Source organism: Tardiphaga sp. OK245 (assembly GCF_900108575.1).
GTDB classification, from domain to species: domain Bacteria; phylum Pseudomonadota; class Alphaproteobacteria; order Rhizobiales; family Xanthobacteraceae; genus Tardiphaga; species Tardiphaga robiniae.
In genome coordinates, this window is the sequence record NZ_FNWZ01000001.1 from 401,319 (window position 1) to 632,004 (window position 230,686).

General features: G+C 62.3%; 206 protein-coding genes and 2 riboswitches (2 of these 208 only partly in view). Of the genes, 94 read left to right on the forward strand and 112 right to left on the reverse strand.

The window, feature by feature from the left end:
- A protein-coding gene (locus BLW80_RS01815) for a hypothetical protein (protein ID WP_093756600.1) crosses the window boundary here: on the forward strand, positions 1-616 show its 3' portion. The gene continues 20 nt to the left of window position 1, outside the view; only the last 616 of its 636 coding nucleotides appear in the window; its start codon lies off the left edge, out of view; it ends in the stop codon at positions 614-616.
- A 20-nt stretch (positions 617-636) separates the two neighbouring features.
- Here BLW80_RS01815 and BLW80_RS01820 read toward each other — a convergent pair whose 3' ends face one another.
- The 3 genes from BLW80_RS01820 to BLW80_RS01830 all read right to left on the reverse strand — a co-directional run bounded on the left by BLW80_RS01820 (position 637) and on the right by BLW80_RS01830 (position 3,656).
- The gene (locus BLW80_RS01820) at positions 637-1,638 is read right to left on the reverse strand and encodes a tripartite tricarboxylate transporter substrate binding protein (protein WP_093757298.1); all 1,002 of its coding nucleotides are present in this window, start codon (positions 1,636-1,638) and stop codon (positions 637-639) included.
- Positions 1,639-1,723: 85 nt separating this feature from the next.
- On the reverse strand, positions 1,724-2,623 hold the full coding sequence (locus BLW80_RS01825; RefSeq protein WP_093756601.1) for a VOC family protein: 900 nt from the start codon (positions 2,621-2,623) through the stop codon (positions 1,724-1,726).
- Between the two features lie 40 nt (positions 2,624-2,663).
- Positions 2,664-3,656: a zinc-dependent alcohol dehydrogenase family protein gene (locus BLW80_RS01830; protein ID WP_093756602.1), complete on the reverse strand. Its 993-nt coding sequence runs from the start codon at positions 3,654-3,656 to the stop codon at positions 2,664-2,666.
- Between BLW80_RS01830 and BLW80_RS01835 the strand changes: the two genes are divergently transcribed.
- The 3 genes from BLW80_RS01835 to BLW80_RS01845 all read left to right on the forward strand — a co-directional run bounded on the left by BLW80_RS01835 (position 3,636) and on the right by BLW80_RS01845 (position 6,139).
- The gene (locus BLW80_RS01835) at positions 3,636-4,484 is read left to right on the forward strand and encodes a GntR family transcriptional regulator (RefSeq protein WP_374725711.1); all 849 of its coding nucleotides are present in this window, start codon (positions 3,636-3,638) and stop codon (positions 4,482-4,484) included. The genes BLW80_RS01830 and BLW80_RS01835 overlap by 21 nt on opposite strands.
- Before the next feature lie 162 nt (positions 4,485-4,646).
- A complete protein-coding gene (locus tag BLW80_RS01840) occupies positions 4,647-5,507 on the forward strand; it encodes a fumarylacetoacetate hydrolase family protein (protein WP_093756603.1) in 861 nt (286 codons plus the stop codon).
- A gap of 50 nt (positions 5,508-5,557) precedes the next feature.
- Positions 5,558-6,139, forward strand: coding sequence for an amino acid synthesis family protein (locus tag BLW80_RS01845; RefSeq protein ID WP_093756604.1), 582 nt, complete (start codon positions 5,558-5,560; stop codon positions 6,137-6,139).
- A 51-nt stretch (positions 6,140-6,190) separates the two neighbouring features.
- Here the strand turns inward: BLW80_RS01845 and BLW80_RS01850 are convergent, their stop codons facing one another.
- Positions 6,191-6,931: a TetR/AcrR family transcriptional regulator gene (locus BLW80_RS01850; protein ID WP_502688579.1), complete on the reverse strand. Its 741-nt coding sequence runs from the start codon at positions 6,929-6,931 to the stop codon at positions 6,191-6,193.
- 103 nt (positions 6,932-7,034) lie between these two features.
- Here BLW80_RS01850 and BLW80_RS01855 point away from each other — a divergent pair, with 103 nt between their 5' ends.
- The 4 genes from BLW80_RS01855 to BLW80_RS01870 all read left to right on the forward strand — a co-directional run bounded on the left by BLW80_RS01855 (position 7,035) and on the right by BLW80_RS01870 (position 10,285).
- Positions 7,035-8,438: a carotenoid oxygenase family protein gene (locus tag BLW80_RS01855; protein WP_093756605.1), complete on the forward strand. Its 1,404-nt coding sequence runs from the start codon at positions 7,035-7,037 to the stop codon at positions 8,436-8,438.
- A gap of 228 nt (positions 8,439-8,666) precedes the next feature.
- Positions 8,667-8,990, forward strand: a complete 324-nt coding sequence (locus tag BLW80_RS01860; protein WP_093756606.1) for a hypothetical protein — start codon at positions 8,667-8,669, stop codon at positions 8,988-8,990.
- Positions 8,991-9,080: 90 nt separating this feature from the next.
- Positions 9,081-9,656 (forward strand): hypothetical protein, encoded by a 576-nt coding sequence (locus BLW80_RS01865; protein WP_093756607.1) that lies wholly within the window; start codon positions 9,081-9,083, stop codon positions 9,654-9,656.
- A 56-nt stretch (positions 9,657-9,712) separates the two neighbouring features.
- Positions 9,713-10,285: an inner membrane-spanning protein YciB gene (locus BLW80_RS01870; RefSeq protein ID WP_093756608.1), complete on the forward strand. Its 573-nt coding sequence runs from the start codon at positions 9,713-9,715 to the stop codon at positions 10,283-10,285.
- Here BLW80_RS01870 and BLW80_RS01875 read toward each other — a convergent pair.
- Complete coding sequence (locus tag BLW80_RS01875) at positions 10,282-10,983, reverse strand: Ig-like domain-containing protein (protein ID WP_244527907.1); 702 nt, start codon at positions 10,981-10,983, stop codon at positions 10,282-10,284. The two genes, BLW80_RS01870 and BLW80_RS01875, sit on opposite strands and share 4 nt — an antisense overlap.
- 397 nt (positions 10,984-11,380) lie before the next feature.
- On the opposite strand from BLW80_RS01875, the gene BLW80_RS01880 reads away from it, so the two are divergent.
- A complete protein-coding gene (locus BLW80_RS01880) occupies positions 11,381-12,355 on the forward strand; it encodes an SH3 domain-containing protein (protein ID WP_244527909.1) in 975 nt (324 codons plus the stop codon).
- A 1-nt stretch (position 12,356) separates the two neighbouring features.
- Here the strand turns inward: BLW80_RS01880 and BLW80_RS01885 are convergent, their stop codons facing one another.
- Positions 12,357-13,031 (reverse strand): DUF429 domain-containing protein, encoded by a 675-nt coding sequence (locus tag BLW80_RS01885; RefSeq protein ID WP_093756610.1) that lies wholly within the window; start codon positions 13,029-13,031, stop codon positions 12,357-12,359.
- A 115-nt stretch (positions 13,032-13,146) separates the two neighbouring features.
- On the reverse strand, positions 13,147-14,799 hold the full coding sequence (locus BLW80_RS01890; RefSeq protein ID WP_089265165.1) for a fumarate hydratase: 1,653 nt from the start codon (positions 14,797-14,799) through the stop codon (positions 13,147-13,149).
- A 201-nt stretch (positions 14,800-15,000) separates the two neighbouring features.
- Between BLW80_RS01890 and BLW80_RS01895 the strand changes: the two genes are divergently transcribed.
- The 3 genes from BLW80_RS01895 (at position 15,001) to BLW80_RS01900 (ending at position 16,580) form a co-directional block, all read left to right on the forward strand.
- Positions 15,001-15,474 carry a hypothetical protein gene (locus BLW80_RS01895; RefSeq protein WP_092146449.1) on the forward strand — a complete coding sequence of 158 codons (474 nt, stop codon included), beginning with the start codon at positions 15,001-15,003 and terminating at the stop codon, positions 15,472-15,474.
- Positions 15,475-15,630: 156 nt separating this feature from the next.
- Complete coding sequence (locus tag BLW80_RS30155) at positions 15,631-15,801, forward strand: hypothetical protein (RefSeq protein WP_170849544.1); 171 nt, start codon at positions 15,631-15,633, stop codon at positions 15,799-15,801.
- Positions 15,802-15,905: 104 nt separating this feature from the next.
- On the forward strand, positions 15,906-16,580 hold the full coding sequence (locus tag BLW80_RS01900) for a methyltransferase family protein (RefSeq protein ID WP_093756611.1): 675 nt from the start codon (positions 15,906-15,908) through the stop codon (positions 16,578-16,580).
- Positions 16,581-16,604: 24 nt separating this feature from the next.
- Here the strand turns inward: BLW80_RS01900 and BLW80_RS01905 are convergent, their stop codons facing one another.
- From BLW80_RS01905 to flgB, 10 genes are all read right to left on the reverse strand, one after another.
- Positions 16,605-17,312 (reverse strand): glutathione S-transferase, encoded by a 708-nt coding sequence (locus tag BLW80_RS01905; protein ID WP_093756612.1) that lies wholly within the window; start codon positions 17,310-17,312, stop codon positions 16,605-16,607.
- 182 nt (positions 17,313-17,494) lie between these two features.
- Complete coding sequence (locus tag BLW80_RS01910) at positions 17,495-18,184, reverse strand: lectin (RefSeq protein ID WP_478114894.1); 690 nt, start codon at positions 18,182-18,184, stop codon at positions 17,495-17,497.
- A 190-nt stretch (positions 18,185-18,374) separates the two neighbouring features.
- Entirely contained in the window at positions 18,375-19,415 is a 1,041-nt protein-coding gene (locus BLW80_RS01915) for a Tim44 domain-containing protein (RefSeq protein WP_093757302.1), read from the reverse strand.
- Positions 19,416-19,630: 215 nt separating this feature from the next.
- The gene (gene cckA / locus BLW80_RS01920; protein ID WP_093756614.1) at positions 19,631-22,204 is read right to left on the reverse strand and encodes a cell cycle histidine kinase CckA; all 2,574 of its coding nucleotides are present in this window, start codon (positions 22,202-22,204) and stop codon (positions 19,631-19,633) included.
- A gap of 160 nt (positions 22,205-22,364) precedes the next feature.
- Complete coding sequence (gene flhB, locus BLW80_RS01925; RefSeq protein WP_093756615.1) at positions 22,365-23,438, reverse strand: flagellar biosynthesis protein FlhB; 1,074 nt, start codon at positions 23,436-23,438, stop codon at positions 22,365-22,367.
- Between the two features lie 10 nt (positions 23,439-23,448).
- Positions 23,449-24,219, reverse strand: coding sequence for a flagellar biosynthetic protein FliR (gene fliR / locus BLW80_RS01930; RefSeq protein ID WP_068735671.1), 771 nt, complete (start codon positions 24,217-24,219; stop codon positions 23,449-23,451).
- A 13-nt stretch (positions 24,220-24,232) separates the two neighbouring features.
- Positions 24,233-24,496: a flagellar biosynthesis protein FliQ gene (gene fliQ / locus BLW80_RS01935; RefSeq protein ID WP_068735669.1), complete on the reverse strand. Its 264-nt coding sequence runs from the start codon at positions 24,494-24,496 to the stop codon at positions 24,233-24,235.
- Positions 24,497-24,538: 42 nt separating this feature from the next.
- On the reverse strand, positions 24,539-24,865 hold the full coding sequence (gene fliE, locus BLW80_RS01940) for a flagellar hook-basal body complex protein FliE (RefSeq protein ID WP_068735666.1): 327 nt from the start codon (positions 24,863-24,865) through the stop codon (positions 24,539-24,541).
- Between the two features lie 16 nt (positions 24,866-24,881).
- Entirely contained in the window at positions 24,882-25,307 is a 426-nt protein-coding gene (gene flgC, locus BLW80_RS01945) for a flagellar basal body rod protein FlgC (protein ID WP_089265171.1), read from the reverse strand.
- Between the two features lie 29 nt (positions 25,308-25,336).
- Positions 25,337-25,750 carry a flagellar basal body rod protein FlgB gene (flgB, locus tag BLW80_RS01950; protein WP_093756616.1) on the reverse strand — a complete coding sequence of 138 codons (414 nt, stop codon included), beginning with the start codon at positions 25,748-25,750 and terminating at the stop codon, positions 25,337-25,339.
- A 375-nt stretch (positions 25,751-26,125) separates the two neighbouring features.
- On the opposite strand from flgB, the gene BLW80_RS01955 reads away from it, so the two are divergent.
- Complete coding sequence (locus tag BLW80_RS01955; protein WP_502688580.1) at positions 26,126-27,202, forward strand: flagellar biosynthetic protein FliO; 1,077 nt, start codon at positions 26,126-26,128, stop codon at positions 27,200-27,202.
- The gene (gene fliP, locus BLW80_RS01960; protein WP_093756617.1) at positions 27,199-27,951 is read left to right on the forward strand and encodes a flagellar type III secretion system pore protein FliP; all 753 of its coding nucleotides are present in this window, start codon (positions 27,199-27,201) and stop codon (positions 27,949-27,951) included. Before BLW80_RS01955 ends, fliP begins: the two co-directional genes overlap by 4 nt.
- A gap of 12 nt (positions 27,952-27,963) precedes the next feature.
- On the opposite strand, the gene BLW80_RS01965 is transcribed toward fliP, so the two are convergent.
- The 5 genes from BLW80_RS01965 to fliL all read right to left on the reverse strand — a co-directional run bounded on the left by BLW80_RS01965 (position 27,964) and on the right by fliL (position 34,653).
- Positions 27,964-31,644 carry a tetratricopeptide repeat protein gene (locus BLW80_RS01965; RefSeq protein ID WP_093756618.1) on the reverse strand — a complete coding sequence of 1,227 codons (3,681 nt, stop codon included), beginning with the start codon at positions 31,642-31,644 and terminating at the stop codon, positions 27,964-27,966.
- Positions 31,645-31,742: 98 nt separating this feature from the next.
- Positions 31,743-32,513: a MotE family protein gene (locus tag BLW80_RS01970; protein ID WP_089265175.1), complete on the reverse strand. Its 771-nt coding sequence runs from the start codon at positions 32,511-32,513 to the stop codon at positions 31,743-31,745.
- Positions 32,510-32,947, reverse strand: coding sequence for a DUF6468 domain-containing protein (locus BLW80_RS01975; protein ID WP_089265176.1), 438 nt, complete (start codon positions 32,945-32,947; stop codon positions 32,510-32,512). The genes BLW80_RS01970 and BLW80_RS01975 overlap by 4 nt, the downstream gene beginning before the upstream one ends.
- Positions 32,944-34,143, reverse strand: a complete 1,200-nt coding sequence (gene fliM, locus BLW80_RS01980; RefSeq protein WP_410001823.1) for a flagellar motor switch protein FliM — start codon at positions 34,141-34,143, stop codon at positions 32,944-32,946. Before fliM ends, BLW80_RS01975 begins: the two co-directional genes overlap by 4 nt.
- A gap of 18 nt (positions 34,144-34,161) precedes the next feature.
- Entirely contained in the window at positions 34,162-34,653 is a 492-nt protein-coding gene (gene fliL / locus BLW80_RS01985; protein ID WP_093756619.1) for a flagellar basal body-associated protein FliL, read from the reverse strand.
- A 362-nt stretch (positions 34,654-35,015) separates the two neighbouring features.
- Here fliL and flgF point away from each other — a divergent pair, with 362 nt between their 5' ends.
- The 4 genes from flgF to flgH are packed head-to-tail and all read left to right on the forward strand — an operon-like array spanning position 35,016 to position 38,499.
- Positions 35,016-35,780, forward strand: a complete 765-nt coding sequence (gene flgF / locus BLW80_RS01990) for a flagellar basal-body rod protein FlgF (RefSeq protein ID WP_093756620.1) — start codon at positions 35,016-35,018, stop codon at positions 35,778-35,780.
- A 12-nt stretch (positions 35,781-35,792) separates the two neighbouring features.
- On the forward strand, positions 35,793-36,581 hold the full coding sequence (flgG, locus tag BLW80_RS01995) for a flagellar basal-body rod protein FlgG (RefSeq protein ID WP_089265180.1): 789 nt from the start codon (positions 35,793-35,795) through the stop codon (positions 36,579-36,581).
- Positions 36,582-36,592: 11 nt separating this feature from the next.
- Positions 36,593-37,741, forward strand: coding sequence for a flagellar basal body P-ring formation chaperone FlgA (gene flgA / locus BLW80_RS02000; protein ID WP_502688581.1), 1,149 nt, complete (start codon positions 36,593-36,595; stop codon positions 37,739-37,741).
- 5 nt (positions 37,742-37,746) lie between these two features.
- Complete coding sequence (gene flgH, locus BLW80_RS02005) at positions 37,747-38,499, forward strand: flagellar basal body L-ring protein FlgH (protein WP_068736258.1); 753 nt, start codon at positions 37,747-37,749, stop codon at positions 38,497-38,499.
- A 127-nt stretch (positions 38,500-38,626) separates the two neighbouring features.
- Here the strand turns inward: flgH and BLW80_RS02010 are convergent, their stop codons facing one another.
- The 4 genes from BLW80_RS02010 to BLW80_RS02025 all read right to left on the reverse strand — a co-directional run bounded on the left by BLW80_RS02010 (position 38,627) and on the right by BLW80_RS02025 (position 41,094).
- A complete protein-coding gene (locus BLW80_RS02010) occupies positions 38,627-39,415 on the reverse strand; it encodes a 2-keto-4-pentenoate hydratase (protein ID WP_089265182.1) in 789 nt (262 codons plus the stop codon).
- A gap of 139 nt (positions 39,416-39,554) precedes the next feature.
- Positions 39,555-39,818, reverse strand: coding sequence for a hypothetical protein (locus BLW80_RS02015; RefSeq protein ID WP_089265183.1), 264 nt, complete (start codon positions 39,816-39,818; stop codon positions 39,555-39,557).
- A gap of 202 nt (positions 39,819-40,020) precedes the next feature.
- On the reverse strand, positions 40,021-40,431 hold the full coding sequence (dksA, locus tag BLW80_RS02020; RefSeq protein ID WP_068735634.1) for an RNA polymerase-binding protein DksA: 411 nt from the start codon (positions 40,429-40,431) through the stop codon (positions 40,021-40,023).
- A 252-nt stretch (positions 40,432-40,683) separates the two neighbouring features.
- Positions 40,684-41,094 (reverse strand): flagellar assembly protein FliX, encoded by a 411-nt coding sequence (locus BLW80_RS02025; RefSeq protein WP_089265694.1) that lies wholly within the window; start codon positions 41,092-41,094, stop codon positions 40,684-40,686.
- 327 nt (positions 41,095-41,421) lie between these two features.
- Here BLW80_RS02025 and BLW80_RS02030 point away from each other — a divergent pair, with 327 nt between their 5' ends.
- From BLW80_RS02030 to BLW80_RS02045, 4 genes are all read left to right on the forward strand, one after another.
- Positions 41,422-42,546 (forward strand): flagellar basal body P-ring protein FlgI, encoded by a 1,125-nt coding sequence (locus tag BLW80_RS02030; protein WP_089265184.1) that lies wholly within the window; start codon positions 41,422-41,424, stop codon positions 42,544-42,546.
- Entirely contained in the window at positions 42,546-42,893 is a 348-nt protein-coding gene (gene flgJ, locus BLW80_RS02035; protein WP_089265185.1) for a flagellar assembly peptidoglycan hydrolase FlgJ, read from the forward strand. Before BLW80_RS02030 ends, flgJ begins: the two co-directional genes overlap by 1 nt.
- Positions 42,894-42,910: 17 nt before the next feature.
- Entirely contained in the window at positions 42,911-43,405 is a 495-nt protein-coding gene (locus BLW80_RS02040) for a hypothetical protein (protein ID WP_093756622.1), read from the forward strand.
- A 164-nt stretch (positions 43,406-43,569) separates the two neighbouring features.
- Positions 43,570-43,956 (forward strand): hypothetical protein, encoded by a 387-nt coding sequence (locus tag BLW80_RS02045; protein ID WP_089265187.1) that lies wholly within the window; start codon positions 43,570-43,572, stop codon positions 43,954-43,956.
- Between the two features lie 10 nt (positions 43,957-43,966).
- Here BLW80_RS02045 and BLW80_RS02050 read toward each other — a convergent pair whose 3' ends face one another.
- From BLW80_RS02050 to BLW80_RS02095, 10 genes are all read right to left on the reverse strand, one after another.
- The gene (locus tag BLW80_RS02050) at positions 43,967-44,326 is read right to left on the reverse strand and encodes a hypothetical protein (RefSeq protein WP_092146402.1); all 360 of its coding nucleotides are present in this window, start codon (positions 44,324-44,326) and stop codon (positions 43,967-43,969) included.
- A gap of 95 nt (positions 44,327-44,421) precedes the next feature.
- The gene (gene flaF, locus BLW80_RS02055) at positions 44,422-44,787 is read right to left on the reverse strand and encodes a flagellar biosynthesis regulator FlaF (protein ID WP_089265189.1); all 366 of its coding nucleotides are present in this window, start codon (positions 44,785-44,787) and stop codon (positions 44,422-44,424) included.
- Positions 44,788-44,790: 3 nt separating this feature from the next.
- On the reverse strand, positions 44,791-45,168 hold the full coding sequence (gene flbT, locus BLW80_RS02060; RefSeq protein WP_093756623.1) for a flagellar biosynthesis repressor FlbT: 378 nt from the start codon (positions 45,166-45,168) through the stop codon (positions 44,791-44,793).
- Positions 45,169-45,425: 257 nt separating this feature from the next.
- Entirely contained in the window at positions 45,426-47,708 is a 2,283-nt protein-coding gene (locus tag BLW80_RS02065) for a DUF1522 domain-containing protein (RefSeq protein ID WP_093757304.1), read from the reverse strand.
- A 382-nt stretch (positions 47,709-48,090) separates the two neighbouring features.
- Entirely contained in the window at positions 48,091-50,382 is a 2,292-nt protein-coding gene (locus tag BLW80_RS02070; protein ID WP_093756624.1) for a DUF1522 domain-containing protein, read from the reverse strand.
- A 281-nt stretch (positions 50,383-50,663) separates the two neighbouring features.
- On the reverse strand, positions 50,664-52,286 hold the full coding sequence (locus tag BLW80_RS02075; RefSeq protein WP_093756625.1) for a flagellar biosynthesis protein FlgL: 1,623 nt from the start codon (positions 52,284-52,286) through the stop codon (positions 50,664-50,666).
- Positions 52,287-52,293: 7 nt separating this feature from the next.
- Positions 52,294-54,195 (reverse strand): flagellar hook-associated protein FlgK, encoded by a 1,902-nt coding sequence (gene flgK / locus BLW80_RS02080; protein ID WP_093756626.1) that lies wholly within the window; start codon positions 54,193-54,195, stop codon positions 52,294-52,296.
- A gap of 58 nt (positions 54,196-54,253) precedes the next feature.
- Positions 54,254-56,110: a flagellar hook-basal body complex protein gene (locus BLW80_RS02085; protein ID WP_093756627.1), complete on the reverse strand. Its 1,857-nt coding sequence runs from the start codon at positions 56,108-56,110 to the stop codon at positions 54,254-54,256.
- Positions 56,111-56,327: 217 nt separating this feature from the next.
- On the reverse strand, positions 56,328-56,834 hold the full coding sequence (msrB, locus tag BLW80_RS02090) for a peptide-methionine (R)-S-oxide reductase MsrB (RefSeq protein ID WP_093756628.1): 507 nt from the start codon (positions 56,832-56,834) through the stop codon (positions 56,328-56,330).
- A gap of 129 nt (positions 56,835-56,963) precedes the next feature.
- Positions 56,964-58,337: an NAD(P)/FAD-dependent oxidoreductase gene (locus BLW80_RS02095; RefSeq protein ID WP_093756629.1), complete on the reverse strand. Its 1,374-nt coding sequence runs from the start codon at positions 58,335-58,337 to the stop codon at positions 56,964-56,966.
- A gap of 135 nt (positions 58,338-58,472) precedes the next feature.
- On the opposite strand from BLW80_RS02095, the gene BLW80_RS02100 reads away from it, so the two are divergent.
- Both BLW80_RS02100 and BLW80_RS02105 read left to right on the forward strand, forming a co-directional pair.
- Complete coding sequence (locus BLW80_RS02100; RefSeq protein ID WP_093756630.1) at positions 58,473-59,009, forward strand: SixA phosphatase family protein; 537 nt, start codon at positions 58,473-58,475, stop codon at positions 59,007-59,009.
- A gap of 58 nt (positions 59,010-59,067) precedes the next feature.
- Entirely contained in the window at positions 59,068-59,493 is a 426-nt protein-coding gene (locus BLW80_RS02105) for a universal stress protein (RefSeq protein WP_093757305.1), read from the forward strand.
- On the opposite strand, the gene BLW80_RS02110 is transcribed toward BLW80_RS02105, so the two are convergent.
- Positions 59,494-60,108: a hypothetical protein gene (locus BLW80_RS02110; RefSeq protein ID WP_093756631.1), complete on the reverse strand. Its 615-nt coding sequence runs from the start codon at positions 60,106-60,108 to the stop codon at positions 59,494-59,496.
- A gap of 70 nt (positions 60,109-60,178) precedes the next feature.
- Between BLW80_RS02110 and BLW80_RS02115 the strand changes: the two genes are divergently transcribed.
- Complete coding sequence (locus tag BLW80_RS02115) at positions 60,179-60,613, forward strand: hypothetical protein (RefSeq protein ID WP_092147113.1); 435 nt, start codon at positions 60,179-60,181, stop codon at positions 60,611-60,613.
- A gap of 69 nt (positions 60,614-60,682) precedes the next feature.
- Here BLW80_RS02115 and BLW80_RS02120 read toward each other — a convergent pair whose 3' ends face one another.
- Entirely contained in the window at positions 60,683-61,189 is a 507-nt protein-coding gene (locus tag BLW80_RS02120; protein WP_093756632.1) for a YciE/YciF ferroxidase family protein, read from the reverse strand.
- A 402-nt stretch (positions 61,190-61,591) separates the two neighbouring features.
- Between BLW80_RS02120 and BLW80_RS02125 the strand changes: the two genes are divergently transcribed.
- A complete protein-coding gene (locus tag BLW80_RS02125) occupies positions 61,592-62,668 on the forward strand; it encodes a lysylphosphatidylglycerol synthase transmembrane domain-containing protein (protein WP_089265201.1) in 1,077 nt (358 codons plus the stop codon).
- A 134-nt stretch (positions 62,669-62,802) separates the two neighbouring features.
- A complete protein-coding gene (locus BLW80_RS02130; RefSeq protein ID WP_244527986.1) occupies positions 62,803-64,707 on the forward strand; it encodes an SGNH/GDSL hydrolase family protein in 1,905 nt (634 codons plus the stop codon).
- 53 nt (positions 64,708-64,760) lie between these two features.
- Here BLW80_RS02130 and BLW80_RS02135 read toward each other — a convergent pair whose 3' ends face one another.
- Entirely contained in the window at positions 64,761-66,305 is a 1,545-nt protein-coding gene (locus BLW80_RS02135; protein WP_093756633.1) for an MFS transporter, read from the reverse strand.
- Between the two features lie 158 nt (positions 66,306-66,463).
- On the opposite strand from BLW80_RS02135, the gene BLW80_RS02140 reads away from it, so the two are divergent.
- Positions 66,464-67,321 (forward strand): LysR family transcriptional regulator, encoded by an 858-nt coding sequence (locus tag BLW80_RS02140; protein ID WP_068735591.1) that lies wholly within the window; start codon positions 66,464-66,466, stop codon positions 67,319-67,321.
- On the opposite strand, the gene BLW80_RS02145 is transcribed toward BLW80_RS02140, so the two are convergent.
- From BLW80_RS02145 to BLW80_RS02155, 3 genes are all read right to left on the reverse strand, one after another.
- On the reverse strand, positions 67,318-67,887 hold the full coding sequence (locus BLW80_RS02145; RefSeq protein ID WP_093756634.1) for a DUF4865 family protein: 570 nt from the start codon (positions 67,885-67,887) through the stop codon (positions 67,318-67,320). The two genes, BLW80_RS02140 and BLW80_RS02145, sit on opposite strands and share 4 nt — an antisense overlap.
- A 271-nt stretch (positions 67,888-68,158) precedes the next feature.
- A complete protein-coding gene (locus BLW80_RS02150; RefSeq protein ID WP_089265204.1) occupies positions 68,159-68,794 on the reverse strand; it encodes a DUF2147 domain-containing protein in 636 nt (211 codons plus the stop codon).
- Between the two features lie 262 nt (positions 68,795-69,056).
- Positions 69,057-70,085: an NAD(P)/FAD-dependent oxidoreductase gene (locus BLW80_RS02155; protein ID WP_093756635.1), complete on the reverse strand. Its 1,029-nt coding sequence runs from the start codon at positions 70,083-70,085 to the stop codon at positions 69,057-69,059.
- A 200-nt stretch (positions 70,086-70,285) separates the two neighbouring features.
- On the opposite strand from BLW80_RS02155, the gene BLW80_RS02160 reads away from it, so the two are divergent.
- Positions 70,286-70,738 carry an acyl-CoA thioesterase gene (locus BLW80_RS02160; RefSeq protein WP_093757307.1) on the forward strand — a complete coding sequence of 151 codons (453 nt, stop codon included), beginning with the start codon at positions 70,286-70,288 and terminating at the stop codon, positions 70,736-70,738.
- A 40-nt stretch (positions 70,739-70,778) separates the two neighbouring features.
- On the opposite strand, the gene BLW80_RS02165 is transcribed toward BLW80_RS02160, so the two are convergent.
- Together BLW80_RS02165 and BLW80_RS02170 are read right to left on the reverse strand one after the other, a co-directional pair.
- Entirely contained in the window at positions 70,779-71,099 is a 321-nt protein-coding gene (locus tag BLW80_RS02165; protein WP_089265206.1) for a 2Fe-2S iron-sulfur cluster-binding protein, read from the reverse strand.
- A gap of 166 nt (positions 71,100-71,265) precedes the next feature.
- Positions 71,266-71,736 (reverse strand): Hpt domain-containing protein, encoded by a 471-nt coding sequence (locus BLW80_RS02170; RefSeq protein ID WP_349633085.1) that lies wholly within the window; start codon positions 71,734-71,736, stop codon positions 71,266-71,268.
- Positions 71,737-72,039: 303 nt separating this feature from the next.
- On the opposite strand from BLW80_RS02170, the gene BLW80_RS02175 reads away from it, so the two are divergent.
- A complete protein-coding gene (locus BLW80_RS02175; RefSeq protein ID WP_093756637.1) occupies positions 72,040-77,454 on the forward strand; it encodes an apolipoprotein A-IV repeat region-like domain-containing protein in 5,415 nt (1,804 codons plus the stop codon).
- A 108-nt stretch (positions 77,455-77,562) separates the two neighbouring features.
- On the opposite strand, the gene BLW80_RS02180 is transcribed toward BLW80_RS02175, so the two are convergent.
- From BLW80_RS02180 to BLW80_RS02200, 5 genes are read right to left on the reverse strand one after another with little or no spacing between them, the layout of a single operon-like run.
- Positions 77,563-77,967 carry a GFA family protein gene (locus BLW80_RS02180; protein ID WP_093756638.1) on the reverse strand — a complete coding sequence of 135 codons (405 nt, stop codon included), beginning with the start codon at positions 77,965-77,967 and terminating at the stop codon, positions 77,563-77,565.
- Positions 77,968-78,020: 53 nt separating this feature from the next.
- Positions 78,021-78,896, reverse strand: a complete 876-nt coding sequence (locus BLW80_RS02185; RefSeq protein ID WP_093756639.1) for an aldose 1-epimerase family protein — start codon at positions 78,894-78,896, stop codon at positions 78,021-78,023.
- A gap of 31 nt (positions 78,897-78,927) precedes the next feature.
- Entirely contained in the window at positions 78,928-79,857 is a 930-nt protein-coding gene (locus tag BLW80_RS02190; RefSeq protein ID WP_089265211.1) for an MlaD family protein, read from the reverse strand.
- A 19-nt stretch (positions 79,858-79,876) separates the two neighbouring features.
- Positions 79,877-80,689, reverse strand: a complete 813-nt coding sequence (locus BLW80_RS02195) for an ABC transporter ATP-binding protein (protein WP_089265212.1) — start codon at positions 80,687-80,689, stop codon at positions 79,877-79,879.
- A 5-nt stretch (positions 80,690-80,694) separates the two neighbouring features.
- Complete coding sequence (locus BLW80_RS02200; protein ID WP_093756640.1) at positions 80,695-81,825, reverse strand: ABC transporter permease; 1,131 nt, start codon at positions 81,823-81,825, stop codon at positions 80,695-80,697.
- Positions 81,826-82,078: 253 nt separating this feature from the next.
- Between BLW80_RS02200 and dgcA the strand changes: the two genes are divergently transcribed.
- Complete coding sequence (gene dgcA / locus BLW80_RS02205; protein ID WP_093756641.1) at positions 82,079-83,050, forward strand: N-acetyl-D-Glu racemase DgcA; 972 nt, start codon at positions 82,079-82,081, stop codon at positions 83,048-83,050.
- On the opposite strand, the gene BLW80_RS02210 is transcribed toward dgcA, so the two are convergent.
- Complete coding sequence (locus BLW80_RS02210) at positions 83,020-84,237, reverse strand: MFS transporter (RefSeq protein ID WP_093756642.1); 1,218 nt, start codon at positions 84,235-84,237, stop codon at positions 83,020-83,022. The genes dgcA and BLW80_RS02210 overlap by 31 nt on opposite strands.
- 79 nt (positions 84,238-84,316) lie before the next feature.
- Here BLW80_RS02210 and BLW80_RS02215 point away from each other — a divergent pair, with 79 nt between their 5' ends.
- Positions 84,317-85,567, forward strand: coding sequence for a hypothetical protein (locus tag BLW80_RS02215; protein WP_244527912.1), 1,251 nt, complete (start codon positions 84,317-84,319; stop codon positions 85,565-85,567).
- Between the two features lie 10 nt (positions 85,568-85,577).
- Here BLW80_RS02215 and BLW80_RS02220 read toward each other — a convergent pair whose 3' ends face one another.
- The 4 genes from BLW80_RS02220 to BLW80_RS02235 are packed head-to-tail and all read right to left on the reverse strand — an operon-like array spanning position 85,578 to position 89,195.
- On the reverse strand, positions 85,578-86,564 hold the full coding sequence (locus tag BLW80_RS02220) for a threonine ammonia-lyase (RefSeq protein WP_093756644.1): 987 nt from the start codon (positions 86,562-86,564) through the stop codon (positions 85,578-85,580).
- 53 nt (positions 86,565-86,617) lie between these two features.
- Positions 86,618-87,667, reverse strand: coding sequence for a glycosyltransferase family 4 protein (locus tag BLW80_RS02225; protein ID WP_093757308.1), 1,050 nt, complete (start codon positions 87,665-87,667; stop codon positions 86,618-86,620).
- A 14-nt stretch (positions 87,668-87,681) separates the two neighbouring features.
- Complete coding sequence (locus BLW80_RS02230; protein WP_374725715.1) at positions 87,682-88,479, reverse strand: UDP-2,3-diacylglucosamine diphosphatase; 798 nt, start codon at positions 88,477-88,479, stop codon at positions 87,682-87,684.
- A 56-nt stretch (positions 88,480-88,535) separates the two neighbouring features.
- Entirely contained in the window at positions 88,536-89,195 is a 660-nt protein-coding gene (locus BLW80_RS02235; protein ID WP_093756645.1) for a class I SAM-dependent methyltransferase, read from the reverse strand.
- Positions 89,196-89,584: 389 nt separating this feature from the next.
- Between BLW80_RS02235 and BLW80_RS02240 the strand changes: the two genes are divergently transcribed.
- Together BLW80_RS02240 and BLW80_RS02245 are read left to right on the forward strand one after the other, a co-directional pair.
- Positions 89,585-89,809, forward strand: a complete 225-nt coding sequence (locus BLW80_RS02240) for a hypothetical protein (protein ID WP_093756646.1) — start codon at positions 89,585-89,587, stop codon at positions 89,807-89,809.
- A 233-nt stretch (positions 89,810-90,042) separates the two neighbouring features.
- Positions 90,043-90,510 carry an MAPEG family protein gene (locus tag BLW80_RS02245; protein WP_170849545.1) on the forward strand — a complete coding sequence of 156 codons (468 nt, stop codon included), beginning with the start codon at positions 90,043-90,045 and terminating at the stop codon, positions 90,508-90,510.
- Positions 90,511-90,513: 3 nt separating this feature from the next.
- Here the strand turns inward: BLW80_RS02245 and BLW80_RS02250 are convergent, their stop codons facing one another.
- Positions 90,514-92,457, reverse strand: a complete 1,944-nt coding sequence (locus BLW80_RS02250) for a BTAD domain-containing putative transcriptional regulator (RefSeq protein ID WP_244527914.1) — start codon at positions 92,455-92,457, stop codon at positions 90,514-90,516.
- Between the two features lie 192 nt (positions 92,458-92,649).
- Here BLW80_RS02250 and BLW80_RS02255 point away from each other — a divergent pair, with 192 nt between their 5' ends.
- From BLW80_RS02255 to BLW80_RS02270, 4 genes are all read left to right on the forward strand, one after another.
- The gene (locus BLW80_RS02255) at positions 92,650-92,841 is read left to right on the forward strand and encodes a hypothetical protein (RefSeq protein WP_093756648.1); all 192 of its coding nucleotides are present in this window, start codon (positions 92,650-92,652) and stop codon (positions 92,839-92,841) included.
- 407 nt (positions 92,842-93,248) lie between these two features.
- Complete coding sequence (locus BLW80_RS02260) at positions 93,249-93,608, forward strand: hypothetical protein (RefSeq protein WP_093756649.1); 360 nt, start codon at positions 93,249-93,251, stop codon at positions 93,606-93,608.
- A gap of 57 nt (positions 93,609-93,665) precedes the next feature.
- Positions 93,666-93,818, forward strand: coding sequence for a hypothetical protein (locus BLW80_RS30160; protein WP_170849546.1), 153 nt, complete (start codon positions 93,666-93,668; stop codon positions 93,816-93,818).
- Between the two features lie 67 nt (positions 93,819-93,885).
- Positions 93,886-94,305, forward strand: a complete 420-nt coding sequence (locus BLW80_RS02270) for a DUF6647 family protein (RefSeq protein WP_093756651.1) — start codon at positions 93,886-93,888, stop codon at positions 94,303-94,305.
- Positions 94,306-94,418: 113 nt separating this feature from the next.
- Here BLW80_RS02270 and thiD read toward each other — a convergent pair whose 3' ends face one another.
- Positions 94,419-95,219, reverse strand: a complete 801-nt coding sequence (gene thiD, locus BLW80_RS02275; protein ID WP_093756652.1) for a bifunctional hydroxymethylpyrimidine kinase/phosphomethylpyrimidine kinase — start codon at positions 95,217-95,219, stop codon at positions 94,419-94,421.
- Positions 95,220-95,372: 153 nt separating this feature from the next.
- On the opposite strand from thiD, the gene BLW80_RS02280 reads away from it, so the two are divergent.
- Positions 95,373-95,609, forward strand: a complete 237-nt coding sequence (locus BLW80_RS02280) for an Lrp/AsnC ligand binding domain-containing protein (RefSeq protein WP_068735543.1) — start codon at positions 95,373-95,375, stop codon at positions 95,607-95,609.
- Positions 95,610-95,822: 213 nt separating this feature from the next.
- Here the strand turns inward: BLW80_RS02280 and BLW80_RS02285 are convergent, their stop codons facing one another.
- A complete protein-coding gene (locus BLW80_RS02285; protein WP_093756653.1) occupies positions 95,823-98,207 on the reverse strand; it encodes a thiamine pyrophosphate-binding protein in 2,385 nt (794 codons plus the stop codon).
- A 152-nt stretch (positions 98,208-98,359) separates the two neighbouring features.
- Between BLW80_RS02285 and BLW80_RS02290 the strand changes: the two genes are divergently transcribed.
- On the forward strand, positions 98,360-98,821 hold the full coding sequence (locus tag BLW80_RS02290; protein WP_089265228.1) for an Lrp/AsnC family transcriptional regulator: 462 nt from the start codon (positions 98,360-98,362) through the stop codon (positions 98,819-98,821).
- A 10-nt stretch (positions 98,822-98,831) separates the two neighbouring features.
- Here the strand turns inward: BLW80_RS02290 and BLW80_RS02295 are convergent, their stop codons facing one another.
- From BLW80_RS02295 to urtA, 10 genes are all read right to left on the reverse strand, one after another.
- Positions 98,832-101,249 carry a bifunctional diguanylate cyclase/phosphodiesterase gene (locus BLW80_RS02295; RefSeq protein ID WP_093756654.1) on the reverse strand — a complete coding sequence of 806 codons (2,418 nt, stop codon included), beginning with the start codon at positions 101,247-101,249 and terminating at the stop codon, positions 98,832-98,834.
- Between the two features lie 248 nt (positions 101,250-101,497).
- Positions 101,498-102,451, reverse strand: coding sequence for a DMT family transporter (locus BLW80_RS02300; protein ID WP_374725716.1), 954 nt, complete (start codon positions 102,449-102,451; stop codon positions 101,498-101,500).
- A gap of 187 nt (positions 102,452-102,638) precedes the next feature.
- On the reverse strand, positions 102,639-103,478 hold the full coding sequence (locus tag BLW80_RS02305; protein ID WP_093756655.1) for an aldo/keto reductase: 840 nt from the start codon (positions 103,476-103,478) through the stop codon (positions 102,639-102,641).
- A gap of 68 nt (positions 103,479-103,546) precedes the next feature.
- Positions 103,547-103,888 carry an FmdB family zinc ribbon protein gene (locus tag BLW80_RS02310; RefSeq protein WP_093756656.1) on the reverse strand — a complete coding sequence of 114 codons (342 nt, stop codon included), beginning with the start codon at positions 103,886-103,888 and terminating at the stop codon, positions 103,547-103,549.
- A gap of 78 nt (positions 103,889-103,966) precedes the next feature.
- Entirely contained in the window at positions 103,967-105,196 is a 1,230-nt protein-coding gene (fmdA, locus tag BLW80_RS02315; RefSeq protein WP_093756657.1) for a formamidase, read from the reverse strand.
- Positions 105,197-105,245: 49 nt separating this feature from the next.
- Positions 105,246-105,935 carry an urea ABC transporter ATP-binding subunit UrtE gene (urtE, locus tag BLW80_RS02320; RefSeq protein ID WP_068735526.1) on the reverse strand — a complete coding sequence of 230 codons (690 nt, stop codon included), beginning with the start codon at positions 105,933-105,935 and terminating at the stop codon, positions 105,246-105,248.
- A 10-nt stretch (positions 105,936-105,945) separates the two neighbouring features.
- Positions 105,946-106,701: an urea ABC transporter ATP-binding protein UrtD gene (gene urtD, locus BLW80_RS02325; RefSeq protein ID WP_068735525.1), complete on the reverse strand. Its 756-nt coding sequence runs from the start codon at positions 106,699-106,701 to the stop codon at positions 105,946-105,948.
- Between the two features lie 9 nt (positions 106,702-106,710).
- Entirely contained in the window at positions 106,711-107,856 is a 1,146-nt protein-coding gene (urtC, locus tag BLW80_RS02330) for an urea ABC transporter permease subunit UrtC (protein WP_093756658.1), read from the reverse strand.
- A 36-nt stretch (positions 107,857-107,892) separates the two neighbouring features.
- Positions 107,893-108,819: an urea ABC transporter permease subunit UrtB gene (urtB, locus tag BLW80_RS02335; protein WP_089265233.1), complete on the reverse strand. Its 927-nt coding sequence runs from the start codon at positions 108,817-108,819 to the stop codon at positions 107,893-107,895.
- Between the two features lie 133 nt (positions 108,820-108,952).
- Complete coding sequence (urtA, locus tag BLW80_RS02340; protein WP_089265234.1) at positions 108,953-110,212, reverse strand: urea ABC transporter substrate-binding protein; 1,260 nt, start codon at positions 110,210-110,212, stop codon at positions 108,953-108,955.
- Between the two features lie 161 nt (positions 110,213-110,373).
- On the opposite strand from urtA, the gene BLW80_RS02345 reads away from it, so the two are divergent.
- The 9 genes from BLW80_RS02345 to BLW80_RS02385 all read left to right on the forward strand — a co-directional run bounded on the left by BLW80_RS02345 (position 110,374) and on the right by BLW80_RS02385 (position 122,643).
- Positions 110,374-113,748 carry a hybrid sensor histidine kinase/response regulator gene (locus BLW80_RS02345; protein ID WP_093756659.1) on the forward strand — a complete coding sequence of 1,125 codons (3,375 nt, stop codon included), beginning with the start codon at positions 110,374-110,376 and terminating at the stop codon, positions 113,746-113,748.
- Positions 113,738-114,661: a response regulator gene (locus tag BLW80_RS02350; RefSeq protein ID WP_093756660.1), complete on the forward strand. Its 924-nt coding sequence runs from the start codon at positions 113,738-113,740 to the stop codon at positions 114,659-114,661. Before BLW80_RS02345 ends, BLW80_RS02350 begins: the two co-directional genes overlap by 11 nt.
- Before the next feature lie 196 nt (positions 114,662-114,857).
- Complete coding sequence (locus tag BLW80_RS02355) at positions 114,858-116,063, forward strand: ABC transporter substrate-binding protein (protein WP_093756661.1); 1,206 nt, start codon at positions 114,858-114,860, stop codon at positions 116,061-116,063.
- Between the two features lie 6 nt (positions 116,064-116,069).
- Positions 116,070-117,797 carry an FAD-dependent oxidoreductase gene (locus tag BLW80_RS02360; RefSeq protein WP_093756662.1) on the forward strand — a complete coding sequence of 576 codons (1,728 nt, stop codon included), beginning with the start codon at positions 116,070-116,072 and terminating at the stop codon, positions 117,795-117,797.
- Positions 117,794-118,564 carry an SDR family NAD(P)-dependent oxidoreductase gene (locus BLW80_RS02365; RefSeq protein ID WP_170849547.1) on the forward strand — a complete coding sequence of 257 codons (771 nt, stop codon included), beginning with the start codon at positions 117,794-117,796 and terminating at the stop codon, positions 118,562-118,564. The genes BLW80_RS02360 and BLW80_RS02365 overlap by 4 nt, the downstream gene beginning before the upstream one ends.
- A 27-nt stretch (positions 118,565-118,591) precedes the next feature.
- Complete coding sequence (locus tag BLW80_RS02370) at positions 118,592-119,377, forward strand: IclR family transcriptional regulator (RefSeq protein ID WP_093756664.1); 786 nt, start codon at positions 118,592-118,594, stop codon at positions 119,375-119,377.
- Positions 119,378-119,549: 172 nt separating this feature from the next.
- Complete coding sequence (locus BLW80_RS02375) at positions 119,550-120,872, forward strand: ABC transporter substrate-binding protein (RefSeq protein WP_093756665.1); 1,323 nt, start codon at positions 119,550-119,552, stop codon at positions 120,870-120,872.
- Positions 120,869-121,828, forward strand: coding sequence for a carbohydrate ABC transporter permease (locus BLW80_RS02380; RefSeq protein ID WP_231079844.1), 960 nt, complete (start codon positions 120,869-120,871; stop codon positions 121,826-121,828). Before BLW80_RS02375 ends, BLW80_RS02380 begins: the two co-directional genes overlap by 4 nt.
- A gap of 2 nt (positions 121,829-121,830) precedes the next feature.
- Positions 121,831-122,643 (forward strand): carbohydrate ABC transporter permease, encoded by an 813-nt coding sequence (locus tag BLW80_RS02385; protein ID WP_170849548.1) that lies wholly within the window; start codon positions 121,831-121,833, stop codon positions 122,641-122,643.
- A gap of 4 nt (positions 122,644-122,647) precedes the next feature.
- Here the strand turns inward: BLW80_RS02385 and BLW80_RS02390 are convergent, their stop codons facing one another.
- The 7 genes from BLW80_RS02390 to BLW80_RS02420 form a co-directional block, all read right to left on the reverse strand.
- Positions 122,648-125,353: a nitrate reductase gene (locus BLW80_RS02390; RefSeq protein ID WP_093756666.1), complete on the reverse strand. Its 2,706-nt coding sequence runs from the start codon at positions 125,351-125,353 to the stop codon at positions 122,648-122,650.
- Positions 125,353-126,570, reverse strand: coding sequence for an NAD(P)/FAD-dependent oxidoreductase (locus BLW80_RS02395; RefSeq protein WP_092146294.1), 1,218 nt, complete (start codon positions 126,568-126,570; stop codon positions 125,353-125,355). The genes BLW80_RS02390 and BLW80_RS02395 overlap by 1 nt, the downstream gene beginning before the upstream one ends.
- Before the next feature lie 9 nt (positions 126,571-126,579).
- Positions 126,580-127,005, reverse strand: coding sequence for a globin family protein (locus tag BLW80_RS02400; RefSeq protein ID WP_170849549.1), 426 nt, complete (start codon positions 127,003-127,005; stop codon positions 126,580-126,582).
- Between the two features lie 85 nt (positions 127,006-127,090).
- Positions 127,091-127,516, reverse strand: coding sequence for a globin family protein (locus BLW80_RS02405; protein WP_093756667.1), 426 nt, complete (start codon positions 127,514-127,516; stop codon positions 127,091-127,093).
- Positions 127,517-127,590: 74 nt separating this feature from the next.
- The gene (locus BLW80_RS02410) at positions 127,591-128,385 is read right to left on the reverse strand and encodes an ABC transporter ATP-binding protein (RefSeq protein ID WP_089265245.1); all 795 of its coding nucleotides are present in this window, start codon (positions 128,383-128,385) and stop codon (positions 127,591-127,593) included.
- 27 nt (positions 128,386-128,412) lie between these two features.
- Positions 128,413-129,306, reverse strand: a complete 894-nt coding sequence (gene ntrB / locus BLW80_RS02415) for a nitrate ABC transporter permease (protein ID WP_093756668.1) — start codon at positions 129,304-129,306, stop codon at positions 128,413-128,415.
- Positions 129,307-129,357: 51 nt separating this feature from the next.
- Positions 129,358-130,674: a CmpA/NrtA family ABC transporter substrate-binding protein gene (locus BLW80_RS02420; RefSeq protein ID WP_089265247.1), complete on the reverse strand. Its 1,317-nt coding sequence runs from the start codon at positions 130,672-130,674 to the stop codon at positions 129,358-129,360.
- A gap of 416 nt (positions 130,675-131,090) precedes the next feature.
- Here BLW80_RS02420 and BLW80_RS02425 point away from each other — a divergent pair, with 416 nt between their 5' ends.
- Positions 131,091-131,606, forward strand: a complete 516-nt coding sequence (locus BLW80_RS02425) for a hypothetical protein (RefSeq protein ID WP_093756669.1) — start codon at positions 131,091-131,093, stop codon at positions 131,604-131,606.
- A gap of 27 nt (positions 131,607-131,633) precedes the next feature.
- Here the strand turns inward: BLW80_RS02425 and BLW80_RS02430 are convergent, their stop codons facing one another.
- A complete protein-coding gene (locus BLW80_RS02430) occupies positions 131,634-132,545 on the reverse strand; it encodes an intradiol ring-cleavage dioxygenase (RefSeq protein WP_093756670.1) in 912 nt (303 codons plus the stop codon).
- A 152-nt stretch (positions 132,546-132,697) separates the two neighbouring features.
- Here BLW80_RS02430 and BLW80_RS02435 point away from each other — a divergent pair, with 152 nt between their 5' ends.
- The 3 genes from BLW80_RS02435 to BLW80_RS02445 all read left to right on the forward strand — a co-directional run bounded on the left by BLW80_RS02435 (position 132,698) and on the right by BLW80_RS02445 (position 136,444).
- Positions 132,698-133,954: a serine hydrolase domain-containing protein gene (locus tag BLW80_RS02435; RefSeq protein ID WP_170849550.1), complete on the forward strand. Its 1,257-nt coding sequence runs from the start codon at positions 132,698-132,700 to the stop codon at positions 133,952-133,954.
- A 629-nt stretch (positions 133,955-134,583) separates the two neighbouring features.
- Positions 134,584-134,955 carry a helix-turn-helix domain-containing protein gene (locus BLW80_RS02440; protein ID WP_089265251.1) on the forward strand — a complete coding sequence of 124 codons (372 nt, stop codon included), beginning with the start codon at positions 134,584-134,586 and terminating at the stop codon, positions 134,953-134,955.
- Between the two features lie 166 nt (positions 134,956-135,121).
- Positions 135,122-136,444 carry a dicarboxylate/amino acid:cation symporter gene (locus tag BLW80_RS02445; RefSeq protein ID WP_093756672.1) on the forward strand — a complete coding sequence of 441 codons (1,323 nt, stop codon included), beginning with the start codon at positions 135,122-135,124 and terminating at the stop codon, positions 136,442-136,444.
- A 67-nt stretch (positions 136,445-136,511) separates the two neighbouring features.
- Here the strand turns inward: BLW80_RS02445 and BLW80_RS02450 are convergent, their stop codons facing one another.
- The 4 genes from BLW80_RS02450 to BLW80_RS02465 form a co-directional block, all read right to left on the reverse strand.
- Positions 136,512-137,579: an alcohol dehydrogenase gene (locus tag BLW80_RS02450; RefSeq protein WP_093756673.1), complete on the reverse strand. Its 1,068-nt coding sequence runs from the start codon at positions 137,577-137,579 to the stop codon at positions 136,512-136,514.
- A gap of 124 nt (positions 137,580-137,703) precedes the next feature.
- Positions 137,704-140,031: a xanthine dehydrogenase family protein molybdopterin-binding subunit gene (locus BLW80_RS02455; protein ID WP_093756674.1), complete on the reverse strand. Its 2,328-nt coding sequence runs from the start codon at positions 140,029-140,031 to the stop codon at positions 137,704-137,706.
- A 150-nt stretch (positions 140,032-140,181) separates the two neighbouring features.
- A complete protein-coding gene (locus BLW80_RS02460) occupies positions 140,182-141,057 on the reverse strand; it encodes a dihydrodipicolinate synthase family protein (RefSeq protein ID WP_093756675.1) in 876 nt (291 codons plus the stop codon).
- 4 nt (positions 141,058-141,061) lie between these two features.
- Positions 141,062-142,330 carry an allantoate amidohydrolase gene (locus BLW80_RS02465; RefSeq protein ID WP_093756676.1) on the reverse strand — a complete coding sequence of 423 codons (1,269 nt, stop codon included), beginning with the start codon at positions 142,328-142,330 and terminating at the stop codon, positions 141,062-141,064.
- A gap of 145 nt (positions 142,331-142,475) precedes the next feature.
- Between BLW80_RS02465 and BLW80_RS02470 the strand changes: the two genes are divergently transcribed.
- Positions 142,476-142,973: a nucleoside deaminase gene (locus BLW80_RS02470; RefSeq protein WP_093756677.1), complete on the forward strand. Its 498-nt coding sequence runs from the start codon at positions 142,476-142,478 to the stop codon at positions 142,971-142,973.
- A gap of 109 nt (positions 142,974-143,082) precedes the next feature.
- Here BLW80_RS02470 and BLW80_RS02475 read toward each other — a convergent pair whose 3' ends face one another.
- Complete coding sequence (locus tag BLW80_RS02475) at positions 143,083-144,129, reverse strand: hypothetical protein (RefSeq protein WP_089265258.1); 1,047 nt, start codon at positions 144,127-144,129, stop codon at positions 143,083-143,085.
- A gap of 592 nt (positions 144,130-144,721) precedes the next feature.
- Here BLW80_RS02475 and BLW80_RS02480 point away from each other — a divergent pair.
- Genes BLW80_RS02480 through BLW80_RS02495 form a run of 4 tightly spaced genes read left to right on the forward strand, consistent with a single transcriptional unit; the run spans position 144,722 to position 149,389 of the window.
- Entirely contained in the window at positions 144,722-146,290 is a 1,569-nt protein-coding gene (locus BLW80_RS02480) for an ABC transporter ATP-binding protein (RefSeq protein ID WP_093756678.1), read from the forward strand.
- Complete coding sequence (locus BLW80_RS02485) at positions 146,274-147,365, forward strand: ABC transporter permease (RefSeq protein ID WP_093756679.1); 1,092 nt, start codon at positions 146,274-146,276, stop codon at positions 147,363-147,365. Before BLW80_RS02480 ends, BLW80_RS02485 begins: the two co-directional genes overlap by 17 nt.
- Positions 147,352-148,269 carry an ABC transporter permease gene (locus BLW80_RS02490; RefSeq protein ID WP_093756680.1) on the forward strand — a complete coding sequence of 306 codons (918 nt, stop codon included), beginning with the start codon at positions 147,352-147,354 and terminating at the stop codon, positions 148,267-148,269. The genes BLW80_RS02485 and BLW80_RS02490 overlap by 14 nt, the downstream gene beginning before the upstream one ends.
- Before the next feature lie 40 nt (positions 148,270-148,309).
- Positions 148,310-149,389: a BMP family ABC transporter substrate-binding protein gene (locus tag BLW80_RS02495; RefSeq protein WP_093756681.1), complete on the forward strand. Its 1,080-nt coding sequence runs from the start codon at positions 148,310-148,312 to the stop codon at positions 149,387-149,389.
- Between the two features lie 189 nt (positions 149,390-149,578).
- Here BLW80_RS02495 and BLW80_RS02500 read toward each other — a convergent pair whose 3' ends face one another.
- Entirely contained in the window at positions 149,579-150,928 is a 1,350-nt protein-coding gene (locus tag BLW80_RS02500; RefSeq protein WP_093756682.1) for an 8-oxoguanine deaminase, read from the reverse strand.
- Positions 150,929-151,085: 157 nt separating this feature from the next.
- On the opposite strand from BLW80_RS02500, the gene BLW80_RS02505 reads away from it, so the two are divergent.
- Both BLW80_RS02505 and BLW80_RS02510 read left to right on the forward strand, forming a co-directional pair.
- Positions 151,086-151,907, forward strand: coding sequence for an FAD binding domain-containing protein (locus tag BLW80_RS02505; RefSeq protein ID WP_093756683.1), 822 nt, complete (start codon positions 151,086-151,088; stop codon positions 151,905-151,907).
- Positions 151,904-154,510, forward strand: coding sequence for a molybdopterin-dependent oxidoreductase (locus BLW80_RS02510; protein ID WP_093756684.1), 2,607 nt, complete (start codon positions 151,904-151,906; stop codon positions 154,508-154,510). The genes BLW80_RS02505 and BLW80_RS02510 overlap by 4 nt, the downstream gene beginning before the upstream one ends.
- Positions 154,511-154,802: 292 nt before the next feature.
- Here the strand turns inward: BLW80_RS02510 and pucL are convergent, their stop codons facing one another.
- Positions 154,803-155,642, reverse strand: a complete 840-nt coding sequence (gene pucL / locus BLW80_RS02515; RefSeq protein ID WP_170849551.1) for a factor-independent urate hydroxylase — start codon at positions 155,640-155,642, stop codon at positions 154,803-154,805.
- A 202-nt stretch (positions 155,643-155,844) separates the two neighbouring features.
- On the opposite strand from pucL, the gene BLW80_RS02520 reads away from it, so the two are divergent.
- Positions 155,845-157,239: a nucleobase:cation symporter-2 family protein gene (locus BLW80_RS02520; RefSeq protein WP_093756686.1), complete on the forward strand. Its 1,395-nt coding sequence runs from the start codon at positions 155,845-155,847 to the stop codon at positions 157,237-157,239.
- A 179-nt stretch (positions 157,240-157,418) separates the two neighbouring features.
- On the opposite strand, the gene BLW80_RS02525 is transcribed toward BLW80_RS02520, so the two are convergent.
- The 6 genes from BLW80_RS02525 to BLW80_RS02550 all read right to left on the reverse strand — a co-directional run bounded on the left by BLW80_RS02525 (position 157,419) and on the right by BLW80_RS02550 (position 162,199).
- Positions 157,419-158,192: a substrate-binding domain-containing protein gene (locus BLW80_RS02525; protein WP_093756687.1), complete on the reverse strand. Its 774-nt coding sequence runs from the start codon at positions 158,190-158,192 to the stop codon at positions 157,419-157,421.
- A gap of 185 nt (positions 158,193-158,377) precedes the next feature.
- The gene (gene uraD, locus BLW80_RS02530) at positions 158,378-159,265 is read right to left on the reverse strand and encodes a 2-oxo-4-hydroxy-4-carboxy-5-ureidoimidazoline decarboxylase (RefSeq protein ID WP_093756688.1); all 888 of its coding nucleotides are present in this window, start codon (positions 159,263-159,265) and stop codon (positions 158,378-158,380) included.
- A 24-nt stretch (positions 159,266-159,289) separates the two neighbouring features.
- The gene (gene puuE, locus BLW80_RS02535) at positions 159,290-160,225 is read right to left on the reverse strand and encodes an allantoinase PuuE (protein WP_093756689.1); all 936 of its coding nucleotides are present in this window, start codon (positions 160,223-160,225) and stop codon (positions 159,290-159,292) included.
- Positions 160,225-160,638 (reverse strand): DUF3830 family protein, encoded by a 414-nt coding sequence (locus tag BLW80_RS02540; protein ID WP_068735441.1) that lies wholly within the window; start codon positions 160,636-160,638, stop codon positions 160,225-160,227. Before BLW80_RS02540 ends, puuE begins: the two co-directional genes overlap by 1 nt.
- A 928-nt stretch (positions 160,639-161,566) precedes the next feature.
- Positions 161,567-161,737: a hypothetical protein gene (locus tag BLW80_RS30165; RefSeq protein WP_170849552.1), complete on the reverse strand. Its 171-nt coding sequence runs from the start codon at positions 161,735-161,737 to the stop codon at positions 161,567-161,569.
- A gap of 219 nt (positions 161,738-161,956) precedes the next feature.
- The gene (locus BLW80_RS02550) at positions 161,957-162,199 is read right to left on the reverse strand and encodes a hypothetical protein (RefSeq protein WP_093756690.1); all 243 of its coding nucleotides are present in this window, start codon (positions 162,197-162,199) and stop codon (positions 161,957-161,959) included.
- A 137-nt stretch (positions 162,200-162,336) separates the two neighbouring features.
- Between BLW80_RS02550 and BLW80_RS02555 the strand changes: the two genes are divergently transcribed.
- From BLW80_RS02555 to BLW80_RS02575, 5 genes are all read left to right on the forward strand, one after another.
- The gene (locus BLW80_RS02555; RefSeq protein WP_093756691.1) at positions 162,337-163,632 is read left to right on the forward strand and encodes an O-acetylhomoserine aminocarboxypropyltransferase; all 1,296 of its coding nucleotides are present in this window, start codon (positions 162,337-162,339) and stop codon (positions 163,630-163,632) included.
- Positions 163,633-163,635: 3 nt separating this feature from the next.
- On the forward strand, positions 163,636-164,424 hold the full coding sequence (locus tag BLW80_RS02560; protein ID WP_093756692.1) for an alpha/beta fold hydrolase: 789 nt from the start codon (positions 163,636-163,638) through the stop codon (positions 164,422-164,424).
- A 46-nt stretch (positions 164,425-164,470) separates the two neighbouring features.
- Positions 164,471-164,674, forward strand: a riboswitch (cobalamin riboswitch).
- Between the two features lie 32 nt (positions 164,675-164,706).
- The gene (locus BLW80_RS02565; protein WP_093756693.1) at positions 164,707-166,683 is read left to right on the forward strand and encodes a TonB-dependent receptor plug domain-containing protein; all 1,977 of its coding nucleotides are present in this window, start codon (positions 164,707-164,709) and stop codon (positions 166,681-166,683) included.
- The gene (locus tag BLW80_RS02570) at positions 166,677-167,702 is read left to right on the forward strand and encodes a FecCD family ABC transporter permease (RefSeq protein ID WP_093756694.1); all 1,026 of its coding nucleotides are present in this window, start codon (positions 166,677-166,679) and stop codon (positions 167,700-167,702) included. The genes BLW80_RS02565 and BLW80_RS02570 overlap by 7 nt, the downstream gene beginning before the upstream one ends.
- Positions 167,699-168,481 carry an ABC transporter ATP-binding protein gene (locus BLW80_RS02575; RefSeq protein ID WP_093756695.1) on the forward strand — a complete coding sequence of 261 codons (783 nt, stop codon included), beginning with the start codon at positions 167,699-167,701 and terminating at the stop codon, positions 168,479-168,481. The genes BLW80_RS02570 and BLW80_RS02575 overlap by 4 nt, the downstream gene beginning before the upstream one ends.
- Before the next feature lie 12 nt (positions 168,482-168,493).
- Here the strand turns inward: BLW80_RS02575 and cobD are convergent, their stop codons facing one another.
- Complete coding sequence (gene cobD, locus BLW80_RS02580) at positions 168,494-169,480, reverse strand: threonine-phosphate decarboxylase CobD (protein ID WP_093756696.1); 987 nt, start codon at positions 169,478-169,480, stop codon at positions 168,494-168,496.
- Between the two features lie 9 nt (positions 169,481-169,489).
- Between cobD and BLW80_RS02585 the strand changes: the two genes are divergently transcribed.
- Positions 169,490-170,353 (forward strand): ABC transporter substrate-binding protein, encoded by an 864-nt coding sequence (locus tag BLW80_RS02585; protein ID WP_093757313.1) that lies wholly within the window; start codon positions 169,490-169,492, stop codon positions 170,351-170,353.
- Positions 170,353-171,321 carry an adenosylcobinamide-phosphate synthase CbiB gene (gene cbiB, locus BLW80_RS02590; RefSeq protein WP_093756697.1) on the forward strand — a complete coding sequence of 323 codons (969 nt, stop codon included), beginning with the start codon at positions 170,353-170,355 and terminating at the stop codon, positions 171,319-171,321. The genes BLW80_RS02585 and cbiB overlap by 1 nt, the downstream gene beginning before the upstream one ends.
- On the opposite strand, the gene BLW80_RS02595 is transcribed toward cbiB, so the two are convergent.
- From BLW80_RS02595 to BLW80_RS02620, 6 genes are all read right to left on the reverse strand, one after another.
- The gene (locus BLW80_RS02595) at positions 171,294-172,781 is read right to left on the reverse strand and encodes a cobyric acid synthase (protein WP_093756698.1); all 1,488 of its coding nucleotides are present in this window, start codon (positions 172,779-172,781) and stop codon (positions 171,294-171,296) included. The two genes, cbiB and BLW80_RS02595, sit on opposite strands and share 28 nt — an antisense overlap.
- Positions 172,782-172,953: 172 nt before the next feature.
- On the reverse strand, positions 172,954-173,580 hold the full coding sequence (cobO, locus tag BLW80_RS02600; protein ID WP_068734347.1) for a cob(I)yrinic acid a,c-diamide adenosyltransferase: 627 nt from the start codon (positions 173,578-173,580) through the stop codon (positions 172,954-172,956).
- Positions 173,577-177,299 carry a cobaltochelatase subunit CobN gene (gene cobN / locus BLW80_RS02605; protein WP_093756699.1) on the reverse strand — a complete coding sequence of 1,241 codons (3,723 nt, stop codon included), beginning with the start codon at positions 177,297-177,299 and terminating at the stop codon, positions 173,577-173,579. The genes cobO and cobN overlap by 4 nt, the downstream gene beginning before the upstream one ends.
- Before the next feature lie 15 nt (positions 177,300-177,314).
- Positions 177,315-178,328, reverse strand: coding sequence for a cobalamin biosynthesis protein CobW (gene cobW / locus BLW80_RS02610; RefSeq protein WP_093756700.1), 1,014 nt, complete (start codon positions 178,326-178,328; stop codon positions 177,315-177,317).
- The gene (cobU, locus tag BLW80_RS02615) at positions 178,329-178,859 is read right to left on the reverse strand and encodes a bifunctional adenosylcobinamide kinase/adenosylcobinamide-phosphate guanylyltransferase (protein ID WP_093756701.1); all 531 of its coding nucleotides are present in this window, start codon (positions 178,857-178,859) and stop codon (positions 178,329-178,331) included. It lies immediately after the preceding gene.
- Positions 178,856-179,305 (reverse strand): DUF1636 family protein, encoded by a 450-nt coding sequence (locus tag BLW80_RS02620; protein WP_093756702.1) that lies wholly within the window; start codon positions 179,303-179,305, stop codon positions 178,856-178,858. Before BLW80_RS02620 ends, cobU begins: the two co-directional genes overlap by 4 nt.
- Positions 179,306-179,414: 109 nt before the next feature.
- Positions 179,415-179,605: riboswitch (cobalamin riboswitch) on the reverse strand.
- 99 nt (positions 179,606-179,704) lie between these two features.
- Between BLW80_RS02620 and cobT the strand changes: the two genes are divergently transcribed.
- Together cobT and cobS are read left to right on the forward strand one after the other, a co-directional pair.
- Positions 179,705-180,760: a nicotinate-nucleotide--dimethylbenzimidazole phosphoribosyltransferase gene (gene cobT / locus BLW80_RS02625; protein ID WP_093756703.1), complete on the forward strand. Its 1,056-nt coding sequence runs from the start codon at positions 179,705-179,707 to the stop codon at positions 180,758-180,760.
- Positions 180,761-181,525 carry an adenosylcobinamide-GDP ribazoletransferase gene (cobS, locus tag BLW80_RS02630; RefSeq protein ID WP_093756704.1) on the forward strand — a complete coding sequence of 255 codons (765 nt, stop codon included), beginning with the start codon at positions 180,761-180,763 and terminating at the stop codon, positions 181,523-181,525. It abuts the gene before it with no gap.
- On the opposite strand, the gene BLW80_RS02635 is transcribed toward cobS, so the two are convergent.
- Complete coding sequence (locus BLW80_RS02635) at positions 181,518-182,030, reverse strand: tyrosine phosphatase family protein (RefSeq protein WP_093756705.1); 513 nt, start codon at positions 182,028-182,030, stop codon at positions 181,518-181,520. The two genes, cobS and BLW80_RS02635, sit on opposite strands and share 8 nt — an antisense overlap.
- Positions 182,031-182,301: 271 nt before the next feature.
- Between BLW80_RS02635 and BLW80_RS02640 the strand changes: the two genes are divergently transcribed.
- On the forward strand, positions 182,302-184,290 hold the full coding sequence (locus BLW80_RS02640; RefSeq protein WP_093756706.1) for a putative bifunctional diguanylate cyclase/phosphodiesterase: 1,989 nt from the start codon (positions 182,302-182,304) through the stop codon (positions 184,288-184,290).
- Here BLW80_RS02640 and ertE read toward each other — a convergent pair.
- A complete protein-coding gene (gene ertE / locus BLW80_RS02645) occupies positions 184,287-185,567 on the reverse strand; it encodes an N-carbamyl-l-glutamate amidohydrolase ErtE (RefSeq protein WP_244527916.1) in 1,281 nt (426 codons plus the stop codon). The genes BLW80_RS02640 and ertE overlap by 4 nt on opposite strands.
- Positions 185,568-185,647: 80 nt before the next feature.
- Between ertE and BLW80_RS02650 the strand changes: the two genes are divergently transcribed.
- Positions 185,648-186,391, forward strand: a complete 744-nt coding sequence (locus BLW80_RS02650) for an SDR family oxidoreductase (protein ID WP_170849553.1) — start codon at positions 185,648-185,650, stop codon at positions 186,389-186,391.
- A gap of 46 nt (positions 186,392-186,437) precedes the next feature.
- Here BLW80_RS02650 and BLW80_RS02655 read toward each other — a convergent pair whose 3' ends face one another.
- On the reverse strand, positions 186,438-187,511 hold the full coding sequence (locus BLW80_RS02655; protein WP_089265289.1) for an NAD(P)-dependent alcohol dehydrogenase: 1,074 nt from the start codon (positions 187,509-187,511) through the stop codon (positions 186,438-186,440).
- A gap of 986 nt (positions 187,512-188,497) precedes the next feature.
- A complete protein-coding gene (locus tag BLW80_RS02665) occupies positions 188,498-189,670 on the reverse strand; it encodes an isovaleryl-CoA dehydrogenase (RefSeq protein ID WP_093757315.1) in 1,173 nt (390 codons plus the stop codon).
- Between the two features lie 259 nt (positions 189,671-189,929).
- Between BLW80_RS02665 and BLW80_RS02670 the strand changes: the two genes are divergently transcribed.
- From BLW80_RS02670 to BLW80_RS02700, 7 genes are all read left to right on the forward strand, one after another.
- The gene (locus tag BLW80_RS02670) at positions 189,930-191,126 is read left to right on the forward strand and encodes a cytochrome P450 (protein WP_244527988.1); all 1,197 of its coding nucleotides are present in this window, start codon (positions 189,930-189,932) and stop codon (positions 191,124-191,126) included.
- Positions 191,127-191,173: 47 nt separating this feature from the next.
- Positions 191,174-192,445: a cytochrome P450 gene (locus BLW80_RS02675; protein WP_093756710.1), complete on the forward strand. Its 1,272-nt coding sequence runs from the start codon at positions 191,174-191,176 to the stop codon at positions 192,443-192,445.
- Between the two features lie 67 nt (positions 192,446-192,512).
- Entirely contained in the window at positions 192,513-193,688 is a 1,176-nt protein-coding gene (locus BLW80_RS02680; RefSeq protein ID WP_089265293.1) for an acyl-CoA dehydrogenase family protein, read from the forward strand.
- 9 nt (positions 193,689-193,697) lie between these two features.
- Positions 193,698-194,792, forward strand: a complete 1,095-nt coding sequence (locus BLW80_RS02685) for a CaiB/BaiF CoA transferase family protein (protein WP_093756711.1) — start codon at positions 193,698-193,700, stop codon at positions 194,790-194,792.
- Between the two features lie 25 nt (positions 194,793-194,817).
- Positions 194,818-195,669 (forward strand): HTD2 family dehydratase, encoded by an 852-nt coding sequence (locus BLW80_RS02690; protein ID WP_093756712.1) that lies wholly within the window; start codon positions 194,818-194,820, stop codon positions 195,667-195,669.
- A gap of 342 nt (positions 195,670-196,011) precedes the next feature.
- Positions 196,012-197,640 carry a benzoylformate decarboxylase gene (gene mdlC, locus BLW80_RS02695; RefSeq protein ID WP_093756713.1) on the forward strand — a complete coding sequence of 543 codons (1,629 nt, stop codon included), beginning with the start codon at positions 196,012-196,014 and terminating at the stop codon, positions 197,638-197,640.
- 29 nt (positions 197,641-197,669) lie between these two features.
- A complete protein-coding gene (locus BLW80_RS02700; RefSeq protein ID WP_093756714.1) occupies positions 197,670-200,012 on the forward strand; it encodes a molybdopterin guanine dinucleotide-containing S/N-oxide reductase in 2,343 nt (780 codons plus the stop codon).
- Positions 200,013-200,265: 253 nt separating this feature from the next.
- Here BLW80_RS02700 and BLW80_RS02705 read toward each other — a convergent pair whose 3' ends face one another.
- Together BLW80_RS02705 and trhA are read right to left on the reverse strand one after the other, a co-directional pair.
- Positions 200,266-201,063 (reverse strand): SDR family oxidoreductase, encoded by a 798-nt coding sequence (locus BLW80_RS02705; RefSeq protein WP_093756715.1) that lies wholly within the window; start codon positions 201,061-201,063, stop codon positions 200,266-200,268.
- A gap of 46 nt (positions 201,064-201,109) precedes the next feature.
- Entirely contained in the window at positions 201,110-201,808 is a 699-nt protein-coding gene (gene trhA / locus BLW80_RS02710) for a PAQR family membrane homeostasis protein TrhA (RefSeq protein ID WP_089265299.1), read from the reverse strand.
- Positions 201,809-202,032: 224 nt separating this feature from the next.
- Here trhA and BLW80_RS02715 point away from each other — a divergent pair, with 224 nt between their 5' ends.
- Both BLW80_RS02715 and BLW80_RS02720 read left to right on the forward strand, forming a co-directional pair.
- The gene (locus tag BLW80_RS02715) at positions 202,033-203,496 is read left to right on the forward strand and encodes a YcjX family GTP-binding protein (RefSeq protein ID WP_093756716.1); all 1,464 of its coding nucleotides are present in this window, start codon (positions 202,033-202,035) and stop codon (positions 203,494-203,496) included.
- On the forward strand, positions 203,493-204,527 hold the full coding sequence (locus tag BLW80_RS02720; RefSeq protein WP_093756717.1) for a YcjF family protein: 1,035 nt from the start codon (positions 203,493-203,495) through the stop codon (positions 204,525-204,527). The genes BLW80_RS02715 and BLW80_RS02720 overlap by 4 nt, the downstream gene beginning before the upstream one ends.
- A gap of 12 nt (positions 204,528-204,539) precedes the next feature.
- Here BLW80_RS02720 and BLW80_RS02725 read toward each other — a convergent pair whose 3' ends face one another.
- On the reverse strand, positions 204,540-204,932 hold the full coding sequence (locus tag BLW80_RS02725) for a RidA family protein (protein WP_093756718.1): 393 nt from the start codon (positions 204,930-204,932) through the stop codon (positions 204,540-204,542).
- 129 nt (positions 204,933-205,061) lie between these two features.
- Here BLW80_RS02725 and BLW80_RS02730 point away from each other — a divergent pair, with 129 nt between their 5' ends.
- Complete coding sequence (locus tag BLW80_RS02730) at positions 205,062-205,823, forward strand: ArsR/SmtB family transcription factor (protein ID WP_093756719.1); 762 nt, start codon at positions 205,062-205,064, stop codon at positions 205,821-205,823.
- Here the strand turns inward: BLW80_RS02730 and BLW80_RS02735 are convergent.
- Positions 205,805-207,403: a glycosyltransferase family 39 protein gene (locus BLW80_RS02735; protein WP_093756720.1), complete on the reverse strand. Its 1,599-nt coding sequence runs from the start codon at positions 207,401-207,403 to the stop codon at positions 205,805-205,807. The genes BLW80_RS02730 and BLW80_RS02735 overlap by 19 nt on opposite strands.
- Before the next feature lie 119 nt (positions 207,404-207,522).
- Between BLW80_RS02735 and BLW80_RS02740 the strand changes: the two genes are divergently transcribed.
- From BLW80_RS02740 to BLW80_RS02750, 3 genes are all read left to right on the forward strand, one after another.
- Positions 207,523-209,283 (forward strand): adenylate/guanylate cyclase domain-containing protein, encoded by a 1,761-nt coding sequence (locus BLW80_RS02740; protein WP_093756721.1) that lies wholly within the window; start codon positions 207,523-207,525, stop codon positions 209,281-209,283.
- A gap of 164 nt (positions 209,284-209,447) precedes the next feature.
- A complete protein-coding gene (locus BLW80_RS02745; protein ID WP_093756722.1) occupies positions 209,448-209,693 on the forward strand; it encodes a hypothetical protein in 246 nt (81 codons plus the stop codon).
- A gap of 322 nt (positions 209,694-210,015) precedes the next feature.
- Positions 210,016-210,216, forward strand: a complete 201-nt coding sequence (locus BLW80_RS02750; protein ID WP_068734210.1) for a cold-shock protein — start codon at positions 210,016-210,018, stop codon at positions 210,214-210,216.
- A 281-nt stretch (positions 210,217-210,497) separates the two neighbouring features.
- Here BLW80_RS02750 and BLW80_RS02755 read toward each other — a convergent pair whose 3' ends face one another.
- Both BLW80_RS02755 and BLW80_RS02760 read right to left on the reverse strand, forming a co-directional pair.
- On the reverse strand, positions 210,498-211,106 hold the full coding sequence (locus tag BLW80_RS02755; protein WP_093757316.1) for a hypothetical protein: 609 nt from the start codon (positions 211,104-211,106) through the stop codon (positions 210,498-210,500).
- A gap of 140 nt (positions 211,107-211,246) precedes the next feature.
- On the reverse strand, positions 211,247-211,711 hold the full coding sequence (locus tag BLW80_RS02760; protein ID WP_068734214.1) for an Lrp/AsnC ligand binding domain-containing protein: 465 nt from the start codon (positions 211,709-211,711) through the stop codon (positions 211,247-211,249).
- Positions 211,712-211,823: 112 nt separating this feature from the next.
- Between BLW80_RS02760 and putA the strand changes: the two genes are divergently transcribed.
- From putA to BLW80_RS02775, 3 genes are all read left to right on the forward strand, one after another.
- Positions 211,824-214,826: a bifunctional proline dehydrogenase/L-glutamate gamma-semialdehyde dehydrogenase PutA gene (putA, locus tag BLW80_RS02765; protein ID WP_093756723.1), complete on the forward strand. Its 3,003-nt coding sequence runs from the start codon at positions 211,824-211,826 to the stop codon at positions 214,824-214,826.
- A 278-nt stretch (positions 214,827-215,104) separates the two neighbouring features.
- Positions 215,105-216,310, forward strand: coding sequence for a CaiB/BaiF CoA transferase family protein (locus BLW80_RS02770; RefSeq protein ID WP_093756724.1), 1,206 nt, complete (start codon positions 215,105-215,107; stop codon positions 216,308-216,310).
- Between the two features lie 228 nt (positions 216,311-216,538).
- Positions 216,539-217,105, forward strand: a complete 567-nt coding sequence (locus tag BLW80_RS02775; protein ID WP_093756725.1) for a fasciclin domain-containing protein — start codon at positions 216,539-216,541, stop codon at positions 217,103-217,105.
- 71 nt (positions 217,106-217,176) lie between these two features.
- Here the strand turns inward: BLW80_RS02775 and BLW80_RS30170 are convergent, their stop codons facing one another.
- From BLW80_RS30170 to BLW80_RS02785, 3 genes are all read right to left on the reverse strand, one after another.
- Positions 217,177-217,335 carry a hypothetical protein gene (locus BLW80_RS30170; protein WP_170849555.1) on the reverse strand — a complete coding sequence of 53 codons (159 nt, stop codon included), beginning with the start codon at positions 217,333-217,335 and terminating at the stop codon, positions 217,177-217,179.
- Between the two features lie 12 nt (positions 217,336-217,347).
- Positions 217,348-218,847 (reverse strand): hypothetical protein, encoded by a 1,500-nt coding sequence (locus BLW80_RS02780; protein ID WP_093756726.1) that lies wholly within the window; start codon positions 218,845-218,847, stop codon positions 217,348-217,350.
- A 94-nt stretch (positions 218,848-218,941) separates the two neighbouring features.
- Positions 218,942-219,901: a hypothetical protein gene (locus tag BLW80_RS02785; protein ID WP_093757317.1), complete on the reverse strand. Its 960-nt coding sequence runs from the start codon at positions 219,899-219,901 to the stop codon at positions 218,942-218,944.
- Between the two features lie 174 nt (positions 219,902-220,075).
- Between BLW80_RS02785 and BLW80_RS02790 the strand changes: the two genes are divergently transcribed.
- Positions 220,076-220,687 (forward strand): glutathione S-transferase family protein, encoded by a 612-nt coding sequence (locus BLW80_RS02790; RefSeq protein ID WP_093756727.1) that lies wholly within the window; start codon positions 220,076-220,078, stop codon positions 220,685-220,687.
- Between the two features lie 122 nt (positions 220,688-220,809).
- Here the strand turns inward: BLW80_RS02790 and BLW80_RS02795 are convergent, their stop codons facing one another.
- Genes BLW80_RS02795 through BLW80_RS02805 form a run of 3 tightly spaced genes read right to left on the reverse strand, consistent with a single transcriptional unit; the run spans position 220,810 to position 222,821 of the window.
- Positions 220,810-221,307: a TPM domain-containing protein gene (locus tag BLW80_RS02795; protein ID WP_093756728.1), complete on the reverse strand. Its 498-nt coding sequence runs from the start codon at positions 221,305-221,307 to the stop codon at positions 220,810-220,812.
- Positions 221,307-222,188, reverse strand: a complete 882-nt coding sequence (locus tag BLW80_RS02800; RefSeq protein WP_093756729.1) for a TPM domain-containing protein — start codon at positions 222,186-222,188, stop codon at positions 221,307-221,309. Before BLW80_RS02800 ends, BLW80_RS02795 begins: the two co-directional genes overlap by 1 nt.
- 24 nt (positions 222,189-222,212) lie before the next feature.
- A complete protein-coding gene (locus BLW80_RS02805; RefSeq protein WP_089265314.1) occupies positions 222,213-222,821 on the reverse strand; it encodes a LemA family protein in 609 nt (202 codons plus the stop codon).
- A gap of 188 nt (positions 222,822-223,009) precedes the next feature.
- Here BLW80_RS02805 and BLW80_RS02810 point away from each other — a divergent pair, with 188 nt between their 5' ends.
- The 5 genes from BLW80_RS02810 to glgA all read left to right on the forward strand — a co-directional run bounded on the left by BLW80_RS02810 (position 223,010) and on the right by glgA (position 229,858).
- A complete protein-coding gene (locus BLW80_RS02810; protein ID WP_093756730.1) occupies positions 223,010-224,572 on the forward strand; it encodes an AMP-binding protein in 1,563 nt (520 codons plus the stop codon).
- Positions 224,573-224,771: 199 nt separating this feature from the next.
- Positions 224,772-225,275: a helix-turn-helix transcriptional regulator gene (locus tag BLW80_RS02815; RefSeq protein ID WP_093756731.1), complete on the forward strand. Its 504-nt coding sequence runs from the start codon at positions 224,772-224,774 to the stop codon at positions 225,273-225,275.
- Positions 225,272-226,678: an MATE family efflux transporter gene (locus BLW80_RS02820; RefSeq protein ID WP_244527919.1), complete on the forward strand. Its 1,407-nt coding sequence runs from the start codon at positions 225,272-225,274 to the stop codon at positions 226,676-226,678. The genes BLW80_RS02815 and BLW80_RS02820 overlap by 4 nt, the downstream gene beginning before the upstream one ends.
- Positions 226,679-226,846: 168 nt before the next feature.
- The gene (locus tag BLW80_RS02825) at positions 226,847-228,238 is read left to right on the forward strand and encodes an MFS transporter (protein ID WP_093756732.1); all 1,392 of its coding nucleotides are present in this window, start codon (positions 226,847-226,849) and stop codon (positions 228,236-228,238) included.
- 198 nt (positions 228,239-228,436) lie between these two features.
- Entirely contained in the window at positions 228,437-229,858 is a 1,422-nt protein-coding gene (gene glgA / locus BLW80_RS02830) for a glycogen synthase GlgA (protein WP_093756733.1), read from the forward strand.
- A 150-nt stretch (positions 229,859-230,008) separates the two neighbouring features.
- Here glgA and cnbZ read toward each other — a convergent pair whose 3' ends face one another.
- Positions 230,009-230,686 carry the 3' portion of a 2-amino-5-chloromuconate deaminase CnbZ gene (cnbZ, locus tag BLW80_RS02835; RefSeq protein ID WP_093756734.1) on the reverse strand. It continues 78 nt past the right edge of the window, so only the last 678 of its 756 coding nucleotides appear in the window; the start codon falls outside the window, past its right edge; the stop codon is at positions 230,009-230,011.

Consider the following 230,686-nt stretch of genomic DNA (forward strand, 5'->3'; position numbering starts at 1 on the left):
CGCCGCCGCCCTAACGATCCTGCTTGGCGCCACGTCGCTCGCCGCAGCCGACAATATCGGCAGCCTCTACAGCTCCGTGGCCGACAGGGATTGCCGCGGCGTCTCCAACTTCAAGATCGATGGCGACGACTATGCGCGAGAACAGGTCTGCAAGGGCCCCGCAGGCCTCGTCGTGTTCAAGAACGAAGATGATCTCCGCGAAACCATTTCGGCCGGCACCACGGCTGCGGCCGCCAACAGCGAGCCCGCAGCGTCGCAGGGCTTCGGCCCGTTCAATTCGACGACCAATACCATCGAATGGCGCACCATCGCCGGCAAACCATTCGCCATGATCCAGCGCTGGCACATCGCCGATAACGATGATCCCGAGAAAAATGGCCGGCCAAAATCCAAACAGATGCTGGTGGTCACGCGGTTGCCGCCGGGCGCCGTGTGCCATGTCGCCTATATCGACGTGACGGCCAATCCGGAGGCCAACGAGCTGGCCCGCAAAGCCGCTGACGAACTCGCCCGCGGCTTCGATTGCAAGACGGACAAGGTCAGCGTGATCGGCATCGGCGGCCGGGCTACGGCACTGGCGATGGCATCGCGCAATATCCCGGGCCTGGCCCGGTAGGGGTCAAATCGATCGCGCGGTCAAAGCTTCGGTATTTTCGCCGCGTCGATCACCGCCGTCCATCGCGCGATTTCCGACGTGACCAATTCACGCATTTCCGGCGGCGTGCTTCCCCGCACCTCGCCACCGATCGCCGCTTCCAGCCGCGCCCTGATCCCCGGGTCGGCCAGAGACTTCAGAACGGCTGCGTTGAGTTGGGCGATGATCCCCGGCGGAGTGCCCTTCGGCGCCAACAGCCCGGCCCACGTCCTGACATCGAACCCCTTCAGACCTGCCTCGCCGGCCGATGGAACATTCGGCAGCAAAGCACTCCGGGTCGATGATGTGACGGCGAGGCCACGCACCGCACCACTCTCGATCTGTGGCGCAACAAGCACGCTGGTGCCAACGATCAGGGGCACATCGCCCGCGAGCAACGCCGTAATCGCCTGAGAGTCGCCGCGGTAGGGCACGTGCAACACGTCGATGCCGGCTGCTGCTTTCAACAATTCGCCAGCAAGGTGATGCGTGCTGCCGAAGCCGACCGATCCGAAGCTCAACGATCCCGGCTTGGCCTTTGCAAGCGCGATGAGCTCTCCCAGCGTCTTTGCTTCATAGTCGCTACGGGTCGCGACGACGAGCGCATAATAGACGATCGTGGAGATCATCTCGAAACTATCGACGGGTTGATAGGACAGCGACTTGTAAAGTCCCGCCGAAATCGCATGGCCTCCGGTTACAAGGCCGAGCGTGTATCCGTCAGGCGCAGCCTTGGCGACCGCGTCCGATGCGAGGTTGCCGCCTGCGCCAGGCTTCGCTTCGACGATGACGGTCTCATTGAGCTGTTTCGCCAGCCCGTCGGCAACAACGCGGGAGAGCGTGTCCGCCGCGCCACCCGATGCGAAACCGTGTACGATCCGAATGACACGATTTGGGTAGGCTTGCGCTGAGGCGCCAGGCACGTCGATCGATGAGACTATAAATACAGACACCGCGAGGCATGCGAGAACTTTGCCCCGAATAGATTTCGACAGCTGGCTCATTATTTCCTCCCCTTTTATTTCTTCAGCGCTGATCGCCGAGGTGCCGATCTGTCGCTTCATGGCGGCGACTTTGTCGGCAGCGATGTCATGTCGCCTTGCGTTTGAACTCCGCGAGCTCCGGCGATGGAGCCGGCCCCCAGATATCTCGGGGGAGACCTACCCAGACCTTGGGGCGCTGCGGACGATCCCGGTGCCATGGGCGTGGTTCGAAATAGCCGAGATCTTCATCGATCATCTGATCGAGATCGAAGAACAGTTCGATGAGATGGCCATCGGGGTCGCGGTGATAGATCGCGACATTGTGACCCGGGCCATGACGCACCGGTCCCCACAGGATCTGCATCTTCTTCCGCCCGAGCAGGTCGCAGGCGCGATGCATGTGCGAGGCATCACGGAGCTCGAACGCCGCATGATGCAATCGCCGACCCGGGCCGCGCGCGAAATTGACGGAGTGATGATCGACACCACACCGCATGAAGACGAAGGCGTCCTCGATCCAGTCCGACACCCGGAAATTCAGCACGTCACCATAAAATTTCGACGCCTTCAGCGGGTCTTGCGTGTAGAGCGCGATATGGCCGAGGCGGTCGGCTGCAATGCCGCCGACAGGCTGCTCCGCGACAGCGAATGTCGGCCCCGCAAGCAGCTCGATCTCCATTTCCTCGAAGTCGCGGAACAGCACCGAACGGGACACGCCAGGAAGCGGATCGGACTGGATCTCAGCCGCAATTCCAGCGCGCGACAGTGTAGCCACCAGGTCGGCGAAATCCAGATCGGGTGCCACTTCGAAGGTCAATCGCCGACAGGCCGCCTGATCGCCACGCTGCAGGACGACGGCGAGTTCGTCCGAGTCGGTGGCCAGCGATGCGTGACTGGCGTCACGCGTCACCACGCCGAGTCCGACCACCGTTTGATAGTAGTCGATCTGCCTGTCGATATCAGGCGTAACGAACGTCACATGCCTGAGGCGTTTTACCTTGATCATGTGGTCCTCCGTATCTCGTTCCAGACCTATAGCCGTTCGCCTACGGGGTCATGATGATCTTGCCGAGTGCGCCTCCGGACTCCAGCAGCGTGTGCGCCTGCCGGACCTCGGATAATTTCAGCCGTGCGGAGATAGCGGGCTTGATCTCCCCGCGCCCGAGCAGCGAGATCAATTGCCCCATGATGGCGCGGCGCGCATCGCGGTCATGGTCGTAGATGTGAAAGGAGAAGCAGCGCACGGCCGGACAGACGTCGAGATACTTTCGCATCTCTCCCATCAGGTTTTCTTCGGGAAGGCCGGCGAAGGCGTTGTAGGAAACCAGCGTTCCCCATTTGCCGAGCACGCCAAGATAGGAGACGAATTCGGGACCGCAAACATGGTCGAGCACGAGGCCGACGCCGCTCCCCCCGGTCAATTCGCGCGTCCGCGCGACGACGTCTTCGTCACGATAGAAAATAACGTGATCCGCACCGTTGGATTTAGCGAATTGGGCTTTTTCCGTCGTGCTCACCGTACCGATCACAGTCATGTTGGCGAGCTTCGCCAGTTGCACGATCGACGTGCCGACACCGCCAGCAGCACCAATCACAAGCACACTGCCTGCCGGATTACGCCCACCGCATTCATGCAGCAGCGCCCAGGCCACTTGATAGTTGGCAAGACAGACGGCGTCCTGAAGATCGACGGCATCAGGCAACAGATGAATGGCATCGGCCGGCGCCACCACATATTCGGCGTAACAGCCGCCGCGCTGTGACAGATCGCGGGCGCTCAGCAAAACCTTCTGCCCAACCGAGATGCCGACAACGCCGTGACCGACCGCGGAGATGCGCCCGGCGACATCATTCCCCGGATTGGCCGGTAGTGGCGGCATCCACTTGTAAACGCCGCGCCGGATCAAGGCGTCCGGCTGGCCGACGCCAAAGGCCTCCGCCTTGATCTGCACCTCTTTCGGGCCCGGAGCCGGAATGGCGACATCGACATAATCGAGCGCGTCGGGACCACCGGGACGATGAACCAGCACAGCCTTCATGAATCCACCCTGCAGAACTTATTTTCGAAAATATGTCCTATTACGAAAATTATTGCAATAGCGGTCATGCGCCGGCATTCTGCAACCAGCCGGCGCCATCAGCCGGCGGAATCTGAGGTCCATTCCATGACTGCTTCGGCCGTCAAATCGCGCAAAGAATTCGGCAAAACACTCGCAGTCGATATCACGCACCGACTGCGTCAGGATATCGTCGCTTGCCGGCTCAAGCCTGGCGAACCGCTAAAATTCGATGCCTTGAAGCTCGCTTTCGGCGCAAGCTTCACGACCCTGCGCGAGGCGCTGACGTCGCTGACGGCGGACGGCTTGGTCGTTGCCGAGGAGCAGCGCGGCTTTCGCGTGGCGCCCGTTACGAGCGACGACCTGATCGACATCACCCAGACCCGGATCCTGATCGAGATCGAACTGCTCAGCCGCTCCATCGTAAATGGCGAAGATGACTGGGAAATAGCGGTTATGTCGACCCTGCACAGGCTGGGACGCATTGAGGAAAGGCTTCCCGGTAATCACGTCGAGAACCCGGAATGGCAGATCGCCCACCGCCAGTTTCACGAGGCGCTGGTGTCGTGCGGGCGCTCCCCGACATTGTTCGGCATTCGGGCTTCGCTGTTCGAGCGCGCCGAACGCTATCGAAACCTGTCCGCCATGTTTCGCCCGCAACCACGCGACAAGGTCGGTGAGCATCGCGCCATCATGCAGGCCGCGATCGCCCGCGACACGGCACTGGCCACATCCCTGATCGACCGGCACATCCGCAGCACCTCTGACAATGTCGTGAAATACGCGTCTCATCTGCTGACTGAATCCTAAGACGGGATCGCCGGCTAGTCGGCGAAGAAACAGACGGCGGGCCCAACATCCCACGTGGAAAGTCGCCGCAGGCGCCGCCAGCCCCCTTGTCAGGCTTTATTTTCGAAAATATAATAAACTTACGAAATTTCGATATCCGGGATTAAGCAGAAAGGCCTCATCATGAAGCTCTTGTCTTTCAGTCATCAGCAGCGCGAGAGCTGGGGAGCCGTCGTCAACAACGCGATCGTCGATCTCGGCAAGGCGCTCCCGCACTATCCGACGCTCGCCGATTTCATCGCCAGCCCCGACTTCGCCAAGCGCGACCAGATCGTTGCCGGACACAAGCCGGACCTGAAGCTCTCGGACATCAGCTACCTGCCAGTGATCCCCCGCCCCGAAAAGATCGTTTGCGCGGTGCGCAACTATCTCGACCACCACAAGGAAGCGGTGGCTCATGGCATGGACCGTCAGATCACCGAATTCCCGCCGATCTTTCTGCGGGTCTGGCGCTCACAGGTTGGCCATAACCAGCCGGTGATCCGGCCGAAAGTCTCCACGCACCTGGACTGGGAAGGTGAACTCGCCGTCGTGATCGGAAAGGGCGGCCGACACATTCCCGAGAGCGAAGCCATGGATCACATCGCGGGCTATTCGATTTATAACGATGTCAGCGTCCGCGATTATCAGCGACACGCACAGCAGATCGCGGCCGGCAAGAATTTCGTCGGCACCGGACCGTTCGGCCCGTGGCTGGTGACGACCGATGAAGTCAGCGATCCCACCAAGCTCAAGCTCGAAACCCGCGTGAATGGTGACGTCGTCCAATCCTCGGACACATCCTTTTTGATCTTCTCGATTCCCCGGCTGATCAACTACGCGTCGGAGATCTTCGACCTCGTCCCGGGTGACGTCATTGCAACGGGAACGCCTGCCGGCGTCGGCTTTACGCGCAAGCCTCCAATCTTTCTGAAGGCCGGCGACGTCGTCGAAGTCGAGATCGAGAAACTCGGCATCCTCAGCAATCCGGTTATCGACGAGTAGTCGGCCGACGGCTCCCTTACAACGCTCGCAAAACACGGACAGGGTCAGCCATGACATCCTATGACATTCGCAAGACCCAGATTTCCGTCGAGACGATCTGGCACGAACGCGGGCCGCGCCTGGCACAACCGCTTCGCGTCGGCACGGCACTGGCGATTATCCGCAATCCTTTTGCTGGTCGATACGAGCCGGACCTGATGGCCTTCCAGGCCGAACTACGCGAACTTGGACGCACACTTGCGGCCGAGCTCGTTCAGGCGCTCGGCGGCAAGGAACGCATCGAAGCTTACGGCAAGGGCATGATCGTGGGCGACGACGGCGAGCTTGAGCACGCGGCCGTATGGCACGAGGCCGGCGGCTGGGCGATGCGCGAGGTTCTCGGCCAGCCCAAGGCCATCGTGCCGGCCGCGAAGACCGTTGGCGGCATCGGTACACGGCTAATGGTGCCGCTGGGCCATATCGAAGCGGCCTATGTCCGTAGTCATTTCAGCACTGCTGAAATGACTGTCTGGGATGGCCCGCGTCGCGATGAGATCGCCTTCGGCCTGGTGATGGCCACCGGTGGAAGACCGCATGCGCGTATTGGCGGGCTGGCCGCGTCCGATATTTCGGTGCATGACGGGCAGCGATAGCTACCGCAAACAGCACCTGCACGCGACGCCGGCGCTTCGCAAAGAGTTTCGCTACTTCGGCGTCTCCATCGCCCTGGCGACGGTGATCTTCAGCATCTCGACGAACAATTTCTCTGCGTCGGTGCCATCAGGCAAGCGGCGCAAGATGTCTGTGAGCCGGCCATCGAGGGTCAGCATGGTGAAACCATGCACCAGCGACCATGTCCGCGCGATCTGCGCGGCCTGCTCGATGGTCAGCGCATCGGTGGCGACGTTGCCCGGATGATGTGCGCCGACCACACTGGCAAGACCGGCGAAGGATGCATTGGCTGCCTCGCGCAGATTCGGCCGGGTCATGTCGAGCCGCTCGGTGCGGAACATCAGTTGATACATGCCGGGCTGTGCACGCGCATAAGCCAGATACGCCTTGGCACGGGCGAGCGCGCTTTCGAGCGGCGTCGTGCCGCTCGCACCAGCCGCAGTCATTGTGGCGTTGAAGTTGCGGAAGCCGATGGCGGCCAGTTCGCTGACAAGGCCGGTGAGGTCGCCGAAGTGATGAGTCGGTGCGGCGTGCGAGACCCCGGCTTCGCGGGCGACGGCGCGCAGCGTCAGGCCAGATAGTCCATCGCGCTCTAGCACGATCTCCGCGGCTTTCAGCAGCGCGCCATGCAAGTCCCCGTGATGATAGGGAGATTCGGCACTCGCGTTTTTTTTGGCCGCGCCCTTGGCTTGCGAATTTCCTGCGACCTTCTTGCGGCGGTCTTGCGGCACGGCGCGCGGTTTCGCGATCTTGGTCTGCTTCGTCATGGTCATGTTATAGGTCGTCATTTTTACACTGTAAAGATTTTGCTTGACGGGCCGATCGCTCACATCTAGCAATCTAGACAACGTAAAGATAACAGCATGGGAGACGACGATGGCGCTGCTGGACCCGATCGAGGCTGCTCATGACAATCTTGCGCCGATCCCGATGGAGTGCGACGCGCCATTCCTGACAGTCGTCGGCGAATTGCCACGTGAGCTCAACGGCACGCTCTACCGCAACGGCCCCAATCCTCAATTCGAAACCAAAGGCTCGCACTGGTTTGTCGGTGACGGCATGCTGCATGCCTTTCACATCGAGAACGGCCGCGCGAGCTATCGCAATCGCTGGATCCACACGCCGAAATTTCTCGCCGAGCACGATGCCGGCCGCGCGCTCTATCGCGGCTTCGGCCAGAAAATCCCCGATGCCCCCGCTTCGCTTGGCAATGACTCAGGCGCGGCCAATACCAACATCGTCTTTCACGCCGGCCGCCTGCTCGCGCTGGAGGAAGGCCATGCGCCAACCGAGATCGAACCGGGCACGCTGAAGACGCTCGGCTATCAGAACTATGGCGGGCGCATCGGCGGACCATTCACCGCGCATCCGAAGATCGATCCCGTTACCGGAGAGATGAATTTCTTCGGCTATAATGCCCGGGGAATCTTCAGTCCGACGATCTCGTTCGGCGCAATCGATTCATCGGGTATCGTGACGCGTTTCGAACGTTTCGATGCGCCCTATGCCAGCATGGTGCATGACTTCATCGTCACCGAGAACCATCTGCTGTTTCCGATCCTGCCCATTACCGGCAGCATGGATCGTGCGAGATCGGGTCGCCCGCCCTATGCCTGGGAGCCGGACAAGGGCTCTTATGTCGGCGTGATGAAGCGCGGCGGCAGCGCGGATGATATCAAGTGGTTTCGCGCCGAGGCCTGCTACGTCTTCCATGTGATGAATGCGTGGGAGGAAGGCGACCGTATCATTGCCGATGTGATGCAATCCGAGGAGGCGCCGCTGTTCTCGCATCCCGTCGGCTCGCCGACAGATCCTGCGAAATCCAATGCGCGACTTTGTCGCTGGATCTTCGATCTGTCAGCCAATACCGATCGCTTCACCCGCACCTATCTCGACGACGTCACCGGCGAATTCCCGCGCATCGACGAGCGCCGCTCCGGCCTCGTCAGCACGCAAGGCTGGTACGCCTGCGATGACCCGGCACCGGGTGCCAGCAAGGCCTTTTCCGGGATCACACATGTCTGGCGTGACGGCGTCAGGCTCGGCCAATACATGCTGCCACTCGGCGACAGCATCTCCGAGCCGGTCTTCGTCGCGCGCGGCAAGGATGCAGCCGAAGGCGACGGCTGGCTGCTTGCGGTGGTGTGGCGCGCCCGGCAGAACCGCAGCGATCTGGCCGTGTTCAACGCCACCGATGTCGCCGCGGGGCCGATCGCTCTTGTCCAGCTCGGTCACCGGGTACCAGCAGGCTTTCACGGCAACTGGGTTGATTCCTTTTAAACCATTGATCCAATGACAGTTAAAGATCTCGCCTCACATAATTTTGACAGTGTAAAGATTTTTGTTGACGAGCCCGCGGGCAAGGCCTAGAAGAAATCTTGACAACGTAAAGATGGAGCGACGGGAAAACAGCGTGCGTCCTTTCTCATGATCGGCACGGTTGCCACCGCTTCCTGAAGCACAACGACAAAAAGTACTCATTCGACAACAAGCGCGCGGAACCACGCCATGATCAACGTCCTCGCCAAGCTGGCTATCGGCTTCCTTTCCACCATCGCCTTTTTCACGACCTTTGCGGTCGCAGGAGACGTGCTGATCGCAACTGCCGTCGCTGTCGCAAGCGCGGCTACGCAGTTCGTTCTCGCACGAACCGCATATCGCAGGCCGGACATGATGACCCGGACAGCAAGCTGGGGCAGCCTGGCCCTCGTGCTGGTTGTGACCGGGACCACGCTCGTCGGCATCGAACCATCCGGCGCGGCCGCCACGGCTTCTCATGACGTTTTCACGCCGGTCGGCAATGTCTGCCCGCTCTCACAACAAGACATATGATCGCAGGCTGCTGCGCAGCGACGCGACGACCTCGTAAGCGAGCCTGCAACGCACCTTCACAACGTCAAGATAGCCCGAACTGGAAACGCCATGGCTTCCTTTCTCATCATCGCCCCGTTCGGTGCTTTCGCCATACTGATGATGGTGTCATCGGTCGCGATCAGCCTCTTCGCCGCAGCCGCGCTGTCGCTCGGCATCGTGGTCTGGGACGTGATCCGCGGCGGCTCGCTGAAGATGCTTGCAGCAGGCTCGGTGCTGATTTTCAGCGCGCTCGGCTGCTACATCACGCTGGTCGACGGCAATTGGAGCGCGGTGGCCGTCCGCCTCGCCGTCGATGTCGGCCTGCTCTCAATCGTGCTGCTGTCGCTGGCGATCCGGCTGCCCTTCACGCTGCAATATGCCCGCGAGATGGTCGACGCCGAAACCTCGAAGCTGCCCGGCTTCATGAAGGCGAACTACATCCTCACCTGGGCCTGGGCCGGCGCATTTGTGCTGATGCTGGTGGCGGATATGTTGATCATTTACATGCCCTCGCTGCCGCTATGGATCGGCTTTGCGGTGGCTTTTGCCGCTCGCAACTCTGCCGTTGCCTTCACCAAATGGTACCCACAGTATCGTCGCGCGAAATATGGTGCAGTGAAACCGGCTGAACCGCTGAAGCCCTGATCCACTTCGCCTGCAAATCGACGCCTGACCATCTCGACTGCATTGGGAGCACTGCGATGAAGGACGTATTCGCCAAACTTGGCCAGGATTTCTTCTCCACCATCGTCTTCCTGGTGCTCTACCTCGTCACCGGTGACGTCCTGCTGGCAACCTGCGTGGCGATTGCGGGTGCCGTCGCACAGTTCGTCTATGCCCGCGTCAAGGGCTCGAGGCTCGACGTAATGACCTATGCCAGTCTCGCGCTGGTTGTCGTCCTCGGCGGCGCGACGCTGCTGACCAAGGATCCGCGCTTCGTGCTGGCCAAGCCCAGCATCGGGCATTTCGCCATCGGCGCGATCATGCTGCGCAAGGGCTGGATGCTGCGCTACCTGCCACCCATCGTCAGCGAGACGATCCCTGAATATGTGACCGCTGCGGGCTATGCCTGGGCCGCGCTGATGTTCGCGCTTGGCGCCGGTGTCATCGCTGTGGCCATGACCGGCGATATGAAACTGTGGGCGTTCTATGTGTCGGTCGTGGCCATCGGCGCCAAGGTGCTGGCCTTCGCGATCCAGTATGTCGTGTTCCGGGTGGTCGTCGGCCGCAAGCTGCGCGCAGCAGCAGCGACGTCGCCGCAGATGGGCACCTAGTCGCTCGTACGCAACAGCGAGCTTCGCAAACGGGCTACTCCGACATCCACCGTCAGCGGCGGCGATGCCGCGGGCGCATGAACCGTGTCGCCCTCATATTCAGCCGTGATCCAGCGCGTGCCATCCGCCAGCGCCGAGGTGGTGAACGACGCCGTGCCGGCGCGGTCGAGGCCGACATGGGTCGCAAGAACCTGCTCGCCATCGCGAAAGGTGACGGCACCTTTCGGAATGCCAACACCGCCGGCAATCGCGGCCGTCAACGTGACCACCGCTCCAGACGGACAAGGATTCTCGGACGACGACAGCGCCACCGCCGGCATGACGCGTATGGTTTCCTCCACCACCGCGGATTGACTCGGCTGCACCACGACAGGCAGATAGTTGGACGTCCCCATATAATCCGCACGGAAGCGATGCGGACCCGGCGGCAGTCGCTGGACCACCAGCGACGGATGGGCCACATCGACCCAGCCAAGCACCATGAGCGTCGTCTCATCGACAAAGCGGACGATGCCGCCCGGGACGCCCCCACCGCGTTCACTGGTCACGGACGCCGTCAGTGTCGTGCGGCCGGCTACATCGATGGATGATGCCAGCGTGGTCCGGGTCAGTTCGGAGTGAATGATGGATTGGGCGCGGGCCGCGGCCGGACTTGCGAGCATAACTGCAGTGACGACGACCAGATGAAAATTGTTCACCTGTTACACTCCGGTTTGCCACCCCTGGGATGAGGCGCGCGGCCGGCGAAAAGGTTCAACGCAAAACCGGATGCGGAGAGGCCGCATGCCGATGTGAACAATTCGTCACAGATACTGATAAAACATGATCCCGTTGACGGCACTGGCTGCGGCCAACAACGTCACCACCGTCGCATTCAGCTTCAGAGCATCCAACATGGCGCGGCCTCGAATTCATCTGCAGTCTGATCGCTATTGGAACAGCGCCGCCTGAGTCGTCACCGCTTTTCTTTTTCCTCCGCATCCTTGCGAGTCACCGGAGAATCGAGTCCCGCGCCGAGGCCGGAATTCAGCGGGGTTGCTGCAAGCCTGAGTCGCGTTTTGTCGAACCAAATCGCTGGTGCCGCGACACAAAACCATGACCCGAATCGCCATCCTGATCGCCGGCCTCATCACCGCCGGCACCGCCTTTGCGCAACCCGTGACGCCGCCGCCGGAGACACCGGCATGGTTTACAAGCGCCCGTGCTTTCGTGCCGCCGGACCGCGTGGCCGGTCAGGCGTTTCATGTCGACATGTCCGATCCGCAAGCGCCGGTCGGATATGTCGCGACCTATCCAGCCGGTGCTAACGATCCCAAGACAGCGGCAAGCGCATTCGATGCCGGTGAGATGCTGGTCGCAAAACTCGCGCGCAGCGACGGCAAGCTGACCACCCTGTCAGCCGAGCTGCGCCCGCGTGACGTCGCGCTGAACAGCAACATCCCGCGTGTACTGAGCACTGCGCATGACGATGCGGAATATCGCCAACTCCACGCCGAATTGCTGAAGACGCGCGGCACGCTGCCGGATGGCGCCGTTCCCTGCGATATCCATGGCTGGTCAACCGAGCGCGATCCCAACGGATTGAACGTGCGCGCCGGGCCATCGACGAAGACCAAGGTGCTCGGCACTCTGCCGCCGCCCTACAAATTCAAGAGCAAAGGTGAGAACGTGCCTGATGGAGGCTGGCTGACGGAATTTTCCATCATCGGCTTCAAGGATGGCTGGTTCCTGATCGAAGGCGCAACGCCGCCCGGCAAGGGATATGAGGACGAGAGCAGCTATCCGCGCAATCATCCAAAGCCCTATGGCGGCCGCGGCTGGATCGCGGCCAGCAAGGTCGGCGCGCAGTATGCCAATGGCGACACGCGGATGGGCGGACTGTTCCAGGCGCCGCATGTGGACGCGCAGTGGACGCCGGCCAAAGGCGAAGGTGGCAGCGAGATCAGCGCCGACGGTGGCCCCAAGCGCGTTCTCGCCTGCAGCGGCTTCTGGGCGCTGGTGGAAAGCCACGACGGCGTCCGCGGCTGGTGGCGACGGCTGTGCTCAAGCCAGGTGACGAATTGCAGCTGAGCTAAAACCAGATTTGCTGTGGCACGCTCAGCGCATCGCGCGGTGCATTGCCTTCCGGCAGACAGCCCACGCAATCGCGCGCGGCCAGCGCCACCGCGCAGGCATCGAGCACATCATCCCGCTTTGCGCCGGTGCGCGCTCGCCTGACGGTCAGCCAGTCGTCGAGATCGCTGAAGCCATTCGCCGTCAGCAGATGACGACGCAGCGCGAGCCCCTCCTCCGCATGTTTGGACGGCAGCGGCGCATCGTCGTTCAGACGGAGAAAGACGAGTTCGGGGTGAGCTTCGCGGATATCGAGATCGCGCTGCTCCCGCACGAAGCCATCGACCTCCATGATCTTCGGCCCGAGATGCCAGAGCTGGCGCGAGACTTTCTTCTGCCCGCGCCTCTCGGCCTCCGCGTTGGCGAGGTCGGGATCGGTGAAGTCCTGCCACAGCCAGCGACGTCCGCCGGAGAATACGCGCGAACCGTGGGGGCTGAGCTTCTTGCGGGCGAGCTGATCGCAGCTCCGCACACCGTCATCGCCGAGACCGATGGGAATATCGATGGCCGCACGGGCAAAGCGCTGCATCGCAAGCCAGGAGATATCGCTGATGAAATCGATGGAGCGGTGGTCGCCGTCGAGTCTGACGGCGACCCAGCCTTTGCTGAAGCCATCGAGGCCAATGAAGGTCACGACATCCTCTCAGCCGTCATTGCGAGGAGCATCTTGCGACGAAGCAATCCAGTCTTCGCTTGTAGCTTTCTGGATTGCTTCGCTGCGCTCGCAATGATGCCAAGAGGTCGCAGCATCAACCGAGGTTCAATTCCTTGAAGAAGTCGTTGCCCTTGTCATCGATAATGATGAAGGCCGGGAAATCCACGACGTCGATGCGCCAGATCGCTTCCATGCCGAGTTCGGGATATTCGACCACCTCGACCTTCTTGATGCAGTGTTCGGCGAGGTTGGCCGCCGAGCCGCCGATCGAGCCGAGATAGAAGCCGCCATGCTTCTTGCAGGCTTCGCGCACGGCGACGGCGCGGTTGCCCTTGGCAACCATCACCATGGAGCCACCCGCTGCCTGGAACTGGTCGACGAAGGAATCCATGCGGCCGGCCGTGGTCGGGCCGAACGCGCCGGAGGCGTAGCCTTCCGGGGTCTTGGCAGGGCCGGCGTAATAGACCGGGTGGTTCTTGAAGTAATCCGGCAGCGGCTCGCCCTTCTCCAGGCGATCGCGCAGCTTGGCATGCGCCGAGTCGCGCGCGACGATCATGGTGCCGGTCAGCGACAGGCGCGTCTTGGTCGGATAGTTCGACAGCGTCGCCAGAATGTCCTTCATCGGCTGGTTGAGATCGATCTTCACGACCTCGCCGCCGAGCGCCTGTTCGACCTGTGGCAGATATTGCGCGGGGTTATGCTCGAGCTCTTCGAGATAGACGCCGTCTTTGGTGATCTTGCCAAGTACCTGACGATCCGCCGAGCAGGACACGCCGAGGCCGATGGGCAATGACGCACCGTGGCGCGGCAGGCGGATGACGCGAACGTCGTGGCAGAAATACTTGCCGCCGAACTGCGCGCCGACGCCGGACGACTGCGTCATCTTGAGGATTTCCTGCTCCATCTCCAGATCGCGGAAGGCATTGCCATCCGGCGAGCCCTGGGTCGGCAGCGCGTCGAGATAGCGGGCCGAAGCGAGCTTCACCGTCTTCATGCAGAGCTCGGCCGAGGTGCCACCGATGACGATGGCGAGGTGATACGGCGGGCACGCAGCGGTGCCCAGCGTCATGATCTTTTCCTTGAGGAAAGCGAGCAGACGATCCTTGGTCAGAACGGACGGCGTCGCCTGGAACAGGAAGCTCTTGTTGGCAGAGCCGCCGCCCTTGGCCATGAACATGAACTTGTAGGCGTCGTCGCCCTCGGCATAGATCTCGCACTGCGCCGGCATGTTGTTGGCCGTGTTCTTCTCTTCATACATGGTCAGCGGCGCGACCTGCGAGTAGCGCAGGTTGCGCCGCAGATAGGCGTCGCGGGCGCCCTCGCTCAAAGCGGCCTCATCGTCGCCATCGGTGATGACGTTGCAGCCCTTCTTGCCCATGATGATCGCGGTGCCGGTGTCCTGGCACATCGGCAGCACGCCGCCGGCGGCGATGTTCGCATTCTTGAGGAAGTCGAAGGCCACGAACTTGTCATTCGGGCTGGCTTCGCTGTCGTCCAGGATGTTGCGCAGCTGCTGCAGATGGCCGGGGCGCAGATAGTGGTTGATGTCGCCGAACGCGGCCTCCGAGAGCGCCTTCAGCGCGTCACGGGAGACCACCAGCATGTCCCTACCCAGCACTTTCTCGACCCGCACGCCCTCGGTGGTGACCTTCTTGTAGGGGGTGGTGTCTGCGCCCAGCGGAAACAGCGGGGTGTGCTTGTAGGGCGGGACGGGCTTCGGATCAGGGAAAGCGGTGGGAGCGTTCATGGATGGGGCCTCAAAAAGGGAGGGGATTTGAGGCCCTTGTAGGCGGTTTCCGGACAGTTTTGAAGGGTTCAAAACAGAGGGACAGGCCCGCAATCGCGGGGATAATCCCCCTGTTCCAGCAGTAACCGGCTGCGCCCGCCGCGCCTTGCATAAAGTGGCGTCCCGCGTTTCAGTGCGGCCGGGGATTGAGGAGAATCTGGAATGTCTATCGACCGCCTGCGCGGCATTTTTTCGGCTGTGGCGCTGCTCGCCACCGTAACCCTTGCCGTTTCGCCTGCCCGCGCCGATCGTTGCGATGATCTCGCGCGGCAGCTCAAGAGCCAGATCGACGGGCTCAGCGTCGGGCGCACCGCAGCCAATGTGATCTACCTGTCGCATCCGGCGGCAAAGCAATTGCGGCTTGGCTGCGCCAGTCGCAATTTCAGCAACGAGCTCTATGCGGCCTCCGCGACCCGCAAGCCGGCGCCGGCGTTCACGGACCTCGTCGCCAGTGCGGCAGCCGTCATCTTCACGATCCCCAAACCGGATACGGTGAAGGGCACCACGCGATGTCTCGGCCGCATGGGGATTTTCCGCGGCGATGACGTCAAGCTCCGCTATCGCCGGCTTGACCTGCGCTGCACCCGCAACAAAACATCGGCGAACATCACGATCTCCCGCGGCAAGGACGAATGAGTATTTCGTTTCAATTGTAGTGAAGTCCTGGACGGCGCGTTTACCACCGTTTCCGATCCGCCCCGATTGCTGCAAATTGCAGCGCCTGATTTACCAACTCCTTGTTGGCGCACACCCCATTGTCCGACTGCAAAAGTTGGAAACAGGGAATTTGTAATGAGCGTTTCAAGCGTGAGCAGCGCACCACCGGTCGCTGAGGTAAAGCCGATCGAGGCAAAGCCGCCGGAGCCGAAGAAGAACGACGACAACGACAGCCGCACCGCGCCGCCCCCACCGCGCGCAGCACTGCCGCCCGGCCAGGGCACCCGGATCGATCAGCTCGCTTAACTCGGCACCGTCGGACAGAGACCAACCGCCGGTCGCGTTGACGCGAGGCCTGCCCCATCACTGCCGCGAATCTGGTATCGGATGCGGGCCGAAGGAGGCCCGACATGATCGCTCGCCTCGTGATACGGACGCTGGTCTGGTTCGGCGTGATCGGCGCCGTTTTGTTCACCGCCGCCGGGACCTGGCAATGGCCGGCGGCGTGGTCATTTCTGCTCTTCATGATCGTGCTCGGCCTTGGCGGCGGCCTGTGGCTGATCCAGATCGATCCCGCGCTGTTTGAAGAACGCATGCGCCCCGTCGTACAGCAGGGGCAGCCCACAGCGGACCGCGTCTTCATGGTGGCGTTCTTTACCGTGGCACTGGTCTGGCTGATCGTTGCGGGGCTGGATCAGCGCTTCGGTCTTTCGCAAATGACCGTTGGCGTCCAGGTCGCGGGTACGGCACTCGCAATCACGGGAATGGCAATCTCATTCTGGGTCCTGCGCGAAAACAGTTTCGCCGCACCGGTCATCAAGCTTCAACGCGACCGCGGCCAGCACGTCATCGATACCGGTCCGTATCATCTCGTGCGTCATCCCATGTATAGCGGCGCCATCCTGTTTTTTCTCGGCACATCCCTCTGGCTTGGCTCGTGGTGGAGTGCCGCACTGACGCTGATCATGGCCGTGCTGTTCGCATGGCGCACGACGGCCGAAGAGCGCACCTTGCGGGACGGCCTCCCCGGCTACACCGACTATACGACGCGCGTCCGCTATCGTCTATGTCCGGGGCTCTGGTAACCCCGCCACGCGAGCTGCGCGGCGCTATTTATCCAGTGCCTTGTAGTGCCGGAAGATGCCGTCCTTGTTGAAGGCAATCCGGCGGTCGCTGTCGAGATAGGCCTTGATGTTCGGTCGAACCGCCACGCGGTCATGCAAATCGATCAGGCCCGGAATCTCCCGCTCGAATTTTTTCATGCGTTTCGGAAATGCGTAGCGCAGTCCTTCAACGATCTGGAACAGTGACAGATCGACATAGGTCGCCTTGCGGCCGGTGACATAGGCGCCATCGCTGGCTTTTAATATCCGCTCGAAATAGCCGAGATATTTCGGCACGCGCTCTTTCAGGAATTCAGCGCTGCGCTTTTTGGCCGGGCCTTTCTGATCCTCGTAATAGAGCGACACGCCGATCGGGTGATGGGTGTCGTGCACTTCGGCGATGAAATCGGTGATCGTGAGCTGGAGTTCATGCAGTTGCAGTCGCGCCGCTTCGGACTTCGGCGCCAGACCGTGACGTGGGCCGAGGTAGAACAGGATGTTGGCAGTCTGGCCGATCACCATACTGCCCGCCTTGAGGAATGGCGGCGCGAATGGCGGAATGCCTTTCTTGCTGTCGAGCATCCTGGTCATTGCGGCCATGCCGCCCTTGCCGCGCGCCATATCTCGGTAGTCCGCGCCGGCATCTTCGAGCGCCAGGCGCACGAATTCGCCGCGGCCCTGGATCGTCGGCCAGTAATACAGCTCATATCGCATGCGAAACCTCGCCAAATGTCGCGTCAGGGGTGCCAGGGTAACTGTTCACCGCGGAATTCGTTCGCCGCGCTGGTCCGGCGAGAACTCCGCACCATCGTCCAGCTATCGCCGCAAAACGCGCCATGGCCGGGACAGGCCCGGCCATGGCGGAGTGTATTGCTACTTGTTTGCCGCAACAGACCTCAATTCGACGCGAAGCAATACAACAGCCCGTCGCCGCCGGTGCTCTTCAGGTCGTTCTGCGAGCAGCCGCCATCGGGGCCGCGCGACGGATGCGAGGTGTTCCATGACTTGGACGGCGGTTCTTCGTTCAGCCCCGTACGATCGATATGACCGACCATGGCGGCCCCCTGGGTGCTGCTCGTCCAGTTCTTGCAGGTGCGATCCTCGCCGGCGGCGAAGGCGGTGCCATCGGCCTGCGAGCCGGTCAGCACGTCATGGCGATTCGGCGTATCGCCGCGGCCATTAATGACCTCGCCCTTCTCGCTGAGCGAGGTCTGCTTCGAGAGGTTGTTGCTGGCGCCGTGCAGGTCAGCGACATCCTTGGCGACGACGACGCCCTTGGCATTCTTCCACGGCCCGTTGCCGATCCGGTCCTTGGCATTGATCGCAGGCTTGCCGTCGACGGCCTGCGTCGAGAGATAAGCGCGCCATGTCTTGGCGCCCGCGCCTGCAGCCTGCGCCAGCGTCTGGCAGTGATTGTCAGCACCGGCGAGGCCACCGAGATTGCCGCCATTGCCGATGCCATTGCTGGTGACGAAGAAGCTGGTATCCGCGCCCTGCGCGAACGATGGCGACGTTGCTGCGAGCGAGACGGCCACAGCACCGGCGCATAGGCCGAGACGGGTCATGGTCGAGAGAATAGTGGGCATCGATTCCTCCAATTTGTTTTTTTAGCCACGCAACGCCAGTCGCGGTGGAACGCAACTGACCAACACATCATCCGGCGGATTATTCCCGCTCTCTTGTGAGATCATCGCTGTGCAAAGCACACGCATGGAGCCAACAAAAAAGCGCCGCGGAATGATCCGCGGCGCTTGTCCGATTTCGATGACGCAAGGCTTACGCCTGCTGGATCGCCGACAGTTCCCAAGCGGCGCCGCGCGGGCGCACGAAGGTCCAGATCTCGGTCGCTTCGATCGGCGTTTCGCTGCCAGCCACCAGACGGTTGGTGCCACGCTCCAGCGTCTTGTCGACCAGCGAAAAGCGCATCGCGACGCTCGCATAGTCGGTGTCGCCTTCGCGCCAGGCTTCCGCAAGGTCGCCCTGCAGCAACTTCACATCCGACACCTTGTTGATGTCGTTGCGCGCCTTGTTCTCGGCGAGATCCTTGGCGAAGTACGACACCATTTCCGGCGTCGACAGCTTGCCGAGCTTCTCGACATCTTCGTTCGACCAGGCGGCCTGCACGTCGCTGAGCAGCTTCTCGAAAGCTTCGTAATCCTGCGGCGCGATCTCGATCGGCTTGTCGTTGTTCGAGCTGCCGCCGAACCCGAAGCCACCGAGACCACTGCGCTGGGTCGGCTGCGCGCCATAACCCGGCTGCGCCTGGTTCATGTGCGCCTGGTTCTGGTCGGGACCATTGGCCGGGCCGGTATAGGCCGAGTTGGCCGGACCGGCATAGGCCGACGCCGTCTGGTTGCGACGCTGCCACCAGGACATCGCGAGGCGGACGACGATGACGATCAGGCCGACCTGCAGCAGCAGGCCGATGATCGACGAGATACCGCCGAGGCCGCTGAACAGACCGCCGCCGAACAGCATGCCGAGCAGGCCTGCGCCGAGGAAGCCGGCGGCAAGGCCGCCGAGCATGCCCATGCCCGGACGGTTGAAGAAACCGCCCTTGCTGGCTGCGCCCGTGGTCGCGCTGTTCATGCCGGGCGAACCCGGCTGCTGCATGGTGCGGTTGAACGGCTGAGCCGCGTTAGGCGCCGTCGACGTGCTCGGCGGGGCCGAGAACGTGCGGTTGCCGCGCGAGCCCGAGCTGCTGCCACCGCCAACGCGGGCGTCGGCAGAGGAGATTGCAATTGTGAGCGGCATCGCCAGCGAAAGGACGACGGCCATCGTCTTGACGACGCCGCGCATGCTGAACGTGAAAGTCATGGTCATTCCCTCAATCCCCGGCAGGGGGAAAACACCCCTAACATGGCTACCCCAGCCTAAAAGGGAAGCACCGTTCGAGGGTAAACGCTGCGGCCCTCGGTCGCGGCTCGTCATTGAACCTTTGGCGCAAGAGTCATCTTGCTTTCAAACACTTATGCTGCATTGCGGGGTGAATGCGCATTAGAAGGCAGGATGGTATTGCCAGCGGCGCTCCGTTAATTCGGCGCCATGGTTTCCTTGACCTTGGCGATCAGCGCGCTCAGGGCGAACGGCTTGGCCAGGAAGGCGAATTGCTGGTTTTCCGGCAGGCTCTTTTCGAAGGCTTCCTCGGCGTAACCTGACACGAAGATGATGCGAATATCCGCATTGCGGGCGCGCATCTCCTTCAGCAGCGTCGGTCCATCCATCTCCGGCATCACCACGTCGGAGACCACGAGATCGATGGCACCGTTCTGTTCGTCGAATAGCTCCATCGCCTCGACGCCGTTGCCGGCTTCGACCACCGTGTAACCGCGCGAGCGCAGACCGCGAGCGTTCAGCGCGCGCAGGCCCTCTTCGTCCTCGACCAGCAGGATGGTACCCTGCCCGGTCAGATCCGCGCGCGGCTTGGCGTCGGCAGCGGCTTCCTTGGCGGCGACGGCGGCCGCAATCGCCGGATCGGGAGCGACTTCCTTTTCCTGATGATGGCGCGGCAGGAAGATGCGGAACGTGGTGCCTTTACCCGGCTCGGAATCGACATAGACGAAACCGCCGGTCTGCTTGACGATGCCGTACACTGTAGAGAGGCCGAGGCCGGTGCCCTTGCCGACATCCTTGGTGGAGAAGAACGGCTCGAAGATCTTCTCCACGATGTCGGCGGGAATGCCGGTGCCGGTATCGCTGACATCGATACGCACATAGTCCGATGGCGGCATGCCCTTGTAGGACAGCCGCCCGGCTTCCTCGGCCGAGACGTTGACGGTGCGCACAGTCAACGCGCCGCCGTCCGGCATCGCGTCGCGCGCGTTGACCGCGAGATTCACGATCACCTGCTCGAATTGCGAGATGTCGACCTTCACCGGCCACAGATCGCGGCCGTGCACGACTTCGAGTTTGACCTTCTCGCCGATCAGGCGCTTCAGCAGCAGATCGATATCGGACAGCGCGTCACCAAGATTGAGCACCGTCGGGCGCAGCGTCTGGCGGCGCGAGAATGCGAGCAACTGGCGCACCAGCGTCGCCGCGCGCGTCGCGTTCTGCTTGATCTGCATGATGTCCTGGAACGACGGATCTGTCGGCTTGTGGGCGTTCAGCAGGAAGTCGTTGGCCATCATGATGGCGGAGAGCACATTGTTGAAGTCATGGGCGATGCCGCCGGCCAGCTGGCCGATGGTGTCCATCTTCTGCGCCTGGTTGACCTGGTTCTCGAGCGTGCGGCGCTCGGTGGTCTCCAGCATGTAGACGATGGCCGCCTCGGTCTCGCGTTCGTTCTCTTCGACGGCGGTGACGAAGAACTGTCCCCAGCGTTCCTTGGCGCCTTCCAGCAGCGCTTCCACCGGCGGGATATCGCCCTGCCCCTGCGCGGCGTGGCCGATCGCCGCGACGAGCTGGTTGCGGTCGCGGTCGCTGACGGCGGCGAGGATCGACTTGTTGACGGCGCCCGATGTGTTGAGGCTCTGCGCCAGCTTGGCGAAACGGGCATTGCCGCGCACCACGGTGCCGTCGCGATCCACCGTCGCGATCGCCATCGGCGTATGGTCGAAGAAGCGCATGAAGCGCACTTCGGCGGCGCGTTGCGGATCCGAGCGCTCGTCGCGGGCGCGGCTGATGACAAGGGTGCGCGATGCACCCGGCACCCCATCGGCGCCGAAAGCGAGCTTATGATAGAGCCGCACCGGCATGGTCTTGCCGTTGCGCATGCGCAGGTCGATGTCGAAGACTTCGGTTTTGACTTCGCCGGGCATCGGCACAATGGATGTCAGCAACGAGGCGCCGTCACCGGAGACGATGTCCGTGAGCTTCAGACCGCCGGAGCCGATCTCGGCAAGATCGTGATCGAGCCAGTTCGCCAGTGTGGCGTTGACATAGACCAGCTCGCCCTTTGGATTGACCGAGAAGAAGCCGCACGGCGCGTGATCGAGATATTCGATGGCGTGCTGCAATTCCTGGAACACGTCTTCCTGACGCTGGCGATCGCGGGAGATATCGGCCACCGACCACACCGTGGATTTGGCTTCGCGCTTGCCTTCACCCAGTGGACGCACGCGCATCCGCAGCCAGCGGCCATGGCTGCCGTCGGGCGCTGCGACACGGACTTCCTCCTGCTGGCGCTTGCCCTCGCGGGCAGCCTTGAGCAGGCGGAAGACGGCTTCGGAGACGTCGGGATTGCCGATGAAAACGCGCTCGACCGGCCGCGCATCCTGCGCGGAGGCCGCGCCGGTCAATGTGAGATACGCAGCATTGGCATAGACCACATGGCCCCGCGCATCGGTGACCGCGATACCGTCAAAGGCGTGATCGGCCACGGTGCGCATAATCGGATCGTCGGAGGTGCGATCGGCAAAGCGGACAATACCGGCGGCAAAGGCGAACAACACAAACAGGCCGACCATCGCCAGCAGCGCCAGCAGGCCCAGAATATAAGGCTGCGCCTGGGCGCGGCCGAGAGTCATGAATGCCACGGCGCAGGCGATGATCGCGGCGGCAATCAGCAGCACCAGCACGATGCTGCCGCTGCGCCGGGCCGGCTCGTGCAGAACCGGATTCTGCGCCGTCATCGATTGGCGATCGTGGTCGGTCTCGGCAGTCATCGGACGGTTCGTCGCCTGTTGGCAGTTGCGGCAGCGCGGGTTTGCGCGCCTCCTGAGTGCATCAATCGGCTGGCCTTACGCAAGCGCCGCGTCGGCCTATTCGCTTCCAATCCGCCGATTCGCAACACGTTCCCGGCCCCTTGCCCGGCGCTTCCCCGAATCATGACGGGCGCCCGGACAGGCCGCGCTTCAGGCCCATGACGTAGCCAATGACTTCGGCCACCGCATGGTAGTGTTCGCCCGGAATTTCCTCGTCGATCTCGACGGTCGCGTAAAGCGCGCGCGCCAGCGGCACGTTCTCGACGATCGGAATATCGTGCTTGCCGGCAACTTCCCTGATCTTCAGCGCGATGTTGTCGACGCCCTTGGCGACGCAGATCGGCGCGGTCATACCGCGCTCATAAGACAGCGCCACGGCGTAGTGCGTCGGGTTGGTAATGATCACCGACGCCTTCGGCACCGCTGCCATCATGCGCTTCTTCATGTTCTGCTGACGCAGCTGCTTGATCTTGCCCTTGATGTGGGGGTCGCCCTCGGACTGCTTGTATTCTTCCTTCACTTCCTGCAGCGACATCTTCAGCTTCTCATACCAGGTGCGGTACTGGAAGAAGAAGTCGGCAATGGCGACGAAGGCGAGCATCGCCACTACCGAACCCATCAGCTGCAGTGTCAGCGATGTGGTGATGCCGAGGATCGCCGACGGATCGATATGGATCAGCGCATCGAGACGAAAACGCTCGGGCCACAGCACCGCGCACATCACGGCGCCGAGCAGGACGAGCTTGAACAGGCCCTTCAGGAAATTGGCTAGCGCCTGCTTGCCGAAGACACGCTTGGCGCCTTCCATCGGCGACAGCTTGCTGAACTTGGGCACCAGACCTTCGGTGGAAAACACCAGCCGGTGCTGGATCAGATTGCCCGCGAGCGCGGCGATCACGAGAAACAGGATCGGCATGCCCATGGTGGACAAAATGGACATGCAGAGGCTCTTGGCCAGCATCAAAAGTCCGGGCCCGTCAGTCCGTATCATCCAGGAATTTTGCAGAAGATTTTTAAGCGGCGTTTGCAGCCCGCCGCCGACCGAGCCGTTGAAGGTCGACAAGACCAGCGTCGCGCCCGCCAGCAGGAACCAGGTATTGACCTCCTGGCTTTTGGCTACGTCACCGCGTTCGTGGGCATCGTCGAGCTTTTTTTGCGTGGGGTCATGTGTCTTCTCGGAATCGTCGTCGGCCATCCGCGCGCCCCTATATCCGCGGCATCATTTGTTGCATGACGCCGGTGACGTATTCGAGGTAGGTCCCCATCATGGTCGCGAGCACGACGGCGAAGATCAGGAATCCGATCATGATCGAAAGCGGTACACCGACGAAATAGACCTGCATCTGCGGCATCAGCCGTGCCAGCACGCCAAGTCCCATATTGAAGACGAGGCCGAACACCAGGAAAGGCGCAGCAAGCTGCGTGCCGATCTTGAACGCCGCTGCGAAGGCATTGGTCGCGAGCTTTGCCACATCGCCCGTCGACATGATCTCGCCGGGCGCGAAAATCTTGTAGCTGTCATTAATGGCGGCGATCACAAGGTGATGCGTATCGGTGGCGAACAGCATCGTGATGCCGAGCATCGTGAGAAAATTGCCGATCAGCACGCCCTGCTGACCCTGTGTCGGATCCACCGAGGTGACGAAGCCGAGACCGAGTTGCTGTGCGATGATTGATCCGGCGACCTGCAGCGCCGACAGCGTGACGCGCGCGGTGGCGCCGAGCACGACGCCGATGATGATCTCATGCACCAGCAGAACCAGCATCGGCACGATCGATCCCATATCGACGTTATAAGCGCCGCGATGCGCCGGCAGCATGAGAAGGGTCAGTCCCAATGCGATCGACAGCTTGGCCCGTGCGGGAATGTTGGTTTCGCCAAAGCCCGGCATCAACATCACCATCGTACCGATGCGGGCGAAGGCCAGCATGAAGGCAGCGGCGAGAGCGGGCAGAAGCGAGACATCGATGCGCATACGGGATTGTGCATCACCCCCCGATGATTCGCGACGATATCCGCAACATGTAGCTCGACAATGCGTCCCCCATGAACGGGAGCGTCAGCATCATGGTGGCAAAGACCGCGAGAATCTTCGGCACGAAGACCAGCGACTGTTCCTGGATCTGGGTCAGCGCCTGCACCAGCGACACCACGACGCCAACCAGGAGGCCCACGACCATCAGCGGACCGGACACGATCACAATCGTCCAGATCGCATCGCGGGCAACGTCGAGAGTTTCGGGGCCGGTCATTGCAGTAATCCTTGTGTTACGCGGTGTTCGTGATGAGGAGGATCAGATCGGCATCTTCATGATGTCTTCGTAGGACTGGATGACGCGATCGCGCACCGAGACCAGCGTCGACACGGCGACGTCGGTTTCCGCAACTGCCGTGACCACGTCCATCACATTGGCCTTGCCGTTTGCCATTGCGATGGTCTGCGCATCCGACTTGCGACCGGAATCGAGCACGCTGCCCAGCGCGTCCTTGAGGACCGCACCGAACGACTGACCACCACCGGCGTCCGCCGCCTTGTTGAGACCACCACCGACGCCGCCGCCGGCGTCCATGATGCGCGAGAGGGCCGAGTAAGCATTGGCGGCGACAGAGGGAGTTGCCATGGTTCAGCTGTCCTGTTCAGGCCTTGAGGATGTCGAGCGTACGTTGGATCATCCGGCGCGTGGCGCTGATGATATTGAGATTGGCTTCGTAGGAGCGCTGCGCTTCCTTCATGTCCGTCATTTCCACCAGCGAGTTCACGTTGGGGTATTTGACGTTGCCGGCGGCATCCGCCGCGGGATTGCCGGGCTCGTAGCGCGTGGGAAACGCAGACTGGTCGGGCCTGATGCGGCCGAGGCCGACGATGCGGGCATCCAGCGAGCGGTCCAGCTCGGATTTGAAGGTCGGCACCTTGCGGCGATAGGGGTCACCGCCCGAAGTCTGCGCTGTGGACTGCGCGTTGGCGATGTTTTCCGAAATCACCCGCATGCGGCCCGCTTGGGCGCGCAGACCGGAGGTCGCGATGCCCATGGAACGCGAGAAGTCGCTGATATCGTCTGCCATGATGAGCTCCCTTTATGCGCGCGGCGGCGTCAGCGCTTGCCGATAGCGGTCTTCAACAGACCGAGGCTGCGGGTGTAGAGCGAGGTTGCGGCGGCATAGTCCATCTGGTTGGCCGAGACCTTGAGCATCTCGTCTTCCAGATTGACGGCATTGCCGGCGGGGCGGGTCTCGTAGCCGACCCGGCTGTTCTGGTTGAAAGAGGCCGAGCCTCCGGTCGGCAGGATGTTGGTGCCGGCGGCGCGCATCATCGGCAGCGAGCCCATGCCGCCGGCGGTGACGGACGTGTTCCCGGCCTTGTCGAATTTCGGTTCCACGAGATCGCGGGGGCGGAAGTTCGGAGTGTCCGAATTGGAGATATTTTCGGCCAGCACACGCTGGCGCTCCTGATGCCACTGCATCTTGGTGCGCAGCGCCGACAACATCGGCATGTCGCTGATCGCCATCGGCCTTCTCCGCCCGCCCGGACGGAGTGTCCTGAGCTAGGCAGAATTTGCCGCCTGCATGGTTAATACGAAGTTAATTTCCGGCGGTACTTGTTACCGAACCGTAAATGAATGCTGCAAAATTGACGTTTTTCGCAACTGCCAACGCTTTTTCGCCTGAATTGGCCGATTAACCATCCCCATCGGCCATACGACGGGGCGGCAGAAGTCGTTTTGGCTGCAGCGATTCATAGTTTATTATTAACCAACGGCAGGTTCTGCCGTGGGGCGTTAACAGATGGGGCGTGATTCACGCTGCGTGCGGGGCGTGCGGGGGTATGACACCTCTGGCTCTGGACGTGGACGTTGCAGCCACCCTGTCTGGCTGGGGACTTTATGATGCAATCATCGGTGCAATTTATCTTGGCCTTCGTTGTCGTGCTGGCGCTGATCGGGCTTACCGCCTGGCTGGTGCGCCGATTCGCTGGCAACCGGCTGGGCAACAACACCAGCCGCGGGCGCTTGCCGCGGCTCGCGGTGATCGACGCCGCCGCCGTGGACGGCCGCCGCCGCCTGGTGCTGGTCCGCCGCGACAATGTCGAACATTTGCTGATGATCGGCGGCCCGTCGGACATCGTCGTCGAGCCCAATATCGTCCGCGCCATACCCGGCCGTGAGCAGGCCCCCCAGCGCGGCGGCCTCGCCGCCGATGTGGCAAGCCGCGGCCCGTCGCTGCCTGAAGCTCCGAGCTGGGCAGAGAGCAACGACTCCGGCTTCGATTCCGAACCGCATGTGCCGGAGCCAGCGCCGCGTCCCGCGCGCCCCTCCTTTATCGAAGAGCCACGCCGCCCGGCCGCGCCTTTGCCGGAGCGTCGGCCCGATCCGGTCGCCAGCCTCGCGCCGGAACCTGCGCCGCGCCCCGAACCGGCCCCACGCAATGACCTTTTTCCGCAGCGGCCGATTCCGCGAAGTGAAATGCCACGTGCCGAGATGCCACGTAGCGAGCCGATGATGCCGCGCCCGATGCGTGCCGATCCGCCGATCCGCACTACGCCGCAGCCCCGCACGCCGGACCGTCCCGTCGCAGCAGCACCGACCCCGCCCGCTCCGGTTGTTGCTGCCCCAGCGCCCGCCCCGGTCGTCGTGCCACCCGCACCGGTCCCTGCACCCGCTCCGGCAGCCGCCGTGTCGTCTGCTGATCAGAACCTCGCCGATATGGCGCAGCGCCTCGAAGCAGCCTTGCGCCGTCCTGCCGGCGAAACCCGTCAGGATGCGCCTGAGCCCCGGGTCGGCGCTCCGTCGGTGGCGCCTGAGGCACCATCGATCCGTCCGGCTTCGCGGTCGCCGGAAGTCTCGATCGCCAGCCCTGCCCGTGCGGAGGCGCCGCCCGTCGTCCCGCCGGTCAAATCGGGTTTTGAAAATCTCGAAGACGAGATGGCCTCCCTGCTGGGACGGCCAAAGTCCAGTTCGTGAGTTCAGCGAACCTCCCGCGTAGAGTATTTTTCCTTTCTGTTCTGATCGCCGCCGGGACCTTCACAGGTCCCGCGATGGCGCAGGACATCAGCATCAATCTCGGCGGCGGTGGCGGCGGTGTCACCGAACGTGCCGTGCAGATGATTGCGTTGTTGACGGTGCTGTCGATCGCACCGTCGATCCTGATCATGATGACGTCATTCACGCGCATCGTGGTCGTGCTGTCGCTGCTGCGCACCGCATTAGGTACAGCGACGGCTCCGCCGAACTCGGTGATCATCGCGCTGGCGATGTTCCTTACGGCTTTCGTGATGGGGCCGGTGCTACAACGTTCCTATGACGACGGTATCAAGCCGCTGATCTCCAACGACATCACCGTCGAACAAGCTTTGGTGCGCGCATCCATTCCGCTGCGCGGCTTCATGCAGAAGAACGTGCGCGAGAAGGATCTCAAGCTGTTCATGGACTTGTCGGGCGAGCCAGTTCCAGCGACGCCTGACGACCTGTCGCTCCGCATCCTTGTGCCGGCCTTCATGATCTCCGAGCTGAAGCGCGCTTTCGAGATCGGCTTCCTGCTGTTCCTGCCCTTCCTGATCATCGATCTCGTGGTCGCCTCGGTCTTGATGGCGATGGGCATGATGATGCTGCCACCGGCGGTGGTGTCACTGCCGTTCAAACTGATCTTCTTCGTGCTGGTGGATGGCTGGTCGCTGGTCGCGGGCAGTCTGGTGCAGAGTTACGGGCAGTAGCGAAGCTCGCCCCTACCGCGTCATCTCGATCTTGCGGACATTGACCACCGGCTGCGGCTTCAGCGAGCCGGTCGGCATCGGATCGGCACTGGCGCCGGGCAGGATCGCCTTGGCGCTGCTTTCAGGGAAACGCGTCTTCATCTCGCGCAGGAAGCCGTCGAGCGTATCGACGGACGCGGCCATCTTGGCAATGGCGGCGAATTCCGAAGAGTTGGTCGAAGTCGGCTTGCTCGCGGTGTCGAAGGCGATCTTGTCGGCACCGACATTCATCAGCGGCGCATACTTTTCGCGGAAGCGCGCGAGACCGAGGGCGTCTTCCGCCAGCGCATAACCCACGACAGCACGGATGATGTCGCTCTTTTCGCTTGGCGTCAGCGGCGAGAAATCCCGCCAGCGGTCGCCATAATAGAGTTCGATCTGCTCGGAGGCCTCGCGCCAGCGCCGCGACGACCAGTAGATATCCGAGCGGAGCCGGATCGCTTCGCGTCCGCTGACATGAGAGATGATGTCGAGCGCCAGCTCGCGGCGGCCGATGTCACTCTGCGCCCGCGCCTCGAGCAGCAACCGCTGTTGACGCAGCTCGCCATTGAGATCGGCGATCCGCGTAGTGCGCAGCGCGGCGATGGCGCGGTCGGGCTTGCGGCTCATCAGATAGACCATCGCCAGACGCGCAGCGACCTGCGAGCGTGCAGCGCCCTCGAGACGGTGATCGACCTGATACTGCAGAAGCTCGGCGGCCTGATCGAGCAGATCGACGGCCACGAGACGATCTGCAAGACGGCGGATCATTTCGTCGCCGCGGCGGCCGATCGGGGTCAGCTCGCGAAACTCGTAGAACATCGCCAGCGCATCGACCGGCGGCAGGCTGTCGCCCTTTGGCGACAGATAAATTTGCGAGAACAGCGCTTGCGCCTCGTCCTGCACCTGGCGCGCGGCTTCGCTGTTGGCCTGGCGCTCGGTGGCCGTGCGGGCGGCCAGCAGCGAGTCATTGTAGCGCCCGAGTTCGGCATACATGCGTGACAGGATCTGCAGCACCTGCACTTCCGTGCCATCGCCGCGCCATGTCACCGCCAGCACTTCGAGATCATGCAGCGCGTCCTCGCTGCTGATCTCGTTGCGCTTCTGGCGCAAATTGATTTCGCGCAGCTTGGCTTCCGCTGCGGATTGACGATCCACCGAACCGGTGACGTCCTGATACTTCGACAGCGCATCCTTCTCGCGGCCGAGCGCCTCATCGAGCCAGCCGCTGAGCAGCATGGCCGCGGGCTTGATCTCCGGCGAGATGCCGACCGTTTCGAGCTCACTGCCGCGCGACGACGCGCCGGCATAGTCCTTGACCTCGAGCGAGGCCCGCAGCGCGAGCATCAGGGCCGCACGCTGCAGATCGGCCGGCAGCGCGGCGAGCGTGAACTCGGCATTCTTGAAACGCTCGCGCGCCTCGACCCATTTTTCCTGCTTGGCGTAGGCGAGCGCCTTCCACAATTCACCATCGTAACCCGGCCCGAGCACCGGATTGGCGATATCCTTCAGGGTTTGTTCGGGACGCCCCATCATCGCGCTGGCCACCGCATGGACGATCAGCGCGACAGGGCTTTCCTCGCCGACCTTGGTGTCCGCGATCGCGAGATCGGCGACGCCCTTGGCCTCGTGGTACATGCCGCGCGCCATGTAGAATTTGGCCAGATCCATCCGCGCCTGCGGCAGCGAACTAGCTTCGGCCGATGACATCGCGTCGATCAACTCGTCGAAGCGCGCGTTGAACGGGCCTTCCTGATCCTTGCGCCACTGGCCGACATCGAAGATCGGCCGGGCGACCGTCGAGGCGCGCTGCGGCGCCGCATCGGCTGCCGACAGCGTCAGGCCGCCGGGCTTGGTGAGCATCACCTTGTCGATACTGGCTTCAACGGACACGTCGTCGGAGTTCACCTGAACCACCACGCCGTGAATCGATTCCAGCAACGAGAATTCAACGAAGTCCTGGCGGCGGATGAAGCCGCGCGATGGTGGCAGCGCGGTGATGATATTGAGCGTATCGCCGGCATCCGGATCAACCAGGCGATGCTTGAGACCGGGCTTGGCCAATGGCACCTGCACGCTGGCCCGCGAGGGATCGGCAATGTTGCGCACGGCGGACAGCGGCTGCGACGGCGTCTGACGTGTATCGGCCAGCATCAGCGACCAGGCCTGTCCCGCGCCGGCAGGATCGTCGGTCGTGAGCGAAGCTAGTTGTGGGCGATTAAGGCGGATGCGGATCGCCTGCCCCTTCTCCAGCGGGATCGTGCTCACATCGGCAATGATCGATCCGCTATCGCGGCGGATCGGTGCGGTGTCGATGGGCCGCGTCGAATCTGCCACCAGCCACAGGATATCGCCGCGGCGAAACAAAGCGACCGGCGTTTGCGATGGAAAGGCAAAGGCTATGCGCACGCCGTCGCTGCTGCGCTTGACCTCAACCGGCATGCCCGCCGGTTCGGTCGGCGCAGCAGCAACGGGTGCAGCAGCAGGGGCCGCCGCAACGACAGGCGCAGGCGGCGGTGTTTCTTTGGCAGGAGCTACGACAACAGGCTCGGCTGCCGGCGCAGGCTTGGGTGATTCAGCGACCTTGGCCGCCTCGGGCTTTGGCTCTTCCGGCTTCGCTGCCGCGACGGGCGCTGCCGGTGCAGCCGTCGCAACCTCGACCTTCTTCTCCGGAACGATCTCTTTTGCGATCGTCTCGGAGGTCGGTGGCACGATCTCGCCGGAGCGCTGTGCCGGAACGCTGGCGGGCTTCTCGACCTCGGGAGGCTTCGCCGCGACCGGCGGTTTCTCGTCCGCAGGAGCGGCCACCGGCAGCTTGGCCAGCGGCGACGGCTTTTCATTCTGCTGGAAGCCGATGTCGACGACGTAGCTCTTGTCCTCGCGGAACGACTTCACATCGACGTCGCCGATCAAGCCGATCTCAACGGCGGTCCGGTTGCCGTCCATCGCCTGACCGATCGATGCGACGTTGGCGGGTGCAGACAGTTTGGCATCGGCGAGATCGAACACCAGACCGGCGTTGAAGGTCAGCGTCAGCGTCTTCTCGTTCAGCACCGACGACACACCGACGCCGCCGGTCTCGAACACGAAGCGCACGAAGGTCGGCTGCACGGATGCGCGTACGCGGATCGGCGGCTTCTTCTGGCTTTCCGCGGCAGCGCGTTGCTGGCGCAAGGCACGCTCTGCCGCGCGCGCACGCTCCGACAATTCCTTGACCACATCCTGCGGCAAACCGGGCGGCATGCCCTTCCAGCTGTCGGGCAACAGATCGATGAAGATGCGCTCACCCGCCGTCATCGAATTGACGGTCACCCTGCGTGACAAAGCGAGACGGATCGCCGTGCCATCGGGATCGCGGCGTGCGGAGCCGATATAGTCGGGGGCGGCATCGCCGAGAATCTCGACAGGAATATCGACCGGCCGCTTGAAGCGAATGACGAGAATGGTGCCGGCTTGCGTCACCTCGGACTCCACGTCCTCGGCAAGCTTCAGCACGATGCGGCCATAGCCGCCCGACGTGCCCATGCTGGCGGTGCCCCTCACCGCTTGCGCAGATGCGGCATCCGGGAACGACAGCGCAAGACAGACAATGCCCGCGACCACCACGCAACGTCGAACGGCCCGCGTCCATGCGCGAGCTTGCGTCCAACATGCAACGGCAGCCGTCCGTGCCATTCAGAAGTGTCTCTCAGCCCGATGCTCGAAGGACGACCGGTCGTTCGCCCTGTGTCGAATCTAGATTCCGCGCTCTAAGGATTTGTTAATTAATTTCTTTAATTCCGGCCCTGCTGGATCGGCCTGCCTTCGATCTTGGGCAGTTCGACCGCCGCGGCAGATCGTTCGCCGCCCGAGGCGCGGCGCGCCAGTTCAACGGTGAGGCGTTCAGCGGCCTCCGGCTGCATCAGACCGAGAATGTCGGACATCTTCCGAGGCGCAATCTGCGAGGCGATCTCGAACAGCACCGGCATTTCCAGCCGGTCGAAGATCTTCGCCGCGTCCTTCGGCTTCATGCTTTCATACATGGTGACGATACCCTTGAAGCGGGCGGCATCGACTTCGCTCTTCTGGTCGTTCGCCGTCTTGATACCGGCTTCGACGCCCTTCAATTCATCGACGCGGGTTTCGATGCGCTTCTCGGCGGCTTTCAGCAGGCTCTCGCGAATGTCGATCTCGCGTGCCCGCGCTTCCAGCTCCTGACGGCGCGCTTGCAGCCGTTCGAGGATCGCCCGTTCGGCCGGCGAGATTTGAGGAGACAGTTCGACAGGCGGGTTGCTGGTCGGTTCGATCGCTGCAGGCGCCGCTACCGCGGGCTTCGGCTCTTCCTTCTTGGCTGACACCGAGCCGGTAATGTCGCCGTCCACTGGCTTGCCGCCCGGGAAGTTGAACATCTCCTGCGCCCACGATCCTTTCGTAGGCTGAGGCTGCGGATCATAATTGAACACGTAGCCGCCATCGATCACCAGGCCGGCGATCTTGAGAATCGCGAGCCCGAAAACCGCCACCAAGACGACAGGAAGAATACGAACGTCCCGAAAAGCTTTCATGCAGCGATGCCGTCAGGCCTCCTCCGCTCGGCAAACGCCTGCGCTGCCGCGGCATTGGCCCGCGCTGCGGACACCCGCGGCGCATCAGGGTCGGTTTCGGTGAGCGGCCGTGCCGCCACCGCGATCTTCGATAGCCGGCGCACGACAGCGTCGCTCTCGGCGAGCTGGGCTTTCAGTTGATCGGCCAGCGCCGTTGCCGCCGAAATCTGGCTGCCGAGATTCTCGTTAACGTCGCGCACGGTAAGCTTGAGTCCGCCGATCGCACGCTCGGCGATCTCGGTCACGGTGATGAGCTCGCCGATCGTGGCCTTCAACGATTGCTCGTCCGCCTTGAGGCGCTTCAGGCGCTTATTGAGCAACATGCAATAGGCGATGGTCAGGATCAGAAGCACCGCAACCAGGCTCTCGATCACAATTCCTAATGAATGACTCATTGTGCCTCCATCAACTTAGTTTGCTCATCAGCCTTCTCAAACATGGCGAAGGTTGTGTTAGGCTTGCGTAATTGTTTCGTGACTCTAATGGCAACGCGGTCGCCGACACGGCCCATGCGACCTTCAGTCAAGGTCACGGCTCCGCAACGCACGGCAACAAGGGCATCCGCCCGCATTTCCAGCGGCAGCGTATCGCCCACTTTGAGAAGCATCAGCTGCTTCAACGGGATCTCCGCCTCATATAGCACGGCGTCGACGGCGATCTCGGCCTGAGCAATTTCAGTGGCGAGATGGCTTTCCCAGATCGGATCACGGCCGAATTTTTCGCCCATGAACATCTGCATGAGCACGGCGCGGATCGGTTCGATCGTCGCATAGGGCAACAGCAATTCGATATTGCCGCCCCGATCTTCCATGTCGATATGCAGGCGCACCAGGATGGCGGCATTGGCTGGACGGCTGATGGCGGCGAAGCGCGGATTGGTCTCAAGCCGGTCGATGGTGAAAGCCACGGGCGACAGTGGCCGGAACGCCTGTTCTGCGTCGGCCAGCACGACTTCGATCAGGCGCTTCACCAGATTGGTTTCGATGGTGGTGTAGGGACGGCCCTCGATGCGCAGCGAAGCCTGACCGCGGCGGCCTCCGAGCAGCACGTCGATCATCGAATAGATCAGGCTGGAATCGACGGTGGCGAGACCAAAATTCTCCCACTCCTCTGCCTTGAACACGCACAGCACGGCGGGCAGCGGAATCGAATTCATATAGTCGCCGAAACGCACCGAAGTGATGCGATCGAGCGAGACTTCGACGTTGTCGGAGGTGAAATTGCGCAGGCTCGTGGTCATCAACCGCACCAGACGGTCGAACACGATTTCGAGCATCGGCAGACGCTCATACGACACCATCGAGGAATCGATGATGGCGCGAATGCCGGAATTCTCGTCGAGATGAACCTCGTTGACGCTGAAGCCGAGGAGGTTGTCGATTTCTTCCTGCGAGAGAACGCGCTCGCCGCCGTTCTTGCCGCCGCCGATATCGCGACCGCCGTCCTCGACCATGGCGGCCCATTGCTCCGCCATAGTGCCGGTGAGTTCGTTTTCGGCAGCCGCTTTCGCCGCCTCAACGGGATCCTCTGAATCCAGAGAAGCTTCCCATTCGGCGGCAATTGCGTCCTGATCGACCTGTTCGGTAGACATCAGCCTAAATCCAATTCCTCATTGAATGAGGATTTCCTTGAACAGCACAGCGTTCACGTGATGAGGAGAGATCGCGGCATTGACGCGCCGCGTCAGCTCTTCCTTCAGCCGGAACATGCCAACGGAGCCGTTCAGATCGGTGGTGCGCAGTTCGCGCAGGTAAACCTGGAACATGTCGGTGATGCGCGGCATCGACGGCGTGATCTGCGCCACGAGCGGCGCTTCCTTCACCTCGAGCACGATCTTGGCCTTGAGATATTGCACGCGCTCGCCCGGCTGACCGGCAAGGTTCACCAGGATTTCCGGCACATCGATGAAGGCGAGCGGCTTCGCAGCCGGCGCCGCCTCTTTCTTCTCTTCCTTAGGGTGCCCCTTCAGGAAGAACCAGCCGCCACCGCCCGCTGCAAGCACCAGCACGCCCGCGACGATTGCGATCAGCTTGAATTTGCTCTTGGGAGCTGCCGCCTCGTCCCCGGTCGGGGTGCTTTCTGAAGTTTCCGTATCCGCCATCGCCTGCCCGTCCGGGGTTGGGATGAGCTCGATGCTGCAAAGCAGGCAATAAAGACGCGATACAAATGCTGCCAGCGCCCAAGGCCCTGTGTGATCGTGACGCTAGGTCGCAATGGTTAACGGAATCTTTCTTTTGACGCTCAACTAGGAAAATTCTGCCGGCAAATATGGTCAACAAGACCTTTCTGCCGCCTGCTTTCGCGCCCTGAAAACCACCAACAAATTGAAAAATATCAGCTTTTTGACTTGGCACGGCTTTCGCTAAGTAGTCTGCGAACCGCGGCTTGGGAGAGCTGTGCGGTTTACGGGATCCGCGGCGAGCTTGGGAGAGCGACCCGCGCGAACTTAGGGGAGAACCACCGATGGAGAATATGCTTCTCGTCGGACTGTCGCGGCAGATGACGCTTCGACGTCAGATGGACGTCGTGGCGAACAACATTGCGAATATCAACACGAGCGGCTTCAAGGCCGAGCGGACGATTTTCGAGGAATATCTGAGCCCGGCCGCCCGCGAAGACAACTTCGTCGGCCGCGACCGCCGCGTGTCCTTCGTCCAGGACCGCGCCACGATGCATGATTTCACCGGCGGCGCGACCGAGCAGACCAAGAATCCGCTGGATATTGCCATCGACGGCAACGCCTTCCTCGCGGTGCAGACCCCGAACGGCGAGCGCTACACCCGCGACGGCGGCATGCAGATCAATTCGCAGGGCCAGCTCGTGACTGCATCGGGCGCACCGGTGCTCGGCGCCAATGGCCCGATCGTGTTCCAGCAGACCGACCACGATATCAACATCTCGCAGGACGGCACGGTCACGGTGCTCGAAGGCATCAACCGCATCGACTCCGTGCGCGGCAAGATTCGCATGGTCAACTTCGCGCAGCCCCAGCGGCTGGTGAAGGAAGGCTCCAACCTGTTCTCGGCCGGTCCCGGCGCCAATCCGCAGCCGTCCACCACATCGAAGCTCAATCAGGGCTTCATCGAAAAGTCGAACGTCAGCTCGGTCGTCGAAATGACCCGGATGATCGACGTCACCCGCGCCTATACCGAGCTGTCCAACATGCTGCAGTCGCAAGGCGACGCGCGGCGCTCCGCCATCGAAAAACTTGCCGACGTTCCGGCTTAAGGAATCTGACCCATGCGCGCTCTTTACACTGCCGCGACCGGGATGGCGGCCCAGGAACTCAACGTCCAGGTCATCTCGAACAATATCGCCAACATGCGCACGACCGGCTTCAAGAAGCAGCGTGCCGCATTCCAGGACCTCATCTACGATCACGTTCGCCGCGTCGGTGCGCAAGCATCGGATCAGGGCACGGTCATTCCGGTCGGCGTCGACATCGGCGGCGGTGTGAAGACCGTCGGCACTCCGCGCATGATGACTCAGGGCACGCTGTCGGCGACCGGCGGCGATCTCGATATCGCGGTCCGCGGCGAAGGCTTCTTCAAGATCCAGCTCACCGATGGCACCTTCGCCTACACCCGCGATGGTACGTTTTCCACTGACCAGCAGGGCCGCATCGTCAACCCGCAGGGCAACCTGCTGCAGCCGACGATCTCGATTCCCCAGGCGTCGTCGCAACTCTCGATCAATGCCCAGGGCCAGGTCTCGGTGATCGTACCGGGCTCGACGACCCCGACCGTTCTCGGCCAGATCAGCCTCACCCGCTTCATCAACAAGGCCGGTCTCAATTCGATCGGTGACAACCTGTTCACCGAAACGCCGGCCTCCGGCCCACCGCAGGACGGCGTCGCCAATGCCGACGGGTTCGGCGACATGCAGCAGCGCAACCTCGAAATGGCCAATGTCGAAGTGGTCACCGAAATCTCGGACCTGATCGCTGCGCAGCGCGCCTATGAAATGAACGCCAAGGTCATCAGCGCGGCCGACCAGATGCTGCAATCCACCGCCGGCATGTTCCGCTGAGGAGAATGATCATGACATCAGCCATGCGTTCGCTTCTCCTCGCCACCGCCCTGCTCACTGCAGCGGCCACTGCTGCGCTCGGCCAGGCGCAGCGCGACGAGGTCATCGCATCGCCAACGCTGCGCGCCAATGTCACCGTGTCCAGCGACGTGGTGCGGATTGGCGACGTCATCGACAATGCCGGCCCCACCGCGCAGATCGCTATCTATCGGGCGCCCGACCTCGGCACCGTCGGCACGCTGTCGACCGCGCAGGTCATCGCGGCGTTGCGGCAGCATCAGGTGATCGGCGTTGATACACGCGAGCTCAAGTCCATCACGGTGACGCGGCTGTCGCGCAGCATCGACAGCAAGGATATCGAGAACCAGGTCGCGCAAGCGCTGGAGAACCGCCACGGCCTTGGTGCCGCCGCCAATCTGAGCCTGACCTTCGATCGCGAAGTCCAGGGCCTGCAGCTTGACGCCAGCAATACCGGCGCACTGCAGCCTGTCGCGGTCCGCTTCGACGCACGTAGCGGCCGTTTCGACGTCACCTTTGCGATCGGCAACGATTCCAATGTGTCTGCCACCAAGCTGCGTTTCACCGGCAGTGCCGTTGAGACCGTGGAAGCGGCGGTGCTGGTCCGCGGCGTCGAACGCAACGAGGTGCTGAAGTCCTCTGACGTCGTCGTCGAGCGTCGCCCGAAAGCCGAAGTCGGCAACGATGGCGTAACGCGCGACCGCGCCGTGGGGATGCAGAGCCGCCGCCAATTACGCGCCGGTCAGGCAATCCGCAATGCCGACCTCGCCAAGCCAGACCTGGTCACTCGCGATCAGGCAGTGACGCTGATCTACGAAACCGCCGGGCTTTATCTCACGCTGCGCGGCAAAGCCATCGAAGGCGGCACCGAAGGCGACGTGGTCAATGTGATCAACCTGCAGTCCAAGCGCACCGTCTCCGGCGTCGTGGTCGGTCGCGGCCAGGTCGCCGTCTCCGCTCCATCGCCGCGTCTCCCCGCGCAAGTCGAAACTCCCGCGCCAACTCTTGCTCCAACCCGCGAGTCTCTCCCGTCCGAAAAAATCTCCCAGGCCAGACCTCCCCTGGCCAACTCTCCCGCTGCCACCTCTCCCGTCGCGCTTGCTGCCAACGACCACGTGCCTGTTTCTCGAAAAGCTGAGTAAAGTTGATGTTCCAGTTCCATCGTCCCTTCGCCACCGGCGCTGCGCTTCTGACGGTCGGCCTTGCTGCCAGCGGCTGTTCATCGATCGACCGTCTCGCGTCCATCGGCGAGAAGCCCGCGCTCACGGCGATCGAAAACCCGACGACGCAACCCGGCTACAAGCCGGTGCAGATGCCGATGCCAAAGCCGGAGGTCGCGTCCTACAACGCCAACTCGCTATGGCGCAGCGGATCGCGCGCCTTCTTCAAGGATCAGCGCGCACGCCAGATCGGCGACATTCTCACGGTCACCGTGAACTTCACCGACAAGGCCAATATCGCCAACGAGACCCAGCGCAGCCGCACCAATACGGAAAACTCGGGCATCACCGACTTTGCGGGCAGCAAACTGCTAACAGGTTCGGCCGCCTCGGTCCTGCCCGGCCGTCTGCTGACGGCTGACGGATCGTCGTCGAGCGACGGCAAGGGATCAGTCGCACGACAGGAAGCGTTACAAACCAGCGTTGCCGCTGTGGTTACGCAATTGCTGCCGAACGGCAATCTCGTGGTCGAGGGCAAGCAGGAAATCCGCGTCAACTACGAGATCCGCGAACTGATCGTCGCCGGCATCGTGCGTCCGGAAGACATTCAGAGCGACAACACCATCGACAGCGCCAAGATCGCCCAGGCCCGCATCGCCTATGGCGGCCGCGGTCAGATTTCGGACGTCCAGCAGCCGCGCTACGGCCAGCAAGTGATGGACGTGCTGCTGCCCTTCTAACGTTACGAGCTCCCACATCTCATCGTGCTCCCACGCGATGAGGTGTTCACGCACGGCCTTCCGTCAGCTCCCCTGGCGGAAGGCCGTCGTCGTTCTGGACAGACTGGAAACGCGGCGCAATCATTCGTCAGCTCTTGAAATCCACCTCGACGCTGCCCAGTCCGAGCAATTCCATTCGGACGTGATCTCCGGGATTGAGCCACGCCGTCTGCACGAGACTGCCCGTCAGTACGAAGTCTCCGGCGCGCAATATCTTGTCTCGGGCCGCGAGATGGTTGGCAAGCCAGGCCAGTGCATGATGTGGATGACCAAAAACATCGGCGCCGTTGCCGCGCCCCACTTCCATGCCGTTAACGACGGCACGTCCAATCACCGACAGAAGATCAGGCGCCTTGCCACGAGCAACAGGCGCACCCAGAACACATCCCGCCGCAAAGAAATCATCTGCGATCAGTGTCGGCGCATCCATACTGCGCCAGTCCGCATAACGATCATCGACGATCTCGATGGCTGGATGGTAGGCATCGATCGCTGTCGCTACATCATCAGCCGTGAACGGCTCGCCCGACGGCATCAGATCGCTCGCGAGCTGGACCGCAATTTCACACTCCACGCCGACATGTACATAATCGTTGTAGCGCAGCGACGTTCCGGCGGCATGAACACCACTCATATAGAGTCCGCCGGCGCAAGGGTGCGAAATACCGAGATATTGCTGCATCACCGCGCTTGTGCAGCCGATCTTGTAACCGACCTGCAAGCCGAAATCGGGCGACAGCAAATTGTGAAGCGCGTCCTGTACGCGATAGCCATCGGCCTCATCATGCGGGACCGCGTCTGGCGGCAATACGGCGAGCGGCGTGCGGTTATGGCGGACGTAAGCCAGGATTTCGGCGATCGCGAGATACTTTTCCATCGGCGGTCCCTTCGCTCGTCACACGGCTCATGCCGACATATGACTAACGGGTAGCGACCACCATCCTGCTTGGCAACGTTGCGCAGCGTTGCTGGCGCGAACCGACGCTCGCGCCACTGCAACTCCTCGATTCTGGAGTTCAGCCGAAGACCCTGGTCAGGTCTTCATGAAGCCGACGCATCCCCGCAGGCCCGGTGAAGATCTCCTTCACCTCGGCCAGAGCCTCCGTAGTCAGGACATCTTCAGAACGCCGGCCCTGCGCAGCAGTCGCAAGGATGCGCGAGGCGATCGCGGCCTGATTGCACGAGGTGCGGTGCTGCTCCGGCACCTTTGCGACGACCTTCTGAAGAACATTCCTCATCAGCGCGATCGTATCGGGATCATAAGAGGCAGGCGCAGCCATTGTTCATCCTCCCGTTTTTTTCTGGAGCAAGCCTACGTCCTATCGGCGAATGATGACGTTCATATTCCCGTGTTTAAGAATGTCGCCGTGCTGCAGTGCAGTCATCGCAGATCACTGCATCGCACAGCATGCATGATTGCCTTCCGGAACTCCGAAATGAAAAACGGCCGCCCGATGGGGCGGCCGTTTGGCATCTGAAAGACTATTCGTCGCGATAGACCTTTTCGCGCTTCTCGTGGCGCTCCTGAGCTTCCACGGAGAGTGTTGCGATCGGTCGGGCTTCTAGCCGCTTGAGCGAGATCGGCTCGCCGGTCTCCTCGCAATAGCCGTAGGTATTATCCTCGATGCGCAGCAGCGCGGCGTCGATCTTGGAGATCAGCTTGCGCTGCCGATCACGTGCCCGCAGTTCGATGGCGCGGTCGGTTTCCGACGATGCACGGTCGGCGAGGTCGGGGTGATTGACGTTCTCCTCCTGCAAAGCCTGCAGGGTGAGTTTCGATTCACGGAGGATTTCTTCCTTCCAGGCCAGCAATTTCGCGCGGAAATAGTCGCGCTGCCGGTCGTTCATGAAAGGCTCTTTTTCGGAGGGGCGATAGCTTTTCAACTTGTCCAAGGCCAATCCATCTATGCGTGCAAGGCGCCGGAAATGACCGGCCGCGCCGCAGCTTATATAGCGACGTCATGTGACAGACAATAACGTCAGGATACCTCCAGAACGGCCGTCCACCGCCCGGTTTCATGGTCGGAACCGTGCTGCTGCAGCGCACCACAGCCCCGGCGCGGTCCATTGGTCCAAGAGCCATTCGAGCAGCCATAAACACGGCTTATGCGGGTTTCAGCCGCGCTTGGGGCCGGCCTCGCCGACTTAGACCTGGCCGGCCTTGGCCAGCTCAACTTCAACCCGTAGTTCGATCTCGGACAGCACGGCGTCCAGACCGGGCTCGCCGGATGATTCCTTGAGGTTGGCTGCCGCACTGCGCAACCGCGCCACCATGGCCGGATTGATCGAGCCCGTGAGCAGGCCGATCTTGAGTTCGTCGAGGACATCGAGCGCACCGCGGCCGCGCTTCACCGAGCGCTTGCGGCGCTCCATGGGATCTTCGACGCTCTGCATGGCCAGAAGCGCATCGATGCTGTTGGCCGCCCGGGGCGCTACGGTCGGTTTGGTCTCGGAGGTCGGTGTCGCATCAGGCAACGAAAACCCGGTCGAACTGGTTTTCTTCGCTCCTGACGACGGGGCTCCGAATGTGGTGCCGTTCGGTCCGTAAATGCGCATCGGCGTGTCCAGCAAGGGTAATGGCCGATCCCGGCCCACGGCGGCTTGCCGTTCGCTCAGTACCATCGCGAGCGTAAACGGACCTCCATCCGGAAAGGTCGTCTTTTATGGTTAATCAATCGTAAACGGCCCGGCAAAATCTGCCGCAGGCGGCACTTTCGCCGGAGCGCAAGCCGCTTGTGCAGCCCCAGAGCCTTTATCATTCACATTATAAATCAACATCTTATACCGATTTAGAACGCTGGCACGGCACTCGCATAGTGAAGGCTGGATCGTCGTCATGGGAGTGGCGAGCGGTCCAGTGAAGACCTCAGCGGGGAGCAGAGGATGCCGAGCCTACCTTCGATCCGATTCTGTCAGACGGCCTGTGCGGTGCTGCTCGTGCTGCTCGTGCAGGCGGTGTCGGCACATGCGACGTCGCGGATCAAGGATCTCGCCAATATCGAAGGCGTCCGGCAGAACCAGCTGATCGGCTACGGCCTTGTGGTCGGCCTCAACGGCACCGGCGACACCCTCAACAACATCCCGTTCACCCGCCAGTCGCTGCAGGCGATGCTGGAGCGCATGGGCGTCAATATCCGCGGCCAGACGCTGCGCACCGGCAACGTCGCCGCCGTCATGGTCACTGGCAACCTGCCCGCCTTCGGCACCCAGGGCACCCGCATGGACGTCACCGTCTCGGCGCTTGGCGATGCCAAGAACCTGACCGGCGGTACCCTGCTGGTCACCCCCCTGCTCGGCGCTGACGGCAACGTCTATGCCGTCGCCCAGGGCTCCCTCGCCATCAATGGCTTTGCCGCCGAAGGCGCTGCCGCCAGCATCACCCGCGGCGTGCCCACTGTCGGCCGCATCGCCAATGGCGCCATTATCGAGCGCGAGATCGAGTTTGCGCTGAACCGCCTGCCCAATGTGCGCCTCGCTTTGCGCAACCCCGACTTCACCACGGCCAAGCGCATTGCCGCCGCCGTCAACGACTTCCTGGGATCCAAGACCGCCGAGCCGATCGATCCCTCCACCGTGCAGCTATCGATCCCGCCGGAGTTCAAGGGCAACGTCGTCGCGCTGCTCACCGAGATCGAGCAGCTGCAGGTCGAACCGGATCTGGCCGCCAAGATCATCATCGACGAACGCTCCGGCATCATCGTGATGGGCCGCGACGTGCGCGTCGCCACCGTCGCGGTGGCGCAAGGCAATCTCACCGTGACGATTTCGGAGAGCGCCAATGTCAGCCAGCCCAATGCATTCTCCAACGGCCGCACTGTCGTCACGCCAAGCACACGTGTCGGCGTCACCGAAGACGGCAAGAAATTCGCTTTGGTGAAGGACGGCGTTTCGCTGCAGCAGCTCGTCGACGGCCTCAACGGACTAGGCATCGGCCCGCGCGACCTGATCGGCATCCTGCAGGCCATCAAGGCCGCGGGCGCCATCCAGGCCGACATCGAGGTGATGTGATGAACGTCAACACCGCCGTCGCGGCCTATCAGGCCAAGCACCCGACCATCAACGGCCGCCCCGATCAGAACCTGATCGATGCGCTGCAGAAAGTATCGCCGCAAGCTCAGGCCAAGACGCGCAAGCAGTCCGAAGATTTCGAGGCGATGTTCATCAACACGATGTTCTCGCAGATGACATCGGGCATCAAGGGTGAAGGCCCGTTCGGCGACACCACCGGCACCGGCGCATGGCGCTCGATGCTAACAGACGAATATTCGAAGTCCTTCGCCAAGGCCGGCGGCGTCGGCATCTCCAACGAAGTCTTTCGTTCACTCATCATCCAGCAAGCCAATCGCGCCAGCTGATCGCAGAGGACACCGCCATGAACAATGCGCAACGCCAGCAAGCCGCCCCGATCGTCGCACCGCGTTCTGTCGCGACGCTGATGGAAGCCCGTCAGCTCGCCGACGAACTCATGAAGGTGATGAACGAGCTGCTCGCCATCATCGAACAGGAGACGGCGCTGGTCCGCAACGGCCATATCCGCGAGGCTATCAAGCTCGAAGCTCCGAAGGCGGACATTTCGCGTCGCTACATTGCGATGATCTCGCTGCTCAAGATCAGCCAGACATATCTCGCGCAGACGACGCCCGACCTGCTCTCGGCCTTGCGCAAGCACCATGACGTGTTCCGCGCGATGCTGCAGGTCAATCTGACCGTGCTCGCCACAGCGCACGCGGTTTCGGAAGGCATTGTCCGCGGCGTCAATGCCGAGGTTCAGAAGCGCAATATCCCGCAGACCTATACGGCGGCCGGTCGGCAGGCTCAGCCGGGCCGGGTCAACATGACGCCCATCGTCGTCAGCCGGTCACTTTGATCGTACAATTGGTCATGCGACCGTGGGCGCGTTTGACGCGCCGCGGCATTGCTATCTTTTAACTTAAATTGCAGCGCGCAAGTAAGCACCGGATTCAGCCGTTCGGTGCATAATGTTGTTTGGGAACGGGTCGGGATTTATCGAATGGAGCCAGGAGGGCTGCCATGGGTGCCGACTTCAATATCAAACCGGTGGGGGCACCGGTTGCCACGCCGGTGATACGACCCGCACCAGAAGCGGTGCGCGAAGCCGTGCCTACGCAACTCCCCCCGGACAAGACCGTGTCAGCAGCGCCCCGTGTACTGCAGCCGAACATTTCTGCGGCGAACTATCAACAGGTCGACAGCGATCGGATTTCGAAGGAAGTCATCATCGACAAGGGCGCAGGCGAGATCGTCTTCGTGTCTGTGGACAAGAAGTCCAACCAGGTGATCGACCAGTATCCCGAGGAATCGCGACTGCGCTCCCGCGCCTATCTGCGCGCCATGGACACGCTGAAGCAGGACGCAAAGTTACTTGATCGACGTATGGAAACGGATCGCAGCGTCTAACTGCTGCCGATCACGTATCGCGCGTAGCGTAGGCCGTATCAAGATAGGTGCTGCCCGTTGCGGCGTCGGTCACTACGGTCTTGATGATTGCCTTGTTGTCGCCGTTGAGCTGGAACTTGGTATCACCCACCCGGAACGCATTATCCTTGATCAGCACCTGCTGATACTTGACGGTTCCCTCGCTCTTGTACTTCACCTGAGCACGAAAGCCGTCGACCTGCGAGATGGCTATTTCGAACTTCTTGCCGTTGGCGTACTTGCCTTCCCAGCTACCCTTATAGGTTTCGGGATCCACCGCCACATACTTACCTGCCGTGATCGGCACGGTGGTCTTGTAAGCCGTCGAAAGAATGCTCAGAACGTCTGCCATCTCAGCCCCGTCGCGCGCGGTTTCGAATCGCCCGCTGATCCGGCGCTATTAGGCATCGCCGATCATTAAGCTATCGTTACGGATTTCAGGGAGGCTCACGGACGCCCGGACAGACCTGCGGCGATATTGCGATTGATATCGATCAGCGACTGCAGATGTTCGACCTGGCGAACGTGCTGCAAGGCGGTGCACTGAGTCAGCACGAAGATGCCGATATTGGCGATATTCTGGCGGATTTCGATCGATTCCGGATTCTGGTCATTGATGGCGTCGCCAACGAAGATCGACCAGAGCTTACGATTGAACAGAAGAGCTTCGTCGAGACCAGCATCGGTATGATCCCAGTTTGCCACGACGTCCTGAAGCTTGCGTGCTGCTTTCAGAAGAGCTTGGGCTTCTATGTCTCTCGGTGTCGCCGTGGTCTGGGCAGTACGCGCGTAGGCTTGAGCACCGATCGACATTCGCTACCTCAAAAACTCTTCTTCCCGCTTGATCAGCGGACGCAATTCCTTGAGTGCTTTGTAAAGCGCGCCGCTTAAAATAAGCTTACTAACTTCCTCAATCGTCTCGCGAAAACTCGGAACCGCTTCAATCAATTCCTTGATGAAGCCGAGATATAGCTCCTGATAGGCCGGGATATCGTTTTCCAGATACATCATCTGCACGCAGAGATAGACGCGTTTGACCGGCGTCGTTGCAGTCTCCGCCGTGAGGATGTCCTTTTCACGCATGATTGGCGCATCGCCATCAATCAGGAACGCCGTGCGCGTATCGGAATTGGTGATCACGCTCTGACCGATGATGATTCGCTCACCCGGCTTCAGTTCGACTCGCAAAGGCATTCAGCTCTCCTTCCCCGCAGCGGCCGTGAGGCCACATGCAAAGCCAATGGTATCTGGTGCCACGTTTCGGGCGGGCATGCAGTATCCAGAAACCCCGAAAATACGCCTGCGATTCGAATAATACCAGCGTTCAGCCGCCGCATCTTCAGTCTGGGGAAAGCCAGGATACCCGGCGACGCGCCTCTGACCACCCCGCGATCAACGGAAAACGGCGGGATTTCTCCCGCCGTTCGGTAATCTTGGTGCGACCGCCAGACTTACTGGAGCAGCTTGAGCACGCTCTGCTGCGACTGGTTGGCCAGCGCCAGCGCGGAGACGGCGATCGACTGCCGGGTCGACAGCGCCTGGCTGTTGGCCGCTTCTTCGTTGGTGTCGGCCAAAGTCAGGTTCGACGAGCCGGTCTGCAACACGTTGATCAGGTTCTTCGCGAAGTCCTGACGGATCTGCACGATCGAGAGATTCGAGCCGAGCGCCGAAGCCAGCGAGCGCAACTGCGTGCTGGCCATATTGAGCTGGCTCAGTGTCTGGTTCGTCGACGCGTTGTCGATGAAGTCGCTGCCTGAGATCAACGTCGGCAAGCCTAGACCGGCGGGCGTCAATTCCGAGCCGGTGATGTTCAGCGTCGACTTGCCGGTTTCGTTGAACACCAGCTTCAGCGTATCGCCGGCCAGCAGGTTGACGCCGTTGAAGGATGCATCCTGCGACGTCGTGGTGATCTGGGTGATGAGGTTATTGTACTGCGCAACCAAGTTGGCGCGGGTCGACTGTGACGGCAGATCGACAAGCGGCGGCGCAGCGCTGGTGAAGCTCAGCGCCGACGTCACGGTGCCGCCCATGGTGCCGCCATCGAGCACCGAGCCCATGGTCGACGACGCGTAGTCGTTGCCCGCCGCGATCACCAGCTTGCCGGTCGCATCGACCGTGGCGGCCAGATTGTTGGCGGCCAGTGCAACGTTTAGCTGAGCGAGCGTCTTGACGGTGCCGTTGGAGCCGTCGCCGAATGTAATATTGACCGGTGTGCCGCCCTTGAACGACGAAAAGGTCAGCGTCGTGCCGCTGATGCCACCCGGACCCGCGGCGCGTGCCGCAGTAAACACGGTCGACGTGCCGGTGTTGCCGGCGAGGCCGAGTGCCGAGAGAGCATTGCCGCTGCCGCTGATCGACAGATCCTGGATCGTGCCGGTGCTGATCTTGAACGTACCGTTGGCGGCAACGGTCGATGCGGTAGAACCCTGCGTGGTGGTTAGAGCGGCCACGCCAGTCGCGGCGTTATTGACCGCAGTCTGCACGCCAGTGGCGAGATCGATTGCCGTGAGAACGTCGGAGATCTTGCCGCCCTGGAGATAGACCGTCGTGTTGCCACTACCGTCCGTGACGAGGTTGGAGCCGACCGGCGAGCCGGAGCCGGCCGGGATGTTGGCCGCTGCCGGAACGGACGCATCCTTGAACGTGATGGTCTTGCCATTGACGTAAAGTGTCGAGCCGCTCTGGATCAAATTTCCGATGGTGCCCGGAGCCGTCGTGCGCGATTGCGAGACGGAAACCGTTCCGGCGCCGACCGATGTCGTCAGGCCGAGTTGCTTCAGCAAGTCCGCCTTTCCACTGATGTTGAGATCCGAACCCGTGGACGTCGACAGCGTGAGGACGCCGGCGGCAATCGATGCGACGGTGCCGGATGACGCTGAGGCCGTCGCGACGCCGTTGGAAATGACGGCTTTCTGCACACCGCTGGCGAGATCAATGGCCTTGGTCAGGTCGGCCACGCTACCCGTCGGGGCGCCCGCCGTACCGAGATAGACCGTAGAGTTGCCGTTGCCGTCGGTAACCACGTTGGTGTTGACGCTATCGACGCCAAGCCCCACGGGAGCGGTGGCCGCGGTGGGCGCCGGCCCGGTTCGGAAGGTGATCGTCTTGCCGTTCACCATCATGGTGTCGCCGTCGTTCGGCTGTGCCGTGGCGCCGATGGTCGCCGCGCCGGCAGGCGTACCGATCAGTTTCAACGTGCCGGACAGCGACGCCGCAGTACCGGCGCCGTCAGGCGCGGCAGTACCGACCAGCGATGCCGCCACGCCGCCCAGCGTGGTGGTTCCGGTGACCGGCGTCGTACCGCCGGCCGTGCCGTTATACACCGCGTTGCTGGTAGCCGTCGCGCTGGCGAAAGTCTGGGTGCCGCGCAGATCGTCCGGCGTTGCGCCCGCGATGGTGGTGGAGACGTTCGACTTGGTCGAATAGCCCACCGGGGTCTGCAGCGCCTGATTCGCGAGCGACTTCGCGGTGTCCACGAGCTTCTGCAGCGAGGTGATGCCGGTATTGGCCGCCTGCAGGATCTGCACGCCGTTGCCGATACCATCGAGAAGGTTGTTGATGTCACTGGCGCGGCTGTCGAGGCCTGCAGCCGTGAAGAAATTGGTTGGATTGTCGAGGGCCGTGTTGACCTTCTTGCCGCTCGCCAACCGGTTCTGGGTGGTCGACAACAGATCAGCAGTGGATTGCAGCGAAAGCAGATTCTGACGAACTGACGCCGAGAGAACGACTGACATGTTGTAACCTTCCTGTTCCCCGCGCATGCCGACCTTCGGGTCGCATTGCGCATGGTACGTCTGGGACGAGACTCGGTCTCGTCGCGACGCTGCCGGTGAAGTTTGACGCCCTTCTGGAAGAGGAATCTCGGCCCGCCTGACGGCGATCCCGGATTAAACGCGGTCGATTCTCGACCTACCTGCTTCCTACACGGGCCGAATATGACCGACGACCATTTAAGATATGGTTAACAGCGGATTAAGGCTTTCGTAAAACTGTCCCAAAATGGCAAAGGCCCGAAAAGCGTAAGCTTTTCGGGCCTTTGAGCAGCGATTATGACAACGAAAAACGGCGGGGCTTTCTGCCCCGCCGCCTGGTTTTCGTATGATCAGTGCGCCGTAATTAACGGAGCAGCTGGAGAACGCCCTGCTGCGACTGGTTGGCCAGCGACAGCGCGGAGACGGCGATCGACTGGCGGGTCGACAGCGCCTGGCTGTTTGCCGCTTCCTCGTTCGTGTCGGCCAGGGTCAGGTTCGACGCACCGGTCTGCAGCACGTTGATCAGGTTCTTCGAGAAGTCCTGACGGGTCTGCACGATCGAGAGGTTCGAACCGAAGGCCGAAGCCTGGGCACGCAGCGAGCTCGACGCGACGTTCAGGGTGGAGAGCACCTTGTTGGTCGCCGAGTTGTCCAGGAAGTCCGTTCCCGAGGTCAGGCTCGACAGGCCGAGGCCGGCCGAACCGAAATCGACGCCGGTGATGTTCAGCGTGGACTTGCCGGTTTCGTTGAACGTCAGCTTCAGCGTGTCCCCGCCGAGCAGGTTGACGCCGTTGAACGACGCGTCCTGCGCGGTGGTGTTGATCTGAGTCAGGATGCCGTTGAACTGGTTGACGAGGTTGGCGCGGGTGGCCTGAGCCGTCGCGTCTTCCACCGGATCCTTCGGCGTCGTGAAGGTCAGCGAGTCCTTGAGCGTGCCGCCAAGGGTGCCGCCGGACGTCGCCGAACCAAGCGTCGACGACGCGAAGTCGTTCGAAGCCGAGATCTTCAGCAAGCCGCTAGCGTCGACCGTAGCGGTCATGTTGTTCGCCGACAGCTTGTCATTGAGCTGGTTCAGCGACTTAACAGTGCCGTTGGTGCCGTCACCGAAGGTGACGTCAACCGCCGTACCACCGTTGAAGGAGGTGAAGCTCAAGGTCTTGCCTGATACACCACCGGTGCCGGCAGCGCGCGAGGCGTTGAACGACATGTCGGTTCCGGTCGAGCCCTTCAGGCCAAGCGCCGCCAGAGCATTGCCCGTGCCGGTGATCGACAGGTCAGCCGTAGTGCCGGTCGAGATCTTCAGCGCACCGCTGGAGATCGACGAAGCCGTGCCCGTGGTGGTGACGGTCGCAACGTTGGTCGCAATCGTCGCCGAGCTGACGCCGGTGGCGAGGTCGATTGCTGCAGTGATATCTGCAACGGTACCGCCCTGCAGGAACACCGTCGAGTTACCCTTGCCGTCGGTGATCAGGTTCGAGCTAGATGGCTTACCATAACCGGTCGGAATGGCATTCACATCAGCAGCGTTCGCGTTCTTGAACGTGATGGTCTTGCCGTTGACGCTCAGCGTCGATCCGTCCTGGATCAGCGCGCCGGTGGAACCGGTTGCCGTCGCGCGGGCTGCGCCAACGGTGGTCTGGGCGGTGCCCGTCGATGCCGTCAGGTTCAGCGTCTTGAGCATATCGGCGGAGCCGGTGATCGACAGATCAGCGCCCGTCGAGCTCGTCAGCGAGACGACACCAGCCGTAATGGTGCTGGCCGTACCGGCGAGCGTGCCGACGCCGTTTGCCACGGCCGAGACATATCGGGTGCCGCTAGCGACGTCGATGGCGGCCAGCAAATCGCCAACCTTTGCGGTAGATTCCGCCGCGCCAGCGCCAAGATAGATGGTCGAATTGCCCGACGCATCGGAGACGACGTTTTCGCCTGCAGTGCCCGACGCAGCAAGGGTCGAAGAACCGGCCGCAAGGCTAGTAGCGGCCGGAACAGCACCGGTCTTGAAGGTGATGGTCTTGCCGTTGACGCTGAGCGTCGCGCCATCTTTGAACTGCGAGGTGGCTGCCGTGCTCAGACCGTTGCCGGCTGCGGCGCCTGCTGAGAACAGGAGCGTCGTCGCATCGATGTTCGGGGTGCCCGTGCCGTTGCCGGTAACAGCAGCGGAGGCCACCAGAGTGCCGGCCGTGCCGCCGAGGGTCGAGGTCGAAACCGCTGCGGTGGCACCGCCTGCGGCGCCGGAGAACACGACGCTGCCGGTTGCGCTGGCGCTGGCATAGGTCGTGGTGCCGAGCAGGTTGTCAGCAGTCGCGCCGGTGATCGTGGTGGAGACGTTCGACTTGGTGGAGTAGCCGCCCGTGGTCTGCAGCGCCTGGTTGGCGATCGACTTCGCGGAGTCGACGAGCTTCTGCAGCGAGGTGATGCCGGTGTTGGCAGCCTGAATGATCTGGACGCCGTTGCCGATGCCATCAAGCAGGTTGTTGATGTCGCTGGCGCGGTTGTTCAGGCCCTGGGCCGTGAAGAAGTTGGTGGGATTGTCGAGCGCCGAGTTGACCTTGTTGCCGGTCGAGAGGCGGTTCTGGGTGGTGGAGAGGAGGTCCGCGGTCGACTGCAGTGAGAGCAGGTTCTGACGGACGGAGGACGAGAGTGTAATGCCGGACATGTTTGGTTACCTTCCTGGTAGACACAACGAGCGACCTTCTTGGTCGACATGGGGAAGATGACGCTGAGGTTCTAAAATTGCGTAAAGGGAATTGTGCGGATTTAGCGCTCCCTATGCGTGCATCTAACAACCCGCACCCGCCCCGAAAACGACAAAGCCCGACTCGTAAAAGTCGGGCTTTGTCGTTTGTTATCAGTGCTTTTGTGTAGTTGGGCGGTTGGTTTCGCGGACTTTGGCGCGGTAGCCAAAACCCGGCGAAGTTGTAAACACGAAGCAACTCGTTAAAGAAACTTAACCAGGCTCATCTGATAAAGATTTGACGTTGTCTGATACGAAGCCTGCAAAGCGGTCTGCAGCGCCAGAATTTTGGTCGCGACCTCGTCATCATTGATGCCCTCGATGGAGTCGAGCATCGTCTGGGCCATCGCCTTGGTCTGCACCTGACGATCCGTAGTCGACTTGATCGATGCCTGCGCGCCGGCGAAGTCGGCCTGGATGTCCTGAATCGTCTGCTGGCCGGGGATATCCGCCAGGTTCTGCGCCACGCGCTGGTTCAGCGCCGCGATCTGCGCGCTGGCGTTCTTGGCATAGGTCGCATTGCCGAGTTGTGCCGGATCGACCGCCACGGCCGCGAACACGGCGACTGTCTGCAATTGCGAGCGCAGGGCCTGCTCGTCGGCGCGCGCGCCATATTGCACTGTGATCGATGTATCGACCTGGGAAACTGCCGATCCGCGGGCCGAGCCGTTGGCGGCCGTGTTCAGCTCGCCCTGATACCAGATCACCGTATTGTCGGCCGTTCCAGCGACCAGCGTGGTCGCGGAGCCGAGCGGCGTCGACCCGACGCGCAGCGGCGGCTGGTCGAAGAAATTGTCGCCAGCCTCGATCGCAGAGGCCGCCACCATCGGCCCGTTTGCGAGATCCTTCATGGCTGTGCCGAGCGCGGTATTGAGGTTCGCTGCGGTTGCCGTCGATGACGGCGCCACCGGCGGAACGGCGTTCGGCTGACCGGGATCGATCAGGAACGAATTGGCTGGCAGGGGTGTCTTATCCGATGCGGTCAGGACGATGTCTTCCTTCGTGCCATCCGGCATCGTGAAGGTGAACTTGACCTGATCGCCGACATTCGGGTTGGTCGCCCCAAGATCGATCGACATCGATTTTGCCACCGGCGTTGCCGGCGGCGTCGGCGGAACGGTCGCGGGCAGATCGACGGGCTGGGTGACCGTCGCACCGGCAATCGTGGTGGACACACCGGTGACCTTCATGCCGAACGGCTGCGCCACAGCCGGCGGCGCCGGTGTCGCGTCCTCTTCGGAAATCACCACCGAGGTCACCGGGGTTCCGACTGCGCTGCCAACGCGCCCGTTTGCGTTGACACCGAGATCGGCCGTCTTGCGCTCGGCGATCACCTGCTTGAGGCCGGCGACGAGCGCACCATTGCCGTTCATGATCTGGTCGGCGGGCGCGACCGGCGCCGTATCGGTGGCGCGGCCGGAAAACAGGTAGCGGTCACCCGACCGCGCATTCAGCATATCGACGGAATCGAAGAAGCCGAGCGAAGCCGTCTTCTGCCCCGGCGTCTGACCGGTATTGTCGAAATTGCTGCCGGCACTGACGGCGGCGCCTTTGACATCCGATCCGATCGCCACCAGCCGCTGCAGCGACAGATTTGCGACGCCGATGCGCGTGTTCAGATTGACGGCAGTATCGGCATAGGCCGCAACATTGCTGATCTGCGCGCGCAGCGCGATCGCGAGACTGCGACCGCTGCCCTGCCCTGCATAGGTGTTGGAAATCTTGCCGCTCGACAGCTGCTGCGTCAGCGCGTCGAGCTGATCGCGCAGATTGGTAATTCCGGATCCGATATAGGAAGTGCGTGAGCCGACACCGCTGATTGTCATGATTGCCTCAGAATGCCTGCATCAGGGTTTTGTACAGTTCGTTGACCGTCGACATCACGCGCGCATTGGCCGAATAGGCGTTCTGCAGAGACAGCAGATGCGCCATCTCGTCATCCATATTCACGCCGGACGCGTCTGCCATCTTCTTGTCGAGTGTATTGAGAACGACGTTCTGGCCATCCGCGAGTTGCTTGGCGGAATCCGCCGCAGCGCCCTGTTGCCCGACGAACTGGCGCATATAGCTCGACAGCGTCCCCTTGAACGGTGCCGTATCACTGCCCGTTCCCGTCGCCGGCGAATAAGTGAAACTGGCATTGTTCAACTGGTTGAGCAGGAGGGCCGACCGCGTCGTGTCGCCTGCTGCCGTCGATCCGCTATAAACCACCAGCTTGGAGGGGTCGGCGACGATCGCGTTGTTGATCGTCAGCCGGCCGGCGAGACCGGCCATCTGCGAACCGTTCTTGCTGATGCCACCGCTATAGGCAGCGCCGTTGTCAGTGAACAACGCCAGCTCCGGGCTGCCATTGCTTAGATCGGTGGGACCTTGCGTGACCGTCACCGACGCCGCATTGACGTTGGCGAATGCGGGATTGTTGACAACGGTGAGCGCGCCAGCGGTGCCGGAGAACGTAGCCTGGCCGCCAAGCGCCGCATTCAACTGATTCAGAACCGAGCCGAAGCCCGAAGAAAAATCGAGGCCGATGACGGTATCATTCGGATTGGTCGTTGCCGTGTTCGACAGCGGCAGCACGCTGGGATCATCGACCCGCATGAACGAGATTTCGCGCTGCGTGTTGGTCGCCGTATCCGTATACGTGAAGTGAATGACATTGCCCGGCTTCATTTGCGATACGTCGAGCGTGAAGCCGGTCGGCGTTCCCGGCGGCAGCGTCGTCGGCGGCACCGTCGGTGCCGGGAACACGCTTCCCGCCGTCGTCTTGTCCGAGAGCGCGCTCGAGATCGATGCTGCGAACTGATCAAGCTGGTTCTGCGCCTCGACAAGCGTCTTGTCGCGAAGTTCGGTATATGCGGCGATCGTGCCCGACTTGATAGCGCCGGCAGCAGTCAGGTCGATCGATCCGCCGTTCGGAAATTCGATCACCACCGAGCCGAGATTGCTCTTGCTGGGATCCGCGCTCCACGTCGTGCCGGCCGATACTGTGCCTTGGGCATTAAACGCCAGTGTCGCCGCTTCGTTGCCCACCAGCTGCACACCGGAACCGGTGAAGATGGTGACCTGATTGGCGCCATTGGTGGTGACGCGGATATCCATCAGCTGCGATAGCTGCGTGACGTATTGATCGCGCTGATCGAGCAGCGCGGCAGTGTTGGAATCCGTCGATGTTCCGCCTTGCGGATTGGCCGTCAACTGATTGTTGATCTTGGCAATCTGCTTCATCAGCGTGTTGGCGGTCGTCACGGAATCCTTGATGCCGTTTTCCGCCGAGCTGCGCAGGTTCTGAATGCCCTGCGTCATCGAATTCAATTGCTGCGCAAGTGTCTGCGCGGCGTTGAGCACGCCGATCCGCGCCGACTGACTGTCCGCGCTCGTTGACAGCGCCTGCACTGCTGTCGTCAGGGCATTGAAGGAATATTCAAGCGAACCGACTGAACCAGGATCGCCGTAGAGGCTCTGCATCTGCTGCAGGAAGCTCGACCGGAGCGAGGCATAGCCCGCGCCCGACGTTTCGGTACGGAGCTGCGCCTGGATATACTGATCGAGTTCGCGATTGACGCCGACGGTGCGGACGCTGCTGCCGTTGCCGGAATTGACTGCGACCTGATCCGTCGACTTGCGAATGTAGCCAGGCGTTTCCGCATTGGCCACATTCGAGGAGACCAGCGACATCGCGGCCTGATTGGCGCGCAGGCCGGACATGGCGATGGAGAGTGCGTCGTTCAGACTCATAACTAACTGTCGCTCTCAAGGTTGACGCGGGAAGAAGGCCGCAGATGCGGCCTTCCGATTAACGCATCACGTTCAGCAGATCCTGAACCATGGTGTTGGTGGTCGTGATCACCTTGGTATTGGCCGAATAGGCCTGCTGGGTGACGATGAGCTTGGTGAATTCGTCGGCGATGTCGGTGTTCGACGACTCCAGCGACGAGCCGGAAATACTGCCACCCTTGCCGTACAGCGCTTCGCCGGATTCGTTGGTGGTCTCGAACGCGCCGCCATCGATGCGCTTGAGGAAGTTGGCGCCGTTGAAGGTGGCAATGCTGACTTCGGCAAGGTCGATGTTGCGGCCGTTGGAGTAGCTGCCGACCACACGTCCTTCATTGCTGACCGATACGCTCTGGAGCTGACCCGCAGCATAACCGTCCTGCTCGAGCTGATTGACCTGGACGTTGCCGTTGGTGTCGGCGAATTGCGTGAGACCGCCCGTGCCGAACGCCATGGTGACATTGCCAAGGCTCTTGCCGCTGACGGTCAGGCCGGTCAGCGTGATCTGGCCGACAACCGGCTGCATCTGGCCGTTCGGCCCGAACTTGAAGTCGGTGCCGACATTCTGCCAGGCAGCAGTCGCGCCCGTGGCCGCGGGATCGGTCTGGTAGAACAGGTTCCAGGTATCCGTTCCGCCTTGCGTGGCGGACTCGACCTTCGCCCACCTGAATTGCAGGCTGACCGGTGCACCGTTGCCGTCATAGACCGTCTTCGCGCCACCACTGATCGATTCATCGAGGAAGGTCTGAGCGTCACTGCCGATCACAATGCCTGTACCCGCCGTGCCGCCGCCCGAACGAAGGCCGGTGACGGTGCCGGTGAAGCCCAAGGCCTGGAATGCGGCGACCGCCGTGGTCGTCGAACCTGCGGCCAGCGTAAAGTCGTTCGCCGTACCGGAGTTCAACGTGATCACGCCGGTGGCGGACACGCTCGATAGCGGCGACGCATTGCCGGTCGCAGTGTCGATGGCGGTGAGCACGTCGCCGACATCGGCCGTGTCGATAGGGATAAAGGTCGTGCCTGGCACGGCTGCAGGAGCAACGGCGCCCGTGTAGAACGAAAGCGTCTTGGTCGTGGTGACACCGGCACTGGTGGTTTTCAGCACGAGCGTATCGCCGTTGGCAAAGCCGACCGGCAGCGTATCGCTGCCGGATACGGGCGCGAGTTTGGTATTCGCCGAGATCGGCGCCGGTGTCGTCGCGAAATTGTTGCGCGCGTTGCCGGGAACAGCCGTATTCCCGAAGGGCGTTGCCGCAGTACCCAGCACACGCGGGTTCGACACAAAGTCCGCTGATCGTAGCAATTCGGAACCAGGCACCGACGTCTGATGCTTGGTGGTCAGCGGATAGCTGGCGAGGTTGGCGCGGTAATCGATCTTGGTGGTGGCCTGCGACGGCAGGAAGTCATTCTGGAAGCGCAGCACTTCCGGCGTGCTGCCGGCCGGGTTGCCGGTCGACGGATCGATCTTGACGCCCTGCAGATAGTAGCCGGCGCCGTTGACGAGATAGCCGTTCTTGTCGAGCGAGAAGTCGCCGCGACGGGTGTATTTGTTGACGCCGTCAAAGATCGGCGTGGAGTCGGAGACGTTGCCCGGCTTCTGCACCGCAAAGAAGCCGTCGCCGTTGATGGCCATGTAAGTCGCCACCGAGGACGACTGCACCGAACCCGCGATGGTGTTGGTGCTGCGCGATTGTGCCGTCACGCTGCCGGCCACCTGTGCGGATGTGCCGGCATCGGGAATGAGGTCGAGGAAGCTGGTATCGATCCGCTTGAAGGCGGTGGTCTGCGAGTTGGCGATGTTGCCGGAAATGTTTTCCAGCGCATAGGAGTTCGCCCGCAGGCCCGCAACGGACGTGGTGAGAGCGCCGAAGATACCCATTACATCGTCTCCAACTTCGATCCGGGCGGCCCGCCGGATGGTGCCAAATTCACAGCCGCTGTCGGAGGAGATGTCGCAAGCCCCGTGCCAAGGGGATAAATTCAACGAATTCAACGCGCTAAACAAAGAACCCCGGTCCATGGACCGGGGCACAATTGCCTAGCAGGGAAATAATTGCCGGATCGGCGCCTGATTTCGCCGGGTTCTGCGTAGTTGCTCAGGTCGCCGACGGCGCGGCCGGTTTGAAGATCATCGCGAAGCCGTCCATGCAGTAGCGCAGGCCGGTCGGCTTCGGGCCGTCATCGAAGACGTGACCGAGATGGCCACCGCAGCGACGGCAATGGATCTCGGTGCGGACCATGCCGAGCGTCGAATCCTTGCGCTCGCCCACAGCATTCTGCAGCGGCTGCCAGAAACTCGGCCAGCCGGTGCCGCTCTCGAACTTGGTCTCCGACGAGAACAGCGGATTGTCGCAGCCGGCGCAGGCGAAGGTGCCCTTGCGCTTTTCCTTGTTCAGCGGGCTCGAAAACGGCCGCTCGGTGCCTTCCTTGCGCAGGATCTCGTATTGCTGCGGCGTCAGCTGCTTGCGCCATTCCTCATCGGTCTTCATAACCTCGAACTTCTCGTCCGAGGCAGCCCGCGCCGGCGAAGCCGTCAGCCATTTCAGCGACAGCAATCCTCCCAGGCCAGCAGCGGTCGTCAACAGAAAGCGGCGGTCGATCATGGTTGGTCTCCCTGACAATCGAGACAATCATCTCGTTCGCTTGAAATACGGGCGGACGAGCCGGAAGTTACACGCCGGTTCCGGAATATTACTCACGTTTTGTTGCGCGCCCAAACCGGGTGGATCGGCCTAGCCCGGCCGCGGGCCTCGCGTTCCCGCGCGCAGATTGGCCTCGGCCAGCCGGGCCTCACGGATCCGCTCCCGCGCCCGGGCCCGTTCGCGGTACCGCGCCAGCGTGCCGGCCAGCGCCGAGCCCTGCCGCTCCCATAGCCCGACCGCGTAGCCGACGGCCCGCCCGGTCGTGCCACCAGCCCAGACCAGTTCGAACGGCGCGAACAGCTTGAAGCGATCGTCATAGGCATACATGCCACGGGCGATCAGTTGCCCGGCCATCGCCGTCGTGTTCAGGCCCCGATGGCTGAAGCCGCTGGCGACCCATAATCCCTGACGGAGTTGCCCGATCTGCGGCATGCCGTGGACGGTCTGGCCGAGCGCGCCGCCGAAGGTCTCGGCGATGGCGACCCTGCCCAGCGCCGGAAACACGGTGCGGATGCGGCGCGCGATGGCGCCGGCATAGCGCTCCGGCTGCCCGGCCCATGTCGTTTCCGGGCTCGACCACATCAGCCGATCACCATCGACAATACGGAAATGGTCGACACCGTCGCTATCACTCACCGAGCCCTGAAATGTCACCGCCTCGGCGAGACGCTCACCGAGCGGTTCGGTGATGCCGGCATAGCGCCACACCGGCAACAGCGTGTCCGACAGCTTTTGGGCAGGCGCACCGAGATGGATATTGCCGGCCAGCACGATGTGTGTGGCACGCATTCGCGCTGACGGCGTTACGATACGCTTGCGGATGCCGCCGGCATCGATGCTGACCACCGGCGTGTCCTCGAAGATACGCACACCGGCCTGTTTCGCCAGCGCTGCGAGACCCAGCAGATATTTGCGGCCATCGATCTGGAACGCCTTCGGATAATGCACGCCATGAAAGTAGCGTTTGGTTTTCAGCACATCGCGGACGCGGTCGATCTGCCAGCCGTCCACTTCAGTATCGAAATCTTCGCCGAGCATCTGCAGGCGTGCGATCAGGCGATCGCCGACATCGACATTGGAGACTTCCAGCGCCCCCTCGGACAGGCCGAGACCGGGGATCAGCTCGTCTGATGCCTGGGTCCGGACATACTCTGCGCCCTGCTTCGACAGCGCCCACAACTCACGAGCGTCCTCCAGGCCAACACGCGCAATCAGATCGGCGAGCGGCAGGCCAAAGCCCGGCATCACGGTTCCCAACTGGTTGCCGGACGCGTTCCAGCCGACATAGCGCCCTTCGAGCACCGCGACGCTCGCACCCAGACGCGCCGCTTCCAGCGCAATGCTGAGCCCGGCGAGCCCGGCCCCGACCACGCAGACATCGACATCGAGGCTGAAGGTCAGCCGCGCGCGGTCGGCGTCGGCGACCTCAGGTCCAAATGTCACGCTTGCGGAAGGGGCGGTCATAACGTTTTCTTACGGACAGGTGGGGCGCTTGTCACCTTGTCCTCACGGTTCATGTCCATTAATCCGCAGACCTGACGTCTGGCGCGACCGCGCCGCCCGCCTCGCTACTACCTCTTGCCGAATCGAGATCGCGCCATGCGCCGTTTACTGCTGCTGCGTCACGCCAAGACTGAAACGGACGCGCCGAGCGGCAAGGATTTCGATCGCAGGCTGGATGACCGCGGCCGGCTGGATGCGGCTCTCATGGGCGCCTGGCTCAGCAGAAATCCGCCCCTGCCCGACCTGGTCTGCGTCTCCACGGCGGTACGCGCGCAGCAGACCTGGAGCCTCGTGGCCGCGGCGATGCCGGCGGCGAAACCGACAGTCGCCAGCCTGGATGAGCTCTATGGCGCCGGCCTCTCCGAATTGCTGGCGGTGATCCGCGGCGCAGCCGTGGAGGATCCAGAGCAGCTGATGCTGGTCGGCCACAATCCCGGCCTGCATGAAATGGCGCTCAGCCTGATTGGCAGCGGCGATGCCGCAGGCAGGAAAGCCGTCGCCGACAATCTGCCGACCGGCAGCATCGTGGTGATCGACTTTCCCATCGAGGACTGGAACGACGTTGCCTTCCGCGATGGAAAACTCGTGCAATTCGTCAGTCCGAAACTGCTGAAGGGCGCCGCGGGCGAATAAGCCGCGCCCATCGGAACCGGTTTGTGCTATCCTTCTCCGGACGACGATGGAGGTGCGCATGTACAAATCCATTCTGGTCCCGATCGATCTGGCCGAAACCGATGTGGCCAAACCCGCGATTGCCCAGGCCGCGACGCTGTCGCAAACCTTCGGTGCCACCGTCCGGCTGCTCAACATAATGCCGATGACCCCGGTGATGCTGGCCGAATATGTCCCGGCGGATTTTGATACTCAGCAACTGGAATCGTCGCAGGCCGCTCTTGCTGCGGTGGCACGCGATTGCGGCATCGACAGCAGCCGCGTCTCCAGCGTGGTGCGACAGGGCGGCATCTATCACGAGATTCTCGAAGAAGCCTCGGCGATCAAGGCCGATCTCATTGTGATGACCTCGCACCGCCCGGCGATGCGCACTTACTTTCTCGGCTCCAATGCCGGCCATGTGGTGCGCTATGCGAAATGTTCGGTACTCGTCGTGCGGCCGTGACTACGGCAACAGCTCGGCCGGCACACTGCTGAATGTGTAGTTGCGCGGTTTATTGCGGCGGATGAAACCGCTGATCTGCCAGCCGAAGAATATTGCGAAGCCAATGATAAAGACCACGCCGGCAAACTCCCCGGTGAACAGTGCACGCAGGAGCAGCGCTGTCATTGCGAGACCGACAAAGGCCAGTGCAGCAATGATCATTGTGTAGATGCCTGGTCGCAGGCCGGAGCTCAGCCTGGCCAGACTACCTGCCGCAGCGACACGTCGATGTAGCTCCAGGATAAACGCGCTGTAGCCCGACTGTGGCTCCATCAGCGCGACGGTTTGTTTCGACGTCGAGAAGATCGTGATGTGACGACCGTCGGCATGATCGATATCGGCGCGAAAGCGGCGGTGCTGCATACCCATCGGCCGATAGGACAGCCGGATCGCCGCGATATCCGCATAGGCCCAGACACCAGAGCGACGACCTGTGCGCCATAACAAACCTTCATCGGTCAATTCATAACGATGCGCGGCGCCAATCAGGGAGGCCTTGTAGGCGTAGGTGTGCCCCGGCCCTGCCGCTTCTGCGGCAGACGATGCGTCCCTGCGCCTGAAGAGGGTCTTGAGCAAACAGAAGTCCCCTGCACTGTTCGACCTCGCTTGCTTGCGCGATCGCCTGCATGTCCCTTACAAGCTTGCCATGGCCGAGACGACCACTTTTCCGCGCCGCCTGATTCTGGCCGGCGCGATGATTTCAGGATTGCTGCTGGCGCTGGCCGTACACATGCTCGGCCAGCGATTCGGCCTCGACCTCGGTGGCCTCTGGCGCAACGATCCCGACAATTTCATGCCGATCGGATCCGCCTTCGCCTGGTGGCTGATAGCGGCGATGGCCTTTGTCGGCGGCTATGTGACCGCTAACCTGCTGCACAGCGCAGCATCCGGTCGCATCCCGCAGCGCATGCGGCAGTTTCTGATCGCCATCGGCGTGCTGTTTCTGGCCGGCGCCGGTCAGGCGGCCTCGGCGCCCAACGCTATACCGACGGCATCGGGTGTTCTGGCCAGTCTTGCCGCCCTCGGCCTCGGCGGCGTCATGGCGTTCTGCGGCGCCCATTTTGCGCTGCGAAAGGCGTAGGCGAAGCAAAACGTCGCGCAGGTTTTGCCCGCGCGACGTTTCCGTGCCGTGTGATCGCTGGTACCGTGATCAGCTTGCGGCGCGCATATTGACCTTGCCTTCGGCCAATGACGTCAGCTTCTTGTCGGTGGTCTTTTCCTCGTCGAGCGTCTTCTGCAGCACGGCCGCGCAATCGTTGCGGCCAAGCTGGCGCGCCCAGGCGATCAGACTACCGTACCGTGCGATCTCATAGTGCTCGGCGGCCTGAGCCGCATTGATCAGTGCGGCGTCGAGTACCTTCTTGTCCTCGACCTCCCCGGCGGTCTCGTCGGCTTCCTTGATGATACCGTCGATTGCCGGGCAGGTAACCGCCTTTACCTCGGCGCCGTGCATGGCGAAGACCTGTTCAAGCCGCTGCACATGCACTTCGGTTTCTTGCAAATGCGTCATGAAGCCCTGTTTCAACAGCGGTTCGGTCGCCTTGTCAGCCATCTTCGGCAGCGCCTTCAGAAGCTGCTTCTCCGCGTAATAAATGTCCTGCAGCTGGTGCACAAACAGGTCATCCATCGTCTTGATGTCCTTGGTGAACAGTCCCATCGTTTCAATCCCGGTGTTCTGGAACAGGGTGGCCGCTGCGGCGCATTGTCCCGCTCGGTTGCGATAGGCCGGTAACCATCGATATTGGGACGTGTTCCGGGACCGTCTTGATTTGCCGCATGGAACATTCGACTTGCCCGCCTATATGAAATGCGGGACGAATGGCTCGGAATTGTCTGTGCGATTGTCGTGCAGGGTTAGGGCTTTGCAGCCGGCGCGGGTATGTGGCGACCTTGCGGCGCGGCATTAACGCTGGCGCTGTCAAGGACTGCACAACGGAACGTTTTTGCCGTAAGGGTTTGGGCTTGATGAGTGAACTTCGCGTATGAGTGAATTGGTCGCCGCTTGCCGCCTGTTACCCCGATCGGCTTTCCACCTGTTCGCGCTCCGCCGGGAGGACGAATGCAACGATTGCTGACCGCGCTCGGGCGCGGCTTCAAGCAACACGTCGGCTGGAAACGGCTGGGTGTTGTTGCAAGCCTGATCGTCATCGCCCTCGCCATCTCCCATCTGGTGCATACCCTGAAGGGCCTCGATACCGCCAAGATCCTGGCGGCGATGGCCGCAAAATCGACGATGCAAATCGCCATGGCGACGCTGTGCGTGATCGGCGCCTTCTGCACCCTCACCTTCTACGATTACTTCGCGCTCAGAACGATCGGCAAGAAACATGTGCCGTATCGGATCGCGGCGCTGTCGGGCTTCACCAGCTACACTATCGGCCACAATATTGGGGCCACCGTGTTCACTGGCGGCGCCATCCGCTTCCGTATCTATTCGGACTACGGATTGAATGCCATTGACGTCGCCAAGATCTGCTTCATCTCCGGACTGACCTTCTGGCTTGGCAATCTGTTCGTGCTGGGCATCGGCATGGTCTGGCATCCGCAGGCCGCCTCGGCCATCGATCTCCTGCCCAATGCCATCAATCGGCTGATCGGGTTCGGCTGTCTGGCCGGCATCATCGGCTATCTGATCTGGCTGTCGATCGGCAAGCAACGCCGCGAGCTCGGTCAGAACGGCTGGAAGGTCGTCCTGCCCTCCGCCCAGTTGACGCTGCTGCAGATCGCCATCGGCGTTGTCGATCTCGGCTTCTGCGCGCTGGCTATGTATCTGCTGATGCCAGATCAGCCCACTATCGATTTCGTCTCACTGGCTGTGGTGTTCATCCTGGCCACCCTGCTGGGCTTCGCCAGCCATGCGCCGGGCAGCCTTGGCGTGTTCGACGCCGCTTTGCTGGTGGCGCTGCCGCAGTTCCGCCAGGAGGAGCTGGTCGCCACTGTGGTCATGTTCCGGATCCTGTATTTCATGATCCCGTTCGCCATCTCGATCTGCATCATGGGCACCCGCGAAATCTGGCTCAGTGTCATCCAGCCATGGCACAGGCGCCGCCTGGATGACCGCAATGAACGTCGCGAGACCGAGCCCGCCCCGGTCGTGGTGCATGAGCAGCCATTGAAGCGTCAGTCACAGGGTTGAATCAGTCGCGGGCGCGCCACATCGCGCGTCCGGCCAATCGATTTCTTACTTCCGCCCCATACGTGACGTTCAACACCGCCATGGCCCCCATTTATTTCAGACGTTCATTGATCAACTTCGCCTTGCTGCTCGGCATGCTGGGCGCGCTGCCGGTTGAACCGGCCGCCGCGCAGGGCGTCGCCAACAGTTCGATCCAGATTTCCTGGGAAGTGCGCAACCGCTTTCGACTATTCCGCGAAGAACGTGACTTCCAGCTCCATGTCGACGCCATGCGCAACCGCAGCGTGCTGGGTGCCGAACAGGCTTTGGGCGTGCAGAGCGATGGCCGCGGCTGGGCGCGCAACACCGTCAACCGGCTGTGCATCGATCTGGCCGGAAAGGTCAGCGAGCCCTGTACCCGTGACACCGTCAAGGAAAGCTACCTGACGCCGACCGAACATCCGATCACAGTCCGCCTCACCGGCGAAGTGCCGGTCGGTGCGATCTGCGCCTGGACCTTCGAGGACGGCGAAGGCCCGCGCCAATCTACGCTCGATTGCGCCGAGCCGATCAATTTCCGCGCCATCTATGGTCGCCGCACGGTCGCGACTGTGGAGGTCACCAGCGGCGCCGAGGCGCCTGTGCGGGTCAGCGCCGACATCGCCGTCCGCGACATCCTGATTGCGGGCCTCGGCGATTCCATTGCGTCGGGCGAAGGCAATCCGGATCGTCCCGTCGCGCTGTCCGATGACGGCTTCTGCTTCCGCTCTTATCTCGGCGGCCCCAGCGGGCAGTTCTATCGGCCGAGCCGCGCCGGCTTCAAAGGCGGCCGCTCCTGCGACTCCTACGAGTCGCTACAGGCCTGGCAGCGCGCGGGCGCGCAGTGGTTCAATGCCGCGTGCCACCGCTCGCTTTATAGCTACCAGACACGCGCCGCGCTGGCGCTCGCCGTGCAGTATCCGCACATCGCCGTCACCTATCTGCCGCTGGCCTGTTCGGGCGCGACCATCGCCGACGGATTGCTGGGTGGACAGCGCGCGCGTGAGTGCCTCACCACGAAGAATGCGAGCACCTGTGCGGGCAGCGTCAACGCGCAGATCGCCGAACTGCGCGAAGCCATCACCGCCGCCAAGCGCCGTCAGCCGGCACGCCGGCTCGATCTCGTGCTGCTGTCGATCGGCGCCAACGACATCAACTTCTCCGGGCTCGTTGCCGACGTCATCGTCGAGAACGCCACCGAACGCGCACTTTTCAAGCGCGGCGGCATCCTCGGCTCGGTCGAGGACTCCCGCAGCGCGCTGGTACGCGAACTGCCCTCCAGCTTCGGCAAGGTGCGCGAAGCCCTGAAGCCGCTGCTCGGCGGAGACATGTCACGCGTGGTGTTTGCCGCTTACGCCAACCCGACTTTCGCCAATGGCGCACCCTGCCCCGGCGGCCCGGCCGGCTTCGACGTGCACCCGTCATTCTCAGCCGATCCGCAGCGGCTGGCCAATGTCGCGAATTTCGTCGAGTCCGAATTCCTGCCGCAACTGAAGTCCATCGCGCTGTGCCAGGGCGGCGTACTGTGCCGCAATCCCGAAGCCGACCGTATGACCTTCGTCGATCAGCATCAGGCGAGTTTCGCCAATCACGGCTTCTGCGCACGCTCCTCATCCGATCCCGAATTCGATCGCGCCTGCTTCTCGCCCAAGGGCGAAAGCTTCGAGACCAGTCTCGTCGAAGCGGCGGCGCAGCCGATGGTGTGCGGTCGCGGCGCCAGCGAATTCCGCCCCTATTTGCCGCGTGGCCGCTGGATCCGCGACGCCAATGACAGCTACTTCGCGGCGATGACCTATCCGCAGGGCTATTCGGCGGCGATCCAGCCGGCCGATATCCACGATGCGACCTGGGGCATTCTCTCGGCCGTTTATGGCGGCGCGATCCATCCCACCGGCGAAGGTCATGCAGCAATGGCCGATGCCGTCGTGCCGGCAGCGGCGAGCGTATTGCGGCTGGGCGCGGAAGCTGATGTCACGCAGGAGCCGCTGGCACCGATGGTGCTGCAGCCAGCCGCGCGATAGGACGATCAGCTCAGCTATCCATCGCGGTCCCGGCAGAAGCGAAGCGGTCCGGACTACGCCCGACCGTCGCCTTCGACACAGCTTTGACCATGTGGCGCGCGTCTCGGCAGTCCATGGCCGAAGACAACAAAGCTGATGCCCGCGAGAATCCACACGCTCATTCCGCCATAGAGCATGACCCAGCCGAACCCTTGGGTCAGGGCGTCTTGAATGACGGCTCCGCCGGGATTGTATTCGGACGCGAGCGCCGTGCCGGCGGCGACGCTTTCTGCCAGCGAGCGTAAGAGCTCGACACTGGTACCGCTTGGTAGCGCGGCCTTCAAAGACGCACGAACTCCCTCGACGAGAATGAGGCCCATGAGCGCGATATTGATGGCAAGCGCAATCATGCGGGCGCTCATATCGATGCCTGACGCCATGCCCGCGCGTTCCTGCGGCACTGATCCGGTCGTCGTGTTGGTCACGGGCGTATTGGTCAGACCCAATCCGATGCCGGCAAGGACGCATCCCGGCAGCATCGTCAGCCAGCTCGCATGCGCGACCGAGCTGCCGATCTTCATGGCGAAGAACCCCGCTCCGATCGTGAACAGGCCGAGCGGGATGACCAGACCGGGATGGAAACGTAGCACGAGCCGTTCGGCCACCGGCGGCACGACCAGCGTCGGCAACGTATAGGCCAGAAGCGACAGTCCGGCGCCGACGCTGCTATAACCCAACCCTGCCTGGAAATAGATCGGGAGATAGATCATGAACGGCCAGAAGCTGAAGTTCATGGCCATCGAGCCGACCAGCGCGCCGGAAAAATTACGGATCCGGAAGACGGTGAAGTCGAACATCGGCCTCGGGCTGAAACGCTCGGCGAAGACAAAGCCGATCAGGCTTGCAGCGAACACGCCGACGACCGCAAACGCCGTCCAGCTGTCGAAGCCGATATCCGGGCCTTGCGTAATGAAGAATGCGAGGCAGAAGACTGCAAGCGAGAGCGTGATGATCCCTGCAAGATCAAGGCTGCTGGCCTCCGGATCGCGCGACTCGCGAACTCCGCTCCCGGCGAGGATCAGGGCGATCACGGCAAGCGGGACATGGATGAGGAAGGCCCATTCCCAACTCGACAAAGCCACGATCGCACCACCGATGATCGGGCCGAAGCCCAGACCGATGCCAAAGATGATCCCCCACCAGCCGAATGCAACGGCGCGTTGCCGCCCTTCCGGAAATTGATGGGATAGCACCGCGACCTGGCAGATCAGCATCGCCCCGCCGCTCATGCCCTGGAGAAATCTGGCAACGATCAGCACCAATATATTTTCGGTCAGGCCGCAAAGCAGCGATGCCGCGGCAAACGCGACGATCGCAATCAGATAGACGCACTTGCGCCCATAGCGATCCGCGAGCGTGCCGGTTGCCATCAGCACCGTCGTCACCGCGATCGTATACGCATTCATGACCCATTGGAGCTGTTTGAAATCGGCATGAAGCACCCGCTCCAGTGTCGGCAGGACCGCGGGAATGCTGGAAATCTCCAGACCGAACATCAGGGAGGTGAGACAGGCAGCCGCCAAAGCCAATGTGCTTTGTCGTGTCGATTCGGAGAGCATGGGAGCCTTTCGGGATAATAACGCGCCACAGTGAAGCCCGACGACAGGGGACGAGGTCCACCCGGTCTGCGTTGTGATGAACGCAACATAGGCAGAGGTTGACCATTTCAGAATTGGATGATTGAATATTTCAGAAACAACAAATCTGGATAATTCAAATGAGTGCCCTGGACGTGGATGCCGTGCAGGCATTCGTGACCATCGCCAATCTTCAGAGCTTCACCCGCGCGGCGGAAGCGCTCGGCACGACCCAGGGCGCGATCAGCGTGAAGCTGAAGCGGCTGGAAGACCGCCTCGGCCATAAATTGATCGAACGAACTCCGCGAATGGTGCGCCTCTCGGCGCAAGGCGCGCTATTCGTCGATTCAGCCCGCGACTTCCTGGCCGCGCATGATCGCGCTGTCGCAGCTTTGTCTGCGACCCGTCGCCGTTTCGCACTCGGCATTGCGGCCCATGTGGCCGGGCCGGAGGTTCCGACCCTGCTGGCTCGCCTGAATGCCCATGACCCCACGCTCACGATCGAGGTTCGCCTCGATAATTCACGCAATTTGCTGGACGCATTCGACCGCGGCGAAATCGATGCGGCCATCGTCCGGCGTGAGGATGACCGACGCGACGGCGAAGTGCTTGCGCCCGAGCATTTCGGCTGGTTCGCAGCACCAGGCTTTGTGCACCGGCCGGGCGAGGCATTGCGACTGGCGGCGCTAACGCCGGTATGTGGCGTGCATGACGTTGCCATTCATGCGCTGGACGCGGCCGGCATCGCATGGACGGAGGTGTTTCTCGGTGGCGGCTCTTCAGTCGTGTCGGACGCTGTCTCGGCGGGCCTTGCCACCGCGGTCTTCTCCTGCCGGCTTGCACCGGCCGGCACCATCGAAGTCAGCCAGAAGTTTGGCCTGCCACCGCTGGCGTCGTCGGAAATCGTACTTCTCTCGACACTGTCGGATATGCAGTCTCGCCAAGCGCTGCGAACCCTCGCGGCTGCGTTCCGCGAACACCGCGCGCATACGAGCTAGGTAGCGTATGGAAGGCGATCCAGCAGCGGCTGCGCCAGATGCAGGATCTGGTAGCAAGCGCCAGCATCGGTCTGTTCATTCTCTGACAGCAGAACGCGGGTGAAGACCCACGTCTCGGCATCCAGTCCGACGACGGCTGCAACGATTCCGGCGCGCGCCGAGAGATCCGCGTTGCGCTCGATCTCGCCTGTCATTGCCGCTGCGAGATCGGCATCGGGCGAAATAGCGACGTCCTGCCGATAGGCAAAGCGGGCGTCCCGTCCAGCCCCCTTCCGGGCATCGAGAGCAACGCGTGTTTCGATCCGCGCCCGACCGAACATATCGACGACGATCCTGTATCCGCCGTTCACGAGAAAATCGCGAAATGCCTCGTCGTGCCGCCACAGATAAAGCGAGGAATAGCTGGACGTCGTTGCCCCGAAGCGCCCGCTCTCTCGCAAGAGAAATCCCTTGAAATAAAGCTCCGGCTTTGCATCCCAGAGCGGCCCACGCTCCTGTGCGCGTGAGCGGATCCGGCCGAGATCATAGTCGGCGGGCAAGCGATGCTCGTAATGCGCAACGATCATCGTGATGGGCTCCTTCAGCAGCCATTGTCATTGGATCGATGCACGATATCGATCGACGGGCCGCGAAGAACAGACGTGGAATCATATTTCTATGATCCGGTATTCAAATAAATGACGTCCGGAGAGAGCCGACAAGCAACGTTGGAAGCTGGCGCGCCACGATTGAATTGGCAACGAAATGGCCGACGCGCCATGGCGTCGGCTTCCAGAATGTGTGGGGGGTGTTGGACAGTCTTCGCTTGTGGGGGAGCCACAAGCAAGTTGGCGGCGATCAGCGCGCGACGTTGCTACCCGGCGTCACGTTGCTGGCCTTCTTCATCGGCGCGACGGGGGCCTTCGCGGCGGCATTACCGACGGTTGGCGGCTTCACGGCTGCTGCCGCGAGGGTCGGCACATATTTCGCGATCACGGTTGGATCGAGCGAGGCCATTTCGGTGTCGGGCAGACGGTACCAGGTCTCGTCCTTGCCGAGCAGCGCAATGCCCCAATAGCCACGCACGGTGAGCGCCCGACCATCGGCGCTGACGCTCATCTTGGCCTTGTAGACCTTGCCGTCGCGCGGATCGAGAATGTTGCCGTTCTCGTATTTCAGTCCCTGCTGCTGCATGTTGCGGATGAAGGAGATGCCCAGCACTGGCTGGCCCTTCCGGTCATCGACGCACTTGCCGCAGAAGTCGTCGCCCGGCTTGTCATCGGGGCTCGGAAACGTCTTGGCGATCGCGCCTTCGAATACGCCGCCGCCATGATCAACCACCAGAACCCAGACGACAGGCTTGTTATTCTCGACCTTCTGCCAAAGCCCGGCAGCAGTCGGCTCAGCGGCGTGGAGAGGGCCGGCAAACATCGCGCATGCGGCCAGACTTGAGGCGACTGTGAGCGCCAGACGTCGGGATCGAAGTTGTGCCATCGCCTTCCCCAGTGCAGTTCGTCGTCCAGGCATCCGCCGAGTCCGCACTCGATCCGATTGCATAGACTATCAATCTTCCGCGACGAGAGAGTGACCGCGGTTGATGGCTTTTGCAAGATTGCCGATCGCGCGCCGGATGTCCGATTGTGTCAGCGGCCACAGCTTTGCCACAAGCTGCCCCACCGGACCCGACGCGGTTACCGGCGATCCGAACCGCCTTTGCATCTCCGTCATACAAGATGATTCCAACAACTAGCCGAAGTTAGTTAACGCCGAGCTTCTTCTGCAGGCTGGAGGAGGACGTCGTGTATTGAAACACCAGCCGCTTGTCCGGATAGACGTAGTGATACGCCTTCTGTGCCATCAGCGCGCCCTCGTGGAAGCCGGACAGGATGAGTTTCAGCTTGCCGGGATATGTATTGATATCGCCGATGGCGAAGATGCCGGGGACATTGGTCTCGAACGACGCCGTCTCCACCGGGATCAGGTTGTTCTCCAGCGTGACGCCCCAGTTGGCGACCGGACCGAGCTTCATGGTCAGGCCGAAGAACGGCAGGATCGTATTGCAGTCGATCCGGACACTTTCGTTGTCATTGCCCTTGATGACGGCCCCAGTGAGATGGCCTCCCTCGCCTTCGAGCGCTGTGACCTGACCGATCTGCAGGTCCATCTGACCGGCTGCCACGAGCTTGCGCATCTGCTCGACACTGTGAGGCGCAGCACGAAAATCATCGCGCCGATGCAACAGCGTGACGCGCCGCGCGACCGGATGCAGGTTGAGCGTCCAGTCCAGCGCACTATCGCCACCGCCGACAATCAGCAGATCCTTGTCGCGGAATTGCTCCATCTTCCGCACCGCGTAGAACACCGACGTGCCTTCATAGGCCTCGATGCCCGGCACCGGCGGACGCTTCGGCTGGAACGAGCCGCCGCCGGCGGAGATCACCACCACTTTGGTTTCGAACACCTGGCCGGCATCCGTCGTGACACGAAACAAGGGATCGCCGATTTTCTCGATGGTCTCGATCATTTCATTCAGATGAAAGGTCGGATGGAACGGCTTGATCTGCTCCAGCAGTGCTTCGGTCAGCCCCTGACCGGTGACCAGCGGAATCGCAGGAATGTCGTAGATCGGTTTTTCTGGATAGAGCTCGGCACATTGGCCACCGATCTTGTCCAAGATATCGACGAGGTGGACCTTCATATCGAGCAGACCAAGTTCAAAAACGGAGAACAGTCCGCAGGGGCCGGCGCCGATGATCAGCACGTCCGTCTTGATCGTTTCGCCCATAGTGTTTTTTCTCGGTTGAACCAGCCCTGCGAGATCGCAGAGCCCGGCGCCATCCGGCAATTGCGTCCAGCCTAGCGGCGCCACACGGGGAAAGCCACAGCGGCTCGGCCTGAAATCAGCATGTGCCCCGCCCTTGCCTGGGCTGTGCAACTGCGCTGTAACAGGCGCAAACCTGCCAAGCATTGCTGGAGATCAATTTCGTGAACGCCCCTGCCCGCGCCCCGGCGCCCGTCCTCGACGACTATCCCTATCGCCTGTCGGACAATGTGCGCTTTGCGGATCTCGATCCGAATAACCACGTCAACAACGCGGTGTATTCGAGCTATTTCGAAACCAGCCGCGTGTTGCTGATGCGGGACCCGGCATGCGGGCTGATCGCGCCGGGGCAAAGCTGGGTGCTGGCGCGGCTCGATATTCACTTTCGCGCCGAATTGCACTGGCCCGGCAAGATCGAACTCGGGCTCGGCGTTACCAAGATCGGCCGGACCTCGGTGACCTATTCGCAGGTAGTGTTTTCGGAAGGCAAGTGCATGGCCTCGGCGATTGCAACGACCGTGATGGTCGGCCTCACCAGCCGCCAGCCGACGCCGATCCCGCCCGAGGTCATCGACCGGTTTCAGCCGTGGATGCTGCGCGGCTTGAACGCGCAGTAAATAACAGGGCTTGGAAAGCTCAGAACAAGTCTTGGGAAGCTCAGGCCTGGCGTTCCGGCGTGATCACGACAAGCCCATCGAGCGCATCGGTGATCTTGATCTGGCACGACAGCCGGGAGTTCGGCTTGATGTCGTAACCGAAGTCCAGCATGTCCTCTTCCATCGGCGTCGGCGCACCGACGCGCTCCTGCCAGGCTTCGTCGACATAGACGTGGCAGGTGGCACAGGCGCAGGCGCCGCCACACTCGGCTTCGATACCCGGGATGGCATTGCGAATGGCCGCCTCCATCACCGTGGAGCCGATCTCGGCGTCAATGCTGCGGGTCTCACCGGAGTGATCGACAAAGTTTATCTTGGCCATGATGCTCGCGCTGCCGAAAGGAAGATACCGGCTGTCCTATAACGGGTCGATCCGGATCGCGCCAGCGCTCCGCAGCAAAACCGTCATCTGGAAAAGCTGGCCAAGCATGACCCCTTATGGGGGATCAAAAACGATCCCTTTGGGATCAAAGCTGATCCCTTGGGGATCAGGACCGTTTCAGAAGGACGTCGATCTCCGCCCGCGCCTCGAGAACGGCGTCAGTGAGCGTCATCAGGGCCTCAGCGGTATCGCTGCTATCGCGCAGCGTAGTTTCCAGCCATTCGGCGGCTTCCGTGATGCGGAACGCGCCGACCGCCTGCGCGGAGCCCTTCAGCTTGTGCGTGAGTTCAGCCGCATCCGCCGGCATTTTGACGATCTTCTCGATCAACTCGCTCGACTGGGCCGCGAACATCGCCAGAACTTCACGTTCCAGGCTGCTATCGCCCATAGTCATACGTTGAAGGTGGGGGAAATCGATCGGTCCGTCATCGGGAACCAGCGGCGGTGACGGCATCCATTGAACCCGTTCGAGGTGAAGCGGCATTGATGATGGCCCAAATTCCCGCCAACCGAACGATCCGGCTGCGATTTTTTGCAGCCAAACACGGAATTGGTTAACGGAACGTTCTAGGTACAATCCGCTGGGTTGACGCAGTTTTGACGCAAACTCGCCACGATTGAGGGGCCATTCCGTTTATTTGAGGCGCTACAAGAAGTTACCGGAGGAAGCCGTTAACTATCATTAAGAATGTCTTAACCAGAACCATTTCATTCGCACGACCAAGCCAATAGGATGTTTGCGGAAGTAGCGGACAAGCCGAGCGACCGGCAGTCCGAAATTCGTCCCGCGGGGTGCACATGGCCAGTCGCCATGCTGCAGGCGGGAACGAATCGTGGGGACTTCTGTGTCAGTTGCGTAATCAGGGGGCGTGGAACGAGCATGGCAAACAACACCAAAAAGGCCAAGGATCCGACCGAAGTCGCGCTCTCTGCCATCCAGGAAGCACTCAATATCAGCGACCCCGCGCATGTCGATCGCGATCAACCCGCGATCCGTGCCGACAACGCTCCCGCTAATCCATCTTCCCCCATCGACCTCGACGACAACGCCTTCGACGCACGCATCGCCAATGATCGCCCGAGCTTCGAGCCGCAGGACGATCAGCGCTTTGCGCGCCGTCCCGCGAACGATGACCGCGAAACCATCGGCCAGATCCTGCAGGCGTTGCAGAAGAACCGCCCCGCCCGCAACGTCTATACGCTCGCCACCCTGTTCGCCGGCTTGTGGATCGTCGGCGCAGGCCTGTTGACCGTTGCGTTCCTGCCGTCGCTGCAGGCCCTGATCGGTCAGGGCTCCGGCGGCACGCTGGCGCTGGCCGGTCTCGCCGCGCTGCTGTTCGCCCCGATTTTGCTGTTTTACTTCCTCGCCAGCCTCGCCTGGCGCGGCCAGGAAATGCGCCTGATCGCCCAGTCGATGGCACAGGTTGCGATCCGCTTCTCCGAGCCCGAAAGCACTGCCAGCGACTCGATGGTCACGGTCGGCCAGGCGATCCGCCGCGAAGTCGCCGCGATGGGCGACGGCGTCGAGCGCGCGATTGCACGTGCCGGCGAACTCGAAACCCTCGTCGCCAATGAAGTTTCCGCGCTCGAGCGCGCTTACTCTGACAATGAAGTCCGCATCCGCGCGCTGCTGCAGGACATCGCGCATCAGCGCGACAACCTGGTCGGTCAGGCCGAGCAGGTTCGCTCCGCCATTTCGGGCGTGCAGATCGATCTCCGCCACGACATCGCACTGATTTCGGACGCCATCGCATCGCGCGTCGATGAAGTCGCCAAGAGCATCACCGGCGCCCTCGAAGAGCGCGGCGAACACATCACCCGCGCGCTCGGCAATGCCGGCGACAACATGATCCTCGCGCTCGGCGAGCGTGGTGGCGACCTGCTCGACCGCCTCGAAGAGGCCAGTGCCGAGACCACCCGCGCGGTGCTCGACGCCAGCGAGCGTCTGACCACCAGCCTCAACTTCAAGACCGGCCACGTACACGACGAGTTCGTCGATCTGGCAGACCGCGTCCACGAAATGCTCAACGAGCGTATCGACCGCATCACCAGCGAATTCGAACAGCGCTCATCGACCATCGTCGATCGCGTGTCGGATCGCACCGAGCAGGTCCACGACTCGCTGAAGAATTCCAGCGATAGCTTGCTGCTCGAACTCGAGCTGCGCAGCGGCGACCTCGTCAGCAAGATCGACGATGCCGGCAACCGCCTGGCCAACCAGATCCTCACGTCAGGTGACAAGGCGGGCGAGTCCCTCGACGCCACCGTCAACGCACTGGTCGCCAAGGTCGCGAGCCAGACCGAAACCGCGCACGACACCCTCAGCCTGCAGATGAACGCCTTCGACGAACTGGTGAAGGAACAGGGCAGCGAGCTGGCCGAGCGCTTCTCGCGCGACAGCGGCACGCTGGGCGCACTGATCACCAAGCACATCTCGGAATTCGACCGCACCGTGAAGACCTTCGGCGGCGAAGTCGTCGATCGCCTGGGTCAGCGTACGCAGGACATCTCGGAAACGTTGAAGACCTATGTCGATAATTTCGACACCCGCGTTGCGTCCAATGTTGGCGGCATCACGTCGTCGCTCGACACCCGCCTCGCAGAATTCGAGACCAAATTCGAAGGCCGCGTCGTCAATCTCGATGCGTCGCTCGACACCAGGATCAAGTCGTTCGACGAGACCGTCGATGGACGTCTCAAGAGCCTTGAAGAAACGTTTGACGCTCGGGCGCAGTCGGTCACCGCGACCATCGATACGCGCCTTGAGAACCTCGCATCGACGCTCTCGGAAGGTGCCAATCAGGCCGTCCAGTCGGTCGACGCGCGCCTGACGCATCTGACCACCGCCCTGACCGAAGGCGCGAATCTCGCAGTCAGCTCGGTCGACGGCCGCCTGACCCACCTGACCACCGCGCTCACGGAAGGCGCCGTGCAGGCGATCCACTCGATCGACGACCGCCTTTCCTACTTCACGAGCTCGCTCACCGAAGGCACGACGCAGGCGATCACGGCCATCGACAGCCGCATCAACAACGTTACCGATGCTATCGACAGCCGCAGCACACAGTTCGCGGATACCATCACTGCACGCTTCCAGACGATCCACGAAGGCATGGAAGGTCGTATCGGCATCGTCGCCGGCGGGATCGAAACCCGCGTCGAACAGTTCGAGGAACTGCTCGGCTCGCGCATCGAAGCCGTTGCCGGTCGTATCGAAACCTCCGGCCGCACAGCCAGCGACTCGCTCATGGCCCGCGCCGAAGAACTCTCGATCGGCATCAAGACCAATGTCGAGGACGCCGAGCGTTCGCTCACGCATCTCATGGTCAATACCAGTGAGACCATTCAGGCCGGCGCCCGCGCCGCGCAGGAATCCCTCGTGTCGGTCTCGACCGATGTCGGCGCGCAGCTCAAGCTGACGGCGTCCGATATCGAGAACTCGCTGACCGCTGTCGGCACCACTGCCGCCACGGCCATCGTCAACAGTGCCCGCGATGCGCAGGCCACGCTGGTCAATGCGTCTTCGGAAGCCTCGTTGCAGGTGAAGTCACTGTCGGCCGATGTCGAGCGCACCCTCACCGCGGCCGGCTCCGCCACCGCAGCCTCGATGCTGTCGGGTGCCCGCGACGCCCAGTCGACCCTGGTCGCCACCTCTTCGGAAGTTGCCAGCCAGATCCAGTCGCTCTCGGCCGATATCGAACGCACGCTCACTGCTGCCGGCACGGCGACGGCCGACTCGGTCCTGTCCGGCGCCCGCGCCGCGCAGAGCACACTGGTCGCCGCATCGACCGACGCCTCGCAGCAGGTCCGCACCCTTGCGGCCGATGTCGAGCGAACCCTGATCGCCGCCGGCACCGCCAGCGCGGACTCGATCCTGGCCAGCACGCGCAACGTCCAGTCCTCGCTGATCGACGCCTCGACCGAAGCGTCGAACCACGTCCGCAACCTCGCGGCCGACATGGAGCGCAGCCTGACCACCGCCGGCACCGCAACTGCCGAGTCGATCGTCGCCGGCGCCCGCGAAGCCCAGAGCACGCTGGTCACGGCGTCTTCCGAGGCATCAAGCCACGTGAAGTCGCTCTCCATCGACGTGCAGCGCACACTCACCGCGGTCGGCGCCGATACGGCGGCTGCGATCCTGTCGAGTGCCCGCGAAGTGCAGACCTCGCTGGCAACCTCCTCGGCGGATGCCGCGAACCAGATCAAGGTGATCTCCGCCGACATCGAGCGTTCGCTCTCGAACGTCACTGCCAACACCACCGACAACATCCAGACCAGTGCGCAGAATGCGCACAACTCGCTGGTTGCCGCCTCGAACGAGATCACCACCAAGATCAAGACCACCTCGTCGGAGATCGAGCGGTCGGTATTCGCCGCTTCGGGCAGCTTCGGCACCACGATGACCGGCAAGACGGACGAAATCGTCACCTATGTGCAGCAGCAGACCGACCGTCTGTCGCAGATGGTCGACGCCAAGCGCGGTTCGCTGGTCGATGCGCTGGGCGCCAAGGCCAATCAGCTCACGGTCGATATCGATCGCGTCACCGCCGACGCGCTCAAGGCGATCGAGAGCCGCGGCCAGACCTTCTCGCAGACCATGGTCACCAACAGCACAGACGTGGCTCGCGCCATCACCACGGCTGGCGAACTCGCCACCGGTGCGGTCAACAAGTCGCTGAAGGATCTCGAGCAGAGCTCGCGCGCCGCCATCGAGCAGTCGCGTCAGGTCTCGATCACTGCGGTCACGGAGATGCAGGAAACCAGCAAGATCCTGCGCACCGATACCGTGGCGCTGTTCGAACGCCTGCGTGAAGGCAACATCCTGCTGCAGGAAGTCCTCACCGGCGCCCACGACAATCTCAACTCGCTGGAGCGCGCTCTGGTCACCCGCGTGGCGGACTTCGTGTCCACCATGAACGACGTGACCTCGCGCAACGGCCTGGCCACCCAGACGCTGGAAGAACAGCTCACCGTGTTCACCTCCAAGACCTCCAAGGCCCTGGAAGATCTCGGCTCACTCTCGGGCCAGTTCGAAACCCATGGCCATGCCCTCGTGGATGCCGCGGCTCTGGTCGAACAGAGCAACCGCACCACGATGTCGTCGGTCGGCGAACGCAAGGCGGCGCTGGAATCGCTGGTCACCACCATCGATCTGCGCACCACCGATCTCGATCAGCGCCTCACCCGCTTCACCGGCCTGCTCGATGAATCGCTGGCAGCCGCTGAAGAGCGTGCCCGCGACATCGCCCGCGTCGTCGCAGAGACCGCCGGTCAGGGCTCGGCTGCGATCAGCCGGCAGTTCGAAGCCGTCCGCACCGCCGCGGAAGAAGAACGCCGCGCGACAACGCAAGCCATGAGCGAAATCTACCAGCAGGGCACGCAGGAAGCCGATGCCATGTTCAAGCAGTCGGCCGACAAGTTCTCGTCGATGGTCGCCAGCATGAAGCAGATGGCTGCCGAAATGCACAACGAGCTCGAGAGCACCCGCACGGAACTGCGCCGTGGCGTTCTCGACATGCCGCAGGAAGCCGCCGAGAGCACTGCGCAGATGCGCAAGGTGATCGTCGACCAGATCGAGGCGCTCGCCGAGCTCAACCGCATCGTCGCCCGCCACGGCCGCGGCCTCGACGTGGTCTCGACCAGCCGTACCACCAGCGTGCAGCGTGACGAGGAGCCGGCGATGGCGATCGCCAGCAGCCGTAGTGAAGCGCGCCACGAGGCTCCGCGTCCGGCCCCGCGCCGCGAGGAGCCGCCTGCCCGTAGCGCAACGAACTTGCCGATGCCCGATATCGGTGGTCCTGCGCCGCGTCGCACCGAAGCGCCGTCGGTCGCTCCGGCCAACTCCGACCAGGGCCGTGACGGCTGGCTGTCGGATCTGCTCGGCCGCGCCGATCACGTCGAGGAAGATCGCACGCCGCCGCGCCGCGCACCGGCTCCGCAGCAGCCTGCAGCCTCGGCCAATCCGCTGGAGTCGCTGTCGCTCGATATCGGCCGCCTGATGGATCGGACGCTGGCTGCAGAGATGTGGGATCGCTATCAGCGCGGCGAGAGCAAGGCCTTCAGCAAGCGGCTCTATACGCCCGCCGGCCAGAAGGCTTTCGATGAAGTCGCCCGCAAGTATCGGTCGGACCGCAACTTCAAGGGTACGGTGGATCGCTACATCACCGAGTTCGAACGCCTGCTTGACGAAGTCGCCCGCGATGAACGCGGTCCGGCAGCGCTGCGCAGCCATCTGACCTCGGAAACGGGTCTGGTCTACACCCTGCTCGCGCATGCAGCGGGTCGGCTGGGCTAAGCAAGATTAAATACGAATGCGAAAAGCGGAGGCAGCGATGCCTCCGCTTTTTTGTTGAGCCTGCTGTTGTGCCGGAGCGCTATACGCGGGGCCAGGCCGGTGCCGTCATCACGCGGGATCCTTGTCGTGAATGTTGACGCCGAATGGCAAGGACACCCAGGCATGCCGCCGGCAATGATAGACGGAGATCTCCGGAGGCGGAAAATCCGGATCGGCAAAGCAGCCGACCGCCACCGCTACGGAACGCGCTTCATATCCTTCTTCGGTATGGAAGAGATTGGTGCCGCAGACGGGACAGAACCGGAATCGGAAGCGCGCCCCCTGATCCCCTGTGCGGACATATTCAGTCGCGATGCCGCTCACATTGTAACTTGGCCCGAACCCCGCGAGCGCGGCAAAGACGCTGCCGGTCCGGCGCTGGCAGGCGAAACAGTGGCATATACCGACGCCCCTCGGCTCGCCTTCGAGCACGATGGACAGCTGACCGCACGAACAGGACGCAGTTCTCGACATGACGGACCTCCTCGATGCAGCGGTCTGCTGGATCACGGGCCGCGACAGTTACCTTATGCGAACCCGATGCGTTGGGTGAAGCTGCGCGTCTCGCCCACCGCGATATGCATCACGCCCGGCTTGTCGGCGAACTCGCCGTCAAAATCCACCGGGCTGGCATAGCCGTACCACGGCTCGATGCAGAGGAATGCAGCCCCGGATGGTTTCGACCAGATGCCAAGTTCGCGAAAGCCTTCCCAGGCGAAGGTGATTGTCGGTCCGCCAGGCGCGCTATAACTCAGCGACCTGCTGGCGAGATGATCGAAGATCATCGCGTCCTTCACGAACAGCGATTCCGACAGCGCCAGTGCGCCGCCCTGCACCGGCGATGGTTCAGGCTCCCTCAGCAACAGTCCACCCTCGAGCCGTCTGATCGGCGCCGGCTCAGCATCGGAGAAGATGATCGTATGCGCGCGCTTGTCGGCGCCATCCGTCAGAGGCCAGTGAAACGCGGGATGCGCACCGATCGAGGCCGGCAGCATCTCGTCGCCAGTGTTGGTCACGGCATAACCGATCACCAGTTCATCGCCCTCGATCACATAGGTGACGTCAAGCCGAAACGAGAACGGATATTTCGCCCGGCTGGCGTCATTGTCCGCCAGCGACAGCGCGCAGGATGCAGGTCCCTGCCCGGTCCAGCTGAAGCGCTGGTCGCGCGCAAAGCCGTGTTGGGTCATCGCATAGACCTGGCCGCGATGGCGCAGCACATCGTCCTTCAGCTTCCCGACGATCGGAAACAGCAGCGGCGCGTGGCGAGGCCATTCCTCACCGGCCTGCCAGAGCACCTCATGCCCATGCGCATCCTTCAATGAGCAGAGTTCGGCGCCATCGGCCTTGATCGTCGCCGTGACGCGGCCATTGCTGATGGTGAAGCTATCTTGGGTCTCCATCAGCGCTCTCCATGTATATCGGGACTGGTGTCTATTGAGCCTGCTGGCGACGACGCGGCGGAGCAACAGATGCCGGAGGCGCCGCCGGTGCAGGCGCAGCCGCGGGTGTGCCGCTGCTGGCACCAAACAACAGGCGCGTCGGGTTGCGGTCAAGATTGTTCACCGCCCGGCTGATATCGGCGAGCGTGCGGCGACCGTCGAGAATCAGAGCGCCCGAGCGCTTGTCGAGGTTCTCGGTCAGCTCATGGAACGACTTCACAGCCGCCGTGAGTTCGCCGCCGTCTTTGCCGCCCGCGAGCGCATCAAGGCCGAGCAGGATATTGTCGGTCCGCGCAACGACGCTGTCGGCTTTGCCCATGACGCCATCGGCCTTGCCCATCACACTGTCGATCTTCAGCATGATGCCGTCGATTACTTCCGAATTTTTCGCCAGCGTCGCCGTGAAGGTTTCGACATTCTTCATGGCGCCCTTGAGAGTATCCTGATTGTCTGCGACCAGACGATTGACGTTGTTCAGCGTTGCCCGGATCGATTCAGAGATATCCCGCAGCAGCTCCGGATCGGCCGTCAGCACCGGCACGCCGTCGGTATCCAGCGGGACCGCGGGCGCAGCTTCATCGCCGCCCTTCAGCGCGATTGCAGCTACACCGGTGAGCCCCTGAAATTCCAGGCCGACCTGCGTGTCCTTGCGAATGGGCGCGATATTCTCGACCATCGCCAGCGCAACGACGCGCTTGGGATTGTCGAGCTTCACAGAGACGACTTCACCGACCCGGATACCATTGAAGTTGACATTGCCGCCGTTGCGCAGACCCGACGCCGCGCCTTCGAAAATGATGCGCAGCGGCGTGCGCTGCGTGGTCGAATGCAGATTCTGGAACCACAACACGAAGCCGAACGCTGCGGCGATCACCGCCAGCGTGAAAATTCCGATCAGGACGAAGTTCGCCCGCGTTTCCATCAAACCAACTCCAGTACAACTAGCCGATAACAGCGCGTGCGCGCTTGCCGTGGAAATATTCCCGAAGCCAGGGATGCTGCGAGGCCAGCATGTCGGCCATCGTTCCCTGCGCGATGATCTTGCCATTACCGAGAACGGCGATCCGGTCGCAGGCTGTATGCAGGCTGTCGAGATCATGAGTTACCATGAAAACGGTCAGCCCCAAAGTTCGCTGCAGCGTGCGCACCAGTTCGTCGAAATCGCCGGCGCCGATCGGATCGAGACCCGATGTCGGCTCATCCAGGAACACAATCTCCGGATCGAGCGCGAGCGCCCGCGCCAGCGCCACGCGCTTGATCATGCCGCCTGAAAGTTCCGACGGATAGCGATCCGCGACCTCCGGCTTGAGACCGACCATGGTAAGCTTGGCCATGGTGATCTCGTCGAGCAGACGTTCCGAGACCTTGAGATATTCGCGCACCGGAAACTGGATGTTCTGTCGCACGTTGAGCGACGAGAACAGCGCCCCGTGCTGAAACAGGATACCCCAACGCCGCTCGACTTCGCGGCGTTCCTTGTCGCCGCTGTCGAGATCGGTGCCGAACACTTCGATCGTGCCGGAGACCTTTGGCACGAGGCCAATGATCGTGCGCATCAGCACGGACTTACCCGCGCCGGACGCGCCGACGAAACCGAGGATTTCGCCGCGCGCCACGTTCAGGTTGAGGCCGTCGAGCACCCGACGGCTGCCGAATGCCACGGTAAGATCGCGCACGCTGATGATCGCATCGGCAGAGGTGGAGGCGGCAGCCGTCGGCGTCTCAGTAATGGGCGTCGCAGTCGTCGAGGTCATGGCCGTCAGATCCCGATCGTTGCGAAGAAGATCGCGAATACGCCATCCATCACGATCACGAAGAAGATCCCCTTCACCACTGACGAGGTGGTGTGCTGCCCCAGCGACTCCGCGCTGCCCTGCACGGCCAGGCCTTCGACACAGGCCACGATGCCGATCACCATGGCCATCACAGGCGCTTTCACCATGCCGACGATGAAGTGGTTGATCGAAATCGCCTCGCGCAGCCGCGAGAGGAACGACGACGGATCGACGCCGCCATAGAGCCAGGCGACCAGACCGCCGCCATAGAGCGCAGCCATCGCACCGAGAAATGCGAGAATAGGCAGCGCCAGTACCAGCGCCACCATGCGCGGCAAGATCAGAACTTCGATGGCATCGAAGCCCATGGTGCGAAGCGCATCGATCTCCTCGCGCATCTTCATGGAACCAAGCTCGGCGGTATAGGCGCTGCCAGAACGACCGGCGACCATGATCGCCACCAGCAGCACGCCAAGCTCGCGCAGCACCAGCACGCCGAGCATATCGACCACAAAGACGTCGGCACCGAAGCGGCGAAAATGGAACAGACCCTGCTGGGCAACGATACAGCCGATCAGGAAGGTAATCAGGACCACGATCGGTACTGCGTTCCAGCACACCTGCTCCAGGTGATGCACCACCGAGGTGAGCCGGAATTTCGACGGATGCCGCCAGACGCGGAACCAGGCCGCGATCACGGCACCAATCATATCGACCAGCGCGACGAGGGTTTCCCCGATGCCATAGATATTGCGGCCGATGCCATCGAGCACGGCAGTCAGAGCGCTACCGCTTGCCGGTAACGGGACTGCAGGCTTCACGCGGCGGACCTCGTCGACCAGGGTCGCGTAATTCGCCGAAAGGCCCGCGATCTGCGCCTCGTGGCCGCCGTTGGTCAGCGCCCGACGCAACCGCTCGATCAGCCAGGCGCCGAATGTGTCCAGCTTGGAGACCTGCGACACGTCGATGAAGATGTTGGGGCGGCTACCGGTCAGCTTTTCAGCCTCGCCGACGAGTTTTTCGAGCGAGGGGGCAAAACGCGCCGTCCACGACCCAGCCGCGCACAGCGCCAAGCCGTCGCCTTTCGCGATCTGTTCCAAGGTCGGGCCGCTCAAAACAGGCTCCCGCGGGCGTTCAGTCTGTGCATGAACAAAGTATTAACACGCCCAAATACGTTTCTGAGAAGCCAAGTGAAGCCAACACGTTGCTATGGTTAATATAGCCTTAATCCGCCCTGTCAGACACCGGCATTGCGTCGCAAACAAGTTCACGGCGATCACGTAAACTTATAGACACGTCATTACCCGCCGTTGCCGGCACAGCCCGAAAGACGCCGCATTGTCCGCATCCGACGCTGCCCCCGCCCTAATGACCGCCCGGATCGAGCAATGGCCGATCGCTGGCGCCTTCACCATCAGCCGTGGCGCCAAGACCGAGGCCGTCGTCGTGGTCGCCGAGATCAGCCGCGGCGGCGTAACTGGCCGCGGCGAATGCGTGCCCTATGCGCGCTATGGCGAGACCCCGGAGGCTACGCTGGCCGCCATTCTGGCGATGCAGGACCGATTTGCCGCAGGCCTCGGCCGTGACGCCTTGCAATCGGCCATGCCCGCCGGTGCCGCCCGCAACGCGGTGGATTGCGCTCTGCTAGACCTCGAAGCCAAGAGCCAGGGCCAGCGCGTCTGGGACATGCTGCAGCGGCCGGCACCGCGCGCCTGCACCACCGCCTATACGATCTCGCTTGGTACGCCCGAGGCGATGGCCTCCGCCACCGCAAAGGCCGCCTACCGGCCGCTGCTGAAGATCAAGCTCGGCAGTGGCGACGACATCAGCCGCATCAAGGCCGTGCGCCAGGCTGCACCCGAATCCGAGTTGATCGTCGATGCCAATGAGGCGTGGACGCCGGACAACCTGAAAGCCAATCTCGATGCCTGCCATAACGCCGGCGTCACGCTAATTGAGCAGCCGCTGCCGGCGGGCAAGGATGATGCGCTGATGCATGTGCATCGGCCGATCATGGTTTGCGCCGACGAGAGCGTGCATGGCCTCGCTTCGCTTGAGGCGTTACGCGGGCGTTACGATGCGATCAACATCAAGCTCGACAAGGCCGGCGGCCTGACCGAAGCGCTGGCGATGGCCGATGCCGCGCGCGCCATGAATCTCGACATCATGGTCGGCTGCATGGTGGCGACGTCGCTGGCGATGGCGCCCGCGATGCTGATTGCGCAATATGCACGCTTCGTCGATCTTGATGGCCCGCTATTGCTCGCCGGAGATCGCGACGGCGGTCTGCGCTATGACGAAAGCACGGTCTATCCGCCCGACGCGGCGCTCTGGGGCTGATCGCCCGCAACGTCCGGCGGCTGCCCGGCGCGATGCCGGCCGAACCATATGACGGTCGCGCCGGCAAGGCCAAGCACGGCCATCACGTAGTAAACGCCCTCGCCGTAACGTGCATAGATCGCGCCTGACAGAACCGCCATGCTGCTCATCACAAGGCCTGTGCAGGCGGTGACATAACCCTGCGCCCGCGCCATGACGTGCGGCGGCACGTGATGCAGCAGCAGGCCCATTGTTCCGAGTTGCGTCAGACCGTAGGTCGCGCCGTGCAGCAATTGCACAACCACGAGAATCGGGAGGGGAAGCGTTTGCGCGGTCAGCGTCCAGCGCAGCAATGCGCCAAGGCCACCGAGGATGACCATGGTTGCAGGTGACAAAGTCAGGCGTGGCGACACTGCGAACAGGATGATTTCGGCGAGCACACCGAGGGTCCATAGACCAGCGATGGTGAGGCCGTCGAGGCCGGACGCCTGCCAGGTGATCGACGCGAAGGTGTAGTAGCCGGCATGGCTGCCCTGGATCAGTGCGGCTGAGACCGCTATGGCGAGGAAGCCGGGATCGCGCAGCAACGCGCTTGCCTTCGACAGCACCGTGCCGTCGCCTGTCGGCGCGCCCAGTGGCTGCAGACCAAGGCTGACGACAGCCGACAGTACCATCGCTGCAACAATCACCCAGATCAGATGCTCGCCGTCGAGCCAATTGACGACCAGACCGCAGGCGAGCGCGCCAACCACGAAAGCCGCCGAGCCCCACAGCCGTAGCGGACCGTAACTGAAGCCGAAGCGCACCACGCCTTTCAGCGCATAGCCATCGGTCAACGCCGTGAGCGGCGTCCAGACCACTGCCGTCAGCGCGAACACCAGGAGCACGGCGAGCGGTTCGCGTAGCGTGCCCACCGTCGCAAAGCCGATCATGGTGAGAAAGGCACAGACAATCATCGTCTGGCGCAGGGCATGACGGCGCTCGGCAAACGCCGTGATGAAGGGCAGCGTGGTGAAGCGCGTCATCGACGGCACAGCAAGGATGGCGCCGATCCAGGTCGGATCGATGCCGATCGCCTTCAGCCAGACGGGGAAGAACGGCAGATAGAAACCGCTGGAGCCGAACACGGTGCCGTAGAACATCGCCAGCCGCTGCGCGAATTTGCGGCGGATTTGCGGGGCGCTATGGGTGGCAGATTCGGCTATCATGAGGTGAACTGCGATTCGCTACGGGATCGTGGTGATGGTTACATACCGCGCATCCCCGTGCGCGCCACGAGTTATCCTGATGGCCGAAGAAGCATTTGCCCTGTCGCCGATCTCCGCCCGCCCCACCCTGCCGGGCGAGGCAGACTATGACGCGATCCGCGAAGCCTTCATGGAGACCGCGCGCGGCCGCTGGTTTCTCGCCGAATATGCCAAGCGCAACCGCACGGCCGATACCAGCCTGGTGCTCGAAGCCGTCACGCGGCTGGAAGCCAATCTCGCCGCCCAGAAGCAGGCGCCGGCGCTCAGCCTGATCGCCGCGCTCGGCGCGATCCGTTCTGCCGTCCGTCAGGCCAAGGCCAGCGCCATAGAGGCGATGCCGCGCGTCGACGCCGACGAGGTTTTGACCGGCGCCCGTAACGGCACCCGCATCATCCGCGAGATCGCCTGGACGCTGCGCGAATGCGGCGCCGACACGCGCATCTGCGATCTCCTGGACACACAGGTGAAGGCCATCGAGGCCGGCCAGCAGGCGCTCAACGGCAATGGCCGCGAGGACGTGTTGGCGAGCTACGACTTGCTGATGCAGCGCATCGAGCAGATGGTCGATGGCAGCGCGGCAACGGTTGCGCAGGCCGAGCCGGCTCCGGTTGCCGAAAAGGCTGAGCCTGTTGTCGCAGAGGCGCGCGAAGCATCCGTGACGCCGCTGTTCAAGTCGCAGGCGAGCGAAGTGCTGGCTGAGACGGTCACGATCTCAAGCGTCGAACCGCCGCGCGCCTCCGTACAGCCGCCCGTTGCAGAGACGGTGGTCGTAGAGACCGTCGCTGAAACGGCCGCGCCTGTCGCAGAAGCCACCGCGGAGCTTGCCGCCACGATGGCCGAGGCCTCCGCGGCTATCGCTGCGGACGATGTCCCGGAGGCGCCTGAAACGGCAGGGATTGCTGAGGACGAACATGACCTCGCCGTGCTCGATATGGTCGCCGCAGAGATGGGCGCGCTCGATCTGAGCGAGCCGGACGTTATTGAGCCTCAGCTTGCCGAGCCTCAATACGTTGAGCCTGAGGTGATGCAGGTTGAAGCTGTCGCTGTTCAACCAGCAGAGCCCGAGGCCCTCAATCCCGATCTGATGACGCTGGCGCAGATTGCAGAGGTTGCGCTGGCACCCGAGCCGCCGCAGCCGGATCTGGTGCCTCAGGTGGAAGCTGCCGCGCCGTCCCTTGGCGCAGCGCTGATCGCTGGCGGCGTGATCGCGGATCCGAACGCGCCGGCATCGGACCCGCTGGCGCCGATCCGCAAGATGACGCAGGCCGAGAAGATCGCGTTCTTCTCGTAAGCGCTTCAGCTCAGGCGTTGATGATCCTGGCGTAGAGATCCGCATCGACATTGCCGCCGGACAAAACGATCACCACCGTCTTGCCGCGCGCGTCGAAACGCCCGTGCATCAGCGCGGCCAGCGCCACGGCGCCGCCGGGCTCGACCACCAGCTTCAAGTCGCGGAACGCAAAGGCCATTGCCTTGCCAACTTCCTCGTCGGTGGCGGTGACGGCGCCCGACAGAAGATGCTGGTTGACCGCGAAGGTGATTTCGCCGGGCGTCAGAGCCATCAGCGCATCGCAGATCGTGCGGCCCGCATTGCTATGAGCGACACGTTTGCTGGCGCGTAGTGAGAGGCCGTGATCGTCAAAGCCCGCGGGCTCTGCGACGATGATTGAGGTCTCGGGGAATCGCGCCTTCACCGCTGTGGCAATGCCGCCGATCAAGCCGCCGCCGGAGGCCTGCGCAGACACGATGTCCGGCACGATGCCCAGGGCGGCCATGTCCTCGGCGATCTCGCGGCCGACAGTGCCCTGCCCGGCCATCACGAACGTGTCGTCATAGGGCGGCACGACCGTGGCACCGCTCTTGCCGGCAATATCGCGGGCGATGGCTTCGCGGTCTTCCTTGTCACGATCATAGAGCACGACTTCGGCGCCATAGCCCCTGGTGCGTTCGACCTTCGACACCGGCGCATCGGACGGCATCACGATGGTCGCCTTCATGCCGAGGATCTGCGCCGCGGCGGCAACGCCCTGTGCGTGATTGCCGGAGGAGAATGCGACGACGCCATTGCCGCGCTCACCCTCGGGGATCGAGGAAATCTTGTTGAAGGCGCCGCGAAACTTGAACGAGCCGGTTCGCTGCAGCACTTCCGGCTTCAGGAACACTTTCGCGCCGGTCAGCGCATCGAGCGCAGGCGACCGGAGCAACGGCGTACGCGCTGCATAAGGGGCGATGACGCGCGCGGCAGCATCGATATCGGCGGATGTAATCGGCAATGGGGTGTTTGTCATGCGCGCATTTTATCGCGCGGCACAACCGGCGGGCAAGCTATACAAAGAGCATGTCAGGCAGCGAAACGCGGATGCTTCGTTGCGGACGGCGCACGGGCAGCGATTTCGGCCCGCACATGGCTGATATTGCTGACGAAAGCGCGTGCCGACGCTTCCCAGGTGTGACCTGCAGCAAACTTGAGACAATCCTGCGGCGAGATCTCAAGCGCCTTGAGACAGGCCTGCCGCAAGTCGTCCGACAACACACCAACCGGCGACGCTCCGATCACGTCCTTCGGACCCGTCACCGGGAAGGCTGCCACTGGCACGCCGCTCGCCAGCGCCTCGAGCAGGACGAGACCATAGGTGTCGGTCTTGCTCGGGAACACGAAGACATCGGCCGCGGCATAGGCAACGGCCAGAGCCTCGCCCTGCAACGCGCCCGTGAACCGCGCCTCGGGATATTTCGCTTCGAGCGCGGTACGGGCCGGGCCATCGCCGACCACGACCTTGGTACCCGGCAGATCGAGATCGAGGAAGGCTTCGAGGTTCTTCTCGACGGCGACGCGGCCGACCGAGAGGAAAATGGGCTTCGGCTTGCCGAGATCGACCTGCCGCGGATGAAACAGATTGGCATCGACACCGCGCGGCCACAGCACGACATTGCGGAAGCCGCGGTCACGTAGCTCGGTCGCGAGTGCCGGCGTAGCCGCCATCACGGCAGAGCTGGCGCCATGGAAACGGCGCAGGCCTGCCCAGACCCAGGCCTCCGGAATCGGAAAACGCGCCGAGATATATTCGGGGAAGCGCGTATGGAAACTGGTGGTGAAGGGAATGTTGCGACGGCGGCAATAAGCGCGCGCAGAAAACCCGATCGGACCTTCGGTGGCGATATGGATATTGTCGGGCTTCGCCTCGTCAATCAGTTGCGCGATCTTGCGGCGGCTCGGGATCGCAACGCGCAAATCAGCGTAGCTCGGCAGCCCGACAGTACGAAACGATTCCGGCGTGAGAAAACTCACATCGACACCAAAGCCCTTGGCCGCCTCCGCCATCATTGTCAGCGTGCGTACGACACCGTTGACTTGGGGATGCCAGGCGTCGGTAGCGACGAGAATGCGCATCAGGCCGCCATCCTTCACGCCGCCTTGGCCGGTGCGAGCGCCTGCACCGGCATGCCGCGGCGGACCGGATCGGTCCAGGTAATGATCTCGAAGCGGCCATCCTCGTGTTCGACCAGCGCCGTACAGCTTTCGACCCAGTCGCCGCAATTCATGTAGCGGATGCCGTGCTCGTCGCGGATCGTCGCGTAGTGGATATGGCCGCAGATCACGCCATCAGCGCCGTGACGCCGTGCCTCGCCGGCCAGCGTCTCTTCGAATGCGCCGATATAGTTGACGGCGTTCTTCACCTTCATCTTGGCCCATTTCGACAGCGACCAGTAGGGGAAGCCGAACAATTTGCGCAGCGCATTGACCAGACGATTCATCTGGATCGCGAAATCATAGGCCTTATCGCCGAGATGGGCGAGCCAGCGCGCGTTCTGCACCACGAGGTCAAAAATGTCGCCATGGATGACGAGGTATTTCTTGCCGTCCGCGCCTTCATGCGTCGCAGTCTCGACGACCTCGATGCCGCCGAAATGCGTACCGTAATAGCTCCGCAGGAACTCGTCGTGATTGCCGGGAATGTAAACGACCTTGGCGCCCTTGCGCACCTTGCGCAGCATCTTCTGCACGAAGTCGTTATGGGACTGCGGCCAGTGCCAGCCGGATTTCAGCGCCCAACCATCGACGATGTCGCCGACGAGATAGATGGTATCGGCATCATGGGTGCGGAGGAAGTCCAGCAGCCGGTCAGCCTGCGATCCGCGGGCGCCAAGGTGGACGTCGGAGATAAACAAGGTGCGAAAGCGCTTTTCGTTGCCTTCACTCATCACGTCTCTTTCCATGTCGAGCAGCTAACTGATTTGCATGACACGGCGATGACGATTTACGCCGCCAGCGCCGCCGCGGTTCGCTCAAAAGTAACCAATGTGTAGATGCCGAACGGCGCCACCTTGCGGCGTTCGACGAGGATCGATTCAGCATTCGCTTGCGACCACGCCTGCAGCCGCGCGAACGGGAATTCCGGGCGTAGACCAAGGGAACGGGTCTTCACCGCGGCCCAGCGCTCGACGGCGGCTGCCAGACCAGTCTCCGAATACAGATGATTGACGAGAATGATGCGGCCGCCCGGCTTCACCACGCGGTGGCACTCGGACAATACCTGCTCGGGATTCTCGACCAGCGTAATCACGAACTGTGCGACGACACAGTCGAAGGTCGCGTCAGAAAATGTCATGGCATGGGCGTCCATCTCCCTGATGTCCTTGACCCATGGATAGCGGCCGGTTGCCATCTTGGCGCGCGCCTTGGCCAGCATGGGCGCGCTGAGATCGATACCGGTGATCTCGGTTGTCGCATCATAGTCATCGAATGACAGGCCGGTGCCGACGCCGACTTCAAGCACCTTGCCGCCAACAGCGCGCGCCGCTTCCGCAGCCGCACGGCGCCCCTTCAGCATCACCGGACCGCACACCGCATCATAGATCGGAGCCCAGCGCGCATAGGCCGTTTCAACAATGGACTTTTCGAGATCCAGCGTCGTCATCGAAGGTTCCGCCCAGCGTGCTCGAAAGAATCGGACAACCCATTTGCTGTTCGGCTGATATCAAGCCGGGATGACAGATCGACGACAGAGTGTCGCATGAGAAGTACCGCTGGATACGCCAAGAGCCCCCGGGGACTACCGTAATTGATATGTACCCACAGAGCGGCTGCCGCACGTGGATCGCGAATCCGGTGCTGACGCGCGGAATTTGCAAGACGAAGCCCTTCCTGAACGCGTTCGACACGCTTGGCCGCCTCTTCGCGGCGCCTTAAGCGAAAATAACGCTGCTCTGACGCCTGACTGACGTCGGCAACGACGTCGACAGGCTTCAATGGCTGTCACGCAGCGATATGCCGGGATATCCCGGTCGCAAAAATCGGAGCACCACCATGCGCGCCTACGCACAGTTTGTATCAGGCGACGATCATATGCGTCTCGGTGCGATCTTCAGCCTGCCTGCCACGTGGCGGCAGCGAGCCCGTTTCAGGGCAGAGTTGCGCGCAGATATCAGAGACAGGCCCGATTTTCTCCACGATATCGGCATCGGCCTGTACGAAGCGCACGCCGAAGCGTCACGGTTTTTCTGGGAACCCTGGCTATTGAAGCGTCGCTAGCCCAAGATCGCAATCCGATTGCTGCGGTAGACAGCGGACTCGACCGAGAGCGCAAGTATCGATGTCTCCGAGATCGACCAGAAGATCAAGAATCTTCGGGTGGAGCATTTCCATGACACGCATTTGTCCCTTTCAACGGCGGCTGATCGGACGATCGCACAAACAGACATTGCATTTCACTCGGAAACGCGCTGGATCATAGATGCGATCTATGACCTGTGGGGGACGGCACATTGGACAAACTCACTCTGAACGATCCGCTATTCGCTACCTACGTCATTGCTGCGAGCCTGACGATCCTCAAGGCTGTGGCGATGTCGTGGCTGACTGTAGTCCGTATGATCGACATCAAAGGCGGCTACCGTTCACCCGAGGATATCAAGAAGACGCCCATGAACCCCGCGCCCGACCCGGCGCAACTCTTGCCCAACGAGCGCGTCGAGCGGATCCGCCGGATCCAAATAAACGACCTCGAGAGCCTGCCCTACTTCCTGGTCGCGGGTTTGCTCTACATTCTCACGCAACCGTCCCTGCTGCTCGCCCAATGGCTGCTATACGGTTACGTCGCCTCACGTCTGCTTCACTTCATCGCCTATCTCACCGAACAAATTCATGAGATACGCGCGACCTTCTGGACTGTGGGCTCGCTCATCCTGATCTTCATGACCGTCCGGACGTTGATATCTGCGGTCGGCGCGTGAAGTTCAAGCCGTAACGCCGGCTTCGCGCTGAGCCGATAGGTAACGTTCAAGATCGTCGTCCTGCTTGAAAAAGCGCATGGCACGAAGCTCTGCGATAGTTGTCTTTTGCACGGCATCGCGCTGGCGCGTCACGTCGCGGGCCTCTTCCAATCGCCTGGCGGCTACAAGATTGGCTACCAGCATGCGATGGCCCGTACCGTTGGCCGGATTCTGCTGGATCGAGTTGCGCGCCCACAAGACACCATCCTCAGGGCGCCCGAGCGCAAAGCATGATGCAGCCAGGCCCGTCATCCAAAAATGGAGCATATTGTCATAGGGGCTGAGGGCGATCGACCGGTGAAGGCATGTGACAGCATGCTCATAGTCACCACCCATGCTGTCGATCATTCCAAGAATGCCCCAGGCGAAGGCGGAGCTTGGATTGAGGCGCACAGCTTCCTTGCAGTGGATGCGCCCCTGACCGTTGTTGCCGACCGGACCAAACAATGTGAAGCCATAGACCGCATGGGCGAACGCATCTGCACCATCTTGCTCGACGGCGCGGCGCGCCAAGACGACGGCTTCGACCAACGTTTCCGGCAAAGCCGCCGCCCCCAGAGGCGACGCCATGACAAGTGCCCAAGCAAGGGACGCCAGCGTGGCTGGGCGCAGCTGATCGCGGTTGAGAGACTGTCGCAACAATACGATCGCCCTCGTGATCCCGTCACGGGTTCCGTTCCATAGATGGGGAAGCGCTCGCAGGTAGATGTCGTAAGCCGAAAGATCAGAGAGCGGCTTGCGCCTTGCGCGCTCGACCTCGGCGCTCCGCACGGCCGGATCAATCACTGCAGCGACGCTCGCGCTGATGTCATCCTGCAGATCGAAAACATCGACGATGGCGCGATCGTAGCGATCAGACCAGACCTGAACCTCATCGCGGGCATGGGTCAGTTCGGCCGATACACGAATGCGGTTGCCCGCTTTGCGGATGTTGCCGCTCAGGACGTATTGAACACCGAGTTGTTGCGCGATTTGCCGGCTGGTCAGCCTTCTATCCTTGAAGGCGAAGCTCGATCCGCGTGCGATGACCACGAATTCGCGAAAGCGCGACAAAGCGGTGATGATGTCCTCGGTGACACCGTCAGCGAAGTATTCCTGCTCCGGGTCGTCGCTCATGTTCCGAAACGGCAGAACCACGATGGATGGTTGATCCGCGACCATCATCAGAGCAGGCGCAAGTGGAGTCGATATCTCGATCTCGCTGACAGCCACCGATTCGATCAGTGTCTGGGCTCTGCGTAGTTCAGCAACAAGCGCTCTGGTTGCTTCGTCCGGCTCTGTATTGAGCTCTCGCTTCAGAAGCCCAACGACCTCTTGATAGTATTTGAGCGCTTCAGCTTTACGCCCGGTTGCAGACAGAGCTTGCATGATCAGCCGGTGCGCATCCTCACGCATGTTGTTCAGTGCGCTGGCACGGTGCCCGGCCTTCAATGCGTGATCGGCGCGACCGGCGACCAGTTCTTTTTCGCCGAGCCCGACCATCGCAGTCAGAGCCAGCTCCTGAAATCGCTGGCGTTCGCCAGCCAGCCAATCGCTCCAGCCTTCTTCGCTAACTCCGATGTCATCGACGAAGCGCCCTCGATAGAGATTCGCCGCCTCACCCAGCGCATCACGGCCGCCCTCCCGCACCAGGGCCTCGAACCGGCTGATATCGCACAGGATCACCGTCGTATTCAGCGATACGAACTCGCCATCGCTCTTGAGAGCATCGCGACCCAGAATTTGACGTAGCTTAAACAGTGACTGACGGAGGTTCTGCCTTGCTTGCGCGTCGAAATAAGACCCCCAGAACAGGGTCGACAGTTTTTCGCGCGGCTGAGGCTCCGGTGCCGTGCAAGCCAGATAAGCAAGCAATCCCGAGAGCTTCTTGTTTGGCAAGCCGACCACGCCGTCCGGCCCGGTGAGCACGACGCGTCCCAAAAGCGAAAGATTAAATTTTGGGCACACTGTCGGCTACTTCCAAGTTTTGAACAAATGCGTCCTCTGAATATACATTTAACTCAGATTGGCAACTTTGCGAGCAGTATTAACGCAGCGATGACGGCTGACTAACGCCGGCGAGACGGCGGCGGGTTCAAGTCAAAATGCGACGAGATGCGAATGGCATTCGGCGCAGAGCAACTTCACCCGGAAGCCGTCATGCGCACGCGTCACATCATTGCAGTCGTCGTTACCCTGACCGTGATCCTCGCCGGAGTTGATGTGGCGCTGACTTCCCTCGCCGCTCCGAAAGCCAGAGCGGCTTCGCACGCCACGCCTCCCGTCTCCCCCCTCCTTTTCGGAGACGACTGATCTCAGTTCGATTTCGAAGTAGCCGTCAAGCAGGAGGTCGCATTGACCAATACCGCGCAACTGCGAGCGCGATCGTATGCCTTTCTCTCAACCGAAGACGAACGACGAGTCGTCGCGAGATGGAGAACTGGAGTGATCGCGTTCTATGGCTCGATTTTGTTGATTGCTTTGGCTGCAACGAGCCAAAGGCCCCGAGCCGATCAGCCTGACCTCGCTTCCGATGATTTCGTCACATACCACATGTCGAGCTTGCCGCTACCGTAAGCGAACAAAGCCAACGCCACGGCAGCATCGCGGCCAATGCCAGCAAGCGCAGCGAAGTTTCAATGCAAATCTCAAGAGTGTCAGGCGGCCGAGCGGTCAGCAAGCTCACCTGCATCATGCCGTGAAGTATCAGGAAAAGAATTATGAAGACCGACTTTCCGGCGCCGTCTCCAGCACCTGTAGGGGCTTCGATGATCGTCGGCGCACTTCATGAATCCCGTCGCCGGCAGGCAATCAACGTCATTCATCGCTACCAGCATCTCATCTCCGACCGCATCGACACCAATCCTGGTAAGCCCGTTCCATCGCCAGACGCGAAAATGCGTGCTCGTCAAATACAGAACAGTGAAAGGAAAAGAAACGTGAGACGACTGAGCGAGACGCACCTGATCATCCTGATCCTTATTGGCTTCGGCATTGTGCACGTGATTGGCGGCGTCCTCCTGGCACGGGCGGCGCCCGAGCACAGTCGCCCTGTGAATATAGCGGCCTGGGGCGACTGACTGCGGCTGGCGAAGAGGCATCAATCATCAATGGACGGCAACAATCGTGAGGCTGACATGGCTGCAATCGCGAGCGCGATGTCCCGCGCTCTTCGTTCGATCACCGGAGCCGATGTGCTCAAGCATTTTCTGTTTTTCTGCGGAGCCGGAATTCTGGTGTTCGTACTCTCGCTCACTTACGGCCTGGATTTGAGCTCGGGCCTTTTCTGATCCTCGCCACGAATACGCAACTGAAGCGTCCAATTCCCCGCAGGCCATATCCGCATGAGGTCGCTACGTGAACGCTCTGATCGCCACCTACATCGCATGGATCATCGCCCAAACCGGCTTCGCCCCTCCGGCTCACCCGCCAATCCATTTCGCGACGTCAGCAGAAATGGCTGTGCTAAGTGGTGTGCCGGAAAATAGCGGGCTCGAATTTCAAGCCCTCTACAGTCGCGAACAGGGCGCGATCTATCTTCCTCACGAATGGCAACCGGTCAATTTGCGGCAGAAGAGCGCGCTGCTGCACGAGCTCGTGCATCACGTGCAACGAGCCAACAACGTCGAAGCTCCGTGTGTGGCAGCCCACGAACGCCAGGCCTATGACCTTCAGATGACATGGCTCCGCGAACAGGGGGTCGAGGATCCCTACAGCCTCGTCGGCACGAATGAACTCACAATCTACATGGTGAGCGTCTGCCGCGACGGCTCGTGAGCGGCACGCGACGTTCCTTCGTCATATGCCATGAGATGTAGCAGGCTCGCGCGCGGACGGATGCTCAGGCGATTGTAGCGCGCCGAGGTTGGTTTGAGCCGATCTGGACCTGCCTAATAGAATGCGTGGAAGTGATGCACCGGGCCGTGGCCGTGACCGACCGTAAAACGATCCGCCGCAGCGATCGCAGACGTGACATAGGCTTTCGCCGTACGCACGGCGGCTTCCATGTCCTGCCCCTTGGCAAGGCCTGCCGCGATCGCTGATGACAGCGTGCAGCCGGTACCGTGCGTATTCTTCGTGGACACGCGCTCTGCCGGCAATGCAATGGCGCGGTCTGCGGTGATAAAATAGTCAGTGCTCTCCGGGCCGGTCCCGTGGCCGCCCTTGATCAGCACAGCCTTGCAGCCGAGCTTGAGCAGACGCTTGCCCTGCGCCTCGATGGCCGCATCGCCCTCCGCCATTGGTTCATCAAGCAGCGCGGCTGCCTCCGGCAGATTTGGCGTGATGATCTGGGCCAACGGGATCAACGTGCTGCGCAGCGCGGCGATGGCCTCCGGCGCCAGCAGACGATCGCCTGAGGTCGCCACCATCACGGGATCGAGCACCACATGTTTCGGCTGCCATGTCGCAAGGCCCGCGGCGATGGCCTCGATCACATCGCGCTGCGCGACCATGCCGATCTTCACCGCGCCGACCGCGAGATCGACGAACACGGCATTGATCTGCTCGCTCACGAACTCCGCAGGCACCTGATGGATGCCGGTGACGCCCTTGGTGTTCTGCGCGGTCAGCGCTGCGATCACCGACGCGCCGTAGACGCCCAGCGCCGCGAAGGTCTTGAGGTCGGCCTGGATGCCGGCGCCGCCCGAGGAATCCGAGCCGGCAATGGTCAGCGCAACGGGTGTGGGCATCGGAAAAACTCGCACGAGATCAAGGGATAAGCAGCCATACCAGTCCTACCCCGCCAGTCGTGAACCAGCAAGGCGGCGACATGCTGGCGGCTTGCGCCGCCCCCTGTTTTGGGCTTGATGATCTCTAAAATCGCCCGTTTCCGGAGAATCCCGATGGTCCCCTTCTTTGTCCAGTTCAAGTGCAAGCTTGGCCAGTCCTACGCCGTCGCCAACGCGCTGGCCGAAGCCGAAATCGCCTCGGAGATCTATTCCACCGCTGGGCATTACGACCTGCTGGTGAAGTTTTACGTCGATAACGCCACCGACATCGGCCATTTCGTGAACGAGAAGGTTCAGACCATCCCGGGCATCCAGGACACGCATACGATCATCACGTTCAAGGCGTTTTGAGAAACGCACCGGCCGTGCGCTCCTTCGCCCCGCTCTGCGCGGGGAGAAGGGTGGGATGAGGGGCGAGGCACAATAGCCGTTCCAATTCACCCTGGGCATGTCGCACAGATTCCGATCCGCGAATTGCGAGTATATGGCGACGTCGTGCCATGCCCCTCACCCGCCGCGAAGACGCGGCGACCTCTCCCCGCAAGCGGGGAGAGGTTAAGAAACCTACACCGCCATTTTCCGGTGCAGGACCGGAATGCCGCTCAGCTCCTCTGCCGCGTCGACGATCGCATTCGCGTCGATGCCGTGGTGGCGATAGAGATCGCCGATCGTGCCGGTCTGGCCGAATTGTTCGACGCCCAGCGCTTCCATACGATGACCGCACACACTGCCGATCCAGCCCAAAGTCGCCGGATGGCCGTCGAGCACGGTGACGATGCCGCAGTCGCGCGGCAGCGGCTGCAGGAGCTTCTCGATGTGGCTGAGATGCTGCGGGTTGCGCCTGTCGCGGCGGATCTTTCGCGCCGATGTCCAGCCGGCATGGAGACGGTCGGCTGACGTGATCGCCAGCAGGCCGATGTCGCGATGGCTGTCGCCGAGCAATCCCGTTGCCTCGATCGCCTCCGGCGCCAGCGTGCCGGTATAAGCAATCACCAGATCGCAATTGGCGCCCGGCTTGCGCAGCCAGTAGGCGCCGTCAGTGATGCCCTGCTGCAGCTCCGGCGTCATCATGCGCTGCGGCTGCTCGATGGTGCGCGTGGAGAGCCGCAGATAGACCGAGCCGCCGGCACGCTGACCGCTGTCATCAGTGCCCGCGTCGCGCTGCATGTGCTGGAAGCCCCACCCCATGATGACGGCGAGCTCATCGACGAAAGCCGGCTCGAATGATGCGAGCCCGTCTTGCGCCATGCCGATCAGCGGCGTCGCGATCGACTGATGCGCACCGCCTTCTGGCGCAAGCGTGATGCCCGACGGCGTCGCCGCCACCATGAAACGCGCATCCTGATAACATGCATAGTTGAGCTGATCGAGACCACGCTCGATGAAGGGATCGTACAGCGTCGCGACCGGCAGCAGACGGACGCCGTTGATGCTGCTCGACAGGCCCAAGGCTGACATCAGGATGAACAGGTTGGCCTCGGCGATGCCGAGTTCGAGATGCTGGCCCTTCGGCGAGAAGTCCCAGTTGAAGGTGGACGGAATCTTCTCGCTGCGGAAGTGATCGGCCTTCTCCGCGCGCGCGAACAATCCGCGGCGATTGACCCAGGCGCCGAGATTGGTGGACACGGTGACATCAGGCGACGCCGTGACGATGCGGGACGCCAGTTCGGTATCGCCGCGTGCCAGCTCATGCAGGACGAGGCCGAAACCCTGCTGCGTCGACATTTCCGGCGACGGCTTGAACGACAGATGCGCGGGAACATCGATCACGTCAGCGCCCAGACGCCGCGTGCCCTGCTGCACGAAAGGCACATCCTTGAGGAACGTATCGAGCATCAAAGCGTCCTGCGTCAGGCCTTCATACTTATCCCATTCATGGCCGGGCCGGATGTTCTGCGCCGCGCGCCAGGTCTCCATCTGCGTCGGCGTCATCAGGCCGGCGTGGTTGTCCTTGTGACCCTGGAACGGGAGGCCGACGCCCTTGATGGTGTAGGCGATGAAGCAGACCGGACGATTGTGATCGATGGCTTCAAAAGCCTCGACCATGCTGGCCATGTCGTGGCCGCCCAGATTGGACATCAGTGCCAGCAGCTCCTCGTCGCTGCGCGCCTCGATCAGGCGCGACACCGGACCCTGATCGCCGATCTCGTCGTTGAGCCGCTTGCGGAACGCGGCGCCACCCTGGAAACACAAAGCCGAATAGATCTGGTTCGGACAGTTGTCGATCCAGGTCTTCAGCGCGGCGCCGCCGGGCTCGGCAAAAGCCGTCTGCATCAGCCGGCCATACTTCACGATCACCACGTCCCAGCCAAAGTTGCGGAACATGGATTCGAACTTCTCCCACAGACCCTCGCGCACCACGGCGTCGAGGCTCTGGCGGTTGTAGTCGACGATCCACCAGGTGTTGCGCAGCCCGTGCTTCCAGCCTTCAAGCAAAGCTTCGAAGATATTGCCCTCGTCCATCTCGGCATCGCCGACCAGCGCGATCATGCGGCCTTCGCGGCGGTCCTTCATCCAGCCGTGAGCCGAGACGTAGTCCTGCACCAGCGACGAGAACAGCGTCTGCGCGACGCCGAGGCCGACCGAGCCGGTGGAGAAATCGACATCGTCGATATCCTTGGTGCGCGACGGATAGCTTTGCGCCCCCTTGAAGCCGCGGAAGTTCTCGAGCTTCTCGCGCGTCTGGTTGCCGAACAGATACTGAATGGCGTGGAACACCGGACTCGCATGCGGCTTCACCGCGACGCGGTCTTCCGGCTTCAGCACGGCGAAATACAGCGCCGACATGATCGTCGCCAGCGAGGCGGATGACGCCTGATGGCCGCCAACCTTGAGGCCGTCGGTATTGGGGCGGATGTGGTTGGCGTTATGGATGGTCCATGACGAGAGCCAGAGCACCTTGCGCGCCAATGCGGTCAGGGTCTGCAGGCGATGATGATCGATCGGCATGGTGGGCTCCCGCGTCGGCCAGCTGCGCTGGTTCGTGATGAGGTCGCCATTCTAGCAGGCGCTCGAAAGTGATTTTCTCAATTCATCGCGACAACCAGGACCATATTGGGATAAATGAATGGTTCTGGCTCCCATTTCATGGAATTTTCCCAATGTCAGCCCTCGACGCAATCGACCGCAAGATTCTCGCCGCGTTGCAGATCGACAGCCGCATCACCATGCAGGAGCTTGCCGAGAAGGTCGGCCTGTCGATCTCGCCGTGCCATCGCAGGGTGAAACTGCTGGAAGAGCGCGGCGTCATCACCCGCTACATGGCGCTGGTCGATCAGAAGGCAATCGGGCTTCCGGTCAGCGTCTTCATTTCCATCAAGCTTGTCCGGCAGAAGGAGGAAGATCTCAACCGTTTTGCGAAAGCGATCTCGAAATGGGAGGAAGTACTGGAATGCTATCTGATGACCGGCAACCGCGACTATCTCTTACGCGTCGTCGCGGCGGATCTATCATCCTATGAGGCATTCCTGAAGAACAAGCTGACCCGGCTCGACGGCATCGCCTCGATCGAATCCAGCTTCGCCCTCAGCCAGGTGAAGTATTCGATCGCACTGCCGGTGTGAGGGCCCAGAGCTAGCTGGCTCGCTTCACCGCGGCGGCGGTACCACCCGGGGCACTGACGACGCTTTGATAATGCGCAATCGGCTGCGGGCGGCCGATCAGGAAGCCTTGGATCTCCGCACAGCCCTCGGCGGCAAGAAACGACATTTGGGCGACGGTCTCGACGCCCTCGGCGATCACCGGCAGCTTTAACGAGCGGCCGAGCCCGATGATGGCATGGACAATAGCCGCGGACTGCGGATTGTCCTCGAGATTGGCCACGAAGGTCTGGTCGATCTTGATCTTGTCGAAGGGGAAAGCCTGCAGATAGCTCAGGCTCGAATAACCCGTGCCGAAATCGTCCATAGCGACGCGAACGCCCAGTTCCTTGACGGCGTGCAGGATCGCGATGGCACCAGCAAAATCGTCAATCAGCACGCCTTCGGTGATCTCGATCTCGACACGCTTCGGGCAGAGACCGGTTTCCGCCAGAACGGCGGCGAGCATCCCGGGTACATCGCCACGCTGAAAGTTGACTGGCGACAGGTTGATGGCGATCGACAGCGGATTGACCCAGGTCGCCGCCTCGCGACAGGCCTCGCGCACTACCCACTCGTCGATCGCGCCTATCAGACCGCTCTCCTCCGCCAGCGGAATGAACACCGTCGGCGAGATGATGCCGCGCTCGGGATGCCGCCAGCGCAGCAGAACCTCGAAGGCGACGACAGCGCCCTCGGTGGTCGCCTGCGGCTGAAAATAGAGTTGGAATTGCTTGTTCTCGACCGCCACCGCGAGATCGCGTTGCAGCAGTCGCTTCTCGCGGATGTGCTGATCCATCGCAGCCTCGAAGAAGCGGATGGTGCCGCGTTCCTCGGCCTTGGCGCGATCGAGCGCCAGATCCGCATGCGCAATGAGAGCTTCGATATCCTGGCCGTCCTGCGGATAGACGGAGATGCCGATACTACAGCGAACATTGACGTGCTGGCCGTCGATCTGAAACGTATTATCGAGAATGCCCGACAACCGCGCACAGAGATCTTCCGCTGTTTGCGGCTCCGCGCCGAGATGAGACACGATCGAAAAGATATCGCCACTCGGCCGTGCCAGAAATGCACCGTTGCAGGCTTGCGCCAGCCGCTTCGCTAGCTCAGCCAATACAGCGTCTCCGGTGGCCTGGCCGTATACATCATTTGTTTCTCTGAAACGGTCGATATCGATCCGCGCGATCGCAAACGAGCCGTGTCCCGCCGAGGCCTCTTTGAAGACGCGGGCCAGATGTTCGTTGAAGGCAACACGATTGGGCAGATCGGTGATCGGATCGTGCCGCGCGAGATGCACGATCCGCGCTTCGCTGAGTTTGCGGTCGGTGATGTCGGCGTGGGTCGCGACCCAGCCGCCATTCTTCATCGGCCGGTAGCGCACATTGATGGCGCGTCCATCCGGCAGCTCGGCGGTCTGGCTGCTCGGCACGCGATCCGCGAGCGCCGTCCGCATCTTCATCTCATAACTATCCATATCGACGAACAGCGTGCCAGCTGCCGCGCGAATTGCCAGCACCTGATCCTCAGTCGCGCCGGCGAACATTTTCGCCGGCGGGATATTGTACATGCGCATGTAGCTTTCGTTCCACAATTCGAGCAGGCCATCGGCGCTATACATGCATAGGCCCTGCTCCATATTGTTGAGCGCCGCATCGAGCTGCAGATTGCGCTTGCTCATGCTGCGGCGGGTGCGCTGATCTGTTATGGCAACGACGAGGCCCGCGATCACCACGGCGGCGGTGAAGGCCGCAATGGCCAGCGACAGTTCGATCGGCGACAGCAGACTTTGGTTCTCAGCAGCTGCTGCATTGTAGGTCAGATCGATCGCGCCCATGGCAACGAAGTGATGCACGCAGATCGCGAGCGTCAGAAGCAATGCGGCAACGAGCAGCTTGCCGGACCGGTCGGCGGTCTGGGCAACGAGGATCGCCAAGGCGGCAATCACCATGCCGCCAACGACCGACGCCGTCACGAGGTCCGGCATCCACTGGATGATGGCGGGGATGCGCAGCGACGCCATGCCCATATAGTGCATGCAGGCGATGCCGAGGCCGATCACCGCGCCGCCGGCCAGCGCGTTCCGTTTGGTTCGATTAAACAGCGCGATGGCGAAGCCGGCCGTGGTCATTACTGCAGAGGCGACGAGCGAACAGGCGGTGATGATGAGGTCGTAATGGAGTTCGAAACCAGGCGTGTATGCGAGCATCGCGATGAAATGCGTCGCCCATGTGCCGAATCCGGTGACCGCGCCTGCGGTAATCAACCACGCAAGGCGCGTGTCGGGCAATGCGGTGCGCGCACGCGTGAACAGGTTGACGGCAGCAAGGCTGGAGAGAAAACACACCGCTGCCGCCAGCAGAATCTGCCGCCAGTCATGCTGCAACTCGATGCAATTCCAGACTCGTAGCATAAAGATACCAACATATGACGAGATATCGAAGCATAGCGCGTGCAACGTTCGGAATGTTTAAAACTCACGGAAAAATTGCACAGAAGAGCTGTTATTCTTAAGCCGCGATAAAGCCCGAAATATGCCGGGTATCATCGTCCATGTTTGCGGAAAAATATGCAACACATTCGGATGTACCCACCACAAGCGCCATGGCTCAGGGGAAAATCGAGCAATGGGGACGACCTGTCTCGATCAACAGCTCATCATTAGGCGCTCGGATAAGGTTCCGCCGGCGCGGTGACCTGCGCGCGGCGCACGCGTTCGCGATGTGCGGTGTAGACACCACTGGCGATGATGATTGCAGCACCGGCGAAAGTGACAGCATCGGGCACTTCACCAAAAAGGAAGAAGCCGATCAGCGTCACCCACACCAGCTGCACATAGGAGAACGGCGCCAGTACCGATGCATCCGCATAGCGAAAGGCCAATACGACAATCCAGTGGCCGACAGTAGCGGCGACGCCAATACCAACGCCGAGCGCGATCTGCGTCCAGCTCGGCACGATCCAGTAGAACGGCACGATGACACTGAGCACGAGAAAGCCGGTGATCGCCGAGAACGCCATCGTGGTGATGGCGCGGTCGGCCCCGCTGATTTTGCGCGTCAGCACCAATGCGGTCGCCCAGCCCAGCGCCGAAATGATCGGAAAGATCGTACCGGGCTGAAACGCCGCGGTACCCGGCCGCACGATGATCAATACGCCCAGAAGCCCTGCGATGGTGGCGGTCCAGCGGCGCAGACCGACCTTTTCGCCGAGGAAGAGAACCGATAGCCCGGTGACGAATAGCGGCGAGATGAAGCCAGTCGCAGTCGCTTCCGCGATCGGCAGATAACCGAGCGCCATGATGAAGAAGATCGACGAACACAACAGGCCCAGCCCGCGAAATACCTGCAGCAGCGGCCGCGTCGAGCGCATCGGATTGCCCGAGGCCGGCGCCAACACGATCGGCAGCAGGATCACGACGAACACCAGAAAGCGGATCCAGGCGATCTCCACCGATGGCATGCCCGTGCGCGACAGATATTTCGCCATCGCATCCGATGACGCCAGAAACGCCGTCGAGCAAATGATCATCAGAATGCCGCGCAGCGGCCGGTCGGTATGGCGATGCGCCGATACAGGGGCAGCAGTCTTCGGCGGCGGAACATGGCTTGTCACGAGCGGGGACCAATATGCGGGCTCGTCGGTGCATGCGAGCCGAATCGAATACGGCTCACAAAACGACGATCACGAGGCCGGGACAACTGCCGATATCAGGACACGGATATGCAGGCAGGCAAAAAAGCCTATGCCGGCCGATGCATCAGCGGCCAGCGTGCAGCGCAGCATCGATTTTACCGCATCCCTACAGCATCGGCAGACTGGAAGGCTCCCGGCCGAGCGGGAATACCTTTCCAATATCAGCCAGTTCGGCCGCGCTGAGTGTCAATGCACTCGCCCCCGCGTTGTCCGCCGCATGGGCGGCCGAAGACGCCTTCGGAATTGCGAAGACCGTTGGCTGACGGATCAGGAAAGCCAGCGCCACCTGCCGCGGCGTGGCCAGATGGGCGTCGGCGATCTGCTGCAGGATTTTGCCGCCCGGCGAGCGCGTCGACGGGAAATCATTATGACCGAACGGCGAATAGGCCACGACGGCGACGCCATGGCTCTCGCACCACGGGATCACGCGGTGTTCGATGGCGCGCTCCTGCAAATGATAGAGCACCTGATTGCAGGCGATGGCGCCCTTGCCTGCGAGTTTCGACAGCTCGTTGAGATCGTCGACATCGAAGTTGCTGACGCCCCAGGAGGCAAGCTTGCCGGCCGCCTTCAACTCTCCGAAGGCGGCGACAGTCTCGGCAAGCGGAACCTGACCGCGCCAGTGCAGCAGGTAGCAATCGAGCCGATCAGTCCCCAGCCGCTTCAGCGAGCGCTCGCAGGCGGCAATGGTGCCCTTCCGCGACGCGTTGCTCGGCAGCACCTTGGAGACTAGGAACACCTCGTCGCGACGGCGGGCGATGGCCTCTGCAATCACGAGTTCCGCGTCACCATACATTTCGGCCGTGTCGATATGGGTCATGCCGGCATCGAGGCCGGCCTGCAGCGCCCTGACCGCCGCAGCGCGGTCACTATGGTCGATATACCAGGTGCCCTGCCCGATGACTGAAACGTCGCGCTTGGTTTGGCCGAATGGATTGTGTCGCATGGTGCGCCTCCGCCTCCCGCGGCAATGAGGCACACGGGAGTGGACTTTAGCGCATCAATTCAGAGGAGTCAGTGGCTGATCATCCACGGCCGCGCTGTCGGGAAGCTCTTGGCGCCCGAGCGGGTCTGCTTGACCAGCCGCGACGGCTTCTTGCCGGAACAGCAACCGCAGCCAGCCCCGTGTGCCGCCTTGTATTCCGCGGATGTCTTCGGTGCGTTGCGGCTGCGCTCGTTAGTGGCGTGCGCTTTGCGCTTGTCCGAGGGCATGCAGAAGAACGCCGGCGCGGTCAGGATCACCCGCGGCGCCTGCGTCGCGCAATGCGGGCAGTCCTGCGGCTCGTCGCATTCCGCCATCGGACGCATGTCGGTGAACGGGCCGCAATCATCGCAGAGATATTCATAGACCGGCATGGCGCTTCACTCTCTTTCGCACATCAGAAAAAGGTGCTGCGGGGCCGTGACTAGAGCCCCGCAGCCGAGTTGACCGCGTTACTTGTCCGGCGAGAGCGGCATCTGGATGTCGCCCTTGATGTGCTTGATCGGGCCCGCCGACGACGGATTGATGTCGAAGTCGAAGATCTGCGTCGGCAGCCACAGTGTGGCGCAGGCATTGGGCACGTCGACGACGCCGGAGATGTGGCCCTGCACCGGCGCTGTGCCGAGGATCGAATAAGCCTGCGCACCGGAATAGCCGAACTTCTTCAGATATTCGATGGCATTCAGACAGGCCTGACGATAGGCGATATGCACGTCGAGATAATGCTGCTTGCCCTGCTCATCGACAGAGATGCCTTCGAAGATCAGGAAGTCGTTGTAGTTCGGCGTCATCGGTGACGGCTTGAACACGGGGTTCTTGATACCGTATTTCGACACGCCGTCCTTGATGACATCGACCTTGATGTGCAGCCAGCCGGCCATCTCGATGGCGCCGCAGAAGGTGATTTCGCCGTCGCCCTGCGAGAAGTGCAGGTCGCCCATGGAGAGACCGCCGCCAGGGACATAGACCGGGAAATAGACCTTCGAGCCGCGCGACAGATCCTTGATGTCGCAATTGCCGCCATGCTCGCGCGGCGGCACGGTGCGTGCGCCTTCGGCCGCAGCCTTCTCCTTCGCCTCGCCCTTCAGCCGGCCCATATGGGCAGTCGGGCCGAACGGCGGATTGGCAAGGCCGGGCACACGGGTCGGGTTCGTCGCGATCAGTGCAGTCTCGCGCTCGTTCCAGGTGGCGAGCAGTTTCGGATCTGGCAGACAGCCGATCAGACCGGGATGGATGAGGCCGGCGAAATTCACGCCCGGGATATGGCGCGACGAGGTGTACATGCCCTTGAAGTCCCAGATCGACTTCTGCGCTTCCGGGAAGTGATCGGTCAGGAAGCCACCGCCATTCTGCTTGGAGAAGAAGCCGTTGAAACCCCACAGCGAATCTTTCATCGGGCCGACATCGAGCAGATCGACGACGAGGAGATCACCGGGCTCCGCGCCCTTGACGCCGATCGGGCCGGACAGGAAGTGCACGATCGACAGGTCGATGTCGCGCACGTCGTCGGCGCTGTCGTTGTTCTTGATGAAGCCGCCGGTCCAGTCATAGGTCTCGACGATGAAATCATCGCCGGGATTGACCCATGCGACCATGGGAATGTCCGAATGCCAGCGGTTGTGAATCATGTCGTTGTCGTAGGCCGATTGCGTAAGGTCGACCTTGATCAGTGTATCTGGCATTCAATGCTCCCCTTCGGTTACTGGTCTTGGTGGTTGGACGCGTGGTGAATTAGACGGACAGGTACTTGGCGATCTGCGCGGCATCGATGCCCTCGCGGGCTTCGTCGCGAACGATCTCACCGTTCTCGATCACCAGCACGCGGTCGGCGACGTCGAGCGCGAAACTCAGCACCTGTTCGGAGACGATGATCGAAAGACCCTTGGTGTCGCGGATATGTTTCAGCGTGCGGGCCATGTCCTTGATGATCGACGGCTGGATGCCTTCGGTGGGCTCATCGAGCAGCAGCACCTTCGGCTTGGTGGCGAGCGCGCGGGCTATGGCAAGCTGCTGCTGTTGGCCGCCGGAGAGATTGCCGCCGCGGCGGCCTTTCATTTCGAGCAGCACCGGGAACAGCTCATAGAGATCGCCCGGCACTTCCTTCTCGCCGGAGGCGACAAGGCCGGTCTCGATATTCTCCTTCACCGTCATGTGGGAGAAGATCATGCGACCCTGCGGGACATAAGCGAGGCCGCGCGCGACGCGCTCATAGCTCTTCAGCGCGCCGAGCTCCTTGCCTTCCATGGTCACCGAGCCGGACTTGGTCGGCACGATGCCCATCAGCGACTTCATCAGCGTGGTCTTGCCCATGCCGTTGCGGCCCATGATGGCCACGATTTCGTTGGGCTGCACCGAGACGTTGAGGCCATGCAGAACTTCGCTCTGGCCGTAAGCGACGTGGAGATCGTTGATCGCGAGCATGATGATCTCCTCAATGACCCAGATAGACTTCGATGACCTTGGGATCGTTCTGAACCTTCTCCATGGTGCCTTCGGACAGGATCTGTCCCTGATGCAGCACGGTCACCTTGTGGGCGATGTCCTCGACGAATTTCATGTCGTGTTCGATCACCAGAACCGAGCGGTTCTTGATGATCGTATTGAGCAGCTCCGCCGTCTTGACGCGCTCGCTGACGCTCATGCCGGCGACGGGCTCGTCGAGCATCAGCAGGTCCGGATCCTGGATCAGCAGCATGCCGATCTCGAGCCACTGCTTCTGGCCGTGCGAGAGCACATCGGCATACATGTTGAGACGATCCTTCAGGAAGATCATCTCGGCGACCTCCTCGACGCGCTCTCGCACCGCGGCGTCGCGCTTGAACATCAGCGAGCCGAACACCGAGCGACCACGCGGATAGGAAATCTCCAGATTCTCGAACACCGTGAGGTCGTCATAGACCGACGGCGTCTGGAACTTGCGGCCGACGCCGGCCTGCACGATCTGGTTCTCTTTCAATTTGGTGAGTTCGGTGCCGCGAAACTGGACCGAGCCCGAGGTGGCTTTGGTCTTGCCGCAGATCAGATCGAGGACGGTGGTCTTGCCCGCGCCGTTGGGACCGATAATGACGCGGATCTCGTTCTCCTCCACATAGAAGGAGAGATCGTTGACCGCCTTGAAGCCGTCGAAGGAAACGGTGAGCCCTTCGACCGCGAGCAAAAACTCTTTGGGCTGATGTCCGATGAGCATGATGTCCCCTTACTCGGCCGGCGCGCCGTCGGCGGCGGATTTGATGGCCCAAGCCTTCTTGGATTTAGACGAGCGCATGGCGATCAGGCGATCGATGTGACGCGCCACGTGATCGCGCCAGATGCCGGACAGGCCATTGGGGAAGAACAGCACCACGGCGATGAACAAGCCGCCGAGGCCGAACAGCCAGAGCTCGGGGAAGGATTCCGACAGCATCGTCTTGGCGTAGTTCACCAGCAGCGTGCCGTAGACCGCGCCGAAGATGGACATACGGCCGCCAACCGCCGTGTAGATCACCATTTCGATCGACGGCACGATGCCGACGAAGGACGGCGACATGAAGCCGATCTGCAGCGTGAACATGGCGCCGCCGATCGCCGCGAACATCGCCGCGGCACAGAAGGCAAAGATCTTGAAATTGGCCACGCTGTAACCGGAGAAGCGGACCCGGTCTTCCTGTTCGCGCATCGCCACCAGAATGCGCCCGAGCTTGGTCAGCCGGATGAACTGCGCGGTGACGATACAGGCGAACAGCACGAAGACTTCGAAGAAGTAGAGGATGACCTTGGCGTGATCGGTACGGATATCCCATCCGTTCAGCGTGCGCAGGTCGGTCATGCCGTTGATGCCGCCGGTATAGCCCTGCTGGCCGATGATCAGAATGGTTGCGATCGCCGCGATGGCCTGGGTGATAATGGCGAAATAGACGCCGCCGACACGCCGCTTGAACATCGCCGCGCCAATGATGAAGGCCAGCAGCGTGGGCACCACGAGAATGGCGATGACGGTCAGCGTCAGCGAGTGAAACGGCTTCCAGAACATTGGCAGCGCCGTGATCTGGTTCCAGTCCATGAAATCCGGAATGCCGGGCGTCGACTGGATCTTAGTGTTGGCAACGCTGGACGCTTCCAGCTTCAGGAACATCGCCATGCAGTAGCCGCCAAGGCCGAAGAACACGCCCTGCCCGAGGCTCAGAATGCCGCCATAACCCCAGCACATCACAAGGCCCAAGGCGACGAAGGCATAGGTCAGATATTTGGCGACAAGGTTGAGACGAAACACATCCAGAAACAGCGGCAGAATGACTGCGAGCAGCAGCAGCAGCGACAGGAAACCAAGAAGCTCCGAGCGGTTGAAGAAGCGTGAATTGATCATGTGATGATTGCCCTGCTCTGTCTGTACTGCACGCGCTTACTTGCGGACCTTGAGGGCGAACAGGCCCTGCGGCCGGATCATCAGGATCGCGACGATGGTGAGCAGCGTCAGCACCTTGGCCATAGAACCGGACATGAAGAACTCCATGGTCGACTGCGCCTGAGAGATGGTGAAGGCCGAGGCGATGGTGCCGAACAGACTGGCCGCACCGCCGAACACCACGACGAGGAACGTGTCGACGATGTAGAGCTGGCCGGAGGTCGGGCCGGTCGAACCGATCATGGTGAAGGCGGAGCCCGCGATCCCCGCGATCCCGCAGCCGAGGCCGAAGGTGTAGCGGTCGACCTTCTCGGTATTGATGCCGACGGCGCCAGCCATCACACGGTTCTGCACCACGGCGCGAACCTGACGACCCCAGCGCGACTTGTACATGATGTAGGCGACCACCATGGTGATCCCCAGCGTCAGCACCATCACGAAGATGCCGTTGATCGGCACTTCGATCGTATCGGTGACCTGCTTGGAGCCCATCATCCATTGCGGCAGTTCGACGCCGACTTCGCGCGCACCGAACACCGAACGATAAGCCTGCTGCAGGATCAGGCTGAGGCCCCAGGTCGCCAGCAGCGTATCAAGCGGGCGCTTGTAGAGATGCCGTATCAGCCCCCATTCGACCAGCATCCCCAGTGCACCGGAGGCGATGAAAGCGAGGATCATGGCGACGAAGAAGTAGCCGGAGAACAGCGACGGCAGATGCGACTGGAAGAAGCTCGACGTCAGCCAGGTGACGTAGGCGCCGAGGATCATGAATTCGCCATGCGCCATGTTGATGACGCCCATCTGGCCGAAGATGATGGCGAGACCGAGTGCCATCAGCACATAGACCGAGAACAGGATCAGGCCGGCAAAGCCCTGCATTGCGAAGATGGCGCCAAGATCGCCAATCGAATAGTCGCCGAACATCGATCCGTCCTCCGTCAGGGAAAGGGTCCCGCGCCGCGCGATGAGACGCGACGCGGGGTTGTCGTGCGCGGATAGGTCGTCCGCGCCAAGGAGAAGCTGCGCGGAGACACGCTCCGCGCTTGAGGAGGAAGGCTTACTGGTAGCCCTTGGGGAACGGATCCGGCTCGATCAGTTCGGGCGTCTCGTAGACCACCTTGAACTGGCCATCGAGCTGGGCCTGGCCGACGCGGGCCTTGGACCACAGATGGTGGTTCGGATGGACCTTGACGTAGCCTTCCGGCGCCTTGGTGAATTCGATACCCGCAGACGCAGGCGCGATCTTGTCGATATCGAAGCTGCCGGCCTTTTCGACCGTCATTTTCCAGAGCCACGGGCCGAGATAGGCGGCCTGCGTCACGTCGCCGATCACGGTCTTCTCGCCCCACATCTTCTTGAAGGCGGCGACGAATTCCTTGTTGTTCGGATTATCGAGCGACTGGAAGTACTTCATACAGGCATAGGCGCCCGCGATGTTTTCACCACCGATGCCGTCGATCTCGTCCTCGGTGACCGAAATGGTCAGCATGGTCTGCTTCGACAGGTCGATGCCGGCCGCCTTGAGCTGCTTGTAGAAGGCGACGTTGGAGCCGCCGACGACCGCCGCATAGATCACGTCCGGCTTGGTCAGCTTGATCTTGTTGATCACCGAGTTGAACTGGGTGTGGCCGAGCGGGAAGTATTCTTCGCCCGACACCTTGCCGCCGAGCTTGCCCTCGATGTGCTTGCGGGCGATCTTCATCGATGTGCGCGGCCAGATATAGTCCGAGCCGATCAGATAGAAGCTCTTGCCGTTCTTGGTCTTGGAGACCCAGTCGAGGCCGGCGAGGATCTGCTGGGTGGCTTCCTGACCGGTATAGATCACGTTCTTCGACTGCTCGAGACCTTCATAGAAGGTCGGGTAGTAGAGCATGCCGTTATATTGTTCCATGACCGGCAGCACGGCCTTGCGGGAGGCCGAGGTCCAGCAGCCCATGATGGCGGCGACCTTGTCGTTGACCAGCAACTTCTTGGCCTTTTCGGCGAAGGTCGGCCAGTCCGACGCGCCATCTTCCTGGATGAACTTGATCTTGCGGCCGAGCACGCCGCCCATGGCGTTGATCTGGTCGATGGCGAGCTTTTCAGCCTGAACCGAGCCGGTTTCCGAGATCGCCATCGTGCCCGTAACCGAGTGCAGGATACCGACGGTGACTTCCGTATCGGTAACCGCAAGGCCGGTGGTATTGATGGCCGAGGTAGCCGGCGCCTGAGCAAAAGATGTGCGCGGAAGCAGCGACATTGCCGGCAAAGCCGCCATGCCCATCAGCAGTTTACGCCGCAATGGCGAGTGCAAGCCCGGTTTCTTCTCGTCTGACATTTCAACCCCACTGGTTCGAGTACGCCTATTGGTGAGGCAAGCATTGCTGAACTTGTGCGGTGCACGGATACGCGAGATCGCGTATACTGCACCGCAAAATGCCGACGTAGGTTTTTGCATCACGCAAACATGCGTAGTTTGACAGGGTCAGGAGCGGAGTAGTGGCAGGGCGGCAGCGTATCGACCGCGTGAGACGCCAGTACAATCAATGGGTCGCCAACCAGACCCTGGAGGATTACGCACTCCGCTTTACGGCGAAGAGCGCCAGGCGCTGGTCCGCCGCGCGGGTCGCAAACACGGCATTGGGCGCCATTTCGTTTCTCGCCCTCGAGGCCATCGGCGGCACCATCACCATCAATTACGGCATGACCAACGCCACGGCAGCGATCCTGGTGGTCAGCGTCATCATCTTCTGCTGCGGATTACCGATCGCGTATTATGCCGCAAAATGCGGCATTGATATCGATCTCCTCACCCGTGGTGCCGGTTTCGGCTATATCGGCTCGACTGTTACCTCGCTGATTTATGCGTCTTTCACCTTCATCTTCTTCGCCATCGAGGCGGTCATTCTCGCCTCGGCGCTGGAGATGTGCTTCGACATTCCGCGCCCCATCGGCTACCTGATATCGGCCGTGGTCATCATCCCGCTGGTGACCCACGGCATCACGCTGATCAGCCGTTTTCAGCTCTGGACCCAGCCGATCTGGCTGGTGCTCAACCTGCTGCCTTTCGCGGCCATCGCCTATGCCAGCCGCGACTCCTTCGTGGCCTGGACCAAATTTCCGGGCGACCACGGCAGCGCCGCCGGCCATCTCGATCTCCTGCTGTTTGGCACGGCCGCTTCGGTCGTATTCTCGCTGGTCGCGCAGATCGGCGAACAGGTCGACTTCCTGCGCTTCCTGCCGCGCGATCGCCGCAGCTCGCGTGCGAGCTGGTGGGTCGCGCTACTGTGCGCGGGCCCAGGCTGGATCATTGTCGGCGCAATCAAGCTGTTGGCCGGTTCGTTCCTCGCCTATTTCGCACTGACCCACGGCGTTTCGGCCGAGCACGCCGCCGAGCCCGCGCATATGTATCTCGAAGCGTTTCGCTATGTGCTGTCGCAGCCTGATCTGGCGCTCGCTTTGACAGGAACCTTCGTGATCCTGTCGCAGCTCAAGATCAACGTCACCAACGCCTATGCGGGCTCCATCGCCTGGTCGAACTTCTTCTCGCGCCTCACCCACAGTCATCCCGGCCGCGTGGTCTGGCTGGTGTTCAACGTACTGGTTGCGCTGCTACTGATGGAAATCGGCGTCTACAAGGCGCTGGAGCAGACGCTGGCGCTGTATTCCAACGTTGCGATTGCCTGGGTCGGCGCACTCGTTGCTGACTTGGTCATCAACAAGCCGCTCGGGCTGCGCCCGCAGCAGATGGAGTTCAAGCGCGCGCATCTCTACGACATCAACCCGGTCGGCGTCGGCGCGATGCTGGCAGCAACCGTGATGTCGGTCAGCGCCTTCTATGGCCTGTTCGGGCCCACGGCCAAGGCGCTGTCGCCGTTCGTCGCTTTGCTGACCGCCCTCGTCACCGCACCGATCATCGCCTTCGCGACCGGTGGAAAATATTACATCGCCCGCAAGCCGAAGCGCGCCTGGCAGAACATGGCAGCGATCCAGTGCTGTATCTGCGAACATTCGTTCGAGCCCGAGGACATGGCGCATTGCCCGGCCTATGCCGGCCCGATCTGCTCACTGTGCTGCTCGCTCGATGCGCGTTGCCACGATCTCTGCAAGCCTCATGCGCGGATCGACGCACAGATGTCGGCGACGTTCGGCAAATTGCTGCCGGAGCCGATCCTGGCCCGGCTCAATTCGCAGCTCGGCCATTATCTTGGCGTGTTCATGATCGCTGCCGGCCTTGTCGGCCTGACGCTGGGACTGATCTATCTGCAGACCTCCGCCGCATCGCCGGGAGACAGTGCGCAGGTCTCGGAAGTGCTGTGGAAAGTGTTCTTCGCGCTGGCGATCATCATCGGCGTGGTGGCATGGCTGTTCGTGCTGGCCAAGCAAAGCCGTCGCGCGGCGGAGGCTGAGACCAAGCGGCAGACCACCCTGTTGATGCAGGAAATCGACGCCCACAAGCGCACTGATGCCGAGCTGCAGCGCGCCAAGGAGGTCGCAGAATCCGCCAACCTCGCCAAGAGCCGTTATGTGGTCGGCCTGAGCCACGAGCTGCGATCGCCGCTGAATGCGATCAGCGGCTATGCGCAGCTCCTGGAGCAGGACGACAGTCTGCAGACCCGCCCACGCGATCAGGTGCGCGTCGTCAAGCGCAGCGCCGACCATCTCTCGGGGCTGATCGACGGCATTCTGGATATTTCAAAGATCGAGGCGGGGCGCCTCTATCTGTCGCGTGACGAAGTCCGTCTCACCGACTTCCTCGATCAGCTCGTCGGCATGTTCCGCCTGCAGGCCGCCGCCAAGGGCATCGACTTCGTGTTCCGGCGGCCGAACATCCTGCCGACCGTGGTTTATGCCGATGAGAAGCGGTTGCGGCAGATCCTGATCAACCTGCTCTCCAACGCCATCAAGTTCACGCAGGCCGGCAGCGTCCAGTTCGTGATCCATTATCGCAGCCCGGTCGCCGAATTCGAGATCATCGATACCGGACCCGGCATTCGTCCCGACGATCTCGAACGCATCTTCGCGCCCTTCGAACGCGGCGCACTTGGCGCTGCGCAGCCCCATACGGGCACAGGTTTGGGTCTCACGATTTCCAAACTGCTCGCCGGCGTGATGGGCGGCGACATCCGCGTTAGCAGCGAGGTTGGCACCGGCAGCACCTTCCGCGTCAAGATGCTGCTCTCCGAAGTAACGAACCCCACGCGCATCGCGCCGGTGGATGCGCCGATCTATGGCTATCACGGTATCAGAAAGACCATTCTCGTGACCGACGACGATCCGACGCAGCGCGACCTCTTGCGTCAGGTGCTGACGCCGCTGGGCTTCATTCTTCTGAGCGCGCCCGATGGCCAGGCCTGCCTCAGCCTCGCCCAGCATTGCCGCCCGGATCTGTTCCTGCTGGATATTTCCATGGCCGGCATGGACGGTTGGACGGTGGCGGAGAAGCTACGGTCGTCGGGCCACCATCAAGCGCGTATCCTGATGGTCTCGGCCAGCGCGCTGGAAGCCCATGGCACGCCGCTGGCGCAGCCGTTCCATGACGGCTACCTCATGAAGCCGATCGAACTGCCGCGGCTGCTGGAACAGATCGGACAACTCCTGAAGATCGAATGGCAATACGAACGCGACGAAGTGGCACCGCTGCCGCAATGGACGCCCACCACCGGCGCCCGGCCGCCCGTGCATCATGTAGAGGAACTCATTAGCCTTGGGCAGATGGGGCACATCCGCGCCATCCAGCTGAAGCTCGACGAAATCGGCAATGAACACCCCGAACATGCCGACTTCGTCGCCCAGATGCGCTCGCTGATCGATCGCTTCGACCTCGATCAATACATGGCCACCTTGAAGACGCTGTACACCTATGACCACTGAATCCAAAAAGCGCGACGTCGCACTGGTGGTCGATGACTCGCCGGAAACACTGCGACTACTGACTGATGCCTTGGACGGCGCCGGCATGACCGTGATGGTGGCCATGGACGGCGCTGCAGCGATGCGCATCGTCGAACAGATCACGCCGGATATCATCCTGCTGGATGCCGTCATGCCGGGGATCGACGGCTTCGAAACCTGTCGCCGGCTAAAGCGCGATGCGGGTCTCGGCGACGTGCCCGTGATTTTCATGACCGGGCTGTCCGAGACCGAACATATCGTGCGCGGACTCGAGGCCGGCGGCGTCGATTACGTCACCAAGCCGATCATCATCGAGGAAATGCTGGCGCGCATCCGCGTGCACCTCGCCAATGCGCGGCTGACGCAAAGCGCACGCACGGCGCTGGATGTCTCCGGGCGCTTCCTCCTAGCCGTGAGCAACAAGGGCAATATCCTCTGGGCCACGCCGCAGGCGCAGAAATTGCTCGGCGATCACCTGATCGCCGCGCCCAATGATGAACTGCTGCTGCCACCAGTCATGATGCAGTGGCTCGAGCAGATGCAGCGGCCGGGTGCCAAGCCGGCACCGTCATCGGGCTTTCCGAGCAACGAGCTGCTGCGTCTGCAATATATGGGGAAAGTCGGCTCCGACGAATTCCTGCTGCGTCTCGCCAAGGAGAACGCACCAACCGCCCCCGCCGAATTCAGCAAGGAGCTGGGCCTCACGGGCCGCGAGGGCGAAGTGCTGTCCTGGCTCAGCAAGGGCAAGAGCAACCGCGATATCGCGCAGATACTCGGCCTCTCACCGCGCACCGTCGACAAGCATCTCGAGCAGATCTACGCCAAACTTGGCGTCGAGAACCGTACCGCGGCTGCGGCAATTGCGGTGAATGCGAGCCACAGACGGCAATAGCTTCAACCCGTCATTCGGATAGTTCGGCTCCCTCTTCAATTGATTTGATGCTGCGCTGCACGAGCGGCATCGCCGCGCATGCCGATGCGGGCGTATTCACATATTCGCCATTGACAAACCTTTTCGCCAATATCTAATTTGTCGAAAAGCAGAGAATGACTGGCCCGACACGAGGCCGCATTGGGGAGAGAAACACATGACACGCCAGTTCCTGGTGTGCGCAGCCGCGCTCACGCTTTGGACATCCACCGCCTCCGCTCAGGTCTCCGACGACGTCGTTCGCATCGGTGTTCTCACCGATCTCTCAAGCTGGGGGCGCGACAACAGCGGCCCCGGATCGGTTGAAGCCGCGAAGATGGCGCTCGAGGAATTCGGCCCGACCGTTCTCGGGAAACCGATCGAGATCATCAGCGCCGATCATCAGATGAAGTCTGACGTCGGCATCCAGATCGCGCGCAACTGGTTCGACGCCGGCAAGGTCGATGCCGTTGTCGATATCCCGAACTCCGCCATCGCCATCGCGGTTCATAATCTGGCGAAGGACCGCAACAAAATCGCACTGCTGTCCGGCCCCGGCGCAAGCACGCTCACCGATGAGCTGTGCAGCCCCAACACGGTCCACTTCACCTACGACACCTATGCGCTTGCGAAGGTGACGGCCTCTGCTGTGGTCGCCGGCGGTGGAAAGTCATGGTTCTTCATCACCGCCGACTACGCCTTCGGCAATCAGCTCGAACAGGACGCAACGCGCTTCATCAAGGCGAGCGGCGGCACGGTGCTGGGCGGCGTTCGCCATCCGACCAACACCGCCGACTTCTCATCCTTTGCACTGCAGGCGCAGAACTCGAAGGCTGAAGTCGTCGCCTTCGCCAATGCCGGCCAGGACACTGACAATTCGATCAAGCAATCCGGTGAATTCGGCCTCGTGAAGGGCGGCCAGAAACTGGTCGGCCTGCTGATGTTCGACACCGACGTTCACGCAATCGGACTCGAGGCTGCCCAAGGCACCTATCTCACGACAGCATCGTACTGGAACATGGACGACAAGACGCGCGCCTGGTCGAAGAAGTTCTTCGAACGCACCAAGGTGATGCCGACCATGATCCAGACCGGCGTCTACGGATCGGTGCTCCATTATCTCCAGGCCATCAAGGCCGCCGGCACCGACGATCCGGCCAGGGTGATGGCCAAGATGCGCGAACTGCCCATCGAGGACACCTTCGTGCATGGCGGCAAACTGCGTGAGGACGGCCGCGTCATCCGCGACATGTATCTGGCCCGCGTCAAGAAGCCGTCCGAATCCAAAGAGCCTTGGGACTATCTCGACATCGTCAAGACCGTGAAGGGCGATGACGCGTTCCGGCCCCTCTCTGAATCGAAATGCCCATTGCTGAAGAAGTAAGGTCTCATGGCTGCTGATCCCAAAGCGAACATCGAGCTCTATGAATGCGACGTACTGGTCGCTGGCTCCGGTTGTTCCGGCATGTCAGCGGCGATCACCGCCAAGCATAGCGGGCTCGATGTCCTGATCGTCGAAAAGGAGCCCCGGTTCGGTGGCACGACCGCACGCTCCGGCGGCTGGCTCTGGATTCCCGGCACATCGCTGGCGCGCGCCTGGGGCATCAATGAGGGCCCCGACGAAGCGCGCACCTATCTGCGCCACGAGGCCGGCAACAGTTACGATGCCGCACGCGTCGATGCGTTTCTCGCCGCAGGGCCCGAAGCGATTGATTTCTTCACAAGCAAGACGGCGGTGCGCTTCGACATGCCGCTGACCTTTCCTGATTACGACGCGGAGGCGCCCGGCGGCAAACAGGGCGGCCGTTCCATGGTGGCCCGGCCGTTCGACGGGCGTGAGCTCGGCGAACATATCAAAGATATCGGCGCGCCCCTGCCCGAACTGACGGTGTTCGGAATCATGCTTGGCTCCGGCAAGGACATCATCCATTTCATGCGCGCGACCAAGTCGCTGACCTCGGCGGTCTATGTCGCCAAGCGGCTGTCAAAGCACTTCATGAACGTGCTGCGCTATGGCCGTGGCATGACACTGACCAACGGCAACGCACTCGCCGGCCGTCTCGCCAAATCCGCCTTCGACCTCAAGATCCCGCTCTGGTTGTCATCGCCGGTGCATGAACTGATCATTGAGAACGGCGCGGTCCGCGGTGCCATCGTCGAACGCAACGGCAAGCGCATCCGCATCTTCGCACGCCGCGGCGTGGTGCTCGCATGCGGCGGCTTCCCGCATGACATCGAACGGCGCAAGGCGATGTTTCCGCATGCGCCGACCGGCCGAGAGCACTATTCGCCCGGTCCAACCGGCAATACCGGCGACGGTCTTCGTCTTGCCGAGTCCGTGGGCGGCCGTGTCGAGGATTCATTGCCGAATGCCGCTGCCTGGGTGCCTGTCTCGGTCACTCATCGCAAGGACGGCAGCAAGGGCGTGATGCCGCACTTCATCGATCGCGCCAAACCCGGCGTCATCGCCGTGATGCGCGACGGTGCCCGCTTCGCCAACGAAGGCAATTCCTATCACGCCTTCGTCCAGCAGATGATGAAGGCAGCGAAGCCCGGCGAGGAAATCGCGGCCTGGCTCGTTTGCGACCACCGCGCCTTGCGGCAATACGGGCTCGGCGCCGTGCCGCCCTTCCCGATGCCGATCGGCCAGTATCTGAACTCGGGCTATCTCATCAAGGGCAACACGCTCCAAGAGCTCGCCAGCAAGGCCGGCATCGATGCCGGCGGCTTCGTCACGACCATCGCGCAATTCAACAACACCGCCGCCGAAGGCCGCGACCCCGCCTATGGCAAGGGCTCCCGCGCCTATAATCGCTATCAGGGTGACGCCAATCACGGGCCCAACCCCTGCGTCGCGCCTATCGAACAGGGGCCATTCTATGCCATCAAGATGGTGATCGGCGATCTCGGCACTTATGCCGGCATCAGGACCGATGCGCAGGCACGCGCGCTCGATGCCGGCGGTCAGGTCATCAACGGCCTCTATGCGGCCGGCAATGACATGGCGAGCATCATGGGCGGCAATTATCCCGGCGCGGGTATCACGCTCGGCCCCGCGCTCACCTTCGGTTATATCGCCGGCCGCCACCTCGCCGGCACACCGGTAAAGGCAGCATGATGACCAGCTTCGCGCCCGATCTGCTGAAGGGTCAATTGGCGCTTGTAACGGGTGCTGCCGCTGGCAACGGTCGTGCAATTGCGCTGGGTCTGGCTGCACATGGCGCCGATGTCGTTGTCACCGACATCGACCGCGACGGTGTTGTGCGCACCGCGAACGATATTGCAGCCACAGGGCGGCGATCGTGGCATCACCATCTCGACGTGACGAATGTGGATGCCTGCCGACAGCTCGCACAGACCGTCAAAGCGAGTGCCGGCGACATTTCGATCCTGATCAATAATGCCGGCATCATCATTCGCGAGGGCATAGACTCCGAGCGCGCGGTTGAGAACTGGCGGCGCGTACTCGACGTCAACCTCAACGGCGTATTCAACGTCACCCACGCGTTTCTGCCGGCATTGCGCGCGCGACGCGGCAGCGTGATCAATCTTGGTTCCATCGCCTCCTTCGTCGGGGTCGCCGATACGCTCGGCTATTCGCCCTCCAAGGGCGGCGTGAAGCTTCTGACGCAGGCGCTGGCGCGCGAAGTCGCCAAAGACGGCGTGCGCGTCAACGCCATTGCGCCCGGCGTGATCGAGACGGCCATGACCGAAGCGACACGCAACGATCCCGCACGATTGGCGGGCTTCCTCGGCCGCACGCCGCTGGGCCGCGTCGGCCAGCCCGACGAGCTGATCGGCCCCGTCGTCTTCCTCGCTTCATCCATGGCGTCCTACGTCACCGGCACAACCTTGCCAGTGGATGGAGGCTTCCTGGCCGTGTAGTGTCCGCGGCACTGGTTTGGGGCAAGCATGGCTAAAGAGAGTCGCGGTATTCAGTCGATCGAGGTCGGGGGTGAATTGCTGCAAGCGCTGGTGCGCAATGGTGAACCGATGATGCTGCGGGATCTGGCCCGCGAGGCCGGAATGTCACCGGCCAAAGCGCATCCCTATCTCGCCAGCTTTTCACGCATCGGCCTGATCGAGCAGGACCCATCCACCGGCCGTTATGAATTCGGTGCACTCGCCCTCGAACTCGGCATCGTGACGCTGCGTCGCCTGTCGGCCGTCCGCGTGGCAACGCCGGCCATCACGGCATTGGCCGGCACCATCGACCACGCCGTCTCGCTGGCGATCTGGGGTACCCATGGACCGACAGTGGTGCGCATGGAGGAGCCCAGCCACCCTGTGCACATCGCCATGCGTGTGGGCTCCACGGTGTCGCTGCTCGAGACTGCGACAGGGCGGATATTCGCGGCATTCATGCCACCCGCAACCATTAGTGCCGCGCTCACCGAGAATCTCGATCGGCTCTCGATCGGCTACGACCCGAACCGGAAGATAAAAGGCCCGGCCATCGACAAGATCCTCGCTGACATTCGCACGCGCGGGCTGGCCCGCGCCGTCGGCGAGCCCTTGCGCGGCGTCAATGCCTTCTCCGCACCGGTGTTCGATCATAGCGGCGAGGTGGTTCTGGCCGTGACCGCCATGGGCGCGGTGGGTACATTCGACGTCAGCTGGAACAGCCCGATCGCCAGCGCCCTGCTCGATTGCACCAATGCGATCTCGCGTCGGCTCGGCCGCGACGTCAAGGATTGAGCAGCGCAGCAATCTGCGTAAGATGCGTGCAGCGTGCAAAGTTGTCTGACAACCCGACGCGTGGCCTTGTCGCCCCAGTCCATCGTGTTACGATCCCTTAGGCGCATCTCCGGTCCACGGGGAGCGACCATAAAATCACCGCCGGTCAAGGCGGCTCGAGGGAGGATGACACATGGCTCTTTACGGCCCGACACGTCGTGCCTTTGTGCAGGGGGCGCTCGCCACCAGCGCGCTTGGCCTCACCGGCATTCCAGCTTTCGCCGATCCCGCCTGGAAGAAGTACGCAGGCACCACGATTGAAGCCAATCTGATCAAGGGCCCGCGCGGCGAACTGCTGCAGAAATACGCCTCCGAATTCACGGAATTGACCGGCATCAAGGTCGAATCCGAAGTAATCCCCGAGCAGCAACAGCGCCAGAAGGCCGTGATCGAGCTCACTTCCGGCAAGCCCAGCTTCGACGTCGTGCATGTCAGCTACCACGTCCAGAAGCGCCAGTTCGAAAAGGCCGGCTGGCTCGCCGATCTCACCGGCTTCATGAAGGATCCGAACCTGACCGCGCCGGATTTGCGCGTCGACGACTTCTCCGCCGGCGGTCTGCAATTTGCGCAGAACGACAAGGGCGAGATGCACTCGCTGCCGTGGTCGGTCGACTATTTCATCCTGTACTACAACAAGGAGATGTTCGCGAAGAAGGGCGTCGCGGTTCCGAAGACCATGGATGAGATGGCGGCGGCTGCCGAGAAGCTCAACGATCCCGCCAACGGCATCTATGGTTTCACCGGGCGTGGCCTCCGCAACGCCAACATGACGCTGTGGACCAACTTCTTCCTCAACTATGGCGGCGAGTTCCTCGATGCAAAGGGCAATATCCTGACCGATGGGCCCGAGGCGATCGAAGCGACCAAGATGTATCAGCGCCTTCTCACCAAGACGGCGCCTCCCGGCGTCGCCGGCTTTAACTGGATGGAGTCGATGGCGTCGCTGACGCAGGGCCGCGCGGCGATGTGGATCGACGGTGTCGGCTGGGCGCCGCCCATCGAGGATCCCAATGCGTCGCGCGTGGTCGGCAAGATTGGCTACACCGTCGTGCCCGCCGGACCGAAGGGGCAATTCTCCGCCGCCTATGGCGACGGCATCGGCATCGCCAAGACCAGCACCAAGAAGGAAGCCGCCTATCTCTATTGCCAATGGGCGGTGTCGAAGACCATGGGCGCCCGGCTGTTGCAGAGCGGCGGCGGCGTGCCGTTCCGCAATTCGATCCTCAATGACGAGACGGTGCGCAAGGGCGTGAAGAACCAGGAGTGGCTGGATTCGGTGATCGCCTCGGCCAAGATCAGCAAGCTCGGCCTGCCGGTCATCGTGCCTGTCGCCGAATTCCGCGACCTTGTCGGCGCCGCTGTGACTGCGACTTTGGCAGGCGCGGATCCGGCTACCGAGCTGAAGAAGGCCCACGAACAGTTCCGGCCGATTCTGGAGCGCAGCGAAAAATCGTGAGTGAACTGACAGCGGGAAAGGCAGTCGCCAAAACGACCGCAACGGTCGCGGCCGAAACGGCGACTGCAAAGAAGAACGAGTGGCGGCCAATTTCCTATTGGCCGTTCGTGATCCCAGCGATGATCGTCGTCATGGCGGTCATCATCTTCCCGTGGGTCTATACGATCTGGATGAGCCTGCACGAATGGAAGGTCGGCCAAGCGCCGACCTTCGTCGGCTTCGCCAATTATCTCAGGCTGCCAAGCGATGCGCGTTTCGTGGAATCCGTGGGGCACACCCTGGTCTACACGGCGCTGTCAGTCGCGCTGCCGCTGATCCTCGGCACATTGGCGGCAGTGATCTTCAACAACAAGTTTCCGCTGCGCGGCTTCTTCCGCGGGCTCTTCATCCTGCCGATGATGGCGACACCGGTCGCCATCGCCCTGGTGTGGACGATGATGTTCCACCCGCAGCTCGGCGTGCTGAACTATCTGCTGTCGCTGTTCGGCCTGCCGCCATCGCTCTGGGTGTTCCATCCCGCCACCGCGATCCCGTCGCTGGTGCTGGTGGAGACGTGGCAATGGACGCCGCTGGTCATGCTGATCGTGCTCGGCGGCCTCAGCGCTATTCCGACCGAGCCCTATGAAAGCGCGCAGATCGACGGCGCGACCCCGTGGCAGACCTTCCGCTACATCTCGCTGCCGATGATCATGCCGTTCCTGTTCATTGCGGCGATGATCCGCATGATCGACGCCGTGAAGAGCTTCGACATCATCTTCGCCATTACGCAAGGCGGCCCCGGCAGCGCCTCGGAAACCATCAACCTGTATCTCTACAGCGTCGCCTTCGTCTATTACGACGTCGGCTACGCCTCCGCGATCGTGGTGGTGTTCTTCGCGCTCATCGTCGCGCTCGCCGGCGCGCTCTTGCATCTGCGTCAGCGCACCCACTGGAACGAAGCCGGAGGCAGCGCCTGATCATGCGGGACTTTCTCAACAAACTCGGCCTGACCTTCGCCTTCATCGTCATCGTCTCGCCGGCGGTGCTGTTCTTCCTCTGGATGCTGTCGCTGTCGCTGAAATTCGAGATCGACAACGCCTCCTATCCGCCGGTCTTCATCCCCGAGCGCATCAACTGGGGCAACTACGCCGCGGTCATCGAATCCAAGCGGTTCATGACCTATTTCTTCAACACACTGATCGTCACCGGCTCGGCGACCTTGTTCGCTCTCGTCATCGGCGTTCCTGCCGGTTACGGCATCGCGCGCATGCGCGCGCGCAAATCCGCCATCGTGATCCTGATCGCGCGCATCACGCCCGGCCTGTCATATCTGATCCCGCTATTCCTGCTGTTCCAATGGCTCGGCCTCCTGGGTACGCTGTGGCCACAGATCATCATCCATCTCGTGGTCACCGTGCCGATCGTGATCTGGATCATGATCGGCTATTTCGAGACGACACCGATGGAGCTCGAAGAATCCGCCATCATCGACGGCGCCACCCGCTGGCAGGTGTTCCGCCACGTCGCGCTGCCGATTGCGCGCTCCGGCATCGCCGTTGCCTTCATCCTCTCGGTGATCTCCGCCTGGAACAAAATCGTGTTTGGCATCGTACTGGCGGGACGGGAAACGCGGACACTGCCGGTCGCGGTCTACAACATGATCTCGTTCGATCAGTTGAGTTGGGGGCCGCTGGCGGCGGCCGCCCTGATCGTGACGCTGCCGGTGCTGCTGCTGACGATGTTTGCGCAAAGGCAGATTGTGGCGGGACTGACCGCGGGCGCGGTGAAGTGACGAGTTAACTTGCAGCAACCTTCCTCTGCTCATCCGGCGCCGTTTCGCTCGCGGCAATCAGGCGCTTGAGCTCCGGAATGCACGAGCCGCAATTGGTGCCGGCCTTGAGCCTGGTGCCGATTTCCGCCGCGGTTCCAGCCCCTGCTACAATTGCGTCGCAGATGGTGTCGCGGCCGACGCCGAAACAGGCGCAGACGATCGGACCGGCACTCGCAACACCATCTGCGGACTTTCCAGAGAGCAGCGTACGGCGTTGGTCGTCGCTGACGGTCTCGGCGGCGAACAATTCCTTCACGGCGTCCCAGGAGAGCGCCCCCTCCGTCGGGCCGATGAACAGACAGGTCTCGATACGGTCATCCTTGAACGACACCGCGCGATACACACCTTGGCCCGCGTCTTCGTATTCAGCGGCATCATCGCCCAGCAACGGCTTCAGCCAGTTCTGCCAGGTCTCGACATCGGTATTGTCCGAGAGCAGATAGCCGACGCCGCCCGTAACCGCGACACGCGCCCATTGCACGCCGAACGGCATCTCCAGCGGACTACGCGAGAGCACGAAGCCACGCTGCGCAAACACCGCAGGTGCAATCGCCACCGGCGTCGCCTTGTTCTCGGGCTGACCGGAGAATGGATCGGTGATCGGCGCGACAAGTCCACCGACACGCGCGAAACCCGCGGTCTCGTCGTTCCAGTGGATTGGCGCGAACAGCATGCCGCGTTGCTGGCGTTCGCTGACAATGACTTTCAGCACGCATTCGCCATAGTCGGTGGTCAGCCGCGCATGCCCGCCATCGACAATGGCGAACTGCGCAGCATCGTCAGGATGGATCTCGACGAAGGGCTCCGGAATATGCTGGCCGAGCCGCGGGCTGAGACCCGTGCGCGTCATCGTGTGCCACTGATCGCGAACGCGGCCAGTGTTCAAACGTAGCGGGCGCTCGATCGACACCTGCGTGCGCAGCTCCGGCGCCTCCGGCGCTATGAAACGCGCGCGGCGGTCATTGGCGTAGAATAGGCCATCGGCGAAGAACCGCGCCTGCGGCTTCGTCGTGCCCTCACGCACCGGCCATTGCACCGGGGCCATGGTGTCGAAGGCCTCATCCGAGACTTTCATCAACCCGCCGATATCGAAATCGCGATTGCCGTTGTTCTCGAAGGCCGAAAGGGCGGCGTGCTCGCGAAAAATCTCGGCAGCCGACGTGTAGGCAAAAGACGCGCCATAACCCAGACGCTTGGCGACTTCGCTCAGCGCCCACCAGTCCGGTCGCACCTCGCCCGGCGCCTGCAGGAACGAGCGCTGTCGCGACAGACGACGTTCGGAATTGGTCACCGTGCCGGACTTCTCGCCCCAGGCCAGCGCGGGCAGCAACACATGGGCTCCGGCGTTGACGGTATCGTTGGATCGCACATTCTCCGACACCACGAATAGATCGAGCTTGCTCAGCGCCGCGCGCACGGCATCGGCGTCCGGGAGCGACACCGCGGGATTGGTGCCCATCACCCACAACGCCTTGATCTCGCCACGGCCGATGGCTTCGAACATCTGCACAGCCTTGAGGCCTTCATGGGTGGCGATATGCGGTGCCTTCCAGAACCGGCGAACACGGTCGATATCGACAGGCGTGAAGCCCATATGGGCTGCGAGCTGGTTGGCGAGGCCGCCGACCTCGCGGCCGCCCATGGCATTCGGCTGGCCGGTCAGCGAGAACGGCGACGCGCCGGGCTTACCGATGCGGCCAGTAGCCAGATGGCAGTTGAGGATCGCATTGACCTTGTCGGTGCCCTGCGCCGACTGGTTGACGCCCTGCGAATACAGGGTGACCACACGCGGCGTCGCCTTGAACATCTGGAAGAAGGTCGCGACATCGATCTCGTCGAGTCCGGTCGCCTTTGCTGTCGTCGCCACACTGCCGGCGATGGTTCTAGCCCGCGCCAGCGCGTCGTCAAAGCCTGACGTATGCTCATCGATATAGCTGCGATCGAGCGCCCCGTTATCGGCGAGATAAGCGAACAACCCACTGAACAGCGCCGTATCAGTGCCGGGCTTCAGGCCGAGAAACAAGTCGTCATCGCCGACGGTATCGGTGCGGCGTGGATCGATCACGACGATCCGCGCGCCCCGCGTCTGCTTGTTGGTCAGCATGCGCTGATACAGCACCGGATGGCACCACGCGGCATTGGAGCCGACCAGCACCAGCAGATCTGCCTGGTCGAGATCCTCGTAGCACCCCGGCACCGTATCGGCGCCAAACGCACGCTTGTGGCCAGCGACTGATGACGCCATGCAGAGCCGCGAATTGGTATCGACATTGGCGCTGCCGAGAAAGCCCTTCATCAGCTTGTTGGCGACGTAGTAATCCTCGGTCAGCAATTGGCCGGAGAGATAAAATGCCACGGCACTCGGGCCATGTTCGGCGACGACCTTCTGAAATCCCTCGGCGACATGATCCAGCGCATCGCTCCAGGCGACCTGCACCATCTCGCCGTCGTCGCCCCGCATCATCGGATGCAGCAGACGCTCGTCGAGGCTCAGCGTTTCGCCGAGTGCCGATCCCTTCGAGCAGAGTCGGCCGAGATTGGCGGGATGCGCGGGATCGCCCGCAATCGCTGCGCCGCCGTTGCCATCCGGCGTCGCCAGCACGCCGCAACCGACACCGCAGTAAGGGCATGTGGTGCGCGTGGCGTGCAAATGCGGATCAACCGCGTTCATCACGCCGCCTCCGCGCGAACAGCGAGTGCGCGGCCGAACATCATCTCGGCGCGGATATCGGAAATATCAGCGCCGCTGCGGATCAGCTCAAGATACCACAGCGCATCCTGCGTATCGCCGACCAGCACGGCGCCAGTGAGCGCACCGTCAGAAATCACCAGCTTCTTGTAGGTGCCGCGGCGGACATCATTGAGCAGCAGCGTCTCGCTGCCTTCGCCCGCCATGAAATCTCCAGCGGAGAAAACGCTGACGCCGGAGACCTTGAGATTGGTAGAGAGCACGCTGCCCGTATAGGCAGCATCCTTGCCCGCGAGATGGCGCGCCAACACCCTGGCCTGTTCGTAGGCAGGCTCGACGAGGCCATAGCAGGTGCCGCGATGCTCTGCGCATTCGCCGAGTGCGAAGACGTCGTCGGTGCCGGTTGCCATCTGGTCGTTGACGACAATGCCGCGATTGATCGGGATTTCCGCATCCCTGGCAAGCGATGTGTTGGGCCGGATACCGGCCGCAAAGATCACCGCATCGGCATCAAGCGCGCGGCCATCGGCGAGTTCGACGCTCTCGACACAATCGCTGCCATGAATACGCGCCGTATTGGCATTGAGCAAAATCCTGACGCCCTTGCGCTCGACCAGCGTTTTCAGGAGGTTCGCTGCAGGTGCATCGAGCTGGCGTTCCATCAGCCGGTCCATCAGATGGATCAGTGTGACGTCAGCGCCCGCCTTGGCGAGACCATAGGCAGCTTCGAGACCCAGCAGGCCGCCACCGACCACGACGACACGCTTCTTCTGCGCGGCAAGTGCGAGCAGCAGGTCCACATCGCGGCTGTCGCGGAACACATGCACGCCCTTGAGATCACCACCGGGCACCGGCAGCCGCAGTGCGGATGAACCGGTGGCGATGACCAGCTTTGAGAACGGCACACGCTTGCCGGTCGATGTCGTGACCTCGCGCGCGGCCATATCGATGGCGGTCGCCGTTGCGCCGTATTTCAGCGTGACGCCGCGATCGCGCCACCAGGCAGCAGGCTTCAGCTCGATCTCCTGGGATGTCGCCTCACCCGCCAATACCGACGACAGCAATACGCGATTGTAGGCGAGCCGCGGTTCGTCTCCGATGACGGCGATGGCGTATCGACCGAGCGCGCATTTCGCCAGTTCGTCCACGAGCCGAGCCGCTGCCATTCCGTTACCAATGATGACCAGCGGCTCGCTCACGTCATATCCTTACTCGGCCGCCTGCGCTGTGCCGTAGGCTTCAGAAATCATGTAGCCGGACAGCGTGCCATAGGCTGCGGTCCAGGCTGCGGCGAGTTCGGGCGTCCAGGCGTCGCCGAGGCCCTTCTCCAGGGTCCACAGCAGCGCACCGCCGACGATCGGATAGTGTTCGGCCTTCACGCCATAGGCCACGTGCTGCTTGGCGAGCGCGCTCGCTGCAGGCAGCACGGTTTCGAGTCGCGTCAGGCCGGTGACGACGACACCAAGCGTTGCCATCAATTTGCGACCCTGCTCCTTCATGTCGCCGCGAAACATCGGCTTCACTTGCGGGGCAACCTCGAAGAGACGGCCGTAGAACAATTCCGCAGCCACATCGGAAATCGGCGCGACTTTCTTGAAACTCTCCTGAACCAGAGCGACGTCGGACGCATTCATGCTAACTCTCCTTGCAGTGGAAGGTGAGCTTGTGTGTCGCGCCGCGTGAGCAAATGTTCAGCGCGCGATAAAATGCGATGTGGTTCTAGTGATAGGCCGCAGAAATCATGCGCGCCGCCAGGAAATTGTAGACCTTGTGCCACGAGGCTTCGACCTCGGGCGTCCAGCGCTCGCCAAGCCCCTGCTCCAGACTCCAGAACAGTGCCTCGCCGACGGGCTCGTAGTGCCCGGCCTCCACGCCATAATGCACATGGTCTTTCGCGAGCTTGCCGATCACTGACAGCAGGCCGGTGATATTGTCGAGACTGCCGACGATCACCGCAAGCGTTGCGATGAACTTGTGCTTGAGCTGCGCCATGTCGCCGCGAAACAGCGGGCGCGTTTCCGGCAATGTCTCGAACAGCCGCGCATAAAACAGATCCACCATGACCGAGGAGTTCGGCCACATCTGATCGAATGACGATTGCACGCGCATGATTTCTTCGCGCGTCAGGCCTATCGAACGACTCATGATTTGCAGCTATCCGGAAAGTCTGAGCCGCATTCATTCGGTTTATCCTCGGAAGTCAAGAGGTAACAAGATGCTTACGCGGCTTCGACGAACTTGTGGCGCTCATACAGGAATTCGAGCACGCGCTTGCGGCAGTCGAGATAGACCGGGTTACTCGCCAGTTCGAGACGCTGACGCGGTCGTGCGAGCGGCACATCGAGCACTTCGCCGATGGTCGCTGATGGTCCGTTGGTCATCATCACGATGCGGTCCGACAGCAGCACGGCTTCGTCCACGTCATGGGTGATCATGACGATGGTGTTGCCGAGCTTCTGATGCAGCGCCATTACCGAGTCCTGCAGATGCGCGCGGGTCAGCGCGTCCAGCGCACCGAACGGTTCGTCCAGCAACAGCACCTTGGGCTCCATCGCGAGCGCACGGGCAATGCCGACGCGCTGCTTCATGCCGCCGGAGATTTCCGAAGGGCGTTTGTCCTTGGCATGCGTCATCTGCACGAGATTGAGATTGTGCATTGTCCATTCGTCGCGCTCAGCGCGGGACTTGGTCTTGGCAAACACCTTGTCCACGCCAAGACGGACGTTCTGATAGACCGTCAGCCACGGCAGCAGGCTGTGGTTCTGGAACACCACGGCGCGATCGGGGCCGGGCGAATTGACTTCGCGATCCTCAAGGATCACGCCGCCCATCGTTGCACGTGTCAGGCCGGCGATGATGTTGAGCATCGTCGACTTGCCGCAACCGGAATGGCCGATGATCGAGATATACTCACCCTTGCCGAGGCTGAGGTTGATGTCCTTCAATACTTCGGACGAGACCTTGCCGCGGGTGAACACCTTGTCGACGTGGTCGAGCTTCAGATATGCCTTCATGATATCTCTCATTAGCTGACCCAAATGTTAGCTGACTGAAGTGCCGTGGGTGACGAGCTTGCCGAGGGCGGCGATCAGGCGATCGAGCACGAAGCCGACGATGCCGACGTAGAACAGCGCCAGGATGATCTCGCTCATATGCGAGGAATTCCAGGCATCCCAGATGAAGAACCCAATTCCCACGCCGCCGATCAGCATTTCAGCCGCGATAATCGCGAGCCATGACAGGCCGATACCAATGCGCAGACCGGTGAAAATATAGGGTGCAGCCGCCGGCAGCATGACCTTCCAGAAAAATTCCACCGGATTGAGCTGCACCACGGCGGCGACGTTGCGATAGTCCTGCGGAATATTCCGGATACCGACAGCCGTGTTGATAATGATCGGCCAGATCGAGGTGATGAAGATCACGAAGATCGCCGACGGCTGACCGTCCCGGAAGGCCGCGAGCGCCAGCGGCAGCCAGGCCAGCGGCGGAATGGTGCGCAACACCTGGAAGATCGGATCGAGACCACGCATGGCCCAGACCGACTGGCCGACCAGCGTGCCAAGCGCGATGCCGACGACGGCAGCGAGCGAGTAGCCATAGGCCACGCGCAGGAGACTGGCCGAGATATGCCAGAACAGACCCTTGTCCAGACCGCCATTGTCGAAGAACGGATCGAAGATCAGTTCCTTGGTGTCCTTGTAGACCTTCGAGGGCGGCGGGAGCGTTGAGCCGGTGCGCCGGCACAAGAGCTCCCACATCACACCGAGCAGGAGGACGACGATCAGCGGCGGGATGACCCGCGCCGCTGTCTCTTTCGCCATCTTGGCGTATCTGTCGAAACTTACGGGCTGCTTGGGAGACAGTGCGACGCTCGCCACCGGCGGCTTCGCCAGTGCCGTTGCCGGCTCCGTCTTGATAGCTTGCATGTTCATCGCACTGTCTCCGTCATTTCAGCTAGTCCGCATCGGTCCCAAACGTGTGTCTCAGGCTTCGACGCGCTTGATGGCGAGCGACTTGAGGTAGGCTGCCGGATTTTCGGGATCGAAGACCTTGCCGTCGAAGAAGGTCTCCTTGCCGCGCGAGGTCGAAGTCGGGATTTCGGCGGCAGCGACGCCCATGGTCTTCGCCGCGTCACGCCAGATATCCTCGCGGTTGACCTTGGCGATCAGCGCCTTCGAGTCGAAGCCGGGCTCATATTTGCCCCAGCGGATGTCCTCGGTCATGAACCAGAGGTCGTGGCTCTGGAACGGATAGGACGCAAAGTCCTTCCAGTACTTCATGATATGCGGCGAGTTCTCGACCACCTTGCCGGTGCCGTAGTCGAACTTGCCACGGGCGCGATCGAGGATGTCCTCGACCGGGCAGTTGATCCACTGCCGCTTGCCCATAATGGTGGCGAGCTCTTCCTTGTTCTCCATCTTGTCGGCCCACTGCTGGGCTTCCATGATGGCCATGGTGATGGCCTTCGCCGCCTTCGGGTTCTTGTCGACCCAGGCCGCCCGCATGCCGAGCGACTTCTCCGGATGCTTGTTCCAGATCTCGCCGGTGTTCACCGCGGTGTAGCCGATCTTCTGGTGCACGAGCTGGCCCGGCCACGGCTCACCGACGCAGAACGCATCCATGGTGCCGACCTTCATGTTCGCCACCATCTGCGGCGGCGGCACGGTGATGGTCTCGACATCCTTGTCGGGATCGATGCCGCCGGCGGCGAGCCAGTAGCGGATCCACAGGTCATGCGTGCCGCCCGGGAAGGTCATCGCCACCTTCACCGACTTGCCCGCAGCCTTCTTCTTCTCGAACGCGGCCTTCAGCGGCGCGACATCGAGGCCGACCTTCAGATCGGCATATTCGTTGCCGACCGAGATGCACTGCGCATCGAGATTGAGACGCGCGAGGATGTACATCGGCGTCGGCTGATTGTTCTGGGTGACCTTGCCGGACGAGATCAGATACGGCATCGGCGTCAGGATATGCGCGCCATCGATGCCGTTGCCTTCGGAGCCGAGCACCATGTTGTCGCGCAGCGTGCCCCACGAGGCCTGCTTCGACACTTCCACGTCAGGCATGCCGTATTTGGCGAACAGGCCCTTGTCCTTGGCAACGAACAGCGGACCGGCATCGCTTAGTGCGATGAAGCCGAGCTTGGCCCCCTTCACTTCAGGGCCAGCATCCTGCGCAAAAGCACCGCCCGGGAAGTTCAGTCGGGCGGCCGCGAGCAAGGCAGCGGTTCCCGCGCCGGCTTTCAGAAGCTGACGGCGGCTGATCTTGCGGCCCGGCTTGTTGGTCTCTGACTTCGTCATGTGCTGCTGTCGTCCTTTCGCGCCTCGGATCGCCTGCACCGTCATTGGCCCCTCGTCACTGCGCACCTCGGTCGAAGGCGTACGGACATAGCGGCGCGTCTGGGGGAAGCCCCATGATGGCAATGCTGGCTGGTGATTGATTGTGACGGCTACAATGGCGTCGCTAAGAACTATTCAAAGTTCGTGCCAACCGCTGCCTGATGGAAATTTCGATAAATTGCAGTCACTTACCTAAAGGCAACAAGACCAGCGCAGAGAACCACGCGCATCGAAAATTTGCGGGACGCTCATTTATTGTGCGACGCACGCGGAATAGGCAGTGAATTGTGAGGTACTATTTTGCCGACTTCGTCGGCGTGCCGGCCCGCGGATCGGTGCTATCAACCGGGTCCAACTTCTAACGAACGGACCGCTTCATGCCGACCATTTCGGTGATCACCGAACCTGCCCTCTCGTCGCTGCGGAAGGTAATCAGCACCCTGAAGGCGGCGACCGTGGTCTCCGCGGCGTCGATCCTGTCTCAGGGCAAAAGCGATCTCGAAGCGAATGCAGCGGCAGCGTTCGGTCATTTCGAGGATGTCTCACGGCAACTTCATATGTTCCGAAAGAGCGTCCTTGAAGACGCGCTGATTCCCGCCAAAGACAACGCTGTCACTGTGGATGTCGATATCGATGCTCTCGATCGCGCCGTCGACGATGTCGATCTACAGATCGCACAAACCAAAGGCGCACTCCACGAAGTCGTCGAGAGTTCTGATCGCGGCGGGCTTGAGGCCTTTGCCGAGCGCATCGACGAACTCGGCCGCGCGCTGTTAGGCATGGTCACCCTCATCGCGCCATCGGCCGCACACGGCGATACACCGTTCCTGTTTGATCAGTTCTTCCTGGAGTCGCTGCAGGAACTCTCGCAACGCGACTGGAGCGCGACCTGATCGCAGATGGCAGACGGCCGAGATCGCTTACGCCTCGGCCTTTTCCGGCATCATCGGCTGCGGCACCGTGCCCTCGCCCGGCTTCATCCGGAAATTATAGGTCATCAGATGCCACGGCCCCGTGGCAGGCTGACCATCAGGCATAAAGGCATCGCTGCGCTTCTCGACGGTGGCGATCAGATCGTCCTTCACGCCGAACACGACATCGGAGTCGAGATATTCGTCGCCCTCGATGAAGACGTGAGTGATCAGCGGTTCGTAGCCGGGAGCCGCGACGAGAAAGTGCACATGCGCCGGACGCATCGGATGGCGTCCCGTCTTCAGCACAAGATCGCCCACCGGTCCGTCGGTCGGGATCGGATAGCTGCAGGGCAGAATGGTGCGGAAGAACAGCCGGCCATCACTGTCCGTGATGAAGCGCGCACGCGACGACGGGCCCTGCGTGGCATAGCTGGCCTTCTGCGAGTCGTAGAATCCGTCATCATCGGCATGCCAGATATCGACCGGCACGCCGGCCAGCGGCTTGCCATCGAGATCGGTGACGCGGCTCTGCACGAACATGCGCTCACCCGTGAGGCCCGGAGAGATATCGGCGCCATGCGCCATGACGGGATGCTCGCCGACATAGAACGGTCCGAGCACCGTCGTCTGTGTGGCCCCCTCACGCTCCCTGTGGTTGACGGCATCGACCAGCATCGAGACGCCCAGCACGTCAGAGAGCAAGATGAACTCCTGCCGGATCGGCGTGCATTTCTGGCCCGTGCGGGTCAGGAAGTCGATCGCCACTTCCCATTCACCGAAGGTGAGATCGGTCTTGCGGACATAGTCGTGCAATGACGTCACGAGTTCTTGCAGCAGGAATTTCGTGCGCGGATCGGACGTCTTGTCGAAACTCTGGATGACGGCCGCAGTGAGTTCAGTGTCATTGAATTGGGTCATAATTCCATCCTGAGCAACACGACGCGATTGCATCTTTAACGATACACCAAACAGAGCTTCACGTAAGCTCGCCGCGCTACAAACCCATATGGACAACCGCTGATTTTCATCCATAGAAACGAGCCGCGTCCACACATCGGAGTGATGTTGCAATGCCGTCGTCCCAAAGCCTGAGCCCTTCGTCTGCGTCACCCGAACAGGTCGGCATGTCGACCATGGCGCTGGCCCGCGTCGAAGCGCATCTCAAGCAGCGCTATGTCGATGCCGGCCGCTTTCCCGGCACACGGCTGCTGGTCTATCGCCGCGGCGAAATCGTGCATAGCACAGCGCAGGGCTTTGCCGATGTGGAGCGCAAAGCCCCCGTCAAGGACGATACGATCTTCCGCATCTATTCGATGACCAAGCCGATCACGACAGTCGCCTTCATGATGCTTGTAGAGGAAGGACGTGTCGCGCTCGATGAACCCGTTCATAAATATATTCCCGAATGGGCAAATCTCGGCGTATTTCAGGCTGGCGTGACGGCACCATTCCTGACGAAGCCACCGGCCCGTCCGATGCAGATCATCGACCTGCTACGGCACACATCCGGACTCACATACGGATTCCAGCAACGTACCAATGTCGACGCCGCCTATCGTGCACTCAAGATCGGCGAGATCGAAAAATCCGGCACGATGACATCGATGATTTCGGATCTCGCGAAGGTCCCCCTGGAATTCTCCCCGGGGGATGCATGGAATTATTCGGTCTCGACCGACGTGATCGGCTATCTCGTCGAGAAGATCAGTGGACAGCCATTCGAACAATTCCTGCAGGAACGTATCTTCGATCCGCTCGGCATGACGGATACCGGCTTCTTTGTGCCGCCCGACAAGGCGCATCGTCTCGCGGCCTGCTACGCCGCCGACGGCAAGGGAGGCTTTGTTCTTCAGGACGATCCCGCGACGAGTTCATTCCTGTCGCCGCCTAAGATGATTTCCGGCGGCGGCGGCCTATGCTCCACCGCCGCGGACTATCTCACCTTCTGTCGCGCCCTGCTCAATGGCGGTGCGCTCGGCGACGTGCGCCTGCTCGCTCCGAAGACGATCGCGCTGATGACCAACAATCATCTGCCCGGCGGGGCCTACGTCGCCGACATGTCGACGTCGATGTTCAGCGAAACGAGCTATGCCGGCGTCGGCTTCGGACTTGGATTTTCGGTGATGATGAATCCGGTCAAGACCATGATCCCCGGCAGCGCCGGTGAGTATGGATGGGGCGGCGCGGCGAGCACGGTGTTCTGGATAGACCCGGCTGAACAGCTGATCGCAATCTTCATGACGCAGCTGTTGCCATCGAGCGCTTATCCGGTTCGGCGCGAGCTGCGTACCATGATCTACTCCGCGATTACCGACAGCAATGTTTAGTAACGAACGGTATGATCAATATTGCTCAGTCGGTGCGCGCCACCGGGCACTGGTCACGTTCAACATATCCAGCACGAATCAAATGAAATTCTCTCTCAGTGAGAATTTGGAATGAAACTTCCGGTGCGCATGGGACGTAGCAACAACCACCCACGGAATTGTGATATTACGTCGGAGCTACACAGGAGATCGTAAAGTGCGAAATTGCAGCTGGAAATCGCATGGAATGCTGCATGCCAGAGATTTGCAGCTTACGAATGCGAACGACTCTCAGTTATCCTGCGTGCGTCAGGCAAGTCACATGTGTATAGCATGATGACCAACTTGTACTTTCGCTTCCGCTGCAAGGCCCGTATCGATAGAAATTGAGTTCCGGTATTCGTTGGAAGTTTTGCAAGCAATGCGAAGTAGCAACGGAATACCGCAAGGTTTTTTGTACGATTGGATGACCCTCGCGATTACGTGTCGATCAATTCGAGTATCGCGACGATTTCAGCCATCCCAATCGTCATGACGATGTGTATAACAGAGATGCCTTTGAAAGTTAGCTTTAAGGGCTCTCGGGCTAAGAAGCTCTAACAAGAAAATAAAACCAAACTCCCTTATTCAAACAAACTGAATGGTGACGAATGAAGCAACGTAGCGCCGGCAAACCCGACATTGAGATGGGCAAGAGGATCCGTCTGCGTCGTGTTGAGCAGAAAATTTCGCAGGCGGATTTAGGCGAAAAGCTGGGCGTCAGCTTCCAGCAGGTTCAGAAGTACGAGAAGGGTGTCAATCGCGTTGGCGCTGCGCGTCTTCAGCAGATTGCGACGGCACTCGATGTGCCGGTCACCTTCTTCTACGATGGCGATGGCAAGAGCCGCGAAGTGGAAAGCTTGCTGTTCCTCGATAGCGCTTTCAGCCTCCGCTTGCTTCGTGCCTACAGCCGCATCAAGAGCCAGACGGTCCAGCGCCAGATGGTCGTCCTGATGGAAGCGATTGCCGACGAAGAGAAGTAATCGTCGCATGGCCGCCGGAGCGACCCGGCCGCCGATCGGCTCGATTTCAATCCCCCCTCGACACGAAAAGAACTCGCCGTAACCGCGGCGAGATTTTTGCAGGTCTGCACCTAGCGGTGGCACAGTTGTTGCTGGAATATTTCGTGAACCTCAGGGGAAGCGAACCATGTCTACAGCTACGATTACCGCCGTCGAACCAATCCGCAAGCCTCTCTATCAGTCGCTCTTCGTGCAGGTGCTTGTCGCCCTGCTGCTCGGCATCGTCCTTGGCATCGCCGTGCCGGATTTCGCCGTCGGCCTGAAGGTCTTCAGCGACGCCTTCCTCAAACTCATCTCCATGATTGTGGCCCCCATCGTGTTCTGTGTGGTGGTGCATGGCATTGCGGGTGCCGGCGACCTCAAGAAGGTCGGCAGGGTTGGGGTCAAGGCGCTGATCTATTTCGAGGCCATGACCACGCTGGCGCTCGTTGTCGGCCTGGTGCTGGCCTATCTGTTCGGCCCGGGCCACGGCATGAACATCAATCCGGCCTCGCTCGACGGCAAGGCACTCACGACGGTCGCAGACAACGCTCACAAGCTGCAGGGCGGCGGCATCGGTAATTTCCTGCTCAACATCATTCCGACCACCTCGTTCGACGCTCTGGCGCGCAACGACGTCCTGCAGGTGCTGTTCTTCGCCATCCTGTTCGGCACCAGCCTGGCGCTGGTCGGTGGCGAGAAGGGCGAGCGGATTTCGAGCTTCATCGAAGCCGTATCGACCGTTCTGTTCCGCGCCATGGGACTGATCGTTCGCCTCGCCCCGATCGGCGTGCTCGGCGCCGTCGCCTATACGGTCGGACGCTACGGTGTCGGATCACTGAAGCAACTCGTCTCGCTGGTGGTGCTGTTCTACGTCTCGGTCGCGATCTTCGTCTTCGGCGTGCTTGGCGGTGTGATGGCACTGGCCGGGCTGAACATCATCAAATTCCTGAACTACCTGCGCGAGGAACTCACCATCGTGCTCGCCACCGCGTCCTCGGATGCAGTGCTGCCCCAGGTCATGCGCAAACTCGAACGGCTCGGCGTCAAGGACAACGTGGTCGGCCTCGTGATCCCGACCGGATACTCGTTCAACCTCGATGCATTCTCGATCTATCTGACGCTGGCCGTCGTGTTCATCGCGCAGGCCACGAATACACCGCTGTCCTTCGGCGACCTCATGCTGGTGCTGGGCGTCTCGCTGGTGACGTCGAAGGGCGCCCACGGCGTACCGGGCTCAGCAATCGTGATCCTTGCCGCGACGCTGAATGCCGTGCCGAGCATTCCCGCCATCGGTCTCGTGCTGGTGCTGTCGGTAGACTGGTTCATCGGCATGGCCCGCGCGCTCGGAAACCTGATCGGCAACTGCGTTGCCACCGTCGTGGTCGGCGCATGGGAAGGCGATCTCGACCATGCCAAGGCGAAGCGTGTGTTGGATGGCGAAGAGCTCGTGGACGTGACGGCCGGCTAATTGCCTTCGAGGCAAAAAAGAAGCGGCCCGAAGGCCGCTTCTCGGTGTCAGAACGAATGCTTCAACCCTACGCCGGCGTGAGGATCGCGCGGCCGACCAGCTTGCCGTCTTTCAGATCGTTCAGCGCCGCATTGGCCTTTGCAAGCGGCATCGGGCTCGTCGGGATCGGCTGCACCTTCTTGGTGCGCACCAGCTCCAGCAGTTCCTTGGTCTCGCGGAGATTGCCGACATAGCTGCCCTGGATGGTGAGTGCCTTCATGGCGATCAGAGGCAGCGCCCAGGTGGCGCCGCCACCGAACAGGCCGACCATGATCAGCTTGCCGCCCTTGGAGAGCACGTCAAAGCCGAGCTGCGTCGTCGACGGAGTGCCGACCAGATCGATCACCGACAGGATCGGCTGACCGGCGGCCTTGGCAAGCTGCTCAAGCGCGTCGGGCGCATTGCCGTCCACGGCCGCCAGAGCGCCGGCCTTGATCGCCGCCTCGCGCTTTCGCGCATCGATATCGACAACGATGGCGCCCTTGCCGCCCATCGCCTTCAACAGTTCAAGCGCCATCAGGCCGAGGCCGCCAGCGCCGAAGATCACGATCGGATTGCCGAGATCGCTCTCGATCTTCTTCAGCGCGCTATAGGTCGTGACGCCCGAGCAGGCGTAAGGCGCGGCGATGACCGGATCCATGCCCTTGAGGTCGATCAGGTAGCGCGGATGCGGCACCAAAAGGTGATCGGAGTAACCACCGTCGCAATGTACGCCGAGGCAGCGCGGCGCGAGGCAGAGATTCTCGTCACCGGCGAGACAGACCGCACATTTGCCGCAGCCGATCCACGGATAGGCCAGCGCGATATCGCCGATCTTGACGCCGCCGGCTTCCTGCTGCGCATCCGGACCGAAGGCAATGACTTCGCCGACGGTCTCGTGACCCATGGTGCGCGGCAGCGTGATGCCGCGATCCTTCAGCGACAGCTTCTTGCGGCCATGACCGAGTTCATAGCCGCCTTCCCAGATGTGCAGGTCGCTATGGCAGACGCCAGCAGCCTTCACGCGGATCAGCACCTGCGTGCCGGTCGGCTGCGGGGTCTGCTCGTCGACCTCGCCAAGCGGTTCGTTGAATTCGAGAACCTTGAAGCTCTTCATTGTGTTTTCTCTCCCGGTTGAAGTTTCTTGTTATCCGCAGGATGGGTAGAGCGAAGCGAAACCCATCGCATAGAACCCGATCATGATGGGTTTCGCGACGACGCTCTACCCATCCTGCAGGGTCTCAGCCATGCGTTGCGCTTGCGCTCCTGATTGCTTCCCAAACCTTGATGGGCGACAGCGGCGTATTGAGCTGCGTGATGCCCAGTGGTTGCAGAGCATCCAGCACGCCATTGACGATGCAGGGCGGACCACCGATCGCGCCGGATTCTCCGCAGCCCTTCGAGCCGATCGGGTTGGTGACGCAGGGTGCCGAACCATCCAATGTCACTGACAGAGGTGGCAGGTCACCCGCGCGCGGAATGCAGTAATCCTGATAGCTGGCGGTGATGAGCTGGCCATCCTCGTCGTAATGAACGTTCTCGAACAGCGCTTGGCCGATGCCCTGCGCCACGCCGCCGTGGATCTGGCCGGTCACCAGCATCGGATTCACCGCCACGCCGACATCGTCGACCGTGGTGTAGCGAACGACATTGGTGATGCCGGTCTCCGGATCGATCTCGACCTCGCAGATATGCGTTCCGTTCGGCCAGGTCGGGCCGTCCGCCACGCCGGTCGACTCGACGCTGAGCTGTTCGCCGTCTTCGGCTTTCGCGATTTCGAACAGGCCAACGCGCTTGTCGGTGCCGACGACGGTGAGGAAGCCTGCGGAATACTCGATGTCCTCCACCGAAGCTTCCAGCATGTTGGCCGCTTTCTCACGCGCCTTGGCGATCATATCGGCCGCCGACACCACCGCGGCAGTACCGCCAACGAACAGCGAACGCGAACCGACACTGCCCATGCCGACAATCACATCGGTATCGCCCTGGATCACATCGATCTTGTCGATGCCGATGCCGAGCGCTTCAGAGACGAGCTGCGAATAGGCGGTCTGCAGGCCCTGCCCCATTGCCATGGTGCCGGAATGCAGGATGACGCGGCCATTGGCCGTGGCGCGCAGGCGAACCTTCTCGGTGGTGCCCGGACCGCCGGTCCATTCGATGTAGCTGGTGAGCCCGCGGCCGTAGAGCAGGCCTTTCTTCTTCGCCGCCTTCTTGCGCGCGGCGAAGCCGTCCCAATCCGACAATTCGGTGGCGCGGTCGAGCATGTGCGCGAAGGCGCCGCTGTCATAGGTCTGACCGACGGCGTTCTTGTAAGGAAACTGCGTCGGCTTGATGTAATTCACCTTGCGGATGGCGCGCGGATCCATGCCCATCTGCCGTGCGGCGGCATCCATCAGACGCTCGATGATGAAAACGGCTTCCGGACGTCCGGCACCGCGATAGGCGCCCACCGGCGCGGTGTTCGTGATGACCGCCTTGATATCGTAATGCACGTTCTGCAGGTCGTAGACGCCGGTCTGCACGAATGGTCCCAACACCAACGGAATGATGACAGCGGTGGCCGACATATAGGCACCGGTGCCGCCGATCGAACGGACGCGATAGGCCAAGATCCGACCCTTGGCATCGAGCGCGAGTTCTGCCGTCGACGTCAGATCGCGACCATGAGTCCCGCCAACGAATTCGTCGGTGCGATCTCCGCGCCAGCGGATCGTCTTGTTCAGCTTCACGGCTACATAGGCGACGACGCCGTCTTCCGGATACAGGCTCGTCTTCTGGCCGAAACCGCCGCCGATATCGCCCACCACCACGCGGATCGATTCCTTCGGACGCTTGAGCACCGCGTCGGCAAGGATATCGCGGGTCGATGCCGGGGTCTGCGACTGCACGTACAGTGTCAGCTTGCCGGACTTCTTGTCGACTTCAGCGATGGTCGAGCGCGGCTCCATGGCCGATGGCACGAGACGCTGACTCACGATATCCAGCGACACCGTATGCTTGGCAGCGGCAAAAGCAGCCTCCACCTTGGCAGGATCGCCATAGCTGGTGGCCGCGACAATATTGTCCGGTGCATCCGGCCAGACCACGGCCGCACCGGGCTTCATCGCCTCGACGGGATCGACCACCGCAGGCAGGACGTCATAGCTGATGTCGATCGCCTCGGCCGCGAGCTGGGCAGCAGCGCGCGACGTGGCGACGATTGCCGCCACCGCTTCGCCAGCGAACCGCACGACTTCATGCGCGAGCAGCCGGCGCGGCGGAAAGGTCGCCGCCGAGCCGTCGGGACGCTTGAAGATCGGCAGCGTCGGCAGCGTGCCGACATCGTCGGCCACGAGATCCGCGCCGGTATAGATCGCCTCGACACCGGGCATCGCCTTCGCGGCGGTGACGTCGATGGCGGTGATCTTCGCATGGGCATGCGGCGAGCGCAGCAGATGCAGCCACAGCGCGCCGTCTTCCGGCTTGTCGTCGATGAATTTGCCCTGCCCGGTGAGAAGTCTTTGATCTTCAAGGCGCTTGGGAGAAAGACCGGCGCCGAAGCGCAGATTGCCGGGCAGAATGTTCATCAGACGTCCTTCAATGGCGAGCCTTACGGGCGGGCTGTATGGTTTCTAGCCCAGAAAGACCGCGTGAGCCAACAGGCCAGCCGCACAAGGCTGAGCGACAGAATGTGCATGAGCGCTGCTCGTTTGCGCGTCTGGCGGCAACGATATCGATCAGCCGACATCCCGCAAAACGGCTTCGATCACCTTGCGCTCGTCGGCGGTCAAAGCCGGCTGCGGCGCCACGGGGTCGCCGACCTCGTAGCCCTGGATCGCGAGGCCCGTCTTGATGCAGGCCGCCAGATTATAGCGCGCAAAGGCCTCGTTGAGCCGCCACATCCGCCGTTGCAGGACCATGGCCTCGTCCCAGCGATGCGCCTTGCAGAGATTGTAGAGTTCGACGCTCTGCTTCGGCACGACGCAGGCCGGGCCTGCCATCCAGCCGACGCCACCGATCAGCATGACGGCTGACGGAATATGCGCCGAGGCGGCAAACACTTTCAGTCTGTCGCCGCAGCGGTTGATGATCGACAACAGCCGGCCGGTATTGGTGGAGGCATCCTTGATATACTGAATGCGCGGATGTTCAGCGAGCCGCGCCACGACGTCGAGTGTCAGATCCGAACGCTGGAATTGCGGATTGGTGTAGATCACCACGGGAATATCGACGGCATCCGCGATGGCGCGGAAATAGGATTCGATCTGCGCATCCTTGAGCGGGAAATACGCTTCGAGAATGGCCAGGATGCCGTTAGCACCGAGCTTCTGATACGACTTAGCCTGCGCCACCGCATCGACCGTCGAGGTCGAGGCCACTCCCGCCACCACCGGCACGCGCCCGCCTGCCGCATCGATCGTGGCCTGCACCACCGTCCTGCGCTGCTCGCGATTGAGATAGGCGAATTCGCCGGTCGAGCCGAGCGGCGTCAGACCATGCACGCCCGCGCCGATGAGATCGCCGCACAGGCGGCCCAGCACATCGGTGCGGATACGCCCCTCGTCGTCAGCCGGCGAGACGAGATAGGGAAACACGCCGTGAAAATCTGCCATCGCATCAGGCCTTCAGCTTGAAATTCTCGATCACGCGCAACAACACGCGCGCGCCGACCTCGACATCCGCATCGTCCACATGCTCCGCAGGATTGTGGCTGATGCCGCCGCGACAGCGTACGAACAGCATCGCCACATCGGTAATATCGGTCATCGCCATGCCGTCATGGCCGGCACCGCTCGGGAGCTCGAACGCGCGATAACCCTCGGCAGTAATTGCATCGGCGATCTGCTTCTGCAGCCAGGGCGCACAAGGCACCGTGCGATTCTCATGGGTGATGTTGATCTGCAGATCGAGCTTGCGCGCTTTGGCGATCGACTCGATCTCGCGCACCATGTCGGTGATGGCGAGCTTGCGATAGGAATCCTTCGGCGATCGGATATCCATGGTGAACGATACCAGCCCGGGAATGACATTGGTCGCGCCCGGCATTGCATTGATATAGCCGACGGTGCCGACAAGCCCGCCGCGATCCGACTGGCAAAACTCCTCGATCGCAACGATACATTCGGCGGCGCCCACCAGTGCATCGCGCCGCATCGCCATGGGTACCGTGCCGGCATGACCGGCCATGCCGTGCAATTCGACAGCGAGACGCGTCGCACCCGAAATGGCAGTCACGACCCCCACCGGCAGCTTCTGTGCTTCGAGCACGGGGCCCTGCTCGATATGCAATTCGAGATAGGCCAGCAATTCGCCAGGCGCGCGCGCTGCGGCGCCGACGTGATCGGGATCGAGGCCGAAGGTGATCATCGCCTCGCGCATCGAGATACCCGCTTTGTCGCGGCCGCCGAGCACACTCTCGACAAAAGTCCCGGCCACCGCGCGGCTGCCGAGCAGCGTCGAGGCGAAGCGCACGCCCTCCTCGTCAGCGAAGGCGGCGATCTCGATGGCGAAGGGCAAACGAAGGCCACGGCGGTTGAGGTCGCCGACGCAGGAAATCGCCGTGATGATCCCGAGCGGTCCGTCCCAGCGGCCTGCATCGCGCACGGTGTCGTAATGGGAGCCGAGCATCAGGCACGGCAGACCGGGCTGGTCGCCTTCATAGCGTCCGCAGACATTGCCGATCGCATCGATGCGCGCCCGCATACCGGCTGCCTGCATCCAGCCGATGATCAGTTCGGCGGCCGCACGATGTTCCGGTGTAAGGAATATTCGCGTGATGTTGTCCGGCACTTCCGAAATAGCAGCCAGCGCATTGATGCGTTCGACGATCTCGCCGCCGAGCGATTGGCCGGAAGCTCCGACGACTTTCTCTTCCATCGCAATCATGCTTCTTTGTTCAGACCACAGGCCCGGCTGGGACTTGAATGATCCAGGTCGTAAATATTAGTGCGGCCAGCGGGCCAAAGCGAATCCGCGCTTGGCCTCGCGGGAAGCTAGCAGATTTTGACGCCCGGACGACAGGAGCCCCCTGATGCCAAAGCAAGACTCGTCGAGTAGGGATGAGGCCCTTCTCAGGCTTTCTTTCGACGCTGCACGCAAAGCCATGGAGCGCGGCAACCATCCGTTCGGCGCGATCCTGGTCGATGCACACGGCAAGGTCCTGATGGAAGCCGGTAACGCCTTCATGCCCTCTCATGACGGCACCGCCCATGCAGAGCGGCTGCTGTGCAGCGAAGCCTCGATTGCCTATGACGAGACCGAGCTGAAGACCTTCACGCTGTATTCGTCGGCAGAACCCTGCGCCATGTGCGCCGGCGCGATCTATTGGGTTGGCATTGGACGGCTGGTTTATGGGCTCGGCGAAGCCAGACTCAAGGCGATCACCGGCGACCATCCGGAAAATCCCACACTGGATCTGCCTTGCCGCGACGTGTTTGCAGCAGGACAGAAGAACATCGAGGTCGTCGGACCACTGCTGGAAGACGAGGCAGCTGCTCAGCATGAGGGGTTCTGGGCGCAGCTGCGCTAGTGGCACGCTCGGAGGATCCTGCAAAAAGCTGATGGCGCCGCGAGGACATCGCGACGCCATCAGCCTGGAGATTGGCCTTGGAGAATTAGCCCCCGGATGTCAGCTCAGATCAGAACTTGACGGTGACGCCGGAATAGAGCGAGTCCTCGCGGCACGATCCGGGCGCAAACGTGGTGCACGGCAGGCTGGCATTCTCATCCAAGCCGAACTTGTTCCGCCAGAGCCGATAGGCCACCCACACGTCGACATTGTGAGTGTATTTCGGTCCCCAGATCGCCTTGCTGGCGTCGAAGGTCAGACGGATCGGTTCGGCGTTGATCTCCATCTTGGTGGCCGTGCCGATAATCTGGCCGTTCTCCGAACCTTTCGGCCCGTAGAAGCCGGCCCGGCCGCTGATCGCGAAATAGTCCATGCTCGGGGGTAGGAAGCCGAGATCCATGTAGTAATTGAGTTCAACGGCCCAGGTCGGGTTGAACTGGCGGTTGCCGTCGATGTTGCACGAGACGCCCGGGATTTGACCGGGAGCGCCGGCGTAACCGCACTGCGTAAAGGTGCTGCGGTTGGCGAACTCGTAATAGAACAACGGATTGACGTTGAAGAAGCCCTTGTAAGGCAGGTCGAAAGCGAATTGCAGACCGGTCACGACGTCGCGCTTGGATGCCGAGAAGAACCGGTTTTCCGTGCTGCCGTCGGCGCCGATGACGAACGACACGTTGCGCAGCGGCCCCATCGAGAAGGCCTTGGTGTTGAAGACCTCGTTGAAGCCGATCGTGCTACGGATCAGGCCGTAGATTTCTGTTGCGCCTTCGCAGCCCGTGATCGGACGCAGCGGATCGGCGCACGGATTAGCCGGGCTGCTCTTGCCCGCCTTCTCTAGGCCGATGTTGAAGAAGTTGGTGCCGTAGGTCCACACGTCGAAGTGGGTGAAGGCGAAGACCTGCTTGGTAGTCTTGGCGGTGACGCCGGGATCGACCGCCCCCCACTGATAGGCATAGGTGAAACGGTTATCGATCAGCAGGAAGAACGGCAGATCCGGGATCGGCTTTGCCTTGACCGGCATGGCCGCCATGTCGGCGGCGCCTGCCGAGCCTGTCGGCACCATGGCTGTTAGCGACAGCAACGTCGCGGCTGCAATTGCTCGGAAACGATTGGCCATTGGAATTACCCCCACCTGTTGACAATGATTGCGTGCCTCTCGCGAGAGAGTTGTTGCAATCAGTCCGGGTGAGAAGCCTCAACTTTTTCCAATAGTTGCCACGGATTTCATCAGGGATGCCCAGTGAAATCAGTATTTTATGCTTGAAGCATCGTGTTTTCGGGATGGTGAAATGACACCATGCGAGCGCGTGTAAGACACGCGCTTAGAGACTGTAAAGATTGGTATTTTGCGACGTTCTGTCGCAGGTTTCCGAACGAAGCTCCGATGGTGAATTCACACTGTGATTCCGTGTTTGCACCGCAAGAAAATCACTGCCCAACTTCTCAACACACGAGAAAATCCGGATCTCGAATTCGTTGCACATGTACCAGAACTGCAACACTTCAGACCAAGTATACAATGCGAAAGTCGAATAAACGTCATTCAATCAATGGAAATACCGAGCCTCACTCGATTGCGTCGACAGGAATCGCCCAAGAAAGCGATCCAGTCCAAAAATAAGGCAGACGCTGGCGCTTATTCGAGATTTACGCTGCATTCCAATCCGGCACACACTTGCCGCAAACATCCTTTCACGCGTGAGTAGCGAATGTTGGATTCGGGATCGGGACGCGCGCGTTCGGGGACAGTGCTTCTGCAGACCATCGGTCTGACCAAGCGCTACGGCAGCTTTCTTGCCAATGACGCCATCGACATCGCGATCCGTCCGCAGGAAATCCATGCGCTGCTCGGCGAGAACGGCGCCGGCAAATCCACACTCGTCAAAACCATCTACGGCCTGATCCAGCCAAGCGAAGGCGAGATGCTCTGGCAGGGCGAGAAGATGGTATTGGCCGGTCCGCATGATGCGCGCGCACGCGGCATCGGCATGGTGTTCCAGCATTTCTCGCTGTTCGACAATCTGACCGTCGCCGAGAACGTCGCGCTTGGTCTCGACGGCAAGGAATCGTTCAAGGCGATGTCGGCGCGGCTCGAACAGGTGTCACAGCAATATGGCCTGCCGCTCGATCCCAAGCGCGAGGTCTGGCAACTCTCGGTCGGCGAACGTCAGCGCATCGAGATCGTGCGCGTGCTGATGCAGAATCCGAAATTCCTGATCCTCGACGAGCCCACCGCCGTGCTGACGCCGCAGGAGGCCGATCAGCTCTTCGTCGTGCTGGAGCGCCTGAAGTCGGAAGGCCGCGCGATCCTTTACATCAGCCACAAGCTCGACGAGGTGAAGCGGCTCTGCGACACCGCCACCATCCTGCGTGGCGGCAAGAAGATCTCGACCTGCCTGCCGCGCGAAGAAACTGCGGCATCACTGGCGCGCATGATGGTCGGCACCGAGATCAAGCAGGTGAAAGCCGCCGCCAACAGGCAAACCACGGTGCCGCGGCTCGTGGTCAACGATCTCAGCCTCACATCCGACGAACCACATGGCGTACATCTGAAAAACATCTCGCTGGAGCTGAAGGGCGGCGAGATCCTGGGGATCGCCGGCGTCGCTGGCAACGGCCAGGACGAGTTCTTCGCGGCGCTCTCCGGCGAGCGTCTCGCCAAGGATCCCGGCACCATCGTCATCGACGGTCACGCCGCCGGACATCTGTCGATCACCGCGCGCCGCAAGCTCGGCGCGGCCTTCGTGCCCGAGGAACGCCTCGGTCACGGCACCGCGCCGCGCATGAGATTGTCGGAAAACGCGCTGCTCACAGGCCATGCCGCATCGGGCATGGTGCACAACGGTTTCATCAATACGGCGGCGACGCTCGCGACCGTCGATCGCGCCACAGAGAGTTTCGACGTGCGCAAGGCCAAGCGCGATCCAGAAGCTGCGAGCCTCTCCGGCGGCAACCTGCAGAAATTCATCGTCGGCCGCGAGATTCTGCGCAATCCCATCGTGCTCGTGGTCAGCCAGCCGACATGGGGCGTCGATGCCGGCGCCGCCGCCGTCATTCGTCAGGCGTTGCTCGATCTTGCAGCTGCAGGCGCGGCCATCCTCGTCACCAGCCAGGACCTTGACGAACTCGCTGACATCGCCGACCGCATCGCTGTGATGTTCCACGGTCGTCTGTCCGAGCCGTTAATGACGGCGGATGCCGACAGGGAAACGCTGGGCCTGTTGATGGGCGGCAGCGCACTCACGCCAAAGGACGTGCCCGATGCAGTTGGTGCTTGAGAAGCGCGCGGAGCGATCGACCATCATCGCGCTGGTATCGCCTGTTATCGCCATCGGGCTGACCATCGTGACCATGAGCATCCTGTTCATGATCATCGGCAAGAATCCGATCGCGGCGCTCAACGTCTATTTCATCGTGCCGCTGACAGACGCCTATTCGCTGCAGGAGCTCGCGGTGAAAGCCGCGCCGCTGGTGATGATCGCCATCGGCCTCTCGCTTTGTTATCTCGCTAATGTCTGGAACATCGGCGCCGAGGGACAGTTCCTCGTCGGTGCCGTGGCGGGCAGTTGGCTTGCGGTGAAGACCAACGGCACCGATGCCGGCGTCTGGGTCTTGCCGGCGATGCTGCTGCTCGGTGCCATCGCGGGCGCGCTCTATGCGTTGATCCCGGCCTTCTGCAAGGTGCGCTTCGGCGCCAGTGAAATTCTGGTCAGCCTGATGCTGGTCTATGTGGCCGACCTGCTGCTGGACTATCTCGTCCGCGGCCCGTGGCGCGATCCCAAAGGGTTCAACTTCCCGACCACGGCCGAATTCGATCCGGTCGCCACCGTGCCCCTGCTGTTCGAGGGTGGACGGCTGCATCTCGGCGCGGTCATCGCGCTGGTGATCGTTGTTGCCGCTGCTGTCCTGCTCGGCCGCACTATCAAGGGTTTTGAAATTCGTGTGGTTGGCGCAGCGCCCCGCGCGGCGCGCTTCGGCGGCTTCTCGTCGAACCAGCTGGTGCTGCTAACTTTCGCGATATCCGGCGCGCTGGCCGGCCTTGCGGGGATCATCGAGGTCGCCGGCCCCGTCGGTCATCTGCAGCCCGGCATCTCGCCCGGCTATGGCTTCACCGCGATCATCGTTGCATTTCTCGGACGGCTCAACCCGGTTGGAATACTAATTGCAGGGCTTTTCCTGGCGCTGACATTTATCGGCGGGGAGCAAGCGCAGATCGCCATGAAGATCCCACTCGATATCACCAAGGTGTTTCAGGGTATCCTGCTGTTCTATGTGCTCGCCTGCGACAGCCTGATCCTGTACCGGATCAAGCTCATCATGCCGCAGCGGAAGGTCGCCGATGGAGCTGCTTGAAGCTATCATCCTTGCCGTACTCGCGGCGTCGACACCGCTGCTGCTCGCCGCCTCCGGCGAGCTACTGGTGGAGCGCGCCGGCGTGCTCAATCTCGGCGTCGAAGGCATGATGATCGTCGGTGCCGCCTGCGGCTTTGCCGGCGCCTGGGCCACCGGCTCGACGTTCATCGGCGCGCTGTGTGGCATTCTCGCGGGCGTTGCGCTCTCATTGGTATTTGCACTGATGACGCTTGGTCTTGCTGTCAACCAGGTCGCCACGGGTCTCGCGCTCACAATCCTGGGCATCGGCGTGTCCGGCCTGATCGGAGCCGGCTTCGTCGGTGAGCGTATCGCCACCGCGCCGCGGCTGTACATTCCCGGCCTGACCACGCTCCCCTTCGTCGGCAAGATCCTGTTCGGCGAAGACGCCTTCGTCTATGTCTCGATCGCGCTGGTCGTCGCGATTTGGTACTTCCTCTATCGCACCCGGGCGGGGCTGGTCCTCCGCGCCATCGGCGACAATCACGTCTCCGCCCATGCGCTCGGTTATCCTGTGCTCAAGATCCGCATGTTCGCCGTGATGTTCGGCGGCGGCTGCGCAGGCCTCGCCGGCGCCTATCTGCCGCTGGCCTATACGCCCTTCTTCGTCCCCGGCATGACTGCCGGCCGTGGCTGGATCGCGCTGGCGCTGGTGGTATTCGCCTCTTGGCTGCCGGGGCGCCTCGTGATCGGCGCTTATCTGTTCGGCGCGGTCTCGATCTTGCAACTGCATGCGCAAGGCTGGGGCGTCGGCGTGCCCTCGCAACTGATGTCCGCACTGCCCTATCTCGCAACCGTCGTCGTGCTGGTGCTGATCTCGCGTACCCGCAGCGGCGGCTCCACGGCGCCGGCCGCATTGGGCACGGTATTCGTGCCCGACCGCTAAAGACATTCTCGCAAGACTATCTCGCAAACAGGAGACGCGTATGAACAGGAAAGCACTTGCAGCCGCCGCCCTACTGCTGGCCACCGGCCTCGGATTGGGTGCAGCCGTCGCCGCCGACAAGCTGAAAGTCGGCTTCGTCTATATCGGCCCGGTCGGAGATTTCGGCTGGACCTATCAGCACGAAGTCGGCCGCCAGATGCTCGTCAAGGAATTCGGCGACAAGATCGAGACCACCTATCTCGAAAATGTCAGTGAGGGTCCGGACTCCGAGCGCTCCATCGAACAGCTCGCGCGCGCCGGCAACCAGCTCATCTTCACCACGTCGTTCGGCTATATGGATCCGACGCTGAAAGTCGCCAAGCGCAATCCCAAGGTGATGTTCGAACACGCCACCGGCTTCAAGCGCGACAAGAACATGTCGAGCTATTCCGGCCGGTTCTTTGAAGGCCGCTACATCCAGGGCCTGATCGCCGCCAAGATGTCGAAGAAGGGCGTGCTGGGCTATATCGGCTCGTTCCCGATCCCGGAAGTCATCTCGGGCATCAATGCGACCATGCTCGCCGCGCAGAAGATCAATCCGGATATCAAGATCAAGATCATCTGGGTCAACACCTGGTTCGATCCCGGCAAGGAAGCCGATGCCGCCAAGGCGCTGCTCGATCAGGGCGCCGACGTGATCATGCAGCACACGGACTCGCCGGCGGCCATGCAGGTCGCCTCCGAACGCGGCGCGCTCGCCTTCGGCCAGGACTCCGACATGATCAAGTTCGGCCCGAAGACGCAGCTCACCGCGGTCACCAACAACTGGGGTCCGTATTACGTCGAACGCGTCAAGGCGGCACTCGATGGCACCTGGAAGTCGGAAGACACCTGGGCCGGCCTGAAAGAGAAGATGGTCGTGATGGCGCCCTATACCAACATGCCGGATGACGTGAAGAAGATGGCCATGGACACCGAAGCCGCCATCATCGCCGGCACGCTTAAGCCGTTCAAATGCCCGATCATGGGACAAGACGGCAAGGAAGTGGAATGCAAGGGCGGCGACGCGCTCGACCCCGGCCAGGTGCTCGGCATGAACTTCTATGTGAAGGGTATCGACGACAAGATCCCGGGGAAGTGAGGCGCTACTGTTCTTTCCCCTCCCCCCTTGTGGGGGAGGGTGGATCGAACGCACGAAGTGCGTTCGAGACGGGAGAGGGGTAGCGTCAGAGCTCCGTCGCTTCCCCTCTCCCGCCTTCGCTTCGCTCAGGCACCCTCTCCCACTGCGCGAAGCTTCGCTTCGCTGGAGGAGAGGGGAAGAAAGTAAGCACTACCCCGCCTGCATCGCCTTCGCCGCCGCGCTATGCCGGCGGATCAGATCGCCGACATCCAGCCCCGGGATCGCACCGTCGATCACACGCCATGCGCCGCCCACCATCACGCGGTCCGCACGATGCGCACCGCACAGCACCAGCGCCGCCAGCGGATCGCCATGGCCGGAGAAGCGCAGCTCGTCGAGCTTGAACAGCGCCAGATCCGCCATCTTGCCGACCGCGATCTCGCCGAGCTCCGGCCGCCCAACGCACGCTGCTGAACCCTTCGTCGCCCAGCGCAGCGCATCCTTGTGGCTGACACGCCCAACGCCATAGCGCGCCCGCTGCAGCAAAAACGCCGCACGCACTTCCTGCATCAAATTCGATCCGTCATTCGATGCCGAACCATCGACACCGAGGCCTATACCGACGCCCGCGTCTTCCATCTCGCAGACCGGGCAGCAGCCAGAAGCCAATAGCTGATTGCTGCAGGAGCAATGACTGATGGTGGTCCCGGCCTTGCCGAGCCGCAGCATTTCCGCCCCGTTGAAATGAATGCCATGCGCCAGCCAGGTGCGTTTGTTCAGCCAGCCGGTCTGCTCCAGATAATCCAGCGGACGGCAGCCATAGATCTCCTCGCAATAGCGGTTCTCGTCCTCGGTCTCGCCGAGATGCGTATGCAGGCGGACATCGAGCTTGTCCGCAAGCGCCGCGGTGCTTGCCATCAGCGACGTCGTTACCGAGAAAGGCGAACACGGCGCCAGCGCGATCTGCACCATCGCGTCTTCGCCGCGCTGGTGGAATGTCGCCACCACGCGCTCGCTATCAGCCAGGATCGTGTCCTCGTCCTGCACCACACTGTCCGGGGGCAAACCGCCGTCTTTCACCGAGCGGTTCATCGATCCCCGCGTCAGCAGCACGCGCATGCCGAGCCGCTGCGCCACCGCGACCTCGATATCGACAGACTGTTCGAGGCCGGCCGGAAACACATAGTGGTGATCGGTGGTCGTGGTGCAGCCCGACAGCAACAATTCCGACATCGCCACGCTGACGCCAAGATGGAGATTCTCGGGCGTCAGCCGCGCCCAGACCGGATAGAGCGCCTGCAGCCAGGGAAACAGCTCGCGATCCAGCGCCGCTGGCAAGGCGCGCGTGAGCGTCTGATAGAAATGATGGTGCGTATTGATCAGCCCCGGCAGCACCACATGGGCGCCGGCGTCATAGACCACGACGTCCGCCGTTGTCGGCTGGCCGCCAGCCGGCACCAATTCGACAATCCGGCCATTCCTGACGACAATGCCGCGCTCGGCACCCTCGGCGAAAATGCCGAGGGGATCCTTGATCCATGTGGCCTGCGTTTCCGACATAGCTCATCTCCTTCGGTCATGGACCCGACCTTGCAATTCAGGGACCAGCCACGAATACTTCAATTTGTTCTGCAATTGTCGGCGACTTGGCGTCGGTCTTGCAAGGTTCACAATGATACTTCAAGGGGTCATTGCCGAGTGAAAGCATAACCGCCCTATGGATTTGAATACGGTCACGTTCGTTGCCCGCCCCACGACGCGGGAACAGCTACCGACATGGACTGCCGGGGATGCATGGCTCGCCGGGGGCACCTGGCTTTTCTCCGAACCACAGACCCACCTGACGCGGCTGATCGACCTCACCGATCTCAAATGGCCGGCCCTCACCGTCACCGACAACGAATTGCAGATCGCTGCGACCTGCACAGTCGCACAGCTCGACGCGCTGCCCTGCCCTCCTGACTGGATCGCGTCGCCGCTCATCAATCAATGTTGCCGCGCCTTCCTCGCCTCCTTCAAGATCTGGAAGACGGCAACGGTCGGCGGCAATCTCTGCATGTCGCTACCGGCGGGCCCGATGATCGCGCTCACCGCCGCGCTCGATGGGGTCTGCACGATCTGGAAGGCGGATGGCAGCGTAGACACGATCGACGTGGTGGACTTCGTCACCGGCGATCAAAGCAATGTGCTGATGCCGGGTGATCTCCTGCGCAGCATTGCCATTCCGCTTGCAGCCTTCAAACGACGCTCTGCATTCAGGCAGATCTCGCTGACGCCGGTCGGGCGATCGGCTGCGCTGTTGATAGGAAGTCTTGATGAGGATGGCTTGCGGCTGACGATCACGGCTTCGACGAAGCGTCCTGTTCGTATCGCGCTCCCAACACTTCCCGATACCGACACGCTCGAAGAAGCGATCCTCGACCGGATTCCGGACAACCTCTATCACGATGACGTTCACGGCAAGCCGGCCTGGCGCAAGCAGATGACGCTGCGGCTCGCAGAAGAGATCCGCGCCGAGCTGCAGGGCTTCAAGCCATGAGTTTCGAGATCAACGGCCACAGCTTTTCGCAGAAGCCGCAAGCCGGCCAATGCCTGCGCACCTTCCTGCGCGAGCTCGGCCATTTCGGCGTCAAGAAAGGCTGCGACGCCGGCGACTGCGGTGCCTGCACGGTGCTGCTCGATGGCGAGCCCGTGCATAGCTGCATCATTCCGGCTTTTCGTGCCGACGGCCATGCCGTCACCACCATCGAAGGTCTCGCGTCTGAAGGCGGCATCCATCCGATGCAGCAGGCATTTCTCGACGCACAGGGATTCCAGTGCGGCTTCTGCACATCCGGCATGATCGTGACCTGCGCGTCGCTCAATCAGGCACAGCGCGCCGATCTCGGAGCGTCGTTGAAGGGAAATCTGTGTCGCTGCACAGGCTATCGCACGATCGAGGACGCACTCGACGGCAAGTCCAATGTGGAAGAGGCCGAGCCCGGCACCGCCTTCGGCCGCAGCCTGCCCGCCCCCGCTGGTCCCCAGGTGGTGACGGGCAAGGCGCGCTACACATTTGACGTCACCATGGACGACTTGCTGCATATCAAGATGCTGCGCTCGCCGCATCCCCATGCCCGCATCGTATCGATCGATACGTCAGCCGCGCAGGCGATGCCGGGTGTACATGCGGTACTGACACATGCCGATGCGCCGGCCACATTGTTCTCGACGGCGCGCCACGAGATCGATGCAATGGATCCCGAGGATACACGGATCCTCGACGACACCGTGCGCTTCATCGGGCAGAAGGTTGCAGCCGTGGTCGCGGAGAGCGAGGCGATCGCGGAGGAAGCCTGCCGCCGCATCGACATTGTCTATGACATCCTGCCCGCGGTGTTCGATCCCGCTGCCGCCATCGCGCCGGGCGCGCCGGTCATTCATCCCGACAAGACGCCGATCCATCGCGTCAGCGATGCGGCACGCAACGTCATCGCCGAAACACACGGCGAATTCGGCGATGTCGCGGCAGCGCTGGCGTCGTCGGCCGTCACCTATGAGGGCACCTTCACCACGCAACGCGTGCAGCACGGCCATCTCGAGACCCATGGCGGCATGGCCTGGCTCGATGCAGACGGCGTCCTCAATATCCGCTCAAGCACGCAGACGCCGTTCCTGACGCGGCGTGCGCTCGCTCAACTCTATGACCTTCCCTCCGACAAGGTCCGCGTGTTCTGCGAACGCGTCGGCGGCGGGTTCGGCGGCAAGCAGGAAATGTTTGTCGAGGATATTCTGGCGCTGGCCGCGCTCAAGACCGGCCGCCCGGTGAAATGGGAACTGACCCGCGAGGAGCAATTCATTGCCACCTCGACGCGGCATCCGATGCGCGTCACGGTCAAGGCCGGCGCAGACAAACACGGCAAGCTCACCGCGCTGCAGCTCGACGTGCTCTCCAACACCGGCGCCTATGGCAATCATGCGGGCCCGGTGCTGTTTCACGCCTGCGGTGAATCGCTCGGCGTCTATAACTGCGCCAACAAGAAGGTCGATGCCGTAGTCGCATATACCAACACGGTGCCGGCCGGTGCGTTTCGCGGCTACGGCCTGCCGCAAACCCTGTTCGCGGTGGAAGCCGCCATCGACAATCTCGCAGCGCAGCTCGGCATCAGCCCGTATGATTTCCGCCGGCACAACGTCATCAAGCCCGGCGATTCCATGCTGTCGCCCGCCGGCACGCACTACGACGATGTGCTGATCGGTAGTTACGGCCTCGACCAGTGCCTCGATCTTGTCGAGCGCGCGATGCAAGTCGAGACAAAACACGACCTCGATGACGACTGGTTGATCGGCGACGGCATCGCGCTCACCATGATCGACACCGTGCCGCCGCAGGGCCACATCGCCGAAGTTGTCATCGCCAAACGTGACGACGGCGGTTACGATCTCACGGTCGGCACTGCCGAATTCGGCAACGGCACCGCGACGGTGCATCGGCAGATCGCGGCCACGACACTTGGCTGCACTGTCGAGCAGATTCATCTGCGCCAGTCCGATACGCGGAATGGCGGCCACGACACCGGCGCCTATGGCAGCGCCGGCACATTCGTCGCTGGCAAAGCCACCCATGACGCCGCGCAAAAGCTGGTAGCGGCGATACAGGCGGACAGCAACGCACGCAGCGCTACCGGAACTTCGGGCGGCACCCCGCGTTCGGTCGCCTTCAACGTCCAGGGATTTCGCGTCGCGGTGAACAAGGGGACCGGCGCCATCAAGGTTCTCAAAAGCGTGCAGGCTGCGGACGCTGGCGCCGTCGCCAATCCGATGCAGCTCCGCGGCCAGATCGAAGGCGGCGTCGCGCAATCGCTGGGGGCGACGCTCTATGAGGAGATGGTGATCGACGACCGCGGCCGCGTCGTCAATCCGAAATTCCGCGACTATCATCTGCCGTCCTTCGCCGATCTGCCGCGCACCGACGTGTATTTCGCCGACACCTATGATGCGATCGGGCCATTGGGTGCGAAGTCGATGAGCGAAAGCCCGTACAATCCCGTTGCGGCCGCCATGGGCAACGCGCTGTTCGACGCAACGGGGATTCGATTCACGCAAGTGCCGTTCAAGCCGGATCGGATTTTTCCGGAGTTGCAGAGGAAGTTTGGGAAGTAGTCGACGTCAGTAGACGTGTCGTCCCCGCGAAGGCGGGGACCCATAACCACGATCATCAAGGTAAGAGCGGCAGAGCCACGACCACATCGCTTTAAACAGATCCCTGGTGTTTATGGATCCCCGCCCCGCGCACGCCTTCGGCGTGCTAGGCGGGGATGACACCTGAGACGGCAGTGCCCCGCCCCCCACCCGCCGCGAAGGCGCGGCGACCTCTCCCCGCCTAGCGAAGCTTCGCTTCGGGTGGGGGCGGGGAGAGGTTAAGAACGCTCGGCGCTCTTGCCTTCGCCGCGAACTACCCCCGCCCCACCGTGCATTCGATCTGCCCATGCGGCTCGTCCGTGGGCAGGAACACGTCGTTGTTGTTGTCGAGACCAAACGCCGAGAGATTCATCAGGATGTAGTGGATGTTCGGACAGGCCATGCTGATCTCGGAAATCTCCGGCACCGCCGCCAGCACCTTCTCGCCCATGCGATACAGGCTGTTCTGCACGCTCGGACTATAGGTCGTCGCGAATTCCTTCAGCAGCGTGTCCAGAATTGTCTTGTTGGTCGCGGGATAGCTCGCCGGCTTGCCGGACCACTTCCACGACGCGACCATCGATGTCGCGCAGATGCGGTCATTGGTCGGCTGGATCGTGGAATATTTGTCGGTGTAGTAGTTCTCCCAGCCCGACTGGGTCGACTTCATGAAGGTAAAGTTGTCGAGGCCCGAGCTCATGGTCATGCCGTCGCGCGTCGCGACAATCTCGACAGTGGGCTTGCCGTTGCTGTCGAGCAGGAACGCATGCGGATGCAACTCGCCATCGACGGCGAGGCGTGCCCATTTGGTTTCATGCGCGGTGATGCTGACGGAACTGGCCTGCGGATACAGGTCGAGATAGCGCTTCGCCAGCACCTGGCAGAACTCCTCCGTCGACAGCGCAGTATTCTCCCGCGCCACCACATTGACGATGTTCTTAATCGTGTCCGTGGAGGTCGAGGTGGAGTTGTCGGCGTCGGTATAGGCCCGGCCAAAATCGCCTTCCAGCATCGCCTTGATGCTGAGCTGGCTGACATCCTGCTTGTCGCCGTCGCGATGGATCCGCATGATGCGGACACGGCCTTTTCCATATCTGTTCTTGATCAGCGGCACGCGCGACCTCCAGTCCGTGTTGGCGACCAGGGAACCCCGGTCGCCGGGCAATATATTGAGCAATGCTCGCTTCGAGCAACCTTCGTGCCACCGGTCACCACACCACCGGGGCGAAACGGCTTTCAGCGGCGTCTGGCACGAGGTTTGTATCTGACGATCATAATGCCACGATATTTCATCACCTAAGCAAGGGGCTAGATCAATGACAGTGAGCGTCCATCCCGTCGACGAGATGCTGCCGATGCCGCGCCTGCTCGCGCTGGGCCTGCAGCACGTTCTGGTCATGTATGCCGGCGCGGTCGCCGTGCCGCTCATTATCGGCCGCGCCCTGAAGCTGCCACCGCAGGACGTCGCCTTCCTGATCTCCGCCGACCTGTTCGCCTGCGGCCTTGCGACCCTGGTCCAGTGTATCGGCTTTCCCGGCGTCGGCATCCGCCTGCCGGTCATGATGGGCGTCACTTTCGCCTCGGTCGGCCCGATGCTGTCGATGGCCGCCGCCCCGGATATCGGCCTGCTCGGCATCTATGGCTCGGTCATCGCTGCCGGAATCTTCGGCATCGTTGTCGCGCCTTTCATCAGCCGGCTGCTGCCGCTGTTTCCACCGGTGGTCACCGGCACCATCATCATGGTGATCGGCATCTCCCTGATGCGCGTTGGTATCAACTGGGCTGGTGGCGGACTACCCATGTTCACCAAGATGATCGACGGCGTTCCGCACACGTTCCCCAATCCGGCTTACGGCCAGTTGCAGGGGCTCGGCATCGCGCTGTTCGTGCTGGTCGTGATCCTTGCTTTGATCAAATGGGGCACCGGCTTTCTGTCCAACGTCTCGGTGCTGCTCGGCATCATCGCGGGCGCGATCCTTGCCAGCGTGCTCGGCGTGATGCATTTCGACAAGGTCGGCACTGCCGGCTGGGTCGACATCGTGCTGCCGTTCCATTTCGGCATGCCGCAATTCCATCTCGTGCCCATCGTCACCATGTGCATCGTGATGATCGTGGTGATGATCGAGTCCCTCGGCATGTTCCTGGCGCTCGGCGAGATGACCGACAAGAAGGTCGACAGGGAAGCACTGACCAAGGGCCTGCGCGCCGATGGCGTCGGCACGTTCCTCGGCGGCATCTTCAACACCTTCCCCTACACCTCGTTCTCGCAGAATGTCGGGCTTGTCGGCGTCACCGGCGTGCGTTCGCGCTGGGTGACCATTGCCGGCGGCGGCATCATGCTGGTGCTCGGCCTGCTGCCGAAGATGGCCGCTTTGGTGGAATCCGTGCCGCAGGTGGTGCTCGGCGGCGCCGGCCTCGTGATGTTCGGCATGGTCGCAGCGACCGGCGCGCGCATCCTCACCGCAGTCGATTTCAAGACCAACCAGCGCAACCTGTTCGTGGTCGCGATCTCGGTTGGCTTCGGCATGATCCCGCTGGTGTCGCCGAACTTCTTCAAGGCACTGCCGCACGACCTGCATCCGCTGCTGGAGTCGGGCATCCTGCTCTGTGCGCTGGTGGCCGTGATCCTCAACGCGTTCTTCAATGGCGTGAGCAGTGCCGAGACCGCAAAGGCGGAAGCGGCTGGTGTTGCCGCGGCGGCGACGCATTAGTTTGCCTCTTAACCTCTCCCCGCTTGCGGGGAGAGGTCGACGTCCGCATGCGAAGCATGTGGGCGTCGGGTGAGGGGGACTCTCCGCGAACGCCACGGCTCGTGGAGAGTCCCCCTCATCCGTCGTCGCTTCGCGACGCCACCTTCTCCCCGCAAGCGGGGAGAAGGCAAACAGCCGCCTCACTTCACCTTCGGCTCAAGCCCGCTGGCCACGATCACCGGCGCGGCCTGCTTCGAGGACAGAAACGCGATCAGCGCCTTGCCCGCATCAGGCTGCGGCGCATTGCTCGCAAGCCCCGCCGAGAACACGGTGATCTTCTGCAGCTCCGCCGGCAGCGGGCCGACGATCTCGATGCCCTTGACCGGCTTCAATTCGCTGATCTGCTGAAAGCCGATCTCGGCCTCGCCCCTCGCAACGATCTCGCCGACCGGCGTCGCCGGGATCTTGCGCGCCTTGTCTTTCATGGCGTCGGCAATGCCGAGCTTCTCGAACATCTCCTTGCTGACATAGACGCCGCTGGCGCTGTCCGAATAGGCCACGGTCCTGGTCTTCAGCAGCGCCACCTTCAGCGTATCCGCCGAGGACAGGTCCGGCTTCGGCGCGCCCTCCTTCACCGCCACGCCGATCGGCGAATCCGCGAGATCGACGCGGCTGTCGGCGATCACCTTGCCCTTGCTGACGAGATCACCCAACGCATAGCCCACCATGATCAGCACATCGGCCGGCTCGCCCCGCGCCAGCCGCATCGGGATCGCCTGCGGCGTCTCGCCCATCGACGGCCCATAGGCCGTGACAACCGTATTGCCCGTCGCCTTCTCGAATTGCGGCACCAGTTCCTTGTAGGCCGCCGTGAAACCGCCGGAGATCATCACATGGACCTCGGAGGCGAAGGCGCTGGCCGTCGAGGCGACGACGCAGCCGAGCACGAGCAGCGAACGAATGATGTGGCGCATGGTGTCTCTCCCGCTTGACGTCTTTTTTTCTTATCCTCTCCCCGCTTGCGGGGAGAGGTCGACTGGAACGCGCGAAGCGCGTGGAAGTCGGGTGAGGGGGAGCCAGTGTTTTACTCGCTGGCTCCCCCTCATCCGTCGTCGCTTCGCGACGCCACCTTCTCCCCGCAAGCGGGGAGAAGGAAACCTTAGCTCCCGCGATAGGTCCCATAGCTCCACGGCGTCACCAGCAGCGGCACGTGGAGATGGCCTTCGGGTTCATAGACCGAAAAGCGCAGCGGGATCTCGTCGAGGAACGGCGGATCGGACATCGGCACGCCACGCTCCGCAAAATAGCTACCAACCTTGAAGGTCAGTTCATAGCGTCCGATCGGCACCGGCCTGCCGCCGATCAGCGGCACATCGGTGCGGCCGTCGTGATTGGTCAGCGTGCGCGCAATCGCGCGGCTGACGCCGAGCTTCGACAATTCGACAAGCTCGACCGAAATCCCGGCTGCGGGCCGGCCGCTATGGGTATCCAGCACATGGGTCGAGAGCCGGCCATGCACCTGCAGGCGATCCGGCCCGTCGACCAAAAGATCGGTGCGCAATGCCGCGATCTTGCAGATTTCGGCGACCGATGCGGTGACCTCGGCGGCCGGGTCGTTCGGCAACCGCTTCTCGAAATCCGCGAGGATGGAATCCTTGGTGTGGCGGCGAACGCAGACGATGTAAGGGAAGCCGAACTTCGCACGATAGGCATTGTTGACGCGATCGAAGGCGGCATATTCGGCCTCCGACAGCCGGTCGAGCCCAACGCTGTTCTGCTCGGCATTGGATTCCGCCGTCAGGAGATCGCCGCGTTGCGTTTTATCGGCAAGATCTGGATGCGCCTTGATCAGCGCCAGCCGCTGGCCTGCAGCCGCCTCCTCCACCACCTTGCGCATCGCGGCGAACAACTGTTTCACGCCCGCGAAAGGCCGGCTGTCCGCGGCCTTCTCCGCAATCCACGGCGAATATTCGAAGATATTCGCCAGCGCTGCGACGAAATCCGCTTTGCTGCAGGCGTTGAGTTCGTCGAGCGTCTTCTCTGTCATGACAGGGTCTATCCCAATCCTGGTCTATCCGATGGCACGGGCGTCGGCGGCGAGATGTTTCAGATTGGCGTGCCAGTGCTCGGCGATATCAAGACGCGTCGGCACCCAAACGCGCTCGTGGCTCGCGATGTAATCGAGGAACCGCATCAGCGACGCCGCACGTCCGGGCCGCCCGACGACGCGGCAATGTAGGCCCACGGTCATCATCTTCGGCGACGTCGCGCCTTCGGCATACAGCACATCGAACGAATCCTTCAGGTAGGTGAAGAACTCGTCACCGCCACCAAAGCCCTGCGGGTTGACGAAGCGCATGTCATTGGCATCGAGCGTATAGGGAATGATGAGCTGCGGTTCGCTGGGCCCCTTGATCCAGTACGGCAGATCGTCGGCATAGGAATCGCACAGATACTTGAAGCCGCCGGCTTCCATCAGCAGGCGAATGGTGTTGATCGAACTGCGGCCGGTGTACCAGCCGGTCGGGCGCGCGCCGGTCGCCTCGGTATGCACGCGGATCGCCTCGGCAATCTCGAAACGCTCCTCCGGCTCCGACATATCCTTGTGCTCGATCCACTTCAGACTGTGGCTGGCGATGTCCCACTTCGCCTCCTGCATGGCGGCGACGATTTCGGGATTGCGCTGTAGGGCGGTGGCGACGCCGAACACCGTGGTCGGCATATTGCGTTCGGTGAACATCCGCCACAGCCGCCAGAAGCCGGCGCGCGAGCCATATTCGAACATGGATTCGATATTGGCGTGGCGCTGGCCCGGCCAGGGCTGTGCGCCCAGCACATCCGAGAGAAACGCTTCCGAGGCGCGGTCGCCATGCAGGATGTTGTTCTCGCCGCCTTCTTCGAAATTGACGACGAACTGTACCGCCACGCGCGCGCCATCCGGCCATTTCGGATCGGGCGGATTGCGGCCGTAGCCGCGCAGATCGCGGGGATAGTCGCTCCCGGCCATCAGACCATCTCGAAACGGACGGGTTGCGCACCCTTCCAGAGCACGGTCTTGCCCATCTCTTTCAGATTTTCGAGGTTCGAGGTCAGCGTAATGAAATGGTTGCCGGCGAGCTGGCCCATCTTGCTGGCGAAATGCACGCCGCTATAGGCCAGCAGGATCTCGGTCTCGCTGATGCCGCCCGGATACAGGATGATGTGGCCCGGCGCCGGAAAGCTGGTGTGGTTTTCATAGGGCACGCCGAAATCGAGATCGCCAAGCGGCATCCAGACGCCCTCGCCGCTCCAGCGCACATGGATCGCCTGGCTGACAAACGGCATCGCCTTCTTGAAGGCGGCGACGGTCTTGGGGGCGTCCTTCTCCTCGAATTTCGCATCGAAGGTGAAGTCGCCGACATGGACTTTGAGCTGGCTCATCCGTGGAATCTCGTAATTGGAGTGACTGACAGTGATCCATCCAGATTGCAGCAGAGGGCGAAAGAAGCAAGCCGCAGTTTTCGGCGGCGTTGCCTGTAGACTGCGTTCCCTCTCCAACACTGTCATTCCGGGGCCTCCTTGCTCGTCATTCCGGGGCGCACGAAGCGGCACAGCCGCGTAGTGCGAACCCGGAATCTTGAGGTGTTTTGCTGAACATGCTGGGATTCCGGGGTCGCGTCCGGCTTACGCCGGCCACGCCCTCAGGCAAACCAATTGGTTTGCCGGGGAATGACGAGTGTGGGGGCAGGAAGACGTCAAACATATTTTCCTATCTTCCATTGACAACATCCCTACATGGACTATATTCCCCTTTGTCCGGCCCCGATGAGAGGGGCGAGCGCGATCGTCACGTTCGCCGGGCTGGATGCGGTGGACGCCGGAGATGCGGCGTTACGCGGTTTGGGGGTGACGTCTGTCTTCGGGCAGGACGGATCTGCGCCAGCACTGCCACTGGCATGGAGACGGCCGGGTTTGAGATGGAAAGACTCCCTGGACAGTGTAATGGACGACCAAATCGAAACGCGTCCGGCCAACTGTCTGAGGCCCCCTGTCCCTTCGTGGACACTAATAGTGGCAACGGATCGATCGCCACGGCGAAGCGCAGACAAGCCGAAAAAACACCGTATGCGGAACGCCGGGCACTATCTTTGCCCCGCGCCTTCCGAAAGTCCTGATGCACTAACTTGCGGAAGACCGCATTCGCATCAGGCCCAAGGGTGCAACGGGCACCCGGCGTTCCGCACGCCCTCTCATAGGGGGCGAGGTGGGAATGCTCATAGCTCGGACGCGCAAGCGCCGCGAGAATGCGAACGCATGTTTTCAGGACAGTGGCTGTTTGAAATTTGAATCCTGCAATGATGCGCTGCCGCTATCGTTCATCACTCAGCGGTGGCTTGAACGTCAGCGGTGATTCCATCGCACGCTGCCTCGCGCGATCCACGGCCTGTGCAAAATCCTGCGCATCGAACCACGGCTCATCGCGCATCAACGCATCCAGATCCTCGTTCCAGATCTGCGACACCTCGATATCGAACTTCATATTGTGCTTCTGGCTGACAGCCTGAATTCCATAGCCAGTCACGGCCCATTGCTTGCCGAGCCAAAACACATCCCGATGCAGCACCACGTCTACGCCCAATCTCGTCCGGTATCGTACAGAGACGAAAAGAACCCCAACCTGATGAGGGTGAGGCTCTACTGAACCGGTCTAGTCCATCAAATTTTAGCAACATCGTCCAGCGTTGAGACCAACGCCGATCTAGATGCGACCATTCTCGTTCGGCGGCTGTGGATGCTGCGCCTTCTGCGGCCGTTCCGCATCGGCCTTGTTGGCCTCGTGGCGTCCGATCACGCACCCCGCAACGACGCCGACCTTGCCATGTCCTGCATAGTGGCCGGCGATTCCGCCAATGATCGCGCCTTTGATACAGCCTTTCGCCTCGGCCGCAACCGATGAAAACGCGAGACCGGCAACCGCAGTGCACAGCAGCAATTTCTTCATGATAACTCTCCCGCGTGATCGACCTCGTATAAGTCGCCGCTCCGCATTTCGTTCCATCAGTTGAAATATCGCCGACTCACACTCGCATCCGATTCGTGCCATAGATGGCGCAAAATGCGTCCAGGGATGAAATCACCATGCCAGCACCCAAACCGCCTGCTTTTGAAACGCTGAGTCTGCATGCCGGCCAGCATCCGGACGCAATCACCGGCGCGCGCGCCGTGCCGATCTACCAGACCACGTCCTACGTGTTTCAGGATTCGGATCACGCTGCTGCGCTGTTCAATCTCGAACGTGCCGGCCACATCTATACGCGCATTTCAAATCCGACGACGGCGGTGCTGGAAGAGCGCCTCGCCGCACTCGAGAACGGGGTCGGCGCCGTGTGCACCGCATCAGGCATGGCAGCGCTGCATCTCGCCATCGCCACACTGCTCAATGCCGGCGATCACATCGTGGCGTCGTCCTCGCTCTATGGCGGCACCATCAACTTGCTGGCCCACACGCTGCCGCGCTTCGGTATCACCACGAGTTTCGTCAAGCCGCGCGATCTCGACGCCTTCAAGGCGGCGATCAAGCCGAACACCAAACTGGTGATCGGCGAAACCATCGGCAATCCCGGCCTCGAAGTGCTCGACATTCCCGCCGTCGCCGACATCGCCCATGCCGCAAAGATTCCGCTGCTGATCGACAATACTTTCGCGACGCCATTCCTGTCGCGGCCGATCGAGCTCGGCGCCGACATCGTGATGAACTCCGCCACCAAATGGATCGGCGGCCACGGCATCGCTATCGGCGGCGTGATCGTCGATGGCGGCCGCTTCGACTGGCACGCCTCCGGCAAATTCCCGCAACTCACCGAACCCTATGCCGGCTATCACGGCATCGTTTTCGACGAGCAATTCGGCACTGCCGCCTTCATCATGCGCGCCCGCACGGAAGGATTGCGCGATTTCGGCGCCTGTCTCTCGCCGACCAATGCGTTCCAGCTTCTGCAAGGCGTCGAGACACTGGGCATTCGCATGGAGCGCCATATGGCCAATACACATGCGGTGCTCGCAGCGCTCACGGCCAACAAGGCCGTCGACTGGGTGCTGCATCCGTCGCTGGAGAGCCATCCGGATTACGAACTCGCAAAACGCTTGCTGCCGCGCGGCGCCGGCTCCATCGTCTCGTTTGGTATCAAGGGCGGCCGCAATGCCGGCCGCAAATTCATCGAAGCGCTAAAACTCACCAGCCATCTCGCCAATGTCGGCGACGCCAAAACACTGGTCATTCATCCCGGAAGCACCACGCATCAGCAGATGGACGCCGAGCAACTCAAGGCCGCCGGTATCGGCGAGGAGCTGATCCGTCTTTCCATCGGCATCGAAGCCGCCGATGACATCATCGATGACCTCGCGCAGGCGCTGCGCATCTCGCAGAAGGGCTGAGCGATGCAACTCACCGTCAACGGTCACGAGACCTATATCGCGAATGGCGGCCGCACGTTCGATCCTTCCCTGCCGGTGGTCGTGATGATCCACGGCGCCGGCTTCGATCACTCGACCTGGGCGCTGCATACGCGCTGGTTCGCGCATCATGGCTTCGCCGTGCTGGCGCCGGATCTGCCCGGCCATGGTCGCTCAAAGGGTGAAGCGCTCACGACCATCGCCGATCTCGCAGACTGGACCGCAGCATTGATCGAGGCTGCAGGCGCAAAGACTGCGCGACTGATCGGCCATTCCATGGGCTCGCTGATCGCGCTGGAGGCTGCAGCGCGGCATCCCGGTAAAGTCACGCGCCTCGATCTGATGGGCACGGCAGGAACGATGACCGTCGGCCCGGATCTGCTCAAGGACGCCGAAGCCAATCAGCATTCCGCCATCGACATGGTGTCGATCTGGGGGCTCGGCTTTCGCGCCGAACTCGGCGGCAGCCTCGCGCCGGGGTTGTGGATGCATAGCGGTGCACAGCGCGTGCTCGAAGCCACAAAGCCGGGCGTGTTGTTCGCCGATCTCAACGCCTGCAATACATACCAGAATGCGCTGACCGCTGCGGGCCAGCTTGAAATCCCGGTCACGCTCATCCTCGGCGAACGGGACATGATGACTCCTGCCAAGGCCGGCAAGACCCTGGCCGCCGCATTGAAAAACGCCCGCACGGTGATTCTGCCGGGTACGGGCCACATGATGATGGTCGAACGTCCCGACGACGTGCTCGCCGCGCTACAGCACGAGCAATAGAGTCTAGAAGTCTTCGATGACTGTTGCACCGCGCGGCGCGCTGTGCTTCCTGTCCGGTGTTATCGGTGCCTCCGCAAGGAGGTGAAACGGGAATGCGGTGCGGGGAAATGTCCCCTATGCCGCGGCTGCCCCCGCAACTGTAAGCGGCCATTCCAGGTCCACAAAGCCACTGAATTTGCATCGCAGATTCGGGAAGGCGGACCGGGAGACCACCGCGAGCCAGGAGACCGGCCGGTAACGAGTTTCACACTCGTTCGACGGTGGGTCGACGGAAGGGGTTATATGACTATCCGGAATTTGGCCGCAGGCACTGCGGCCGTTGTTGTTCTGTCCTGCTCTCATAGTGCTGCGCATGCGCAGTCCAGTGCCGAGCAGCTCTCCGAAATCGTGGTGACGGCGGACAGAGCACCCGAACAGCTCAATCGCACTGGCAGTTCGATCAGCGTCGTGTCGGGCGAGACCATTGCGACCAGCAATCCCGGCTCGCTGGTCGATGCGCTGCGCACTGTGCCAGGTCTCGACATCAGTGAAAACGGCGGCCCTGGCGGCACCGCGAATGTGCGCTTGCGCGGCGGCAACACCGGCCAGACGCTGGTGATGATCGACGGCATCCGCGTCAACGATCCCACCGCCGCATCGGGCGACTTCGAATTCGCCATGTTCACGCCTTCGGCGATGGAGCGCATCGAAGTCCTGAAGGGCCCGCAGAGCGCGCTCTATGGCTCAGACGCCATGGGCGGCGTGATCAATATCATTACCAAGAAGGGCTCGGGCCCTGCGCAAGTTAACGTGCGCACCGAAGCCGGCAGCTATGGCACTGTCATGACGCAGGGATCGCTGACCGGCACCAACGGTCCGTGGTCCTACGCTTTCACAGGTGGCGGTCAGCATTCGAACGGTTTCTCGCGTTACGGTTATCGTATCCCTGCCCTCGAAGCACGTTTTCCGAATCTCGAAAACGACAGCTTCGATCGCGTCGGCGGCTCGGCGCGCATCGGCTACGATGCAGGCGAAGGCATCCGGCTGGAATCCGGCATCGTCCATTCGTTCACGCGCGCAGCCTACGATGCGGCCAGCGGTACATATCCAGATACAGGATCGTCCACTGACCGCCTGCTGCAAACCGTCTACGGCCGCGTTGGGATCGACTCGTTCGGTGGGGTGTTGACGCACAACATAACTGTCTCGAATACCCATACCGAGCGCTCGTTCAACGAACTCAGCTATCCACTCAGTATGCGGCCGCCGCCGGGCGCGACCGCAAGGATCTTGGATTACTGGGGCAACAGTCTCGGCGCAGAATACCAAGCGACGCTGAAACTTGGCGCTTTCGGCTCCCTGATCTACGGTGCCAAGACCCAGAGCGAAACGGCACAGACTTTCACCACGGGCATCCTTCCGACACCGACTGCAATGACCTCCACATTGTCGAAACGGCAGGACACAAATTCGGTGTTCGCGTTGTGGTCAGTCCCGATAGGAGAGCGGCTTAACATCACCCTCGGCGGCCGTGTAGATGACGTCGTCGATGTCGCTCGCTTCGAGACGTGGCGCGCGACTGCCGCCTATAACATCACGGAGACCGGGACCAAATTTCACGCCAGCGCCGGAACAGGCGCCAAGGCACCAACGCTGTTCCAGCTCTATTCACAGGCCAACGGCACCCCATCGCTTTCCCCCGAAACGAACTTTGGCTACGATGCTGGTATCGATCAGAGCCTGTTCAACGGTCGCGTGGTAGTATCGGTCACAGGCTTCGCAACCGACTACAGCAATCTGATCAACTTTGTATCGTTTACACCTAGTGCATGCGCCGCTGACCAGAAGACGGGTTGCTATAACAACGTCGCACGCGCCGAAACCAGCGGTCTCGAAGTTGGCGCCAATGTGGACGTAATTCCCGGCCTGATGAAGTTCAACGCGGCCTACACCTATCTGCACGCACAAGATCTCGGCAATGATACAGTGCTGGCACGTCGTCCCAAGAACTTCGCCCGCTTCGCACTCACGATCACGCCCACCGACAAGTGGATGATCGAGCCGCGCGTCACGACCGTGTCGAAGCGCTTCAGCAGCGCCAATCAAGTCGGTCAGGTGGATGCCTATACCCGCGTCGATCTCTATACCGAGTACAAGATCGACGCCAACTGGAAGGTCTTCGCCCGCGGCGAGAACATCCTGAATGAGCACTATCAGGAAGTGCTGAACTTCGGCACCACGGGACCTGCGGCCTACGCAGGCTTCAACGCCACATGGTGACCGCAGCGCCAGCAGCACGCCGCCGGACGATCGCCACACTGGCGCTCGTCGGTCTCGTGACACTGCTGGCACTGGGCTCGCTCGGCACGGGACCTGTCAAACTCTCGCCGCTGACGGTGCTCGATGCACTGTTCGGCGGCGGCAGCGACGTGCAGCAGATCATCGTGCGCGAAATCCGCTTGCCGCGCGCGATCCTCGCACTGGCCATCGGCGCGATTCTCGGCCTGTCCGGTGCCGCGCTACAGGGCTTGCTGCGCAATCCCCTCGCCTCGCCGTCGCTGTTCGGCGCGCCGCAATCGGCGGCCTTCGGCGCGGTGCTGATGATCTCGCTCGGCTGGGCCGATGTTCGCTCATGGGCGCTGCCTGTTGCCGGCATCATGATGGCGTTCCTGTCGGTCTTCGTGCTGCTCGGCATCGCCGGTCGCAATGCGGGTCTGCTGTTGCTGATCCTCGCCGGTCTCGCGATCTCCAGTCTTGCGGGTGCCGCGACGGCGCTGGTGATGAACCTGTCGCCCAATCCTTTCGCCGCGCTCGAAATTGCATTCTGGCTGCTCGGTTCACTGGAAGACCGCAGCTTCCGTCACGTCACGTTGGCGCTACCATTCATTGTCGCCGGCGCAATCATTTTGATGAGCCAGCGCTCGGCCTTTCGTGCATTGAGCCTCGGCGAAGAGACCGCACAGAGCCTCGGTGTCCATGTGAGCCGCCTGCGCCTGCTGGTGATCCTTGGCGTCGCACTCGGCGTTGGCGGCGCCGTCGCAGTCACCGGCACTATCGGCTTCATCGGCCTCATCGCACCGCATCTGATGCGCCCGATCATCGGTCACGATCCCGCACGATTGCTGATTCCGAGCGCCCTGACCGGCTCGGCGCTGTTGCTGGCCGCGGATATCGCCGTGCGCATCATCCCGTCGACCACAGACATCAAGGTCGGCGTCCTGACATCGATCATCGGCGTGCCGTTCTTTCTCTATCTCATCATGCGCGAGCGGCGCGCACTAGGCGGAGGCGTGGCGTGAGCGATCAGGCGCTGCTGACCGCGAGCAATCTGAGCGTCACGCTCTCCGGGCGCGAGGTACTGCACGATGTCTCGCTCTCGCTACACCGACAGCACCTCGTCGCTTTGGTTGGCCCGAACGGCGCCGGCAAGACAACGCTGCTGCGCGCATTGGCAGGCTTGCAATCGTCCACCGGCGCGATCCATGTCGCCGGCGACACATTGGCGTCCTTGTCGCTCCGCGAGCGCGCAAAGCGCTTCGGTTATCTGCCGCAAGGCCATGTCGTGCATTGGCCGCTCGACGTGAAGGACGTCGTCGCCCTCGGCCGCTATCCGCATGGCGCGACCGATCCGGCGCGGCTGACATCGTCGGACAAGGCTGCGGTCGAACGCGCGATGCGGGCCACCGACATCGTCGCCTTTGCCGATCGCCGCGTGACTGAGCTTTCGGGTGGCGAGCGCAGCCGCGTCGCATTGGCCCGCGTCCTCGCTGTCGAGGCCCCGATCGTGCTGGCGGATGAGCCGACCGCATCGCTCGATCCGCGCTACCAGATCGATGTCATGACAAATCTGCGCAATGTCGCGAACAGCGGCGTGCTGGTGATCGTGGTGACGCACGATCTCGGCCTCGCAGCACGCTTTGCCGATACGGTGCTGGTGATGTCCGACGGACGCCTCGCGGCCCAAGGCGCGCCGCAACAGGCGCTGTCCGATGACATCGTCGCCAATGTGTTCCGCATCAGCACCTATCGCGCCGAACACCGAAACGAAACGATTATCCTGCCTTGGGCGGGAGTCTGAGCGATGTGGCGGCTATTTCGCCAGCGCAGCAGCAAGCCGGTTCAGAGCAGCCGCATCGGGCGGCAGGCCGAACCGCAGCAGCTCATGGCTCCAGTCGAAGTGGCGACACCAGATCTGCTGCCGGGCCAATGCGATATGCAATTTCAAGGCGTCGGCATGTCGCGCCAGCCTGTACAGCGGCGTGCCGCCGACAATCTCGAAGCCGGCATCGGTCAACACATTGTCCAGCTTGATGCCCTGCGCGACCAGCGCGACGCGGGTTTGCGTAGTCCAGCCTTCGTCGCGCAATGCGGCGGCGCCGATGACCTGTGCCGGGCCGGAACACGCCCATGGACCAACCGCCGCTGCGATACGCTGCGCGATCAGTGGAGCAGCGAGCGCAAAGCCGAGACGCAGGCCCGCGAGACCGTAGAATTTTCCGAAGGAGCGCAGAATAACAATCGGCAGTGTCGCGCACAGGCCGACAGCGCTGATCGCAGGATCGACATCGGCGAAGGCCTCATCGATCACCAGCCAGCCGCCGCGCCGTTGCAAGATCGCCGCAACATCGGCGAGCTCGTCGCGCATGGCGATACGCCCGTCAGGATTGTTGGGATTGACGATCACCACATGCTTGGCATGATCAGGCAATGCGCTGAGGCTGCCGATCACGCCAACCTCATGTCCGCCGGCACGCCAAGCCGCGACATGCTCGTTATAGGTCGGCCCAACGACGGCAACGGCTCCAGGCGCGGCGAGATGCGGCAGCCACTGGATCAGAGCCTGCGTACCGGCAGCGGCAACGACATCGACGTTATCGGGCACGTGGTAAGCGCTGCGCGCGGCAGACAGCAGCGACTGTTCGTCGGCGCGCGTCGGCAGGCGTTCCCAAAGATGGCTCGGCAGGTTGGCAGGAATGGGCCACGGCCATGGATTGATCCCGGTCGAGAGATCGAGCCATTGGTCCGGCGCGCCGCCGAATTCCGCCATCGCCTGCGTGAGATCGCCACCATGTTTCATGCCTGTGTCATGCCATCATATCGGGCAAAGCGCGAGAGGCTTTGGCCGCTCGCGGCTGCGACACTCGCACTGCTCGCATGCGTGCCGCTGCAGGCCAGTGCGGCCGATCTGCCGCGCTTCGCCTCGATCAATCTGTGCACCGATCAACTGCTCGTCACCCTCGCCGATCCCGAGCAAATTCTGGGTCTCAGCCCCTATGCGCGCGATCCGTTCCGCTCCTGGGACAAGGACAAGGCGAAACTATTCCGCCTGCTGTCCGGTGAGGCCGAGGATGTGCTGGCGCTAAAGCCGGATGTCGTCGTTGCCGGCCGCTTCACCAAGCGCGCGACCCGCGAACTCCTGAAGGACAAGGGGTTGAAGGTCATCGAATTCGATCCCGCCCGCTCGCTCGACGACGTCAAGAAACAGCTCCGCCAGATGGGCGCGTTGGTCAAGCATCCGGAGCGTGCTGAAGCCGAGATCGTGAAGCTCGATACTGCTATCGCGCAGGCCCATGCCGCCGTACAGCGCAAGCCGTTGCGCGTGCTGGCGGTGTCGCGGCGCGGCTGGGTGTCCGGCGGCGAAAATCTGACCACGTCGTTGCTATCAGCGGTCGGGCTGCGCAATGCCGGCGGCGAGCTCGGCCTCAAGGCTGGCGGCTTCGCCTCCTTGGAGGCGATCGTCACGCTGAGGCCAGATCTGCTGCTGGTCACCGACAATACCGATTTCGCCGAAGACGAAGGCCGCGCCTTCCTGCTGCATCCCGCACTGGAGACATTCTATCCGGCATCGAAGCGACTGGTGCTGCCCGAGCGCCTCACCGCCTGCGGCGGTCCGACCATGGTCGAGGCGCTCGATCGACTGACCACCGAAATCAGCCGCGTGGCGCCCTGATGCTGGTGCATGGCGACGCGCTCCTGCTGGTGGTCGCGGCGCTGCTGCTCGATGTCGTGATCGGCGATCCCGACTGGCTGTGGCGACGCGCGCCGCATCCCGTGGTCTGGATCGGCAACGGCATCGGCTGGCTGGAACACCGACTCAACCTCGAGAGCTGGTCGCGTCGGCAACGCAAGCTCGCCGGTGTCGTCACCGTCATCGCGCTGGTCAGTGTCGCAATACTTGTCGGCGGACTGCTTGCCGATCTCCTCAACGACAACTGGATCGGCTTTGCAATCGAAGCCCTGATTGCCTCGACGCTGATCGCCCAACGCAGCCTGTATCAGCATGTGGCCCGCGTGCACCGCGCTTTCACTGAGGCTGGATTGCCGGCGGCGCGACAGGCCGTTGCGATGATCGTCGGCCGCGATCCTGAACAACTCGACGAAGCCGGTGTGGCGCGCGCGGCGATCGAATCCACCGCAGAAAATTTTTCCGACGGCATCGTCGCGCCGGTGTTCTGGCTGGCATTGCTCGGATTGCCTGGCCTGATCGCCTACAAGGCCATCAACACGGCCGACTCCATGATCGGTCATCGCAGCGTGCGGTATCAGGATTTCGGCTGGGCGACCGCCCGACTCGACGATCTCGTCAATCTGATCCCGGCGCGCTTGTCGGGAGTATTGGTCGCGCTCGCTGCGCCGGTCGCACGCGGATCAATCATCGCGTCATTGAAGATCATGTTGCGCGACGCCGGAAAGCATCGCTCGCCCAATGCCGGCTGGCCGGAAAGCGCCATGGCTGGCGCGCTCGGAATCGCGATCGCTGGACCGCGCGTCTATGCCGAGGGCGCCGTCAACGATCCCTATCTCAATGCCGAAGGCCGAACCTCAGCGTCTGACGACATCGGCCGGGCACTTCGCGTGTTCGTCGCAGCCTGCGTCTTGCAAGCCGCAATCTATGCTGCGCTGGCGCTGCTGCTCTGACGGCTGCGGGCGATCTCGATCAGCCGATCGATATCCAGATGTTTTTCGCAATGATCAGCCAGCGCATCGAGCGCGGCTTCGATCTGCGCATCATAGGCCAGAGACGAGGCAATGCCGAGATTGGCCAGCCATGCCTTGCGGAAGGTATCGCCGGTGAACAGGCCATGGACATAAGTGCCCTGCACGCGTCCATCGACGGACGCAGCACCATCAGGTCGTCCATCGATCATCACGAGCGGCCGCGCGCAGTCGTCACCCTCGCTGCGACCGAGATGAATCTCATAGCCTTCGATGGCGGCGCCAGTCGCACAATGCGTACCGGTGACTAGCGTCGTGGATTTATCCGCGCTCATCAGCGTCGCTATATCGAGCAGGCCGAGCCCTTCCACAGTGCCTGGTGAACCATCGACGCCATCGGGATCGGCGATCGTACGGCCGAGCATCTGGTAGCCTCCGCACAGGCCGAGCACATGACCACCGCGGCGCACATGCGCCTTGATGTCGATGTCCCAGCCCTGCGCACGCAGGAAGGCGAGATCGCCGATGGTAGATTTACTGCCGGGAATGATGATCACGTCGGCATTGCCCGGAATGGCTTCGCCCGGCCTGATGAAGACAAGCTTCACGCCGGGCTCCATGCCCAGCGGATCGAGATCGTCGAAATTGGCGATCCGCGCCAGCACCGGCACCGCGATGATGCGGGTCGATGACGAGGCGTGAGTGCGGTCGAGATCGACGGCGTCTTCGGCCGGCAGGAACGCAGCCTGCGGCAGCCATGGCAACACGCCGATGGGTGGCCAGCCGGTCAACCGCGTGATCGCGGTGAGGCCGTTATCGAACAGGCTGGGATCGCCGCGAAACTTGTTGACGATGAAGCCGTGGATGCGCGCACGCTCCTCCGCCTCCAGCACCAGATGCGTGCCGGCGAGACTCGCAATGACGCCGCCGCGATCGATATCGCCAGCGAGCACCACGGGAATGTTGGCCGCGGCAGCAAAGCCCATATTGGCGATGTCGCCGGCGCGCAGATTGATCTCGGCCGGGCTGCCGGCGCCCTCGATGAGAACGATGTCCGCCTGATCGGCGAGCAGCGAAAAACTTTCGAGCACGGCGGGCAGCAATGCGGCCTTCTTCTCCAGATAGTTCTTCGCCCGCAGCGTGCCCCAGCGCTTGCCCTGCACAATCACCTGGGCGCCGGTGTCCGTCTCCGGCTTCAGCAGCACCGGGTTCATGTGGACACTTGGCGGCAGCTTCGCCGCCCGCGCCTGCACCGCCTGCGCGCGGCCGATCTCGCCACCATCGACCGCGACAGCAGCATTGTTCGACATGTTCTGCGGCTTGAACGGTGCCACCTTCAAGCCACGCCGCACCAGTGCCCGCGCGAGGCCAGCGACGATCGTCGACTTCCCGGCATTAGAGCCGGTCGCCTGGATCATCAACGCGGGCGTGGTGAGGTTCATGCTGCGCTCCAGCCTCTCAGCATGTCATCCCCGCGAAGGCGGGGATCCATAAACACATCAGAGATAAGTGATCTCCGCAGCAACTGCTCTGCCGTTTCCATTGCTCCGACAGGGGCTATGGATCCCCGCCTTCGCGGGGATGACAGATGGAGAGGTCCTGCGTGCTCAAGGTTCAAAACTCGATGCCCTTCTGGCCCTTGATGCCTGCGCGGAACGGATGCTTGATCAGCGTCATCTCGGTGACCAGATCGGCCATCTCGATCAGCTCGGGCTTGGCGTTCCGGCCGGTGATGACCACGTGCTTGTCGGCCGGCTTCTCGTCGCGCAGGAAGGTCAGGACTTCATTGAGGTCGAGATAGTCGTAGCGCAACACGATGTTGAGTTCATCGAGCAGCACCAGACGATGGCGATCATCGCGGATCATTTCCTTGGCGCGCTCCCAGCCCGCGGTCGCGGCAGCAATGTCGCGTTCGCGGTCCTGCGTGATCCAGGTGAAGCCCTCTCCCATAATGTGCAGCGTGACGAGATCCGGGAAGGTCTTCAGCAACCGCGCTTCGCCGGTGTCCCATTCCGGCGACTTGGTGAATTGGACGATACCGACCGGATAGCCGTGACCGATATGGCGGAACACCATGCCCAGCGCTGCCGAGGTCTTGCCCTTGCCGGTGCCGGTATGGACGATCAACAGGCCTTTCTCGCCGACCTTGGTCGCCATGATTTTGTCCTTGGCGGCCTTGTGCTTGGCCGCCTTGATCTTGTGGCGGGCATTTTCTTCATCGTCGTGGGCGAGTTCGGTCATGCGATTTCCTTTGCGATCTCTTTGTGTGCCTGCGGCAGAAGTTCGGCAATCAGATCGGCAGCGCGATTGGAACGCGGTGTCCACAGATCCCGGCGAATGGCTTCGGCAAAGCGCGCCGCCGTCTCACGCAACGCCGCGGGATTGGCAGATGCCATAAAGCCGCGAACTTCGTCATTTTCCAAATAGGAGGCGAACAACTGATCGAAATGGTGATTGGCGACCGCATTGGTGGAGGCCGCGAAACCGAACAGATAATCAACCGTGGCCGCGATCTCGAACGCACCTTTGTAGCCATGGCGCATCACGCCGGCGATCCATTTCGGATTGGCGCCGCGGCCGCGCACCACCCGCGAGATCTCATGCGCCAGCGGCCGGGCAATCGGCGCTTCGGGGCGCGACGTATCGATATGGGCGATGCGCGGCGCCGAGCCACGCAGCGTCTGCACCGTCGCCGCGAGGCCGCCGATGAACTGGTAATAGTCGTCGGAATCCAGAATGTCGTGCTCGCGATTGTCCTGCGCCTGCGCGACGAGATCGACGCCCCTCAGCCGTTCTGCGAATTCGCCTCGCGCGTCCTCGCCATCGGTTCCACCGCCATAGGCATAGCCGCCCCAATCGAGATAGACCTCGGAAATGTCGGCACGATTACTCCAGCCACCCTCATCCATCAGCGCCTGCAGGCCCGCACCATAAGCGCCAGGCTTGGAGCCGAACACACGGCGCGTCGCCTGCCGCCGCGCAATCTCGCAGGTCATGCCACCAGCTTCTAGCGTACGGGCACGCGCGCGGACATTGGCCGCAATGGGATTGGCGTCGTCGGGTTCGTCGAGTTCGGCCACGGCGCTCACGGCGGAGCCGATGATGTCCATCTGGGTCGGGAATGCATCGCGGAACAGGCCGGAGACACGGAAGGTCACATCCACGCGTGGGCGCTTCAGTTCCGACAGTGGCGTGATCGCAAAGCCCGTGACGCGGCCCGAGGTTTCCTCCCACAACGGCCGCGCGCCGATCAGCGCAAGCGCCTGCGCGACATCGTCGCCGCCGGTGCGCATATTGGCCGTGCCCCAGGCCGATAGCGCGATTGCCCGCGGCCATTCGCCGGCCTCCTGCCAATAGCTCTCGACCAGCCGTTCGGCCGCCAGCTGTCCGATGCGCCAGGCTGATGGCGTCGGCACCGCGCGGACATCGACGGCGAAGAAGTTACGTCCGGTCGGCAGCACATCGGGGCGTCCACGCGTCGGCGCGCCAGATGGACCGGGCCGCACGAACTGACCGTCGAGGCCTTTGAGGAATGCGGCCGTCTCCGCGTCCCCGCAGGCATCGATGGCGGGTCCCAATGTCGTAGTGATCCAGCCGAGCACTTCGGCAGTGCGCGTCCAGGCGGGATCGCAGTGCAGCTTGCCGGAGACAAGTTGCAGCGCCATCCCTTCGATCCGTTCGACGGTATCACCTGTGGTGCGCCACACTGCATCGCTGACATCGGCAAGAACGCCGGGGCGCGGGCCGAGATAGTCATCGGCCATATCACGGGTGAGCGGGTCGAACGTGCCAAGACCGAGATCGGCAGCCAATGCGCGATGCAGTGACGCATCCTGCGGCTTGATGTCCGAGCGCGGCAGGCGCGCGATGGATACAAGGAGATCATTGCGCTGCGCGTCCTCGGGCACGCGGCCAAATATGTGCAATCCGTCGCGGATCTGCATTTCCTTGAGATCGCACAGATGGGCGTCGAGCGCGCGCAGCGCCTCGCCCGTGGGCGTGTCGCGGGTGACATTGACGTCGGCATCGATCTGCTGCGCGCGGGCGAGCGACAGGATGTCTTCGGCGATCACGGCAGCGCGCTTGGGATCGAGATCGGTCGCCATGGCATATTCGTCGACCAAATTCTCCAGCCGCGCCAGATCGTCGTGCAATTCGGCCCGCGTCATCGGTGGTGTCAGGTGATCGATGATCACGGCGGAGGTGCGGCGCTTGGCCTGAATGCCCTCGCCGGGATCGTTGACGATGAACGGATAGAGATGCGGTAGCGGACCGAGTACGGCATCGGGCAGACAATCGGCTGACAGACCGGCGCTTTTCCCCGGCAACCATTCGAGATTGCCGTGTTTGCCGAGATGCACCACCGCATGGGTATCAAAGCCGCGGCGCAGCCAGAGATAAAAGGCGAGATAGTGATGCGGCGGCACCAGATCGGGATCGTGATAGGTGCTCTTGGGATCGATATTGTAACCGCGTGCCGGCTGCACGCCGACGGTGATGTTGCCGAAACGATGCAGGCCAAGGCGGAAGGCGCCATCGACGACATGCGGATCGCTCTCAGCCTTGCCCCAGCGTGACTCAATAGCCAGCCGCACATTGGTCGGCAGCGTCGCAAAGGCCGCGTGATACTCAGCCAGCGGCCACGTCATGCCACCGCTTCGCTCGGCGCGACCGGCAAGCGCATTCGTTGGACCCTGTTGCAACAGCTGCATCATGGCGGTCGTCGTGTCAGGCGCGTCACCAGTGCCGTAGCCGGCTTCGCGCATCGCGGCGATCACATCGATCAGGCTCTGCGGCGTATCGAGGCCGACGCCATTGGCAAGGCGTCCATCGCGATTGGGATAATTGGCCAGAATCAGCGCGACGCGTCGTTCGCACGCCGCAGCGCGGCGCAAGCGCACCCAGGCGCGCGCCAGATCAGCGGTGGCATCAATCCGATCCTGCACCGGCTGCAATGTTGTCGGCGCAAAGCCGCCGTCGCTGGCGCCACGTTCCTTGAAGGCGATGGCATTGGCGAAGATGCGGCCATCGACTTCCGGCAACACCAAATGCATCGCCAGATCGCGCGGCGTCAGGCCGCGAGTAGAGGCTTCCCAGCTGGCCCGCGAGATACCTGCTTGCGCCACCTGCAGGATCGGGCAACCTGACGCTGACAACACGCCGGCATCGTCATGCGCGGTCGCTGTGGCGAAGGCCGTGGCGTTGATGATGATATCGGGCGGATAGGCCGCAAGCGCGGCGCGCAGGAATGCGGCGGAGCGCTCATCTTTCAGGCTGGTAACATAGAGGCAAACGGCATTGAGACCCCGCGCGCTCAAAGACAGACGTACCGCATCGATCGCGGCGGTGTCCCCACCTGCGACCAGCGCACGATAGAAGATCACGATGGCATTGGGCCGATCATCTGGTGTCGGTTCACTCGGCCAGAACCCGGCCGACGGCATCGGCCGCGCGGCGGGAGGTTGCTCTCCGTGACCGATCAGATGCGCGGCATAGCGCAGTGCCAGCTGCGCGTTGTCGACGCCGCCCTCGCTGCAATAGCGCCACAGTGCATGGGTGTCGTCGCTGCTGACCGTGCCGCGGGCGGCCAGTTCGGCATTCCAATCCATCTCGCCGGGCAGGCAGGCGAACTTGCTACCGCGGCTCAGCGCGTCGCTGCGCAGACTCTCCACACCATGGGGCCAATAGCTGATGCCGCCGAGCATGCGCAGCACCACGATCTTCGCCTCAGCCAGCGTGCGCTCGACATAGAGATCGACCGACGCGGGATGACCGAGCGCCAGCATGTTGGTGAACCGCACGCTGGGGAAATCGCCCGGCAGTGTCGCATGCGCCGCATTGAACGCCGCCAGATCGCTGTCAGCCGCCGACAGCACGACGATATCGGCGGTGTCCTGCCCGAGATCGCGGGCGACGTCACCGTCGTCAATGCTGCCGGAGGTATCGAGCTTCAGATGCATGCGGGTGAACCTGCGTTACCCGGCGAGTGCCTTTCGCACGGCGTCGCCGTCGAATCCCTTGAGGCCGATGACCACCAGATGCTCGGCCTGCATCACGTCCGGCCGGGCGAAGGCGAGTTCAACGCGAGCGCCGACGGCCTGCACCACGATCGGCGCGGGCTTGTCCGTAATGCGTGCATGACCCTTCACGCGCAGCACGCCATCGAGGCCAAGCGCGTCGCTGATGCGCGCACGCATCGCGTCGATGCTCGCAGCAGCGGTGGGTTTGACGACGATGCTGTCGAAATCGTCATGGTCGTGTTCTTCTTCCTCGCCGTGATGGCCGACACGAGCGGCCATGTCGTCCTCGGCGGCGGCATTGAGGCCGATCAGCACCGATGGCGCGAGATCGCCCTTGGAGCGCACGATGCTCACGCCGGGACGCAGCACGGCTTTGAGCTTGGTCTCGATCTCGGCGAGTTTTTCCGGAGCGACGAGATCGCTTTTCGACAAAACCACCAGATCAGCGCAAGCGAGCTGGTCCTCGAACACTTCCTCGATGGGGTCGTCGTGTTCGATGCCTTCGTCCTTGGCGCGCTGTTCGGCAACAGCGTCTTCGTCCAGCGTGACACGGCCTTCAGAGAGCGCCAGTGCGTCGACGACAGTGACGACGCCATCGACAGTGGCGCGAGTCTTCACCGCCGGCCAGGCAAAGGCCTTCAACAGCGGCTGCGGCAGCGCGAGGCCGGAGGTCTCGATGACGATGGCATCGAGTGGACGCTCGCGCGACAGCAGCTTGTCCATGGTCGGCACGAAATCATCGGCCACGGTGCAGCAGATGCAGCCATTGGTAAGCTCGACGATATCGCCGGGCGCACAGGCCTTTGCCGCGCATTCCTCGACCAGACCGCCATCGAAACCGGCATCGCCGAACTCATTGACGATCACGGCGATGCGGCGGCCATCGGCCTGGGTCAGCAGCGAGCGCAGCAGCGTGGTCTTGCCGGCGCCGAGAAATCCGGTGAGGACGGTGACGGGAACGCGGGACATTCAATTCTCCTGGGAACGCTTGAGCCAGAGCGGAAGCCCGGCGGCAATGAACGCAACATTCGGCACGGCGGCCGCGATGATCTGGTTGAGGAGGCCCTGCGCATCGCGAAACGCGCGGCCGAGCGGTGTCTCCGGCACGAGGCCGAGGCCGACTTCGTTGGACACGAACACGATCGGATAGCGCGAGACATCGAGGAAGCGCACCAGGCGCTTCGCTTCAATCTCTGGATCGCGCTCGGCAAACATCAGGTTCGACAGCCACAGTGTCAGGCAATCCACCAGCACGACGCGCCCGACCGTGGCCTCGCGCGTCAGCGCATCGACAAGCGCCAGCGGCTCTTCCACAGTGATCCAGCCTTCGCCGCGCTGCTTGCGATGCTGCGCGATGCGGGCATGCATCTCGTCGTCACCGGCCGTCGCAGTGGCCAGATAGATTTTCGTCAGGCCGATGCCATCGACCAGCTTTTCGGCGAAGGACGACTTGCCCGAGCGCGCACCGCCCAGCACCAACGTGGTAGAGGTCGCGGTCATTTCGGCGCACGCCCATCTTCAGGCGACCAACGCATCGGCGGCACGCGCGCGACCATGCCCTTGCGCAGCACCTCGGCGCGCTCGCGCCATGGCACCAGACCGTAATCGGCCTTCTGATAGGACTCCACGAAAGACACCAGCGCCGCGCTGCCGCTATCGGTCTGCAGATCGCCGAACAAGAACGTGTAGCCATCAGGGCTCGTCACCGCGACGGTCGCCGGTCGCTTGCAGACGCTGAGGCACTGCACCGGACGCACCATCACGGCGCCATCGCCATCGCCGAGGGCGGCCTTCACCGCATCGAACATGTCCGGCCCGACGATCGTGCCAGTTTCGGCGGCCTTGCAGCTGATGCACACACTCACGACAACGGGACCAGCGGGCACGGGGCGCGGCGGTTCGACCGAAATTTGTTCGCCAGAGATATCGGCGCTGTCGTGATCCATCACATGCTCAGTTCACGCCCTCACGGGCTTACGAGCTTTGTTGGATCGCGCCGACAGCATTGCCGTCGGTTCGCTCCCGTCCGGTGCACCCCGCCCCGACGACGCCTCCAAAGCACAGTTCGTGATGGCAGGTCTCCTGGCTTGCGAGTCACAGCCTGTTGCCGCCTTCCCAAGAATTCTGAAGAATTCCCAGTGGCACCGGCGCGGGCTCGTCGCTTACAGTTGCGGGGGCAGCGCCGGCCTCAAACCGGCTTCCCTATTCACCTTCCACGCGGAAGGACCATCGCAAAAGACGCTATCTGCCGGGTGCGCCGGGGTCAACCGCGCCGACGGACTGTAGCCCGGACCTGTTGACCTTGCAGGTCGTCTTGCGTCAGTTAGGCCGCGAAAAGGAACCCTATGTCCGCCCATTCCCAGCCCTTGTGGCAACCGCCCGCCATTGCGCCTGTTGACCCGCAGATCGCGGCAGGAATCCGCGCCGCCATCGACTGCAAGGCCAAGCCGCTGGGATCGCTCGGTCGAATCGAGGAGCTGGCATTGCAACTCGGCATGATCCGGCATCCAGGCGAACCGCGCGGTGACAATGCCGTGCTGCTGGTGTTCGCGGGGGATCACGGACTGGTGGCCGAAGGCGTGTCGCAATATCCGTCGGCGGTCACGGTCGCGATGGTGATGACCTATCTGGCCGGCCGCGCCACGGCCAATGCTTTCGCCGCGGCCAATGACATCGGTGTGCGCGTGATCGACATCGGCGTCGCTGCGGAACTGCCTCTCCATCCGAAGCTGATCGACGCCAAGGTCCGCATGGGTACGGCGAATGCCGCGCGCGAGCCAGCGATGACGGCAGAGCACGCGGCCGATGCGCTGACGCGCGGCTTCAGAATCGCCGTCGGTGAGATCAAGGCCGGCGCAGACATCATCGCGCTCGGCGAGATGGGAATTGGCAACACGGCCTCATCGGCACTGGTGGTTCATCGACTCGCACCGGCACCCCTGGATGATTGTATCGGCGTTGGCGCCGGGCAGGATGATGCCGGCATGGCGCGCAAGCGCGCGGCGATCACGAAGGCGGCAGCGCGCAGCGACGCAACTGCGCCACTGGATGTGCTGGCCCAATTCGGCGGATTGGAAATCGCAGGCATGGCCGGAGCGATCCTCGGCGCAGCTTCGCAACGGCGGCCGGTGATCATCGACGGCTTCATCTCCAGCGCCGCGGCACTGCTCGCCGTTCGTCTGTGTCCGGCTGCACGCGGCTACTGCGTCTTCGCACATCGTTCGGCTGAACGCGGCCACGACATGGTGCTCAATGCGCTCGATGCCCAGCCGCTACTCGATCTCGGCTTGCGGCTCGGTGAAGGCACCGGCGCGCTGCTTGCGGTGCCGCTGGTCCGTGCTGCCGTGCGCATGCTGACCGACGTCGCCAGCCTCGACGACGTGCTGGCCGGAAATATCTAGATGAGGCTGGATCCGCATCTTTTGAATGCGATCCGTTTCCTGACGGTGCTGCCGGTACCGGCAACTGGCGACGCGCAGGATGTTGACTGGCTTGCGCGTGCAATGAAGTATTTTCCGATCGTCGGTGTCGGCATTGGCGCCGCCTCCGCGGTTGTGTTTCTCGTTGCCAGCGAATTCTGGTCACCGCTGATCGCGGCTTTGCTGGCGATTACAACAAGCATCGTTATCACCAGCGCGCTACATGAGGACGGCCTTGCCGATACGGCCGACAGTTTCGGCGGAGGCTGGACGATCGAAAAGCGCCTCGCGATCATGAAGGACAGCCGCATCGGCACCTACGGGGCGCTCGCACTTTGCCTGGGCACGGCGCTGCGTATCGCGGCGCTCGCCATATTGCCGCTGTGGGCAGGTGCGGCATCACTCCTCGCTGTCCATGCCACCGCACGCGCCATGCCGGCCTTCGTGATGAACCGCCTGCCCTATAGCGGCGATACCAGTGCGATGAAGGTCACTTACGCCGAGGCGCCGGTGCGATTTGAGGAATCGTTGTTTGCACTTGGTGTGGTTGTGCTTGCAGCAATCCCGCTTGCGCTCGTCTCGGTCGCATCGCTTTTTGCGGGTCTTCTGCTCGGCGCAGCGCTCGCCGCACTGCTCGCACTCTGGTCGCGTCGTCTGATCGGTGGTTACACCGGCGACGTGCTCGGTGCCGTCGAGCAACTCTTCGAGATCGGATTTCTTCTCGGCGTTGCGGCCCTGATCAGATAGGCCAGTTAAGCGGCAATCGATAAGGCTCACCTTCAAAAGCGTCCGCACCGCGGCCGATGCGTGCGATGGCTTCGACCATGCGGCCGTCGCGGCCAAGCTGTTCGTCGGCCAATTGCACCATCAATTTGTTCGGCGTCACATAAGGTGAACGTTTGCGTAGTTCATCGGCGATCACCGCCTCATAGCCAGGATTGCGATCGCAGGCGATGGCGTAAGCGGCGGCGCTGGAACGGCTGATACCGGCCCAGCAGTGAATGAGCATCGGGCGGTCAGCGATGCTGCCGCGGCCGAATTGAAGAATGGCACCCATGACGTCGGCATCTGGCGCGATCAGGTCCGGCGTCACCTCGACGATATCGTGAAAAGTCAGTTCCACATGACGCTCACGCGCCAACCCGCTCCAGTCGCGCTCACTCGTTGTGGGCGACAGAAGGGTCAGCAGATCGAAGGCCGGCAGCGAGTCTGCCACAGCAGCAAGGCCTCCGAGCGAGCTCACATAGATCATTCGAACACCCTGCTCGCTGTTGTTATGTCCTTCCTCTCACCCACGGCGAATGGACCTTCTTCAACCTCATGCCGCTGCGATGTCGCTGATGCAAGGTCGGTTTCTTGATACCACCTCCGACCTTTTCGCACCTGCACCATCGCAAACAGAAGAAAATACACCAGTTAGAACAATCGGTTACTCGCTCGAACTTTAGACAACCGAGGCAGGCCAATCTTAAAGAAGTTGCGATAGGTATCTAACTTACCAGTGCAGAGTCCAGGACGGTACGATGCTGAACTACTTCGAAATGGCGGCATCACAAATCGGAACGATCTTCCGCGTGCCGCGCGAAAACCCCGAACTGGTGGAAGCGAAACTCGCTGCCTTCACCCGTCAGGTGCCGATGATGTATGCGCTGGTGGTCGTCAACACGACGGCACTTGCAATCACCTTTTATGGTACTGCGCCACATCTGCTTACCGTCTATCTCCCTGCTGCATTCGATGCAATCTGTGTGATCCGGATACTGAGCTGGTTGAGAGCGCGGAACACCACCCTGTCACTCAACCAGGCCGTCGAGAAGCTCACCGGCTCGATCATCTTTGCAGGCATTCTCGGCGTCGCGTTCACTGCCTGGAGCCTCAGCCTGTTTCCCTATGGCGACGCCTATAGCAAAAGCCACGTTGCGTTCTTTATGGCCGTCACATCGATTGGCTGCGGCTTCTGCCTCATGCATCTGCGCGCGGCAGCGCTGATCGTGATGGCGCTGGTTGTCGTGCCCTTCGCGTTCTTTTTCGGCTCCAGCGACAATGTCGTCTTCGTCTCCATCGCCTTCAACTTCGTCGTGGTCATCGGGGCCGTTCTCTTTATGCTGCTCGGCAATTACTCCGATTTCGAGAAGCGGGTGAACTCGGAGAAGGCGCTGCGTATCAAGCAGGCTGAGCTGCAGGTGCTGAGCGACAAGAATTTCCGGAATTCGAATATCGACAGCCTCACCGGTCTCCCCAATCGCCGGAACTTCTTTGCCGAGCTTGAGCGCGGCATTGTCAACACTGAGCACAGTAGCGGCGGCCTGCTGCTCGGCATCCTGGATCTTGATGGCTTCAAGCCGATCAACGACATCCATGGGCACCACACGGGTGATCGCTTGCTGGTCGAAGTCGCAGACAGACTGCGCGCACATCTCGCCCCTCACGTGTTTCTGGGCAGACTGGGCGGCGACGAATTCGTCATGTTCAGCGACCAATTGCTCGACCCGGATGCAATTGTTGAGGCGGAAGAGAGCATCGAGAACCTGTTCGACATCCCGTTCGAGATTGATGACATTACAGTCAGCATCAGCTGCTCGATCGGATATGCGGAATTTCCGGACACAGCCAGGACCGCGCAGGATCTGTTCGAGCGCGCCGATTATGCGCTGTTCTTTGCCAAGCAGCACAAGCGTGGCAAGGCCGTCCGGTTTTCAGCAGAACACGAAGCCGATATCCGCGAAGCCTCCTCTGTGAGTCGGGCCCTGGCCAGTGCCGACCTCGAACGGGAATTGTGGATCGCCTACCAGCCGATCATCGACGCAGAAACACAACAGCCTGCGAGCTTCGAAGCCCTGGCGCGCTGGAAGAGCCCGGAGCTCGGCAATGTTCCACCGATGAGCTTCATTGTCGCCGCCGAGCGCTCAGGCATGATCGGCCAGTTGACACCGTTGCTGCTGCGCAAGGCCCTTGAAGGTGCAGCGACATGGCCGGAGCATGTCCGGATTTCGTTCAACCTCTCTGCGGTGGACGTCGCCTCTCCCCTGTCGATCCTCAAGATCATTGCTGTTGTCCAGCAAAGCAAGGTGAAGGCCAGCCGCATCGACTTCGAGATTACCGAGACGGCCGTGATGGGCAATCTCGCACAAGCGACCGAAGCGCTGAATGCTCTGAAGGCTCTGGGCGCCCGCATCTCGCTGGACGATTTCGGCACCGGCTATTCGAGCCTAAGCTGCATCCGCGAATTGCCGCTGGACAAGGTCAAGATCGATCGCAGCTTCATCAGCAAGATCGAGACGGATTCTGCTGCGCGCCTGATCCTGTGCACCATGCTCGGACTGTGCAACGGCCTCGGTCACGACTGCATCGTCGAAGGCGTCGAGAGCGACGAACAGGTCGACTTCCTGCGCAAGGAGAACTGCCGTTTCATGCAGGGCTACTTCTTCGCCAAGCCCATGGGCATCGAGCAGGTCGGCGATTATCTGGCCTCCGTTCAACACGGCGTGCTGGCCGAACGCACCGCCAGCTAGTCGTTCTGTCCGTCGAGTAGCCGCACCGCCTCGAACAGTGTTGCCGCCCCGACTGCTAGTTGGTCGGGCTCCGACCATTCCTCCGGGCAATGGCTCTTGCCGTCCTTTGACGGAATGAACAGCATCGCGCTGCGGCCGATATGCGACATGAAAGCCGCGTCGTGACCGGCCCCCGACGCCAGCCGCGTCGTGGAATAACCAAGCTTGGCAGCGCTACGCCCGAGAACATCGAGCAGGTGATCGTCGCAAGGCGCGGGAGGATTTTGCGAAATCAACGCGAAACGTTCGCGTTCGACCTTGGCTCGCCCTGCGATGGCGAGGCTCTCGCGGTCGAGCAGTGCCACGAATTCATCGACCAGCGCGGCCTTCTCTGCGCGAATATCGAGGATCATGCGCGCACCGCCGGGCACGACATTCGCGGCATTCGGACTGATCTCAAGGATCCCTGTGGTGGCGACGAAGTGGCCTTGTTTGCGCGCGGCAAAGGCATTGGCCTGCTGCGCGACCAGCAGCACGAGTTCGGCGGCGGGAAGACTCGCATCCCTGCGATATTCCATCAGCGTCGAGCCGGCATGATCCGCGGCGCCCTTCAGCACGATCTCGACGCGGGTGATGCCGGCGATCCCCGTGACGAGACCGAGATCGAGCTTCTTGCTTTCCAGCACCACGCCCTGCTCGATGTGCAATTCGAGATAGCCAACGAATTCCGGCTTCTGCATCGCGGCGATGGCGGCAGGATCACCGCCGACGCGCTTGATGGCATCGGCCAAAGTTTCGCCTGCTGCGTTGGTGTAAGTCAGCATCCTGGCATCGAGCTCGCCGACCATGGCGCGGCTGCCGACGCAGGACATACCGTATTCGCTGGGCTCCTCGGCGAGGAAATCGACGATCTCGATCGGATGCCGGGGCTTGTAGCCGGACGCCTGCAGCGCACGCACGGCTTCCAGCGCCGTCAGGATGCCGGAAATGCCGTCGAAGCGGCCGCCGGACGGCACCGTGTCGGAATGCGAGCCGAGCATGATCGGCGGCAGGCCTGCGACACTACCTTCCAGCCGTGCGATCACGTTGGCGGCGGCATCCATGCGCACCGTCATGCCGGCGGCGATATATTGCTCATGCAGCCACGCACGGCCGTCGAGGAAGCGCTGCGAGAACGATCGCCGCGTCCATGGCTTGTCGGGATCGGTGATGGCGGCCAGCGCCATATGGTCGTCCCAGAGGCGGTTCTGATCGATGGGCGGTTTGGTGTCGGTCGGCATGATCGGCATGAGGCTCATGAGTTGGCGGCACTGGCGCCGGCACGATTATTGTTGAACACTTTGGCCATCGTGAAGCAAGAAACGTCGGGGAGAAAATCGTGAGCAGCAAGACCAGGATCGCATGGGTGACCGGCGGCGGCACCGGAATCGGCAAAGCGGGCGCAGCGGCACTGCTGGCGGACGGCTGGACGGTGGTCATTTCCGGCCGCCGCGCCGATGTGCTGCAGGGCGTCGCCGATGAACTCGGCGCCGGCGGCAAGCCCGTGGAGGCGATGGCGCTGGATGTCAGTAATGCCGACGACGTCAACAAAGTGGCACAGGCCATCCTCGCCAAACATGGGCGTATCGATCTTCTGGTCAATAGCGCCGGCGTCAACCTGCCGAAGCGCAGCTGGGAAGACGTCACGCAGGACGGCTGGGACCAGATCGTCGACATCAATCTGAATGGCGTGATGTATTGCATGCGCGCGGTGCTGCCCGCGATGCGCGCACAGAAGGACGGCTGCATCATCAATGTCGCCTCGTGGGCGGGCCGCATCGTGTCGAAAATGACGGGGCCGGCCTATACGGCCACCAAGCACGCCGTGCTGGCGCTGACCCATTCCTTCAACATGGACGAATGCGTCAACGGCTTGCGCGCCTGCTGTCTCTCGCCCGGCGAGGTCGCCACTGACATCATGAAGAACCGTCCGGTGCCGCCGAGTGACGAGGTCATGGCGCGGATGCTGCAGCCGGACGATCTCGGCAAGACCGTCGCCTTCATCGCCAGCATGCCGCCGCATGTCTGTGTCAATGAGGTGCTGATCAGCCCGACCTGGAATCGCAGCTTCCTGGCCATGTGAGCGCGTCAAAGGCAGCCAGCGCCCTTCGCGCTGGCCGCCGCCCGCCTCACGGCGTGATTGCGACCTTCAGCACGCCATCGCGTTGGTGCGAGAACAGATCGTAGGCTTTTTCGATATCGTCCAGCCTGTAATGATGCGTGACCAGCGACGTCAGGTCGACGCGGCCGGAAGCGACGACGTTCATCAGCCGTCGCATCCGCTCCTTCCCACCGGGGCACAGGCTGGTGACAATCGTGTTATCGCCGAGGCCCGCCGAAAACGCGCTCAGGGGAATCTGCAGATCCGTCGAATAGACGCCAAGGCTGCTCAGCGTGCCGCCCGGCCGCAGCGCGCGCAACGCTGATTCGAAGGTGCCTTGCGTACCGAGCGCTTCGATGGCCACATCGACGCCGCGGCCGTCGGTCAGGTCCATGATCTGCTTGACCGGATCACCCTTCTTGAAGTCGACGACGATATCGGCGCCGAGCCGTTTGGCGACCTCGATGCGCGCGGGCACCGTATCGACACCGATGATCGTGGTCGCGCCCATCAGCTTGGCGCCCGCGAGGGCGCAGAGTCCGATCGGCCCCAGAGCGAACACTACCACCGTGTCCCCGATCCTGATGCCGCCGCGCTCGGCACCGGCAAATCCCGTCGACATGATGTCCGGACACATCAGCACCTGCTCATCCGTCAACGCGTCGGGCACCGGACTGAGATTGACCATGGCATCGGGTACCAGCACATACTCGGCCTGCGCACCATCGATCGTATTGCCGAACCGCCAGCCACCGGCCGCCTTGAAGCCGTGCTTGGTTCCAGCGCCATCCTGCGATGAGCAGCCGCAGAGACATGCATAACTGTGACCACTCGGCGTGATGGCGCCGGCAATGACGCGCTGGCCCTCGCGATAGCCGGTGACGGCGCTGCCGAGCTTCTCAATGATACCAACCGGCTCGTGTCCGATGGTCAGCCCTTTCGCGACCGGATATTCACCCTTGAGGATATGCACATCGGTGCCGCAGATCGTGGTGGTCGTGATGCGCATCAGCGCATCGAGCGGGCCGACGTCGGGGATCGGCTTGTCATCCAGAACGATACGCCCCGGTTCGACAAATATCGCAGCCTTCATTTTCGGCATGATCCTGCTCCTGCTTGCGACGGTGCGTCGATCGACGCGATGAGCCAATCATCTGCGCATTTTGCCGTGACCGGATTGAGGTGGATCAAGTGGCGATGCCTTTTGAATGTCTCTGAAGTGGCGGACACACAGCCGCGCTTCTGCGTTGCTCTTGATTCAATTTGTCAAACAGCCACGACCCTTCAGACATGCGTCATCACCCCCATTGTTTGCGGCGCGGGGGCGCCGTGGTCTCTTGCATTCCCGCCCCCTTGTGAGAGGGCGTGCGGAACGCCGGGTGCCCGTTGCACCCTTGGGCCTGATGCGAATGCGGTCTTCCGCATGGATAATGCATCAGGACTTTCGGAGGCGCCGAGCGATTGCCCGGCGTTCCGCATGCGGTGTTTTTTCGGTTGCTTGCACATCTGCCATGGCGAACGGTCCCATCACCAAAATTAATGTCCCAGGGCGGAGGGACAGGGTAGCCTCAAGCGACTGGGCCGAACGCGTTTTGACTTGGTCGTCCGTCACACTGTCCAGGATTCTTTCCATCCGAAGGTCGGCCGTGTCCTTGCCAGTGGCAGTGCTGGCGCAGATCCGTCCTGCCCGAAGACAGACGTCACCCATGAACCGCGTGACGCCGCATCTCCGGCGTCCACCGCATCCTGCCCCGCGAACGTGACGATCGCGATCGCCCCTCTCGGTGGGGCAGGACGGAGGGGAATATAAACCTTGTAGGGATACTGTCAACAAGAGGTAGGAAAAAATGTTTGGGCGCGTTAAGCGCGGGCCCGCCCTACACTCGTCATTCCGGGGCGCGAGGAGACGCCGAAGGCGGCGTATCGCGAACCCGGAATCCCAGCATGTTCAGCGCAAAACACTCCGGGATTCCGGGTTCGCATTGCAGCGGCTGCGCCGCTTTCATGCGCCCCGGAATGACGAGCCAAGACAAAGCCCCCGGAATGACAGTGGAGAGGTCAGCGCTTCGGATACAAGGAATCGCCCCCTCACCCGTTCTTCGCGAACAACTCCCGCCCGATCAGCATCCGCCTGATCTCGCTGGTGCCGGCGCCGATCTCGTAGAGTTTGGCGTCGCGCAGCAGGCGGCCGGTGGGATAGTCGTTGATATAGCCATTGCCGCCGAGCAGCTGGATCGCATCGAGCGCGCATTGCGTGGCGCGTTCCGACGCATAGAGGATGGCGCCGGCGGCATCCTCGCGGGTGGTTTCGCCGCGGTCGCAGGCTTTCGCCACCGCATAGACATAAGCGCGCGCCGAACTCAGCGCGACATACATGTCGGCGATCTTGCCCTGCACCAACTGGAAATTGCCGATCGGTTCGCCGAATTGCTTGCGCTCGTGGACATAAGGCTGCGCGACGTCGAGACAGGCCTGCATGATGCCGAGCGGGCCTGCCGCGAGCACCGCGCGCTCGTAATCGAGGCCGGACATCAGGACATTGACGCCGCGACCGACCTCGGCGAGCACGTTCTCCTCGGGCACCTCGCAATCTTCGAAGACGAGTTCGCAGGTATCCGAGCCGCGCATGCCCAGCTTGTCGAGCTTCTGCGCCGTCGAAAAACCCTTCATGCCCCTTTCGATGATGAAGGCGGTGATACCGCGCGGGCCGGCAGCCGGATCGGTCTTGGCATAGACCACCAGCGTCTGCGCCACCGGGCCATTGGTGATCCACATCTTGTTGCCGTTGAGAACGTAGCGGTCGCCCTTCTTGTCGGCGCGGGTCTTCATCGACACCACGTCCGAGCCCGAGCCCGGCTCGGACATCGCGAGGGATCCCACATGTTCGCCCGAGATCAGCTTCGGCAGATATTTGCGCTTCTGTGCTTCATTACCGTTGCGGCGGAGCTGATTGACGCAGAGGTTGGAATGCGCGCCATAGGACAGGCCCACCGACGCCGAGGCGCGCGAAATCTCCTCGACCGCGATGACGTGTTCGAGATAGCCGAGCCCGGCGCCACCGAACTCTTCCTCCACCGTGATACCGTGCAGGCCGAGCGCGCCAATCTTGGGCCAGAGATCGAGCGGAAACTGGTTGGTCTTGTCGATGGCTTCGGCGCGCGGCGCGATCTCGTTCTGGGAGAAGTCACGCACGGTCTCGCGAATCGCGTCCGCAGTCTCGCCGAGATCAAAATTGAACATCCGTTGAGCGTTCGCAATCACAGGGTCGCCTCCGGTCAGAACGGCGCGCAAGCGCACCGATTTTGTTGATTGAAATCACCATGTCACGGGCCGAACGGGCTGAGAAGAGGCATAAAGTGGTCCTTGCTCTTGGCCCCGCAACGGGTTGTAATTCATCCAAATAAGCCCTCCGGGACCAACCACGGAGGACATGCCAGGGAGAGAACCGATGCTCGATCGCGTCCAGGATTCCGACAGCAGCAAATCCGCCCAAGCCGCCGCTCACGCCCAAGCTTACGGGATGCCGCTCGATGAGTTCGATCCCGGCAATCCCGAACTATTCCGCACCAATACGTTCTGGCCCTATTTCGAACGGCTGCGCCGCGAGGATCCCGTCCACTACTGCAAGGACAGCATGTTCGGACCTTACTGGTCGGTGACCAAGTACAACGACATCATGCAGGTCGAGACCAATCACGCCACCTACTCTTCCGCCGCGGCTTTCGGCGGCATCACCATTCGCGACGCCGGTGTGCAGTTTCGCCGGCCGATGTTCATTGCCACCGATCCGCCGCATCACAGCGCCCAGCGCAAGACGGTGGCGCCGATGTTCGCACCTCACCACATGGACGAGCTCTCCAGCCTGATCCGCAGCCGTACTGCCGAGGTGCTGGACTCCCTGCCCCGCAACGAGACCTTCGACTGGGTCGATCGCGTGTCGATCGAATTGACCACACAGATGCTGGCAACCCTGTTCGACTTTCCCTGGGAGGAGCGCCGCAAGCTCACCCACTGGTCGGATGTCGCCACAATGTTGCCACCCACGCCCGAGGCCGAGCTGGAGCGGCAGAGAGAACTGCGCGAATGCGGCGAGTATTTCGGCAGGTTGTTTCAGGAGCGACTCAATGCGCCGCCGAAGAGCGACCTGATATCGATGATGGCGCATAGCGAGGCCACGCGGCATCTCGATCCCGAGAGTTTTCTCGGCAACATCATTCTGCTGATCGTCGGCGGCAACGACACCACGCGCAATTCGATGTCCGGCGGCGTCTACGCACTCAATCAATTCCCCGGTGAATATGACAAGCTGCGCGCCAACCCGGCGCTGATCGAGAGCATGGTGCCGGAGATCATCCGCTGGCAGACGCCGCTCGCACATATGCGGCGCACGGCGGTGCAGGATGCCGAGCTCGGCGGCAAGCAGATCAGGAAGGGTGACAAGGTCGTGATGTGGTACGTCTCGGGCAACCGCGATGACGAGGTCATCGAAAACCCCAACGAATTCATCATCGACCGCGTGCGTCCAAACCGCCATCTGTCATTCGGCTTCGGCATCCACCGCTGCGTCGGCCTCAGACTTGCCGAACTTCAATTGAAGATTGTGTGGGAAGAGATCATCAAGCGCTTCGACAGGATCGAAGTCGTCGGCGAGCCGCGCCGCGTCTTTTCGAGCTTCGTGAAGGGTTATGAAACACTGCCTGTGCGGATCGCCGGCTGAACCCGCGACCGCAACAGCTCAGGATCGATTTTTGGAGAGCAGACGCCATGAATATCCAAGCCAGGATCAATCCTGACAAAGCCGAGATCCAGCGCGTCGCGCGCGAGATCGCCTATTCGACGCCGCTGAAGGATTTCCATCCCGGCGCGCCGAAATTGTTCGCGACCGATACGCTGTGGCCGTTCTTCGAACGGTTGCGCAAGGAAGAGCCGGTGCATTACTGCACCAATGCACCGATCGAGCCCTACTGGTCGGTGACCAAGTATCACGACATCATGCATGTCGACACCAATCACGGCATCTTCTCGTCCGACGTGAAGCATGGCGGCATCGCGATCCGCGACGTGCCGGAAGGCTATGACTGGCCGAGCTTCATCGCCATGGATGAGCCGAAGCACAGCGCGCAGCGCAAGACCGTGACGCCGATGTTCACGCCAACACATCTCGACGAGATGGCGGTGCTGATCCGTGGGCGCGTCTGCAAGGTGCTCGACGGATTGCCGCGCGGCGAGACCTTCGACTGGGTCGAACGCGTCTCGGTCGAACTCACCACGCAGATGCTGGCGACCCTGTTCGATTTCCCGTGGGAAGAGCGCCGCAAGCTCACGCGCTGGTCGGACGTGTCCACTGCGCTGCCAAAAAGTGGAATCGTGTCCTCGGAGGAAGAGCGTCGCCGCGAGATGGACGAATGCGCCGCCTATTTCCAGAAGCTCTGGAACGAGCGCGTGAATTCCGACCCGCGGAATGACCTGATTTCCATGATGGCGCATAGCGACGCGACGCGCTTCATGGATCCCGACACGCTGATGGGCAATATCATCCTGCTGATCGTCGGCGGCAACGATACCACCCGCAACACCATGACCGGCTCGGTGCTGGCGCTGAACGAGTACCCCGACCAGTATCAGAAGTTGCGCGACAATCCGTCGCTTATCGAGACCATGGTCCCCGAAGTGATCCGCTGGCAGACGCCGCTGGCGCATATGCGCCGTACCGCCATGCAGGATACTGAACTCGGCGGCAAGACCATCAAGAAGGGCGACCGGGTGGTGATGTGGTACGTCTCGGGCAACCGCGACGAGGAGGTGATCGAGCGGCCGAACGAGTTCATCATCGACCGCGCGCGGCCCAAGATTCACCTGTCATTCGGTTTTGGCATACACCGTTGCGTGGGCATGCGCCTAGCGGAGTTGCAATTGAGGATCGTTTGGGAGGAGATACTGAAACGGTTCGAGAACATCGAAGTTGTGGGGGAACCCAAGCGCGTGTATTCGAGCTTCGTTAAAGGCTATGAGACCCTGCCGGTTCGGATCACGTAAGACCGCAGGATTTCGTAATGCCGGTCAGGATTCATAATTTTCCCCTCAAGAAGAGAAGCTCAATTCCTTGACGAAACACCATCCCGCGGAACAGGACGAATTCCACGATATCCGCGATGCCGTTGCCAAACTGTGTGCACAGTTCCCCGGTGAATACTGGCGCAAGCTCGACCGCGAGATGGCCTATCCGAAGGCTTTCGTCGATGCATTGACGGAAGCCGGATACCTGTCGGTTCTGATCCCCGAGGAATATGGCGGCTCCGGCCTCAAGCTGTCGGCCGCGGCGGCGATCCTCGAAGAAATCCAGCGCGCCGGTTGCAATGGCGGCGGCTGCCACGCGCAGATGTATACGATGGGCACCGTGCTGCGTCATGGCAATGACGAGCAGAAGGCCAAGTGGCTGCCGAAGATCGCCAGTGGCGAAGTTCGCCTGCAGGCCTTCGGCGTCACCGAGCCGACCTCGGGCACCGACACATCCTCGCTGAAGACGGTGGCGAAGAAGGACGACAACGGCGACTACATCGTCAACGGCCAGAAGATCTGGACCAGCCGCGCCGAATATTCCGACCTGATGGTGCTGCTCGCGCGCACCACACCGAAGGAACAGGCCGCGAAGCGCACCGATGGCCTGTCGGTGTTTCTGGTGGACATGAAGGAGGCCAAGAAGAACGGCCTCGAGATCCGCCCGATCCGCACCATGATGAACCATGCCACCACCGAAGTGTTCTTCACCGACATGAAGGTGCCGGCGGAAAACCTGATCGGCGAAGAGGGCAAGGGCTTCCGTTACATCCTCTCCGGCATGAATGCCGAACGCATCCTGATCGCCAGCGAATGCGTCGGCGACGCCAAGTGGTTCATCGCCAAGGCGTCGGCCTATGCCAAGGAGCGTCAGGTGTTCGGTCGCCCGATCGGCCAGAACCAGGGCATTCAGTTCCCCATCGCCAAGGCCTATGCGAATATGCGCGCGGCCGAGCTGATGGTGAAGGAAGCGCTGCGCAAATACGAGGCCGGTATGGAATGCGGCGCCGAGGCCAATATGGCCAAGATGCTCGCCGCCGATGCGTCGTTCGAGGCGGCCAATGCCTGTATCCAGACCCATGGTGGTTTCGGATTTGCCGAGGAATACGACGTCGAGCGCAAATTCCGCGAGACGCGTCTGTATCAGGTGGCGCCGATCTCGACCAACCTGATCCTGTCCTTCGTGGCCGAGCACGTGCTCGGCATGCCGCGCTCATATTGAGATAGACCCATGCTGCCGCTCAAGGGACTGACCGTCATCGCCGTTGAACAGGCGGTGGCTGCACCATTCTGCAGTTCGCGGCTCGCGGATGCCGGCGCGCATGTCATCAAGATCGAGCGCCCGGAAGGCGACTTCGCCCGCGGCTATGACGCCGCGGCGAAGGGCCAGAGCAGCTATTTCGTCTGGCTCAACCGCGGCAAGGATTCCGTGGTAGTCGATCTCGCCACGCCAGACGGCCGCAAGGCCATGGAAGAGCTGATCGCCACTGCCGACGTGCTGATCCAGAATCTCAAGCCCGGCTCGATGGACAAGCTCGGTTTCACGCGCGAGCGGCTGCGCAAGGACTATCCGCGGCTGATCTGCGCCACCATCACCGGCTATGGCGACACCGGCCCCTATGCCCATCGCAAGGCCTATGACCTGCTGATCCAGGCCGAGAGCGGATTGGCGTCGATCACCGGCGGCCCCGAAGGCCCGTCGCGCGTCGGCGTCTCCATCGTCGACGTTGCTACGGGCGCCGCCGCGCATGCGGCGATCCTGGAAGCGTTGATCGGCCGCTCGGTGACCGGCGAAGGCGCCGATATCCGCATCTCGATGTTCGATGTGATGGCGGACTGGCTCACGGTGCCGCTGCTCAATGCCGAGGCTGGCAACGAGCCGAAGCGCATGGGCCTCGCCCATCCCTCCATCGCGCCCTATGGCGTGTTTCGCTCCAAGGATGGCAAGGACATCCTGATCTCGATCCAGAGCGAGCGTGAGTGGAAGATCCTCTGCGCCAAGGTGCTGGGGAATGCCGACCTCGCCGCCGATCCGCGCCTCGTCAACGGCGTCGAGCGCGTGCGCAACCGCGCCTTCACCGACCAGACCGTCAGCGACATCTTCGGATCGCTCGGCCGCGACGAACTGCTGAAGCGGCTGACGGATGCCGACATCGCGTTTGCGGAAGTGAATACCATGGCGGATCTCACCAATCATCCGCATCTGCGTCGCATCACCGTGAACACGCCGAATGGCGAGGTGTCGTATCCGGCGCCGGCCGCGATCTGGGTCGATGCGCCGCGCAGCTATGGCGCAGTGCCCGGCATCGGCGAAGTGCAGAAGTAATTTTTAAGATCAGACGGAGGTCGTCATGACCGACAAGCTCGACATCGATCATCTCAAGCAGTGGATCGGTCGCACCGACGAGGCCTCCGACATCGTGACTGCGCAGCTCGTGAAGGGCTTGCGCGCGACGCTGTTTCTCGACATCGGCACGCCGAAGCCGGGCGATGCCGCGCCGTTCACGACGCAGTGGTGCCTGGCGCAGCCCGTCGCCGCGATGGACAAGCTCGGCCCCGACGGTCACCCGGCGCGCGGCGGGTTTCTCCCGCCTGTGCCGCTGCCGCGTCGCATGTGGGCGGGCGGTGAAGTGCAGTTCATCGAACCGTTGCTTGTCGGCGACGAGGTCACGCGCTCCTCGAAGATCCTCGACGTCAACCTGAAGACCGGCTCCACCGGCGCGCTTTGCTTCGTCAATGTCGAGCACCTGATCACCACCAAGCGTGGCCTCGCCATCCGCGAGCGCCAGGACATCGTCTACAGGGACATGCCGACCAGCATGGCGCCGCCGGCGCCTGCCCCGAAGGACGTGCCCGCGGCCAAGCATCAGGAGACGCATTACGCCGATCCCGTGCTGCTGTTTCGCTATTCGGCGCTGACATTCAACGGTCACCGCATCCATTACGACCGCGACTATGTCACCAAGGTCGAATTCTATCCCGGCCTCGTGTTTCATGGGCCGTTGCAGGCGGCCTTGCTGGTGGAGTTCGCCGCCAAGCTGAAGGGCGGCAAGGCGCCGGCGAAATTCAGCTATCGCGGCGTGTCACCGCTGTTCGACGGCGCGGATTTTTCGGTGAATGCGAACGAGACAGCGGACGGGCTCGAGGTCTGGACCGCCAACGACAAAGGCGCGCCGACCATGAAGGCGACCGCGAGCTGGTAGCCGAAGGAGCGCGCTGATCTTACCTCTCCCCGCATTGCGGGGAGAGGTCGCCGCGTCTTCGCGGCGGGTGAGGGGCATTGCGCTGTAAGAGCCCAACTCACTCCGCTTTCGGATCGCTCAATTCTTCGACCCGAGCATCCTGCAAATTTCGCGGGCGATGTGCCACGCCCCTCACCCCACCCCTCTCCCCGCGCAAGATGCGGGGAGAGGGAGCGACGGCGCTCCTCCGTTCGGTCCGCGCGGTTTTGCCCTCTCCTCCCCGATTGACTCTCGCCCCCCTCCTGCTGTTGATGAGTCAACAACACACGGCAGACAACTGCCCGATCCCGTGAGGAAACGACCTTGGCCCGCGACAGCAAGACAACCGCCGCCCGCACTCCCGTCAGTGTCAAAGACGCCACGCTCAATCTGCTGCGCGGCTTCGGCATCCAAAAAGTCTTTGGCAATCCCGGCTCGACGGAACTGCCGTTTCTGTCCGACTGGCCCGACGATATCGATTACGTGCTCGGCCTGCAGGAAGCCTCGGTCATCGGCATGGCCGATGGCTATGCGCAGGCAACGCGCAATGCCGCTTTCGTCAATCTGCATTCCGCCGCCGGCGTCGGCCATGCGCTCGGCAATATCTACACCGCGCATCGCAACCAGACGCCGATGGTCATCACCGCCGGCCAGCAGGCGCGCAGCATTTTGCCGCTGCAGGCGTTTCTCTATGCCGAGCGCGCCTCGGAATTTCCGCGGCCCTATGTGAAATACAGCGTCGAGCCTGCGCGTGCAGAGGATGTGCCCGCCGCGATCGCGCGCGCCTATTATGTGGCGATGCAGCCGCCTTGCGGACCGACTTTCGTGTCGGTGCCGATCGACGATTGGACGCATCAGGCCCAACCTCTTGAAGCACGTTATGTGAGCCGCGAGCTCGGGCCAGATCCCAAGGCGATGCAGGAACTCGTCGCCGCACTCGGCACAAGCAAGAACCCGGCGCTCATCGTTGGCCCCGGGATCGATCGCGCAAACGCCGTCGATCTCATGGTCAGCGTTGCGGAGAAAACGAAGGCCGCCGTCTGGGTCAGTCCGTTCTCGGCGCGCTGCAGTTTCCCGGAGCGTCATCCGCAATTCGCCGGCTTCCTGCACGCCTCACCGGCACAGCTCTCGGATGCCCTCAAGGAACACGATCTCGTCGTCGTGATCGGCGCGCCGGTATTCACCTTCCACGTCGAAGGTCATGCCGCAATCTTCGATGGCGACACCACGATCTTCCAGATCACCGATGATGCGGACTCCGCCGCGGTCGCGCCGATCGGCACCAGCATCATCGCGACCATGAAGCCGGCCCTCAAGCTGCTGCTCGATCTGCTACCAGACACCAACCGACATGTCGCGAAGGGCCGCATCCTGCCGCCGCCGCCCGCAGGTGCTGACCCGATCCCGATAGATTATCTGCTACACACGCTATCGCGGGCCATGCCCGCAGATGCGATGCTGGTGGAAGAAGCGCCCTCGCATCGCCCGGCGATGCAGAAGTATCTTCCGATGCGCGGCGCCAATAGTTTCTACACCATGACCTCAGGCGGTCTCGGCCACTCCCTGCCGGCATCTGTCGGCATGGCGCTGGGCTATCCCAATCGGCGCACCGTCTGCCTGATCGGCGATGGCTCCGCCATGTATTCGATCCAGGCACTGTGGACCGCCGCGCAGCGCAAATTGCCTTTAACCATAGTAGTTATCAACAATTCCGGTTACGGCGCGATGCGTTCGTTCAGCCAGGTGATGCAGGTGCGCAATGTTCCCGGGCTGGATCTGCCCGGTCTGGATTTCGTCAAATTGGCGGAAGGCATGGGCGCGCATGCGGTGCGTGTGAGCAAATCATCGGAACTTGCGGGCGCTTTCGCGGCCAGTCTGCAACATCCGGGCGTCAGCCTTGTCGAAGTCATCGTCGACTCGGCCGTTCCCGTGCTTTATGGACAGAAGCACTGATATGACGGGATCATAACGGAAGGTCAGGCATGACGAAGCAGGCAGGCGACTCCTCGAAGAAGACGCACAGCTCCCACTGGGGTGCCTTTTCCGGACAATGGGTCGACGGCAAGCTGGTCATCACACCGCATCCGATCGATCCCGATCCGAATCCGATCATCCAGAATTTCCCCGAGGCGCTCCGCCACAAGGCGCGCATCGCCAAGCCGATGGTGCGCCGTGGCTGGCTCGAGAATGGGCCGGGCCCGGACGATCGCCGCGGCCGCGACGCATTCGTCGAGATGGAATGGGACGAGGTGCTCGACCTGCTCGCCGGCGAGTTGAAGCGCGTCAAGGACACCTACAGTGCCAAGGCGATCTATGGCGGCTCCTATGGCTGGTCGAGCGCGGGCCGCTTCCATCACGCGCAGAGTCAGATCCATCGCTTTCTGAATGTCGCGCTCGGCGGCTATGTGCGTTCGGTCAACAGCTACTCGGCCGGCGCGTCGACGGTTCTCATTCCGCACATCCTCGGCAACTACGAAGACATGACCCGCCGCAATATCGGCTGGGACGAGATCGTCGACCACACCGACATCATCCTCGCCTTCGGTGGCATGAACACCAAGAACTCGCGCGTCGCCGGCGGCGGCATCAGCAAGCACACCGAACATCGCGACATGATCGCACTGAGCAAGCGCGGCGGCGAACTGGTGCTGATCTCGCCGTTGAAGAGCGATCTGCCGGATGAAGTGAACCAGGACTGGGTCGCCGCGCGTCCCGGCACCGATGTCGCACTGATGCTCGGCATCGCGCACACCGCGGTGATAGACGGCACACATGACCGTGCGTTCCTCGCCAGCCATACGCATGGCTGGGAGACTTTCGAAGATTATCTGATGGGCCGCAGCGACGGCCAGCCGAAGGATGCCGCCTGGGCTGCCGGCATCACCGGCCTCACCGCCGACGCCATCCTCACGCTAGCGCGTCGCTTGCCCGGCAAGCGTGCGCTGTTCGTGGTCGCGCATTCGCTGCAGCGCGCGAAGCATGGCGAACAACCGGTGTGGATGGCCTCGGTGCTGTCAGCGATGTTCGGACAATCGGGCCTGCCCGGCGGCGGCTTCGGCTATGCGCTCGGCGCCATCGCCAATTACGGACGCCGCCAGAATGCCGTGCCGATCGCCGGCCTGCCGCAGGGCAAGAACGGCGTCAGCGAATTCATTCCGGTGGCACGCGTCAGCGACATGCTGCTCAATCCCGGCGCACCGTTCGAATATAACGGCGCGCATATGACCTATCCGGATATCAAGCTGGTCTATTGGGCCGGCGGCAATCCATTCCATCACCATCAGGACCTCAACCGCCTGCGCAAGGCCTTCGCGCAGGTCGATACGCTGGTGGTGCATGACCTCGCCTGGACCGCATCGGCACGCCATGCCGACTTCGTGCTCCCCTGCACCATGAGCCTGGAGCGCGAAGACATCGGCAGCTCGCAGACCGATCCGATGATGGTGGCGATGCATCAGATGGCCGAGCCGTTCGGCGACGCGCGCGACGACTACGCGATCTTCACCGGCCTCTCGGAACGCCTCGGCGCCGCCGACGCCTTCACCGAAGGCCGCACGCCGCGTGAATGGCTGAAGCATCTCTATCAACCGACGTACGACGGGCTCAAAGCCAAGGGAATCGATGCGCCGGACTTCGACGCCTTCTGGGCAGCCGGCGAAGTCATGCTGCCGCAATTGCCGCTGGATGGCGGCACGCTGCGCGCATTCCGCGACGATCCCGAGGGCACGCCGCTGCCCACCACCAGCGGCAAGATCGAGATCACGTCCGACACCATCGCCAGTTTCGGTTACGATGACTGCCCCGGCCATCCGGTGTGGCTGACGCCGGAAGACACCGTCGATGCGACCAACCCGCTGCAGCTTGTCGCCAATCAGCCGGCGTCGCGCCTGCACAGCCAGCTCGATTTCGGCGGCCATAGCAGCGCCGAGAAGCGCCGCGGCCGCGAGGTCGCGCGCATGCATCCGGTCGATGCCGATGCGCGCGGCATCAAGGACGGCGACATCATCAAGCTGTTCAACCAACGCGGTTCGTGTCTCGCCTCGGTGGTGGTCACCGAAGACGTCATGGCCGGCGTTGTGCAGCTGCCGACCGGCGCCTATTACGATCCCGAGGATCCGAACGAGGAGAAGCCGCTCTGCGTGCACGGCAATCCGAATGTGCTGACAAGGGACACCGGCACCTCGCGTCTCGCGCAAGGCTGCACCGGCCAGCTCACGGTGGTGAATGTCGAGAAGTTCACCGGCAACCTGCCGCCGATCCAGGCCTATGATCCGCCGGTCCCGGTGATCCGGCCACGCCCGCCGAAGCTGGAAGCGGCGGAGTAGTCCTCTTTCTAACCTCTCCCCGTTCTTTACGGGGAGAGGTCGCCGCGTCTTCGCGGCGGGTGAGGGGCCGCGCGCGACATTCGCCACAGCGCCAGTCTCTCGGGCCGTGAAATTCCTTGAACCACACGGCATCATTCAGAGAGATCCGAGAGGGCTTCTGTATGGCTAGCCGCGTGCCATGCCCCTCACCCGGCGCTGCGCGCCGACCTCTCCCCGCAAATGCGGGGCGAGGTTAAGGAAGGCCCTCCGCCCCTCACTTCGTCCCAAACGTCTCCCGCATCTTCGCCTGGATCTTGGCCATGCCGCCGATCCAGCGGTCGTAGTTCTCGGTCTTCTTGCGCATGTAGTCGATGACCTGCTTGTGCGGCAGGATCAGGAACGTCTCCGCCTCGATCCCCGCGAGTGCATCCTGCGCCACCTGCTCTGGCGACAGATTGCCGTCATTGGATTGCGGGCCCTTCGGGATGTTCTTCAGCATGTTGGTATCAACGCCCTGCGGGCACAGGATCGAGACCTTGATGTTGTCTGCCCGGTGTGAAATCGCCAGATTTTCGGCGAAGCCAACCGCGGCATGTTTGGTGGTCGAATAAGCCGGGCTACCGACCTGCGACAGCAGACCGGCTGCCGAGATCGTGTTGAGGAAGTAGCCGCCGCCACGTGCCTTGTAGAGCGGGATCAGATGCCTGGCAGCATAGACATGCGCCATCACATGAATCGCCCAGCTCTTCGCCCATGGTTCATCCGACGTGCCACCGGCATTCGGGCTCATGGGATCGAAGCCGCCGCCAATGCCGGCATTGGAACAGAACAAAGCGATCGGCCCGTAATGCCGTTCGGTCAGTTCGATCACATGCTGGATATCTTTTTCCTTGCCGACATCGCATCGGAATGCGGCGCCGCCGATGGACTCTGCAACGGCGGTCGCGCGCTCACCGTCGAGATCGACGACGACGACTTTCGCAGCGCCCGCTTTATGAAATGTCTCGCATAGCGCCTGGCCGATGCCATTGGCGCCACCGGTCACGACGACGACCTTGCCGGTCACCTGCATGCCGCACTCCCCTGTCGTTTATTTTCTTGAAGTGCTCGGCACTTCTTTAGGTGCTCAGCACCATGTCGAGCACGGCCGTATAGTGGCATGCGGCGCCGAGCAGGACAAATGCGTGCCAGATGGCGTTCTGGAAACGCAGCCGCTGCCAGGCGTGGAATACGACGCCCAGCGTATACAGCGTGCCACCGGCGGCGACGAACCACATGGTGAGCGGCGGCAGCGGCGTGAACACGGCGTCATAGGCCATCAGCCCGCTCCAGCCCATGGCGAGATAGAGCACCACGGCGAGCCGATCGAAACGGCCGGGATAAACGAGCTTGATGACGATGCCGGTGATGGCGACGCTCCACACGCCGGCCAGCAGCGAGATCGCGAGCCGTGTGTTGGCGATCTGCGCAAAGAACGGCGTGTAGGTCGCGGCGATGAGAAGATAGATCGCGGAGTGATCGAAGCGACGCAGGAACCACTTTCGCGGCGACACCGGCCACATGTTGTAGATGGCCGACAGCACCAGCATCGCCAGCAGGCCGACGGAATAGACCGAGACGGTCACGACCTCATACGCCGTCGCAAACACGGCGGCGAGCACGATGAGGACGGTGGCGGCGATCAGGCCGGAGAACACGCCGAGACCGTGAACGATGCCGTCGGCGATCAGTTCGGCACGGTCGTAATTCCAGCGGATCGCGCCGGCCACCATGTGAGCGGAATTACTGGTCAGTTCTTTGAATCGGAAAACGGTCATGGTGGCGTCAACCCGGCCGGTGCGATGCGGTGAGCTTGCCCCGTAAGCCCGCCTGTGACTTCCCCTGAAATCAGCGATAGATCATAGACTGGAGATCGTCAACGAAAGCCAAACGACGAAGTAACGACGCTTTCGTGACGAACTTGATTTCAGTCAGACAATCGCCATTTTTAGAGGCAGACCAACACCCGCGCACCATTCACCATGATGAGCTTTCCCGCACGATGCCCAGCCTGTCCGAACTCGTCGAAGAAGCACGGCTGTCCGCGCGCGCATTGCTCGATTATGGCGATGGTCTGTTCAATCCCACGGTGCGGCTTGGGGTCACAGGCCTGTCGCGCGCCGGCAAGACGGTCTTCATTACCGCGCTGGTGCATGGCCTGACGCGCGGCGGACGCTTTCCCGTCTTCGAGTCGCTCGCCACCGGACGCATCGCCAAGGCGCGTCTCGCGCCGCAGCCCGACGATGCCGTTCCCCGGTTCGCCTATGAAGAGCATCTGCGCACGCTGATCGACGACCGCCGCTGGCCGAACTCCACCACCGATATCAGCGAACTGCGTCTGGTCATCGACTATCAGCGCACGAGCGGCGCCGACCGCAAGCTCACACTCGACATCGTCGACTATCCCGGCGAATGGCTGCTGGATCTGCCGCTGCTCAGCAAGAGCTATGAAGAATGGTCGGCGGAGAGCCTTGCGCTATCGCGGCAGGGCCCGCGCGCGGCGCTGGCTGCGGCGTTTCACGCGCATCTTGCCACGCTCGATCCCAATGCACCGGAGAACGAGCAGGCGACGCTGATCGCAGCGAGGCTCTTCACCGACTATCTGCGCGCCTGCCGCGACGAACGCTTTGCCATGAGCCTGCTGCCACCGGGCCGGTTTTTGATGCCGGGCAATCTCGCGGGCTCGCCGGCGCTCACCTTTGCGCCACTCGACGTCGCCAGCGATGGCAGTGCACCGGATGGTTCGCTGTGGGCGATGATGAAGCGGCGCTATGAGGCCTACAAGGACGTCGTCGTCCGCCCTTTCTTCCGCGATCACTTCTCCAGGCTGGATCGGCAAATCGTACTCGTCGATGCGCTCTCGGCCTTCAACGCGGGACCCGAAGCGCTGCACGATCTCGAAGCCGCCCTCGCCGGCATTCTCGATTGCTTCCGCATCGGCCGCAGCACGATCCTCAGCACGCTGTTCCGCCCGCGCGTCGATCGCATCCTGTTTGCGGCGACCAAGGCCGATCATCTGCATCACCTCAGCCATGACCGGCTCGAGGATGTGCTCCGGCGCACCGTGACCAAGGCGGTGTCGCGCTCGGAACTCGCCGGCGCATCCGTGGATGTGGTCGCCATCGCCGCCGTCCGCGCCACCAAGGAAGCGCTGGTGCAACGCGGCCGCGACAAGCTGCCGTCGATCCTGGGCACGCCGGCCGCCGGCGAGGTCGCCAATGGCGAGACCTTCGACGGCGAGACCGAAGTCGCGACCTTTCCTGGCGATCTGCCGACCGATCTCGATGGCTTGTTCGCCGGCGGTTCTTTCAAGGGCCTCTCGACAGACGCCGCCGACAAGGCCGACTATCGCTTCCTGCGCTTCCGCCCGCCGCTCCTCACGCGCGATGGCGGCGAGGAGCCGGCGCTGCCTCACATCCGCCTCGACCGCGCGCTCCAGTTCCTGATCGGAGACAGGCTGCAATGACCGACCGTACGCGCCGCCCGGCAACGTTCCGGCTCGACGATCCCCATGTCACGGTGATGGACGCCGACGAGGATGCCGGCCGCCTCGCCCGCGGCACCATCCGCATCACGCCCGAGGCCGATCCGATGGCGATGCCCGTCGTCATCGACGAGCCGCTACGACCCGTGCGATCAGGCTTCCGCTGGGGCACCCTGTTCTGGACCGGACTCGGCGGCCTCGTGCTGCTCGGCACGGGTCTCGGCGTCACGCAACTGGTCCGCGACCTGTTCGCGATCAATGACGGCCTCGGCTTTCTCGGCCTCGGCTTCGCCGCGCTGGTCAGCATCGCGCTGATCGCCATCATCGCACGCGAGGCGCTGAGCCTGATGCGGCTCGCCACCATCGAGAAGCTGCATGCCCGCGCGCTGGCCGTGATCGCCAGCGACGACCATGCCGAGAGCCGCGCTGTGCTCGCCGATCTGCTGAAACTCGCCCACACCAATCCGCGCCTCGCCCGCGCGCGCACGGCCCTGCAGGGCCATGCCGATGATATCATCGACGGTGCCGATCTCATTCGCGTGGCCGAACGTGAATTGATGAGCCCGCTCGACATCGAAGCGCGTCGCCTCGTCTCGGTCGCCGCGCAACGCGTCTCGGTGGTGACGGCCGTCAGCCCGCGCGCCGTGGTCGATGTCCTGTTCGTCGCTGCGGCTGCGATCCGGCTGGTGCGCCAACTCGCAAAACTCTATGGCGGCCGCCCGGGGACGCTCGGGATGATCACGCTGATGCGTCATGCCATCAGCCATCTCGCCATCACCGGCGGCATGGCCGCCAGCGACAGCATGATCCAGCAGGTGCTCGGCCACGGCATCGCGGCAAAGCTCTCGCAGCGGCTCGGCGAAGGCGTGCTCAATGGCCTGCTCACCGCAAGGCTCGGGCTTGCTGCGATCGACGTGACACGTCCATTGCCATTCACGGCGCTGCCACGCCCGCAGCTTGGCGATCTCGCGAAGGATCTGCTGCGCAAGCGGGATGGGGAAGAGAATACCTAATCCGCGCTACTTCTAAACCGCTGCCACGCAGTCGACCTCGACCTCGAACGGGCCATGCCATCCCGCAACGATGAAAAAGCCGCGTGCCGGCGGCTCGCCTGAGAAGTAACGCGCATAAACCCGATTGATGGTTTCGAACTGATCGGCCCCCGTGCAATAGACATTGCACTTGATCACCCTGTCGATCGATGAGCCCGCAGCCGTAAGGCACAGCGCCATCTGATCGAGGACAATCTCGATCTGCCGCTCCAGCGGGAAGCGCCTGATCTCCCCGGTCTCGGGATCATAAGGCGGCAATTGCGAGACATAGACGAGATCGCCATAGCGCACGGCCGGCGCGACAGGAACCTTCCGTGCCTCGAAATAGGATGAGAACGGTTCGACGCGAATGAACTGTGCCTGCATGTTTCCGCTCCCGGCTGCCATTATTGATCGCATCATCGCACGGGGGACGGCTGGCGCCGGGCCAATTGGTTCGGCGCCGGCCGAACCGACGGGAGTGGCGAATTATCCGGCGAGCCGCTACGCTGGGATATGGTCGCCTCCGCAAACATGGTCGAAGTCGCGGCGCTGGTTGGTGACACTGCGCGCGCGACCATGCTTGCGGCACTCATGGGAGGTCAGGCGCTCACAGCAACCGAGCTGGCGTTTCAGGCGCGGATATCCCGCCCCACCGCGAGCGAACATTTGGTTCGGCTGCTCAACGCGCGATTGATATCGGTAACACCGAGCGGGCGGTTTCGTTACTATCGGATCACATCACCGCTCGTGGCCCAGATGCTGGAAAGCATGATCGCCGTCGCGGCCCTGGAAATGCCACCGAGGCATCGACCGCGTTCCGCCCGCGATGAAGCGTTGTGCCTTGCACGCAGTTGCTACGATCATATGGCCGGACGGTTGGGCGTTGCAGTCGCGGACGCGCTGATCGCACGAGATTACATGCATCTGAGCGCAGACGGTGGAGTGCTTACCGACGCAGGCCACCGCTTCCTCTGCGACTTCGGAGCCAGGCTTGAAACCGACCGTCGCAGCAAGCGCATCTTCTGCCGGGCCTGTCTGGACTGGAGCGAGCGGCGCTATCATGTAGGCGGGCTGGTCGGCGCCGAGCTGCAACGGCGATTTCTGGAACTCGGATGGGTTGCGCGAACGGGCGCGACTCGCGCCTTTAAAGTAACGGATGCCGGCAAGGTTGAATTGAAAGATATATTTGGCATCGACCTGGACGTCGCATGCACCAATCGCGGCCTCCTTTCCCCTCGTCAGCCGGGAGAGAGCAGTCAGCGCGCCGCCAGCTGAATGCGTGACGGCGCAGACATCTCCGCCAGCGCCGGCCAGCGATAGAACGGTGTATCAGGCTTCGGCGTCAGCTCAGGCGTCCAGCCGGTGAGCTTGTCGATCGCATAGTGCTTCATGGCCGTGCCGCGCCAGATGGTATCGACTTCGGCGACAGGCGTGAGCACTGCACTCGTCGTCACCAGCAGCGGGCGCTGATTGTCCGCGGTCTGTGCGATGTAAAGTCCGGTGTGCCCCTTAATTCTGTCCATGCCGGGATCGCGGAAGCCGATAAATCTGGCGCGCTCGTTGACCTGCACCACCGGCACCCTGTCCTTGAGATGCCAGCGCAGCATCGCATAGGTGCGGTAGTCGGTCGTCGCGATCCAGGTGGCGCCGGTGGTCTTCATCTCTGCCAATGCGCGATCGGTCAGCACCTGATAGCCGCCCTCGCCGCCGAGCGGATCGTTCTTGCCGATCAGGTTCCACGGCGCGGCCACGCTGTAGAGGAACACCAGCACCACCAGCGGAATGCCGGTGGCGATGGCGGCGATGCTCCAGCCATAGGAGGCACGCACCATGCGCTGCGACCAGCCGTAGCCCGCGAGCTTCGTCAGGTTGATCGCCGCCGCAGCGATGCCGGCGGGCCACAGGAACATCGGCCAGGTATCGCCGACACGCAGGGTCAGCGACTTCCATGCAAAGAAAAAGAACGGCACCAATACGCAGGTGGCGAGCAGGATCGCGACCGGTTCGCGGCGGCGATAGCCACGCCATGCCGTGACGACAACCGCGGAGAGAATGACCGGCATCAGGATGAAGCCGACCTGACCGAACTGCAGGCCGAGAAAATCGCCGAGCGTGCGCAGCGACACCTCGTTGTTCGTGGTGGCGCGGATGAACTGGAACCTGAACGATGCCCAGTCGTGGCCGGCATTCCAGATCAGGACCGGCGACGAGATCGCCAGTGCGATCAGCACGGCCAGCCATGGATACGGGCTGCGCAGCCAGCGCCCGCGCCATTCCGGCACCAGCATGAAAGCGAGAATGCCCGGTACGAACATCACCACGGTCAGCTTCGACAGCAGCGCGAGACCACCGAAGACGCCGGCCGCGAGCCACCAGCGCCCGTCATGGCTTTCGGCAAGCCGCACCAGCGACCACAGCATCGCCATGGCGAACGGGATCAACGCGACATCCGGCGCGACCTTGGCCATCAGCAATCCGTAATACAGCGCCGCTTCCGACATCAGCACCGTCAGCAGCACCGCGCGCAGATCCTGCGTGACGCGGCGAACGATGTCGGCGAGCAGCAATTGCGTCACCGCCATCGCCACGATACCGGCGAAACGCGCGCCGAAATTGGTGTCGCCGAAGATCAGCGTGCCCGCACGGATGAACCATGAGATCATCGGCGGATGATCGAGGAACGACAGCACGTTTTCCTTCGACCAGGTCCAGTAATAGGCCTCGTCGGTGCGCAGATCGAACATCCCGGCATAGACCAGCCGCATCGCGGTCAGCGCGACGAGCAATGCACCGATCACCCAAAAGGCGCGGCGGGAGACATTCCGATCGAGGTAAGGGTCGGGAAAAGACGTCATCGCCGAGCTTTTCGGCGGACTTCGCCATGCTGTCAACTTGTTGACTTTACTGCTGGATAAGGTCTGTCCGGAGGCCGCTCCGGATGGCATCGGAGCGCGTCTCGCCGTAGGGTTTCGCCATGGACGCGACGTTCAAGACAGCCAGCAACCTGCCCCGGACGGCCCCCACCACCGCGTGGTGGCGCGGCATCGGGCTGCGCCAGGTCAGGCTGGTCTGCGGACTCGTGCTGTTCACCTATCTGCTCAGCCATTTTCTGAATCACGCGCTTGGCAATATCTCGCTCGACGCGTTGCAGACCGGCGTCGTGATCCATGCCGGCTTCTGGCAGTTCTTTCCGGTCGCCGTGACCTTCTATTCGGCGGTGACGATCCATGGCGTGCTCGGCATCTGGGCGCTGTTCGAACGCCGGCAGTTCCGCTGGCGAGCCGTCGAGCCGCTGCAACTGGTACTCGGGCTCAGCATTCCCGCACTCATCGTCGGCCATGTGGTCGCCGTCCGCCTGGGAGAAAACCTGTACGACATCAATCGCAGCTATCCTCAGGTGTTCTATGGCTGGATCACCTCGCCCGCGAAGACGTGGTCGATGTATCTCGTGGTGGTCGTCTCCTGGCTACACGGGTGTATCGGGCTGTATTTCTGGCTGCGGCTGAAAGCCCATTTCAAGAGCCTCGCGCCCTATCTTCTGTCGGCTGCCGTGCTGATCCCGACACTGGCGCTGCTTGGTATCTTCCAGGGCAAGCGTGAGGTCGAGGCCAAGCTGGCATCGCCGCAATGGCAGGCCGAGAATTTCGGCCCGGACCGGATGGGCACCGCTCCACAGCAGCAGACACTGGGCGACATCACCGACGATCTCCTGATCGGCTATCTCGCGCTGCTCGGCATCGTGCTCGCAGCCCGGGCCATCCGCATGGTCGTCGAACGCCGCGCCGGGATGATCAATCTGTCCTATAGCGACGGTCGCAAGCTGCGCGTCCCTCTCGGCCTCAGCGTGCTGGAAGCGAGCCTGCGTCATCGCGTGCCGCATGCCAGCGTCTGCGGCGGACGCGCGCGCTGTTCGACCTGCCGCATTCGCGTCACCAGCGGTGTCGAGACATTGCCGGCACCTTCCGCGCGCGAAGCCTTCGTGCTGAGCAGGATCGGCGGCGCTGCAGATCCCGCGGTCCGGCTGGCCTGCCAGTTGCGGCCGACAACTGATGTGGCCTTCGTTCAACTGTTCGCACCGCAGGTGACCAGCGCGAATGCGCATGCGTCGCAGCCGGCGCGGATCGGCCAGGAGCGTTATCTCGTCTGCATGTTCGTCGACATGCGCGGCTCCACCATGCTCGCCGAGAAGCGGCTGCCTTACGACACGGTGTTCATCGTCAACCGCTTTCTCGACGCCGTCTCGCGAGCTGTGATCGCAAGCGGCGGCAAGCCCAACCAGTTCATCGGCGACGGCGAGCTGGCGCTGTTCGGCCTCGCCTGCGATCCGCAGACCGCATGTCGTCAGGCCCTGCAGGCTGCACAGCTCATTGCCGAGAATATCGAGGAACTCAATCGCGCCCTCGCCCATGACCTGCCGCAGCCGCTGCGTTTCGGCATCGGCATTCACGGCGGCGAAGTCATCGTCGGCGATATCGGCTATCGCGACCACATGGTGTTCACCGCACTCGGCGATGCGGTCAATGTCGCTGCACGCCTGCAGGACATGACCAAGAGCCTCGCTTGCGAAGTCATCATCTCCGAAGAAGTAAGCACCACTGCAGGCCTCGCGGGTGACGCGCTGCCACAACAAGACGTTGCGATCCGCGGCCGTGCCGCGCCGATGAATGTACGCACGATCGCAGATGCGAAGGTGCTTTCGTCTCTCGTTACCAGCGACATGGTTTCCGCGCTTTAACGCTGTTCCTGCAGGGCGCGCGCTTTGCCTGCCTGAACAAGCATTCAGAAAATTCCCTGAGAGTTTCTTCGAACCCGCTCCGAAATCGATGCGACGAATTTGCGATGGATCGAACAGACAGATCCCGCAACCAGCGCTTCGCGCATCACTGAAGGAGAACGACCATGTTTCGCAAACTCGCACTCGCATTCGTTGCAGCAGCTTCCCTCGGCGCGATGGCGCTGACGCCGTCCGCCGCATCGGCCCATGGCTGGGGCTGGCATGGCCATCACCACCACTTCCATGGCGGCGGCTTCTACGGCCCCACTTTCGGCATTGGCTATGTCGGTGGCGGCGGTGGATGCTATGTGAGCCGCCGCGTGATGACGCCCTACGGCCTGCGCTGGCGCACGGTTAACGTCTGCTACTAATCCTCGCATGAGGGCTGCGAACCCCGGCCACCTCGGCCGGGGTTTTGCATTGCAGCGATATCACCAGCGTGCAGGCGACAACGCATGGTCGTATTGCGACCGAACCCGGCACTCTGCTTTTGCGACCTTCCGCCGCGTCGGAAACATCCTGAATAGCGACGAATCCCGGCAAATTGGACAGATAACGGTCGGTTTGGACGATTTCTGCACGCCGTTTGAGCTATCAAGCTTGGCAATCCGCGGGTAACGTGCGCATGTCGGATATGCCGGTTTGCGGGGACCGGCAGTTCGTTATCGATTTTGATCCCGCGGAGACGACGTGATGACTAAAGGCACTGTGAAGTGGTTCAACCCGACGAAGGGTTATGGATTCATCCAGCCGGCGAATGGCGGCAAGGACGTGTTCGTTCATATTTCGGCAGTTGAGAAGGCTGGCCTTTCGACACTGAACGAAGGACAGACCGTTGAATTCGAGGAAGTTGCCAACCGCGGCAAGACCTCGGCTGAGAACCTCAAGGTCTGATACATCTGGTTTGATACCAGTGTGATCCGGCTGCTTCCCCGAAGTTTTCCAGATCACGCCTCAACAATGTAGAGCGCATTCGGCACGAGCGGTTTCCTCCAAAGGGGCACCTCTCCTGCAACGCAATCAGTTTCACGCAGGATTGCGCTAATTCGATCCGCGGTGTGCGCTCTAGCCTAACTCCAAAAACCCGAGCTGAGATCTTTGTAAGGTCCGCTCCTTAGAGCCGCCAGTTGACGTGACGCACGCCTCAGCGACGCGACGGCCCTCCATTCCCTGCTTCAGTTTTCCTTGACCCACTGATCGGCCGGCTTGACGTCCGGCAGCTGTGCATAGCCGCGCGTCCACATGTCGACCACCCATTCGGTGCCCGTCGCGCGGTCCAGCAGCACGGCGGTATTGTGCGGCGTCTGCAGCACCAACGCATTGCCGCGATAGCGCGGATTGCCCACCGTGTGATGCTTCAGCAAACCCCAGTCCTGGATGATCAGCAGCAGGCTGGTGACGTTGCGCGTCGTGTCCCAGCAATCGAAATTATGCTTGTCGTCGAAATAGCGGAAATCCGCATTGGCGATCCGCTTGTCGGTACCGAGCACCGGGCCGACGCGGCGGTCCCACCACACCACCGCCTTCTGCACGGCCGCGCGTTCCGCCGCGGCCGACGCCTTGCCCGCGGCGAGAAGCTTGGTGAGCGCGGCCCTGTCAGCAGAGGTGAAATCGAAGGCGTGGCGACGCCGGCAGACGAAGCCGTAGCAGATGGTCATGGAACCGGCGGATGGCGGGTAGATCGACACCGACGTGTAAAGATCGCTGACCTCGCGGGACATTTCAATCGCGCGCGCATGAGACATCGAGAACAGGCCGGTCACTGCGATGACACCTGCCGCCATCAGAATACGAAAATCGGCGACACGAAGATTGAATTGGCCTGCCCGCATGATTTGCTCCGAGAGAAACGCGCGGAAACCTAACGCAGGGTCTCCACGCTGCCAAGACAACGGCAAGGCAACGGCGGCGTTATCCCGGCTCGCTATCCAACCGGCAGCGGTGCGTCGCGCTTCACTTCTTCCATGACCGCGTAAGTGCGGCTCTCGCGCACGCCGGGCAGCGCCAGCAGGCTTTCGCCGAGAAAACGACGATAGGCGCTCATGTCGGCCACGCGCGCCTTCACCAGATAATCGAAACCGCCCGCCACCATGTGGCACTCCAGCACTTCCGGCGCGAGCCGCACGGCGCGGGCGAAGCGTTCGAATACGTCGGGCGTGGTCTTGTCGAGCAGCACCTCGACGAAGACCAGCAGGCCAAGGCCGAGCATCTGCGGATTCAGCCGCGCGCCATAGCCTTCGATATAGCCGTCGCGTTGCAGCCGCTTCAGCCGCTCGCCGATCGAGGTCGGGGACAGGCCGACCTTCTCGGCGAGCTCAACATTGGCGATTCGGCCGTCAGCCTGCAGGACGGCGAGGATTTTCCGGTCAATCTTGTCGATATCGCTCATACCCGGTGTATAGCACGATCATTTCCGGATTATCTAAGGTAAAATTCCGATATCTCCTATCGAACTACGGACAGACCGGGATTAGGCTTGAAGGATATCCGAGGAAACGCCCATGCCACCCGATTCCATGCCTCCCTTCACCGCTCCCTATGCACCGGATGATGGGGCCATCGCCGCCGGGCTTCTGGCCGACGCAGCCATGACGCCCGCCCAGGTCGCGCGGATCGACGCAACGGCCACGCGCCTGATCGACGCGATCCGCGCCAAGGGCGACCGCTTCGGCGGCGTCGAGGACATGCTGCGGGAATATGCGCTCTCCACCAAAGAGGGCCTTGCGCTGATGGTGCTGGCGGAGGCGCTGCTGCGGGTGCCGGACGCACGCACCGCCGACGCCTTCATCGAGGACAAGCTCGGTCAGGGCGATTTCATCCATCACGAGACCAGGTCGAGCGCCTTCCTAGTCAATGCCTCGGCCTGGGCGCTCGGCATCTCGCAGCGCGCGATCCAGCCCGGCGAGACGCCGACGGGAACGCTCGGCCGGCTGGCGAAGCGGATCGGCGTGCCCGCAGTGCGCACGGCGACGCGGCAGGCGATGCGGCTGATGGGCAGCCACTTCGTGCTCGGCGAAACCATCGACGCGGCGCTGGCCCGCGCCCGCGCGCCGTCCGAGCGCCCGGCGCGCTACTCCTTCGACATGCTCGGCGAAGGCGCGCGCACCAAGGACGACGCACAGCGCTATTTCGACTCCTATGCCTCGGCCATCTCGGCCATCGGCCACGCCGCGGGCAACAACCCGCTGCCCGACCGGCCGGGTATCTCGGTCAAACTCTCGGCATTGCATCCGCGCTATGAGGCGGTGAGCCATCAGCGCGTGATGCGCGAACTGGTGCCGCGCCTGATCGTGCTGGCGCAGCAAGCGAAGAGCTATGACCTCAATTTCACCGTCGATGCCGAAGAAGCCGACCGACTCGAATTGTCGCTCGATGTCATCGATGCGGCCTTTGCCGATCCGTCGCTGGCGAGATGGGACGGTTTCGGGCTTGCGATCCAGGCCTATCAGAAGCGCTGCGCCGACGTGATCGACCACATCGACGCGCTGGCGCGCCGTCACGATCGAAAGATGATGGTGCGCCTCGTCAAGGGCGCCTATTGGGACACCGAGATCAAGCGCGCGCAAGAACGCGGGCTCATTGGTTATCCGGTGTTCACGCGCAAGGCGATGACCGACCTGAACTACATTTCCTGCGCACAGAAGCTGCTCGCGCTGCGACCACACATCTTCCCGCAATTCGCCACGCACAATGCGCTCACCGTCGCGACCATCCTCGAACTGGCCGGCACCAGCGGCGGCTACGAATTCCAGCGCCTGCACGGCATGGGCGACGCGCTCTATGAGCAGCTCGGCAAGGACCATCCCGCCATTCGCTGGCGCACCTATGCGCCGGTGGGCAGCCATCGCGATCTGCTAGCCTATCTGGTGCGACGGCTGCTGGAGAATGGCGCGAACTCATCTTTCGTGGCGATCGCCGCGGATGACGCCGTGCCGATCGCGACGCTGCTTAAGCGGCCTGCCGCGATCATCGGCTCTTCGAATGGTGCGCACCATCCGAAGATCCCTTTGCCGGCCGATCTCTATCGACCAGAGCGGACCAATTCACACGGCATCGAATTTGGCGAACGCGCCCCATTGGATGAATTGCTGGCCGAGATTGCGGCCAGCAAGTCAGACATGGACGAGGTCGTTGATGCCAATGCCGAGCAGGCAAATGCCGCGGTGACGGCAGCGCGCGCAGGCTTTGCGTCATGGAGCCACACCCCAGCACATGAACGCGCGGCGATCCTCGACAACGCCGCCGATCGTCTGGAACAGCGCCGCGCGTCCTTCATCGCATTGCTGCAACAGGAAGGCGGCAAGACGCTTGATGATGCGCTATCGGAGGTCCGCGAGGCCATCGACTTCTGCCGCTATTACGCCGCGCAGGGCCGCGAGCAATTCGGCACTGGCCAGACAATGCCCGGGTCCACCGGCGAGAGCAACGTGTTGAGCCTGCGCGGCCGTGGCGTCTTTATCGCCATCTCGCCGTGGAATTTTCCGCTGGCGATTTTTCTCGGCCAGGTGAGTGCCGCGCTGACGGCGGGCAACACGGTCGTCGCCAAGCCGGCCGAACAAACGCCACGCATCGCGGCACGGGCCGTACGCCTGCTTCATGAAGCCGGTGTGCCCACGTCAGCATTGCATCTGATCCAGGGCGACGGCAGCATCGGGGCAGCGCTCGTCGCGCATCCCGCCATCGCCGGTGTGGTGTTCACCGGCTCGACCGAGGTGGCCCGATCGATCAACCGCACCCTCGCCGCCAAGGATGGCCCGATCGTGCCACTCATCGCCGAGACCGGCGGCATCAATGCAATGATCGTCGATGCTACGGCTCTGCCCGAGCAGGTCGCCGACGATGTGGTGATGTCCGCGTTCCGCTCCGCGGGCCAGCGCTGCTCGGCGCTGCGGCTGCTGCTCGTGCAGGACGATGTCGCCGACCGCATGATCGAGATGATCGTTGGCGCGGCCCGGGAACTCAAGCTGGGCGATCCCCGTGATGCCGCCACCCATATCGGCCCGGTGATCGACGCCGAGGCGAAGCAGAAGCTCGATGCGCATATCGCGCACATGACCATCGAGGCACGCGTGCACTTTGCGGGCACGGCACCTGCAGGCAACTTCGTCGCACCGCATATTTTCGAACTCGCGAGCGCACGTGAGCTCACCGAAGAAGTGTTCGGTCCGATCCTGCATGTGGTGCGCTACCGCGCTGCCGACTTCGACAAGGTGCTGCAGGACATTGCCGACACCGGCTTCGGGCTCACGCTCGGCGTGCATTCGCGGATCGACGATATGGTTGAGCGCGTGATCGCCCGCCTGCCGGTCGGCAATGTCTATGTGAACCGCAACATGATCGGCGCTGTGGTCGGCGTGCAGCCCTTCGGCGGCTTCGGCCTGTCCGGCACCGGCCCGAAAGCCGGCGGCCCGCATTACCTCGCCCGCTTCGCCACCGAGCAGACCGTCACGATCAACACGGCCGCGGCGGGTGGCAATGCAGCATTGATGACAGATCAAAACTGATCCTTCTTACCCTCCCCTGGAGGGGGAGGGTCGGTGAGCAGCACGCAACGCGTGTTGCGAGACGGGGTGGGGTGAAGCCACAACGACGGAGCTTGCTGCTTCACCCCACCCCGCTGCGCGCTATGCACGCAGCGACCCTCCCCCTCCAGGGGAGGGTTAGCTGAGGCCGTTGCATCACCCATCGAAGATGGGTCAAATGCGTCACCGGATTCCGGATGGAATTAAATTCCGGCAGACGGCAAGAACAACACGCAGAACAAAAGCGACGGGAGTGACGCATGGAAGACGGTCTGTTCAAGGGGCTGAAGGTGCTGGACTGCGCGAGTTTCATCGCCGCGCCCGCCGCAGCCACAGTGCTGTCCGACTTCGGCGCCGACGTCATCAAGATCGAACCCCCGGGTGCCGGCGATCCCTATCGCAACCTGCCCAACCTGCCCGGTTATCCCAAGAGCGAACACAACTATGCGTGGATGATGGAGAGCCGGAACAAGAAGAGCCTCGCGCTCGATCTGGCCAAGCCGGAAGGTCAGGCGGTGCTCTACAAATTGATCGCCGAGGCGGATGTGTTCATCACCAATTTCCCGCCGCCGGTGCGCAAGCGCCTGAAAATTGCCTATGAGGATATCGCGCCGCTGAACGAGAAGCTGATCTATGCCTGCTTCACCGGCTATGGCGACAAGGGCGCGGAAGCCGACAAGCCCGGCTTCGACTCCACCGCTTGGTGGGCACGCTCCGGCATGATGGATCTCGTGCGCGCCGACGAGGACACCACGCCCGCGCGTTCGATCGCCGGCATGGGCGACCACCCCTGCGCCATGGCGCTCTACGGCGCCATCGTCACCGCGCTCTACAAGCGCGAGAAGACCGGCAAAGGCTGCCAGGTGAAGTCGAACCTGATGGCCAATGGCGTATGGTCGTCGAGCGTGCTGGCGCAGGCCAAGCTGGTGGGCGCCAAGTTCGAGAAGCGCCGCTCGCGCGAGGAAGCGCTCAACGCCGTCACCAATCACTACAGGTGCCGCGACGGCCGCTGGATCATGCTGTCGCTGCTCGCCGAGGAGCGGCAATGGCCGGCTTTCACCAAATGCCTCGGCCGCGAGGACCTGCGCGACGATCCGCGCTTCGCAACCAAACCTGATCGCCATGCGCGCTCGGTCGAGCTGATCAATATCCTCGACGAGGTGTTCGCGACCCGCGACCTCGCCGACTGGCGCGAGCGACTCGACGGCAATGGCCTCGTGTTCGGCTTCGTCGGCATCCTCGACGATATTCCGAACGATCAACAGATGAAGGACAACGATGTGCTGATCCCGTTCGAGGGAACCGACATCCTCACCATCAACAGCCCGATCTGGATCGGCGGCGAGACCAAACGCAGCCCGCATCTGCCGCCGTCCATCGGCCAACACAGCGACGAGATCCTGCGCGCTGCGGGCTTCAATGATGCCGATATCGCGCGGTTGCGCGCTTCCGGCACGGTAGCATAGTCGCGCAAGCCGCGGGTTACGCAGCCCGCGCGAAAGAGTTTCAAATTGCGATGCAGCCCGTGATCACGAAGTGGTCACGAGCCGACCTGAAACCGCCTCTCCCAAAACGCGTAGCTGATCTCGTTAGCGCGACAGGCCGTGGACATGCCCTGCCCTTGTCGCCGGCAACGAGATCACGACGTCTGCGGATTCCCCGCCGGCGACGCTACTATCAACCGGGAGACGACCATGTCCAAGAAGCGCATTGCACTGCTGTCATTTGCCGCCTTCAGCACGCTGATGATTTCGGCGAGCTTCCTTGAGCCTGCTGCTGCCAAGATGATGAAGGGCGAGAACACCGTCATGGTAGGCGGCGCCGCGATGTATCCATCGAAGAACATCGTCGAGAACGCGGTGAATTCGAAGGATCACACCACGCTGGTCGCCGCCGTGAAGGCCGCCGGCCTCGTCGATACGCTGGCCAGCCCCGGCCCGTTTACCGTCTTCGCGCCGACCAATGCCGCATTCGGCAAACTGCCGAAGGGCACGGTCAATACGCTGGTGCAGCCCGAGAACAAGATGACCCTCACCAAGATCCTGACCTATCATGTGGTGGCCGGACGGCTCTCGGCGGCCGACCTCACCGATGGCAAGAAGCTGACGACTGTTGAAGGCGAACAACTCACCATCAAGCGTTCGGGCGGCAAGGTCATGATCATCGATGCCAAGGGCGGTACCTCCACCGTGACGATCCCGAACGTCAACCAGTCGAACGGCGTGATCCACGTCGTCAACACCGTGCTGATGCCGGGCTGATCGTTCCAACGCACAGTCCGAATTGACGCATCTCGCCTCTCCCTGTCCGCAGGGAGAGGCATATTTTTCGACTAGCGCGCCAGCAGCCATCCGAAGAAGCCGAGCCCGAGCAGGACGGCCAAACCGATCGCCCAGACGCTGACGCGGATGCTGCTTGTCGTCTGCTGTTTGCTCTCGTTCTCGGCGATCGCGATGTCGCGTTCCTTGATCTCTTTGTCGGTCTCGTTCATCGCGTCCTCATTTCATTTCACGAAACACATGCCGATTGCAGACGACGCATCCGCGCCAACCTGCTGACAGGCGAGACCTTCGGCACAAGTCCAGGACGCGAAGCTCTTGTCCGCGACGCCCTTCTGCTTCGGTCGATAACATGTCGCACCCCAGCCATCGAGGAGAGGCGATCCCGCGAGTTCATTGTTACCACGCATCTGCGGGCGATCGGAGAAGCCGCGCGAAAAATCCGGCGCCTTTCCATCGCGTATCGCCATGACGATATCGCGACGGCGGGGCTGGTCACCGATGAAATGCGGCGATGTCGGAACCGTTCCCTGCGATTGCTCTGCCAGCGTATCCGCACCAGGAAAGTGAAACCCGCCGATGCCGCGAATCTGGTGGCAGCCGCCGCAGGTGATGTCGTTCAGCCGGCGAGCAAAGCCGGCCGGTGAGCGGATGTTCTCGAGCGCGCCGCCCTGCGATATGGCTCGTTCCAGCGCGTTCACGACGTCGCGCTCGCTGAACACGCCCTTCCCCTCGCTGTCTATCAGCCCGAACTCCGGCTGCAGGGCCGACGGTGCAAAGCCGACCGGTGTCGATGACAGCGACGAGGTGGCAAGGAATTTCTCGGGGATCAAAACCGTACCACGATCAAAGGCTCGCAGATTGTTCGGCGCGAGCAGCCAGTCGCGAAACGCGTGACCGAGCGCGGCGTCAGCCAGCAACCGGTCACGGTCGATCTGGTTCTCCATGGGTGCTGCGCGAAACTGCTTCGCGGTGGCATCGAAGCGAAACACCTTCTGCAAATAGTCGGTGCGGAATTCCTGCGTATCGGACTTCGGTCGATGCGCGATCTGCAGATTGGTCTCGATGCGATCGATCTGCGCGGCTGTGATTGTCGCAAGCGGGCCATCCGGTTTCAGCAAGCGATCCGCGCGTGCTGCGCCAGTCTCGCTGAACGACGCAGAATCGAGCCAGCGTCCGGCGAGATCCGCGCATGTCACCGACGCATCGTGCGGGTCCTTCGCACGAAGCACAAGATTGAGCGTCATCGGCAGGCGCGGCGGCGTTATGCCAGCGGCCGTGCGCGTGAGGCGATAGATCAGCCTGATCTCACCGCAGGTATCCGGCGCGACATAGGCCCGGTCCATACGATTGACGATCCCGGCGAGCACGAAGCGCGCATCGGGCGATGTCAGCATCGCCTGGTCGAACAGTTGCACATCGTGGCCGGGGCCGACTCCGATCCTCACACGCGGCTGATGCTTTTGATGATCGGCGAGATAGCGCGCAAAGGCATCATCCAGCGCGGCGCGGATTTGTGTCATCGCAGGCAGAGCAAACAGCGCGTCGTTGGGGATCGGCGTTGTCCGCGCGGGATCGAGCAGCTGCGCAAGGCCGAATCCGCGTGTCTCAAGTGCCCGCAACACACCGGGATCGGTGACGGCGAGACTATTGCCCTCATCCGCCCGCGCGACGGGAGCCACGAGGCAGAGCAGCACGGCAATGAAGCTCAGGCGAAGTCGCACGGCGCAATCCCAGACGTCACGTCGGGAGGCTAGCCCAAAAGAAAGGCCGCTGCACCAGCAGCGGCCTGAACGCAGTCATCACAGGAAGAGCGGATCAGCGGGCAACGATCAGGCCGCGGCTCGTGACCACCGTCCAGCGACCATCCTGCTTGCGGATCGCATCGACGCGGCCGAGACCCGGAACCGGATCGCCGGCATAGACTTCGAAGATTCCGGCACGGCCCTCGATAGTGGCGCCGCCGCCGGCGATGTCGATGATGCGCCAGCCTTCGACCATGGGCAGGCGCGCAACTTCGGGCTTCGGTGTCGGGGTCGGCACCGGGGCGTTGATCGAACCTGTCACTTCCTTGGCCGGTGCCGAGGCAACCGGTGCAGGGGCCGGCGCGGGCGCAGCAGCAGGCGGCGGCGTGGTGCGCAGCTTTTCGACGGTCTCGCTCAGCTTGGCGAGTTTCGCGGCCGGTTCAGCCTGCGCCTTCTCGAGCTTGTCGAGACGCTCGGCAGACTTCGCGCGCGCCGCAATGGACTGCTTGGCGTTGCGGTCGACCTCGGCCTTGAGCGCCGAGAGTTCGCCGTCGAGACGGGCAATGTGTTCTTCCAGTGCCTGGTTGGTCGACTTGGTGTCGTCGGCGGCAAACAGCTTGCCGAGGCCCGACATGGCCACCGAACCGCCGACTGCGCCGACGGTGATACCCAGCGCGATCATCGCGGCAATCGCCATCATCCGGCTGCGGCCAGCCTTCTCTGCCGACTCAATCTTCGGCTCGGAATTGACGAAGTCTTCCCAGGAGCGCTCGCGCGCCGCATGCTCACGGGACGCGCCCTCATGCGGGCCGCTGTCGCGGGAGGGAGCCATGATGGTGATCCGGCCAGGCGCACCGAGCTTCGGCGCTTCCCTCTTTGGCATCTGAGCACGGCGCTCGTCGCCCTGCTCCGGTGCGAGCTTCGGCGACTCCACGTGGATCTCAGCATCGTGGGAACCGGCCGCCGCCGCCACGCCGGTGTCGACGTGATCGCCGCTGACGTCTGGGGTGGAATCGGCCTTGTGCTCGCTCACGATCAAATTCTCCGGAATAGATGAACACTTTGGTAACTTTCATTGCTTGCCAAATCCTTACCGGGTGCTGTGCTTACGAAAATTTCACCTCTTGTCCGGCGATGGGAACCGTTGCTTGACGCGCACGCGCCCCGCCCGCACAACACCAGCAAACAGAACAATCGGGGAAATGCCATGAAGCTCTACGATTCCATCGGACCGAATCCGCGCGTGGTCCGCATGTTCATGGCCGAGAAGGGCATCAGCCTCCCCGTCCAGACCGTCGATCTTGCTGGTGGCGAGAACCGCGAACCCGCGCATCTGGCGCGCAATCCGCATGGGCAGATGCCGACGCTCGAACTCGACGATGGCGCCTATGTGTCGGAGACGGTGGCGATCTGCGAATATGTCGAGGAGACGCATCCGACGCCGCCGCTGATCGGCACTACGCCCGAACAGCGCGCGGAGGCACGGATGTGGCGCCAGCGCGTCGATCTCAATATCTGCCAGCACATCGCCAATGGCTATCGCTTTTCGGAGGGGTTGAAGCGCTTCGAGACGCGCATCGTCTGCGTACCCGAAGGCGCGCCGGGCCTGAAGACAATCGCCATCGACCGGCTGCGCTGGCTCGACGGACAGATGGCCGGCAAGACCTTCATCTGCGGCGAGCGGTTCACGATGGCCGACATCGTGCTGTTTTGCTGGCTCGATTTTGCTGACAAGGTGAAGCAGCCGTGGGATCGCGAAAATGCGAAGGTCGCGGCGTGGTTCGAGCGCGTCGGCGCGCGGGAGTCAGCGAAAGCGTGAGCGGAGGTCAATGGCCTCTCCACGTCATTGCGAGGAGCGAAGCGACCCGGCAATCCAGAAGGCCACAAGCGAAGACTGGATTGCTTCGCTACGCTCGCAATGACGGCTGAGGGAGCAGCGCGCTACAGCACCACCGGCGCATCCGGCAGCTCGTTCACCGAGCCGGCATCACGTGGGAAATGCGTCACCAGATGCTGCGTCACCGCGTCGATACCCTTGATCACGCCGCGCTCGAAATGCCCGGCGCGAAACTCCGCTTCCATCATCTGGCAGATCGCTTCCCAGCCGGGTTTGCCGACGCGGGCATCGATGCCGCGGTCAACCACGATCTCGACGTCGCGATCGGCGAGCAGCAGATAGATCAGCACGCCGTTGTTATGCGCGGTGTCCCAGACGCGCAGTTGCGCGAACACATCGATGGCGCGTTCGCGCGCGGATTGATTGCGGAACAGCGGCGCACCGTCGAGCGCGCCCTCGACCACGAAGCGGATCTGTCCGGCATGGCTGGCTTCGGAGGCCTTGATGGCCTGCTCGATCCTTGCCAGCGATTCCGGCGGGAACGCCTTGCGGACCCGCGAGCGATTGCCGAGCAGATGGTTGCCGATGCGTTTCAGGCTCATCACCAACTCCCCGAAGCGCCGCCGCCACCGAAACTGCCACCGCCTCCACTGAAGCCGCCGCTGCTCGATGAACTCCCTGACGACCAGGAACCACCGCCGCCCCCGATATAGCCACCACCGCGGCGTCCGCCGTCTCCGCCGCCCGACATGAGGGCCTCGCTGATCAGCGTAAAGAAAAACGCGACCGCGCCGAGAATGCCGCCGAACAGCAGGCTGCCGGCGACCAACCAGACCACCGCGGTGACGAGCCCGCCGGTCGCCAGCGAGCCGAACAGCCGGCCGAAAATGTTGCGCAGGATGCTGCCGAAGATCAGAACGCCGAACAGCAGGAACGGCGCATATTCCACGATCTGATCGAGGGCATTCGAATTGCCCTTCCATTCATCCGGCGCCGGCAGCGGCTCGCCGTCGACCACCTTGATGATCTGGTTGACACCCGCCGAGATGCCACCGGCAAAATCGCCGGTCTTGAAGCGCGGTGTGATGATCTCGTCCATGATCCGTTTCGTGGTCACGTCGGTCAGTGCGCCTTCAAGGCCGTAGCCGACTTCGATGCGCAGCTTGCGATCGTCCTTGGCGACCAGCAGGATCGCGCCGTCATCGACTTTCTTGCGGCCGATCTTCCAGGCTTCAGCAACGCGGATGGAGTATTGCGCGATGGCTTCCGGCGCCGTGGTGGGCACGATCAGCACCACGATCTGGCTGCCCTTGCGCGACTCGAAATCACGCAGCGTGCTGTCGAGGGACGCCTGTTCGCTCTGGCTCAGCGTCGCGGTCTGGTCGACCACGCGCCCCGTCAGAGCCGGCACAGCCACATCGGCCAGAGCGACGGCGCTCCAGCACATCAGTAATGCCAGCAGACAGGCTTTGATCGCCTTCATCGGATCGGCCTGATCGGCACCGGCCTATTTCGCTGGCGCCGGCGTCGGGTTGAAGTCGACCTTCGGCGCGGTCGAGATTTCGCTCTCATTGGCGACCGAGAAATTCGCCTTCTCCTTGTAGCCGAACATCATCGCGGTGAGATTGTTCGGGAAGGTGCGTACGCCGACGTTATAATCCTGCACCGACTTGATGTAGCGGTTGCGCGCCACGGTGATGCGGTTCTCGGTGCCCTCGAGCTGCGACATCAGATCCTTGAACAGCGCGTCCGACTTGAGTTGCGGATAGTTCTCGGTGACTACGAGCAATCGCGACAGCGCGCTGGAGAGTTCGCCTTGCGCGGCCTGGAATTTCTGCAGCGCAGCGGGATCGTTGACCACATCAGGCGTCGCCTGCACCGAGCCGACCTTGGCGCGTGCATTTGTGACGCCCAGAAGAACGTCCTTCTCCTGTTGCGCGAAACCCTTCACGGAATTCACGAGATTCGGCACGAGGTCCGCGCGGCGCTGATACTGGTTGACCACCTCCGACCAGGCCGACTTGACCTGCTCGTCATTGGTCTGAATCGCGTTGTAACCGCAATTGGTCAGGCTGAGGGTGGCCAGTGCTGCCAGCACGGTCAAAAACTTGCGCATGAAATTCTCCTGTGACGCGGCTCAAATGGCTCGACCGCTTCTAACACAGGCAAACGACGAAAGCCGCCACAAGTTCATCGCGAATGCTGCAATGCCCATACGGGTTTATGTTTGCATGCCCGGCATTCGTTGTTAGCCTTGCCGCAACCATCGGCCCACAGAAGCCGAGGACATTTGGGGAGGTTTCCATGACGGACGTGCTGAACACGTTTCCGACCGTTGGCGCGCAGACCCTGCGGGCCCTGGCGCGCTATCCGGACCGCATCGCTTTCAGCTGGCCCGGCGGCACCATCACCTATCGCGGCACCACGGACCTGATCGCGCGGCTGCAGAATGTGTTCATGAACCTCGGCGCACAGCCCGGCACGAAAGTGGCGTTGCTGACCGCGAACCGCGCCGACACCTGGTGCGCCGGCGTCGCCGCGCAACTGTCGCGTTTCGCAATCTCCTGGCTGCATCCGCTGGGCTCGATGCAGGATCAGATCGACCAGATCGAGGATGCCGAAGCAACGATCCTGATCATTGACGCCGACAATTTCCTGCAACGCGGCGGCGAGCTCGCCTCGCGCGCGCAAGGCCTGCAGCATGTGTTTACGCTGGGCCGTGCAGACTACGGCATCGATCTGCTGAAAGTCGTCGGCTCAGGCGGCAGCGCCACCGCGCGGGACTTTGCACAGGTCGATGACATCGCCGTGCTGAACTACACCGGCGGCACCACCGGAAAATCCAAGGGCGCGCTGCGCCGGCATCGCGAAGTGTCGGGCTTTGCCAGCGCCATCCTGTCCGACTTCGAGATCCCGGACACGCCGAGCTATCTCACGGTTGCGCCGATCAGCCATGTCGCCGGCACCAAGGTGCTGCCGACGCTGATGCGCGGCGGCACGGTACATATGCTGAAGGGGTTCGATCCCGAAGCGGTGCTCAAGACCATCGAACGCGAGCGCATCAATTTCACGCTGTTCGTGCCGACCATGATCTACGTGCTGCTCGATCATCCGACGCTGTCAAAGACCGATCTATCGTCGCTCGATCTGGTGCTTTACGGCGCATCGCCGATGTCACCGAGCCGGCTGGTGGAAGGCATCGAGCGGATCGGTCCGGTGTTCTCGCAACTTTATGGACAGACCGAATGCTATCCGGTCTCGGTACTGCGCAAGACGGATCATGATCCGAAGAAGCCCGAACTGTTTTTGTCCTGCGGTTTTCCGATCGCGGTCTGCGATGTCCGCATTCTCGACGATGACGATCAGGAGGTCTCGCCCGGTGAGGCCGGCGAAATCTGCGTGCGTGCGCCGCATGTGATGAAGGAATACTGGAAGCGGCCGGAGCAGACGGCCGAAACGCTCAAGAACGGCTGGCTGCACACTGGCGACATCGCCCGCGCCGACGAGCGCGGCTACATGTTCATCCTCGACCGCAAGAAGGACATGATCGTCTCCGGCGGCTTCAACATCTTCCCGCGCGAGATCGAGGATGTGTTGACCACCCATGCCGATGTCGCCATGTGCGCTGTGGTCGGCGTGCCCGACGACAAATGGGGCGAGGCTGTCACCGCCATCGTGGTCGCGCGTGGCGGTGCGAAGCCGGATGCCAACGAACTGATCAATCTGGTGAAGACCCGCAAGGGTTCGGCCCATGCGCCGAAGCACATCAAGTTCGTCAGTGAACTGCCAATGACCGGCGTCGGTAAAATCGACAAGAAGGCGCTGCGCGCGAGCTTCTGGGTCGGGCGCGAGCGGATGGTGGGGTAAGGGCTTAGCACTAACGCCGTCATTCCGGGGCGCGTGTGCATCTTGCGCACGCGAACCCGGAATCTCGACATGGCTGAACACTTCGGGATTCCGGGTTCGCCTGCCAGCGGCTTCGCCGCTGACCTGCGCCCCGGAATGACCGTGGAGGGTCACCACCAAGTGACTTGCATGATGATAGTTACTCCCCTATCTTCCTCCCATGGAGCGCAAAAGTTTCGAAAAACTGGAATGCCCGGTTGCCCGCAGCCTTGAGCGCGTCGGCGAGTGGTGGAGCATTCTGATCATGCGCGACGCCATTTACGGCATGACGAGGTTCGACCAGTTCCAGAAGAACCTCAGCATCGCGCCGAACATGCTGACCCGTCGGCTGGCAGTCCTGGTCGAGGCCGGGCTGCTGGAGAAGCGGCTATATTGCGAAAAGCCACCGCGCTACGAATATATCGTGACCCCGCGCGGCCGGGATTTCCGCTCCGTGCTGTGGTCGTTGCAAAGCTGGGGCAACCGTCACTTCGCGCCTGAGGGTGAAAGCGTTGTTCTGATCGACAAGGAGACCGGCGAGACCGCCGATCCCATCCTGGTCGACCGCCGTACCGGAAAACCAATCACCGAAGCCACCCACGCCAATGCGCCCGGCCCTGCCGCCAGCGCACGCGTGCAACGGCGGCTCAGCAAACCGCGCCCGCAGAAGGACGGATCACCATGAAACTGGAAACGCCGCAGGCCATCGTCGCCGCTACGGCCGCGCCCGTCCACGAGATGAACCCGCGGACGCGGATGCTGCTGCAGGCGCCGATCGCTTCCACCCTGGTCAAGCTGGCCTGGCCCAATCTGCTGGTGATGCTGGCGCAGGCTTCCACCGGCCTGATCGAGACCTGGTGGGTGTCGCATCTCGGCAGCGACGCGCTGACCGGCATGGCGGTGGTGTTTCCCGGCTTCATGATGATGCAGATGCTGTCGGCTGGTGCCATGGGCGGCGGCATTTCCTCGGCGATCGCGCGTGCGCTCGGCGCGCGCCGCACCGACGATGCCGAAGCACTGGTGATGCATGCGACCCTTATCAATATCCTGCTCGGCCTGATCGGCTCGGCAATCTTCCTGATCTGGGGCCGTGCGATTTACACGGCGATGGGCGTCAGCGGCGGTGCGCTGGACGCGGCCATGCAATATTCCAACGTGGTGTTCGGCGGCAGCGTTTTAGTTTGGCTGATGAACGGCTTTGCCAGCATCATCCGCGGCACCGGCAATATGCTGGTGCCGTCGCTGTCGATCTGTATCGGCGTGGTGCTGCTGATCCCGCTGTCGCCGCTGCTGATCTTCGGCTGGGGATCGATTCCGGCCCTCGGCATTGCCGGCGGCGGCTGGGCCGTGGTGCTGTCCACCTTCACCGTGGGCGCCGTGCTCGCCGGCTACATTCTCTCGGGCCGCTGCATCGTCCATTTCAAGCTGGCCCGGCTGCGCTGGGATCTCTCAGCCGACATCTTGCGCGTCGGCGCCATCGCTGCGGTGATTTCGCTGCAGACGAGTTTCACGGTGCTGCTGACCACCGCACTGGTCGGCGGCTTCGCTGGCGGCGACGCCGTGGCGGGCTTCGGCACCGGCGTCCGGCTGGAATATCTGATGGTGCCGCTGGCCTTCGGGTTTGGCGGACCGCTGGTCGCCCTGGTCGGCACCAATATCGGCGCCGGACAGGAGCAGCGCGCGCTGCGGGCGGCGCTGATCGGCGGCGGCATGGTGTTCGTGATCACCGAAACCGTCGGCCTGGCGGCCGCGATCTGGCCGGCAGCCTGGCTCGGCCTGTTCGGGTCGGACCCGCAAATGATTGAGACCGGCAGCGCCTATCTGCGCATCGTCGGCCCCGCCTATGGCTTCTTCGGTCTGGGCCTGTCGCTGTATTTCGCCTCGCAGGGCGCCGGTAAAATGCTCTATCCCCTGCTCGCCGGCGTGCTGCGGCTGCTGATCTCGATCGGCGGCGGCTGGCTGGCGCTACGGCTGACGGGATCGCTGACCTGGCTGTTTGCCTGCCTGACATTCGCCTTGGTGGTCTACGGCACCATCATCGTCACGGCGGTGGCGTCCGGCACCTGGTTCAAGACCAAGCCGGTCTGACGGCGATGTAATCGCCTGACAGCGATGTGATCAGCCGAAAGCGGATTTTCCGCTGGGAATAAAGATGTGCATATGCCTCATGCAGTTGCACGCCTGTAGGGGCAAAGCGAACTATCCTAGATAGCGCGGATCGGCAGCCAGTTCGGCCGCACCCAGGAATCCCCAGCTATGGCAGACGGTATCGTGGCACAGGCTCCCCAGCCGACGGAAGGGCTGACGCCGAGCCAACAGCGTTGGGCGCGGCTTGCCATCTTTACCGCCCTTGCCATGGCCTCGCTCGATACCGCCATTGCCAATATCGCGTTGCCCTCCATCGCCAGCGACCTGCATGCCACGCCAGCGGACGTGATCTGGGTCGTCAATGTCTACCAGATCGCCATGGTCGCCACGCTGCTGCCATTCGGCGCGCTGGGCGAGATCGTCGGCCATCAGCGCATCTATCTCGGCGGGCTGATCCTGTTCACGATCGCGTCGGTCGCCTGCGCATTCGCGTGGTCGCTGGACACTTTACTGTTCGCGCGGGTGCTGCAGGGCCTCGGCGCCGCCGGCGCCATGAGCGTCAATGCCGCGCTGGTCCGCGTGGTTTATCCCCCAAGCCATTTCGGCCGCGGGCTCGGTCATAACGCCCTCGTCGTTGCGACGGCCTTCACCCTCGGCCCCACCATCGCCTCGGGCATCCTGTCGGTTGCAACCTGGCCCTGGCTGTTCGCGATCAACCTCCCCTTCGGCCTCGCCGCCATTGTCATCAGCCTCAAGACACTGCCGAAGACCACGCGCGCCACCCATCGTTTCGATTTTCTCGGTGCCCTGCTGACCTCGCTCTGCCTTGGCCTGCTGATCCTCGGTATCGACAGCGCCGCCCATCACACCGCGCCGTCCATTGTCGTCGCCGAGCTGGTTGCCGGCCTGTTGTTCGGCTGGCTGCTGCTCCGCCGGCAGGCCGATCACCCTGCGCCCATGCTGCCGATCGACCTGTTTCGCCGCCCATTGTTCGCGCTGTCGGCGGCCACGGCGGTTTGCTCCTTCTCCGTCCAGGGCCTCGCCTTCGTGTCGCTGCCGTTCTATTTCGAAGAAGTTCTGCATCGTTCGGCAGTCGAGACCGGCTTCTTCCTGACGCCCTGGCCGCTGGTCGTCGGCATCATGGCGCCGATCGCCGGCCGGTTGTCGGACCACTATCCCGCCGGGCTTCTTGGCGGTATCGGCATGGCCCTGCTCGGCATCGGCATGGTGCTGCTAGCCACCCTGCCGCCCGACCCGAGCGTCGCCAATATCGTCTGGCGGATGGTGATCTGCGGCGCCGGCTTCGGCTTCTTCCAGGCGCCGAACATGAAGGCGATCATGTCGAGCGCGCCGGCCGGCCGCAGCGGCGGCGCCAGCGGTATCGTGGCCACCGCCCGGCTCACCGGCCAGAGCATGGGCGCGGCACTCGCCGCCTTCTGCTTCGGCCTGTTCGGCCATGGCGGCGCGACCTGGGCGCTGGCGCTCGGCGCCGGCTTTGCCGCGCTCGGCTGCATCATGAGCTTCCTGCGGCTGATCGTCCCGTCGTCACCCAGTCACTGATTTCAGAGATAATTTAGCGAACTCACATTTCTCTTTTGCAATGCCGTATTAAGTGATGTGATATACTGCAGTGCAGAGACAGATATTTTGCAGCGCAAGTAACAAAACTGAGTTCCATTGCCCTTCGGTTCCGTAAGTACCCAAAGACGCTGGACCAGTTTCGTATCCTTGTAGCCGCGGCGGGCACGAGGGCATTTCTTGAGGGTACTGTTCGTCACTCCAGAGATTGACGACTTCATCCGGGTGGGCGGCCTTGCAGCCGTGTCCGCCGCTCTCCCTAGAGCCCTGCGCATCTGGACCGACGTTCGCATCATCCTTCCCGGCTACCGCGACGTCGTCACGCAGTTTCCTGACATCGAGATCGTCGGCGAATGCCCGGCGCTGGCGGAAATGCCCGCCTGCTCGGTCGGTCTGGCTGCGACCAAGGATGGACTGCCGATCTACATCCTGCTCTGCCCGCAGCTCTACGATCGTCCGGGCAATCCCTACGGCGACGCCTGCGGCCGCGACTGGCCGGACAACGACATCCGCTTCGCGCGCTTCGCCTCCGCCGCTGCACTGCTCGCCTCCGGCAAGCTCGACAAGAACTGGTCGGCCGATCTGGTCCACGCCAATGACTGGCAGGCGGCCCTGGTGCCGGCCTATCTCGCCTGGAGCGGGGCGAAGATCCCGACCATCCTGACGATCCACAATCTCGCTTATCAGGGCCTGTTTCCGAAGTCTTCGCTGCGCCGGATCGGTGCACCGGCGGAGTCGTTCCATATCGACGGGCTGGAATTCTACGACAAACTCTCCTTCCTCAAGGGCGGGCTGATCTACTCGTCGCATCTCACCACGGTGAGCGAGACTTACGCGCGCGAGATCACCACGCCGGAACTCGGCTGCGGGCTGGAAGGCCTGCTGACCAAGCGCTCCAACGAGTCGCGGCTGACAGGCATTCTCAACGGCATCGATGAAAGCTGGGATCCGCGCGTCTGCGCGGAGCTCATGAGACCGTTCGGCGCGGGCGACTGGGAAGCCAAACGCGCCAATGCCGACGGGGTACGCCAACAATTTGGGCTCGCACTCTCCCGCGGGCCCATTTTTGGTTTGGTCGCCCGCCTCGTGCATCAGAAGGGCGTCGACCTCGTATTGTCGGCGGCCGACGCCATCGTGTCCGCCGGCGGACAGATCGTCGTCACCGGCCGCGGCGAGACCGAACTCGAAAACGCGCTGATGGACGCGCATCGCCGCCGTCCGGATGCGATCGGCGTCGCCATCGGCTTCAACGACCGCGAGGCACGGCGCATCTTCGCCGGCAGCGACTTCACGCTGATGCCGTCGCGCTTCGAACCCTGTGGCCTGAGCCAGATGTATGCGCAGCGCTTCGGCTCGCTGCCGATCGGCCACCAGACCGGCGGCCTCGCCGAAACCATCGTCGATGGCGAGACCGGCTTCCTGTTCACGCAGCCCTCCACCGAGTCATTTCTGGGCGGCATCCTGCGGGCCTTCGCGACCTATGGCTCGAAGGATCGCCTGAACTCGATGCGCCGCAGCGCCATGTCGAAGTCCTTCAGCTGGAATATCTCGGCCGCCAGCTACAGCGCGCTGTATCGCAAGACGATCGTCGCCGGGGTGTGATACCTGCGAGAGTCTCGAGCTGCGCCGTTGTCTATCGATCCGTCATTGCGAGGAGCGAAGCGACGCGGCAATCCAGTCTTTACCTACTACCAAGGAAGACTGGATTGCTTCGCTACGCTCGCAATGACGAAGGATAGGCCTAGACCTTCGTCAGACTTCCACCACGCGCTCCACATGCACGCGGCGGCAATCCATCTCGTATTCGAGATCGACGACCGGCGGACGGTTGAAGTGCCAAGTCAGGCCGTTGCGGAACACGCCGCGGCGGCCGAGTTCGCTTTCCAGCAGAGCATATACGTCGCGCACGGTGTAGAGCTGCGCGCCAGTGGTCTGGTCCCAGGTGCCGGAGAATGCGCTCATGCGGCGCTCCATCTCGTCGAGCACGAACTTGGCTTTTTCCAGCATGCCCGACGGGCTGATGTCGCCGAGGCGTACCGTGTTGTCGCGATAGTCGCCCTTGCCTTCCGCGGCCTCGCCGCTGCCCGCGATGACGAAGGACGCCGGCGCATTCGGCGCGACGGTCGTGAACGAGAAGGCGTGGAAGCCGGGCTCCGACGGCGGATCGATCTTCGGACACACATTGCTGCGCGCGATGGGATTCACGCGATCCTTCATGATGCCCCAGTCTTCGAGGGTCTTGATGTAGATCTCGTTGAAGTCGATGAACCCCTGCTCCGTGAACGGTGCCGGCGAGCGCAACTCGCAGGCTGCGAAGGCGGTCAGCGGCCGGCCGGCGGCCTTGATGATGTCGGCGACTTTCGCGAAGCCTTCCTTCAACGGCACGACTTTGGAGAAACGCACGCGCTCCAGCGCGAAGCCGGGCAGCGC

Coding starts and splice junctions, on each gene's coding strand:
- cobO (WP_068734347.1), bottom strand. CDS start 173,580: ATGACCGAACTCGCCCACGACGATGAAGAAAATGCCCGCCACAAGATC.
- BLW80_RS02015 (WP_089265183.1), bottom strand. CDS start 39,818: ATGGCTGCGCCTGCCTCTTATGATCCCGATACGATCGCGCTGATGAGG.
- BLW80_RS01840 (WP_093756603.1), top strand. CDS start 4,647: ATGAAGCTCTTGTCTTTCAGTCATCAGCAGCGCGAGAGCTGGGGAGCC.
- flgF (WP_093756620.1), top strand. CDS start 35,016: ATGGAGAATATGCTTCTCGTCGGACTGTCGCGGCAGATGACGCTTCGA.
- BLW80_RS02735 (WP_093756720.1), bottom strand. CDS start 207,403: ATGACGTCTTTTCCCGACCCTTACCTCGATCGGAATGTCTCCCGCCGC.
- BLW80_RS02795 (WP_093756728.1), bottom strand. CDS start 221,307: ATGAGCCTGAAACGCATCGGCAACCATCTGCTCGGCAATCGCTCGCGG.
- BLW80_RS02240 (WP_093756646.1), top strand. CDS start 89,585: ATGCGCGCCTACGCACAGTTTGTATCAGGCGACGATCATATGCGTCTC.
- cobT (WP_093756703.1), top strand. CDS start 179,705: ATGTCCGCCCATTCCCAGCCCTTGTGGCAACCGCCCGCCATTGCGCCT.
- BLW80_RS02180 (WP_093756638.1), bottom strand. CDS start 77,967: ATGTCGAGAACTGCGTCCTGTTCGTGCGGTCAGCTGTCCATCGTGCTC.
- BLW80_RS02095 (WP_093756629.1), bottom strand. CDS start 58,337: ATGACCGCCCCTTCCGCAAGCGTGACATTTGGACCTGAGGTCGCCGAC.
- flgC (WP_089265171.1), bottom strand. CDS start 25,307: ATGGCAGACGATATCAGCGACTTCTCGCGTTCCATGGGCATCGCGACC.
- thiD (WP_093756652.1), bottom strand. CDS start 95,219: ATGCCCACACCCGTTGCGCTGACCATTGCCGGCTCGGATTCCTCGGGC.
- BLW80_RS02815 (WP_093756731.1), top strand. CDS start 224,772: ATGGAGCGCAAAAGTTTCGAAAAACTGGAATGCCCGGTTGCCCGCAGC.
- BLW80_RS02800 (WP_093756729.1), bottom strand. CDS start 222,188: ATGAAGGCGATCAAAGCCTGTCTGCTGGCATTACTGATGTGCTGGAGC.
- BLW80_RS02230 (WP_374725715.1), bottom strand. CDS start 88,479: ATGAGTGAAGGCAACGAAAAGCGCTTTCGCACCTTGTTTATCTCCGAC.
- cobD (WP_093756696.1), bottom strand. CDS start 169,480: ATGAAACATGGTGGCGATCTCACGCAGGCGATGGCGGAATTCGGCGGC.
- BLW80_RS02370 (WP_093756664.1), top strand. CDS start 118,592: ATGGCTAAAGAGAGTCGCGGTATTCAGTCGATCGAGGTCGGGGGTGAA.
- BLW80_RS02030 (WP_089265184.1), top strand. CDS start 41,422: ATGCCGAGCCTACCTTCGATCCGATTCTGTCAGACGGCCTGTGCGGTG.
- BLW80_RS01835 (WP_374725711.1), top strand. CDS start 3,636: ATGAACCAGCACAGCCTTCATGAATCCACCCTGCAGAACTTATTTTCG.
- BLW80_RS02045 (WP_089265187.1), top strand. CDS start 43,570: ATGGGTGCCGACTTCAATATCAAACCGGTGGGGGCACCGGTTGCCACG.
- BLW80_RS02455 (WP_093756674.1), bottom strand. CDS start 140,031: ATGAACATTCTGCCCGGCAATCTGCGCTTCGGCGCCGGTCTTTCTCCC.
- urtE (WP_068735526.1), bottom strand. CDS start 105,935: ATGCTCGCGATCAACGATCTCCACGTCGCTTACGGCCAGAGCGAAGTT.
- BLW80_RS02255 (WP_093756648.1), top strand. CDS start 92,650: ATGGCATTCGGCGCAGAGCAACTTCACCCGGAAGCCGTCATGCGCACG.
- BLW80_RS02365 (WP_170849547.1), top strand. CDS start 117,794: ATGATGACCAGCTTCGCGCCCGATCTGCTGAAGGGTCAATTGGCGCTT.
- BLW80_RS02155 (WP_093756635.1), bottom strand. CDS start 70,085: ATGGGCGAAACGATCAAGACGGACGTGCTGATCATCGGCGCCGGCCCC.
- BLW80_RS02475 (WP_089265258.1), bottom strand. CDS start 144,129: ATGGCCAATCGTTTCCGAGCAATTGCAGCCGCGACGTTGCTGTCGCTA.
- BLW80_RS02620 (WP_093756702.1), bottom strand. CDS start 179,305: ATGGATCACGACAGCGCCGATATCTCTGGCGAACAAATTTCGGTCGAA.
- fliQ (WP_068735669.1), bottom strand. CDS start 24,496: ATGACCGGCCCCGAAACTCTCGACGTTGCCCGCGATGCGATCTGGACG.
- BLW80_RS02635 (WP_093756705.1), bottom strand. CDS start 182,030: ATGATCTATGTGAGCTCGCTCGGAGGCCTTGCTGCTGTGGCAGACTCG.
- BLW80_RS02420 (WP_089265247.1), bottom strand. CDS start 130,674: ATGACGAAGTCAGAGACCAACAAGCCGGGCCGCAAGATCAGCCGCCGT.
- urtD (WP_068735525.1), bottom strand. CDS start 106,701: ATGCTCATCGGACATCAGCCCAAAGAGTTTTTGCTCGCGGTCGAAGGG.
- BLW80_RS02655 (WP_089265289.1), bottom strand. CDS start 187,511: ATGCCGAAAATGAAGGCTGCGATATTTGTCGAACCGGGGCGTATCGTT.
- BLW80_RS02165 (WP_089265206.1), bottom strand. CDS start 71,099: ATGGCCAAGATAAACTTTGTCGATCACTCCGGTGAGACCCGCAGCATT.
- flgA (WP_502688581.1), top strand. CDS start 36,593: ATGACATCAGCCATGCGTTCGCTTCTCCTCGCCACCGCCCTGCTCACT.
- BLW80_RS02025 (WP_089265694.1), bottom strand. CDS start 41,094: ATGCGCATTTACGGACCGAACGGCACCACATTCGGAGCCCCGTCGTCA.
- BLW80_RS01820 (WP_093757298.1), bottom strand. CDS start 1,638: ATGAGCCAGCTGTCGAAATCTATTCGGGGCAAAGTTCTCGCATGCCTC.
- BLW80_RS01830 (WP_093756602.1), bottom strand. CDS start 3,656: ATGAAGGCTGTGCTGGTTCATCGTCCCGGTGGTCCCGACGCGCTCGAT.
- cckA (WP_093756614.1), bottom strand. CDS start 22,204: ATGACTGCCGAGACCGACCACGATCGCCAATCGATGACGGCGCAGAAT.
- BLW80_RS02410 (WP_089265245.1), bottom strand. CDS start 128,385: ATGAAGGCATATCTGAAGCTCGACCACGTCGACAAGGTGTTCACCCGC.
- BLW80_RS02465 (WP_093756676.1), bottom strand. CDS start 142,330: ATGATTGCGATGGAAGAGAAAGTCGTCGGAGCTTCCGGCCAATCGCTC.
- BLW80_RS01850 (WP_502688579.1), bottom strand. CDS start 6,931: ATGACCATGACGAAGCAGACCAAGATCGCGAAACCGCGCGCCGTGCCG.
- BLW80_RS02405 (WP_093756667.1), bottom strand. CDS start 127,516: ATGAGTCGTTCGATAGGCCTGACGCGCGAAGAAATCATGCGCGTGCAA.
- BLW80_RS02485 (WP_093756679.1), top strand. CDS start 146,274: ATGCAGTTGGTGCTTGAGAAGCGCGCGGAGCGATCGACCATCATCGCG.
- BLW80_RS02750 (WP_068734210.1), top strand. CDS start 210,016: ATGACTAAAGGCACTGTGAAGTGGTTCAACCCGACGAAGGGTTATGGA.
- BLW80_RS02565 (WP_093756693.1), top strand. CDS start 164,707: ATGACTATCCGGAATTTGGCCGCAGGCACTGCGGCCGTTGTTGTTCTG.
- BLW80_RS02135 (WP_093756633.1), bottom strand. CDS start 66,305: ATGCTCTCCGAATCGACACGACAAAGCACATTGGCTTTGGCGGCTGCC.
- BLW80_RS01890 (WP_089265165.1), bottom strand. CDS start 14,799: ATGAACGCTCCCACCGCTTTCCCTGATCCGAAGCCCGTCCCGCCCTAC.
- BLW80_RS02210 (WP_093756642.1), bottom strand. CDS start 84,237: ATGATAGCCGAATCTGCCACCCATAGCGCCCCGCAAATCCGCCGCAAA.
- BLW80_RS02390 (WP_093756666.1), bottom strand. CDS start 125,353: ATGAACGCGGTTGATCCGCATTTGCACGCCACGCGCACCACATGCCCT.
- BLW80_RS02520 (WP_093756686.1), top strand. CDS start 155,845: ATGACAGTGAGCGTCCATCCCGTCGACGAGATGCTGCCGATGCCGCGC.
- BLW80_RS02775 (WP_093756725.1), top strand. CDS start 216,539: ATGTCCAAGAAGCGCATTGCACTGCTGTCATTTGCCGCCTTCAGCACG.
- BLW80_RS02450 (WP_093756673.1), bottom strand. CDS start 137,579: ATGAAGAGCTTCAAGGTTCTCGAATTCAACGAACCGCTTGGCGAGGTC.
- BLW80_RS02290 (WP_089265228.1), top strand. CDS start 98,360: ATGTCAGCCCTCGACGCAATCGACCGCAAGATTCTCGCCGCGTTGCAG.
- BLW80_RS02640 (WP_093756706.1), top strand. CDS start 182,302: ATGCTGAACTACTTCGAAATGGCGGCATCACAAATCGGAACGATCTTC.
- urtC (WP_093756658.1), bottom strand. CDS start 107,856: ATGATCAATTCACGCTTCTTCAACCGCTCGGAGCTTCTTGGTTTCCTG.
- BLW80_RS02595 (WP_093756698.1), bottom strand. CDS start 172,781: ATGAACCTCACCACGCCCGCGTTGATGATCCAGGCGACCGGCTCTAAT.
- BLW80_RS02115 (WP_092147113.1), top strand. CDS start 60,179: ATGGCCGAGACGACCACTTTTCCGCGCCGCCTGATTCTGGCCGGCGCG.
- BLW80_RS30170 (WP_170849555.1), bottom strand. CDS start 217,335: ATGAACGAGACCGACAAAGAGATCAAGGAACGCGACATCGCGATCGCC.
- BLW80_RS02570 (WP_093756694.1), top strand. CDS start 166,677: ATGGTGACCGCAGCGCCAGCAGCACGCCGCCGGACGATCGCCACACTG.
- flbT (WP_093756623.1), bottom strand. CDS start 45,168: ATGCCTTTGCGAGTCGAACTGAAGCCGGGTGAGCGAATCATCATCGGT.
- flaF (WP_089265189.1), bottom strand. CDS start 44,787: ATGTCGATCGGTGCTCAAGCCTACGCGCGTACTGCCCAGACCACGGCG.
- BLW80_RS01855 (WP_093756605.1), top strand. CDS start 7,035: ATGGCGCTGCTGGACCCGATCGAGGCTGCTCATGACAATCTTGCGCCG.
- BLW80_RS02495 (WP_093756681.1), top strand. CDS start 148,310: ATGAACAGGAAAGCACTTGCAGCCGCCGCCCTACTGCTGGCCACCGGC.
- BLW80_RS02550 (WP_093756690.1), bottom strand. CDS start 162,199: ATGAAGAAATTGCTGCTGTGCACTGCGGTTGCCGGTCTCGCGTTTTCA.
- BLW80_RS02510 (WP_093756684.1), top strand. CDS start 151,904: ATGAGTTTCGAGATCAACGGCCACAGCTTTTCGCAGAAGCCGCAAGCC.
- BLW80_RS02810 (WP_093756730.1), top strand. CDS start 223,010: ATGACGGACGTGCTGAACACGTTTCCGACCGTTGGCGCGCAGACCCTG.
- puuE (WP_093756689.1), bottom strand. CDS start 160,225: ATGGCCGGGAGCGACTATCCCCGCGATCTGCGCGGCTACGGCCGCAAT.
- BLW80_RS02720 (WP_093756717.1), top strand. CDS start 203,493: ATGACCGACCGTACGCGCCGCCCGGCAACGTTCCGGCTCGACGATCCC.
- BLW80_RS02725 (WP_093756718.1), bottom strand. CDS start 204,932: ATGCAGGCACAGTTCATTCGCGTCGAACCGTTCTCATCCTATTTCGAG.
- BLW80_RS02445 (WP_093756672.1), top strand. CDS start 135,122: ATGTCTACAGCTACGATTACCGCCGTCGAACCAATCCGCAAGCCTCTC.
- BLW80_RS01975 (WP_089265176.1), bottom strand. CDS start 32,947: ATGAGTCATTCATTAGGAATTGTGATCGAGAGCCTGGTTGCGGTGCTT.
- BLW80_RS02350 (WP_093756660.1), top strand. CDS start 113,738: ATGACCACTGAATCCAAAAAGCGCGACGTCGCACTGGTGGTCGATGAC.
- BLW80_RS02140 (WP_068735591.1), top strand. CDS start 66,464: ATGAGTGCCCTGGACGTGGATGCCGTGCAGGCATTCGTGACCATCGCC.
- cobU (WP_093756701.1), bottom strand. CDS start 178,859: ATGACCGCGACCTCTACCACGTTGGTGCTGGGCGGTGCGCGCTCGGGC.
- BLW80_RS01860 (WP_093756606.1), top strand. CDS start 8,667: ATGATCAACGTCCTCGCCAAGCTGGCTATCGGCTTCCTTTCCACCATC.
- BLW80_RS02075 (WP_093756625.1), bottom strand. CDS start 52,286: ATGACAATCAGCGGTGTCGGCTCACGCACTTCCTATATCGGATCCGGA.
- BLW80_RS02505 (WP_093756683.1), top strand. CDS start 151,086: ATGGATTTGAATACGGTCACGTTCGTTGCCCGCCCCACGACGCGGGAA.
- BLW80_RS02360 (WP_093756662.1), top strand. CDS start 116,070: ATGGCTGCTGATCCCAAAGCGAACATCGAGCTCTATGAATGCGACGTA.
- BLW80_RS02145 (WP_093756634.1), bottom strand. CDS start 67,887: ATGATCGTTGCGCATTACGAGCATCGCTTGCCCGCCGACTATGATCTC.
- BLW80_RS01880 (WP_244527909.1), top strand. CDS start 11,381: ATGACCCGAATCGCCATCCTGATCGCCGGCCTCATCACCGCCGGCACC.
- BLW80_RS02825 (WP_093756732.1), top strand. CDS start 226,847: ATGGCAGACGGTATCGTGGCACAGGCTCCCCAGCCGACGGAAGGGCTG.
- fliL (WP_093756619.1), bottom strand. CDS start 34,653: ATGGCGGATACGGAAACTTCAGAAAGCACCCCGACCGGGGACGAGGCG.
- BLW80_RS02085 (WP_093756627.1), bottom strand. CDS start 56,110: ATGGGTATCTTCGGCGCTCTCACCACGTCCGTTGCGGGCCTGCGGGCG.
- BLW80_RS02285 (WP_093756653.1), bottom strand. CDS start 98,207: ATGCCGATCGATCATCATCGCCTGCAGACCCTGACCGCATTGGCGCGC.
- BLW80_RS02700 (WP_093756714.1), top strand. CDS start 197,670: ATGACGAAGCAGGCAGGCGACTCCTCGAAGAAGACGCACAGCTCCCAC.
- trhA (WP_089265299.1), bottom strand. CDS start 201,808: ATGACCGTTTTCCGATTCAAAGAACTGACCAGTAATTCCGCTCACATG.
- BLW80_RS02470 (WP_093756677.1), top strand. CDS start 142,476: ATGCCAAAGCAAGACTCGTCGAGTAGGGATGAGGCCCTTCTCAGGCTT.
- BLW80_RS01905 (WP_093756612.1), bottom strand. CDS start 17,312: ATGCGATATGAGCTGTATTACTGGCCGACGATCCAGGGCCGCGGCGAA.
- BLW80_RS02385 (WP_170849548.1), top strand. CDS start 121,831: ATGCGGGACTTTCTCAACAAACTCGGCCTGACCTTCGCCTTCATCGTC.
- BLW80_RS02130 (WP_244527986.1), top strand. CDS start 62,803: ATGCTGGGCGCGCTGCCGGTTGAACCGGCCGCCGCGCAGGGCGTCGCC.
- BLW80_RS02305 (WP_093756655.1), bottom strand. CDS start 103,478: ATGCGACACAATCCATTCGGCCAAACCAAGCGCGACGTTTCAGTCATC.
- BLW80_RS02430 (WP_093756670.1), bottom strand. CDS start 132,545: ATGACCCAATTCAATGACACTGAACTCACTGCGGCCGTCATCCAGAGT.
- BLW80_RS02295 (WP_093756654.1), bottom strand. CDS start 101,249: ATGCTACGAGTCTGGAATTGCATCGAGTTGCAGCATGACTGGCGGCAG.
- BLW80_RS02125 (WP_089265201.1), top strand. CDS start 61,592: ATGCAACGATTGCTGACCGCGCTCGGGCGCGGCTTCAAGCAACACGTC.
- BLW80_RS02670 (WP_244527988.1), top strand. CDS start 189,930: ATGCCGCTCGATGAGTTCGATCCCGGCAATCCCGAACTATTCCGCACC.
- ntrB (WP_093756668.1), bottom strand. CDS start 129,306: ATGAACATGCAAGCTATCAAGACGGAGCCGGCAACGGCACTGGCGAAG.
- BLW80_RS02070 (WP_093756624.1), bottom strand. CDS start 50,382: ATGTCCGGCATTACACTCTCGTCCTCCGTCCGTCAGAACCTGCTCTCA.
- BLW80_RS01870 (WP_093756608.1), top strand. CDS start 9,713: ATGAAGGACGTATTCGCCAAACTTGGCCAGGATTTCTTCTCCACCATC.
- BLW80_RS02525 (WP_093756687.1), bottom strand. CDS start 158,192: ATGCGCCACATCATTCGTTCGCTGCTCGTGCTCGGCTGCGTCGTCGCC.
- BLW80_RS02490 (WP_093756680.1), top strand. CDS start 147,352: ATGGAGCTGCTTGAAGCTATCATCCTTGCCGTACTCGCGGCGTCGACA.
- BLW80_RS02675 (WP_093756710.1), top strand. CDS start 191,174: ATGAATATCCAAGCCAGGATCAATCCTGACAAAGCCGAGATCCAGCGC.
- BLW80_RS02760 (WP_068734214.1), bottom strand. CDS start 211,711: ATGAGCGATATCGACAAGATTGACCGGAAAATCCTCGCCGTCCTGCAG.
- cobW (WP_093756700.1), bottom strand. CDS start 178,328: ATGTCCCGCGTTCCCGTCACCGTCCTCACCGGATTTCTCGGCGCCGGC.
- BLW80_RS02440 (WP_089265251.1), top strand. CDS start 134,584: ATGAAGCAACGTAGCGCCGGCAAACCCGACATTGAGATGGGCAAGAGG.
- BLW80_RS02770 (WP_093756724.1), top strand. CDS start 215,105: ATGGAAGACGGTCTGTTCAAGGGGCTGAAGGTGCTGGACTGCGCGAGT.
- fmdA (WP_093756657.1), bottom strand. CDS start 105,196: ATGCCAGATACACTGATCAAGGTCGACCTTACGCAATCGGCCTACGAC.
- BLW80_RS02460 (WP_093756675.1), bottom strand. CDS start 141,057: ATGGCAGATTTTCACGGCGTGTTTCCCTATCTCGTCTCGCCGGCTGAC.
- BLW80_RS02690 (WP_093756712.1), top strand. CDS start 194,818: ATGACCGACAAGCTCGACATCGATCATCTCAAGCAGTGGATCGGTCGC.
- BLW80_RS01895 (WP_092146449.1), top strand. CDS start 15,001: ATGTCTATCGACCGCCTGCGCGGCATTTTTTCGGCTGTGGCGCTGCTC.
- BLW80_RS01900 (WP_093756611.1), top strand. CDS start 15,906: ATGATCGCTCGCCTCGTGATACGGACGCTGGTCTGGTTCGGCGTGATC.
- BLW80_RS02190 (WP_089265211.1), bottom strand. CDS start 79,857: ATGGAAACGCGGGCGAACTTCGTCCTGATCGGAATTTTCACGCTGGCG.
- BLW80_RS02355 (WP_093756661.1), top strand. CDS start 114,858: ATGACACGCCAGTTCCTGGTGTGCGCAGCCGCGCTCACGCTTTGGACA.
- fliR (WP_068735671.1), bottom strand. CDS start 24,219: ATGCGCATCGATGTCTCGCTTCTGCCCGCTCTCGCCGCTGCCTTCATG.
- BLW80_RS30155 (WP_170849544.1), top strand. CDS start 15,631: ATGAGCGTTTCAAGCGTGAGCAGCGCACCACCGGTCGCTGAGGTAAAG.
- BLW80_RS02480 (WP_093756678.1), top strand. CDS start 144,722: ATGTTGGATTCGGGATCGGGACGCGCGCGTTCGGGGACAGTGCTTCTG.
- BLW80_RS02425 (WP_093756669.1), top strand. CDS start 131,091: ATGCCGACCATTTCGGTGATCACCGAACCTGCCCTCTCGTCGCTGCGG.
- BLW80_RS01915 (WP_093757302.1), bottom strand. CDS start 19,415: ATGACTTTCACGTTCAGCATGCGCGGCGTCGTCAAGACGATGGCCGTC.
- BLW80_RS02715 (WP_093756716.1), top strand. CDS start 202,033: ATGCCCAGCCTGTCCGAACTCGTCGAAGAAGCACGGCTGTCCGCGCGC.
- BLW80_RS02435 (WP_170849550.1), top strand. CDS start 132,698: ATGCCGTCGTCCCAAAGCCTGAGCCCTTCGTCTGCGTCACCCGAACAG.
- BLW80_RS02100 (WP_093756630.1), top strand. CDS start 58,473: ATGCGCCGTTTACTGCTGCTGCGTCACGCCAAGACTGAAACGGACGCG.
- BLW80_RS02805 (WP_089265314.1), bottom strand. CDS start 222,821: ATGCGCAAGTTTTTGACCGTGCTGGCAGCACTGGCCACCCTCAGCCTG.
- BLW80_RS02175 (WP_093756637.1), top strand. CDS start 72,040: ATGGCAAACAACACCAAAAAGGCCAAGGATCCGACCGAAGTCGCGCTC.
- BLW80_RS02120 (WP_093756632.1), bottom strand. CDS start 61,189: ATGGGACTGTTCACCAAGGACATCAAGACGATGGATGACCTGTTTGTG.
- BLW80_RS02820 (WP_244527919.1), top strand. CDS start 225,272: ATGAAACTGGAAACGCCGCAGGCCATCGTCGCCGCTACGGCCGCGCCC.
- BLW80_RS02500 (WP_093756682.1), bottom strand. CDS start 150,928: ATGTCGGAAACGCAGGCCACATGGATCAAGGATCCCCTCGGCATTTTC.
- fliM (WP_410001823.1), bottom strand. CDS start 34,143: ATGTCTACCGAACAGGTCGATCAGGACGCAATTGCCGCCGAATGGGAA.
- BLW80_RS02585 (WP_093757313.1), top strand. CDS start 169,490: ATGCCATCATATCGGGCAAAGCGCGAGAGGCTTTGGCCGCTCGCGGCT.
- BLW80_RS30160 (WP_170849546.1), top strand. CDS start 93,666: ATGGCTGCAATCGCGAGCGCGATGTCCCGCGCTCTTCGTTCGATCACC.
- BLW80_RS02280 (WP_068735543.1), top strand. CDS start 95,373: ATGGTCCCCTTCTTTGTCCAGTTCAAGTGCAAGCTTGGCCAGTCCTAC.
- flhB (WP_093756615.1), bottom strand. CDS start 23,438: ATGGCCGACGACGATTCCGAGAAGACACATGACCCCACGCAAAAAAAG.
- flgH (WP_068736258.1), top strand. CDS start 37,747: ATGTTCCAGTTCCATCGTCCCTTCGCCACCGGCGCTGCGCTTCTGACG.
- BLW80_RS02400 (WP_170849549.1), bottom strand. CDS start 127,005: ATGAATGCGTCCGACGTCGCTCTGGTTCAGGAGAGTTTCAAGAAAGTC.
- BLW80_RS02685 (WP_093756711.1), top strand. CDS start 193,698: ATGCTGCCGCTCAAGGGACTGACCGTCATCGCCGTTGAACAGGCGGTG.
- flgK (WP_093756626.1), bottom strand. CDS start 54,195: ATGAGTCTGAACGACGCACTCTCCATCGCCATGTCCGGCCTGCGCGCC.
- BLW80_RS01845 (WP_093756604.1), top strand. CDS start 5,558: ATGACATCCTATGACATTCGCAAGACCCAGATTTCCGTCGAGACGATC.
- urtA (WP_089265234.1), bottom strand. CDS start 110,212: ATGTCAGACGAGAAGAAACCGGGCTTGCACTCGCCATTGCGGCGTAAA.
- BLW80_RS01955 (WP_502688580.1), top strand. CDS start 26,126: ATGATGCAATCATCGGTGCAATTTATCTTGGCCTTCGTTGTCGTGCTG.
- flgG (WP_089265180.1), top strand. CDS start 35,793: ATGCGCGCTCTTTACACTGCCGCGACCGGGATGGCGGCCCAGGAACTC.
- BLW80_RS30165 (WP_170849552.1), bottom strand. CDS start 161,737: ATGAAGTTCGATATCGAGGTGTCGCAGATCTGGAACGAGGATCTGGAT.
- ertE (WP_244527916.1), bottom strand. CDS start 185,567: ATGAGCCTCATGCCGATCATGCCGACCGACACCAAACCGCCCATCGAT.
- BLW80_RS01970 (WP_089265175.1), bottom strand. CDS start 32,513: ATGAAAGCTTTTCGGGACGTTCGTATTCTTCCTGTCGTCTTGGTGGCG.
- putA (WP_093756723.1), top strand. CDS start 211,824: ATGCCACCCGATTCCATGCCTCCCTTCACCGCTCCCTATGCACCGGAT.
- BLW80_RS01965 (WP_093756618.1), bottom strand. CDS start 31,644: ATGGCACGGACGGCTGCCGTTGCATGTTGGACGCAAGCTCGCGCATGG.
- fliE (WP_068735666.1), bottom strand. CDS start 24,865: ATGGCAACTCCCTCTGTCGCCGCCAATGCTTACTCGGCCCTCTCGCGC.
- flgJ (WP_089265185.1), top strand. CDS start 42,546: ATGAACGTCAACACCGCCGTCGCGGCCTATCAGGCCAAGCACCCGACC.
- BLW80_RS02740 (WP_093756721.1), top strand. CDS start 207,523: ATGGACGCGACGTTCAAGACAGCCAGCAACCTGCCCCGGACGGCCCCC.
- cobS (WP_093756704.1), top strand. CDS start 180,761: ATGAGGCTGGATCCGCATCTTTTGAATGCGATCCGTTTCCTGACGGTG.
- BLW80_RS01910 (WP_478114894.1), bottom strand. CDS start 18,184: ATGCCCACTATTCTCTCGACCATGACCCGTCTCGGCCTATGCGCCGGT.
- cobN (WP_093756699.1), bottom strand. CDS start 177,299: ATGCATCTGAAGCTCGATACCTCCGGCAGCATTGACGACGGTGACGTC.
- BLW80_RS02050 (WP_092146402.1), bottom strand. CDS start 44,326: ATGGCAGACGTTCTGAGCATTCTTTCGACGGCTTACAAGACCACCGTG.
- BLW80_RS02065 (WP_093757304.1), bottom strand. CDS start 47,708: ATGTCAGTCGTTCTCTCGGCGTCAGTTCGTCAGAATCTGCTTTCGCTG.
- BLW80_RS02040 (WP_093756622.1), top strand. CDS start 42,911: ATGAACAATGCGCAACGCCAGCAAGCCGCCCCGATCGTCGCACCGCGT.
- BLW80_RS02540 (WP_068735441.1), bottom strand. CDS start 160,638: ATGAGCCAGCTCAAAGTCCATGTCGGCGACTTCACCTTCGATGCGAAA.
- BLW80_RS02010 (WP_089265182.1), bottom strand. CDS start 39,415: ATGGAAAAGTATCTCGCGATCGCCGAAATCCTGGCTTACGTCCGCCAT.
- BLW80_RS02705 (WP_093756715.1), bottom strand. CDS start 201,063: ATGCAGGTGACCGGCAAGGTCGTCGTCGTGACCGGTGGCGCCAATGGC.
- dgcA (WP_093756641.1), top strand. CDS start 82,079: ATGACCGCCCGGATCGAGCAATGGCCGATCGCTGGCGCCTTCACCATC.
- BLW80_RS02555 (WP_093756691.1), top strand. CDS start 162,337: ATGCCAGCACCCAAACCGCCTGCTTTTGAAACGCTGAGTCTGCATGCC.
- BLW80_RS01825 (WP_093756601.1), bottom strand. CDS start 2,623: ATGATCAAGGTAAAACGCCTCAGGCATGTGACGTTCGTTACGCCTGAT.
- BLW80_RS02745 (WP_093756722.1), top strand. CDS start 209,448: ATGTTTCGCAAACTCGCACTCGCATTCGTTGCAGCAGCTTCCCTCGGC.
- BLW80_RS02150 (WP_089265204.1), bottom strand. CDS start 68,794: ATGGCACAACTTCGATCCCGACGTCTGGCGCTCACAGTCGCCTCAAGT.
- msrB (WP_093756628.1), bottom strand. CDS start 56,834: ATGATCGACCGCCGCTTTCTGTTGACGACCGCTGCTGGCCTGGGAGGA.
- BLW80_RS02215 (WP_244527912.1), top strand. CDS start 84,317: ATGGCCGAAGAAGCATTTGCCCTGTCGCCGATCTCCGCCCGCCCCACC.
- BLW80_RS02730 (WP_093756719.1), top strand. CDS start 205,062: ATGGTCGCCTCCGCAAACATGGTCGAAGTCGCGGCGCTGGTTGGTGAC.
- BLW80_RS02105 (WP_093757305.1), top strand. CDS start 59,068: ATGTACAAATCCATTCTGGTCCCGATCGATCTGGCCGAAACCGATGTG.
- BLW80_RS02195 (WP_089265212.1), bottom strand. CDS start 80,689: ATGACCTCGACGACTGCGACGCCCATTACTGAGACGCCGACGGCTGCC.
- BLW80_RS02225 (WP_093757308.1), bottom strand. CDS start 87,667: ATGCGCATTCTCGTCGCTACCGACGCCTGGCATCCCCAAGTCAACGGT.
- BLW80_RS01865 (WP_093756607.1), top strand. CDS start 9,081: ATGGCTTCCTTTCTCATCATCGCCCCGTTCGGTGCTTTCGCCATACTG.
- uraD (WP_093756688.1), bottom strand. CDS start 159,265: ATGACAGAGAAGACGCTCGACGAACTCAACGCCTGCAGCAAAGCGGAT.
- BLW80_RS02310 (WP_093756656.1), bottom strand. CDS start 103,888: ATGCCGGTCTATGAATATCTCTGCGATGATTGCGGCCCGTTCACCGAC.
- urtB (WP_089265233.1), bottom strand. CDS start 108,819: ATGTTCGGCGACTATTCGATTGGCGATCTTGGCGCCATCTTCGCAATG.
- BLW80_RS02560 (WP_093756692.1), top strand. CDS start 163,636: ATGCAACTCACCGTCAACGGTCACGAGACCTATATCGCGAATGGCGGC.
- BLW80_RS02755 (WP_093757316.1), bottom strand. CDS start 211,106: ATGGCGGCAGGTGTCATCGCAGTGACCGGCCTGTTCTCGATGTCTCAT.
- BLW80_RS02260 (WP_093756649.1), top strand. CDS start 93,249: ATGAAGACCGACTTTCCGGCGCCGTCTCCAGCACCTGTAGGGGCTTCG.
- cbiB (WP_093756697.1), top strand. CDS start 170,353: ATGCTGGTGCATGGCGACGCGCTCCTGCTGGTGGTCGCGGCGCTGCTG.
- BLW80_RS02235 (WP_093756645.1), bottom strand. CDS start 89,195: ATGACGACGCTGGATCTCGAAAAGTCCATTGTTGAAACGGCCTATGCG.
- flgB (WP_093756616.1), bottom strand. CDS start 25,750: ATGGCGATCAGCGACATGCCGATGTTGTCGGCGCTGCGCACCAAGATG.
- BLW80_RS02220 (WP_093756644.1), bottom strand. CDS start 86,564: ATGACAAACACCCCATTGCCGATTACATCCGCCGATATCGATGCTGCC.
- BLW80_RS02185 (WP_093756639.1), bottom strand. CDS start 78,896: ATGGAGACCCAAGATAGCTTCACCATCAGCAATGGCCGCGTCACGGCG.
- BLW80_RS02790 (WP_093756727.1), top strand. CDS start 220,076: ATGAAGCTCTACGATTCCATCGGACCGAATCCGCGCGTGGTCCGCATG.
- BLW80_RS02375 (WP_093756665.1), top strand. CDS start 119,550: ATGGCTCTTTACGGCCCGACACGTCGTGCCTTTGTGCAGGGGGCGCTC.